The 228,978-nt window shown below is 63.6% G+C and carries 204 protein-coding genes and 1 pseudogene (2 of these 205 running past the window's edge); 105 read left to right on the top strand and 100 right to left on the bottom strand.

Annotated elements, in window-relative coordinates:
- The 8 genes from AC1RJW_RS01275 to AC1RJW_RS01240 form a co-directional block, all read right to left on the bottom strand.
- Window positions 1–916: the 5' portion of a ligase-associated DNA damage response exonuclease gene (locus tag AC1RJW_RS01275; protein WP_493042818.1), read on the bottom strand. 125 nt of this gene lie to the left of the window's left edge; the window shows 916 of its 1,041 coding nt (coding positions 1–916); the start codon lies at window positions 914–916; the stop codon falls past the left edge of the window.
- Between the two features lie 87 nt (window positions 917–1,003).
- Entirely contained in the window at window positions 1,004–2,683 is a 1,680-nt protein-coding gene (locus AC1RJW_RS01270) for a RecQ family ATP-dependent DNA helicase (protein ID WP_493042816.1), read from the bottom strand.
- A gap of 106 nt (window positions 2,684–2,789) precedes the next feature.
- Complete coding sequence (locus AC1RJW_RS01265; RefSeq protein ID WP_493042814.1) at window positions 2,790–3,194, bottom strand: MAPEG family protein; 405 nt, start codon at window positions 3,192–3,194, stop codon at window positions 2,790–2,792.
- Window positions 3,195–3,242: 48 nt separating this feature from the next.
- Window positions 3,243–6,626, bottom strand: a complete 3,384-nt coding sequence (locus AC1RJW_RS01260) for a hybrid sensor histidine kinase/response regulator (RefSeq protein ID WP_493042812.1) — start codon at window positions 6,624–6,626, stop codon at window positions 3,243–3,245.
- Complete coding sequence (locus AC1RJW_RS01255) at window positions 6,623–7,747, bottom strand: hybrid sensor histidine kinase/response regulator (RefSeq protein WP_493042809.1); 1,125 nt, start codon at window positions 7,745–7,747, stop codon at window positions 6,623–6,625. Before AC1RJW_RS01255 ends, AC1RJW_RS01260 begins: the two co-directional genes overlap by 4 nt.
- A 105-nt stretch (window positions 7,748–7,852) precedes the next feature.
- Window positions 7,853–8,461: a chemotaxis protein CheB gene (locus tag AC1RJW_RS01250; RefSeq protein WP_493044193.1), complete on the bottom strand. Its 609-nt coding sequence runs from the start codon at window positions 8,459–8,461 to the stop codon at window positions 7,853–7,855.
- 1 nt (window position 8,462) lies between these two features.
- Window positions 8,463–9,284, bottom strand: a complete 822-nt coding sequence (locus AC1RJW_RS01245) for a CheR family methyltransferase (RefSeq protein WP_493042807.1) — start codon at window positions 9,282–9,284, stop codon at window positions 8,463–8,465.
- A gap of 153 nt (window positions 9,285–9,437) precedes the next feature.
- Window positions 9,438–10,430: an aldo/keto reductase gene (locus AC1RJW_RS01240; RefSeq protein WP_493042806.1), complete on the bottom strand. Its 993-nt coding sequence runs from the start codon at window positions 10,428–10,430 to the stop codon at window positions 9,438–9,440.
- An 85-nt stretch (window positions 10,431–10,515) separates the two neighbouring features.
- On the opposite strand from AC1RJW_RS01240, the gene AC1RJW_RS01235 reads away from it, so the two are divergent.
- Window positions 10,516–11,406 (top strand): LysR family transcriptional regulator, encoded by an 891-nt coding sequence (locus AC1RJW_RS01235; protein WP_493042803.1) that lies wholly within the window; start codon window positions 10,516–10,518, stop codon window positions 11,404–11,406.
- Between the two features lie 67 nt (window positions 11,407–11,473).
- Complete coding sequence (locus tag AC1RJW_RS01230) at window positions 11,474–11,983, top strand: GAF domain-containing protein (RefSeq protein ID WP_493042801.1); 510 nt, start codon at window positions 11,474–11,476, stop codon at window positions 11,981–11,983.
- Here AC1RJW_RS01230 and AC1RJW_RS01225 read toward each other — a convergent pair whose 3' ends face one another.
- Together AC1RJW_RS01225 and AC1RJW_RS01220 are read right to left on the bottom strand one after the other, a co-directional pair.
- The gene (locus AC1RJW_RS01225) at window positions 11,984–12,571 is read right to left on the bottom strand and encodes an O-methyltransferase (protein ID WP_493042799.1); all 588 of its coding nucleotides are present in this window, start codon (window positions 12,569–12,571) and stop codon (window positions 11,984–11,986) included.
- 38 nt (window positions 12,572–12,609) lie between these two features.
- Window positions 12,610–13,500 carry a DMT family transporter gene (locus tag AC1RJW_RS01220; RefSeq protein ID WP_493042796.1) on the bottom strand — a complete coding sequence of 297 codons (891 nt, stop codon included), beginning with the start codon at window positions 13,498–13,500 and terminating at the stop codon, window positions 12,610–12,612.
- A 107-nt stretch (window positions 13,501–13,607) separates the two neighbouring features.
- Here AC1RJW_RS01220 and AC1RJW_RS01215 point away from each other — a divergent pair, with 107 nt between their 5' ends.
- Together AC1RJW_RS01215 and AC1RJW_RS01210 are read left to right on the top strand one after the other, a co-directional pair.
- Window positions 13,608–14,387 (top strand): AraC family transcriptional regulator, encoded by a 780-nt coding sequence (locus AC1RJW_RS01215; protein WP_493042794.1) that lies wholly within the window; start codon window positions 13,608–13,610, stop codon window positions 14,385–14,387.
- 80 nt (window positions 14,388–14,467) lie between these two features.
- Window positions 14,468–16,936 carry a tetratricopeptide repeat protein gene (locus AC1RJW_RS01210; RefSeq protein WP_493042792.1) on the top strand — a complete coding sequence of 823 codons (2,469 nt, stop codon included), beginning with the start codon at window positions 14,468–14,470 and terminating at the stop codon, window positions 16,934–16,936.
- A gap of 137 nt (window positions 16,937–17,073) precedes the next feature.
- Here AC1RJW_RS01210 and AC1RJW_RS01205 read toward each other — a convergent pair whose 3' ends face one another.
- The 4 genes from AC1RJW_RS01205 to AC1RJW_RS01190 are packed head-to-tail and all read right to left on the bottom strand — an operon-like array spanning window position 17,074 to window position 19,602.
- The gene (locus AC1RJW_RS01205) at window positions 17,074–17,718 is read right to left on the bottom strand and encodes an FABP family protein (RefSeq protein ID WP_493042791.1); all 645 of its coding nucleotides are present in this window, start codon (window positions 17,716–17,718) and stop codon (window positions 17,074–17,076) included.
- 56 nt (window positions 17,719–17,774) lie between these two features.
- Window positions 17,775–18,179 (bottom strand): hypothetical protein, encoded by a 405-nt coding sequence (locus tag AC1RJW_RS01200; RefSeq protein ID WP_493042789.1) that lies wholly within the window; start codon window positions 18,177–18,179, stop codon window positions 17,775–17,777.
- A gap of 2 nt (window positions 18,180–18,181) precedes the next feature.
- The gene (gene map, locus AC1RJW_RS01195; RefSeq protein ID WP_100874007.1) at window positions 18,182–18,985 is read right to left on the bottom strand and encodes a type I methionyl aminopeptidase; all 804 of its coding nucleotides are present in this window, start codon (window positions 18,983–18,985) and stop codon (window positions 18,182–18,184) included.
- A gap of 17 nt (window positions 18,986–19,002) precedes the next feature.
- Window positions 19,003–19,602, bottom strand: a complete 600-nt coding sequence (locus AC1RJW_RS01190) for a TetR/AcrR family transcriptional regulator (RefSeq protein ID WP_493042786.1) — start codon at window positions 19,600–19,602, stop codon at window positions 19,003–19,005.
- A 113-nt stretch (window positions 19,603–19,715) separates the two neighbouring features.
- On the opposite strand from AC1RJW_RS01190, the gene AC1RJW_RS01185 reads away from it, so the two are divergent.
- Together AC1RJW_RS01185 and AC1RJW_RS01180 are read left to right on the top strand one after the other, a co-directional pair.
- Complete coding sequence (locus AC1RJW_RS01185) at window positions 19,716–21,230, top strand: AMP nucleosidase (RefSeq protein WP_070221052.1); 1,515 nt, start codon at window positions 19,716–19,718, stop codon at window positions 21,228–21,230.
- A 435-nt stretch (window positions 21,231–21,665) separates the two neighbouring features.
- The gene (locus tag AC1RJW_RS01180) at window positions 21,666–24,188 is read left to right on the top strand and encodes a TonB-dependent receptor (protein WP_493042784.1); all 2,523 of its coding nucleotides are present in this window, start codon (window positions 21,666–21,668) and stop codon (window positions 24,186–24,188) included.
- A 135-nt stretch (window positions 24,189–24,323) separates the two neighbouring features.
- Here AC1RJW_RS01180 and AC1RJW_RS01175 read toward each other — a convergent pair whose 3' ends face one another.
- On the bottom strand, window positions 24,324–24,794 hold the full coding sequence (locus AC1RJW_RS01175) for a cyanophycin metabolism-associated DUF1854 family protein (protein ID WP_493042782.1): 471 nt from the start codon (window positions 24,792–24,794) through the stop codon (window positions 24,324–24,326).
- A gap of 2 nt (window positions 24,795–24,796) precedes the next feature.
- The gene (locus AC1RJW_RS01170; RefSeq protein WP_166449740.1) at window positions 24,797–27,067 is read right to left on the bottom strand and encodes a cyanophycin metabolism-associated ABC transporter; all 2,271 of its coding nucleotides are present in this window, start codon (window positions 27,065–27,067) and stop codon (window positions 24,797–24,799) included.
- Between the two features lie 467 nt (window positions 27,068–27,534).
- Here AC1RJW_RS01170 and AC1RJW_RS01165 point away from each other — a divergent pair, with 467 nt between their 5' ends.
- From AC1RJW_RS01165 to AC1RJW_RS01140, 6 genes are all read left to right on the top strand, one after another.
- Window positions 27,535–29,712: a cyanophycin synthetase gene (locus AC1RJW_RS01165; RefSeq protein WP_493042780.1), complete on the top strand. Its 2,178-nt coding sequence runs from the start codon at window positions 27,535–27,537 to the stop codon at window positions 29,710–29,712.
- A gap of 57 nt (window positions 29,713–29,769) precedes the next feature.
- Complete coding sequence (cphA, locus tag AC1RJW_RS01160) at window positions 29,770–32,340, top strand: cyanophycin synthetase (protein ID WP_493042778.1); 2,571 nt, start codon at window positions 29,770–29,772, stop codon at window positions 32,338–32,340.
- Window positions 32,341–32,621: 281 nt separating this feature from the next.
- Window positions 32,622–35,288 (top strand): TonB-dependent receptor, encoded by a 2,667-nt coding sequence (locus tag AC1RJW_RS01155; RefSeq protein ID WP_493042775.1) that lies wholly within the window; start codon window positions 32,622–32,624, stop codon window positions 35,286–35,288.
- 169 nt (window positions 35,289–35,457) lie between these two features.
- Entirely contained in the window at window positions 35,458–35,742 is a 285-nt protein-coding gene (locus AC1RJW_RS01150; RefSeq protein WP_493042773.1) for a hypothetical protein, read from the top strand.
- 45 nt (window positions 35,743–35,787) lie between these two features.
- Window positions 35,788–36,675 carry a MurR/RpiR family transcriptional regulator gene (locus AC1RJW_RS01145; RefSeq protein ID WP_493042772.1) on the top strand — a complete coding sequence of 296 codons (888 nt, stop codon included), beginning with the start codon at window positions 35,788–35,790 and terminating at the stop codon, window positions 36,673–36,675.
- Between the two features lie 83 nt (window positions 36,676–36,758).
- Complete coding sequence (locus tag AC1RJW_RS01140) at window positions 36,759–38,081, top strand: aspartate aminotransferase family protein (protein WP_493042770.1); 1,323 nt, start codon at window positions 36,759–36,761, stop codon at window positions 38,079–38,081.
- Here the strand turns inward: AC1RJW_RS01140 and AC1RJW_RS01135 are convergent.
- From AC1RJW_RS01135 to tssF, 8 genes and pseudogenes are all read right to left on the bottom strand, one after another.
- Entirely contained in the window at window positions 38,078–38,341 is a 264-nt protein-coding gene (locus tag AC1RJW_RS01135) for a PAAR domain-containing protein (protein WP_322428405.1), read from the bottom strand. The genes AC1RJW_RS01140 and AC1RJW_RS01135 overlap by 4 nt on opposite strands.
- Window positions 38,342–38,369: 28 nt before the next feature.
- On the bottom strand, window positions 38,370–39,668 hold the full coding sequence (locus AC1RJW_RS01130) for a hypothetical protein (RefSeq protein WP_493042767.1): 1,299 nt from the start codon (window positions 39,666–39,668) through the stop codon (window positions 38,370–38,372).
- Window positions 39,665–40,387, bottom strand: a complete 723-nt coding sequence (locus AC1RJW_RS01125) for a hypothetical protein (RefSeq protein ID WP_493042765.1) — start codon at window positions 40,385–40,387, stop codon at window positions 39,665–39,667. Before AC1RJW_RS01125 ends, AC1RJW_RS01130 begins: the two co-directional genes overlap by 4 nt.
- A 688-nt stretch (window positions 40,388–41,075) precedes the next feature.
- Window positions 41,076–41,432, bottom strand: a complete 357-nt coding sequence (locus tag AC1RJW_RS01120; RefSeq protein ID WP_493044192.1) for an effector protein Tle3 domain-containing protein — start codon at window positions 41,430–41,432, stop codon at window positions 41,076–41,078.
- A 747-nt stretch (window positions 41,433–42,179) separates the two neighbouring features.
- A pseudogene (locus tag AC1RJW_RS01115) lies at window positions 42,180–43,322 on the bottom strand (T6SS effector phospholipase Tle3 domain-containing protein); the annotation flags it as partial.
- A 24-nt stretch (window positions 43,323–43,346) separates the two neighbouring features.
- Window positions 43,347–46,091, bottom strand: a complete 2,745-nt coding sequence (locus AC1RJW_RS01110; RefSeq protein ID WP_493042763.1) for a type VI secretion system Vgr family protein — start codon at window positions 46,089–46,091, stop codon at window positions 43,347–43,349.
- Between the two features lie 48 nt (window positions 46,092–46,139).
- Window positions 46,140–47,168 (bottom strand): type VI secretion system baseplate subunit TssG, encoded by a 1,029-nt coding sequence (tssG, locus tag AC1RJW_RS01105; RefSeq protein WP_493042761.1) that lies wholly within the window; start codon window positions 47,166–47,168, stop codon window positions 46,140–46,142.
- Window positions 47,129–48,961: a type VI secretion system baseplate subunit TssF gene (gene tssF / locus AC1RJW_RS01100; protein ID WP_493042759.1), complete on the bottom strand. Its 1,833-nt coding sequence runs from the start codon at window positions 48,959–48,961 to the stop codon at window positions 47,129–47,131. The genes tssG and tssF overlap by 40 nt, the downstream gene beginning before the upstream one ends.
- A gap of 296 nt (window positions 48,962–49,257) precedes the next feature.
- Between tssF and AC1RJW_RS01095 the strand changes: the two genes are divergently transcribed.
- The 4 genes from AC1RJW_RS01095 to AC1RJW_RS01080 all read left to right on the top strand — a co-directional run bounded on the left by AC1RJW_RS01095 (window position 49,258) and on the right by AC1RJW_RS01080 (window position 56,119).
- Window positions 49,258–51,474 carry a protein kinase domain-containing protein gene (locus AC1RJW_RS01095; protein WP_493042757.1) on the top strand — a complete coding sequence of 739 codons (2,217 nt, stop codon included), beginning with the start codon at window positions 49,258–49,260 and terminating at the stop codon, window positions 51,472–51,474.
- Window positions 51,471–52,028: a hypothetical protein gene (locus tag AC1RJW_RS01090; RefSeq protein ID WP_493042754.1), complete on the top strand. Its 558-nt coding sequence runs from the start codon at window positions 51,471–51,473 to the stop codon at window positions 52,026–52,028. The genes AC1RJW_RS01095 and AC1RJW_RS01090 overlap by 4 nt, the downstream gene beginning before the upstream one ends.
- Before the next feature lie 363 nt (window positions 52,029–52,391).
- Entirely contained in the window at window positions 52,392–55,085 is a 2,694-nt protein-coding gene (gene mutS / locus AC1RJW_RS01085) for a DNA mismatch repair protein MutS (RefSeq protein WP_493042753.1), read from the top strand.
- Complete coding sequence (locus AC1RJW_RS01080; RefSeq protein WP_493042752.1) at window positions 55,082–56,119, top strand: hypothetical protein; 1,038 nt, start codon at window positions 55,082–55,084, stop codon at window positions 56,117–56,119. Before mutS ends, AC1RJW_RS01080 begins: the two co-directional genes overlap by 4 nt.
- Before the next feature lie 186 nt (window positions 56,120–56,305).
- Here the strand turns inward: AC1RJW_RS01080 and AC1RJW_RS01075 are convergent, their stop codons facing one another.
- Window positions 56,306–56,854 (bottom strand): FKBP-type peptidyl-prolyl cis-trans isomerase, encoded by a 549-nt coding sequence (locus AC1RJW_RS01075; protein ID WP_493042751.1) that lies wholly within the window; start codon window positions 56,852–56,854, stop codon window positions 56,306–56,308.
- Between the two features lie 93 nt (window positions 56,855–56,947).
- Here AC1RJW_RS01075 and AC1RJW_RS01070 point away from each other — a divergent pair, with 93 nt between their 5' ends.
- Window positions 56,948–58,069 (top strand): ribosomal protein uL16 3-hydroxylase, encoded by a 1,122-nt coding sequence (locus tag AC1RJW_RS01070; RefSeq protein WP_493042750.1) that lies wholly within the window; start codon window positions 56,948–56,950, stop codon window positions 58,067–58,069.
- A gap of 352 nt (window positions 58,070–58,421) precedes the next feature.
- Entirely contained in the window at window positions 58,422–58,676 is a 255-nt protein-coding gene (locus tag AC1RJW_RS01065; RefSeq protein WP_071650198.1) for a hypothetical protein, read from the top strand.
- 170 nt (window positions 58,677–58,846) lie between these two features.
- On the opposite strand, the gene bamC is transcribed toward AC1RJW_RS01065, so the two are convergent.
- From bamC to AC1RJW_RS01025, 8 genes are all read right to left on the bottom strand, one after another.
- Window positions 58,847–60,040: an NlpB/DapX family lipoprotein gene (bamC, locus tag AC1RJW_RS01060; RefSeq protein WP_493042748.1), complete on the bottom strand. Its 1,194-nt coding sequence runs from the start codon at window positions 60,038–60,040 to the stop codon at window positions 58,847–58,849.
- Window positions 60,041–60,121: 81 nt separating this feature from the next.
- Window positions 60,122–61,000, bottom strand: coding sequence for a 4-hydroxy-tetrahydrodipicolinate synthase (gene dapA / locus AC1RJW_RS01055; protein ID WP_086136194.1), 879 nt, complete (start codon window positions 60,998–61,000; stop codon window positions 60,122–60,124).
- Between the two features lie 84 nt (window positions 61,001–61,084).
- Window positions 61,085–61,657 (bottom strand): class I SAM-dependent methyltransferase, encoded by a 573-nt coding sequence (locus AC1RJW_RS01050; RefSeq protein ID WP_493042744.1) that lies wholly within the window; start codon window positions 61,655–61,657, stop codon window positions 61,085–61,087.
- A 36-nt stretch (window positions 61,658–61,693) separates the two neighbouring features.
- Complete coding sequence (locus tag AC1RJW_RS01045) at window positions 61,694–62,374, bottom strand: site-2 protease family protein (RefSeq protein ID WP_493042742.1); 681 nt, start codon at window positions 62,372–62,374, stop codon at window positions 61,694–61,696.
- Window positions 62,375–62,468: 94 nt separating this feature from the next.
- Window positions 62,469–63,092 (bottom strand): L-threonylcarbamoyladenylate synthase, encoded by a 624-nt coding sequence (locus tag AC1RJW_RS01040; protein WP_086136192.1) that lies wholly within the window; start codon window positions 63,090–63,092, stop codon window positions 62,469–62,471.
- 38 nt (window positions 63,093–63,130) lie between these two features.
- Window positions 63,131–64,015, bottom strand: coding sequence for a protease HtpX (htpX, locus tag AC1RJW_RS01035; protein ID WP_492417828.1), 885 nt, complete (start codon window positions 64,013–64,015; stop codon window positions 63,131–63,133).
- A 220-nt stretch (window positions 64,016–64,235) separates the two neighbouring features.
- Window positions 64,236–65,069, bottom strand: coding sequence for a 3',5'-nucleoside bisphosphate phosphatase (locus tag AC1RJW_RS01030; protein WP_086144050.1), 834 nt, complete (start codon window positions 65,067–65,069; stop codon window positions 64,236–64,238).
- A 90-nt stretch (window positions 65,070–65,159) separates the two neighbouring features.
- Complete coding sequence (locus AC1RJW_RS01025; RefSeq protein WP_493042738.1) at window positions 65,160–66,035, bottom strand: alpha/beta fold hydrolase; 876 nt, start codon at window positions 66,033–66,035, stop codon at window positions 65,160–65,162.
- A 219-nt stretch (window positions 66,036–66,254) separates the two neighbouring features.
- On the opposite strand from AC1RJW_RS01025, the gene AC1RJW_RS01020 reads away from it, so the two are divergent.
- From AC1RJW_RS01020 to AC1RJW_RS01000, 5 genes are all read left to right on the top strand, one after another.
- Window positions 66,255–66,779, top strand: a complete 525-nt coding sequence (locus AC1RJW_RS01020; RefSeq protein ID WP_493042736.1) for a gamma carbonic anhydrase family protein — start codon at window positions 66,255–66,257, stop codon at window positions 66,777–66,779.
- A gap of 4 nt (window positions 66,780–66,783) precedes the next feature.
- Window positions 66,784–67,764 carry an Hsp33 family molecular chaperone HslO gene (gene hslO, locus AC1RJW_RS01015; protein ID WP_493042734.1) on the top strand — a complete coding sequence of 327 codons (981 nt, stop codon included), beginning with the start codon at window positions 66,784–66,786 and terminating at the stop codon, window positions 67,762–67,764.
- Between the two features lie 151 nt (window positions 67,765–67,915).
- Window positions 67,916–70,330, top strand: coding sequence for a TonB-dependent receptor (locus AC1RJW_RS01010; RefSeq protein WP_493042732.1), 2,415 nt, complete (start codon window positions 67,916–67,918; stop codon window positions 70,328–70,330).
- Window positions 70,331–70,353: 23 nt separating this feature from the next.
- The gene (locus tag AC1RJW_RS01005; protein ID WP_493044191.1) at window positions 70,354–71,472 is read left to right on the top strand and encodes a glycerophosphodiester phosphodiesterase; all 1,119 of its coding nucleotides are present in this window, start codon (window positions 70,354–70,356) and stop codon (window positions 71,470–71,472) included.
- 152 nt (window positions 71,473–71,624) lie between these two features.
- Entirely contained in the window at window positions 71,625–71,906 is a 282-nt protein-coding gene (locus AC1RJW_RS01000) for a hypothetical protein (RefSeq protein ID WP_475417261.1), read from the top strand.
- Window positions 71,907–72,263: 357 nt separating this feature from the next.
- Here the strand turns inward: AC1RJW_RS01000 and ftsB are convergent, their stop codons facing one another.
- From ftsB to pyrG, 3 genes are all read right to left on the bottom strand, one after another.
- Window positions 72,264–72,587 (bottom strand): cell division protein FtsB, encoded by a 324-nt coding sequence (gene ftsB, locus AC1RJW_RS00995; RefSeq protein WP_010400534.1) that lies wholly within the window; start codon window positions 72,585–72,587, stop codon window positions 72,264–72,266.
- Between the two features lie 61 nt (window positions 72,588–72,648).
- The gene (gene eno, locus AC1RJW_RS00990) at window positions 72,649–73,932 is read right to left on the bottom strand and encodes a phosphopyruvate hydratase (RefSeq protein WP_070221437.1); all 1,284 of its coding nucleotides are present in this window, start codon (window positions 73,930–73,932) and stop codon (window positions 72,649–72,651) included.
- Window positions 73,933–74,072: 140 nt separating this feature from the next.
- Entirely contained in the window at window positions 74,073–75,725 is a 1,653-nt protein-coding gene (gene pyrG / locus AC1RJW_RS00985) for a CTP synthase (protein WP_493042729.1), read from the bottom strand.
- Window positions 75,726–75,972: 247 nt separating this feature from the next.
- Between pyrG and AC1RJW_RS00980 the strand changes: the two genes are divergently transcribed.
- The gene (locus AC1RJW_RS00980) at window positions 75,973–76,380 is read left to right on the top strand and encodes a PRC-barrel domain-containing protein (protein ID WP_493042726.1); all 408 of its coding nucleotides are present in this window, start codon (window positions 75,973–75,975) and stop codon (window positions 76,378–76,380) included.
- A gap of 31 nt (window positions 76,381–76,411) precedes the next feature.
- On the opposite strand, the gene AC1RJW_RS00975 is transcribed toward AC1RJW_RS00980, so the two are convergent.
- The 5 genes from AC1RJW_RS00975 to AC1RJW_RS00955 all read right to left on the bottom strand — a co-directional run bounded on the left by AC1RJW_RS00975 (window position 76,412) and on the right by AC1RJW_RS00955 (window position 81,733).
- Window positions 76,412–78,667: a TonB-dependent receptor domain-containing protein gene (locus AC1RJW_RS00975; protein WP_493042724.1), complete on the bottom strand. Its 2,256-nt coding sequence runs from the start codon at window positions 78,665–78,667 to the stop codon at window positions 76,412–76,414.
- A gap of 40 nt (window positions 78,668–78,707) precedes the next feature.
- The gene (locus tag AC1RJW_RS00970; protein ID WP_493042722.1) at window positions 78,708–79,505 is read right to left on the bottom strand and encodes an energy transducer TonB; all 798 of its coding nucleotides are present in this window, start codon (window positions 79,503–79,505) and stop codon (window positions 78,708–78,710) included.
- Window positions 79,502–79,927, bottom strand: a complete 426-nt coding sequence (gene exbD / locus AC1RJW_RS00965; protein ID WP_493042719.1) for a TonB system transport protein ExbD — start codon at window positions 79,925–79,927, stop codon at window positions 79,502–79,504. The genes AC1RJW_RS00970 and exbD overlap by 4 nt, the downstream gene beginning before the upstream one ends.
- 3 nt (window positions 79,928–79,930) lie before the next feature.
- A complete protein-coding gene (gene exbB / locus AC1RJW_RS00960) occupies window positions 79,931–80,683 on the bottom strand; it encodes a tonB-system energizer ExbB (protein WP_493042718.1) in 753 nt (250 codons plus the stop codon).
- Between the two features lie 141 nt (window positions 80,684–80,824).
- Window positions 80,825–81,733, bottom strand: coding sequence for a ChaN family lipoprotein (locus AC1RJW_RS00955; RefSeq protein WP_493042716.1), 909 nt, complete (start codon window positions 81,731–81,733; stop codon window positions 80,825–80,827).
- A gap of 189 nt (window positions 81,734–81,922) precedes the next feature.
- Here AC1RJW_RS00955 and AC1RJW_RS00950 point away from each other — a divergent pair, with 189 nt between their 5' ends.
- Window positions 81,923–83,332, top strand: a complete 1,410-nt coding sequence (locus tag AC1RJW_RS00950; RefSeq protein WP_493042714.1) for an FAD-binding oxidoreductase — start codon at window positions 81,923–81,925, stop codon at window positions 83,330–83,332.
- Here AC1RJW_RS00950 and AC1RJW_RS00945 read toward each other — a convergent pair whose 3' ends face one another.
- The 4 genes from AC1RJW_RS00945 to AC1RJW_RS00930 all read right to left on the bottom strand — a co-directional run bounded on the left by AC1RJW_RS00945 (window position 83,333) and on the right by AC1RJW_RS00930 (window position 87,861).
- On the bottom strand, window positions 83,333–83,812 hold the full coding sequence (locus tag AC1RJW_RS00945) for a GNAT family N-acetyltransferase (protein ID WP_493042712.1): 480 nt from the start codon (window positions 83,810–83,812) through the stop codon (window positions 83,333–83,335).
- A 39-nt stretch (window positions 83,813–83,851) separates the two neighbouring features.
- The gene (locus AC1RJW_RS00940; protein WP_493042710.1) at window positions 83,852–86,983 is read right to left on the bottom strand and encodes an error-prone DNA polymerase; all 3,132 of its coding nucleotides are present in this window, start codon (window positions 86,981–86,983) and stop codon (window positions 83,852–83,854) included.
- A 165-nt stretch (window positions 86,984–87,148) separates the two neighbouring features.
- The gene (locus AC1RJW_RS00935; RefSeq protein WP_070291776.1) at window positions 87,149–87,499 is read right to left on the bottom strand and encodes an HVO_A0114 family putative DNA-binding protein; all 351 of its coding nucleotides are present in this window, start codon (window positions 87,497–87,499) and stop codon (window positions 87,149–87,151) included.
- A complete protein-coding gene (locus tag AC1RJW_RS00930; protein WP_493042708.1) occupies window positions 87,496–87,861 on the bottom strand; it encodes a toxin-antitoxin system TumE family protein in 366 nt (121 codons plus the stop codon). Before AC1RJW_RS00930 ends, AC1RJW_RS00935 begins: the two co-directional genes overlap by 4 nt.
- 142 nt (window positions 87,862–88,003) lie before the next feature.
- Here AC1RJW_RS00930 and AC1RJW_RS00925 point away from each other — a divergent pair, with 142 nt between their 5' ends.
- From AC1RJW_RS00925 to AC1RJW_RS00900, 6 genes are all read left to right on the top strand, one after another.
- Entirely contained in the window at window positions 88,004–88,789 is a 786-nt protein-coding gene (locus AC1RJW_RS00925; protein ID WP_493042706.1) for a PhzF family phenazine biosynthesis protein, read from the top strand.
- Between the two features lie 177 nt (window positions 88,790–88,966).
- The gene (locus AC1RJW_RS00920; RefSeq protein ID WP_493042703.1) at window positions 88,967–91,369 is read left to right on the top strand and encodes a TonB-dependent receptor plug domain-containing protein; all 2,403 of its coding nucleotides are present in this window, start codon (window positions 88,967–88,969) and stop codon (window positions 91,367–91,369) included.
- 336 nt (window positions 91,370–91,705) lie between these two features.
- Window positions 91,706–93,904: an OsmC domain/YcaO domain-containing protein gene (locus AC1RJW_RS00915; protein WP_493042700.1), complete on the top strand. Its 2,199-nt coding sequence runs from the start codon at window positions 91,706–91,708 to the stop codon at window positions 93,902–93,904.
- A gap of 23 nt (window positions 93,905–93,927) precedes the next feature.
- Window positions 93,928–94,536: a 2-hydroxychromene-2-carboxylate isomerase gene (locus AC1RJW_RS00910; protein ID WP_493042698.1), complete on the top strand. Its 609-nt coding sequence runs from the start codon at window positions 93,928–93,930 to the stop codon at window positions 94,534–94,536.
- A gap of 190 nt (window positions 94,537–94,726) precedes the next feature.
- Entirely contained in the window at window positions 94,727–95,623 is an 897-nt protein-coding gene (locus AC1RJW_RS00905) for a hypothetical protein (protein ID WP_493042696.1), read from the top strand.
- Between the two features lie 70 nt (window positions 95,624–95,693).
- Window positions 95,694–96,944, top strand: a complete 1,251-nt coding sequence (locus AC1RJW_RS00900; protein ID WP_493042694.1) for a hypothetical protein — start codon at window positions 95,694–95,696, stop codon at window positions 96,942–96,944.
- A 29-nt stretch (window positions 96,945–96,973) separates the two neighbouring features.
- On the opposite strand, the gene coaD is transcribed toward AC1RJW_RS00900, so the two are convergent.
- From coaD to AC1RJW_RS00875, 5 genes are all read right to left on the bottom strand, one after another.
- The gene (gene coaD / locus AC1RJW_RS00895) at window positions 96,974–98,122 is read right to left on the bottom strand and encodes a pantetheine-phosphate adenylyltransferase (RefSeq protein ID WP_493042692.1); all 1,149 of its coding nucleotides are present in this window, start codon (window positions 98,120–98,122) and stop codon (window positions 96,974–96,976) included.
- 96 nt (window positions 98,123–98,218) lie between these two features.
- Window positions 98,219–99,550 (bottom strand): ATP-binding protein, encoded by a 1,332-nt coding sequence (locus tag AC1RJW_RS00890; RefSeq protein ID WP_493044190.1) that lies wholly within the window; start codon window positions 99,548–99,550, stop codon window positions 98,219–98,221.
- 2 nt (window positions 99,551–99,552) lie between these two features.
- Window positions 99,553–100,212: a response regulator gene (locus AC1RJW_RS00885; protein WP_034750756.1), complete on the bottom strand. Its 660-nt coding sequence runs from the start codon at window positions 100,210–100,212 to the stop codon at window positions 99,553–99,555.
- Window positions 100,213–100,265: 53 nt separating this feature from the next.
- Window positions 100,266–101,783, bottom strand: coding sequence for a Do family serine endopeptidase (locus tag AC1RJW_RS00880; RefSeq protein ID WP_436540849.1), 1,518 nt, complete (start codon window positions 101,781–101,783; stop codon window positions 100,266–100,268).
- A 259-nt stretch (window positions 101,784–102,042) separates the two neighbouring features.
- Entirely contained in the window at window positions 102,043–102,513 is a 471-nt protein-coding gene (locus AC1RJW_RS00875; protein WP_099408955.1) for an Hsp20 family protein, read from the bottom strand.
- A gap of 211 nt (window positions 102,514–102,724) precedes the next feature.
- Between AC1RJW_RS00875 and AC1RJW_RS00870 the strand changes: the two genes are divergently transcribed.
- Together AC1RJW_RS00870 and AC1RJW_RS00865 are read left to right on the top strand one after the other, a co-directional pair.
- On the top strand, window positions 102,725–104,608 hold the full coding sequence (locus AC1RJW_RS00870; protein ID WP_493042688.1) for a M61 family metallopeptidase: 1,884 nt from the start codon (window positions 102,725–102,727) through the stop codon (window positions 104,606–104,608).
- Window positions 104,609–104,678: 70 nt separating this feature from the next.
- The gene (locus tag AC1RJW_RS00865) at window positions 104,679–105,029 is read left to right on the top strand and encodes a hypothetical protein (RefSeq protein ID WP_034783462.1); all 351 of its coding nucleotides are present in this window, start codon (window positions 104,679–104,681) and stop codon (window positions 105,027–105,029) included.
- 82 nt (window positions 105,030–105,111) lie between these two features.
- On the opposite strand, the gene AC1RJW_RS00860 is transcribed toward AC1RJW_RS00865, so the two are convergent.
- The 4 genes from AC1RJW_RS00860 to imuA all read right to left on the bottom strand — a co-directional run bounded on the left by AC1RJW_RS00860 (window position 105,112) and on the right by imuA (window position 108,862).
- The gene (locus AC1RJW_RS00860; RefSeq protein ID WP_493042685.1) at window positions 105,112–105,870 is read right to left on the bottom strand and encodes an alpha/beta hydrolase family protein; all 759 of its coding nucleotides are present in this window, start codon (window positions 105,868–105,870) and stop codon (window positions 105,112–105,114) included.
- An 80-nt stretch (window positions 105,871–105,950) separates the two neighbouring features.
- Window positions 105,951–106,655, bottom strand: a complete 705-nt coding sequence (locus AC1RJW_RS00855) for a glutathione S-transferase N-terminal domain-containing protein (protein ID WP_493042684.1) — start codon at window positions 106,653–106,655, stop codon at window positions 105,951–105,953.
- Window positions 106,656–106,734: 79 nt separating this feature from the next.
- Window positions 106,735–108,222 carry a Y-family DNA polymerase gene (locus AC1RJW_RS00850; RefSeq protein ID WP_493042682.1) on the bottom strand — a complete coding sequence of 496 codons (1,488 nt, stop codon included), beginning with the start codon at window positions 108,220–108,222 and terminating at the stop codon, window positions 106,735–106,737.
- Complete coding sequence (gene imuA, locus AC1RJW_RS00845; protein ID WP_493042680.1) at window positions 108,152–108,862, bottom strand: translesion DNA synthesis-associated protein ImuA; 711 nt, start codon at window positions 108,860–108,862, stop codon at window positions 108,152–108,154. The genes AC1RJW_RS00850 and imuA overlap by 71 nt, the downstream gene beginning before the upstream one ends.
- Before the next feature lie 206 nt (window positions 108,863–109,068).
- Between imuA and AC1RJW_RS00840 the strand changes: the two genes are divergently transcribed.
- Complete coding sequence (locus AC1RJW_RS00840; protein ID WP_493042677.1) at window positions 109,069–110,334, top strand: putative Na+/H+ antiporter; 1,266 nt, start codon at window positions 109,069–109,071, stop codon at window positions 110,332–110,334.
- Window positions 110,335–110,385: 51 nt separating this feature from the next.
- Here the strand turns inward: AC1RJW_RS00840 and AC1RJW_RS00835 are convergent, their stop codons facing one another.
- From AC1RJW_RS00835 to AC1RJW_RS00825, 3 genes are all read right to left on the bottom strand, one after another.
- Window positions 110,386–112,419, bottom strand: coding sequence for a GNAT family N-acetyltransferase (locus AC1RJW_RS00835; RefSeq protein WP_493042676.1), 2,034 nt, complete (start codon window positions 112,417–112,419; stop codon window positions 110,386–110,388).
- Between the two features lie 83 nt (window positions 112,420–112,502).
- Complete coding sequence (locus AC1RJW_RS00830; protein WP_493042674.1) at window positions 112,503–113,717, bottom strand: MFS transporter; 1,215 nt, start codon at window positions 113,715–113,717, stop codon at window positions 112,503–112,505.
- 291 nt (window positions 113,718–114,008) lie between these two features.
- Window positions 114,009–115,274 (bottom strand): extracellular catalytic domain type 1 short-chain-length polyhydroxyalkanoate depolymerase, encoded by a 1,266-nt coding sequence (locus AC1RJW_RS00825; protein ID WP_493042673.1) that lies wholly within the window; start codon window positions 115,272–115,274, stop codon window positions 114,009–114,011.
- 185 nt (window positions 115,275–115,459) lie between these two features.
- Between AC1RJW_RS00825 and AC1RJW_RS00820 the strand changes: the two genes are divergently transcribed.
- The gene (locus AC1RJW_RS00820) at window positions 115,460–116,041 is read left to right on the top strand and encodes a PRC-barrel domain-containing protein (protein WP_493042671.1); all 582 of its coding nucleotides are present in this window, start codon (window positions 115,460–115,462) and stop codon (window positions 116,039–116,041) included.
- 85 nt (window positions 116,042–116,126) lie between these two features.
- Here AC1RJW_RS00820 and hrpA read toward each other — a convergent pair whose 3' ends face one another.
- On the bottom strand, window positions 116,127–120,338 hold the full coding sequence (hrpA, locus tag AC1RJW_RS00815) for an ATP-dependent RNA helicase HrpA (RefSeq protein ID WP_493042669.1): 4,212 nt from the start codon (window positions 120,336–120,338) through the stop codon (window positions 116,127–116,129).
- A gap of 56 nt (window positions 120,339–120,394) precedes the next feature.
- Here hrpA and argA point away from each other — a divergent pair, with 56 nt between their 5' ends.
- The gene (argA, locus tag AC1RJW_RS00810) at window positions 120,395–121,705 is read left to right on the top strand and encodes an amino-acid N-acetyltransferase (RefSeq protein WP_493042667.1); all 1,311 of its coding nucleotides are present in this window, start codon (window positions 120,395–120,397) and stop codon (window positions 121,703–121,705) included.
- 62 nt (window positions 121,706–121,767) lie between these two features.
- Here argA and kdsA read toward each other — a convergent pair whose 3' ends face one another.
- A complete protein-coding gene (gene kdsA, locus AC1RJW_RS00805; RefSeq protein ID WP_493042665.1) occupies window positions 121,768–122,613 on the bottom strand; it encodes a 3-deoxy-8-phosphooctulonate synthase in 846 nt (281 codons plus the stop codon).
- Between the two features lie 219 nt (window positions 122,614–122,832).
- Here kdsA and AC1RJW_RS00800 point away from each other — a divergent pair, with 219 nt between their 5' ends.
- Both AC1RJW_RS00800 and AC1RJW_RS00795 read left to right on the top strand, forming a co-directional pair.
- Window positions 122,833–123,105 carry an oxidative damage protection protein gene (locus AC1RJW_RS00800; RefSeq protein WP_034750797.1) on the top strand — a complete coding sequence of 91 codons (273 nt, stop codon included), beginning with the start codon at window positions 122,833–122,835 and terminating at the stop codon, window positions 123,103–123,105.
- A 180-nt stretch (window positions 123,106–123,285) separates the two neighbouring features.
- Window positions 123,286–123,810, top strand: coding sequence for a DUF6622 family protein (locus tag AC1RJW_RS00795; protein ID WP_493042663.1), 525 nt, complete (start codon window positions 123,286–123,288; stop codon window positions 123,808–123,810).
- A 36-nt stretch (window positions 123,811–123,846) separates the two neighbouring features.
- Here the strand turns inward: AC1RJW_RS00795 and rpiA are convergent, their stop codons facing one another.
- On the bottom strand, window positions 123,847–124,524 hold the full coding sequence (rpiA, locus tag AC1RJW_RS00790; protein ID WP_489630102.1) for a ribose-5-phosphate isomerase RpiA: 678 nt from the start codon (window positions 124,522–124,524) through the stop codon (window positions 123,847–123,849).
- 208 nt (window positions 124,525–124,732) lie between these two features.
- On the opposite strand from rpiA, the gene AC1RJW_RS00785 reads away from it, so the two are divergent.
- The 23 genes from AC1RJW_RS00785 to AC1RJW_RS00675 all read left to right on the top strand — a co-directional run bounded on the left by AC1RJW_RS00785 (window position 124,733) and on the right by AC1RJW_RS00675 (window position 144,786).
- A complete protein-coding gene (locus AC1RJW_RS00785; protein WP_493042660.1) occupies window positions 124,733–125,101 on the top strand; it encodes a response regulator in 369 nt (122 codons plus the stop codon).
- 2 nt (window positions 125,102–125,103) lie between these two features.
- Entirely contained in the window at window positions 125,104–125,730 is a 627-nt protein-coding gene (locus tag AC1RJW_RS00780) for a chemotaxis protein CheC (protein ID WP_475416827.1), read from the top strand.
- 5 nt (window positions 125,731–125,735) lie between these two features.
- Complete coding sequence (locus AC1RJW_RS00775; RefSeq protein WP_493042657.1) at window positions 125,736–126,707, top strand: diguanylate cyclase; 972 nt, start codon at window positions 125,736–125,738, stop codon at window positions 126,705–126,707.
- Between the two features lie 151 nt (window positions 126,708–126,858).
- On the top strand, window positions 126,859–128,526 hold the full coding sequence (locus tag AC1RJW_RS00770; RefSeq protein ID WP_493042655.1) for a sensor histidine kinase: 1,668 nt from the start codon (window positions 126,859–126,861) through the stop codon (window positions 128,524–128,526).
- The gene (locus tag AC1RJW_RS00765) at window positions 128,523–129,224 is read left to right on the top strand and encodes a response regulator (protein ID WP_493042652.1); all 702 of its coding nucleotides are present in this window, start codon (window positions 128,523–128,525) and stop codon (window positions 129,222–129,224) included. The genes AC1RJW_RS00770 and AC1RJW_RS00765 overlap by 4 nt, the downstream gene beginning before the upstream one ends.
- 254 nt (window positions 129,225–129,478) lie before the next feature.
- Window positions 129,479–129,625 carry a hypothetical protein gene (locus AC1RJW_RS00760; RefSeq protein ID WP_157814672.1) on the top strand — a complete coding sequence of 49 codons (147 nt, stop codon included), beginning with the start codon at window positions 129,479–129,481 and terminating at the stop codon, window positions 129,623–129,625.
- 75 nt (window positions 129,626–129,700) lie between these two features.
- The gene (locus tag AC1RJW_RS00755) at window positions 129,701–129,874 is read left to right on the top strand and encodes a Flp family type IVb pilin (protein WP_071322445.1); all 174 of its coding nucleotides are present in this window, start codon (window positions 129,701–129,703) and stop codon (window positions 129,872–129,874) included.
- Between the two features lie 94 nt (window positions 129,875–129,968).
- Window positions 129,969–130,142 (top strand): Flp family type IVb pilin, encoded by a 174-nt coding sequence (locus tag AC1RJW_RS00750; protein ID WP_493042649.1) that lies wholly within the window; start codon window positions 129,969–129,971, stop codon window positions 130,140–130,142.
- The gene (locus tag AC1RJW_RS00745) at window positions 130,139–131,209 is read left to right on the top strand and encodes a phosphatase PAP2 family protein (protein WP_493042647.1); all 1,071 of its coding nucleotides are present in this window, start codon (window positions 130,139–130,141) and stop codon (window positions 131,207–131,209) included. Before AC1RJW_RS00750 ends, AC1RJW_RS00745 begins: the two co-directional genes overlap by 4 nt.
- Window positions 131,206–131,793 carry an A24 family peptidase gene (locus tag AC1RJW_RS00740; protein ID WP_493042646.1) on the top strand — a complete coding sequence of 196 codons (588 nt, stop codon included), beginning with the start codon at window positions 131,206–131,208 and terminating at the stop codon, window positions 131,791–131,793. The genes AC1RJW_RS00745 and AC1RJW_RS00740 overlap by 4 nt, the downstream gene beginning before the upstream one ends.
- 35 nt (window positions 131,794–131,828) lie before the next feature.
- Window positions 131,829–132,449, top strand: a complete 621-nt coding sequence (locus tag AC1RJW_RS00735) for a methyltransferase family protein (protein WP_493042644.1) — start codon at window positions 131,829–131,831, stop codon at window positions 132,447–132,449.
- 33 nt (window positions 132,450–132,482) lie between these two features.
- Window positions 132,483–133,829: a DUF8689 domain-containing protein gene (locus AC1RJW_RS00730; RefSeq protein WP_493042642.1), complete on the top strand. Its 1,347-nt coding sequence runs from the start codon at window positions 132,483–132,485 to the stop codon at window positions 133,827–133,829.
- Window positions 133,826–134,674, top strand: a complete 849-nt coding sequence (cpaB, locus tag AC1RJW_RS00725; protein ID WP_070313226.1) for a Flp pilus assembly protein CpaB — start codon at window positions 133,826–133,828, stop codon at window positions 134,672–134,674. The genes AC1RJW_RS00730 and cpaB overlap by 4 nt, the downstream gene beginning before the upstream one ends.
- Before the next feature lie 22 nt (window positions 134,675–134,696).
- Entirely contained in the window at window positions 134,697–136,298 is a 1,602-nt protein-coding gene (locus AC1RJW_RS00720) for a type II and III secretion system protein family protein (protein WP_493042639.1), read from the top strand.
- Between the two features lie 9 nt (window positions 136,299–136,307).
- Complete coding sequence (locus AC1RJW_RS00715; protein ID WP_326457970.1) at window positions 136,308–136,586, top strand: hypothetical protein; 279 nt, start codon at window positions 136,308–136,310, stop codon at window positions 136,584–136,586.
- A 46-nt stretch (window positions 136,587–136,632) separates the two neighbouring features.
- Window positions 136,633–138,183: a pilus assembly protein TadG-related protein gene (locus AC1RJW_RS00710; RefSeq protein ID WP_493042637.1), complete on the top strand. Its 1,551-nt coding sequence runs from the start codon at window positions 136,633–136,635 to the stop codon at window positions 138,181–138,183.
- Between the two features lie 7 nt (window positions 138,184–138,190).
- The gene (locus tag AC1RJW_RS00705; protein WP_493042634.1) at window positions 138,191–138,658 is read left to right on the top strand and encodes a TadE/TadG family type IV pilus assembly protein; all 468 of its coding nucleotides are present in this window, start codon (window positions 138,191–138,193) and stop codon (window positions 138,656–138,658) included.
- Between the two features lie 10 nt (window positions 138,659–138,668).
- Complete coding sequence (locus AC1RJW_RS00700) at window positions 138,669–139,187, top strand: TadE/TadG family type IV pilus assembly protein (RefSeq protein ID WP_493042633.1); 519 nt, start codon at window positions 138,669–138,671, stop codon at window positions 139,185–139,187.
- 23 nt (window positions 139,188–139,210) lie between these two features.
- Window positions 139,211–140,362 carry a CpaE/TadZ family protein gene (locus tag AC1RJW_RS00695; RefSeq protein ID WP_493042630.1) on the top strand — a complete coding sequence of 384 codons (1,152 nt, stop codon included), beginning with the start codon at window positions 139,211–139,213 and terminating at the stop codon, window positions 140,360–140,362.
- A 53-nt stretch (window positions 140,363–140,415) separates the two neighbouring features.
- A complete protein-coding gene (locus tag AC1RJW_RS00690; protein WP_493042628.1) occupies window positions 140,416–141,783 on the top strand; it encodes a TadA family conjugal transfer-associated ATPase in 1,368 nt (455 codons plus the stop codon).
- Window positions 141,784–141,793: 10 nt separating this feature from the next.
- Window positions 141,794–142,768 (top strand): type II secretion system F family protein, encoded by a 975-nt coding sequence (locus AC1RJW_RS00685; protein ID WP_070289153.1) that lies wholly within the window; start codon window positions 141,794–141,796, stop codon window positions 142,766–142,768.
- A 19-nt stretch (window positions 142,769–142,787) separates the two neighbouring features.
- The gene (locus tag AC1RJW_RS00680) at window positions 142,788–143,735 is read left to right on the top strand and encodes a type II secretion system F family protein (RefSeq protein ID WP_493042625.1); all 948 of its coding nucleotides are present in this window, start codon (window positions 142,788–142,790) and stop codon (window positions 143,733–143,735) included.
- A gap of 13 nt (window positions 143,736–143,748) precedes the next feature.
- Window positions 143,749–144,786 (top strand): LytR C-terminal domain-containing protein, encoded by a 1,038-nt coding sequence (locus tag AC1RJW_RS00675; protein ID WP_493042623.1) that lies wholly within the window; start codon window positions 143,749–143,751, stop codon window positions 144,784–144,786.
- Between the two features lie 8 nt (window positions 144,787–144,794).
- Here AC1RJW_RS00675 and AC1RJW_RS00670 read toward each other — a convergent pair whose 3' ends face one another.
- From AC1RJW_RS00670 to edd, 3 genes are all read right to left on the bottom strand, one after another.
- Window positions 144,795–145,307, bottom strand: a complete 513-nt coding sequence (locus tag AC1RJW_RS00670) for a Rhs element Vgr protein (RefSeq protein ID WP_493042621.1) — start codon at window positions 145,305–145,307, stop codon at window positions 144,795–144,797.
- A gap of 62 nt (window positions 145,308–145,369) precedes the next feature.
- The gene (gene eda, locus AC1RJW_RS00665; protein WP_071075891.1) at window positions 145,370–145,999 is read right to left on the bottom strand and encodes a bifunctional 4-hydroxy-2-oxoglutarate aldolase/2-dehydro-3-deoxy-phosphogluconate aldolase; all 630 of its coding nucleotides are present in this window, start codon (window positions 145,997–145,999) and stop codon (window positions 145,370–145,372) included.
- A gap of 3 nt (window positions 146,000–146,002) precedes the next feature.
- On the bottom strand, window positions 146,003–147,916 hold the full coding sequence (gene edd / locus AC1RJW_RS00660; RefSeq protein ID WP_493042619.1) for a phosphogluconate dehydratase: 1,914 nt from the start codon (window positions 147,914–147,916) through the stop codon (window positions 146,003–146,005).
- A gap of 336 nt (window positions 147,917–148,252) precedes the next feature.
- On the opposite strand from edd, the gene pgi reads away from it, so the two are divergent.
- Complete coding sequence (pgi, locus tag AC1RJW_RS00655; RefSeq protein ID WP_493042617.1) at window positions 148,253–149,917, top strand: glucose-6-phosphate isomerase; 1,665 nt, start codon at window positions 148,253–148,255, stop codon at window positions 149,915–149,917.
- Window positions 149,918–149,931: 14 nt separating this feature from the next.
- Window positions 149,932–150,828: an SMP-30/gluconolactonase/LRE family protein gene (locus AC1RJW_RS00650; protein ID WP_493042615.1), complete on the top strand. Its 897-nt coding sequence runs from the start codon at window positions 149,932–149,934 to the stop codon at window positions 150,826–150,828.
- A gap of 69 nt (window positions 150,829–150,897) precedes the next feature.
- On the opposite strand, the gene AC1RJW_RS00645 is transcribed toward AC1RJW_RS00650, so the two are convergent.
- Complete coding sequence (locus tag AC1RJW_RS00645) at window positions 150,898–151,851, bottom strand: chemotaxis protein (RefSeq protein WP_099379036.1); 954 nt, start codon at window positions 151,849–151,851, stop codon at window positions 150,898–150,900.
- 172 nt (window positions 151,852–152,023) lie between these two features.
- Between AC1RJW_RS00645 and AC1RJW_RS00640 the strand changes: the two genes are divergently transcribed.
- The 4 genes from AC1RJW_RS00640 to tal all read left to right on the top strand — a co-directional run bounded on the left by AC1RJW_RS00640 (window position 152,024) and on the right by tal (window position 155,885).
- A complete protein-coding gene (locus AC1RJW_RS00640) occupies window positions 152,024–152,317 on the top strand; it encodes a hypothetical protein (protein WP_493042612.1) in 294 nt (97 codons plus the stop codon).
- Between the two features lie 96 nt (window positions 152,318–152,413).
- Window positions 152,414–153,886, top strand: a complete 1,473-nt coding sequence (zwf, locus tag AC1RJW_RS00635; RefSeq protein WP_493042610.1) for a glucose-6-phosphate dehydrogenase — start codon at window positions 152,414–152,416, stop codon at window positions 153,884–153,886.
- 130 nt (window positions 153,887–154,016) lie between these two features.
- Complete coding sequence (locus AC1RJW_RS00630; RefSeq protein ID WP_034750862.1) at window positions 154,017–154,871, top strand: SIS domain-containing protein; 855 nt, start codon at window positions 154,017–154,019, stop codon at window positions 154,869–154,871.
- A gap of 78 nt (window positions 154,872–154,949) precedes the next feature.
- Window positions 154,950–155,885, top strand: a complete 936-nt coding sequence (gene tal, locus AC1RJW_RS00625; protein WP_099666887.1) for a transaldolase — start codon at window positions 154,950–154,952, stop codon at window positions 155,883–155,885.
- Between the two features lie 207 nt (window positions 155,886–156,092).
- Here the strand turns inward: tal and AC1RJW_RS00620 are convergent, their stop codons facing one another.
- Window positions 156,093–156,959 carry a hypothetical protein gene (locus tag AC1RJW_RS00620; RefSeq protein ID WP_493042607.1) on the bottom strand — a complete coding sequence of 289 codons (867 nt, stop codon included), beginning with the start codon at window positions 156,957–156,959 and terminating at the stop codon, window positions 156,093–156,095.
- Window positions 156,960–157,163: 204 nt separating this feature from the next.
- On the opposite strand from AC1RJW_RS00620, the gene AC1RJW_RS00615 reads away from it, so the two are divergent.
- From AC1RJW_RS00615 to AC1RJW_RS00605, 3 genes are all read left to right on the top strand, one after another.
- Window positions 157,164–158,237, top strand: a complete 1,074-nt coding sequence (locus AC1RJW_RS00615) for a patatin-like phospholipase family protein (RefSeq protein WP_493042605.1) — start codon at window positions 157,164–157,166, stop codon at window positions 158,235–158,237.
- Window positions 158,238–158,359: 122 nt separating this feature from the next.
- Complete coding sequence (locus AC1RJW_RS00610) at window positions 158,360–160,108, top strand: methyl-accepting chemotaxis protein (protein WP_493042603.1); 1,749 nt, start codon at window positions 158,360–158,362, stop codon at window positions 160,106–160,108.
- A gap of 213 nt (window positions 160,109–160,321) precedes the next feature.
- Window positions 160,322–161,461, top strand: a complete 1,140-nt coding sequence (locus tag AC1RJW_RS00605) for a tetratricopeptide repeat protein (protein ID WP_493042602.1) — start codon at window positions 160,322–160,324, stop codon at window positions 161,459–161,461.
- Here AC1RJW_RS00605 and hemW read toward each other — a convergent pair.
- The 4 genes from hemW to AC1RJW_RS00585 all read right to left on the bottom strand — a co-directional run bounded on the left by hemW (window position 161,458) and on the right by AC1RJW_RS00585 (window position 164,483).
- Window positions 161,458–162,732 (bottom strand): radical SAM family heme chaperone HemW, encoded by a 1,275-nt coding sequence (gene hemW / locus AC1RJW_RS00600; RefSeq protein ID WP_493042600.1) that lies wholly within the window; start codon window positions 162,730–162,732, stop codon window positions 161,458–161,460. The two genes, AC1RJW_RS00605 and hemW, sit on opposite strands and share 4 nt — an antisense overlap.
- Entirely contained in the window at window positions 162,729–163,313 is a 585-nt protein-coding gene (rdgB, locus tag AC1RJW_RS00595) for an RdgB/HAM1 family non-canonical purine NTP pyrophosphatase (protein WP_493042598.1), read from the bottom strand. Before rdgB ends, hemW begins: the two co-directional genes overlap by 4 nt.
- A gap of 137 nt (window positions 163,314–163,450) precedes the next feature.
- A complete protein-coding gene (rph, locus tag AC1RJW_RS00590; protein ID WP_034787067.1) occupies window positions 163,451–164,179 on the bottom strand; it encodes a ribonuclease PH in 729 nt (242 codons plus the stop codon).
- Between the two features lie 112 nt (window positions 164,180–164,291).
- The gene (locus tag AC1RJW_RS00585) at window positions 164,292–164,483 is read right to left on the bottom strand and encodes a hypothetical protein (RefSeq protein ID WP_493042595.1); all 192 of its coding nucleotides are present in this window, start codon (window positions 164,481–164,483) and stop codon (window positions 164,292–164,294) included.
- Here AC1RJW_RS00585 and AC1RJW_RS00580 point away from each other — a divergent pair.
- Both AC1RJW_RS00580 and AC1RJW_RS00575 read left to right on the top strand, forming a co-directional pair.
- Window positions 164,482–165,372, top strand: a complete 891-nt coding sequence (locus AC1RJW_RS00580) for a YicC/YloC family endoribonuclease (RefSeq protein WP_493042593.1) — start codon at window positions 164,482–164,484, stop codon at window positions 165,370–165,372. The two genes, AC1RJW_RS00585 and AC1RJW_RS00580, sit on opposite strands and share 2 nt — an antisense overlap.
- A gap of 3 nt (window positions 165,373–165,375) precedes the next feature.
- A complete protein-coding gene (locus AC1RJW_RS00575) occupies window positions 165,376–165,702 on the top strand; it encodes a hypothetical protein (protein ID WP_493042591.1) in 327 nt (108 codons plus the stop codon).
- Window positions 165,703–165,717: 15 nt separating this feature from the next.
- On the opposite strand, the gene AC1RJW_RS00570 is transcribed toward AC1RJW_RS00575, so the two are convergent.
- Window positions 165,718–166,128 carry a DoxX family protein gene (locus AC1RJW_RS00570; RefSeq protein ID WP_493042589.1) on the bottom strand — a complete coding sequence of 137 codons (411 nt, stop codon included), beginning with the start codon at window positions 166,126–166,128 and terminating at the stop codon, window positions 165,718–165,720.
- Between the two features lie 198 nt (window positions 166,129–166,326).
- Between AC1RJW_RS00570 and gmk the strand changes: the two genes are divergently transcribed.
- The 3 genes from gmk (at window position 166,327) to AC1RJW_RS00555 (ending at window position 169,586) form a co-directional block, all read left to right on the top strand.
- Complete coding sequence (gene gmk, locus AC1RJW_RS00565) at window positions 166,327–166,965, top strand: guanylate kinase (RefSeq protein WP_077407781.1); 639 nt, start codon at window positions 166,327–166,329, stop codon at window positions 166,963–166,965.
- Window positions 166,966–167,017: 52 nt separating this feature from the next.
- A complete protein-coding gene (gene rpoZ / locus AC1RJW_RS00560; protein ID WP_010400723.1) occupies window positions 167,018–167,221 on the top strand; it encodes a DNA-directed RNA polymerase subunit omega in 204 nt (67 codons plus the stop codon).
- An 82-nt stretch (window positions 167,222–167,303) separates the two neighbouring features.
- Window positions 167,304–169,586 carry a RelA/SpoT family protein gene (locus AC1RJW_RS00555; protein ID WP_493042586.1) on the top strand — a complete coding sequence of 761 codons (2,283 nt, stop codon included), beginning with the start codon at window positions 167,304–167,306 and terminating at the stop codon, window positions 169,584–169,586.
- A 56-nt stretch (window positions 169,587–169,642) separates the two neighbouring features.
- Here AC1RJW_RS00555 and greB read toward each other — a convergent pair whose 3' ends face one another.
- Entirely contained in the window at window positions 169,643–170,209 is a 567-nt protein-coding gene (gene greB / locus AC1RJW_RS00550) for a transcription elongation factor GreB (protein WP_493042584.1), read from the bottom strand.
- A 115-nt stretch (window positions 170,210–170,324) separates the two neighbouring features.
- On the opposite strand from greB, the gene AC1RJW_RS00545 reads away from it, so the two are divergent.
- The 4 genes from AC1RJW_RS00545 (at window position 170,325) to AC1RJW_RS00530 (ending at window position 174,893) form a co-directional block, all read left to right on the top strand.
- On the top strand, window positions 170,325–170,912 hold the full coding sequence (locus AC1RJW_RS00545) for a hypothetical protein (RefSeq protein WP_099408922.1): 588 nt from the start codon (window positions 170,325–170,327) through the stop codon (window positions 170,910–170,912).
- A gap of 17 nt (window positions 170,913–170,929) precedes the next feature.
- Window positions 170,930–172,420 (top strand): sensor histidine kinase, encoded by a 1,491-nt coding sequence (locus tag AC1RJW_RS00540; protein WP_493042582.1) that lies wholly within the window; start codon window positions 170,930–170,932, stop codon window positions 172,418–172,420.
- Between the two features lie 52 nt (window positions 172,421–172,472).
- Window positions 172,473–173,120 (top strand): response regulator, encoded by a 648-nt coding sequence (locus AC1RJW_RS00535; protein ID WP_034753998.1) that lies wholly within the window; start codon window positions 172,473–172,475, stop codon window positions 173,118–173,120.
- A gap of 201 nt (window positions 173,121–173,321) precedes the next feature.
- Complete coding sequence (locus AC1RJW_RS00530) at window positions 173,322–174,893, top strand: GGDEF domain-containing protein (RefSeq protein WP_493044189.1); 1,572 nt, start codon at window positions 173,322–173,324, stop codon at window positions 174,891–174,893.
- A gap of 87 nt (window positions 174,894–174,980) precedes the next feature.
- Here the strand turns inward: AC1RJW_RS00530 and AC1RJW_RS00525 are convergent, their stop codons facing one another.
- Genes AC1RJW_RS00525 through AC1RJW_RS00515 form a run of 3 tightly spaced genes read right to left on the bottom strand, consistent with a single transcriptional unit; the run spans window position 174,981 to window position 179,148 of the window.
- Entirely contained in the window at window positions 174,981–176,192 is a 1,212-nt protein-coding gene (locus tag AC1RJW_RS00525; RefSeq protein WP_493042578.1) for a class I SAM-dependent methyltransferase, read from the bottom strand.
- Entirely contained in the window at window positions 176,189–177,130 is a 942-nt protein-coding gene (locus AC1RJW_RS00520) for a UDP-glucuronic acid decarboxylase family protein (RefSeq protein WP_493042576.1), read from the bottom strand. The genes AC1RJW_RS00525 and AC1RJW_RS00520 overlap by 4 nt, the downstream gene beginning before the upstream one ends.
- Complete coding sequence (locus tag AC1RJW_RS00515) at window positions 177,127–179,148, bottom strand: O-linked N-acetylglucosamine transferase, SPINDLY family protein (protein WP_493042574.1); 2,022 nt, start codon at window positions 179,146–179,148, stop codon at window positions 177,127–177,129. Before AC1RJW_RS00515 ends, AC1RJW_RS00520 begins: the two co-directional genes overlap by 4 nt.
- A 439-nt stretch (window positions 179,149–179,587) precedes the next feature.
- Between AC1RJW_RS00515 and AC1RJW_RS00510 the strand changes: the two genes are divergently transcribed.
- The 8 genes from AC1RJW_RS00510 to AC1RJW_RS00475 all read left to right on the top strand — a co-directional run bounded on the left by AC1RJW_RS00510 (window position 179,588) and on the right by AC1RJW_RS00475 (window position 187,552).
- Window positions 179,588–181,072: a flagellin N-terminal helical domain-containing protein gene (locus AC1RJW_RS00510; protein ID WP_493042573.1), complete on the top strand. Its 1,485-nt coding sequence runs from the start codon at window positions 179,588–179,590 to the stop codon at window positions 181,070–181,072.
- An 84-nt stretch (window positions 181,073–181,156) separates the two neighbouring features.
- Complete coding sequence (locus tag AC1RJW_RS00505; RefSeq protein WP_493042571.1) at window positions 181,157–181,522, top strand: flagellar protein FlaG; 366 nt, start codon at window positions 181,157–181,159, stop codon at window positions 181,520–181,522.
- 278 nt (window positions 181,523–181,800) lie between these two features.
- Window positions 181,801–184,431, top strand: coding sequence for a flagellar filament capping protein FliD (gene fliD, locus AC1RJW_RS00500; RefSeq protein WP_493042569.1), 2,631 nt, complete (start codon window positions 181,801–181,803; stop codon window positions 184,429–184,431).
- Between the two features lie 21 nt (window positions 184,432–184,452).
- Window positions 184,453–184,899 carry a flagellar export chaperone FliS gene (gene fliS / locus AC1RJW_RS00495; protein WP_493042568.1) on the top strand — a complete coding sequence of 149 codons (447 nt, stop codon included), beginning with the start codon at window positions 184,453–184,455 and terminating at the stop codon, window positions 184,897–184,899.
- A gap of 3 nt (window positions 184,900–184,902) precedes the next feature.
- Complete coding sequence (locus tag AC1RJW_RS00490) at window positions 184,903–185,229, top strand: flagellar protein FliT (RefSeq protein WP_493042565.1); 327 nt, start codon at window positions 184,903–184,905, stop codon at window positions 185,227–185,229.
- Between the two features lie 26 nt (window positions 185,230–185,255).
- Entirely contained in the window at window positions 185,256–186,461 is a 1,206-nt protein-coding gene (fliK, locus tag AC1RJW_RS00485; protein ID WP_493042563.1) for a flagellar hook-length control protein FliK, read from the top strand.
- Window positions 186,454–186,780: an EscU/YscU/HrcU family type III secretion system export apparatus switch protein gene (locus AC1RJW_RS00480; protein ID WP_493042561.1), complete on the top strand. Its 327-nt coding sequence runs from the start codon at window positions 186,454–186,456 to the stop codon at window positions 186,778–186,780. Before fliK ends, AC1RJW_RS00480 begins: the two co-directional genes overlap by 8 nt.
- A 25-nt stretch (window positions 186,781–186,805) precedes the next feature.
- Window positions 186,806–187,552, top strand: coding sequence for a flagellar brake protein (locus tag AC1RJW_RS00475; RefSeq protein ID WP_493042560.1), 747 nt, complete (start codon window positions 186,806–186,808; stop codon window positions 187,550–187,552).
- Between the two features lie 143 nt (window positions 187,553–187,695).
- Here AC1RJW_RS00475 and fliE read toward each other — a convergent pair whose 3' ends face one another.
- A complete protein-coding gene (fliE, locus tag AC1RJW_RS00470) occupies window positions 187,696–188,037 on the bottom strand; it encodes a flagellar hook-basal body complex protein FliE (protein ID WP_493042559.1) in 342 nt (113 codons plus the stop codon).
- A 299-nt stretch (window positions 188,038–188,336) separates the two neighbouring features.
- Here fliE and fliF point away from each other — a divergent pair, with 299 nt between their 5' ends.
- The 13 genes from fliF to fliR all read left to right on the top strand — a co-directional run bounded on the left by fliF (window position 188,337) and on the right by fliR (window position 199,668).
- Window positions 188,337–190,052: a flagellar basal-body MS-ring/collar protein FliF gene (fliF, locus tag AC1RJW_RS00465; protein WP_493042558.1), complete on the top strand. Its 1,716-nt coding sequence runs from the start codon at window positions 188,337–188,339 to the stop codon at window positions 190,050–190,052.
- The gene (fliG, locus tag AC1RJW_RS00460) at window positions 190,045–191,043 is read left to right on the top strand and encodes a flagellar motor switch protein FliG (RefSeq protein WP_034787109.1); all 999 of its coding nucleotides are present in this window, start codon (window positions 190,045–190,047) and stop codon (window positions 191,041–191,043) included. The genes fliF and fliG overlap by 8 nt, the downstream gene beginning before the upstream one ends.
- A 43-nt stretch (window positions 191,044–191,086) precedes the next feature.
- A complete protein-coding gene (gene fliH / locus AC1RJW_RS00455) occupies window positions 191,087–191,800 on the top strand; it encodes a flagellar assembly protein FliH (protein WP_493044188.1) in 714 nt (237 codons plus the stop codon).
- Between the two features lie 89 nt (window positions 191,801–191,889).
- A complete protein-coding gene (gene fliI / locus AC1RJW_RS00450) occupies window positions 191,890–193,206 on the top strand; it encodes a flagellar protein export ATPase FliI (protein ID WP_227742184.1) in 1,317 nt (438 codons plus the stop codon).
- Window positions 193,207–193,238: 32 nt separating this feature from the next.
- A complete protein-coding gene (fliJ, locus tag AC1RJW_RS00445; protein WP_436494302.1) occupies window positions 193,239–193,679 on the top strand; it encodes a flagellar export protein FliJ in 441 nt (146 codons plus the stop codon).
- 19 nt (window positions 193,680–193,698) lie between these two features.
- A complete protein-coding gene (locus AC1RJW_RS00440; RefSeq protein WP_493042555.1) occupies window positions 193,699–194,964 on the top strand; it encodes a flagellar hook-length control protein FliK in 1,266 nt (421 codons plus the stop codon).
- A gap of 186 nt (window positions 194,965–195,150) precedes the next feature.
- A complete protein-coding gene (gene fliL, locus AC1RJW_RS00435) occupies window positions 195,151–195,663 on the top strand; it encodes a flagellar basal body-associated protein FliL (RefSeq protein ID WP_493042553.1) in 513 nt (170 codons plus the stop codon).
- Window positions 195,664–195,669: 6 nt separating this feature from the next.
- Window positions 195,670–196,656 (top strand): flagellar motor switch protein FliM, encoded by a 987-nt coding sequence (fliM, locus tag AC1RJW_RS00430; RefSeq protein ID WP_034754035.1) that lies wholly within the window; start codon window positions 195,670–195,672, stop codon window positions 196,654–196,656.
- 52 nt (window positions 196,657–196,708) lie between these two features.
- A complete protein-coding gene (fliN, locus tag AC1RJW_RS00425) occupies window positions 196,709–197,143 on the top strand; it encodes a flagellar motor switch protein FliN (protein WP_034754038.1) in 435 nt (144 codons plus the stop codon).
- Window positions 197,140–197,733, top strand: a complete 594-nt coding sequence (gene fliO / locus AC1RJW_RS00420) for a flagellar biosynthetic protein FliO (RefSeq protein WP_493042552.1) — start codon at window positions 197,140–197,142, stop codon at window positions 197,731–197,733. Before fliN ends, fliO begins: the two co-directional genes overlap by 4 nt.
- Window positions 197,723–198,499, top strand: coding sequence for a flagellar type III secretion system pore protein FliP (fliP, locus tag AC1RJW_RS00415; RefSeq protein ID WP_493042550.1), 777 nt, complete (start codon window positions 197,723–197,725; stop codon window positions 198,497–198,499). Before fliO ends, fliP begins: the two co-directional genes overlap by 11 nt.
- 10 nt (window positions 198,500–198,509) lie before the next feature.
- Entirely contained in the window at window positions 198,510–198,779 is a 270-nt protein-coding gene (fliQ, locus tag AC1RJW_RS00410; protein ID WP_035821365.1) for a flagellar biosynthesis protein FliQ, read from the top strand.
- Window positions 198,780–198,801: 22 nt separating this feature from the next.
- Window positions 198,802–199,668 carry a flagellar biosynthetic protein FliR gene (gene fliR / locus AC1RJW_RS00405; RefSeq protein WP_493042547.1) on the top strand — a complete coding sequence of 289 codons (867 nt, stop codon included), beginning with the start codon at window positions 198,802–198,804 and terminating at the stop codon, window positions 199,666–199,668.
- On the opposite strand, the gene AC1RJW_RS00400 is transcribed toward fliR, so the two are convergent.
- Window positions 199,669–200,322: a LysE/ArgO family amino acid transporter gene (locus AC1RJW_RS00400; RefSeq protein ID WP_493042545.1), complete on the bottom strand. Its 654-nt coding sequence runs from the start codon at window positions 200,320–200,322 to the stop codon at window positions 199,669–199,671.
- A 73-nt stretch (window positions 200,323–200,395) separates the two neighbouring features.
- Between AC1RJW_RS00400 and AC1RJW_RS00395 the strand changes: the two genes are divergently transcribed.
- On the top strand, window positions 200,396–201,292 hold the full coding sequence (locus AC1RJW_RS00395) for a LysR family transcriptional regulator ArgP (protein WP_493042543.1): 897 nt from the start codon (window positions 200,396–200,398) through the stop codon (window positions 201,290–201,292).
- 9 nt (window positions 201,293–201,301) lie between these two features.
- Here AC1RJW_RS00395 and AC1RJW_RS00390 read toward each other — a convergent pair whose 3' ends face one another.
- From AC1RJW_RS00390 to flgB, 13 genes are all read right to left on the bottom strand, one after another.
- Complete coding sequence (locus tag AC1RJW_RS00390) at window positions 201,302–202,561, bottom strand: MFS transporter (protein WP_493042541.1); 1,260 nt, start codon at window positions 202,559–202,561, stop codon at window positions 201,302–201,304.
- Between the two features lie 48 nt (window positions 202,562–202,609).
- Window positions 202,610–203,062 (bottom strand): MarR family winged helix-turn-helix transcriptional regulator, encoded by a 453-nt coding sequence (locus tag AC1RJW_RS00385; protein WP_493042539.1) that lies wholly within the window; start codon window positions 203,060–203,062, stop codon window positions 202,610–202,612.
- A 167-nt stretch (window positions 203,063–203,229) separates the two neighbouring features.
- Window positions 203,230–204,471, bottom strand: coding sequence for a flagellar hook-associated protein FlgL (gene flgL / locus AC1RJW_RS00380; RefSeq protein WP_493042537.1), 1,242 nt, complete (start codon window positions 204,469–204,471; stop codon window positions 203,230–203,232).
- A gap of 51 nt (window positions 204,472–204,522) precedes the next feature.
- Window positions 204,523–206,490 carry a flagellar hook-associated protein FlgK gene (flgK, locus tag AC1RJW_RS00375; protein WP_493042535.1) on the bottom strand — a complete coding sequence of 656 codons (1,968 nt, stop codon included), beginning with the start codon at window positions 206,488–206,490 and terminating at the stop codon, window positions 204,523–204,525.
- An 88-nt stretch (window positions 206,491–206,578) separates the two neighbouring features.
- Window positions 206,579–207,505, bottom strand: coding sequence for a flagellar assembly peptidoglycan hydrolase FlgJ (gene flgJ, locus AC1RJW_RS00370; RefSeq protein ID WP_493042533.1), 927 nt, complete (start codon window positions 207,503–207,505; stop codon window positions 206,579–206,581).
- 10 nt (window positions 207,506–207,515) lie between these two features.
- Window positions 207,516–208,631, bottom strand: a complete 1,116-nt coding sequence (locus AC1RJW_RS00365) for a flagellar basal body P-ring protein FlgI (RefSeq protein WP_493042531.1) — start codon at window positions 208,629–208,631, stop codon at window positions 207,516–207,518.
- A 2-nt stretch (window positions 208,632–208,633) separates the two neighbouring features.
- The gene (locus AC1RJW_RS00360; RefSeq protein WP_086148190.1) at window positions 208,634–209,284 is read right to left on the bottom strand and encodes a flagellar basal body L-ring protein FlgH; all 651 of its coding nucleotides are present in this window, start codon (window positions 209,282–209,284) and stop codon (window positions 208,634–208,636) included.
- A gap of 50 nt (window positions 209,285–209,334) precedes the next feature.
- A complete protein-coding gene (flgG, locus tag AC1RJW_RS00355; RefSeq protein ID WP_071322383.1) occupies window positions 209,335–210,117 on the bottom strand; it encodes a flagellar basal-body rod protein FlgG in 783 nt (260 codons plus the stop codon).
- Between the two features lie 72 nt (window positions 210,118–210,189).
- Complete coding sequence (locus tag AC1RJW_RS00350; protein ID WP_046685936.1) at window positions 210,190–210,933, bottom strand: flagellar basal body rod protein FlgF; 744 nt, start codon at window positions 210,931–210,933, stop codon at window positions 210,190–210,192.
- Between the two features lie 181 nt (window positions 210,934–211,114).
- Window positions 211,115–212,662 carry a flagellar hook protein FlgE gene (locus AC1RJW_RS00345; protein WP_493042529.1) on the bottom strand — a complete coding sequence of 516 codons (1,548 nt, stop codon included), beginning with the start codon at window positions 212,660–212,662 and terminating at the stop codon, window positions 211,115–211,117.
- A gap of 52 nt (window positions 212,663–212,714) precedes the next feature.
- On the bottom strand, window positions 212,715–213,410 hold the full coding sequence (locus AC1RJW_RS00340) for a flagellar hook assembly protein FlgD (RefSeq protein ID WP_489630051.1): 696 nt from the start codon (window positions 213,408–213,410) through the stop codon (window positions 212,715–212,717).
- Window positions 213,411–213,425: 15 nt separating this feature from the next.
- Window positions 213,426–213,827 (bottom strand): flagellar basal body rod protein FlgC, encoded by a 402-nt coding sequence (gene flgC / locus AC1RJW_RS00335; protein WP_071075845.1) that lies wholly within the window; start codon window positions 213,825–213,827, stop codon window positions 213,426–213,428.
- Window positions 213,828–213,829: 2 nt separating this feature from the next.
- Complete coding sequence (flgB, locus tag AC1RJW_RS00330) at window positions 213,830–214,282, bottom strand: flagellar basal body rod protein FlgB (RefSeq protein WP_493042526.1); 453 nt, start codon at window positions 214,280–214,282, stop codon at window positions 213,830–213,832.
- 191 nt (window positions 214,283–214,473) lie between these two features.
- On the opposite strand from flgB, the gene flgA reads away from it, so the two are divergent.
- From flgA to AC1RJW_RS00310, 4 genes are all read left to right on the top strand, one after another.
- Window positions 214,474–215,181 (top strand): flagellar basal body P-ring formation chaperone FlgA, encoded by a 708-nt coding sequence (gene flgA, locus AC1RJW_RS00325; protein ID WP_489630050.1) that lies wholly within the window; start codon window positions 214,474–214,476, stop codon window positions 215,179–215,181.
- A gap of 111 nt (window positions 215,182–215,292) precedes the next feature.
- Window positions 215,293–215,601 carry a flagellar biosynthesis anti-sigma factor FlgM gene (gene flgM, locus AC1RJW_RS00320; RefSeq protein WP_034787161.1) on the top strand — a complete coding sequence of 103 codons (309 nt, stop codon included), beginning with the start codon at window positions 215,293–215,295 and terminating at the stop codon, window positions 215,599–215,601.
- Window positions 215,602–215,609: 8 nt separating this feature from the next.
- A complete protein-coding gene (locus AC1RJW_RS00315; protein ID WP_326459290.1) occupies window positions 215,610–216,077 on the top strand; it encodes a flagella synthesis protein FlgN in 468 nt (155 codons plus the stop codon).
- Window positions 216,078–216,408: 331 nt separating this feature from the next.
- Window positions 216,409–216,972, top strand: a complete 564-nt coding sequence (locus AC1RJW_RS00310) for a PEPxxWA-CTERM sorting domain-containing protein (protein ID WP_493042521.1) — start codon at window positions 216,409–216,411, stop codon at window positions 216,970–216,972.
- A 59-nt stretch (window positions 216,973–217,031) separates the two neighbouring features.
- Here AC1RJW_RS00310 and AC1RJW_RS00305 read toward each other — a convergent pair whose 3' ends face one another.
- From AC1RJW_RS00305 to AC1RJW_RS00255, 11 genes are all read right to left on the bottom strand, one after another.
- Window positions 217,032–217,889 carry a hypothetical protein gene (locus AC1RJW_RS00305; RefSeq protein ID WP_493042518.1) on the bottom strand — a complete coding sequence of 286 codons (858 nt, stop codon included), beginning with the start codon at window positions 217,887–217,889 and terminating at the stop codon, window positions 217,032–217,034.
- Between the two features lie 72 nt (window positions 217,890–217,961).
- A complete protein-coding gene (locus tag AC1RJW_RS00300; protein ID WP_493042516.1) occupies window positions 217,962–218,324 on the bottom strand; it encodes a translation initiation factor Sui1 in 363 nt (120 codons plus the stop codon).
- A gap of 98 nt (window positions 218,325–218,422) precedes the next feature.
- A complete protein-coding gene (locus tag AC1RJW_RS00295) occupies window positions 218,423–220,033 on the bottom strand; it encodes a CehA/McbA family metallohydrolase domain-containing protein (RefSeq protein WP_493042514.1) in 1,611 nt (536 codons plus the stop codon).
- Window positions 220,034–220,132: 99 nt separating this feature from the next.
- Complete coding sequence (motD, locus tag AC1RJW_RS00290; RefSeq protein WP_493044187.1) at window positions 220,133–220,903, bottom strand: flagellar motor protein MotD; 771 nt, start codon at window positions 220,901–220,903, stop codon at window positions 220,133–220,135.
- A 16-nt stretch (window positions 220,904–220,919) separates the two neighbouring features.
- Entirely contained in the window at window positions 220,920–221,666 is a 747-nt protein-coding gene (locus AC1RJW_RS00285; RefSeq protein WP_493042513.1) for a flagellar motor protein, read from the bottom strand.
- On the bottom strand, window positions 221,648–222,379 hold the full coding sequence (locus AC1RJW_RS00280; RefSeq protein ID WP_102297166.1) for an RNA polymerase sigma factor FliA: 732 nt from the start codon (window positions 222,377–222,379) through the stop codon (window positions 221,648–221,650). Before AC1RJW_RS00280 ends, AC1RJW_RS00285 begins: the two co-directional genes overlap by 19 nt.
- 45 nt (window positions 222,380–222,424) lie before the next feature.
- Complete coding sequence (locus AC1RJW_RS00275) at window positions 222,425–223,288, bottom strand: MinD/ParA family ATP-binding protein (protein ID WP_493042510.1); 864 nt, start codon at window positions 223,286–223,288, stop codon at window positions 222,425–222,427.
- The gene (flhF, locus tag AC1RJW_RS00270) at window positions 223,281–224,609 is read right to left on the bottom strand and encodes a flagellar biosynthesis GTPase FlhF (protein WP_493042508.1); all 1,329 of its coding nucleotides are present in this window, start codon (window positions 224,607–224,609) and stop codon (window positions 223,281–223,283) included. The genes AC1RJW_RS00275 and flhF overlap by 8 nt, the downstream gene beginning before the upstream one ends.
- Before the next feature lie 268 nt (window positions 224,610–224,877).
- Window positions 224,878–226,974, bottom strand: a complete 2,097-nt coding sequence (gene flhA, locus AC1RJW_RS00265) for a flagellar biosynthesis protein FlhA (protein ID WP_493042506.1) — start codon at window positions 226,972–226,974, stop codon at window positions 224,878–224,880.
- On the bottom strand, window positions 226,971–228,164 hold the full coding sequence (gene flhB, locus AC1RJW_RS00260) for a flagellar biosynthesis protein FlhB (protein WP_493042504.1): 1,194 nt from the start codon (window positions 228,162–228,164) through the stop codon (window positions 226,971–226,973). The genes flhA and flhB overlap by 4 nt, the downstream gene beginning before the upstream one ends.
- Window positions 228,165–228,427: 263 nt before the next feature.
- Window positions 228,428–228,978, bottom strand: the 3' portion of a protein-coding gene (locus tag AC1RJW_RS00255) for a fumarylacetoacetate hydrolase family protein (RefSeq protein WP_493042501.1). It continues 448 nt past the right edge of the window; 551 of the gene's 999 nt are visible here — the last part of the coding sequence; its start codon lies beyond the right edge, outside the window; it ends in the stop codon at window positions 228,428–228,430.

Genomic DNA, 228,978 nt, shown 5'->3' with positions numbered 1-228,978 from the left:
TCACGGGGATAGCGCCATGCGTGACGATGATGCGTCCGGCCTGCGTGGCCGTGATCGCTTGCATCAGGCCGGGCCAGTCGGCATGGTCGGACAGGACAAAACCCCGGTCCACGCCACGCCGCCGGCGTGCGCCGCGCAGCAGCATCCAGCCGCTGGCAAACGCATCGCTGTAGTCGCCGAAACGCCTCATCCACGGCGAACCGGCAGCCGACGGGGGCGCGATCACCATGGCCGTCTTCAGCGCCGCCTTGTCCGTCACCTGATCCACCATGACGGTGGCGGGCAAGGCCACGCCCGACTCACGGTAGACCTGCGTCAATACCTGCGCCGCGCCATGGCAGATAATGGGGCCAATGGTGGCATCCAGGCCCGCCAGGATGCGTTGCGCCTTGCCGAAGGCATAGCAGAACAGCACGCTGGTGCGCCCTTCGGCCGCATTCCTGCGCCACCACTGGTTGATGTCGTCGTAGATTTCCTGCGGCGCCTGCCAGCGGTAGATGGGCAGGCCAAACGTCGATTCCGTGATGAAGGTGTCGCAGCGCACGGGGTCGAACGGCAGGCAGGTGGGGTCGGGCTGCAGCTTGTAGTCGCCGGACGCCACCCATACTTCGCCGCCGTGCGCCATGCGCACCTGGGCCGAACCGAGCACGTGGCCGGCCGGATGCAGCGAGACCTGCACGCCGTGGTGTTCGATGGTGTCGCCATACGCGAGCGCCTGGATGGACACCGCGCCCAGGCGCGCGCGCAGCACTTGCTCGCCGGGCGCGGCGCACAGGTAATGCCGGTGCCCGACGCGCGCATGGTCGGCGTGCGCATGCGTGATGATGGCGCGCTCGACGGGGCGCCACGGGTCGATGTAGAACTGACCCGGCACACAGTACAAGCCTTCCTTGCGCACCACCACCATGTCTGCCATGCCCTGCCCCCTGCGTTAACACGCGTTGGAATGGGCTGATTCTAGCGCTCTTGCGCCAGATCATCTGTCAGACAGCGCACACTGGGTTCACGCCGGTGCGACAAACTCGGCCATGAAGGTGCGCGTGGTGTTTTCGGGAAAGGCAATCGTGACCTGGTCGCCCGCCACCGACAGCACGGTGCCGATCTGGTAACGGGGCACGCGCACGCGGCTGCCGACGGCGATCTGGGGCGCCGGCGGCTCGGCGGGCGCTGGCGGCAGCTCGTCCAGGGTAATGGGCATGGCCAGCGCGGGCGGCGACTGGCAATTGTCGCAGGTGCAGCAGCGCTCGAAATCGCCGGCATCGCCAAAGTAATCGAGCAGCAGTTTCCAGCGGCACAAGCCGCTTTGCGCATAGGCCACCATCTGCTCGAGCGCCTGCTTGTCGCGCTCCTGCTTGTCGACGTAGATCTGCGCCAGCTGCGCATACGCGGGCGAGCTGGCCGAGGGCGCTTTCAGGCTGTAGCCCAGCTTGCGGTCCTGGCGCAACAGCTTGCCATCTTTCAACAGTTTCAGGCATACCTTCAGGTGGCCGTCGGAAAACTCGGGCAAACCCGCTGCCAGCGCGGCAAAAGTGAAGGTAGCCGGCAAGTCTTGCGCTACCGCAATGATGGCGGCCAGTTCCCCGGCCGTCGGGTAATGCTTGGCCAAAAAGAATTGCTGGACGCGCTTGTCTTCCTGGAAGTACAGCAAGGTGCAGCCGGCGGGCAAGCCGTCGCGCCCCGCCCGGCCCGATTCCTGGTAATACGCTTCCAGGTTGGCCGGCACCTGCAGGTGGATGACGAAGCGCGTGTCGGGCTTGTCGATGCCCATGCCAAACGCGTTGGTGGCCACCATGATGCGGCGCTCGCCGCCCATGAACAAGTCCTGATTGTGCTTGCGCTCGCGCGCCGCCAGCTTGCCGTGGTAGCAGGTGACGCTCTCGCCCAACTCTTCCAGCCGCGCCGCCAGGTCTTCGACGGCCTTGACGGTGGCCGCGTACACGATGCCCACGCCGGGCGTTTCGCGCAGCAGGCGCAGGACTTCATCCTGTTTCTCGCCGGCATTCGTGACCTGGATCACGCGGTAGCGCAAATTGGCGCGGTAAATGCCCGTATTGATGACGTTCAGCTTGCGCGCTTCCAGTTGCGTATCGATATCGGCCACCACTTCCCCGGTGGCCGTGGCCGTCAAGGCCAGCACGGGCGGACGGCCCAGCGCGCGCAGGGCGGCCGCGATTTCCAGGTAGGCGGGACGGAAGTCGTGGCCCCACTGGGAAATGCAATGGGCTTCATCGATGACGACCAGGCTGGGCGGCGCGCCGGCCAGCAGGGACAGGAAGGCGGTATTGGTAAGACGTTCCGGCGTGCAAAAGATGATGAGCCTGCCGCCCTGGGCGATGCGGGCGATGGCATCGTCTTCCTCGGCGCGCGACAGGCTGCTGTTGAGCTGCACGGCCGTGACGCCCAGTTCGTGCAGCTTTTCCAGCTGGTCTTTCATCAATGAAATGAGCGGCGACACCACCAGGGTGGCGCCGGGCAGTAGCGCGGCGGGCAGCTGGTAGCACAGCGACTTGCCGCTGCCGGTGGGCATGATGGCCAGGGTGTCGCGTCCGGCCAGCACGCTGTCGATGACTTCCTGCTGGCCCGCGCGCAGGCGCGCGATGCCGAATACCGAGCGCAGCAGACGCTGGATCTTGCGCTGGCGGGCGCTGCCCGGGTCTTGCACTGCAGAAATGGTAGTCGCCATCGTGGTCCTGTCCCTCACATGCCGGCGCCAGTCGCCAGCTTGCCGCCACTTTACGGCCGGGCCTGGCGCACCGCCATAGGACGGGCGCCACCGCTGGCGTAGGAATTCAGGAAGCGAAGAGGATGGCCCAGAACAGCATCAACAGCCCGGCAATCGACACGCACCACACGAGCGTGCGCACGACGGGCACGCCGAACGCGTACAGGGGCAAATACAGCACCCGGGCGGCCAGGTACAGGGCCGCGCCGTACAGGGTCAGCGCGCTTTCCTGCGCCGTCACGTGGGCGATCAGCACGGCGGCGGCAAACAGGGGCAGGGTTTCGAACAGGTTCGCCTGGGCCCGCTGCAAACGGCCCGTGATCTTGCCCACGGGCGGCCCATCGCCGTCGCGCGCGCTCACGTTATAGGCCGTGCCCGTTTCGCGCGTGCGAAACAGCGCGGGCAGCAGGATTTGCACCAGCGCCAGCACCAGCACCAGGGTACAGGCCAGCATCGTCAGTTCAGGGGTCATGCCTTACCTCTGCGGGTGAGACGGGCGGGCCGAAGCGGCGCGCGCCCGTCAGGGTTGGTCGAGTGCCGCTTGCAACTCCATCAAATCATAGGGCTTGCGCAGGACGCTGGCGGAAAAGCCCAGCTCATCCATCGACTCCTTGCCATAGCCCGTGGAAAAGATGATGCGCATATCCGGTTTATCGCGCAGCACCATGCGCGCCAGCGCGATGCCGGACATGCCGGGCAGGCTGACATCCGTAAACAGGATATCGAAGTCTTGCTCGTTGAGCAATTTCCACGCCGCCTCGCCATCGGACACGCCGCTGACCGTATGACCCAGCATGCCCACCAGTTCGCACACCATCAGCTGCGAATCGAGATTGTCTTCCACCACGAGTATCTTCATCGATGTCGGCATGTCCCCCTGCGGTTCCGGCGCATGGCCCGTCAAGTCCAGCCCCGGCGTGCCGCCTCCCAGCACGCCGGCCACCGGGTTGCCGGCCACGGGCGCGCCGGACCGCTCAAACTGGCGCGCGCGCATTTGCTGCTGGCGGTTGGCCAGCACATGGCGCAGCTTGCGCGCCAGCTCTTCGCGCCGGTACGGTTTGCTGAGCAATTCCACTCCCGCATCGAGACGCCCTTCATGCACGATGACATCCTGCGCGTAGCCCGACGTAAACAAGACGGCGATATCGGGCTGCAACTCGCGCGCCTGGCGCGCCATGTCCGTGCTGCTGACGGGGCCGGGCATGATCACGTCCGTAAACAGCAAGTCGATCTGCGCGCCGCTGTGCAGCACGGCCAGCGCGCTTTCGCCATCCTCGGCCTTGAGCACCGTATAGCCCAGCGCCCCCAGCATGTCGACCACGGTCGTGCGCACGCCCACGTCGTCTTCCACCACCAGCACGGTTTCCGTGCCGCCCGTGACGACGCCGCTCAATTCCAGTTCCTCGTCCGCTTCGGCCATCAGGGAACGGGGCAAATAGATTTTGACTCCCGTGCCCACGCCAGGTTCACTGTAAATGCGGATATGGCCGCGGCTTTGCGTGACAAAGCCATACGCCATCGACAGGCCCAGGCCCGTGCCCGCGCCTTCCGGCTTGGTGGTGAAGAACGGCTCGAACGCGCGCTGCAGCACGGGGCCGCTCATGCCGCGGCCCGTGTCCGTCACCGACAGCATCACGTACTGCCCCGCCGGCACGTCGACCAGGTTGTGCACATACTGTTCGTCGAGCACGACGTTGCCCAGCTCGATGGTCAGCTTGCCCACGCCATCCATGGCGTCGCGCGCATTGATGGCCAGGTTAAGGATGACGTTCTCGATCTGGCTGCGGTCGACCAGGGTATTCCACAGCCCGCCGCCGCCCACCAGCACGATGTCGATCGCTTCGCCCAGTGCGCGCCGCAGCAGCGCATCCATGTTGCGCACCACGCGCGCCAGGTCGGCCACCACAGGTTTCAACGGTTGACGCCGCGCAAACGCCAGCAGGTGCGACGACAGCTTGGCGCCCCGCTCGACGGCGGCAATCGCCGTGTCCAGGCGCTGGCGCATGAGGCCATCCGTGCCCGCCAGGTGCTGCAGCAAATGCAAATTGCCGGAAATGATTTGCAGCACATTGTTGAAATCATGCGCGATGCCGCCCGTCAACTGACCCACGGCTTCCATCTTTTGCGCCTGCCGCAAGGCGTCTTCGGCCTTGGTGCGTTCATTGACTTCCTGTTCGACACGGTGCTCGAGCGTTTCGTTCAATTCATGCAGCGCTTTTTCCACGCGGCGCCGGTCCGTGATGTCCGTCTTGACGGCGATCAGGGAACGCGTATGACCCTGCTCATCGACCAGGCGGCTGACGTTGCTCGACACCCACACTTGCGAGCCATCGGGCTTCAGGTAGCGTTTTTCCAGCGAAAACGATTCTCCCGTTTCCACCAGCCGCTGGAACAGCACGCTGTTGCCTGGCACGTCGGCCGGATGCATGATGTCGTTCATGTTCAGGCTCAGCAACTCTTCGGCCGAGCGGCCCAGCATGCAGCACAGGGCCCCGTTGACCCGCTGGAAACGGCCATCGAGGCCCAGCTCGGACAAGCCCACGGACGCCTGGCCGAAAATGGCCGCCATGCGCTCCTGGCTGGCATTGAGTTCATCCTCGATCAGGCGCCGCTCCGTCACGTCGAACGACACGCCCACGTAGCGGCGCTGGCCCGGCACGCGGCCGGCCACCACCTCGCCCTGGCGCGCGATCCAGCGCAGCGCGCCATCGGCGGGGCGGCGGATGCGGTACTCCACGTATTCGAGGGGATTGGGCGCCAGGTCAAGCTTGCTGGGTCCGACCTTTTGCTGGTCGCGCGCATCGACCAGGCTCACCAGCAGGCGTTCCGTCACTTCTTCTTCGTCGGCAATACCCCACAGGCGGCGGAAGGTGGGCGACACCAGCATCGCGCCCGTCTCGGGGAACCATTCGAAGGTGCCGATGCCGCCCGCCTGCTGGGCCAGGCGCAAGCGCTCCTCGCCTTCCATGCGCTCGGTGACGTCGATGCCTTCGACGAGGATGCCCGTCACCACGCCCTCGTCATCCTTGATGGGCTGGTAGACGAAATCGATCTGGCGCTGGCCCGTCTGCCCGTCCGCCGTCTGCAAATCCACCTTTACCTGGCGCCCTTCGAAGGGCACGCCCGTGCGGTAGACCTGGTCGAGCAAGTCGATGAAGCCCTGCGCCTTAACTTCAGGCAAGGCCTTTTCGACTGTCTTGCCCAGCACATCGCGGTGCCCCACCAGGCGCAGATAATGTTCATTCGCCAATTCGAACACATGCTGCGGCCCGCGCAGCATGGCCATGAAGCTCGGCGCCTGCTGGAACAGGGCGCGCAGCAGCGCCCGCTCCTCGCCCAGGCGGCGGTTGGCCGCGCGCACGGCCTCGCTTTCGGCTTGCAAGGTGGTATTGAGCTCGCCCAGCTCGGCCGTGGCCAGCTTCAGCTGGCGCCCCTCCTCCATGCGCGCCGTCAACTCCAGCGCCGTGCACAGCACGCCGTCCACCTGGCCGTCGGCGCCATGCACGGGCGTATAAAACAGGTCGAAACAGACGTCCGTGCGCTGTCCGTCGCGCAATAGCGGCAAACAGCGTTCGCGGTGCACCTGCGTCTCGCCGCGCAATCCCGCTTCGAGGATGCGCGCGTTCCAGTCCCAGATTTCGGGCCAGACGGCGGGCACCGTGCCGCCCAGCGCCGCCGGATGGCGCGCCCCGGCGATCTGGATGTAGTCGTCGTTGTAAATCATCACGTGCTGCGGGCCCCACATCAGCACCATCGCCATCGGCGAATTGAGCACGATGTCGACGCTGGTGCGCAAGTTGGCGGGCCAGCCATCGACGGCGCCTAGGCTGGTGGCGGACCAGTCGTGCCAGCGCACCAGCTCACCCATGCTGCCGCCGCCGCGCGGCCAGGCTGGCGCGCTCATGTGCTCATTCCCGCTTGCACGCACACCTGGCACTGGCGCGGGATGCGCACCGTCGCCAGCGTGCCCTGCGTGGCCGTCGAACTGATCTCGACCGTGCCGCCGTGGGCCTTGACGAACATGTTCACCGTGTACAGGCCCAGTCCCAGGCCCTGCCCCGTCCTGCGCTTTTCGCCCGCCTGCTGGAACGGTTCGAACAGGGTCGGCAGCAAGGCGGCGGGGATGGCGCCACGATTGGCGATGCGCAACTCAATGCTGTCGGCGGCGCGCCCGTCGAGGGCCAGCTGCACCGGCGTGCCCGCCTCGCCATGCGTGATGGCATTGCTTAACAGATTCGAGATGACTTGCGACAGCAAGCCCGCATCGCATTGCCCGTGCAGCTCGCCCACGCTGCTGACCTCGACCAGCGGCGCCTGGCCAGCCGTCTCGAATTCCTCGACGATGGCGCGCGCCAGCGCCAGGTAGTCGTGCGTACTGCTGCGCAACTCCATCGTGCCGGAACGGATGCGCGCCAGGTCCAGCAACTGGTCGACCATGCGCGCCATGCGCTTGGCGCTGCTTTCGATGCGCTGCGCCGTGACGATCACCTTCGGGTGGTCGCTCATCATCGGCAACAGCATGGCGCCATTCATCACCACCGACAGGGGTGTGCGCAAGTCGTGGCCCAGCACGGCCGTGAACAGTTCGTTGAGGTGCAGCGCATGCTTGAGCTCGTCGAGCTGGGCCGACAATTCGCGTTTCTGCTGGTACAGCTGCACCAGCACCGCCACCTTGCTTTGCAAGGCTTTCACGTCGATGGGCTTGTACAGGAAATCGACGGCACCCGCCTCGTAGCCACGGAAACTGTAGCTCGGTTCGCGCGACGCGGCCGTGAGAAAAATCAAGGGAATGCTGCGCGTGCGTTCGCTGCCGCGTATCAGCTCGGCCAGCTCGAAACCATCCATCTGCGGCATTTGCACGTCGATCAGAGCCAGTGCCACTTCATGCGTCAACAGCAATTCCAGCGCTTGCGCGCCCGAGCTGGCCTTCAGGATGACAATGCCGGGCCGCGCCAGCACGGCTTCGGCGGCGACCAGGTTTTGCGCGATGTCGTCAACGACGAGGATATGAATAGGGGCGGTCACGGATCAGTCTTCAGGCATCGTCACGGCAAGTGCCATAATATTTTGATATGGAAATTAATATTGTTTCAGTCTTTGCATATATTACACGCACTGTCATGCCCCCATTCACTTGTCCCCCGTGTCATCCAGCAGCGCCAGGCTGGCGGCCATTTGCGGCAAATCGAGCACGCGGTCGGCGCCAGCACGCTTGAGCGCGGCGGCCGGCATGATGCCACAACTGGCCCGCTGCGGGTCTTGCACCCAGGCGCTGCCGCCCAGTTGCCGCACGCGCGCCAGGCCCGCCGCGCCATCGGCCGAGGCGCCCGTCAGGATGATGGCCAGCATGGCGCGCCGGTAGGCGTACGCTGCCGTTTCCAGCAGGACGTCGATGGAAGGGCGCGAAAAATACACGGGCTCTTCCTGCGACAGGGAAAAACAGCCATCGGGCTCGACTTGCAGGTGGTAATCGGGCGGCGCGAAATACACGACGCCTGCCTGCAGCGGTTCCTTGTCCTGCGCCTCGCGCAGGGGCAGCTGACAGCGTTCCGCATACAGCTGCGGCAACTGGCTCGAGCGGCCCGGCGCCAGGTGCAGCACCACCACCACGGTGGCGCGGCAGGTGGCGGGCAAGGCGCGCAGCACGATGCCCAGCGCTTCCACGCCGCCGGCCGAAGCGCCGATGGCGATCAGGCGCAGGCCGGCGCGCGGCGGCGCCACGTCGCAGGTCGGCAGCATGTCAGGCACGCTGGAAGATCCGTTCGGACGGGCTCAGCTCGTTGAAGCTGGCCGCATGGCGGCTGAAATGCAGGCTTTCCTTCATGCCCAGGCCCAGGAAGCCCCGGTTCACCAGCGCTTCGTGGAACAGGCCCAGGCTGCGGTCCTGCAAGTCTTTATTGAAGTAAATCATGACGTTACGGCAGGAAACCATGTGCACCTCCGAAAACACGCTGTCCGTCGCCAGGCTGTGGTCGGCGAAGACGAACTGGCGCCGCAGGCGCCGGTCAAAGATGGCGCCCTTGTAGGCGGCCGTGTAATAGTCGGACAGCGAGCGCTTGCCTCCCGCCAGCCGGTAATTCTCGCTGAACTGGGCGATGCGCTCGACCGGATAGATGCCCGCTTCGGCAGCGGCCAGCGCCTCGACATTGATGTCGGTCGCATAAATCATGCTGCGTTCGAGCAAGCCTTCCTCGTCCAGCAAGATGGCCAGCGACCACACCTCTTCGCCGCTGCTGCAGCCGGCCACCCAGATCTTGATCGAGGGATAGGTATGCAGCATGGGCACGACTTTTTCGCGCAAGGCGCGGAAATACGCGGGATCGCGGAACATCTCGCTCACCTGCACCGTGAAAAACTGCAGCATCTGCGCGAACATGGCCGGCTCGTGCAAGATGCGGTCCTGCAACTGCGACAGGCTGGCGCAGCCGAAGCGCTCCATGGCCTGGCGCATGCGCCGGCGCAGGGACGCCACGGAATAATCGCGGAAATCATGCTGATAGCGCAGCAGTATTCCCTCAAGCAATAATTTCAGTTCGATATCGAAAATATCATCATCTAGCAATTTGACATCCACCCTTCCATTCACGCTGCATCCCCCGGCCCCGCACCACTTCACGGGTGCATGGGGCCAGCCGGAATGCTAGCAGATCGCCGGGCATTATCCCGCAGGAAAAGCGTCAGTTAGGTACGCTGGCGTACGCTAGACCCACTTTTTTCACGCGTCCACGCCCTTCATGCCTTCCTCCGTGTAGCGCGCGCCCGCCGCCATGCCCAAGGGAAAGGCCGCGTTCATCGCCGCCAGCTCCGCCCCGTCCAGCTGCACGGCCAGCGCGCCGAGGTTGTCGTGCAAATACGCGATGCGCTTGGTGCCGGGGATGGGAATGATGTCGTCGCCTTGCGCCAGCAGCCAGGCCAGCGCCAGCTGGGCCGGCGTGCAGCCTTTTGCGCGCGCGATGTCCCTGACCTGCGCGACGATGGCCTGGTTGCGCGCCAGGTTCTCGGCGGCAAAACGGGGATTGAAGTGGCGAAAGTCGCCTGCGTCGAGACTGGCCGCATCGGCGATGGCGCCCGTCAGGAAACCGCGCCCCAGCGGACTGTAGGCAAAGAAACTGGCGCCCACGTCGCGGCAGGCGGCCAGCACGCCCTGCTCCGGCTCGCGCGTCCACAGCGAGTATTCGCTCTGCACGGCCGCCACGGGGCAGAGCGCCGCCGCGCGCCGCAAGGTGGCGGCGCTCACTTCGCACAGGCCCACGGCACGAATCTTTCCTTCTTGCCGCAATTGCGCCAGCGCTCCCATCGAGTCTTCCAGCGGGGTATCGAGGTTCAGCCGGTGCAGATAGAACAGGTCGATGGTGTCCACGCCCAGGCGCGCCAGCGACGCCTCGCACGCCTGGCGGATGTAGGCGGGGGCATTGTCGACGCGGCGCGCATAGCTGCCCGCCTCGCGTGCCAGGCCGCACTTGGTGGCGACCAGCGCTTGCCCTGGGTGGCGCGCCAGGAAACGTCCCAGCAATTGCTCGTTGTGGCCGAAACCGTAGGCGTCGGCCGTGTCGAACAGGGTCACGCCCGCCGCCAGGGCCGCTTCCAGCGTGGCCAGCGATTGCGCCTCGTCCGTGGCGCCATAGAATTCCGACATGCCCATGCAGCCCAGGCCCAGTGCCGAGCTGTTCAAGCCGCTATGGCCGATGCGTCGTTGTTGCAGTTGCATGTTGATCTCCCTCAAGTGTCAATGCGGCCAGTCTAGGCCGCGCCGGCTGGCGGGGGAATGCGCAATTTCGTGATACCTTTCTGGTATGAGAGCCCTCGACACCCATGCCTTGACGCTGTTTTGCGCCGTCGCCCGCTGCCTGAATTTCCGCCAGGCGGCCGAGCAATTGCACATGACCCAGCCGCCCTTGTCGCGCGCCATCAAGACACTGGAAGAAAAACTGGGCGCGCGCCTGTTCGAGCGCGACACGCAGGGCGTCGCCCTGACGCAGGCGGGCCGCACCCTGCTGCCGCAGGCGCTGCACATCCTCGACTTGCTGGATATGGCGCAAACGTCGCTGCAGCGTGATACCGCCCCGGCGCGCCTGCGCCTGGGCCTGACCAGTTCCGTGGCGGCCGGCCTGTTCCGTCCGCTGCTGGCGGCGCTGGAGGGGCAATTGGGTAATATTCGGCTGGAACTGACGGCGGCGCCGTCGCCGCGCCTGGTGGCTAGCGTGCGCAAGGGCCAGCTCGACGCGGCCCTGCTCGCGCTGCCCAGCGCCACCTTCGAACTGGCCGTGCAGCCGCTGGCGCGCCAGCCCATGATGCTGGCCTTGCCTGCCGGCCACCGGCTGGCGAAGAAGCGCAAGCTGAGCCTGTCTGATATCGAGCAGGAATCCGTCTACTGGTTCGAACGGGCGCGCCAGCCCGCCTTCTTCGACCATTGCCAGCAAGTGTTTCGCCGCCATGGCTTCGCGCCCGCCTTCCTGCGCGAGGCGCCCGACCACCATGTGCTGCTCGGCGACGTGGCGGCCGGCAAGGGCATGGCCCTGCTGGCCGACTCGTTCCGCGCGCTGCGCCTGGCCGGCGTGGCCTACCGGCCATTGCTGGAGGGCGAGGAATTGGCGGCCGGCATCGGCCTGGCCTGGCGGGAAGAGCACGGCCATGCAGCCCTGCCCCTGCTGCGCCAGCTGGCGCAGGAACACCTGCAAAAATGAGGGCCGCACGCGGATGCGCCGGACGCGCTACCATAACGCCTTCCCCATTTTGCGCCCCACCACGACCATGACGTTTACCATCAGCGACGCCGCCTACGGCACCGATACCCCCGCCGCCAAGCAAGCCATGTATGCGGACCTGCGTTCGCAGCTGCAAGGCTTGCTGTCGGGCGAAACCGACTTCATCGCCAATACGGCCAACTTCAGCTCGCTGGTCTTCAATACCATGCCGGGCCTGAACTGGGCCGGTTTTTATTTCCTGAAAGGCGAGGAACTGGTGCTGGGGCCATTCCAGGGCAAGCCGGCCTGCATCCGCATCAAGAAGGGCCGCGGCGTATGCGGCACCACCGTGGTCGAAGGCAAGTCCATCGTCGTGCACGATGTACACGCGTTTCCCGGCCACATCGCCTGCGACGTCAATTCCCGCTCGGAACTGGTGGTGCCCGTGTTTGCGCAAGGTCAAATCATCGGCGTGTTCGACCTGGACAGCCCCTTGATCGGCCGTTTCGACGATGTCGACGCGCAAGGCGTCGAATCGCTGGTGCGCGTGCTGGAAGCGGCTATCGTCGCAGCGTAATCAATTGCCCGACTTGACGGCGATGAATTCGCCCTTGCCGACAGTCGCCAGGCAGGCCGTATAGCGGCTGTCGGCGCGGATGGCGTCAAGGAACCCCGCCATGTCCGCATAGTGCGAACTGGCGTTGTCGACCACCAGCACGCCGCCGGCCGCCAGCACACGGTCCAGCTGCGGCCACCATTGTTCATATTGCTGGCGCGCGGAATCGAGGAAGATGAAATCATAGGCGCCGTCCGCCGCATCGCGCAGCACGTCGCCAGCGTCGGCCAGCAACTGCCCGATTACGCCTTGCAATTGCGCACGCGCAAAGTTGGCATGCGCCATATCAAACTTGTCCTGCGCCTTTTCCACCGTCACCACGCTGCCGCCCAGCGCCTGCGCCGCGCGCGCCAGCCACAGGGTCGAATAGCCGTTCGAGGTGCCGATTTCCAGCACCCGCCGCGCGCCGCGCGCGTGCACGAGCACGGCCAGCAATTCGCCCGTGTCGCGCGTGATGTTGAGCATGCGGCTGGCGCGTTCCGCGTGCGCCGCATCGTTGCTGCTGCCGAAGGCTTCGAGTTCGCTCAACAGGGTATCAATGTCCGGCATGATGGCTCCTTATGAAAAACATCAGCATAGCAAAAAAACTAGGCGCTGGCGCGGCGCAGGGGGCGCTTCAGGGCTTGCACCATCACCACGCCCAGCAGGGTGACGCCGCCGCCGATGACATCGTAGCTGTGCAAGGTTTCCCCCAGGAACAGCATGGCGATGATCACCGTGAACACGGGCAACAGGTTCATCAGGGTCGTGGCGCGGCTGGGACCCAGCTTGGCCAGGCCATGCATCCACAAAAACGGCGCGATGATGGAGGCGGGGATGCCGGCAAACAGCACCAGCGGCAAGCCGGCGCCCGTGACGGGCGGCGCGGACTGGCTCAGGTAATATACGAACAGCACGGGCACGGCGCACCAGACCTGGATCAGCAAGGAGTGCCAGTTATTCAGGGGAATCTTCCAGCGCTTGAGCAGCACGCCGTAGCCGGCATACGACAAACACGCCAGCAGCATCAGGGCGTCGCCGACGGCCGCGCCATGGGCGAGCAGCGCGGCCGGGTCGCCATGGCTGAGCAGGTAGCCGAGTCCCAGCAAGGACACGATGCCGCCGAACACGCCGCCCACGGTAGGCGCCTCCTTCAGCACCAGTACGGACAGGCCCACGGCCAGCAGCGGCATCATCGACGCCAGAATGCCCATGTTGGTAGCCGTTGTCGTCTGTGCGGCGATGTAGGCGAGGCACTGGTACATGACCATGCCCAACATACCCAGCACAAACAGTTTCCCCAGATACGGCTTCACCACGGAGCGCTGCTTCCACACGGGGCGGGCAAACACGAATGCCAGCAGCACGCCGGCCAGCAGCCAGCGGTAGAACGAGATGGCAGCCGGGTCGATCACGCCGACGGCCAGCTTGCTGACGATGGTATTGATGGCCCAGATCAGCACGGCGATCACGGGAAACAGATAATGCTTGGCTTTCATGCAAGTACTCCACGATTCAATGAGCGCCATTTTCGCATGGTCCGATTCCATGGATATAATGAAAACCAGACAAACGATGCGAAGAACAGGACAAAACAGGACACACCATGGCCAGCAACCAGCATTTCCCCGCCGTTTCCGACACCCTGCCCTACCCCGTGTACTTTCGCCTCGACGATTATCACGCGCACCAGCAGTTCGAATACCAGAGCCATCCGTGGGGCCAGCTCACGTATTGTTCCACGGGCGTGATGGAAATCATGGTGGCGGGCCAGCGCTATCTGTCGCCGCCCCAGTACGCCGTGTGGATACCGCCAGACACCTTGCACGACGGCTATATCCGCCAGGACGTGGTGTTTCACTCCGCCTACATCGATGCCGGCCTGTGCGCGCAGCTGCCCGCCCAGCCATGCGCGCTGGTCCTGAGTCCCTTGCTCAAAGCCATCCTCGGCGACTTCGCCGAAAGGGGCGTCACCACGCCCGCCACCGAAGCCGACCAGCGCCTGGCGCAGGTGCTGGTCGACCAGCTGCAGCTGGCGCCGTGCAGCCGCAACTACCTGCCCGGCAGCGACGAACCCGTCATCGCGGCCTTGCTGGCCGCCCTGCAGGCGGAGCCGGGAAGTAACCGCTCACTGGCCGAGTGGGCCGCGCAATTGCACGTCACGGAGCGCACGCTGGCGCGCCGCTGCCAGCGCGAACTGGGCATGCCGTTCGGCGAATGGCGCCAGCGCCAGCGTTTCCTGGCCGCCCTGCCCCTGCTGGAACGGGGAGAAACCGTGCAGGCGATCGCGCTGGAACTGGGCTACAGCACGGCCTCCGCCTTCATCGCCATGTTTCGCCGCCAGAGCGGCGGCACGCCGGACCAGTTCCGCCGCGGCCTGCGCTGAAAAAGCGGACCAGGGCTGTCCGGTTTGTCATATGAGGATGCTAAAATTAAAACATCTTTCCAGAGAGCAAAAGGATGCGCATGAATCCCAGCACCGACACGGCCACCGATACCCAAGGCAGCGAAGACATGCCCCAGGCATCAGCAACGACCGTGACGGCGCCTGTGCCCATCCGCCTGGACAAGGAAGACATACCCACCGTGCTGGGCAAGCTGCGCACGCTGGTGCAGGACAAGACGCGTTTCGAGCCGCACGACATCACGCCGCTGGGCGAGGAAGACGTGCTGCAGGATTTTTCGCTGCAGGCCAATTACGCGCTCGAAGCGCGCTTCGAGCAGCGCGTCATCAATGGCTATTTTGCGCCCTCGGGCAATGACTGCCGCTGCCAGGGTGGCCTGCACGAGGTGGGAGCGCTCGCTCACGCGCAGGAGAAGGAACGGCTGCGCCGCGCGGCAAGTAAGCTCGACGCTGCCCTGCGCCAGCCGGGCCAGGCCTACAACGGCGTCGAGGCGGGCGTGTACCTGCCGCACGCCGTCAAGTACTGGCACCTCGATACCTGCAGCCCCTGTTCCGGAAAAGGCCGCATCGGCTGCCACACCTGCCACGGCGCGACGACGGAAACGTGCTGGAACTGCCACGGCGGGCGCACCGTCAGCTGCGACGCCTATGGCTGCTACGGCAGCGGCAAGGTGTCGTGCTCGTATTGCAGCGGCAGCGGCACGGTGGCCGAACAAGTCACCGATTACATCACGGTGCAAGTACCCACTACCACCTACAGCAACGGCAGCTCGCACACTAGCTACCACAGCGAAACGCGGCCCCAGTACCGCACCGAATACCGCTCTTGCTACCATTGCAGCTACGGCAAGGTCAGCTGCAACACCTGCCACGGTTCCGGCAACATCAATTGCGGCACCTGCCGCGCCAGCGGCAAGGTCACGTGCCGCACCTGCAGCGGCGTGGGCGACTTGCGCTGCAACCCCTGCGACGGTTCCGGCAAGGTGGGCAAGACGGCCTGGGTCGACGTGCACCTGACGCCCGGCTACAGCGTCAGCCTGCCCAAGCAGGCGCCCGACGACGCGCGCCGCATCCGCGACAAGGAGAGCGTGCACTCACTGGCAGCCATTGCCAGCAGCCTGGCCCTGGCGAAAGTGAGCATTTACAATGAAGACCAGCCGCAGGAAGTCGACGCCCTGTATGCGGCCAAGCTGCGCATCGTGCGCCTGGACGCATCGTGCAACGGCGAAAAACACCAGCTGGTGGCGTACGGCACGGACCTGCGCTGGCTGACCCTGGACGACATCGTGGAAAAGCTGCTGCGCGGTGACCTCAAGGCGCTCAGCGACGCGCTGGCCGGCAGCGCCGACGACGGTCTGTTCTCGGCCCACGTGCAAGGTTTGCTCACGCCGCTGCGCGACGTGGCCGCCTCGGAGCTGAATGCGGACGTGATCGAGTCTGTCCTCAGCGGCGACGCGGACCACGCCCATGTCGACGTCGTGTCAAACGACTATGCCAACAATGTGCGCACCTGCGTGCTCGGTGCCCTGCGCCAGGTCTACACGCGGCTGGCCAAGCAGTTCTGGTGGAAAAGCGCGCTGGCCGCGCTGGCCGCCGCCATCGCCGCCTGGTTCTTCGCCGGGCGCGGCACGGCCGCCGTCGCCGGCCTGCTCGTCACGGGCGCCGGCTACTGGCTGTTCAACCGCAAGGTCAAAGCCGTGCTGAGCGAGGCGCTGGGCGGCGAGCAGCAGGCCGAACGGGCCATGGGCATCGCCGGCAAGGGCCGCCGCAACCAGCTGGCGCAAGTGCTGATCCTCGCGCCCGCCAGCCTGGCCGTGCTGGCCGCCAGCTACGGCTTGCCCGTGCGCGTGCGCCCCGCTGCTGCGCCGCAGGAAGCGGCCATGGCCTCGGCCCCCGTCGTCCCCCATGCGCCGGCCGCCGTGCCGCAGGACGCAAGTGCCGCCAAGGCCGTCAAGCTGTACGAAAATGGCGACAAGGCGCAGGCGCTGGCCATGCTGGAAAGCCTGGTCGGCAAGGGCGACGCGGGCGCGTATGGGCTGTACGGCTGGATGCTGCTGATGGGCGAAGGCAAACCCGGCCCCGTCACGGCGCCGACGGCGCAGCAGCGCGAAGCGCGCCAGGTGGCCGCCAAGCCCCTGGTCGGCAAGGGCCTGCTGAAGAACGACAGCTATGCGCTGACGGCGAAGGGAGTGATGCTGGCCGAAGGCTGGCAGGAGCCGCGTAACATGGCGCGCGGACTCGACCTGCTGAAACAGGCCGCGAACAAGGGCAATGCGCAAGCCATGCATCTGCTGGGCCTGTACCACGTGCGCGGCTACCAGATTCCCGTCAACCACAAGGAAGCGCGCAAATGGTTCACCCTGGCCGCCGACAAGGGCAGCGCGGGCGACATCTATAACCTGGGACTGATGGACTGGGAAGGCGCCGGATTAAAACGCCCCGACCGCGCCAGCGCCATGCAGCGCTGGAAGATCGCCGCCGCCATGGGCGAGGAGCGTGCGATCAAGGCCGTCGCGCAAGGCAAACCTTAAGGAGCACCTGAGAAAAAGCCCATGGCGTTGTTGCGTTGCCTGGCCGTACGTTCGTACTGCCTGCGGCAACGCGCCTAGCCCTGAGCATTTTTCAGGCGCTCAGCAGAGCGGCGGCAAAAGTCGCCGCTTTTTGATTTTTACACCGCCGCCAGCGCCTGCAAGGCCATCGGATTCGGCGTCGGCTCGCCGATTTTCGTCAGCAGGTTGCGGTCCGTGTGGTGGAATGGTTCATCCTTGCCGCGAATGAGCATGACCGTGTCTTCATCGTAGCCCCAGGTGCCGTCGGCGTGGATATCGACCTTGATGCGGTATTCGACGGTGGTGAACGCGTGTTCGAGGAAAGGGTTAGAGCAGATGCCGTAGGCCGTCGACTCGCGTTTGGCCACCAGTTCGAAACTGGTGGCGTCCGCCGTCGTCGTGCCCGATGCCATGGCGATCTGGCCGCGCGGGATGGCCAGGGTCTGGATCACGGCGCCCGTGGCCGGTTCCCACAGCCAGTAGCCCACCTGCTCATGGTAGGTTTTCACTTGGTCCGGCTTGGTGATGTGAATGTAGTACCGCAAGCCGTAGAACAGTTGCGGGCCGTTGGTGACGGGGTCGATCGGCTGCAGTTCGATGCGCTCGACGAAGGCCTGCTTGCGCGGGCCGTCGGCTTTCGGCTTGACGTCCAGGCCGCGCGTACCCGTCCAGATGCCGGCCATGCCGGTCAGGGGCCCCAGGTTGTTCAGGGTATGCACGTCGGCGGACGGCTCGGTGTAGATATCTTCGGGAAAATCGCTCATGCGGAAGTCTTCAAAATGGGGCAACAGTGCTTGCCGCCATTGTAAGACGCAGGCCGCTATCTGGGAAAGAGCGCGATGTGGCGTTCGATGAACAGCAAGGCTGCAGCGGCCAGCGCGGGGCGCTGCGATTCAAACACGCCCGCATCGCGCGTTTGCAGCAGGTTGGCGGCCACCTCGGGCAGATCCAAAGCCCAGGAAATCAGCGCCGCCACCGCTTCGATATTCGCGTACAGGGCGCTGTCGAAGCCTTCCCAGTCCACATAGGCCAGCCACTCGGCCAGCAGCACCATGCCGGCGACGGGCGGCGCCAGGGCTGCGATGCGTTCAGAACGCAGCACGCTGTCGTCGCGGATGCCTTCCTGCTGCAGCACGGCCAGCGCCACCTGCTGCAGCGCGTCTTCCGCGTCGTGCCGGTATTTGTTCAGCAGGCGCTGCGTCAGGCTGGCACTGGCCGCATCCATACTCAGACCAGCGGCTCGGTCGAACCGGTCAGGGTGAAGATTTCAAAGCCCGTTTCCGTCACGGCCAGCGAATGCTCGAACTGCGCCGACAGCGAACGGTCTTTCGTCACCGTCGTCCATTTGTCGGGCAAGACCTTGACCTGGTAGCTGCCCACGTTGAGCATCGGCTCGATCGTAAAGATCATGCCCGGTTCGAGCACGATGCCCGTGCCGGCGCGGCCATAGTGCAGCACTTGCGGCGTGTCGTGGAAGACCTGGCCCACGCCATGGCCGCAGAAGTCGCGCACGGAGGAAAAACCCTGCGCCTTGGCCACCGCCTCGATGGCGGCGCCCACGTCGCCCAGGGTCGCGCCCGGACGCACTGTATGGATGCCGGCCATCATGGCGTCATACGCCGTATTGACTAGGCGGTTGGCCAGGATGGACACGGCGCCCACCTTGAAGGTGCGGCTGGTGTCGCCGAACCAGCCCTGGAACTTCGGCGTCACGTCGATGTTCAGGATGTCGCCCACTTTCAGTATCTTCGTTTCGGACGGGATGCCGTGCGTGACGACGTGATTGACGGAGATGCAGCTGGCGTGCTTGTAGCCGTGGTAATCGATGGTGCCGGGGATGGCGCCGGCGGCGCGCATGAATTCCTCGCACAGGGCGTCGAGCTTGGCCGTCGACACGCCCGGTTTGACGAAGGGCGCGATGTAATCGAGCGTGTCGGCGGCGATGCGGCCGGCGGCGCGCATGCCGATGAAGCCTTCTTCATCGTGCAGGGGGATTTTCTTGCCGTGTTCTAGCTGGGTGGAATAGCGCATGGGGATTCTTTTCTTTGTCAGTGTGTGATGGTTTGAGTCGCCCAGCCGCGCACGGCGTCGTGCGAGGCGCGCAGCATGGCGTCGACGCTGGCCGGTATCGGCCGCTCCTGGGTCAGGTAAGGCTTGACGACGGCCACGGGCGCGTCGATCAGCACGAATTTGAGCAGCATGTGATCGAGGTCAAGCTCCGTGGTGGCCGGCATGGCTTCGGCGCAGCGCACAAAGCAGGCGTCGAGCGCAGCCTGTTCCTCTTCGACGGCCGCCAGCAATTCCTCGCTGAGACCACTGCTGAAATCGGGGCTGTCCGCGCATTGCAGCAGGAAGCGCGCATATACGGGCTTGCGCCGGCACCAGTCCAGCAAACCGTGCACGCCGGCCCAGGTGTCGCCACCGAGCCAGCGGCTGGCCACTTCCTCGCGGAAGTCGCTTTTCACGCGCAGCCAGGCGCGCGCCAGGATGGCGTTGCGCGAATCGAAGCGGTGATACACGGAGCCGATGGGCGCACCGGCCTTGACGGCGATGGCGGCCATCGACACGGCGCCCACGCCGCACTGGGCGGCGACGGCGATCGCGCTGTCGATGAAGTTGTTTTCGTTGAATTTGGCAAGTCTGACCATTCAAATAGAATACAGATTCTATTTGAATCCGTCAAGCACCCCCGACATGCGCCAACATGAGTTGCCTTGCTGCCTTACAATGGTATGCACGAACCGCTACAAGGAGAATCCGCTTGCTTACGCCCCCCTTCATCGCCTCCTCCCGCTTCGACGATCCACGCCTGGCGCTGGAACAGGTGCAAGCCATTTACCGCAGCAGCATCGAACACTTGCGCGACGCGCTGCAGCGCTTTGTCGCCGGCGAAGACATGCACGAACGGGTGCGCGCCTGCTACCCCTTCGTGCGCATCCAGACCGACACCGTGGCGCGCGCCGATTCGCCGCTGGCCTACGGCTTTGTCGCCGGCCCCGGCGTGTTTGAAACCACGCTGACCCGACCCGACCTGTTCGGCGACTATTACCTGGACCAGTTCACGCTGCTGCTGAAAAACCATAACAGCGGCCAGAAGGTGCACCTGGAAGTGGGCGTGAGCGCCCAGCCCATCCCCGTGCATTTCTCGTTCGCCGAGCATGACCATATCGAAGGCAATATGGATGCAGGCCGCCGCCTGGCCATGCGCGACCTGTTCGACCTGCCCGACCTGTCGGCCATGGATGACGGCATCGCCAATGGCACGCACGAACCGGCGCACGGCGAAGCGCAGCCGCTGTCGCTGTTCACGGGACCGCGCGTCGATTATTCGCTGCAGCGCCTGCGCCACTACAGCGGCACTTCGCCGCAGCACTTCCAGAACTTCGTCCTGTTCACCAATTATCAGTTCTACATCGACGAATTCATCCGCCTGGGCCACGCCATGATGGACCGCGCGCCCGACGCCGCCGCGCCGTCGGACGACGACGGTTACGTCGCCTTTGTCGAACCGGGCAACGTGGTCACGCGCCGGGTCGGCCAGACGGTGGAAAGCGAAGACGCGCTGGGCGCCGCCCCGCCGCGCCTGCCGCAGATGCCCGCCTACCACCTGCTGCGCGCGGACGGCAGCGGCATCACCATGGTCAATATCGGCGTGGGACCTGCCAACGCCAAGACCATCACCGACCATATCGCCGTACTGCGCCCGCATGCCTGGCTGATGCTCGGTCATTGCGCGGGCCTGCGCACCACGCAAAGCCTGGGCGACTACGTGCTGGCGCATGCGTATGTGCGCGAAGACCACGTGCTCGACGAAGATTTGCCGCTGTGGGTGCCGATCCCGCCGCTGGCCGAAATCCAGCAGGCGCTGCAAACGGCCGTGGCGGAGATCACCCAGCTCACGGGGCATGACCTGAAACACATCATGCGCACGGGGACCGTGGCCAGCACGGACAACCGCAACTGGGAACTGCTGCCGCAGCGCACGCCGGAGCGCCGCTTCAGCCAGAGCCGCGCCATTGCGCTGGACATGGAAAGCGCCACGATCGCCGCCAACGGCTTCCGTTTCCGCGTCCCGTACGGCACCCTGCTGTGCGTCAGCGACAAGCCGCTGCACGGCGAAATCAAGCTGCCCGGCATGGCGAACCACTTCTACCGCGAACGGGTCGACCAGCATCTGCGCATCGGTATCCGCGCCGTGGAACTGCTGCGCCGCCAGGGCGTGGACCGGCTGCACAGCCGCAAATTACGCAGTTTTGCCGAGGTGGCGTTCCAGTAAGCTGTGCCGCCGCCCCACGCCAGCCGCCCTCCCCGGGCGGCTTTTTTTTGCCTGGCAACCAGTCCAGGCAATGCCGCGGCCCCGCCGTATACGGCACAAATATCGTTACCAAAAAACAACAGCTGTCTAGACAGGCATCAGCCGAACACCGAACTTTCAACGATCATTTTACCTAATGGCAAATTTAATTTATTTAACAATTGAAATTTAATGCTTTCCTGCCAGCCATAAATAAAATTCATCCACGTTCATTCTGGCTTGTCCGCTGCGCATGCACAAATACCCGGCAGTTCTTGACAGTCCAGATCAAAAAATGGTCTGATGAATTGCAAATTTAAAATACTAAATTTGTAAACATGGTCATTTTGAAAATAATTTCAAATAACTAAATAAAAACCCTAAGGAAACTAAAGTTTCCTAGTTGGAGGATAGACAATGATCGAAAAGAAATTAAGCAAATCCTTGCGCATGATGTTTGCGGGCACCTTGATGATGGGCGCCGGTTTCATGCACCAGGCCGCCCAGGCACAGGAAGCCAAGGCTGACGAGAAATTGCAGCGCGTGGTCGTCACCGGTTCCGCCATCAAGCGCGTGGACGCCGAAACCGCTGCGCCGGTGGAAATTTACAGCAAGAAAGATATCGAGCGCACGGGCGCCACCAGCGTCGCCGAACTGGTGCGCAACCTGGCCTCCATCGACATCAATGACCAGGGTGAACTGAGCGCCAACTCGCCTTCCGGTTCCGGCACCACCAACATCAAGATGCGCGGCTTGAGCGAACGCAACGTGCTGATCCTCCTGAATGGCCGCCGCCTGCCGACCAATGCTCTGGCAGATGGTTCGGGCGCGGGTGCCGCGGTCGACGTCAACGCCATCCCGCTGAGCGCGCTGGAACGCATCGAAATCCTGAAGGATGGCGGTTCGGCCATTTATGGCGCCGATGCGGTTGCCGGCGTGATGAACTTCATCACCAAAAAGAACTACCAGGGCCTGGAAGCGAAAGCCAGCTATGGCCAAAGCTCGCGCTCGGATGCCAAGGAAAAGACCGCCAACCTCGTGTACGGTTTTGGCGACTATGACACCCAGGGCTTCAACGTGCTGGCCACGGTCGACGTGTTCAAGCGCGATCCGATCTACCGCAAGGACCGCGAGCTGACCCGTTCGGCCGACTTCCGCCGCTTTGGCGGTCCGGATGGCCGCAGCGGCTTCCATCCTAGCGGCAATATCGCCGGCGGCGGCACTCTGGTGCCATGCCCACCGGACGATTTGAGCGACGGCTCCTGCCGTTTCGACGTCAACAAGACCTTGCTGACCTCCACCAACGGCGCCGACCGCGTCAGCGGCATGTTGATCGGCAGCCTGAAAATCAGCGACAGCATCCGCGCGTTTGCGGAATTTACGTATTCCGAAAGCAAGGATGACTTCGAGGCCCAGGCCGCACCTGGCAACTTCGTGGTCAAGGGCAAGACCGTTTCCGGCCGCTTCATGCAAATGGGGCCGCGCAAGACCAACCGCAAGGGCACGATGACCCAGTTCTCGACGGGCCTGGAAGGCACGACGCGCGGCATCGACTGGGACGTCGCCATCGGCAAGGGCGTGAGCAAGGCCACCAACCGCGATTCGAACTACGCACATTACGACCTGTTCAACGAAGCGATCGAGAATGGTTCGATCGACCCGACCCGTACCGACAACCCGCAGGCCGCCGTCGACAAGATTCGCCTCACGCCTACGCGCGCCGGCAAGTCGGAACTGACCTTCTTCAACGCCAAGGCATCGGCGCCGATCATGGACTTGGCTGGCGGTTCGCTGGCCTACGCCGTCGGCGTGTCGTACAACAAGGAAACGCTGAGCGACCAGCCCGACCAGAACCAGATCGATGGCCTGGTCTTCGGCAGCATCCAGCAAGCCTCCGTGAAGGCGGACCGCAATTCCAAGGGCATCTTCGGCGAACTGTCGATTCCCTTCCTGAAAAACGTCGAAGCGCAGGTCGCCTTGCGCTATGACGACATCTCGAATGTCGGCAGCAAGACTAGCCCGAAACTGGCCTTGCGCTACCAGCCGCTGAACAACCTGATGTTCCGCGGTTCGTATGCGGGCAGCTACCTGGCGCCATCGCTGAAACAGATGTATGGCGGTGTCGATGCGGGTGCCTATACGACGAACGACAAGGAAATCTGCAATGCCTTCCCTTCGATTTCCGGCAATTGCACCAACTTCTCCTACTACCAGGTCTCCGGGTCCAACAAGGACTTGAAACCTGAAACAGGCAAGACCTACAATCTGGGCATGGTGTTCTCGCCAGTGAACTCGCTGACGGTCAGCATCGACTACTTCAAGATCGACAAGAAGAACGAGATCGGCACCCTGACGGAAACCAAGGCGATCGAGCGCGGCAACGTGGAAATCAAGAATGGCGACGCGCGCATCCTGCTGAACAACCAGAACCTGGCTACCACCGAAGTGCGCGGTTTCGATACGGACCTGCGTTACACCTCGCCGCAAACGATGTTCGGCAAATTCACGATCCGCAATGCGTCCACCGTCTACACCCGCATGGAAACGCAGGATACGGAAACCGATCCGGTGCAAAGCACGCTGAAGACGTTCATGAATCCGAAGTACCGCAATACGTTCACGGCGAGCCTGGAAAAGGACAATATGTCCGGCTCCCTGGTCATCCGCACGACGGGCGACATGATCGACTCGGACAAGCGCCGCGAAGAAATCAAGCCGGGCACCCGCACGATTCCTTCGCATACGGAAGTGGATCTGACGGGCCAGTACGTGGCGATGCAAAACCTGACCTTCACGGCCGGCATCAAGAACCTGTTCGACAAGATGCCGCCGTTTAGCGCGATGGGCGCGGGCAACCAGTACGGCACCCTGGGCTTTGCCCAGCTGTACAACGTGCGCGGCCGCTACTTCTACATCGGCGCAGGCTACAAGTTCATGTAATGCAGCGCAATCGCCGGCAGCCTGAAACGGGTTGCCGGCGTTGCCCTCGAAAGCCGCATTCTTATGCGGCTTTTTTCATTTCCGGCAGACGAAAAAAAACCGCTGCAGGCAGCGGTTTTCAAGACAGGCAAGCGCCTACAGGAAGCGGTCGAGTATCTTGCGCGTCGTCTTGTCGATGTTGAACATGTCGCGGATCAAAAAGTGGATGCCGTGGTTGTCGGCGATCAGCAGCGATGCAGCGCCGATGCGGCGGATGTCTTCCTCGCCTTTCAGCACGAACTGCGTCTCGCCGCGGTCCGTGTCCACGTACCAGGTGCACGGCGTGGCGAAACTGGAGACGCTTTTCACGCGCGCGATCTCGGGCATGAATTCGCGCCCTTCCAGCTCTTCCTGCAGCAGGCTGCGCGCCGGCTCCGGCATGGCGTCGAGGCGGTCGATCCACGCCACTTCCTTGCCGTTGCCAAGCACCAGCGAAATGCCTTCGTCCGGCGACTGGATGGGGAAGGCGCGCACGGGCGCCACGCCTTCAAAGACCTGGCCGTCCGCGTCCGTCATCACCAGCTTGCCGAAGGGGTCGCGGCTTAATGTAAAAGTTGTACTGGCCATGCTTATTCCTTGTCATCCAGGGCGAGTTCGTTGTTGCGCGCCTGTGCTTCGTAGAGGCGGAAATAGGCGCCCTCTTTCGCCATCAGTTCATCGTGACTGCCCACTTCGACGACCTGGCCCCGGTCCAGCACCACCAGGCGGTCGGCCCGGTGCAGGGTCGACAGCCTGTGCGCGATGGCGATCGTCGTGCGGCCCTGCACCAGGTTGTCGAGCGCCTTCTGGATCTCTTTTTCCGTTTCCGAGTCCACCGACGACGTGGCTTCATCCATGATCAGGATGCGCGGATCGATCAGCAGGGCGCGGGCGATCGAGATGCGCTGGCGTTCGCCGCCGGACAGCCCCTGGCCACGCTCGCCCACCATCGAATCGTAGCCTTGCGGCAGGCGCAGGATGAATTCGTGGGCATGCGCGGCGCGCGCGGCGGCGATGATCTCCTGGCGCGTCGCGTGCGGCTTGCCGTAGGCGATATTTTCCGCGATGGTGCCGAAGAACAGGAACGGCTCCTGCAGCACCAGGCCGATATTGCGGCGGTAATCGGACACGGCGAACGAACGGATGTCGACGCCATCGAGCAGAATCGCCCCTTCCGACACGTCATAGAAGCGGCAGATCAGGTTGACCAAGGTGCTCTTGCCCGAACCGCTGTGGCCCACCAGGCCGATCATCTCGCCGGCCTTGATGTTCAGGGTGATGCCGCGGTTGACGGCGCGGTTGCCATAGCGGAAGCCGACTTCGCGCAGGTCAATGCGACCCTCGATCTTGTCCAGTTTCACGGGCTGCGCCGGTTCTGGCACGCTCGACACGTGGTCGAGGATGTCGAAGATGCGCTTGGCGGCCGATGCCGATTTCTGCGTCACGGAGACGATGCGGCTCATCGAGTCGAGGCGGCCATAGAAACGCGTGCTGTAGGCGATGAAGGCGGTCAGCACGCCGACGGTGATTTCGCCGCGCGACAGCTGCCAGATGCCGAAGCACCAGATGACCAGCAAGCCCATCTCCGTCAGGAAGGAAACCGTGGGCGAGAACAGCGACCAGACTTTATTGAGCTTGTCGTTGACGGCCAGGTTGTGCGCGTTGGCGTCGCGGAAGCGGGCCGCTTCGCGCTTTTCCTGCGCAAACGCTTTTACTACACGAATGCCGGGGATGGTATCGGCCAGCACGTTGGTCACTTCGCTCCACACGCGGTCGATCTTTTCAAAGCCCGTGCGCAAACGGTCGCGCACTAGGTGGATCATCCAGGCGATGAAGGGCAGCGGCGCCAGGGTCATGATGGCCAGCCAGGGGTTCATCGACCACAAAATGACGCCCGTCATGATAATCATCAACACATCGGAGGCGAAATCGAGCAAATGCAGCGAGAGGAAGACGCAGATGCGGTCGCTGCCGCTGCCGATGCGCGCCATCAGGTCGCCCGTGCGCTTGCCGCCAAAGAATTCCAGCGACAGCTTCATCAGGTGTTCATACGTGGCCGAGCGCAAGTCGGCGCCCATGCGTTCGGACACCAGGGCCAGCACATAGGTCTTGCCCCAGCCCAGCAGCCAGGCCAGCAGGGCCGAACCGAGCAAGCCGCTCATGTAGTACACCACCAGCCACGGGTCGATATGCTTGCCATTTTGATATGGAATCAGCACATTGTCCATCAGCGGCGCCGTCAGATAGGGCGGAATCATGTGCGCGGCCGTGGAGAGCAGCATCAGCATGAAGCCCAGGGCCAGCTGGCCACGGTAAGGGTGCGCGAAGCGCCACAGGCGGAACAGGGTCCAGGTCGATGGCGGCGTATGCAGCACCTTGGCGCAGATCGGGCACTCTTCCTGTTCCGGCTCCAATGGTGCCTTGCAGCTGGGACACACTTCCTGCTCCGCTTCCAGCACGGGCTGGCCCGTCAGGTGGCTGTCGAGGCGCTCGACGAACTGTTCCAGCACGCGGATCGCATGCAGGTTCTGGCCCAAAGTAAAGCGCCACGAGGCCAGGCGGCCGTGGTCGTCGAACAGTTCCAGGTGGCCGACACCGGCGTGGTCATGGTGCGTCAGGCGCAGTCCGTGGCGGAAAGACCAACTTTTCCAGGTGGTATCGCCCGGAGAACGGGCCAGTAAACGCTTCTCGGTGACAACAATTATGCCTTTTGTGAAACGTAATCGCGCATCGAGGTCAACCTCAACGCTACTTAAAACGTTCTCCCCTGGAGAAAGGTTGCTCTCCACTTCCGCCAGCCAGTGTTCCGGCAGCGAGGTGAGGGGAATAGTTGTTGCAGGAACACTCAGTTCAGTTGTCATCGTAAAGCATACTCCGGCTCGAGGCCAAGCCCTTCAGGGCGGGATTTGGGGGATGGGGCAGACGCCCGATCAATGTTTGTGTACTGCGCGATGGCGAGGTAGATGCACCAGTGGCAATTTCCTGTATTGTATCGAATGGATGCCTGCCGGTAAGGAATGATGGCAAAACGGAGCAAAAAAATGCGCGGCCATGGTACCGAGGCAAGTATACAACAGCCCGCTGTTGCGCAAATGCTCCAGCTTGGCCCGGAGTCGGTAACTTTATAACAAGTATGGCAACAATTAGTAACAATTAGAATGACAACACCAGCAGAATACGAGAAGCAAACGCGACAAGAGGCCGCTAAAAGTGGCACACTGCGCATACCCGGGATAAAGAACCAAGCACGAGCCTGAAAAGACTCTGTAAAGCCAACATAAAGTATCTGGCGCCCAGACGCCTGGCTTGTTATCAAGAAACCACTTACATGATCAAGAAGAAGAACATCGAATTCGTCCGCGTCACCCACTTGCGCGGCCCCAACATCTGGACTTACCGCCCGGTGATTGAAGCCTGGGTCGACATCGGCGAACTGGAAGACTATCCATCGAATACCCTGCCCGGCCTGTACGAGCGCCTGGTGGCGTGGCTGCCCGGCATGATCGAGCACCGCTGCGGCGTGGGCGAACGGGGCGGCTTTTTCGAGCGCCTGCGCGAAGGCACGTGGTCGGCCCACATCCTCGAACACGTGGTGCTGGAGCTGCAAAACCTGGCCGGCATGCGCACGGGCTTCGGCCAGACGCGCTCGACCAGCCAGCGCGGCGTCTACAAGATGGCCTTCCGCACGCGCGAAGAGCACGTGGGCCGCGCCGCCCTGGCCGCCGCGCGCGAATTGCTGATGGCCGCCATCAACAATGAAGCCTATGACCTGGAAGCGGCCCTGGCGCCGCTGCGCGACATGGTCGACTCGCGCTGCCTGGGCCCGAGCACGGCCAGCATCGTCGATGCCGCCACCGAGCGCCGCATCCCTTCCTTGCGCCTGAACGACGGCAACCTGGTGCAACTGGGCCACGGCGCCGCGCAGCGCCGCATCTGGACGGCCGAAACAGACCGCACCAGCGCGATCGCCGAAGGCATCGCCAGCGACAAGGACCTGACGAAATTCCTGCTCAAATCGTGCGGCGTGCGCGTGCCCGAAGGCAGCCTGGTGCGCAGCGCCGAAGCGGCCTGGGAAGAAGCGCAGGACATCGGCGTGCCCGTCGTCGTCAAGCCGTATGACGGCAACCATGGCCGCGGCGTGTCGCTGAACCTGATGACGGAAGCGGACGTCAAGGCCGCCTACGAACTGGCCGCGCGCAAGGGCGACAGCTCGGCCGTGCTGGTGGAAAGCTTCATCACGGGCGACGAGCACCGTCTGCTCGTGGTCGGCAACAAGCTGATCGCGGCCGCCAAGGGCGAATCGCTGTGGGTCGACGGCGACGGCGTGTCGACCGTGCTGGAACTGGTGAACACGCAGATCAATATCGATCCACGCCGCGGCGAAGGCGAAGATTTCCCGCTGGGCACCGTCAAGCCGCATGAATCGGGCGAAATCGTGCTGGAACTGCAGCGCCAGGGCATGACCGCCCTGTCCGTGCCGCAGGCGGGCCAGAAAGTGCTGATCCAGCCGAACGGCAACGTGGCCATCGACGTCACGGACGACGTCCACCCGTCCGTCGTGCATGCGGCCCTGCTGGCCGCGCGCGTGGTCGGCCTCGATATCGCCGGCATCGACCTGGTCACCACCGACATCACGCGTCCGCTGGAAGAGCAGCGCGGCGCCATCATCGAAGTCAATGCCAGCCCCGGCCTGCTGGCGCACATCAAGCCGGGCGTGGGCCAGCCCCGCCCTGTCGGCGCGGCCATCGTCGACCACCTGTTCGCCGCCGAGGAAACGGGCCGCATTCCGCTGATCGGCGTGACGGGCACGCGCGGCGCCAGCCTGATCGTGCGCATGCTGTGCAAGCTGCTCAACCTGTCGGGCCTGCACACGGGCGCCGTCTGCAGCGAAGGCATGTACCTGGACCAGCGCCGCGTCGTCAGCAACGATTGCGTGAACTGGGATGCGGGCCAGCGCCTGCTGCTCAACCGCACCGTGCAGACGGCCCTGTTCGAGAGCAATCCGCGCATGATCCTGGCCGAAGGCCTGGCCTACGACAAGTGCCAGGTCGGCATCGTCACGGACATGGGCAGCCTCGATAGCGTCAAGGATTTCGACGTGCTGGACGAAGCGGGCCTGTACAAGGCCGTGCGCAGCCAGGTCGACGTGGTCGTGCCGACCGGCGTGGCCGTGCTCAACGCCGCCAACGCGCACGTGCTGGAACTGGCCGAACTGTGCGATGGCACGGTGACCCTGTATGCGCAGGATGGCAGCCTGCCCGCCCTCGCGGCGCAACTGGCCGCCGGCCAGCGCGCCGTGTTCGTGCGCGGCAACCACATCGTGCTGGCCGAAGGCGGCATCGAAACGGTCTTGCTGTGCCTGGACCTGCTGAAACCGGCCACCGCCGGCAATGTCGACAGCGTGCTGGCCGTCGCGGCCGCCGCCTGGGCCATGAACTTGCCCGTCGATCTGATTTGCGCCGGTTTGCGCACCTTCGACGCGGCCCCTGGCTGCATCGGGAATTAAGACTCAAGCCCGGCTACGGCCGGGCCCACAAGAACACAACAGGATTACGGTTTAATTATGGAAGTATCTCGCGTACGGGCCTTGCGGGGCCCTAACCTCTGGAGCCACGACACCGCCGTGGAAGCCATTGTTTCCTGCACCACGCAGGAACTCGACATCGCCCAGCTGCCCGGCTTCGAAGCCCGCCTGCGCGCGCGCTTTCCGCAACTGAGCCCGCTGCAACCGCTGGGCAATTACAACGCCGCGCCGATGGCGCAGGTGCTGGAACTGGCGGCGCTGGGCCTGCAGGCGCAAGCCGGCTGCCCCGTCACCTTCAGCCGCACCACGCCGACCCTGGAAACGGGCATCTTCCAGGTCGTCGTCGAGTACTCGGAAGAAGCCGTCGGCCGCCTGGCCCTGGAACTGGCACAGCAGCTGTGCCGCGCCGCACTCGACGACGCACCGTTCGACCTGGCCGGTGCCCTGCACCAGTTGCAGGAACTCGATGAGGACGTGCGCCTGGGTCCTTCGACGGGCGCCATCGTCAACGCCGCCGTGGCCCGCAACATCCCGTTCCGCCGCCTGACCGAAGGCAGCCTGGTGACGTTCGGCTGGGGCAGCAAACAGCGCAAGATCCAGGCCGCCGAAATGGACGGCACCAGCGCCATCGCCGAAGCCATCGCGCAGGACAAGGAACTGACGAAAAAACTGCTCGACTCGGCCGGCGTGCCCGTGCCACAAGGCCGTGTCGCCATCGACGTGGACGACGCCTGGGCCGCCGCCTGCGAAATCGGCGTGCCCGTCGTCGTCAAACCGAAGGATGGCAACCAGGGCAAGGGCGTCACCGTCAACGTCACCACGCGCGAACAGCTGACGGCCGGCTTCATCGCGGCGCAGGAATTCCGCGACGACATCCTCGTCGAGCGCTATCTGCCGGGCCACGATTTCCGCTTGCTCGTCATCGGCAACAAGATGGTGGCAGCCGCCCGCCGCGACCCGCCGCAAGTGGTGGGCGACGGCCAGCACACGGTGCGCGAACTGGTCGATCAGGTCAACCTGGACCCGCGCCGCGGCAGCGGCCACGCCACCTCGCTGACGAAAATCCGCTTCGACGACATCGCCCTGGCCAGCCTGGCCAAGCAGGGCTACGTGGCCGAATCGGTGCCGCCCGTGGGCCAGCGCGTGATCTTGCGCAATAACGCCAACCTGTCGACGGGCGGCTCGGCCACCGACGTCACCGTCGACGTGCACCCGGAAGTGGCGGCGCGCGCCGTCGCCGCCGCGCACATGGTGGGCCTCGATATCTGCGGCGTGGACGTGGTGTCCGACAGCATCCTGAAACCGCTGGAAGAGCAGAACGCCGGCATCGTCGAAGTGAACGCCGCGCCGGGCCTGCGCATGCACCTGGCGCCCTCGTTCGGCAAGCCGCGTCCCGTGGGCGAAGCCATCATCGCCGCCATGTTCGCCGAGGGCGACGATGGCCGCATTCCCGTCGTTGCCGTCACCGGCACCAACGGCAAGACCACCACCGTGCGCCTGATCGCCCACCTGCTGACGGCTTCCGGCCTGCGCACCGGCATGACGAACACGGATGGCGTGTACATCGAAGGACGCCAGATCGACAGCGGCGACTGCAGCGGCCCGCGCAGCGCGCGCAACGTGCTGCTGCACCCGGACGTCGACGCGGCCGTGTTCGAGACGGCGCGCGGCGGCATGCTGCGCGAAGGCCTGGCCTTCGACCGCTGCCAGGTCGCCGTGGTCACCAACATCGGCGCGGGCGACCACCTGGGCCTGAACTACATCACCACCGTGGAAGACCTGGCGGTATTGAAACGCGTGATCGTGCAGAATGTGGCCGACAGCGGCGTGGCCGTGCTGAACGCCACCGACCCGGCCGTGGCCCGCATGGCCAAGAATTGCAGCGGCACGGTGACCTTCTTCGCCGCCGACAAGACGCACCCCGTGATGGCCACGCACCGCGCACAAGGCAACCGCGTGGTGTACGTGGAAGACGGCAAGCTGGTCGCGGCGCAGGGCAAGGAACGCCACGAAATCGCCCTGTCGCAGGTGCCGATCACGCGCAACGGCGCCATCGGCTTCCAGGTCGACAACGTCATGGCTTCGCTGGCCGCCGCCTGGGCCGTGGGCCTGGACTGGAAAACCATCGCGCTGGGCCTGAAAACCTTTGCCAATGAAGCCGACAACGCGCCGGGCCGCTTCAACGTGTTCGATTATCGTGGCGCCACCCTGATCGCCGACTACGGCCACAATCCGGACGCCATCCTGGCGCTGGTGCAGGCCGTGGAAAGCATGCCGGCCAAGCGCCGCTCGGTGGTCATCAGCGGCGCCGGCGACCGCCGCGACGAAGACATCCGCCAGCAGACGGAAATCCTCGGCGCCGCCTTCGACGACGTGCTGCTGTACCAGGATCAGTGCCAGCGCGGCCGCGCCGACGGCGAAGTGGTGGCATTGCTGCGCCAGGGCCTGGACGGCGCCAAGCGCACCAGCCATATCGATGAAATCAACGGCGAATTCGTCGCCATCGACAAGGCCCTGGCGCGCCTCGGTGAAGGCGATCTGTGCCTGATCCTGATCGACCAGGTGGAAGAAGCGCTGGCGCACATCGCCAAGCGCGTCGCCGAAGCGTAAGCGCGCCAACTGCGCACAAGGGCGGCCTGCGGGCCGCCTTTTTTTTCGCCCCTGCGCTGCCGGCGCACCGGCGCGCATGTCATCGGCAGCGAACAGCGATGCCTGGGTGCGCCGCCAGGGCGCATGAATGCAGCAGGGATACCGGAATTGATATTGACTTCGCAAAAGAAGTCATTTGTGGGGCAAAGTCATTCCCACCTACCATGTTTCTGAGCAAGTTCCAGCTCTGGCGGCGACTGCCGCAGCGTTCTCAACATAACTAAAATACAGGTGGAGACAAGATGAAGCAATCGATGGCAACGGGTACCCGCACGTCCCGGCACAACACACGGCTGACCTTGAAGGCCACGGTGGCCGCGCTGGCCGGCGCAGGCCTCCTGAGCAGCGCTTCCGTCCGGGCGCAGCAGGCGCCCGCCCCAGAAACACCAGCGGCAGAAGTGGCAGAAACAGCGCCGGCGGCGACGCCAGCCGACAGCGGCATCGCCGTGGTGGCCGTCACGGGCGTGCGCCGGGCAGCGCAAAGCGCGCAGACGATCAAGAAGAACAACGACCAGGTGGTCGATTCCATCGTCGCCGATGAAATCGGCAAATTCCCCGACAAGAACGTGGCCGAAATCCTCGGCCGCGTGACGGGCGTGCAGATCCGCCGCGAAGGCGGCGAAGCCGGTTCCGTCATCATCCGCGGCTTGCCCGGCGTGGTGACCCTGCTCAACGGCCGCGAGATGTTTACCTCGGTGGGCCGCAGCCTGTACCTGGCCGACATTCCGACGGCCATGCTGCAGCGCGTGGACGTATATAAGTCGCAGGGGGCCGACATGGTCGAAGGCGGCACGGCCGGCGTGGTCGACGTGCGCACCAACCGTCCCTTCGATTTCAAGGGCTTTACGGCATCGGGCAACGTGCGCGCCGAGCACCGCGACAAGTCCGGCTCGACGGCCCCGAACGTCAGCGGCATGCTCTCGAACCGCTGGAAGACCCAATACGGCGAATTCGGCGCCCTGCTCGGCCTGTCCTACCAGCGCAGCAAATACTATGACGAGACGATCTGGAACGCCGAACCCGTCAAGCGCCCCGAAGCGGGCAATATCACCGGTCCCGATTCCGTCGGCATGATCCCGACCGTGGGCGACCGCAAGCGCTACGCGGCAAATACCGCCTTCCAGTGGCGGCCGAACTCGCAGGTGGAAGTGTATGCGGAAGGCATGTCGACCCTGATCAAGCATGCGTTCGACAGCCAGTTCTTCGTCGGTTCGCTGCCCTGGGGCCAGAATCCGGACATCACCCTGATCCCCGGCACCAATCAGGCTGCCACGGTAGGCAAGATCGACGGCCCGTGGTCGCCGTTCACGCTGGGCTCGACCCAGGCGCGGCGCGACCGCTCGATCGGCTCGCAAGGCGCCATCGGCGCGCGCTGGGATATCACGCCGCAGCTGCGCGCCACCACGGAGCTGGCGCGCACGGTGAGCAACTTCGAGCGCGAATTCCCCATCCTCGACTTCCTCGCCCACCCGACCAGCGTGATCGGCAGCACGAACGTCAACGGCGGCGCGCAGATCAGCTACCCCGGCTACAACATGCTCGATCCGAAGAACTACACGCTGCTCGGTTTCTACGACAATCATAGCCACGACGAAGGCAGCTCCACCGACTGGCGCGGCGACGTCAGCTACGACATGGACAGCACGGGCTTCTTCCGCGAATTCTCGGGCGGCGTGCGCCTGGCCAAGCGCAAGGCCGAATCGATCCGCGAAAAAAATGGTCAGGGCGGGCTGACGTCGACCATGTATGCGGACGCGATTCCCGGCCTGGCGTGCGCCTCGCACGACAACACGGGCAACTTCGGCCTGCAAAGCTGGCTCACGCCATGCCGCGACTTCATGCTCAACAACACGGCCGTGCTGCGCCAGCTGTTTACGGGCAGCAGCGAACGCAGCCCGGACGATCCAATGACCCATTACAAGGATGTGGAAAAAACCAACGCCGTCTACGGCAAGGCGCGCATCGGCTTTGACCTGGCGCAAGTACCGGTCGATGGCACGCTGGGCGTGCGCGTGGTGCAGACCAAGCAGGACTTGCAGGGCAATTCCTCGCAAAACGGCATCGTCACGCCGGTGCGCGTGAAGACGTCGGATACGGACGTGCTGCCCAGCCTGACCCTGAAAGCCATGCTGCGCCAGGACCTGATCGCCCGCCTGACCGCCGGCAAGGCCGTGCAGCGCCCGAACTTCGCCGACTTCAACCCCGGCGTGAGCCTGGGCCAGAGCCTGGAAATGGTGCGCCCGACGGGCAGCGGCGGCAATCCCGACCTCAAGCCCGTGGAAGGCAAGAACCTCGACGTGGCGCTGGAATGGTATTTCGCCCAGACGGGTTCCGTCACGGCCACCGTGTTCCGCCACAACTTCAAGAATTACATCCTGTCCGGTTCGGCCAAGGAAACGTACGGCGGCATCGAGTACGACATCACGCGTCCGCGCAACACCTCGAAGGGCCACCTGCAAGGCATGGAAATGGCCTACCAGCAGTTCTACGACAAGCTGCCCGGCTGGATGAGCGGCTTGGGCTTGCAGGCCAACGCCACTTACATGACGGGCGAACTGGAAGAACTCAATGGCAGTGCGCACCCGTTCACAGGCATGTCGAAGTGGTCGGCCAATATCGTCGGCCTGTACGAACAGGGACCGTGGTCGGCGCGCCTGGCCTACAGCTGGCGCGACAAGTACGTCGACGACTACAACTACCGCGGCAAGGGCATCCACCTGACCGTGGCGCCGACGAAGACCCTGGACGCGTCGGTCTCGTACAAGCTCAACCCGCACACCACGGTGACGCTGGACGCGAACAACCTGCTCGACTCGACCTACCGCGACTACCACGACACGCCGGACTATGTGCGCGATGTGCGGCGCTATGACAAGGTCGTCGGCTTGTCCGTCCGCTGGAGCTACTAACTCATATCCCCCCTTTCTTCCTTGCGAGAGTTTTCAGCGCCAGCCGGCAACGGTTGGCGTTTTTTTGCCTTGTGGAATCTATCCGACATAGGAATTGATGTGGCGCAAAGTGGTGCTGCCGGGGCACTTTTATGCTGGCAGCTTGACTAGCGAACCCGGCGGGGACAACATGCGCAATGCACGGCCCATCGATACACAGTTATTCCAGCCCGACATCCCCGTACGGCTCGACATGCGCACGGCGGCGCTGGTCGAACATGCGCTGGCCTTGCAGGAAATGGCCGGCACGGGCGCCGCCGCCCTGTTTTTGCATTGCCACGACGTGCCGCTGCCCACCGCCTTGCGCGTGCTGACGACGGGACCGCGCCGCAAACCGGCCGGGCCGCACCTGTTTGCCCGCCTGCGTCCGCGCACGGCCGCCCTGGCGCAAGTGTTGCCGCTACCGGCGCGCTGACGAATCCTGTACCATCGCCGCAAGCTATTCATTTAAGGCAAGGCGATGCAGGCAGCGACACCCCACGACTCCTATGCGGCACTGATGGACCTGATCAAGGCGCGCCATGCGGAGCTGAGCCCGCAATTCCAGGCCGGTGCCCGCTACCTGGCCGACCATCCGGACGAAGTGGCTGTGTCATCGATGCGCAGCATCGCCGCGCGCGCGCAGGTGCAATCGGCCGCCCTGGTGCGCCTGGCGCAGCAACTGGGCTTTGCCGGCTGGCCGGAACTGAAAGCCATCTTCGTCGAACGCCTGCGCGCGGGACCCGCCGGCTATGCGGCAAAGGCGGGCGCGCTGGCCGGCAAGGACGGGAACCTCGTCACCGAAGTGTTCGCGGTGCAGCAGCGCAACCTGGCCGCCACGGAAAGCGCCAACCACGCCGCCCTGGACGCGGCCGCCAGCCTGCTGCAGGCGGCGCCCCGCGTGCACGTGGCCGGCTTTCGCGCCGCCCACCCGATCGCCTACACCCTGCATTATCTGTACCGGCTGCTGCGCCCCAGCGTGCAGCTGCTGAGCGGCCAGGGCGGCACCCTGGAAATGGACTTGCGCGCCCTGCAGGCCGGGGAGGCCGTCGTCGTCGTCAGCTTCGCGCCGTATTCGAGCGAAGCACTGCTGGTGGCGCAGGCGGCGCGCCAGGCCGGCTGCCAGGTGGTCGCCATCAGCGACAGCGCCATGTCGCCGCTGGCCCTGCAAGCCGACGCCAGCATCGTCATCGCCGTCGACAGCCCCTCGTTCTTCCCTTCCATCGTGGCCGGCGTCGCGGCCGTGGAAAGCCTGGTGGAACTGCTGGTGGCGCGCGCGGGACCAGACGCCGTGCACGCCATCGGCGCAGCCGAAAGCCAGCTGCGGGCGCTGGGCGCCTATGCAAAAACATCGAATGATGTAAATTAAAACAAAATACATCAATCGTTGCAATACGGCGCAACGCCTCCTATAATCGGCCATTCCCCCTTTGCCGATAAGAAAGCGATGCCATGAGCCATGTCTTCCACCGCAGCCTGACCGCCACCTATCCTGTCGCCACGGGCGGCGATGGGCCTTACCTGATCGACGCCGACGGCAAGCGCTACCTGGACGCCTGCGGCGGCGCGGCCGTCTCTTGCCTCGGCCATTCGGATGCGGCCGTGACCACCGCCGTGCAGCGGCAGATTGCCACGATGGCATACGCGCACAGCTCGTTTTTCACCAGCGAGCCGATGGAGCGGCTGGCCGATTTCCTCGTCGCGCGGGCGCCAGCCGGCATCGACAGCGTGTATTTCGTCTCCGGCGGCTCGGAAGCGGTGGAAAGCGCACTCAAGCTGGCGCGCCAGTATTTCGTCGAGCGGGGCCAGCCGCAGCGGCGCCACGTCATCGCCCGCCGCCAGAGCTATCACGGCAACACCCTGGGCGCGCTGGCCACGGGCGGCAACGCCTGGCGCCGCCAGCAGTTCGAGCCGCTTCTCATTGGCGTGACCCACGTGTCGCCCTGCTACGCCTGGCGCGACCAGCAGGCGCATGAAACGGATGCCGACTACGTGGCGCGCCTGAGCCAGGAACTGGAAGACAATATCGCCGCACTGGGCGCGGAGAACGTCATGGCCTTCATCGCCGAGCCCGTCGTCGGCGCCACGGCCGGCGCCCTGCCCGCCGTCGCCGGCTATTTTGCGCGCATGCGCGCCATCTGCCAGCGCCACGGCATCCTCCTGATCCTCGACGAAGTCATGTGCGGCATGGGGCGCACGGGCAGCCTGTTCGCCTGCGAGCAGGAAGGCATCACGGCCGACCTGATCTGCATCGCCAAGGGCCTGGGCGCCGGCTACCAGCCCATCGGCGCCGTGATGGTGTCGAAGGACATCCGCGAGACCATCCGCACCGGCACGGGCTTCTTCCAGCACGGCCACACGTATATCGGCCACGCCACGGCCTGCGCCGCCGCCCTGGCCGTGCAGCGGCAGATCGAGGAGCGCGATTTATTGGCCAATGTGCGCGCCATGGGCAGCTTGCTGCAGGAGCGGCTGCGCCAGCGCTTCGGCGAGCACCCGCACGTGGGCAACATCCGCGGCCGCGGCCTGTTCCTGGGCCTGGAACTGGTGCGGGAGCGCGCCAGCAAGCAGCCGTTCGACCCGGCCCGCCGCCTGCACGCGCGCATCAAGGCGCAAGCCATGCAGAATGGACTGATGTGTTACCCCATGGGCGGCACCATCGACGGTCTGCACGGCGACCACATCCTGCTGGCGCCGCCTTACATCATCGATGCCAGCCACGTCGAGGAAATCGTCGACAAGCTGGGCACGGCCATCGACGCCTGCACGCACTAACCGCGCCCGCTGTTGCCCACGGTGGACATCAGGCTGGCGCCGCAGCTGGTCTTGTGCCCCTCGAAGGCCACGGGCACGCCATCGATCAGCACCTGCGGATCGCCCTCGGCGATCACGCAGCGCACATGGCCCTTGATCGGACAGACGCAAGGGTCGCCCTTGCGCGCCACGGCCACGCCCAGCACCGTGCTGTTCGGCGCCGCCCCCACCACCTTGCCGCCGTGGCTGGTGGGGTCGTTCAAGCGGATCACGCCACGCATGCTCTTCTCCTTGAATAGGTAAAACGCTTCATTGCGAAAACCCCTGGTAATACTCGGGCGCATCGTGGCGCAAGCCCCACCAAGGCAAATACGCATGATTGCCGCCGCGCGCGCGGAACCAGGGCTTACCGGGCTGGATCGGCCGCACGACGGCAGGCGGCGCCACCACCAGCGCCACGGGGGCAAGCAGGTCGCTGGTGCCGGCCACCAGCACGGGCTTGCCGAAATGGTGCGCGTAGGCGATGCCCAGCGCCACGTTCGTCAGCGCCGTGCCCGCACCCGTCTCGCCCAGCACGGCCGTCAGATTGAAGCTTTGCTTCAGCAGATCGAATTCCGGCAATTGCACGGTGAGCGTCTGCGCCAGCGCGCCGAGCCGCGCGGACGAATCCGGGTGCGTATTGCCGGCGTCGTGGATGACGTAACCGATCCCGGTCTCCGCTTGATGGGCCTTGCCTGCGGCATCCTCGATGGCCGCCGTCCACGCCTGCACCAGGCGCGGCGGCTCGCCCTTTTTGACTTCAAAATCAGCCACAGCCTTGCTGCTTGGATAGCCGAGCCACGCCAGTGGCGCCCGCTCCGTCTTGTAGTCGGGGCCGGCCAGCACCAGCAGCACGAGATTCTCATTGGTCTGCCGGTCCAGCGGCCGGCTGGGCGCATCCCAGTTCATGGCCCAGACGGTTTCCTTGGGATGGGTTTGCAGATAATCGAGTGCGGCGGAAAGTGAAGTAAAACCTGCGTTGGGGCCGCCCATGGTGAGGCGGACGTCGGGTGGGGTGGAGCGGGTCCAGAGGGTGGGGAAGTTTGGGTTGCCGATATCAAAGATATCACCAATGTACTCGCGCACAAAATTCGTCGCATCCGCAAGATCAAGTTTTCCTTCAGGAATCGCATACTCAACGTGGATGCCGGCCAACTCACGCCAGCGCGACCTGTCCTTGGCTGAGTGGACATTGTAGAAATACTCAGGATCTGAAAAATACGGGCTACGGAATAAATTCATAACTTCACGAATGTACTTCCGATGATAACCACGAAACGTTTCCTGACCTTCATTTCCAGCGACGACAGGTGAAACAGCCTGCAAACTAGAATACTTGATAGGGTTTTCCTTGACCATATCGTCGGCAGGATTTGGTTGCACCAGTCCCATAGTCCACAGCAATTGCCATTGCGTGGGATAATCCCGACGCTGCAAAGGATTCAGCCATTGCAGCCCAACCACCTGCGCCATAAACAGACCGCTGCGCGGCACCGTTGCCTCCGGTAATGGCGGCGTCGCGCACGCGCCAAGCAAAAGCGACATGAGAACCGCGATCAGCGCCCTCATTGCGAAAACCCCTGGTAATACTCGGGCGCATCGTGGCGCAAACCCCACCAGGGCAAATACGCATGGTTGCCGCTGCACGCGCGGAACCACGGCTTGCCGGGCTGGATCGGTCGCACGACGGCGGGCGGCGCCACCACCAGCGCCACGGGGGCGGACAGGTCGCTGGTGCCGGCCACCAGCACGGGCTTGCCGAAATGGTGCGCGTAAGCGATGCCCAGCGCCACGTTCGTCAGGGCAGTACCCGCGCCCGTCTCGCCCAGCACGGCCGTCAGATTGAAACTTTGCTTCAGCAGATCGAATTCCGGCAATTGCACGGTAAGCGTCTGCGCCAGCGCACCGAGCCGCGCGGACGAATCTTGGTGCGTATTGCCGGCATCGTGGATGAGATAGCCGATGTCAGTATCCGGTCTGTTCGCCTTCGCTGCCGCCTCCTCGATGGCCGCCGTCCACGCCTGCACCAGTCGCGGCGGTTCGCCCTTTTTGACTTCAAAATCGGCAACCTTCTTGGCACTCGGATAGCCGAGCCACGCCAGTGGCGCCCGCTCCGTCTTGTAGTCGGGACCGGCCAGCACCAGCAGCACGAGGTTCTCGTTGATCTGCCGGTCCAGGGGACGGCTGGGCGCATCCCAATTCATGGCCCAGACGGTTTCCTTGGGGTGGGTTTGCAGATAGTCGAGCGCGGCGGAAAGTGAAGTGAAACCGGCGTTGGGGCCGCCCATGGTGACGCGGACGTCGGGCGGGGTGGAGCGGGTCCAGAGGGTGGGTGAGTGGATGTTGCCAATGCTAAAAGTCCTTGCAACTCTTTTGCGCACAAATGCTATCGTTTCGACCGGATCGAGCTTACCTTCTGGCAGGGCATATTCGATATGAATACCAGCCAACTCTCGCCAGCGTGATTTGTCCTCGGCTGAATGAACGTTATAAAAATATTCCGAGTCGGAGTAATACACATCATGGTACAAGTTCATTAACTCATTAATGTATTTTTCATGGTATCCATCGAAAGTTTCAGAGCCTTCATTACCTATAGCAATGGAGGCAATACTCTGCAACTTAGAATATTTTTCAGGTTTTTCTTTTACCATATCATCGTTCGGATTAGGCCGTGCCAGGCCAAGGGTCCAAAGTAGCTGCCATTCAGTGGGATAGTCTCTACGATGCAAAGGATTTAACCATTGCAACCCGACTACCTGAGCCAGAAATGGTCTCTGCACTAAAGATCCATCAATAGGAACGACAGGAGTCACTATGTTTGCCGATGTACGTAAACGGGCGCAAGCTGACAAAACTAAAACAATCAAAAACGCACCGAGTATAGATAACAATATAGATCTAGCCATGACATGATCTCCAACAAGATAAATATTTACTTAATATTTAGGAATTTATATGAAATGTGATTTCTCTTTATAAAAATGCTCGCTCACCGGAATTAGGACGAGAATCAAGAGCAGGGTTCTCTCTCACGTCAACTATGGATACAGGAAGATTTCCTTCTCCACCAGTCTGCTGAGACCATTGAGTAATGGTCAAACCATGCAATTTCCCATCATTAAAATATTCTTCGAACAATTTAGCGGATTCAGTATTATTTAGTGCCCTCAACAACCGCCAATCCGCCGCCACCCTCAACCTGCGCAACTGGTCCGGCTTGATGCGGCAGACGCCCACCGCCACGTCATACGCAAGCGCCCGCTCTGCGTGCATGGGGTTGGTCAGGATGGTGGAATGGTCAGTGGCATAGGCGCCGGCCTGACTGGCCATCATTTCCTCTACCCGCGTGCTGCGCCATTGCAGGTACTCGGCTTCGGGCGTGGCGTTGGGCATTTCCTGTAGCACTTTTTTACCCTCGGGGCTTTTCCCTTCCCGTACGGCTTGCGCGCGTATCACCGCGCGCTGCTCGAATCGCAGGCGCGCCTCGTCATCGGCCGTGCCCCTGGCGCTGTCCATGCGTTTGGCTTCGTTTTTCCCAGCCTGCCCCTGCAGGCCGCCGGGCGGAATCTCATGATTAGCAAGGTAATCGTCGCCGGGCGCGCGCTGCTTGCCAGCCTGGCGCGATTCGCCGGGGGGCTCGTAGCCTTCGTCGAATTCCTCGCTGGTCTGGCCAAAGCGCAAGGACTGCGGCTTGAAGGGCGGCAGCAGGTCGGGGGCGTTCAGTTCGATTTTCCAGTCTTTGTGGGGCGAGGCATTGCAAGGCCTTTGAGCCAGGCCCGTTGCCACGATAAACAAGGGCGCAAACCCGACCGTCAGGATGGTGGAAAAGGAGCCCTGGCTGGCCTCCACGCCCTGTTTAATGGAGTACGACGCGTATTTCTGTGCCGGAAACCAGAAATCGTTGCCGCCCGGCGCAGGCTTGCGCCAGTGATCGCTCCAGTAGTGATAACTGCCCTGCTTGCCCACCTCAAACCCCTGGGCAAACACGCGCTGCACGCAGACGCCTGCGGCCTCGGTGGCAGCGAGCTCGCCGCCATCCTTGCTGTCCTTGGCCAGCGAACCCGACAGGCCGCGCCAGCCGATACCCTCGATGGCGACGGACGACACCACCACGTCGTGCGGATTGCAATAGATGGTCACCCTGCCATACGATGATTTCTTGCCGCCCCGGGCGGCGCCGGCGATCCCGTATTGTTCACGATCTTGGGCGGCGGAAAAGCCGTGTTCCAGGTTAGCCATGCAGCGGTCGATTTCCTCGTCCGTCTGCGCCTCGCCCAGGCTGGCGCGCTGGCCGATGATGGCAAAGAAGTTTTTCAAGGTGGCGATGCGCGCCTGCACCGTCACCCTGCCCGTGCTGCCGTCCGCCGCGCGCAGATTGCCGGCCACCCAGTTCTCGGCGCTATTGCGTTTCGCCAGGCTGTACGGCGAATTGCAAATGACATAGTTGTCGGCCACGCAGGGAACGCCATCCACCTTGGGCAGACGGGTGCCCAGAAAGGCCGCCGCCATCGCCACCATCGTGCCCTGGCTGTGGCACACGATGGTGACGGGCACGTCGGCCTGCTGCTGGCGGATGGCTTCGACCAACCTGGCCAGGCGGTAGGCGGCCAGCACGAAATACGCTCGCGGCGGGCAGCTGTACACTTGCCGTTCCGGGAAAGGATTCATGTGCTGGATCTTGTTCCACAAGAATAAACCCTCGCTCAGCCCGTCCTTCCACAGGTCGGCCAGCGCGCTGCAGCCATTGGCAAACGGCCCGCCACCCCAGTAATTGTCTTCGTTCAGGTAGATGCCCTTGCCGTATTGCTGCAGTTCCTCGCCGGAAGCCTTGTAGCCCCAGCGAAAGCGGATCACGGGAGAAAACGTGCCGGCATCGCGGATCAAGGTATCGGCCGACATCTCGGGATGGAGAAAGCCTTCGGCCGTGATTTCGGCGCCATAGCTGACCGGCTTCAGTTCGCCGCCCTCCACGCCACGGTGCTACAGGTGATGGCAGGAACGCTTGAGGCGCTCGTTGAGGCCCTTGCACAGGCCTTCTTCGGCCGCCGCATACCACTCGCCATCGGAATTGACGCCGTGCACGAAGATCACGATGCCGGGCAGCGGCAGTTGCTGCAGCGTGTCGCGGTCGCTGCTCTGGAAATTGGCGCTGCAGGAAAACTGACCGAGGATGTCGATATCGGGGTCGTCGCACAGCGGCGGATGGGGATCGAACAGCATGGTGTGCTCTCCAGTGACGGGGGTTCAGGAACGGCGGCGGAAGAAGAATCCCTTCAGCCGCTGCAGGTGATCGGTCGCCACCTTCGGCCCGCGCCCGTCAGCTCCGCTGACGCCAGTCACGGGACTGCCGCCTTCGCGCTCGATGTGCACTTCCACACCTTCGACGGGCAAACCGTCGGTGGGACGCAGCAAGCGCGGCACGCGGCCCAGCTCGCCTTCGCCGAAGGTGGGCAGTTCCGCCTTCATGCTGCCCGGGCCGTTCCAGTGGTGGCCATCGGTCTTCACCGTCAGCGCGCCGGGACCGCCCAGTTCCACCGCACCGCCGGACAGTTTCAGGTAGGCGCCGCCCGCCGTCATGAAGGTGATTTCGTCCTGCGCCATGCCGACCAGGCGCGTGCCTGCCGTCAGGCGGATGTCCTTGGCGGCATCCGCCTGCAGCAGGTCGTGCTGGCTTTGCAACAAAAACTTGCCGAAGTGGGCCACCTGCACGATACCGTCCTTGTGCGCGAACAGGGAAATACCCTTGCCCCCGTTGACGTTGCAGCGCTGGGCCGCGCTCAGTTGCAGATGCTGCTGGGCCACCAGGTCGATATTCGCGCCCGCGTTGCCGCTGATGGTTTGGGGGGTACTCAGCGCCACACCCTCGGGCGCCGTGATGCTGACGGCGGGCTGGTCGGCGGCAATCGCGGCTCCCAGCGCCTTGCTGCCGGCCGCGTCCAGTGCCAGCGCCTGGTGCTGGGCGGCAAACTCGCCCAGGGAGGTCAACAATTCCAGGCACTCTTTCATCACGGCGGCATGCTCGCTGCCGTCGAGCTGCTTGCCGCTGGCGCCCAGCTGTTTCCAGGCCGAAATCAACAGCGAACGGGCCGTGCGCACGCTGCCGCTGGCGTCGCTGCGCAATTCAAAGCCGTCGCCGCGCTGCAGACCTGCCCCGTCGCTGCGCGGCTCGGTCAGGTAGCCGAGGTTCAATTGCGTGGCCGCCTGGTCGCTGGCCAGCTGCGCGCTGATCTGCGACGGCGTGTCGTCAAAGCACAGCTGGTTGCCGCGCCCGCCCCGCACTTCGCGGCTGCGCATGCCGGACAGGTAACGGTTGCCCGGCAAGGCGCCGCGCGCGCTCAAGCCCGGCGGCACGCCCACGGCGTTGTACAGCTGGCCCACGATGATGGGCCGGTCCGGGTCGCCGCCGAGAAAATCGATCAGCACTTCCGCGCCGATGCGCGGCAAGCTCAAGGTGCCGCATTGGCTACCGCTGCCCGGGCCATTGCCGGTCCAGCTCGATGCTACGCGCACCCAGGCCGAATCGCGCTCCGTACCGGAGGCGCCGGAGCCGCTGGCATGCGCGTGGTCCAGGGCGCGCGTGGCGCCAAAACGCACCTTGACGCGCCCCAGCGCATCGCAATGCACTTCTTCGCCGGCGGGCCCGACGACCAGCGCGCTTTGCAGGCGGACGACGGGGAAATCGCTGCGCGGGTCAAAAGCGGGCACGATGGCGATGCCGCGCCGCACACAGGTAAAACGGTTGCGGTAGCGCAAGGCCGCCTGGCCATCGGCGCCTGCCCCTTGTGCCAGAGCAGCATCGCACTGCCAGCCGCTCTGCGCAAACAGGCGCCCGACCCTGGCATCCAGGCCTGTCGGCAAGTTATTGCTGGCAGCCACGCTCAAGGCCGTGATGACGAAACTGCGCTCGGCCACCGGGTGGCTGTCGATATCGGCATGCCCTTCCAGGCTGAACCATTGGCCCGCGCAAAAGTCGCGCACGCAGCCTTCTCCCTGGAAACACTTGCTGTCCAAATCGTGACGCGCCATCGCCAGCTGGCCCAGTTGCCGCAATTCGTCATTGCTGCCGGCGGCCAGCGGCGGCTCCACGATATAGTCGTCGAGACTGGCCGCCAGGCGATTGCCATTCCCGCCCTGATCTGCGCCGCCGTGAGACTGCGTGGCCATGAACTGCGGACTGTGCGGGTGGCCATCGTCCCAGCTGTAACGTTCGGATTTTCCTGCTTGCAAGCGGCGCACGGCGCTCCAGGCCGTCACGGCGTCCCTTTCCTCGGTGGCGTCATCGCGGTGATAGCGCACCGTGCCCGCCGCATTTTCCGCCAGGCGGCTGGCGTCGTCGAACAGCAGCAGGGCATGCACGGGCGTGGTGGCGGCGTTCGGACCGGACGGCGCGCCCGCCTGGAAGCACCAGGCAATGCCGCGGCGCCTGAGCAGGCGGCGGATAAAGGCGGCATCGGATTCATTGTGCTGCATCGTGAATTCGCGCACGGGCAAGCTGCGCGCCGCCAGCGCCGCATCGATGGACAGATCCAGGCTGGCGGCGAGCACGCTATTGCCCTGCCGCCATTCCTCAACCAGCAGCTGCACGATCTGCAATTCGTGCTTGTCGCGAAACACGCGCGTATTGACGCGCTTTTCCATCAAGGCCAGGCCGTCGCGCAGCACCAGCTGATAGGTGGCCAGCCCGCCATCGCTCTGCCCCGCGCACGCTTCGGCGACGATGCCGCAGACCCTGCGCAATTGCCCCTGGTCCGTCACGATCTGCAACTCGGCCGGCACGGCGATGAACTGTTTCAGCGGCAAGCGCGCTTCGGTGGCGACGCACAGGATGCGGTATTCCAGACCGCCACAGATGGCCTCGCTGCCGCTGATGCGCTGCGGCAGCAAGACATCCTCATTGCTGCCATCCGGGTAGGCGAGGCGCAGCCGCAAGGCGCGGTTATTCGCAGTCAAGGCCTTGTCCACGGCCATCCATTGCGCGAAGTCTTCCATGGTTTTCTTCCTTCCAGCAGTCATCGGGGTACAACATGCATGGCGATCTCAGGCGGAACCATCGAATCGTATGTCGTAATGCATGTCGTCACGCTCACGGGCCGGCAGCTTGCCGGCCAGAAAGGCATCCTGCGCCAGGCAGGCGCCCGTGCCCAGCACGCAGGTGCGCACGTCTTCCCGCCGCAGTACCAAGCGTATCTCGAAACCCACGCCGGGCAAGCCGAACAGCGCCAGCATCTGGCGCAGGGCCAGCGCGCCTGGCCGGCCGGGCAAGAAATCCTCGTAGACACGGCGCGCCAGCGGCCCCAGCACCAGGCGCACGCGCAAGTCGGCGCGCCGGCAGCGTTCGCCCAGCATGGCGCCGTGCCCCAGCCGCGCGTGCGCGGTGGCCAGCAGGGTGCGCTCCTGCGGCGCGCGCCGGAACCAGGCGCCCACAAAACGCTGCATGCGCACGGGCACGCCGAAATACTCGGCCAGCACCGCCTGCATCACGTCGGCCGCCACGGGCCGATGCCGCAGCAAGGCCGCGTAATGGGCCAGCACATGCGCAGGCAAGCCATCCTCCTGCCGCGCCACCTCGACAGGCCAGGCACCGGCCAGGGCCAGTTGCAGGGGCAGGAAATCGCCGCCGTCGGCATCCGTCTGGCATTCGATGCGGTAGCGGGCCCAGGCCTGGTAAAACAGGACCAGCGCGCGCTGCGACAGCGTATCGAGCCAGTCACGGGGACCGCCATCGCCCGTTTGCCGTTCGTGGCGGGCGAGCGTTTCCGTGTAGTGCAGCGGCAAGCTGCCATGCACGCCCAGGAAACCCAGCATTGCCGCTCGCACATGCACCTGCATATCGCCGTCCGCCTGCGGCTCCAGCCACAGCTGTTCGATTTCTCCCGGCGCAAACGACAGCGATGCGCTGCCATGCAGGCGCAGGCAATCGTGAAACACCTGCTCCTGCGAGATGCCCTGCTGCATCAGCCAGGCAGACAGCAGCCGCACCGCCTGAAAGAAGCCGGTGCCGGACGGGTCGGCCAGCAGGCGCGCGATTACACCAGCGCCTGGTTTCCATTGCGGGGCAGGCAGCACAGCAACTCCTTTCCAGTCTTCTGTGACAAGACGATCAGGCGGGTAAACGAGCCCAGGTGCACGTACAGCCCGAGAAAACGTTCAATCACCTGGGCAAACGCATGCAAGCCGCTGCCGACAAAGGCCTCCTCATCGACGGACAGCACGACGTCGATGCCGAAGACGAGGCTGCCGCCCGCCTCATCCTGCAGCCAGGTACTGGCGGCGCGCTGGCGCAGTCCCGTCATGCCCGCGATCTGGCGCGCGGCGCTGGCCGAACCGGGCAAGTTGTACAACTCGAGTATTTGCTTAAAGAGCGGCAAACCCTGCTCGCTCAGCGATTGATGATTCAGGGACAGTTGCGCGATCAGCCGCCAGTGCGACGCCACTCCTGCAGGGAAGCGGCACGGCGCGCTGGGCTTGCGCAGCAGGCGCACCGGCAAGGCGCTGGCCACGCCGTCATGGCGCAAATCGCCCGCGGCATTGCCGAACACCAGGCGGCTCGGCAAATCGCGGTTGCTGCAAGTGAGCATGATGGACACCGTTTGCGTGGCGTCGTGCAGCGGCTGCATGGCGCCGTCGACAAAGGCGATGCGCATGTCATGGCCGGGATTGCTCAGCGCCATATCTTCGTCGCGCCGCGTCACCCAGTAGCGCCCCTGGCGGCCGCCCGCCTCGCCGTGGCGCATCGAATAGAACGGGTAAAACGTATCCAGCGTGGCGCCCTGCGCCGTTTCACCGAGCACCTGCACACTGTCGACGCTGTGGATATCGTAGCAATGCGCCTGCCTGGCCGATGGCAGCAGCACATGCTCGGCGCTCGTGTGCGTCAGGCGGATGGGATTGGCCGCCTGGCGGAACAGGTTGACGACGGGCGTGCATCCCGTCAGCAGATGCCTTGCCGACAGGGGCCGCAGGATGCGCGCGATATCCGCGTCGGCCTGCACCTCGGCCAGCAGCAGATGCACGGTGCAACGCCGGCATGCCGGAGGCAACAGCGGGCGCAGCGCGGCCATGTCCAGGTCGAGGAAATTGAATTTATCCGGGAAGGCAAACCATTCGCCCAGCAGGCGGTAGGCGGGATGCGAGGCGGCCCGGGCCGGTATCAAGGCGTCTTCGGCGGCAAAACCGACCGGATGCAAGGGCACCGCGTCCAGCGCATGCCAGGCGCCATCGACCTCCACACAGGCGCGGCGCGTGCGCAGGAACAGGCTGTCGCGCAAAGTGGCGCAAAACGCAGGCTCGCCGTCGAGGAACAGGCGCAGCATCGACAGCGGCAGCCCGTCCAGCGTGGCTGTGGCGCCCGTCGCTTCGAGCGTGATGCTGATCGCCGCCCCCAAGTCCGGCGTCAGGCGCAGTGCGGGGGGCGCCGCCACGATGGACTGGAAGCGCACGTCGGACAGGCGCAGCGGCGCCACGGCGACATCGTAGACGGTGGTGAACTTGCAGGTGACGCCCTGATGCTCGGCAGCATGCATGAGCGTGCCGCGCGGGATCATGGCCAGCTCGGTCACCGTCGCAAGGTCGTTATCGATGCGCGCAATGGCGCAGGCAGGAAACGGGCGCAAATAATGGGGAAAGTTCACTTCCAACAAGGTTTCGCTGAAGGTGCCGAAACCATCGGCCAGCCGTTTGGCCGTACGTGCGTTGAACATGGCAAACGCCTGCAGCATGCGCGCCAGGTGCGGGTCGCCCATGTCGCCGCCCTGAATGCCCAGCGCCCCCGCGATGGCCGGATAGCGCCGGGCAAACGCCTGGTTATGCGCATGCAAGGTGCCCAGTTCGCGCTCGTAAAATTGCAACAACTCATCCATGCCCGCTCCCAACGCCTGACCCGCACATGTAGGTACAGCCCCATCTGCATTATTGGGGAAGCGGGAAAAGGAAAATTGAGTTTGAACAAGATTGCAAGCATGAATCGGCAAGCAATGCCTGGCCCACGGCGCCATGGTGACTTTTGTTCACTCCTTGTCAATATTAATTGACTTATTCGAAACAATCGTTTTAAATCAGGAAGTTACTCAAAATCAATCATTTTGCGCACACAGCCATCGCACTCACCCTTTCCGATGCCTGCTGCGCACCTTGATGCACTCTGAAGCCAAGGTATATGGAACTGCTCGACTCCCTGCGTCAGACCCCGCCGCAAGACGACACGATCAGCGGGCACTACGAAGTGCGCCGCTTGCTGGGCGAAGGCGGTTTCGGCCATGTATTCGAAGCCTGGGATGCCAAGCTGTGCCGCAGCGTGGCGCTGAAACGGCTGAAACCGCAAGCCGACGTGCTGCATCCCGAAAAACTCATCAATGAAGCGCGCCTGGCCGCCTCGCTCAAGCATGCGGCCTTCGTGCGCATCTTCGCCATCGAGGGCCAAGGCACGGGCCAGTCCATCGTCATGGAACTGGTCGAAGGCCAGACCCTGGGCCAGTTCATGCACAGCGGCAAGGCTGACCTGCAGTCGGCGCTCGACATCGCCTACCAGATCGCCGACGCGATGGACGAGGCGCACGCCATGGACCTCGTGCACGGCGACCTGAAACCGTCGAACCTGATGCTGGAGGCAAACGGCAAGGTGCGCATCCTCGACTTCGGCCTGGCCCGCCACATCGACCCGCAAGCGACGCAAACGACCACCCTGTGCGACTTGCAGGGCACGATCGCCTACATGGCGCCCGAGCGCCTGATGGGCCGCCTGCCCGACACGCGCGGCGACGTGTATGCCTTGGGCGCCATGCTGTACGAAATGCTGGCCGGCCAGCGCCACTTCGCCCACCTGAACGGCCTGGCCCTGGCCGCCGCCCACATGCAGGCGACGGCACCGTGGCCCGACCTGCCCGACTCCGTCCCGCCCGCCATCAACGCCCTCGTGCGCACGATGACGGCGCACGACCCGGCCGAACGGCCGCGCACCATGCGCGCGGTGCGCAAGGGGATAGACAACAACCGCACGGCGAACGTAGCGCCAGAGGCAGCCGGACCGGTCAAGCCCGCAAAGCCAGCCGCATCGATTGCCATCAGGCTGGAGGTGCCGGCCAAGCGCGCCGCGCTGGCCGCTGGCGCCGTCGCGATGCTAGTGCTCGGTTTCTGGCAAGGACCTGGGCTGGTTGCCTCATTGCGCAGCCACCATGGCGCCCCGGCATATTCCGAGATGGCCAGCATGAAGGCAGGCATGGACGCCTTGCGCGTGTTCGACCGCGATACCAGCCAGAAACTGGCCATCGAGCAATTCACGCTCGTTCTCCAGCATAATCCGAACAACGCTGCCGCTGCGGCAGGCCTGTCGCTAGCGTCCACGCTGCGCTATATCGGCAATGGCCGCGACGATACCTGGCTGCAGCGGGCAGACGTCAGCGCCAGGCAAGCCCTGGCGCTGGATGACCAGCTGGCACTGGCCCATGTGGCACAGGCCTGGGTCTACGAATTTCAGGGCAAGACGGAAGATGCGCTGCGCGAGGCGACCATCTCGCTCAATCTTGAGCCGAATAATTTGCTGGGTCTGTACGGCAAGACTCGCCTGTACCTTAACAGCCACAATTTCGATCTCGCAGAGCAAATGTCGGACCACGCCATCGCCGCGTATCCGCAGGAACGCCTGTTCAACTCCCAGCGCGGCCATCTGCTCTACAAGAGGGGGGATTACGCGCAGGCGGAACAGGCGTTCCGCAAAAGCATCCGCATGGATCCACAGACGCCGGGTACCTACGCTTACCTGAACGCAGCCCTGTTACGGCAAAACCGCGGCGATGAAGCGCTCCAGGTGCTGCAACAAGGCTTGCAGGTGCAACCGCACTGGGAACTGTATACCAACCTGGGCACCTCGCTGTTTGCGAAGGGCGACTATCTGGGCGCCGTGCAAGCGTTCGAGAATGCCGTTTCCGAAAAAAAGGGCAACCCGGGCTTCTACCTGCTGTGGGCGAACCTGGCCGACGCCCAACGCTGGATACCGGCGCAGGTACAGGCATCGAAACAATCCTATCAACATGCCATTGCCCTGCTGCGCCCCATGATCGAACGCATGCCCAACGAAATCACGCTCAATTCACGCATGGCACTTTACCAGGCCTACGCGGGAGAGAAGGAACAGGCGCTGGCCAGAGTCGGGCAGGCACTCGCCTTGGCGCCCAAGGTGGCGGAAGTGCAGTTTCGGGCCGCGCTCACGCATGAACTGATCGGCAAACGCACTGAGGCGCTCACTGCATTGATCCAGGCCAGCAAGCTCGGCTACCCCTTCAATTTGATCGAATCTGCGCCCGATCTTTTATCCCTGCGGCGCGATGCGCGCTACCAGCAATTTCTTATCAACTTAGAAAGAGATAGTAAAAAATGACCCCTGTAAGCCCCTGGATGAAGTTATCCGTGCACTTTGATGCGGATCAAATCACCAACCAACTCGACTACAACTTCACTTCCTGCGACGGGACGGCCGATCCGCGACACGGCCCCTACATGGGCGGCGTGCATTTCCAGAAAGGCCAGCATGTCTATCTCGACGTCACCTGCTGCGGCTCCAGGGAAAGCGGCTATAGCGGCTTCCAGATTATCGACTGCTGCATCATCAGCGTACCGCAACTGACGCAAATTGGACCGAAAGTGGCCACCGTCTACTCGCCGCCATCGCCATTCCTGCAAGCCATCGGCGCCTGCTATAGCTTGCCGCTGGACTTCGAGTCCCAGGTCCTGCTGGGCGATCCTGCCATGCCGGATCTGCACCGCGTCCGCCAGGAATGGAAACATAACCTAGACGTAGGCCAGACGAGTGGCCGCTGGGAACTGTCCTTCGTCATCACCGTACGCATCATGCGCGGCGATGGCGTGCAACCGGAATTGCGCGTCTTCTCGTTTGACCCGGAAAGCTCGGTTGGCGGCGATACAGGCGGTTAATTTCTCATCAGTAAACAACCTGGGGCGGCAAGATGGCCCCTGTACGTGCCATATTGACCATATGGCACTGCATCAAAAGCAGATACCGCCCTGCCGCCTGCCCATTCCATGGCGCGGCGGCTGCCTGCCAGGTAGCCCAGCATCGCGGCGCCAAGCCCCCGGCCACTGAAATCGCTCCAGGCCAGCGTTCCCGGACCAGCTTTTTGCCATCCGCACGCAATACGCCGCCCCGCCGGCCGAAAGCGGTAAAATGACGGCCTTGAACCCAAGCTCCGCCCCCTGGCGCGGCCTGACACGCACACAGCACCACCCACAGCCCGGCAGGCATGCCTTCCCTGCCGCCGGACCAACGACAAAGAACACATGACCACCGCCCCAAAAGAAATCAACGCCGCCGCGGCAAAGAAGAATTCGGCTGAAAAGCTTACGCCCATGATGCAACAATATCTAGGCATCAAGGAAAACCACCCGACGATGCTGGTCTTCTACCGCATGGGCGATTTCTATGAGCTGTTTTTCGAGGATGCGGAAAAAGCCTCGCGCCTGCTGGGCATCACCCTGACGGCGCGCGGCGTGGCCAGCGGCAACCCAATCAAGATGTGCGGCGTGCCGTTTCATTCGCTCGACGGCTACCTGGCCAAGCTGGTCAAGCTGGGCGAATCGGTGGCCATCTGCGAGCAGATCGGCGACCCGGCCACCAGCAAGGGTCCGGTCGAGCGCAAGGTCATGCGCGTGGTCACGCCCGGCACCCTGACGGATGCGGACTTGCTGCCGGAAAAGGCCGAGCGCCCGCTGCTGGCCATGTGCAGCATCACGCAGCGCAAGACGGTCACGACGGGCCTGGCCTGGCTGTCGCTGGCCAGCGGCGCACTGAAACTGATGGAATTTTCCGGCGACAGCACCACCGTGGCCGCGCGCCTGCAGCAGGAGCTCGAGCGCATCGTGCCGGCGGAAATTCTCAGCGGCGACAATGGCAACCTGTTCGACGACTACGCGGGCACGCACATCAACCGCGTGCCGGACTGGCATTTCGACGTGGTCGGCGGCCACAAGGCCCTGCTCGACCAGTTGGGCGTGGCAACCTTGACGGGTTTCGGCGCCGATGGCCTTGGCGCCGCGTTCGGCGCGGCTGGCGCGCTGCTGCGCTATGCGCAATCGACGCAAGGACGCGGTCTGCAGCACGTGCGCTCGCTGACGACGGAAACGGAAAGCGAATTCATCGGCCTGGACGCGGCCACGCGGCGCAACCTGGAATTGACGGAAACCATCCGCGGCCAGGAATCGCCGACGCTATTTTCCCTGCTGGATCATTGCCGCACGGCCATGGGTTCGCGCATGCTGCGCCACTGGCTGCACCATGCGCGGCGCGACCAGAACGTGGCCCGCGCGCGCCATGAAGCCATCGCCGCGCTGGCGCAAAGCGAAGCGGCCGGTCCGCTCGCCGCCACGCTGGCGCAAGTGCCCGATATCGAACGCATCACCACGCGCATCGCCCTGCTGTCGGCGCGTCCGCGCGACCTGGCCGCCCTGCGCGACGGCCTGCGGCAACTACCGGCCCTGCGCGGCGATGTGGTCCGTTGCTATGGACCTGGCCAGGGCGGCGAAAGCGGCTTGCTGGCCGCCATCCACGCGGCCCTGGCGACACCGACGGCCTGCCTGGACTTGCTGGTGCGCGCCGTGGCGCAGGAACCGGCCGCCATGGTGCGCGACGGCGGCGTGTTTGCCACCGGCTTCGACGCCGAACTGGACGAACTGCGCGCCCTGTCGGAAAACGCGGGCCAGTTCCTGCTCGACCTGGAAACGCGCGAACGCGCTCGCACGGGCATCGCCAACCTGCGCGTCGAATACAACAAGGTGCACGGCTTCTATATTGAAGTCACGCACGGCCAGACGGACAAGGTGCCGGACGACTACCGCCGCCGCCAGACCCTGAAAAACGCCGAGCGCTACATCACGCCCGAACTCAAGGTGTTCGAAGACAAGGCCCTGTCCGCGCAAGACAAGGCCCTGGTGCGCGAAAAACTGCTGTACGACCTGCTGCTGGCCGAGCTGGCGCCGCACATCGGCACCTTGCAGACGATTTCGCAAGGCCTGGCCCAGCTCGACACCCTGAATGCGCTGACGGAACACGCGCAGCAGCACAACTGGGCCGCGCCGCAACTGGTCGACGAGCCGTGCATCAACATCGTCGAAGGCCGCCACCCCGTGGTGGAAAAGCAGATCGAACGCTTCATCGCCAACGATTGCCGCCTCGTCAACGAACGCCGCCTGCTGCTGATTACTGGCCCGAACATGGGCGGTAAATCGACCTTCATGCGCCAGGTAGCATTGATCACCCTGCTGGCCTACGTGGGCAGCTACGTGCCGGCCGCATCCGCCACCATCGGCCCCATCGACCGCATCTTCACGCGTATCGGCGCCACCGACGACCTGGCGGGCGGACGCTCGACCTTCATGGTCGAAATGACGGAATCGGCCGCCATCCTGAACGGCGCCACCGAGCACTCGCTGGTGCTGATGGATGAAGTGGGCCGCGGCACCTCGACCTTCGACGGTCTGGCCCTGGCCTGGGCCATCGCGCGCCATCTGATCGACACCAGCCGTAGTTTCACCCTGTTTGCCACGCACTACTTTGAGCTGACGCAACTGCCGGACAGTCATCCGAGCGCCGCCAACGTGCATTTGTCCGCCGTCGAACACAAGGACAGCATCGTCTTCCTGCACGCCGTGCAAGCCGGTCCCGCCTCGCAAAGCTATGGCTTGCAGGTGGCGCAGCTGGCCGGCGTGCCGCAACCCGTGATCAAGGCCGCGCGCAAGCACCTGGCGCGCCTGGAAGCGCAGGCACTGGACGCCACGCCGCAACGCGACCTGTTCGCGCTGCCTTCCGCCGATCCGTATGCGCAGGAGGAAGAAGAGGCGGCGGCAGCGCCGCTGGCCGCATTGAACGCGGCGCAGCAAGCCTTGCTCGACGCCATCGCCGACCTCGATCCCGATGCGCTCACGCCGCGCGATGCGCTGGAGCAGCTGTATCAGTTGAAACGGCTGGCCGCCGAATGACCTGCTGGCGCAGCTCGATATGCCTGCTGGCCGCCGGCTTGCTGGCTGCCAGCCTGCCATGGCAAGCGGCGCTGGCCGGCCCGGGCGACCAGGCCGGCTTCGAGTTTGCCGTGCTGGGCCATTCCTTCAACGCGGGGCCGGACGATGCCCCCCTGAAAAAAGCCATCGCCGACACCAGCGCCTTCAATGCCTCCTTCGTGGTGGCCACCGGCATCAAGGCGGCCAGCGAATCGTGCAGCGACAAGCTGTACAGCCAGCGCAAGGACTTGCTCGACGCCAGCGGGCCGCCGCTGATCGTCTCGCTGTCGGCCAGCGACTGGGCCAACTGCCGCAATTCGCGCGGCCGCATCAACGCCATCGAGCGCCTGAACCGCCTGCGCGACGTGTATTTCGCCGACGACCAGAGCCTGGGCCAGCGCAAGCTGACCCTGTCGCGCCTGTCATCGACGGCGAAATTCCGCAGCTATGCGGAAAACGCCCACTGGGAATACGGCGGCGTGCTGTTTGCCACCATCAACCTGCCCGCGAATAACAACCATTTCCTGCCAGAAGCAGGCCGCAACAGCGAATTCGAAGACCGGCTGGTGGCCAACCGTTCCTGGCTGCAGCGCCTGTTCGCCATGGCGCAGCGCAAGCAGCTGGACGGCATCGTGCTGTTCTCGGACGGCGACGTGGGCGTGCTGGACGAAGACGACAATTCGCTGCTGCCCAGCTTCAGCTCGAAACAGGATGGCTTTGCCGGACCGCGCAAGCAGATCCGTACCCTGGCGAAAAAGTTCAGCGGCAAGGTCTTATTGGTCGATACGCGGCGCGATGGCGACGCGGACGGCAAGGAAGGCAAGAACAAGAAGGCCGCGGCCAGGGCTGGCGGGCCGAAAATCAGCTGGAAAGGCAACCTGGGCCACGTCAGCATCGACAACGACTGGTCCGCCATCGCCGTACGGCCCGGCAAGACGCCATTCTTTGAGGTACGTCAACGTGCCACTCGGCCATCGGCGCAAGCGAGGGCCAAGGCGTCGACTGTGCGCCGATAAAAAATAAGGCCGACGAAGTCGGCCTTTATTCATTCAATCCACCAGCGTCACGACGCCTGACAAAACCGTCGCGAGCAGCTGCGCGGCGTGGCCGAGAAGCGCAACCGTACGTAAGTACGGGGGCGCCGAGCCGGTGAGCATCGCCGGCCGCGCCCCGCTGCGCGCAGTAGGTTTGGTCAGGAGTCCTCAGTGGATCGGGTGGGTGCGAAAGTGATCGCCGTCTTCACCCTCGTCACCATCTTCATCGCCATGGTCATGGCCGTGTGCGCCATGCACGTGGCCATGGGCGATTTCTTCGTCGGTGGCTGCGCGCACGTCAGCGACGGTCAGCGAGAAGCGCAGCGCGATGCCGGCCAGTGGATGGTTACCATCCAGCACAACCTTGTCGTCGGCGATATCGGTGACGGTGAAGATCATCGCTTCTTCGTCCGGCGAATCGCTTTCCGGCATGCCTTCGAACTGCATGCCCACTTCCAGCGGCTCAGGCAGGCGATTGCGTGGCTCGACCTTGACCAGGGCTGGATCGTATTCACCGAAAGCATCATCCGGTTCGATCTGGATCGTGTTGGAATAGCCAACTTCCTTGCCGTCGAGCTCTTCTTCGATCTTCGGCAGGGTGTTTTCATAATCACCGTGCAGGTAGACCATCGGCTGACGGCCGTCTTCGATCAGATTGTCTTGCGCGTCTGACAGTTTGTAGTTGACAGTCACGACCGTATTTTTGGCAATCTTCATTATGCTTCCTTTCATTGTATAAGCTGGCAAATTATACCTTCACGCCGCCAACGGCAGGCGCATTCCTGCATTTCCGGTTGTTATAATGGGCGCATGAAAAAATTAACTCTTCTCGGCGATATTACGCCGGCGCAATTCCTGCGCGACTACTGGCATAAAAAACCCTTGTTGATCCGTCAAGCCGTGCCTGGCTTCAAGGCGCTGTTCGATTTCAAGGCCCTGGCCGAGCTGGCCACCCTCGATCACGTCGAATCGCGCCTGGTCAGCCATGCGGATGGCCACTGGAACATGCAGCAAGGTCCGCTGACCAGCCTGCCCTCGCTGAAACAGAAGGAATGGACCTTGCTGGTGCAGGGCGCCAACCTGCACAGCGCCAAGGCCGACGCCCTGCTGCGCCAGTTCCGCTTCCTGCCGGATGCGCGCCTGGACGACCTGATGGTCAGCTTTGCCACCGATGGCGGCGGCGTGGGCCCGCATTTCGATTCCTACGACGTGTTCCTGCTGCAAGGCCAGGGCAAGCGCCACTGGCGCATCGGCGCGCAGAAGGACCTGAGCCTGATCGACGGCTTGCCGCTGAAAATCCTCAGCAACTTTACGCCCGACGAAGAATTCACGCTGGAACCGGGCGACATGCTGTATTTGCCGCCCCACTACGCGCACGACGGCGTGGCCATCGGCGACTGCCAGACGTATTCGATCGGTTTCCGCTCGCCATCGTTCCAGGAACTGGGCGAAGCATTCCTGCAATTCATGGCCGACTCGATCGACTTGCCGGGCATCTACAGCGACCCGGAGCTGAAAGCATCGGGCAAACCGGCGGAAATTCCCCGCGAAATGCTCAGCACGATCACGGAAGAAATGAACAAGGTGCGCTTTACGGAAGAAGACGTGACCATTTTCCTGGGCGAACACCTGTCGGAACCGAAACACAACGTGTTTTTCACGCCACTGTCCAAGCCGCTGACGGTGGGCCGCTTCGCGGACGCCGCACAGAAAAAGGGTGTCGTGTTGTCGCGCAAGACGCTGATGCTGTATCGTGGCAAGAATGTCTTCATCAATGGCGAATCGTTTGCCATTGGCAAGGCCGATAAAGCGGCCCTGGAAACCCTGGCCAATGAACGCGCCCTCGATGGCGCCGCCGTGGCCCAGGCTTCCGATGACGTGATGGATGCCTTATATACCTGGTATCAGGATGGCTGGATCGAACTGGCCTGAATGGTCGGGCGTAGCAAAGTGGTATTACAGTAGGTAAAATAGCAGCTTCTGCGCTGGCGCAATGAAACATATTATTTTTATATCGTTTTGTCGCGCTTTCGCAAAACACTTACACTTGCTTGCAATTTGCTTCGGCAAATATTGCGATATCACAAAATAGTTGCGAATTTGCCTCTTGCTCCTATTGCGACGCACCAAAAATCGCTATAATATTCGGTTAGGAAGTTTCCGTTGTCTGGCAGGCACCACCTGGTACGAAAAGCCTTCGAAGACGACCTAACGAGCGATAATTACCGGTAATTATTCATCGCAACAATATTGATTTATTTTTTGAAATAATTAAGGAAAACAAATGAAAAAATCCCTGCTGATCGCCTCCCTGATGGTTGTTGCTCTGGCTGCTTGCAGCAAAAAAGAAGAAGCTCCTGCACCAGCACCAGTAGTTGAAACCCCAGCACCAGCACCAGCAGTTGAAGCTGCTCCAGCTGCTGCTGCTGACGCTGCTGCTTCGGCCGCTACCGACGCTGCTGCTGCTGCTTCGAGCGCTGCTTCGGCCGCTTCGGACGCTGCTGCTGCCGCTTCGGCTGCTGCATCGGCTGCTAAGTAATTTAGCACCCAGCACTAGAGAAAGCCGGCCTTCGGGCCGGCTTTTTTGCGTCCGGCGTTTTATCCGCAGGATAAAACGCCGGACGCAGGCAATAAAAAAGGCTGGCCCGGTTTCCCGGGCCAGCCTTTTTAATGCGCGGCAGGTTCTGATGCCTGCCGCGAATGTAGCGCTTATTTCAACTGGTCATTCAGCAGACCCAGGATCTTCTCGGCCACTGGCGAGGTATCGGGCTTGCCTTCGTTGCTGAGGATGCTGACCAGGCTGGTCGAGCCCGTGCCGGCCTTGACCAGGACGCGGTAGCGCTGCGCTTCCTTGTCCTTGTCGGACGACGAGCCCCAGCTGAACAGTTTCGAGAAGAAGCCATCTTTCTTGACCGCGTCCGGATCGACGTAGCGCACGAAATACGTGCCTTGCGTGCGGTCGCGGTCTTCCACGGTAAAGCCGACGCGGTCCAGCGCCAGGCCGACACGGCGCCAGGCGCGGTCGAAACCTTCATCGACTTCGATGCCGCGCGTCTGCGTGGCAGCGTCGCCCACCAGCTTGGCGTGCTGCGGCTGCACGATGGCGGCGTCGACAGCCGTCTTCGCTTGCGCATCGTCGCTGGCCGCGCCCAGGCGCGTCATCAGCTTGGCCAGGAATTGCGCTTCCAGGCCCGGATCGTTCGGGCGAGCGGTCCAGGTGGTGGTTTCCTTGTCGCGGCCCGTGACGACCTCTTCCACGCCGCGGTGGCTGATGTAGATCTCGGTCGAACCGTCGGCCAGGCGCTCCACGCGGGTGCGGAACTTGTCTTTTTCACCAGTCGAATACAGCGAATCGAAGGCCTTGCCGATGGTGCTGCGGATAAAGTCTTGCGGCACCTTGGCGCGGTTTTCATTCCACTCGGTTTCCATGATGCCAGCCGTCGGCTGGTCGATGGCGATGCTGAAGCCCGAATCTTCCCAGAATTGCTTGAGCTGCGGCCACAGCACTTCAGGCGACTGCTTGACGACCAGCCAGCGCTGGTTGCCCGCGCGCTCGACCTTCACGCCGCCGGCCGTGACCGGCACGACACCGACCACGCCGTCGGCGCCCACGACGACGGGCGTACCGGCCGTGGCGTTGCGCTGCGCGTTGTAGCCGGAAGCCGTGGCCACGCCGTTTTTCGCATCCGGCAAGGAGTAGCGGTTGTCCTGCTGCAATTGCGTCAGGTCAGGCGGCACGTCCAGGGTGCCGGCTTTCTTGACCGACTTGTAGTCGACCTTGTCGCCGCCGACTACCGAACTGATCATGCCGCAGCCCGCGAGGCTGGCTGCGACGGCGCCGATGACGATGCCGCGGACGGCGATGGTGGCAGGCGCCGGTTTGGTTTTCTTGCAATTAGTCATGTCGTAACTGGATAAGAAGCTAAGTAGCAGCTGGAATCAGGGAAGGTCCGGACTGGTCAAGTCCGGGCTTGAAGTTCGGCCTTAAGACAGGACACCGGCGTCGCGCAAGGCATCGCGCACGGTGGCATGGCAATTTTCAGCCAGCGGCACCAGTGGCAAGCGTATGCCGGCCGGCATCAGGCCCATTTCGGCCATCGCCCATTTGACGGGCACCGGGTTGGGCTCGACAAACAATTTCTGGTGCAGAGGGAAAACCTTGTTATTGATGGCAATCGCCGTGGCCCGCTCGCCCGCCATGGCCGCCACGCACAGTTCGTGCATGGCGCGCGGCGCGACGTTGGCCGTCACGGAGATATTGCCGTGGCCGCCGCAGAACATCAGCGCCATGGCCGTCGGATCGTCGCCCGAGTACACGGCGAAGTCGGCCGGCACCAGGCGCAGCAGGTCGATGCCGCGGCCGATATTGCCGGTCGCATCTTTCACGCCGACAATATTCGGGATGGCGGACAGGCGCACGATGGTCTCGTTGCTCATGTCGGCAACGGTGCGGCCCGGCACGTTGTACAGGATGACGGGGATGTCGACGGCTTCGGCGATGGCCTTGAAGTGCTGGTACATGCCTTCCTGGGTAGGACGGTTGTAGTACGGCACCACTTGCAAGACAGCATCGGCGCCCGCTTCTTTCGCGTAGCGCGTCAGTTTGATGGCCTCGGCCGTGGAGTTGCCTCCGGCGCCGGCGATGATAGGAATGCGTCCCTTGGCATGTTCGACGGTCAACTGGATCAGTTCGCAGTGTTCTTCCACGCTGACTGTTGCCGATTCGCCCGTCGTGCCAACGATGACGATGCCGTCCGTACCCTCGGCGATATGCCAGTCGATCAGCTTGCGCAGACCTGGAAAGTCCAGACTGCCGTCTGCGTGCATCGGGGTGACGATTGCTACAATGCTGCCCTTGATCATAGTAAGTTTATAGCGCCGATAAATAAAACAACGATTGTAGCGGATAGCCCGCGCCTGTGGTGCATTCTGACATAGTATGGCCGCTCAAAACGTCGGCAGCAGGGCTGCCAACCGTGGAAAATCCGGCCGGACGGCACAAATTCGTTGCACCAGAGCAGCTTTTGGCTGTTCCACTCTTCCATCCTCGTACGCTACCACACGCAAGCCCTGCTGCACCGCCCAGGCCAGCATTTCGCCTTCCTTCAGCAGGAATTTCGGATTCGACGGCTTGCCGAACTGCTCATTTCCTTCGGCAAACGTTTCATACAACAGCACGCCATCGGGCGCCAGGCTGGCCAGCATGGCTTCCAGCAGCGGCCGGTGCAGATAATTGGTGACGACGATGCCGGCAAAACGGCCTGGGGCGAAGGGCCACACGGCGCCCGGCGCTTCCAGGTCCACCAGCGAAGTGGTGATGCCCGTGCCGGCCGCCTTTTCCAGCATTTCCGGATCATGGTCGAGCGCGATCACGGGGTGGCCCAGGCTCACCAGGTGGCGCGCGTGGCGGCCTGCGCCGCAGGCCAGGTCCAGCACTTCGCCACCGGGGATCAGGGGCGCCCAGCGGCGCAGCCAGCCGGAAATCGCTTCGGTTTCTATTGTTGGTTCAGTTACTTGCATCGGTACTTCCATCAGTTAATTGCTCTTTAGCACACATCAGCCCAGCAGCATACGCAGCGGCAAGGTCATCGCGTACAGGAGCTCCACCGCCTTCTGGAGCACGCCGCTCAACGCCAGGCCCAGGTAGCCTTTATAGCTCAGAAAAATCAGCAGAGCGAAGACGAACGGCGTATAGCGGTCAATGCTGGCGTACTTCCTCGACAGGCTGTCGGGCAGCATGCCGGCGACGATGCGCCCGCCATCGAGGGGCGGCACGGGTATCAGGTTAAAACAGAACATGACCACGTTGACCGCCACGCCAGCCAGGCTCACCTCGTCAAGGTAGCCGCGCATGGCAAAACCGGGCGATACCGTGCCCAGCAGGACATGCGCAATCATCCAGCCAAACGCCATGGCCAGGTTGGCCATCGGCCCTGCCAGCGCCACCCAGGCCATCTGTTTCTTCGGATTGCGCAGGCGGCTGAAATCGACGGGCACCGGCTTGGCATAGCCGAACGGCACGCCTATCGCCCAATACAGGGTCAAGGGCAGCAGGATCGTGCCGAAAAGATCGATATGCCGGATCGGATTAAGGCTCAGCCGGCCCTCGTTCGAAGCCGTCGGATCGCCAAAATACTTGGCCGTGTAGCCGTGCGCCGCTTCATGCAGGGAGATGGCAAACAGCACGGGCACCAGGTACACCGCGATCGTCTGCACCGTCACATTGATATCATTCATGGCGCCGATTTTAACAGAGGCGTCCACCGTCCTTGCTTATGTTGTCATTAAGAATAGGTGAAGAGCGGCGCCGCATCGGCCGCGCCATGCCCCTCTACAAGCCCAGTACGGCCGGGTCGCCGCGTCCCACGCGCACCACTTCCGGCTCCGGCCCCGTCAGGTCGATCACGGTGCTGGGGCCATGCGCACAGACGCCGCCGTCGATGATCAGGTCGACCAGTTTTTCCAGCCGTTCGCGGATGGTGTCGGCATCCGTCAGGCTCTCCTCGTCGCCGGGCAGGGTCAATGTCGCACCCAGCAGCGGCTGGCCCAGCTCTTCCAGCAGGCATTGCACGATGCGGTGCTGCGGCACGCGCAGGCCGATGGTCTTGCGCGAAGGATGGCTGAGGCGGCGCGGCACTTCCTTGGTCGCTTCCAGGATGAAGGTGTAGGCGCCCGGCGTGGCTGCCTTGAGCAGGCGGAACTGGCGGTTGTCGACGCGAGCGTAAACGCCCAGCTCGCTCAAGTCGCGGCACAGCAGGGTCAGATGGTGCTTTTCATCCACGCCACGGATGCGGCGCAGGCGCTCGACGGCGCCCTTGTCGTCGAGCTGGCACACCAGCGCGTAGCAGGAATCCGTGGGCAAGGCCACGACGCCGCCGGACTGGATGATCTGGGCCGCCTGCTTGATCAGGCGCAATTGCGGATTCTCAGGGTGAATATGAAAAAATTGACTCATGTGTAAGCGTTCTGGCGAACCAGCTTGTTAAGTTAGCATTATTGTACGCTGCGCAGCGCAGCGATACGTTCTTCAATGGGCGGATGGGTGGCGAACAGCGCGCCCCAGCCGCCATTGCCGCCGCTGATGCCCAGCGCCTGCATCGATTGCGGCAGTTCGCCCGGCGGCACGCCGCCCAGGCGGGCCAGCGCATGCATCATCGGCGTGGGGCTGCCCAGCAGCTTGGCGGACCCGGCGTCGGCGCGGAATTCGCGCTGGCGCGAGAACCAGGCGACGATGATGGAAGCGAGCAGGCCGAAGATGACTTCGCACACCATCACGGTAACAAAGTAACCGATGCCGCGTCCGCCGCCTTCGCGGTTGTTATTTTTCAGCAATACATTATCGACAAAGAAACCCACCACGCGGGCCATGAAGACGACAAAGGTATTCACCACGCCCTGGATCAGGGTCAAGGTGACCATGTCGCCGTTGGCGACGTGGGCGATCTCGTGGCCCAGCACGGCTTCCACTTCATCGCGGTTCATGCTTTGCAGCAAGCCAGTGGACACGGCCACCAGCGCCGAATTCTTGAAGGCGCCCGTGGCAAACGCATTCGCGTCGCCTTCATAGACGGCCACTTCCGGCATGCCGATGCCGGCCCGCTCGGACAGCGCACGCACGGTATTGACGAGCCATAATTCCGTCGAGGACGTCGGATTGTCGATCACGCGCGCGCCCGTGCTCCACTTGGCCATCGGCTTGCTGATCAACAGGGAAAAGATGGACCCGGTGAAACCCACCACCAGCGAAAACACCAGCAGGCTGCCCAGGTTCAGGGTACTGCCCCGCGCCGGATTGCCCACGCCCAACAAGCTGAGGACGAGCGACAGCACCAGCATCACGGCCAGGTTGGTTGCAATAAAAAGGACGATACGTTTCATGGGCGATGGCTCCAGATGACTATGTATGACAAGAATAACGAAAAGATAAGTACGGACAGGCGTATTTTCAAGCAGCTATGGCGATACGCCAGCGCATCGGCAGCCAGGAAAATCGTCGCGAGCGGCAGTGATTTGTGGCCGAGAAGCGCAGCTGTACTTTAGTACAGCGAGCATCGCCGGCCGCAAAGCGCGCCGCGCAGCAGATTTGCCTGGCTGCAAGCTAGAACCAGTCGTGCCAGATGGGCGTGACATTCGACGGCAACGGCGGCAGCATGGCAAAATCCACGCGCGATTCGCCCGGCGCATGGAAATCCGTGCCGCGCGAGGCGAGGAAGCCATAGGCGTTGGCCAGCTGCGCGTATTCCGGATACTGGTCCGGACTGTGGCTGCCCGTGACGACTTCGATGGCCACGCCGCCGAGTTGCTTGAATTCATCGAACAGCACGCCTTGCGCCATGTCGCTGAAGCGGTAGCGCCCCGGATGGGCGATGACGGCCACGCCGCCCGCGCCGCGTATCCAGCCCACCGCTTCGGCCAGTGTCGCCCAGCGGTGCTCGACGTAGCCCGGCTTGCCTTCCGACAGGTATTTCTTGAACACGTCGGGGATATTCGCGCATTTCCCCGTTTCCACGATGTAGCGGGCAAAGTGCGTGCGCGACATCAGGTCCGGGTTGCCGACGAATTTCAAGGCTCCTTCATAGGCGTCGGGGATGCCGGCCAGGTCCAGCTGGCGGGCAATTTCCCGGCCGCGCGCGTCGCGCCCCGAACGCGTCTGGTGCAAGCCCTGCACGAGGCCCGGGTTGTTTTCATCGACTTGCAAGCCCACGATGTGCACGGTTTCGCCGGCCCACGTAATGGAAATTTCCACGCCGGCCACGAAGCGCATGCCCAGGTCCAGCGCGGCCGCGCGCGCGGCGGCGACGCCCGATACTTCATCGTGGTCCGTCAGCGCCCACACATCGACGCCAGCCTTGCGGGCGTGCGCAGCCACGGCGGCCGGTGACAGCACGCCGTCGGAGATATTCGAATGACAATGCAGGTCGACTTTAAGCATGTGAAAACAATACCCTGCACGGGCTCAGCATGGAAGAAGTTTTCATTGTACGCTGCTTGTCAAATTGCGCTGCAGCGTTCCAGACACACATCAGGCCAAAAATGCTTCCACCAGCCGCGCCAATGCCGCCGGTTGATCATGATGCAGCATGTGGCCCACATCCGCCATCATCTCGCAGCGCACATCCTTGATGCAGGCCAAACGCCGGTCGATCTCGATGCGCGCCTGTTCCTTCGGCCCCATCCACTGCCACATATTTGTATCATCGGCCTCCACCCACAGCACGGGCGCCGTGATGCGGCGCCAGCAGGCCATCACTTCTTCGACTTGATACAGGATGGGATTGACGCGCTTGTGCTGCGGGTCGCCGAGGATGTCCCACTCGCCCGCCTCGTTCTGCGCCGACCAGTGTTCGGCCAGGAAGGCCGCGCGGTCGTCGGGCAGGCGCGGATTGGTCTTTTGCAGGCGCTCGGCCACGGCCTGTTGACTCGGATAGCTGCGCATGGCGGGCGGCTCGCGCAATTCATCGAGCCACTTGGCGTAGCGGCCCGGCGCCTGCTCCGGCTTCGTTGCCATCATGCCGAAGCCTTCCAGGTTGATGAAGCGGCCGATGCGTTCCGGACGCACGCCCGCGTACAGGCCCGCCACGTTGGCGCCCATGCTGTGGCCGAGCAGGTTGACGGGCGCGTCCGGCGAATAGTGCAACAGCATGGCGTCCAGGTCGGCCAGGTAGTCGGGGAACCAGTAGGTATCGGACTGCGTGTAATCGCTCAGGCCAAAGCCGCGCCAGTCGGGTGCGATCACGTGCCAGTCGCCTTGCAACTCGTCAACGACGAACTGGAACGAGGCGGCCACGTCCATCCAGCCGTGCACCATGAACAGGATGGGCGCGCCTTCGCGGCCCCAGTGGCGCACATGCGTGCGGGCGCCGCGGATGGTGATGAATTCGGAACGGGAAAGTTTCATGGGTTTCATCTGATTGCCTGCCTTGAAAGTGGCGCGGATGGCGCCACATGCTGTGTCTGTAGATAGTGCGCATATAAAAGTACGACCGTTCGATAATTATACCGGATTGGCGGTCGGCGGCAGGACTTGTCCTGCAACAGCGTAAAATAGCGTACGCAACACCGTAAAACTTCCGCGTCCGGCCATGCCCGGCGCTTCCACCACTGCCACAGGCTGACGATGACACTCTACCAATTGGGCGACTATGCGCCGCAGATTGATGCTTCCGCTTTTGTTGCCGACACGGCCAACGTGATCGGCAAGGTGACCCTGGAAGCGAATACGTCCGTATGGTTCGGCGCCACGATTCGCGGCGACAACGAACGCATCACCGTGGGCGCCAACAGCAATGTGCAGGAAGGCGCCGTGCTGCATACGGACCCGGGCTACCCGCTGGACATCGGCCGGAACGTGACCATTGTCCACCAGGCAATGTTGCATGGATGCACGATCGGCGATGGTGCCCTGATCGGCATCCAGGCCGTGATCCTGAACGGTGCGAAGATCGGCAAAAACTGCCTGGTCGGCGCGGGCGCGCTGGTCACGGAAGGCAAGGAATTTCCCGACAATATGCTGATCATCGGCTCACCGGCGAAAGCCGTGCGGGTCCTGACGGCAGACGATATCACCAGGCTACAAGGCAACGCCGTGAACTATGTGCAGCGCGGCCAGCTATTTAATACGCAACTCAAGAAGATTGGATAAGAGAATGACGACTGAAACCACGGGCGCAGTCAACGCAGCCCTTAGCGGCCAGGATACCCTGCAAAAATTTATTTTCGACAACGCCGCCGTGCGCGGCCAGTTCATCGACGTATCGACCACCTGGCAGGAAGTGGTGTCGCGCCACGCCTACCCGACGGCCGTGAAAAAAGTGCTGGGCGAAATGGTGGCCGCCGCCGCCCTGCTGTCGGCCAACCTGAAATTCAACGGCTCCATCATCATGCAAATCCATGGTGACGGTCCCGTGCGCCTGATGGTGGTCGAGTGCGATTCCGACCTGCGCCTGCGCGCCACGGCCAAGCTGGACCCGGACGCCGCCATCCCCGATGTTGCCACCGTGCCGCAATTGCTCAACGCCACGGGCAAGGGCCGCTTCATCATCACCCTGGACCCGGCCGACAAGGTGCCGGGCCAGCAGCCGTACCAGGGCATCGTGCCGCTGGACGGCGACGACATGGCCACCGTGATCGAAAACTACATGCTGCGCTCGGAACAGCTGGACACGCGCCTGTGGCTGGCCACGGACGATACCGTCTCGCGCGGCCTGCTGCTGCAAAAGCTGCCCCACCATGGCGGCAAGGCCGAGGCGACGCCCGTCTCGGAAGAAGACGCGCTCGACACGTGGCACCGCGCCGTGATGCTGGCGTCGACCCTGAAAGAGGAAGAAATCCTCGCCACCGACATCGAGACCCTGATGCAACGCTTGTTCTGGGAAGAAACGATCCGCGTCTTCGACCCGCTGCACCCGAGCTTCCATTGCAGCTGCACGCGCGAAAAAGTGGGCAATATGCTCAAGATGCTGGGCGAGGAAGAAGTCAACAGCACCCTGGAAGAAGTGGGGCAAGTGGGCGTGAACTGCGATTTCTGCGGCCAGCATTACGAATTCGACAAGGTCGATTGCGCGCAGCTGTTCGTCACCGATGCGCCGGCCGAGGTCTTGATTCCGCCAGCCGCCAGCATCAACTAAGCATTACAGTTTCGCAATGAATCTGCCGCGCCGCCCTTGAGGCGGCGCAATTGTTTCCACTGTCATCGTTCCGTCATCAGTTCGTCATCAGCCCGTCACGCGCCGCCGTTACGCTGCGCAGCTTGTATTACTTCCCACTTTCCACAGGCTGATGATGACCACCCACTTGACGCTGGCCCTGCGCCGCCATTCCTTCCACGTTTTGCTGGGCGCCTGCGCCGCGGGCTTCTCCTTGCCGGCCCTGGCGCAAACGGCCGTCGCCGCCGCCGTGGCATCCGCCACGACCGACATGGCAGCCTCTGCTACCCCGACTGCCGACGACAACGCCCCGATGGCCACCGTGGAGATTTCCTCGCGCAAGACGCGCTCCTCGGTTGCCCTGAGCAAGAATGAAATCCAGAAAATCCTGCCCGGCACGAATCCCCTGAAAGCCCTGCAAACCTTACCTGGCGTCAGCTTCCAGACGGCCGACCCATGGGGCAACAACGAGCAGAACCTGTCGCTGTTCGTGCACGGTTTTTCCGGCCAGCAACTCGGCTACACCATGGATGGCGTGCCGCTGGGCGACCAGCAGTACGGCAACTACAACGGCCTGTCGCCGCAGCGCGCCGTCATCAGCGAAAACGTGCGCAGCGTCGTGCTGTCCTCGGGCGCGGGCGACCTGGCGACGGCTTCGACCAGCAACCTGGGCGGCACCATCGAAACCTATTCCAGCGATCCGCTGGCCACGCTGGGCGCCAGCCTGCAGCAAACGGTGGGCAGCCACCGCACCTCCCGCACGTTCGCCCGCTACGACACGGGCGCCTTCGGCGACGGCAGCAGCGCCTACTTTTCCATCCTGCACCACGAAGCGCGCGCCTGGGATTTCGATGCGCGCCAGGGCGGCGACCAGTTCAACGCCAAGTACGTCAACCGCAGCGAGGCGGGCAAGCTGACCCTGTTCTTCAATTACTCGGACAAGATCGAGCCGAACGAAGACAGCACCGTGCACGTGGCGGGCGAAACGAGCGCGCCGTACACGCGCCCCTTCCTGTATCCCGACTTCAAGGCGGCCCTGAATTACCTGTCGCCCGCGGGCGCCACGCCCGCCGCCGACGGCAACAATTACCGCAATTACTACAGCGATGCGCAGCGCACCGATTACCTGGCCTACGCCAAGTTCGACGCCAACTTGTCCGATGGCATGACCTGGTCTAACCAGGTGTATTACCACAAGGATGACGGCGCGGGCGTGGTGGCCGGCCCCATCGGCGTGGCCGGCTTGCCAGGCCTGTTCAGCGTGTACTACCCGAAACAGAACCTGAAACAGGTGTTCGGCAACTCGGGCTACGCCGTGCGCACCACAGAATACGACATCAAGCGCGGCGGCTTCATTTCCACCCTGCGCAAGGAAATCGGCGAGCACCAGCTGGAAGCGGGCCTGTGGCTGGAACAGAACCGCTCGTCCGCCTACCGCCGCTGGTATGCGCTCGACGTCAACAACCCGACCTCGCCGTATGACCGCCCCAGCAATCCTTTGATCACGCAGTACGGCAGCGAGATCGACAACAAGGTGGTGCAGCTGCACCTGCAGGATGAATGGCGCATCCGCCCCGATATCGCCCTGCAGGCGGGCTTCAAATCCAGCCTGCAGTTTGCCGACGGTCAATTCCCCGTGCAGCCGGCGCTGGGCGCCATTGCCGGCGGCTCGACGGCCTTGCCGGTCGGCACCATCAACACGAAAAAATGGTTCCTGCCGCAAGTGGGCGCGCGCTGGGACTTCACGCCGCAAGACCAGCTGTACTTCAATATCCAGAAAAACATGCGCCAGTTCGTCACCTATGGCGGCGGCGGCGCCTCGCCGTGGAGCTTGTCGAGCCAGGCCGCCTTTGATTTGTTCAAGCGCGACGCCAAGCCGGAAACGGCCCTCACCTATGAAGTGGGCGTGCGCGGCAGCCACGCCTTGAACCTGGGCGCCATCACGGCCATCGATGGCCAGGTCAATGTATATCACGTCGACTTCAGCAACCGTTTGCTGCAGATCAGCCCCACGCCCGTGATTTCCTCCATCATCGGTGGCAACCCCGTGCTGGCCAACGTGGGCAGCGTGCGCACGGACGGCATCGATATCGCCGGTACCGTGCACTTTGGCAGCAATTTTTCGTTCTACAATGCCCTGTCGTACAACCGCTCGCAGTACGCGGACAATTACAACAATGGCGCCGCGCTGGTATTGACCGCCGGCAAGAACGTGCCCGGTTCGCCGGAATGGCTGAACAAGTTCGTGGCTTCCGCTACGTTTGGCGATATCGAAGTGCAACTGACGGGAGACTATGTGGGCAAGCGCTACGCGACGTACACCAACGATCTGTCGGTCCCCAGCTATTTCCTGATGGGCCTGGGCGTGTCGGGCAAGCTGCCAGCCATGGCCGGCTGGCTGAAGAACCCGCGCTGGCGCGTCAACGTCAGCAACCTGGCCAACCGCGAAGGTGCGCTGAACGTGGTCGTGGGCGCGGCCGACAAGACGTACAACACCTTCCCGATTGCCCCGCGCCAGGGCTTTTTGACCTTGACGGCGGACTTCTGATGCGCGCGCCGCATCTCGCCCCTGTGCTGCCGCAACGGCACTTTTCACGCCGCAACTTCGTCCAGGCGGCCGTGGGCGGCCTGGCCCTGGCCACCGCGCCCGGCTTTGCCGCCGGCCTGCTGGAAACCAAGCCAAGCCGTCCGCTGGTGTTCGCCCACCGGGGCGCCAGCGCCCTGCGCCCCGAACATACCCTGGCGTCATATGCCAAGGCCATCGCCGACGGCGCCGACTACGTGGAACCGGACCTGGTGGCCACGCGCGACGGCATCCTCGTGGCGCGCCACGAAAGCAATTTGATCGACACCACCGACGTGGCGCGCCGGCCCGAGTTTGCCAGCCGGCGCGGCAAGAAGATGGTCGACGGCGAATGGCACGAAGGCTGGTTCGTCGATGACTTCACCCTGGCGGAACTGAAAACCCTGCGCGCCATCGAACGCTTGCCGAAAGTACGCACAGGCAACACCTTGTACGATGGACAATTCCAGATCCCCACGTGGGAAGAAATCATCGATTTTGTTGCAGCGCAATCAGCCGCCAGCGGCCGCGTCATCGGCCTCGTGCCGGAGCTGAAAAGCTCCACGTATTTTCGCGATGCGGGCCTGGCGCTGGAAGACCGTTTCCTGTCGACCATGCTGGCGCACGAATACACGCGCCGTGCGCCGATCGAAATCCAGTCCTTCGAAGTGGCGAATCTGAAGTACCTGCGCGAGAAGCTGGGACGGCGCGCCAACGTGCGCCTGATGCAGCTGGTGGTGGGCGGCGACGTGCGCCCGATGGATGTCGTCAAGGCGGGCGGAAAATTAACGTTTGGACAAATGACCACACCGGCCGGCCTGCGCGACATCGCCGCCTATGCGGACGTGGTGGCGCCGCCCACGCGGGGCGTCATCCCGCTAGGCGCCGACCAGCGCCTGGCCAAGCCCACTTCCATCGTCGACGATGCGCACCAGGCGGGCTTGCTGTTGCATACGTGGACCTTCCGTCCGGAAAACCGTTTTTTGGCGGCCGACTTCCGCGATGGCAATGGAGAAAATGCGCGCAACGAAGCCGGTTCCGTGGCGGAAATGCGGCGTTACATCGAGACGGGATTGGACGGCTTTTTCAGCGACGATCCCGGTTTGGGACGCATCGCCGCCGGATAAACATTTAGTAACAAATTCTTTTTCAGGGCGTGGCCGGCGGCTACGCCCTTATTATTCGTTTCTTGAATTTCTGAAATTGGAATTTGGAATTAGACATATATCGCCAACTCCATTATTGTGCAATGCAACAACAGACCATTCATGGAGGGCATATGTCCACTTTTACCAACACCTACAGCAACGACAACGATAACTACTTCAGCAACCTGGGCCGCGCCACGCGCGCCTTCCTGGGCGCCCTGCTCGCTTCCAAACCGTACAGCGAACTGGCCCAGAAGGAAGTCATCGCCACCGCGACGACCAGCGCCGACGACGAGCGCTATGTGCGCCCGAGCAAGCGCGATTTCGCCCTGCTGAACTCGGAAGCGAACCGCTACGAAAAGCTGATGCCGAATCTGGCTTCGGAATTGCGTTTCCTCGCTTCGCGCGGTTAAAAAAACGCCCAGGGCGGCGTTGCCTGCGCCTTGCCGTACGTTCGTACTGTCTTCGGCTGGGCGCCTGGCCCTGGACGTTTTTTTAAGCTAACTATTTACTTACAAGGATTTTTATATGATGTTTCTCGAAACCGCACTGATCGCCGTAGCCGTCGTCGTTACCGGCATCCATTTCTACCTGATCTCGACCGGCAAGGCCCGTTTCTGATCAGCAAGCAGCAAGGCAGTCGCAGCACGCCGCGCCATGCGGCCAGTCGTGTGCAGCAGTACAAAGTAGCAAGTACAAGGTAACAAGGCAGTCATTGACATGTCAGCCTGGCAATCGGTCCAGGCTGGCAAGCGGGAAATTAGTATGACTTAGTGCGGCGCGGCAGCGTCCACCGGTGTTTCCAGCAGTGGCGGGGTTTGTCCCTTGCGCACGATCTGCACGAAAATCTCATTCTGTTTGACCATGCCCAGCTCATAGCGGGCACGCTCCTCGACGGCACCCGTACCATCTTTCAGGTCGCGCACTTCGGATTCGAGCTTGGCGTTTCGCGCCTTCAATTCCACGTTCTTCTTGTTGGCCACCGCCACCTGGGCTTCCATGTCGGCAACGCGCAGCCAGCCGCCTTTACCCAGCCAGAGGGGAAATTGGATCAGCAGCAGCAGGGCTGCCAGGGCAAGCGTAATCAGGCGCATGGGGTAGTCGGTTAACAAACCGGCCGGATTTCTCCGGCCGGCCAGTGGGTTTTACATCAGCTTACTTCAGATTATAGAACGCATCGCGGCCAGGGTAGCTGGCGATGTCGCCCAGGTCTTCCTCGATACGCAGCAGCTGGTTGTACTTGGCCATGCGGTCCGAACGCGACATCGAGCCGGTCTTGATCTGCAGGGCGTTCGTGGCAACGGCGATATCGGCGATGGTCGAATCTTCCGTTTCGCCCGAGCGGTGCGAAATGACGGCCGTGTAGCCGGCGCGCTTGGCCATTTCGATGGCGGCGAAGGTTTCCGTCAGGGTGCCGATCTGGTTGATCTTGATCAAGATCGAGTTGGCGATGCCTTTCGAGATGCCTTCTTTCAGGATCTTGGTGTTGGTGACATACAGGTCGTCGCCGACCAGTTGCACTTTCTTGCCCAGTTCCTGGGTGAGGATCGCCCAGCCGTCCCAGTCGCCTTCGTGCATCGCGTCTTCGATCGAGATGATCGGGTACTTGTCGCACCAGGTCGCCAGCAGATTGGTGAACTCGGTAGCCGTCAGGCTCAGGCCTTCGCCTTCCATTTCGTACTTGCCGTTCTTGTAGAACTCGGACGCGGCGCAATCGAGGCCGATGGCGATCTGCGTGCCTGGCTCGTAGCCCGCTTCTTCGATGGCCTGGATGATCAGCTTGATGGCTTCTTCATGGTTGGCCAGCGATGGCGCGAAACCGCCTTCGTCGCCCACGTTGGTGTTCAGGCCCTTCTTGTGCAGGATCTTTTTCAGCGTGTGGAACACTTCCGCGCCGTAACGGACGGCTTCCTTGAACGACGGGGCGCCCACGGGAATGATCATGAATTCCTGGATGTCCAGGTTGTTGTCGGCGTGCGCACCGCCGTTGATGACGTTCATCATCGGCACTGGCATCTGCATGGCGCCCGAACCGCCGAAATAGCGGTACAGCGGCAAGCCCGCTTCTTCGGCGGCAGCCTTGGCCACGGCCATGGAGACGGCCAGGATGGCGTTGGCGCCCAGGCGTGATTTGTTTTCCGTGCCGTCCAGGTCGATCAGGGTACGGTCCAGGAAAGCCTGTTCATTGGCGTCCAGGCCCATGATGGCTTCGGAGATTTCGGTATTGATGTTTTCGCATGCTTGCAGCACGCCCTTGCCGAAGTAGCGCTTGGCGTCGCCATCGCGCAATTCCACGGCTTCGCGCGAACCGGTCGAGGCACCCGACGGTACGGCCGCACGGCCCATCACGCCCGATTCCAGCAACACATCGCATTCGACGGTCGGGTTACCGCGCGAGTCCAGGATTTCGCGACCGATAATATCAACAATAGCACTCATGTCATTCTCCAAAGTTAAGCGTAACAGGGGCTGCACACTGCGTTCTGATGCGCAATTGCACAAAGGGGGCAAAGAAACTCCCGGCGGGAACCATCTGGCCGGGAGCTGTCTTACGGGTAATACTGTCGCGATCGACCGCGTTATTCCGCAGCGGCGTTGGCTTCTTTGTGCGCCAGCGCTGCCTTGATGAACGAGGTAAACAACGGATGGCCGGTGCGTGGCGTCGACTTGAACTCGGGATGGTATTGCACGCCCATATACCATGGGTGGGCATTTTCACCCGTGCGTGGCAATTCCATGATTTCGCACAAATCTTCGCTTGGCGTGCGGGCCGAGACGATCAGGCCAGCCGCTTCGACACGGGCCAGGTAGTGATTATTGGCTTCGTAGCGATGGCGGTGACGCTCGGTCACCACGCTGCCGTAGATCTCGGCGGCGAGGGTGCCCGGATTGACGGCGCAGGTCTGCGCGCCCAGGCGCATGGTACCGCCCAGGTCCGAGTTTTCATCGCGCAACTCGACTTTACCATCGTGGTTTTGCCACTCATTGATCAGTGCAACGACAGGTTGATCCGTATCAAGGTCGAACTCGGTCGAATTCGCGTTCGGCATGCCAGCCTTGTTGCGCGCGTATTCGATCAGGGCCACTTGCATGCCCAGGCAGATGCCCAGGTAAGGAATCTTGTGCTCACGAGCAAACTGGGCCGCCTTGATCTTGCCTTCCACGCCGCGCTTGCCGAAGCCGCCCGGTACCAGGATGGCATCGTACTTGGCTAGGTTGTCGCAACCGGTCGTTTCGATTTCTTCCGAATCGATGTACTCGATGTTGACGCGGCTTTCCGTGTGGATGCCGGCGTGGCGCAGCGCTTCGATCAGCGACTTGTACGACTCGGTCAGCTCGACATACTTGCCGACCATGCCGACGGTCACTTCCGCCTTCGGGTGCTCCATCGTGTAGATCAGCTTGCTCCAGATCGACAGGTCGGCCGGTGCGGGATCGAGGTCCAGCGCGTCGCAGATGATCTTGTCGAGGCCCTGGTCGTGCAGCATCTGCGGCACTTTGTAGATGGTGTCGACGTCCCACACGGAAATGACGGCGTCTTCCTCGATGTTCGAGAACAGCGAGATTTTCGCGCGCTCGTCTTCCGGGATGGCGCGGTCGGCGCGGCACAGCAAGGCGTTCGGCAAGATGCCGATTTCGCGCAGCTTTTGCACCGAGTGCTGGGTCGGCTTGGTCTTCAGTTCACCGGCCGAGGCGATGTAAGGCACCAAGGTCAGGTGGACGAAGGCCGTGTTCTTGCGGCCGGCGCGCAGGCTCAGCTGGCGTGCCGCTTCCAGGAATGGCAAGGATTCGATATCGCCGACGGTGCCGCCGATTTCGCACAGGGCCACGTCGTAGCCTTCGGCGCCACGGCGGATGTAATCCTGGATTTCATTGGTGATATGCGGAATCACCTGCACGGTTTTGCCCAGATATTCCCCCCGGCGTTCCTTGCGGATCACCGATTCATAGATCTGGCCAGTGGTGAAGTTATTCACCTTTTTCATGCGGGTGGAGATGAAGCGCTCGTAGTGACCGAGGTCGAGGTCGGTTTCGGCCCCGTCATCGGTGACGAAGACTTCACCGTGTTGCATAGGGCTCATCGTGCCAGGATCGACGTTGATATACGGGTCGAGCTTGAGCATGGTGACTTTAAGGCCGCGCGATTCGAGGATCGCGGCGAGGGAGGCGGCGGCAATCCCTTTTCCAAGGGAAGACACAACGCCACCAGTGACGAAGACAAATTTGGTCATTGCAGATGGTGCCGAACGGCACGTGCGGGAAATTGAAATTATACACTAAAGCCCGCCTGCGTCGCCCCCCGCGCGCGGAAATTTGCGCCAAATACCGACTATCCCTCCCCCTCCTGCTGTCTACGCACAACAAAATTACCCGATAGCAATAATTGAAATATTTCCAATTCCATACTTTGTGTGGGCGAGCGAACAGACCCTGCCGCGCCCTGGCGGCAGACTGGGATTTTTCAACAGGAGGTCCACCATGAGCTACGAAGAACGCGACGCCTACGGCATGTATGTCAACCGCGGCCACAAAGGCCCCGGCCCTGAACTGATGGGTGCCGACACCCTGATCGGCGACCATGTGCACAGCGCCAAGGATGAACACCTGGGCGAAATCAAGGAAATCATGATCGACATGCGCAGCGGCAAGATTGCCTATGCCGTCATGTCGCACGGCGGTGTCTTCACCATCGGCGAAAAGCTGTTCGCCGTGCCCTGGGAAGCGCTGCTGCTCGACACCGTCAACAAGCGCTTCACCCTGAACGTCGACAAGGAACGCATCGAAAACGCGCCCGGCTTCGACACGGATAACTGGCCGAACATGGCGGATCAGACGTGGGCCAATTCGATCCACAGTTATTATGGAACCACGCCACGCGAGTATTAATTAGCCCCTAAGCGAAGGGCTGGGGTGCACCTTAAAACCGGTACTCCAGCCCCGCCACATACGTCCTGCCCCGGGCCGTGCTCAGCGGCGTGTTGTCCTGCGACTGCGACGGCATCGAGTTCAGGCGGTTCAGCGCTTCCGAGAAATCCTTGTTCATGGCGTTCTGCACGGACAGGCGCAAGAACAGGTTTTTCGACACCTGGTAACTCGCATACAGGTCGATCACGGCCGGTATCTTCGGATTGTCGGCCTTCAGCACTTCGCCCGTCGCTTCATCGGCTTCGTTGTCCGGCGACAGGCGGCGGTTCGACCCCGTGTGCTTGAGGATGGCGCCCACTTCCAGTTTGTTCTCCAGCAAACGCGTACCCACGTCGAGGTTGTAATATGTGCTGGGCAAGTCGCCGATGTCGGCCGCGCCAAACCACGCGCTGGCGATCGAGGTGGGCTGGCTGGTCTTATCGCGCGTATACGACAGGCGCGCATACGTGGCCCCCAGCTGGTACTGCGCTTCCAGCTCCCAGCCGCGCGAGTGCACGGGCGTGGACGAGTTGATGTAGATATACATATTGGTCATGTAGTCATCGACATTGCGCCAGTCATTGGCGAGTACTTCCGCGATATTGCACTTGCGGCCGCTGTCGCACACGAGGAAGGACTGGCTGGTGATATAGCCGTCGATCTTGCTCTTGAAATACAGGGCCTTGAAGTTCAGCACGTCGTTCTTGCTCAGCAAGCCATGCAGGCTGGAATTGAAGCCCAGCTGATAGGTCGTCGCTTTCTCGCCCTTCAGAAACGGGTTCATCGACGCCCCGCCATCATTCGAGAAAAACACTTCCTGCGGATTCGGCCCGCGCATGGTGCGCTCGGCGCTGGCAAACGGCTGGAACCACGGCGTCAGCTGCGCGGAAACGAGCAGCGAAGGGTTGATGCCATGCTCCTTCAGCGCAATATTGCTCGCCCCTTGCGGGAAACATTGCACGCGCGGATCGCAGGCGGGCTTGTAGCCGCTCAAGTCAAAGTGCGTGGTGTTGAGGCCCGCATTGACCTGAACCATGCCGCGGTTGTATTGCAAGCCGGCATACAGGCTGCTGATCTTTTGCACGCCCTCGGGGCCGAAGGTATTGTTTTCAATCGATTGCTGGTTCGCGTCCCGGTTGTCCGGGTCGTCGACGAGGCTTTCCACGTGCTTGCTGTACTTGTTGCGCATCAGCTTGCCGCCGATCGTCAGCAGCGCATCGCCGCCGGCCAGCCTGAAGCTGCTGGTGTTGTTGACGTCGATGGCATCGGCGCGGTTGGCTGCATTGGTATTAATAAAATTGGTCAGCGCCCCGGGCATGTATTTCTGGTTGCCACGGCTGCTGCTGGCCACCACATTGAGGTCGATCAATTCGGAAAACGGCGTGTAGTGATATTTTACGTAGTAGTCGTCGCTGCGAATGTCGCGGCGCGTAAACGTGCTGCGGTAATCGCGCGCCGACAGTTCCAGTGCGTGGAAGTCGCTCAATGTGAGGTCCAGCTTGAGCAGCTGCGACTTGGGCTTTTGCTTGTAATAGCGGTTGTAGCCGAAACCGAATTCCTCGCTGTTGACGCCTTTCGCATTCTTGTAGTTGTTGCCGATCACGCTAGCGCTGGTAGCGGCCATGAAACCTACGCTGCCGCCATCGAAGGCGGGATTCTTCATGGCCACGGCCAGCATGGCGCTGCGCCCCACGCCGTTATTCCCTGTCGACATCTTCGTGCGCGCGCCCACCTTTTCACCGGCAAACACGACGTCATCGACGCCGATGGTGCGGAAGTTGGCGCTGCCAGCCAGCGCATTGACGCCGTCGCCGCCGACGACATTGCCGCGTGACACATCCACGCCGATAATGAAGTTCGGGTCGATCAGGGCGCCGAACTGACTGCTGGGCACGCCGCCGTGCGACACGGACGACGGTGCGCTGCCATAGTAATTCTGGCTCACGCCATCGACCATCATGTTGACGCGGCCCAGGCCCGACAGACCGCGGATGTTGACGCTGACGGCGCCCTGCGCCGGATCGATCTGGGTAAACGTGCCCGGCATGCCGCGCACGATCTGGTCCACGCTCTGCAAGCGCGTGTCCGCGCCGCGCGCGCTGACGGCGCCCGGTTTTTCCAGCGCCTGCTGTTCCGCCGGAACCGTTTCACCGGATACATTCAGCGGCGAAAATTCCACCTTGCCGCTTTCCTGCGGCTGCGCCCCGGCCTGCTGCGCCAGCAAGGCCAGGCAAACGCCTACGGCCTGCGTCATTGTCTTGATATGCATACACCCTCGATTTGTTATGTGATTGAAAAAATGCGATAAATCAGCTGGCGCCGTGGCCATTCCCGGCATCGAGCTTGAACGACACGGGCAAGGTCACCGTCACCGTGCCCTGGCGCAAGACGCTGTCGGGCGGCGCCGGCAGCGGCTGCGCGCGCTGCAGCACTTGCAGCGCTTCGCGGTCGAGCAGCACCGTGCCCGACGAAGTGACCAGTTCGCTGGCCAGCAGCTTGCCGTCGCGGTCCACCTGGAAGCGTACCCAGGCGGCGCCGGCCCGCTTGCGCTGGCGCGCGTCGCCCGGATAGCGCTTGAAATGGGCCAGGTGGCCCAGCACCCGGCTTTGCCAGCTGGCGGGCGCCGCGCTGGCGGGCGGCGTGTCGCTGTTGAACGGCGCCGCCTGCGGACCGCGCACCGAACTTGGCGCCGGCGTGGCGCTGCTGCCGGCCTGCGCGGGCAAGGACGCTTCCCTGGCGGCATCCTTGCCGGGATCTGGCGACGGACTGGTTTCTGCCTTCGTCTCTTTTTCCGCCGCGACGATCTGCGGCGCGGCGGCACGCGCCAGCATGGGCAGCGCCGCTTGCCGAACTGTGCTCTTGGGCGGCCGGGCATCGCTGGACACGGCCGACTGGCGCGCCCCCACGGCATGCGCCGCCTGCGTTTCCGCCGACATCGCCTGTGCCGCAAACACCAGCATCACGCTGGCAGGCGGCTGCGCGGGCACGACCGGCACTGCTTGCCAGGCCGCCCACAGCAGCAGCGCCAGCGCGGTAGCCGCCACCAGCGACGTGGCGATGCCCCAGTTCAATACCGGACGCGGCGCCAGCGTGGACGGCGCACTCACCCGCCCTCCCTACCCACCAGGCCCACTTTCAAATAGCCGGCCTGGCGCAGGGCATCCATCACGCCCAGCACGTCTTCATATGCGGCCTGTTTGTCGGCCTGGAAAAACAGGGTGCGCTGGCGGTCGCCGCCCGTCTGCGCGTCGAGCAGGCGACCCAGCTGTTCGCGCGCCACGGGCGACTCGCCCAGATACAGGCTGCGGTCGGCTTTCAGGGAAACGAACAACGCTTTCTCGGGGCGCGGTTCGGGCTTGGCCGTGGCGGCCGGCAAGTCGATCTTCAGGTCGACGGTGGCCAGCGGCGAGACCACCATGAAGATGATCAAGAGCACCAGCATCACGTCGATGAAGGGCGTGACATTGATCTCACTCAATTCCGGCATGTCGGCCGTGTCGTCGTCCTGCGATGGAAAAAGGCTGGCCATGGTTCAGGCCTGCTTGCGCGTGTCGAGGTCGCGGCTCAGCATCAGCAGCACTTGCGCCGAGGCGGCGCGCAGCAGCGCCTTGACCTGGTTGATGCCACGGCTCAAGACGTTGTAGATGACGACGGCGGGTATCGCCGCCACCAGGCCCAAGGCGGTGGCCAGCAAGGCTTCCGCGATACCGGGCGCGACGGTAGCCAGGTTCGTGCTCTGGCTGACGGCGATGCCGATGAAACTGTTCATGATGCCCCACACGGTGCCGAACAGGCCGACGAACGGCGCCACGGCGCCTATGCTGGCCAGCAAGCCGATGCCTTGCGTCATGCGGCGTACCTGATGCGCGATCAATTGCTCCTGGCGAAAACCGGCCCGCTCCTTCAGGGCCGCCGCCGGCGCATCCGCACGCGACAGATTCAGCTCTTGCTGCACATCATCGAGCAACCGTTGCGCCAGCACAGACGCCCCGCTCTTTACTGCCGCGTCCGGCAAAGAGGCCGCCGTCTTCAGCACGGCGACGGCTTGCGCCGCTTCGCGCCGCGCTTGCAGCAAGCGGGCGCCCTTCACCAGCAAGACCACCCAGGTGGCCAGCGCGGCGATCAACAAACCGATGAGCACGCTTTTGACGACCTGGTCGGCGGCGAAGAACATGCCCAACGGCGACATGTCGTGCGGCAGCGCGGACGCTTGCGCGCCGGCATGCAACAGGGCAAGAAACACACCGCCGGCGGCGGCTTTGATATACAACAAGGGGATACGCATGGGAGCTTCTACAGTGAACAGGCATGGCTGCGCCAACGGCGCGCACGCGCATGCAAAAAAATCGGACGAACTACCTGGCTGCTATGGAGGAGCTTGCTGGGGGAGAATGCCGGGCTGAACGCCCGGCGGAGTTGCAACGGCTTACTTGGCGCTGGCGATGGCGGGCGCCGCCACTGGCGTGTACCACACAAAATCTGCCTGCGGCGCCAGCACCGTGGCGCCCTGCTGCGCCAGCACCAGCACCAGCGGCGCGGGACCGCCCGTCAAGTCCTGCACATGCAGCGGCACGCCCAGGTCCTTGTGCGCATGGTAGGCGCCAGCGATCAGCACGGCGGGCGCGGGCGCGGCCAGCAGGCGCTCGGCCATGCGGCGGTCGCGCTGCTGTTGCACCGACAGCATGGCGGCCAGGCGCGGCGCATCGATCTGGTTGTCGTGCATGACGCGGATGATGTCTTTCAGTTTGTCATGCACCTTGTCATCGTTGGCCAGGTTCGAATGCTTGCCCTGCACGGCCGGCTGGTCGACAAACAGTTGCTTGATCTCGCTGCGGTCCAGGTTGGCCGACCAGACGGGATACGGCGCGCGCATGACGGTCATGACCAGCTCGCCATATTGCGCCCACTTCCAGCTCGGTTGCCAGGCCAGCAGCTCGGCCACGTGTTCGGGGCGCACGACGGGGGCCGTCTGCAGCCACGGCTTGACCTTGTCCACCTTGGCTTGCTGGTCCGGGTTCAGCATTTCCAGCAGCACGCTGCCCTGCGGACGCTGGCCCTGCAATTGCTGCAGCAGCCACTGCTCGATCCGGTGGTGGCTGAGCTGGTCATGCTGCTCGCCCACGATGACCCTCGGGGCGGCCGCCAGCTGGGCCAGCAATTGCTCGGCAGTCAAGCGCTGGCCGCTGCGCAGGTCGACGATCTCGCCCAGCTGGCGCACGTCTTGCACAGTAGCGGATGCCGCAGTCGTGGTACTCAGCGGAGCGACGCTGCTGCAGGCGCTCAGCGCCAGCACGCAGGCGGGCAGGACGGCGGCGAGGGACAGGGGGAATTTCATGGCATGGCCTTTCGGGTGGAAGCACGCATTGCAAAATAACTACTGGCGGGCATTTTAATAGAAATGATTCTCATTTACAACCAAGGCACGGCCCGCCATGCGGATTTTTTTACAACTGGCAAAAAATCAATCTGGTGCTTCAGTGAAATCCCCGGGCGCGGAGTAGAATAAAAAAAACGGAGGACTTGCGTGAATCAAACTGACCAGTTGGCGGTACTGAAAAAACCGCTGCCCGTATCCCTTGCTGCCGTGCTTTCCCTGATCTTTGCCGACCGCTTTTCCATGACGCAAGCCATGCGCGCACATCATGGCCGCGACGAGTCGAGCTATCCCCCCATGCTGCCCGATGCCGTCATCTTTGCCCATTCCACCGAGGAAGTGGCGGCCGCCGTCAAGCTGTGCAGCGCGCACGACGTGCCCGTCATCGCCTACGGCAGCGGCACCTCGCTCGAAGGCCACGTGCTGGCCCTGCATGGCGGCGTGACGATTGATCTGTCGCAAATGAATCACATGGTCGCCGTGCATAATGAAGACTTGACGGCCACCGTGCAGGCGGGCGTGACGCGCAAGCAGTTGAACGAGGACATCCGCGACACGGGCCTGTTCTTCCCCATCGACCCGGGCGCCAATGCCTCGCTGGGCGGCATGGCGGCCACGCGCGCCTCGGGCACGAACGCCGTGCGCTACGGTACCATGCGCGAAAACGTGCTGGCCCTGACGGTGGTCACGGCCGATGGCCGCATCATCAAGACGGGGACCAGGGCGAAAAAATCGTCGGCCGGCTACGACCTGACGCGCCTGTTCGTCGGCAGCGAAGGAACTCTGGGCATCGTCACGGAAGTGACGGTGAAACTGTATCCGCTGCCGGAAGCGATCTCGGCGGCCGTGTGTTCGTTTCCCGGCACGGGCGAGGCCGTCAACGCCGTGATCCAGACCATCCAGATGGGCATTCCGGTGGCGCGGGTCGAGTTTCTCGATGAAAACGGCGTCAAGGCCATCAATGCCTACGACAAGATGGCCTTGCCGGAAAAACCCTTGCTGCTGTTTGAATTCCACGGCACGCCGGCCAGCGTGGCCGAGCAGGCGCAGCTGGTGCAAGCCATCACGGCGGAGCACGGCGCCAGCGATTTCGAGTGGGCCAGCCGCCCCGAAGACCGCTCGCGCCTGTGGGCCGCGCGCCACAACGCATATTTCGCCCTGCTGCAGATGCGCCCCGGCAGCCGCGCCATTTCCACCGACTGCTGCGTGCCCATTTCGCGCCTGGCCGAATGCATCATCGCCACCAAGGCCGATTGCGAAGCGCAGGGTCTCGTCTACGCCATCATCGGCCATGTGGGCGACGGCAACTTCCACGTGCAGATGCTGGTCGACCCCGACGACCCGGCCGACATCGCGCGCGCGGAAAAGGTCAACAGAGACATGGTCACGCGCGCCATCGGCATGGACGGCACCTGCACGGGAGAACATGGCGTGGGCATGCACAAGATGGCCTTCCTGGTGGAAGAACATGGCGAGGGCGCCATCGACACCATGCGCGCCCTCAAGCACGCGCTGGACCCGAAGAACATCATGAATCCGGGCAAGATCGTGCGCTGGTAATCAGGCCGTCCATTCCATGCGCATCGGCACGAAGGCGATGCCGCCCGTCTCCACTTTCGGCCCCGTGGCGACAAAGCCCAGGCTTTCGTACAGGGGCAAGGCGTAGGCCGAGGAGTTGACGGTAAACGCCGTCACACCGCCCCTGGCCAGCGACGCATCGCGCGCGGCCTGCCACAAACGGCGCGCCATGCCGCGCCGGTGCAGGGCGCGCGGCACGAACATGTGGAACAGATGCGTGTTGTCGCGCATGGCCACCACGCCGGCCAGTTCGCCGTTGATATGCGCGAGCTGGTAGGCGTAATTGGGCAGCGACAGATAGCCTTCGATGGCGGGCTGGCGGCAGTTCTCGATGAACTTTTCCGCCCCCGTGCCGTCCGGGTGCAGGGTCAAAAAGGGCATCAGGTCGTCGATCAGGGCAACGATGGCGGGCGCGTCGGCGACCAGGGCGGGACGCAGTGTCGGTTCGGGTAATGTTGTCATATTCAAATAATGCCATGCCCTCCTCCCCGCCGGCAACTCTCAACAAAAATCGCGGCTGCTGGTCCGCAAGCACCCCAGCAAGTGCGACATATCGACCAGGTGCTTGGCTACCAGGTTGCGCACGATGCCCTCCCTTTGCCACACGCCGTACACGCCCAGCAGCGGCGCGCTCAAGACCTCGCGCCGCTGGCTTTCCACCAGGTCGGGCCAGACGATGACGTTGACGGTGCCCGTCTCGTCTTCCAGGGTCATGAAGATGACGCCCTTGGCCGTGCCCGGACGCTGGCGCACGGTGACGATGCCGCAGGCGCGCGCCACTTGCCCGCTCGTGTACGTCATCAGCGTGGACGCCGGCATGAAACGCTGTTCCAGCAATTGCCTGCGCAGCAGCGCCAGCGGGTGGCGGCCCAGGGTCAGGCCTTGCGCGCGGTAGTCGCTGACGATGCTTTCGCCTTCCGTCGGTGCGGCCAGCACGGGCAAGTCTTCCTCTTGCGTGGTGTCGCGCAGCAAGTCCCTGTCCGGCACGGCGCCCACCGCCTGCCACAGGGCTTCGCGCCGATGCCCGGCCAGCGCGTGCAGCGCGTTGCCGGCAGCGAGTACCTGCAAGTCATGACGGTCCAGGCCGCCACGCCGGGCCAGGTCGGCCACGTCGGCGAAGGCGGCAATGGCGCGCGCATCCTCGATGCGCCGGGCCGCGTCCGCGCGCATGCCGAACAGGCTATTCAAGCCCAGGCGCACGGCCGCTGCATCCCCCTCCAGCGCCGCCTCCCAGCCGCTGACGGCCACGTCGACGGGCAGCACGGGCACGCCATGGCGGCGCGCATCCTGCACCAGTTGCGAAGGACTGTAAAAACCCATGGGCTGGCTATTCAGCAAGGCGCACAAAAAGGCGGCCGGTTCGTGGCATTTCAGCCAGGAACTGGCATACGTGAGCAGGGCGAAACTGGCCGCGTGCGACTCGGGAAAGCCGTATTCGCCAAAGCCCTCGATCTGGCTGAAGATGGCCTCCGCGAACTCCCGTTTATACGCATTTTTGACCATCGTTTCGACGATGCGTTCCTTGTAATTGTTCATGCCGCCCTTGCGTTTCCAGGCCGCCATGGCGCGCCGCAGCTGGTCCGCCTCGCCGGGCGTGAAATCGGCGGCGATGATGGCCACCTGCATCACCTGCTCCTGGAAGATAGGGATGCCGAGGGTGCGCCCCAGCGCCTTGTCCAGGCCCTTCGGATACTCGACCGGCTCCTTTTTCTGGCGCCGCTGCAGATACGGATGCACCATGCCGCCCTGGATGGGGCCGGGGCGCACGAGCGCCACCTCGATGACGAGGTCATAGAATTCACGGGGCCGCAGCCGGGGCAGCATGCTCATCTGCGCGCGCGACTCGATCTGGAACACGCCGATGGTGTCCGCCTGGCACATCATGTCGTAGGTGGCGGGGTCTTCCGCAGGAATATCCTGCAAACGGAATTCCTCGCCGCGCCGCGCACTCACCAGTTCCAGCGCGCGGCGCAGGGCCGACAGCATGCCCAGCGCCAGCACGTCGACCTTCATCAAGCCCAGCTCTTCAAGATCATTCTTGTCCCACTCGATGACGCTGCGCTCGGCCATGCTGGCGTTTTCGATCGGCACCAGGCGCGACAATTTTCCTTGCGCGATGACAAAGCCGCCCGGATGCTGCGACAAATGGCGGGGAAAACCCAGCAATTGCTGCGCCAGGCCCGCCCACTGCTGCGACAATGCCGCTTCCGGGTTGAGCCCGCATTCGGCCAGGCGCTCCAGCAGATCGCGCTTGCCGTCGAACCAGCGATGCGCCTTGGCCACTTTTTCCACGATGGCCAGGTCGATCCCCAGCGCCCGCCCGCTGTCGCGCAAGGCGCTCTTCGGCCGGTAGCTGATCACCACGGCGGCCAGCGCGGCCCGTTCGCGCCCATATTTGCCATAGATATATTGAATCACTTCTTCGCGCCGCTGGTGCTCGAAATCGACGTCGATGTCGGGCGGCTCGTTGCGCTCGCGCGACATGAAGCGCCCGACCAGGCAATTGCCGCGCGCGGGGTCCACTTCCGTGATGTGCAGGCAATAGCAGACGGCCGAATTGGCGGCCGATCCCCTGCCCTGGCACAGGATGTCTTGCGACCGCGCAAAGCGCACGATGTCGTAGACGGTCAAAAAATACGCTTCGTAGGAAAGATCCCGGATCAGCTCCAGCTCCTGCTCGATCTGCTCCTGCACGTTGGCCGGGATACCCAGAGGAAAGCGCAGGCGCGCGCCCGCATACGTTTCTTCACGCAGATACGTCGCCGGCGTGTGGCCGTGCGGCACCAGCTCGACGGGATAGTCATAGCACAGGCTGTCGAGGGAAAAATCGCACAGTTCGGCGATACGCACGGTTTCCGCCAGCGCTTGCGGCGGATACACATTGGCCAGGCGCAAGCGCGCGCGCAGATGCTGCTCCGCATTTTGCGCCAGCGCATAGCCGCACTCGCCCACGGGCTTGCCCACGCGTATCGCGCACAGGGTGTCGAGCAGGGGCTTGCGCGAACGCACGTGCATGCACACGTGGCCGACAGCCACCACGGGCAGGCCCAGCGCCTGCGCGCCTTCCTGCACGGCGCTGCGGTGCGCGTCATCCTGCGCCCGCTGCAGCAGGTTCAGTCCCACCCAGCTGCGCTCGCCGCCAAAGGTGGCCGCCATCCATGCGCCCTGCGCACGCAGCGCCTCGGGCCGGGCCGGATAGCCGGGCAGCAAGATCATCAGACAGCCCGGTAAACCCCGCAAATGGGCGAACTCCGGCGACGGCGCCGTGAAATCATCGGGCGTCAGCAGATAGCGTCCCTTGGCCGCCCGCGTGCGCGCCATGGTGATCAGTTCCGACAGATTGCCGTAACCGTCGATATCGCGCACCAGCGCCAGCAGCGACGGCCCCGGGCTGCCATCGGCCTGCGTCAAATGAAAATGCGCACCGATAATCAGGGGGAAATCGGCCCGCTTGGCCACCGCATGGGCGCGCACGACACCAGCCAGCGAACACTCGTCCGTGATGGCCAGCGCCTTGTAACCGAGCTGCATGGAACGCGCGACCAGTTCTTCCGCATGCGAGGCCCCATGCAGGAAGCTGAAATTGCTCAGGCAGTACAACTCAGCATACTCGGGTAAGACGGCACCCCACATGATCTACCTCAATACTGTATATAAACACAGTATGATATACTCATCCTGAATCAAGTAGCCGGTTCCAGTCGGATAGTGTTCATTTTGATGGGCACACGGAGCGTCTGCCGGCCGGCACTTGGCTTTGGCCTGTCGCATGACGGAGCAAATTGATAGTCGGGCAAATCAGTTAGCAACTATGCGAAACTCCGTCGCTGTGGCTACGGGGCGAACTTGATTGCGCTCCCGTTTCAATTCCACGATGCCGTAATTGGACATTGTTTTCAAGGTGCGCGACAGGTTGCTCGGTTTACGGCCCGTTGTTTCAGCCAATGCAGAGATGGATTCCGGTTGCGTTTCCAGGATCACGTGCAACAACGCCCGGTTTTCGTCGCTCAGGACTTCTGCCAGCGATTTGATCGAAGTGAACCAGACCTTGGGCTCATCCGCCTTCGGTTTATATATGCCGCGAGCGATGGCGAGCACGCGTTCGCGGATTTTCTCTTGCGGCATGATGCCAATAAAAATCGGTTTCATTGCTTTTTTACCTCCAGCAAAATGCGGTCCACGTCAGCAAAGAAATCATTGATCAGATGCTGCGCATCCTTGAATTCGTATGGTACTCCCTGATCTGACGGATGCCGGTGTTTATGGTCGAATGCCACGATACGTCCCGCATATTTGAACTTCTTTGGCGGCTTTACCATGTGCGCATTGTCATAACCGAGGATGCGTTTGCCATACGGTTCGTGTAGCGTCAGCGAGTAGCGTATGCCGTGAGGAATCTCATCCGACACTTCCGTCCGCCTGGCTTCTATCTTGATCCAATAACCGCCATCCTGGTCGAGGATGGAGCCATCCAGGTCCAGCAATGTATCAATGGCAGGATCGGGCCTCATGCGGGAAGTATATCATCTGTTGATATATCACTTCCACGAAAGCGTCAATAGGCGCAGCCTTTGACTCCATCCAGCCAAGACATCGAGAGGCTTTGCACTTATTTTCGTTTATGCTGATGTTTTATCTTGCCCATCGGCCGCCATGATCGTCCATCTCTTGAAATGTTTCGGCGCCGTACCCGGCGGCGGCAATGCGGCGCTGGTCGTGGAAAACGACGGCGGCAGCGAAACGGCGCGCCAGGCCTTCGCGCGCGAGCGCCAGGTCAGCGCCTGCGTCTTCCTCGACCGGCAGGCGGATGGCGGCATCGTGCTCGACTATTTTTATCCGCACACGCGCAGCCCCCTGTGCCTGCACGCCACCCTGGCCGCCGCGCATGTGCTGCTGACGGCGCCCGGCGCCCCGGCAACCTTGACGGTGAGCACGGCCATGCGCGGGCAAGCCTTGCGGCTGGTGCGCCGCGCGGAAGGAATCTTCATTGGCTTGACATCGCAGCCGGCACCGGCCGTCATGCTGGAAACATATGTGCCGTCGGAACTCATGGGCCAGCACATGCACTTGCTGTCGCCGCCCGTGATCGCCTCCGTCGGCAGCCCGAAGCTGCTGCTGGAAGTGGCCGACCGCACCACCCTGCGCGCGCTGCGGCCGAACCTGGAGCTGATCGCCGACTGGAGCGCCTTGCACCAGGTCAGCGGCTGCTACGCGTATTGCCGCACGGGCGAGAGCGAATATGAAGGGCGCAACTTCAACCACCGCGATCCGGCCCAGGAAGACAGCGCCACGGGCGTGGCGGCGGGCGCGCTGTCAGCGCATTTGCAACAGTCGCTGCGCCTGCATCAGGGCCACGTGATACAGCAGCCCTGTTTGATCGAGGTGCAATACAGCACGCAGGCAATCTGGGTGGGCGGCATGGTGCAGCGCAGCACCTGAATGGGGCATCGCGCACCGGTACAAGGCAAGCCGGGCGGTGGCCAAAAGATAATCAACCAGGAAACAACAGTTACAGCAAATTTGTAATAACAAAACAAAGTATCGCTGGTGAATGCTGAAATGATGGCACTAGAATCAAGTCACGAATCTTGCTCATCAGCCACTTGGAGACACTGCGTGCCGACCCTCACCACCTTGCGTAAAGCCATCCTCATCAGCCTGTACGGCAGCGCCGCCCTGGCCGCCTTCAGTCCCGCCGCCATGGCCCAGAGCACGGAAGCGGCCGCCACGGAGGGGCCCGTGCAAACGGTCAGCGTGGTCGGCTCGCGCCGGGTCGCCAGTTCCGCCACCGATACCATGGTGCCGGTCGATATCATCCCCATTTCCCGGGTGGCCGAGCAAGGCGGCCAGTTTGACCTGGCGCAATCGCTGCAATACATCTCGCCCTCGTTCAACTCCACGCGCCAGACGGGCGCCGACGGGGCCGACCTGATCGATTCGGCCGCCCTGCGCGGCCTCGGCTCCGATCAGACCCTGGTGCTGGTGAACGGCAAGCGGCGCCACACGACGGCCTTGGTCAACCTGTTCGGCGCGCGCAACCGCGGCAACACGGGCACGGACATGAATGCGATTCCTTTGCTGGCGATCAAGAACGTGCAAGTGCTGCGCGACGGCGCCGCCGCCCAGTACGGCTCGGACGCCATTGCCGGCGTGATCGACATCGAACTGAAGAAAAGCCTGGGCTGCGAAGCGGTGGCCGGCTACAGCCAGTATTCCGAAGGCGACGGCAAGAATTACATGACCTCCGCCTACTGCGGCATCGCGCTGGGCGACAAGGGCACCCTGGCCATCACGGGCGAATACCTGGACCGGGGCCACTCGAACCGGGCCGATGCGGACAGCATGCGCATCATCGGCGACACCAAATCGCAAAACAAGACGCTGTACATCAATGGCGACTACGCCACCAGCCCCACGGGCAAGCTGTACTTCACGGCCGGCGCGCAGACGCGCGACGCCTCCAGCGCGGCATTCGGCCGGGGCGGCATCGGCAGCGACGACATTCCATCGCGCAATTCCGCCGCCATGTACCCGGACGGTTTCGTGCCCTTCATCAATGGCAAGATCGACGACCAGTACGCCACCATCGGCCACCGCAGCCAGATCGGCGAATGGCATGCTGACTTTTCGCAAACCTATGGCTACAACAAGATGCGCTACGACATCAGCCATACCTTGAACGCCTCGATCGCCAACCTCGACCTGATGAACGGCGGCAAGGGTGTCAGCGCCAGCAACTTTGACGCGGGCGGCTTCTCGTTCCAGCAACTGACCAGCAACGCCGATTTCAGCCGCTATTACGATACGGTACTGAGCGGCATGAACGTGGCCTTCGGCGCCGAGTACCGCAGCGAGGAATACAAGATCATGGCCGGCGAGCCGAACTCCTACATCGATGCCGACGGCGTGGGCGTGGGCGGCAATGCGGGCAGCCAGGGCTTTCCCGGCTTCCAGCCCGGCGACGCCACCAAGGCCAAACGCCACAGCATCGCCGCGTATGGCGACGTGGAACTGGACTGGACGGAACGCCTGAAAACCCAGGCGGCCCTGCGCTATGAAAAATTCAGCGATTTCGGCTCCACCGTGACGGGCAAGCTGGCCGCCAGCTATAAAGTGGCGCCGAACGTGCTGCTGCGCGGCTCGGCCAGCACGGGTTTCCGCGCGCCATCGTTGCAGCAAGTGTATTTCTCGTCCACCTTCACCGACTTCATCGGCGGCGTGCCCACCGACGTGGTGCTGGCGCCGAACGGCGGCACCGTCGCCAACGCGGCCGGCATCCCCAAGCTGAAAGAGGAAAAATCCACCAGCTTTACGTTCGGCACCACCTGGACGCCCACGCAAGCCATTTCCGTGACGGCCGACTTGTACAATATCAAGATCAAGGACCGCATCGTGCTGTCGGGCCGCTTCAATGCCGACAACTACCCGGACCTGGCCGCGCGCCTGGCCCTGCTGGGCGTGGGCGAGGCGCAATTCTTCGTCAACTCCATCGACACGCGCACGCGCGGCCTGGACCTGACGGCCTCGCACAAGGGCGAACTGGCCGGCAACCGCCTGACCACCTTCCTGGCCTTGAACTTGAGCAAAACGGAAGTGACGAAAGTCAAGACGCCCGCCTCGCTGACGGGCTTCGAAGACGTGCTGCTGTCCGAACGCGAACGCCTGTTCATCGAACAGGGCGGCCCCCGTTCGAAAGCCACGCTGGGCTTCGACTACGTCACGGGCAAGCTGGAGTCGGACCTGCGCATCATCTACTTTGGTCCGCAAACCCTGGGCACCTTCAGCGGCACGGCCGCCGGCGTGCCGAACGCCCATTACGCGGCCAAGACCTCGGCCGACCTGAGCTTCACCTACAGCATCAACAAAAACACCAAGCTGACCTTTGGCGGCAACAACATCTTCAACGTCAAGCCCACCACGCAAAACGCGGACGAGACGGACAACGGCTTCAAGTACGACAGCGTGCAGTTCGGCCTGAACGGCGCCTCGTATTTCGGACGGCTGTGGGTGAAGTTCTGATCACCGTGTCCACCTGAAACAACAGCGGCTGCGCCAGCATGGGCAGCCGCTGTTTTTTTAGGCGGGCGGCAATACACTCACGTCCGCGCAGCACGGCCAAGGCCAACATCGCACTGCGATGCGAGCTCGTCCATCACAGCTTGCGATTTTTGTATATCAGCAAGAATAATCATATAGATAACGTTCTGTGCGATAGGTGAAAAGCCATGAACTATCATGCCTGCATCATTGCCCCAGCGGCTCCCGGCCAGCACGGCCGCAGTGAACAATCTTTGTCCCGCGGCGGAAAGCAAGGATAATAGCGGCTAACTCATAAGCACAGTATTGGATTACCTCATGGAAATTAAAGTCAACTTTCTCGACAAGCTGCGTCTCGAAGCCAAGTTCGACGATTTTACGGTCATCGCCGACCAGCCCATCCGCTACAAGGGCGATGGCTCGGCGCCTGGCCCGTTCGATTACTTTTTGGCATCATCGGCACTGTGCGCAGCGTACTTCGTGAAGTTGTATTGCGATACGCGCAATATTTCCACGGAAAATATCCGCCTGTCGCAAAACAATATTGTCGATCCGGAAAACCGTTACCAGCAGATTTTCAAGATCCAGGTCGAGTTGCCGGCCGATATCTCGGCCAAGGACCGCCAGGGCATCCTGCGCTCGATCGACCGTTGCACGGTGAAAAAAGTGGTGCAAGCGGGACCCGAGTTCGTCATTGAAGAGGTCGCGAATCTGGATGCCGATGCGCAATCCTTGTTGATGCTCAATCCGGCCAGCGAAGCCAGCACCTATATTGTGGGCAAGGACTTGCCGCTGGAACAGACCATCGCCAATATGTCGGGCCTGCTGGCGGGCCTGGGCATCAAGATTGAAATCGCCTCGTGGCGCAACATCATTCCGAACGTGTGGTCGCTGCATATCCGCGATGCGCACTCGCCCATGTGCTTTACCAACGGCAAGGGCGCGACCAAGGAAAGCGCGCTGGCGTCGGCCCTGGGCGAGTATATCGAGCGCCTCAGCAACAACCATTTCTATGCCGGTTCGTTCTGGGGTGTAGACATCGCCAACGCGGATTTTGTCCATTATCCGAACGAACGCTGGTTCAAGCCGGGCCGCAAGGATGCGCTGTCGAAGGAGATTCTCGACGAATATTGCCTGGAGATCTACAACCCCGATGGCGAGCTGCGCGGCTCGCACCTGGTCGACACCAACTCCGGCAATGCCGAGCGCGGCATCTGCTCGCTGCCGTATGTGCGCCATTCCGACGGCAAGGTCGTGTATTTCCCGTCGAACCTGATTGAAAACTTGTACGTCAGCAATGGCATGAGCGCCGGCAATACCCTGGTCGAGGCGCAAGTGCAATGCCTGTCGGAAATTTTCGAACGGGCCGTCAAGCGCGAAATCCTCGAAGGCGAAATCGCCCTGCCCGACGTGCCGCAGGAAGTGCTGGCGAAATATCCGGGCATCCTTGCGGGCATACAGGGGCTGGAAGAACAGGGTTTCCCCGTGCTGGTGAAAGATGCGTCGCTGGGCGGCGTGTATCCGGTGATGTGCGTTACCCTGATGAACCCGCGCACGGGCGGCGTGTTTGCCTCGTTCGGCGCGCATCCGAGCCTGGAAGTGGCGCTCGAGCGCAGCCTGACGGAATTGCTGCAGGGCCGCAGCTTTGAAGGCTTGAACGACTTGCCGCAGCCGACGTTTGCCAGCGAAGCCGTCACCGAGCCGAACAACTTCGTCGAACACTTCATCGATTCGAGCGGCATCGTCTCGTGGCGCTTCTTCAGCGCCAAGGCCGATTACGATTTTGTCGAGTGGGATTTTTCCGGCCACGGCGAGAACTCGAATGCCGAGGAAGCGGCGACCCTGTTCGGCATCCTCGCCGGCATGGGCAAGGAAGTGTACACGGCCGTATACGACCAGCTGGGCGCCACCGCCTGCCGCATCCTCGTGCCAGGTTATTCCGAGGTGTATCCGGTCGAAGATTTGATCTGGGACAACACCAACAAGGCGCTGCTGTTCCGCGCCGACATCCTGAACCTGCATAAGCTGGACGATGCCAGCCTGGAAGACTTGCTCGACCGCCTGGAAAACAGCGAGCTCGACGAGTACGGCGACATCGCCACCCTGATCGGCATCGAGTTTGACGAAAACACGGTCTGGGGCCAGCTGACGACCCTGGAATTGAAGCTGCTGATTCATCTCGTCCTGCAGCAATTCGAGGAAGCGAAAGAACTGGTGGAAACTTTCCTGCAGTACAACGACAACACGCTCGAGCGCAAGCTGTTCTATCAAGCCTTGAACGTGGTGCTGGAAGTGGAACTCGATGACGCGCTGGAGCTGGACGATTATGTGGTCAATTTCCGCCGCATGTTTGGCAACGACCGCATGGATGCGGTGCTGGGCTCCGTGGACGGCAGCGTGCGCTTCTTCGGCCTGACCCCGACCAGCATGCAGCTGGAGGGCCTCGACAGGCACCAGCGCCTGATCGACAGCTTCAAGAAATTGCATACGGCGCGCGCCAAGGCGGCGGCCCGCTAGCGTCACCACCTGGGAACGATGCCATGGCCACACTGGAATTCTGGTTCGATTTCGGCAGCAACTACAGCTACCTGAGCGCCATGCGCATCGAAGCGCTGGCGCGTGAAAAGCAGGTGCATGTGATCTGGAAACCCTTCCTGCTGGGCGTCGTCTTCAAGGCGCTGGGCTGGGAGACGTCGCCCTTCATCTTGCAAAAAATCAAGGGCGACTACACGTGGCGCGACATGGCGCGCCAGTGCGAAAAGTACGGCTTGCCATGGCGGCAACCGGGCACCTTTCCCCGCACGGCCCTGCTGCCCATGCGCGTGGCGCTGATCGGCGCGGACCAGGGCTGGATTGCGCCCTTTGCGCGCCACATGATGGCGATGAATTTCGCCGCGGACCGCGATATCGACAACACCGAGGCCGTCAGCGAGGCTTTGCAGGAACTGGGCCTCGATGCACGCGCCATCCTGGCGCTGGCTTTGACGCAGGACAACAAGCTGCGCCTGCGCCGCCAGACTGAGCAGGCACAAGCGCTCAAGCTGTTCGGCGCCCCCAGCTTCATCAGTGACGGTGAACTATTCTGGGGCAACGACCGGCTGGACGATGCGCTGGCGCATGCGGCGGGCCTACGGTCACTGTCAATGTGAAACCTGACTCCGCTTTCGGGAAGCACGGGCGCAAGAAGCAGCCTCAGCAATACACGAGCACGCGCGTTTCTACACCTTTCCGGCATGAGAATAACGTCGTGTCAAAAAAAATAGTTAACTTGTAGTCGCTTTGGATTGCACGTACATTTCCCCTCGGTAATTGCATTTATGCCATGCAAGGAGGAGCGAAATGAAAGCATTTCCTGCGCTGCCATTACTGGCGCTGCTATTGGGCGGATGCGGCTTTGCTCCGCCCAATGCCTATCCGATCTTTCGCATGCCCAGCAGCGCGGAAAGCAATGCGCTGACCGAGAGCGCGCAGAGCGATACCTTGTTTGGCGCTCCCGCCACGCTGGAAGAGAGCAAGATGTTATTGCTCAAGCAAAGATTCTGGTATTTGAAACTGGCCGAGGATAGCCAGCGCGCCATCTACAACCAGAGCGACTGGGCCTTGGCGGGCGGAGCCGTGGGAACCGCCGGCGGCCTGCTCAAATCGCTGCCGACGGCGGCACTTGGCGCCGTCATCGGCGGTGGCGCCGGCCTGGTCGCTTCCCGCTACTCGCTGGACCAGCAATCGACGCTGTACGCCAGGGCGGCCGGCAAGGTGGCTTGCCTGAGCGTCGTCGTGTCAAGCTATGAACAACGCAAGCGCCCGCTCGAAAAAGTGACCGCCTGGCCCGACAGCATCGAACAGCAAACGACTTCCTCGCTCAATTTCGCCTGGCTCACCGTGCTGGCGGAACTGCGTGCCTCGCTGCAAGTGCTCAAGCCGCAGGAAGTCAACATCAAGCAAATCATCGATCTGCGCGACCGCTATGCCAGCAACAGCGTTGTAGTCAACAGTACTGGAAATAATCTCTCGGCCGCCCTGCTCCAGCAGGAACGCTTACGGCAGCTACAGTCGGGGGGAGAAAAACCGCAGAGCGAGCAAGCCCGGCTTGCCGTGAAGGCTGCGGCGAACGAGGTGAATGAAACCGCCGCGAACGCCGTTCGCATCGCTCAGTTGGCCCAAATGGCAGCCTTGGGCGAGCTTACGCTGGCCGAAATCGACTCCTGCGTCCTGATCGGCAAACCCAAGGCGGAATAAATCCCTTGCGGCGAACTTTCACCGTGGTGCGATGACAAACCCTATTCCGATGACAACTTGGAGCATACCCATGGACAAGGAACTGAGCAAACAAATCATCGCGGCGGCCAATAGCGATGCACTGCTGCACGCAGCCCAGCAGCGCGCGGCTGCGGAGCTTGGGCTGAAAAACGCACAGCCGCCGCTGGAGAAAGGTTGCGCGGCAACATTGAGCGCACTGCTGATCTCTGCAGGCGTGGATATCCCCCTCACCTTGGGCGCGGGGCACCTGGCGCAACGCCTGGGCGGCAGCGGCAGTCAATCGCGCCGCTGGCAGCGCATCGGCGTAGGAGAGCAGCAGGCCGGCGATGTCGGCATCACCTATGACCTGAAGAGCCCGCCTGGCGCCGACCACATCTACCTCGTGGCGGAACGCCTCGACGCCGATGCCATGCGCATCGCCGACAACCAGCAGGCGCAGACCCATACACGCTATGCCTCAGGCAAGGACAAGACACCGACCGAGTATTTCCTGCGCCCCAGCGGTCCGGACGTCGCCGCCGTCCCGCTGGCGGCACCGGCCTTGCCGCTGCCAGCGCATGTGCCCGCCCAATTGCCGGCCCAGTTGCAGGAAACAATACTGGACATTGCGGCCCATTCCGAACTGGCACGTTACGACTGGCCCGAGCGCAGCATCGCGCCGGCAGGCTACATCAAGGGCATGGCCCTGGCATTTGCCAAGGCATACCACAACTGGCGAGAAAACGATGCCGCGGCCGTGGCAATGGCCGCGGCCGCGCATGGCAAAGACGACAACGATGCGCTGGACTGGTATGGCGGGCAATTCGCGGCCTTGGGCATGCAAAATGACAAGGATGGCGCCGATACCCTGCGCCATCTGTATGTGCTCCTGACGGGCCTGGGCATGCGCGAGAGTTCGGGCCGCTATTGCGAAGGCCGCGACAAGAGCGCCAAGAATACGACGGCCAGCACGGCCGAGGCGGGACTGTTCCAATCCAGCTATAACCTGATCGGAAAATCTGCCCTGATGCAGCAGCTATTCGCCTCGTATGCGGGTTCCACGGAGCTGCTATCGGTCTTCCGGGAAGGCGTGCATTGCAAGCCCGGCGATCTGGAAAATCATGGTTCGGAAAAGAATGGCCTGGCATTCCAGCAACTATCGAAATCCTGCCCCGCTTTCGCCGTCGAACTGGCGGCCCTGGGGCTCAGGCACAATCGCTTCCACTGGGGGCCCATCAACAACCGGACGGCGGAACTGCGCCTCGAATGCGACTGGATGCTGCTGCAGGTACAGCATGCGGTGAAGCAAGCCACGCAATAGACGCGGGCGGCAAACGCCCGCGCATCGGCTCAGCCGCCCGCCAGCGCCGCGATCTCCTTCTGCATGTTGTCAATGGCCCGCTCGTTGTACTGGTCGGCGAAATAAGCATCGCCAAACAGCTGGCCCGCCTGCGCCTTGGCGCACAGGTGCTGCAGGGCCAGGCCCCGCTGCTGGTTGAAACGCGCGGGGTCCACGTGCGCGTATTCGCGGCCGATGGCTTGCGTGTAGGCCTGGTACACCTCTTCATCTTGCCCGAGGATGGCCAGGTCGGCGCTGAGCATGGCGTCTTTCAGCGCATGGCTGATGCCGGGGCCCTGGAAATGGTCGGTGGCGCGTATCAATTGCGCTACATCAAGGTTGTCGCCCGTATCGAGGCCGCTGGCCAGCCACAGCTGGGCACTGGCCTCTTCGCTCGAATACAGCGCGTCGTCGTCGTGGCTGTAGACGGCATCGTGGAACCAGAAGGCTTTCTTGACCAGCGCGCTGTCGCGCTTGGGCGCATAGGTATTGTCGGCCCATACGCGGATCTCGGACAGGCCGTGCACCAGATGGTCGAGGTTATGATAGTGGCGGTCCGCGCCGCCGTAGGCCTGCGGTCCCGTCAGGTGCGCGAACCAGTGGTCAAACAGGGCGATGTCGGCTTGCGGGGCGGTGGCGTAGTTCCACAGCACTTCCCACTCCTTGCGCAGGCAGTCGAGTATCCACGCCTGGTAGGCCGGGCCGGGAACGAATTTTTTCATGGTCCAGTTCCAGCCGACAGGTCCTTCCAGCGCCTTGACGAAGCTGGAGCTGACGGAACCGAGGTCGCGCGGCGGCATGACGAAGATCGTCTTGGCGCCCTGCAACACGTCCACATTGGTTTGCTGGATCAGGTTTTCATAGTCGAAATCGGCCGTCGTGCGGATGCCGCGGATCAGGTAGTCGCAGCCATGCTTCTTCGCCGCGCGCGCCGTGTAGTCGCCCTTGACGATGACCACCTGCACATTCTCCCAGCCGCACTCGCGCGCGCTCTGTTCGATGATGCGCTTGCGGTCTTCGGCGGGGAATTGCGGCTTCTTGGCGGGGTTTTGCGACAGGAACACGATCACCTCGTCGGCGAGCGAACGCGCTTCGCCGATCACCCACATATGACCGTTGGTGATGGGGTCGAGGGTTCCTGAAAATCCGATTCTCTGCATGCTGCGCTCCGTGGTCTGGTTCTGCTTGTTTCGCAGACAATATAGGGCCACGGCGCGCGCGTCAATGCAACATGCCAAAGATGATGGTTAAAACGCTCATTTCACGGCTTGCGGGAATTCCACGCGCACGCACAGGCCGCCCAGGCGCTCGGATTTATCCAGCACCAGGCGCGCGCCATGGCGCTCGGCGATGGCCTTGATGATGGCCAGCCCCAGGCCGCTGCCGTTGGCGTCCGTACCCGGCACGCGGTAGAAGCGGCTGAAGACGCGCTCGCGCTCCTCGGGCGGGATGCCGGGGCCGCTGTCTTCCACCGATAACGTCACGCCGACGGGGCTGGCGCGCAGGTCGATGTCGACCGTACCGCCCTGGGGCGTGTACTTGATGGCGTTGTCCACCAGGTTGCGCAGCATGATGTTGAGCGCATCGGCCTGCCCCGCCACCTTGGCCGGGTCCATGTGGTGCAGGCCCAGGTCGATCTTGCGCGCCTGCGCGATGCCGGCCATGTCGCCCAGCGCCCGCTTGACGACGTCGTTCAAGTCCACCGCCTGCAGCTGGTCGCCGCTGGCGGCGCTCGCTTCCTGGCGCGCCAGCACCAGCAGCTGCTCGACCAGGCGCGTGGCCCGCTCGATGCCGGCGCTCACGCGGCTGATCGCCAGGCTGCGCTTTTCTGCCGATTCGGCCCGTTCCAGGCTCAATACCTGCAGTTTCAATGCCGCCAGCGGCGTGCGCAATTCATGCGCCGCGTCGGCAACAAAGTGCTGCTGCGCGTCGAACGCCGTCTTGACGCGCCCGAACAGCAGGTTCAGTTCATGCACCAGGGGCCGCACTTCGTCGGGCAAGCCCGCTTCCGAGACGGGCGACAGGTCGTCCGCCTGGCGCGCCGCCACCTGCTTGCGCACGCGCGAGACGGGCGCCAGCGAACCGCTGACGACCCACCAGACCACCAGCATCAGGATAGGCGCCATCAGCGCGATGGGACCGACCGTGCGCAGCGCCAGGCTGCCGGCCATGCGCTTGCGCACGGCCATGTCCTGGGCAATCTGCACGGTCTGGGAACTGGTTTGCACGGAAAAGATGCGGTAGGTGGTGCCGTTGGCTTTCACGTTCGAAAAGCCCAGCACGGCGCGCTGCGGCAGTTCCGCGCGCGTGATCGAACGGAACACCTGCACGCCGTCCGGGGTCCACACCTGCACCACCATGTCATTGTTGACGGGGTCGGCCGGCAAGGCTTGCGCGTGGTTGGCCAGCGGCGCGCCGGAGCGCAGCGACAGGGCCATCTGCTGCATGTGATAGTCGAAGATCTGGTCGGCGTCGTACAGGGCGCTGCGGTAGGCGATCGACGCCTGCGCCAGGGCCGCCATGATGATGGCCGCCAGCAAAAACCACAGCAGGCGGCCGCGCAGCGAGTGCGTCACCGTGACCTTCATCCTCATGCCTTGGGCACCATGTAGCCGAGGCCGCGCACGTTCTGGATCAAGTCGCTGCCGAGCTTCTTGCGCAAGCCATGGATATACACTTCCACGGCATTGCTGTTGACTTCATCTTTCCAGCTGTACAGTTTTTCTTCCAGCTGCGCGCGCGACAGCACGATGCCGGGACGCGCGATCAAGGCTTCCAGCACGGCCCATTCGCGCGCCGACAGGTTCACGGGATGGCCCTCGGCGATCACTTCGCGCGTCAGCGGATTGATGGAGACGCCCTGGTGCTCGAAGACCGGTTCCGGCCGCCCCGAGGCACGCCGCAGCAAGGCGCGGATGCGCGCCAGCAGTTCGTCGAGGTCATACGGCTTCAGGACGTAATCGTCAGCGCCCGCGTCGAGGCCGGCGATGCGCTGCTCGATGGCGTCGCGCGCCGTGGCTACCAGCACAGGCGTGTCGAGCTTGCGCAAACGCATCGAGCGCAGCACGTCGAGACCATCCTTGCGCGGCAAGCCCAGGTCCAGCAGCACCAGGTCGTAGGTCTGCGTCTGCAGGGCCGTATCGGCCATGTCGCCATCCTTGACCCAGTCCACCGCGTAATGCTCGGCGCGCAGCAAGTCGAGCACCACCTCGCCGATCATCGTGTCGTCTTCTACCAGCAATAGCCGCATGCCCTACTCCTTCATATTGTTACTGTTTTATCGACCTTGCATCCTGCGCCAGATCAACCGAGGCGCACGGGAATGAAGATCTTATCGGGGCCGCGCTGTATCAGCAAGGCGACCGACTTGGCGGATTTTTCCACCACGTCGCGCACTTGCTCGACCGTGTTGACGGGACGGCCATTCACCGACAATAGCACGTCGCCCGGCTGCACTCCGGCATTCGCGGCGGCACCGCCCGCGTCTTCCACCAGCAGGCCGGCACTGATGCCCGCCTCGCGTTTTTCATCCGATTGTAACGGACGCAGGGCCAGGCCCAGCTTTACCTTGCCGGCGGCGCTGTCGCTCTTCGCCACTTCGGCCACCTTGTCGGCCGCATTGCCCAGGGTTGCCGTCAGGCTGACAATCTTGCCGTCACGCCAGACATCCATGCTGATCTTGTCGCCTGGCAAGGACGTCCCCACCAGCGCCGGCAAGTCGGCCGAGCCGATGATGCGCTGGCCATTCACCTTGCGCACCACGTCGCCCGATTTCAGGCCCGCCTTGTCGGCCGGGCTGCCCCGCTCCACGTTGGCCACCAGCGCGCCTTCCGGCGTGGCCAGCTTGAACGAATCGGCAAAGCCCTGGTTGACTTCCTGCACCGTCACGCCCAGCTTGGCATGGCTGGCCTTGCCCGTGGCGACGATCTGGTCCTTGATGCGGCCGGCCAGGTCGATCGGAATGGCGAACGACAAGCCCTGGAAGCCGCCCGTCTGGCTGTAGATCTGCGAATTGATGCCGACCACTTCGCCGCGCGTGTTGAACAGGGGGCCGCCCGAGTTGCCCGGGTTCACCGCCACGTCCGTCTGGATGAACGGTACATTGCTGTCGTCCGGCAGCGAGCGGCCCTTGGCGCTGACCACGCCGGCCGTCACCGTGCTGTCGAAGCCGTATGGCGAACCGATGGCCAGCACCCATTCGCCCACTTTCAGGTCGCTCGAATGGCCGAGCGGCACGACGGGCAGGTTGTTGGCGTCGATTTTCAGCACGGCAATATCCGTCTTCGGGTCCGTGCCGAGCACCTTGGCGCGGAATTCGCGGCGGTCGTTCAGCTTGACGGTCACTTCGCGCGCATCGCGCACCACGTGGGCATTCGTCATGATGACGCCGTCGGGGCTGACGATGAAGCCGGAACCGAGGCCGTGCGTCGGCACGTCGCGGCCGCCCCGCTGTCCGCCTTGCGGGCCCTGGAAGCGGCGGAAGAATTCGAAGAAGGGGTCGTTGCCGAAGTCGTCGTTGCCGGCCTGGGCTGATGGGTCGTAAGCCACCTTGGTGCTGCCCGTGACGCTGATATTGACGACGGCCGGGCTGTTGCGCGCGGCGATCTGGCTAAAATCGGGCAAGGCCACCAGCGGCGCGCTGGCTGCAGGCGCCACGGCGGCAGCCACGGGGGCGGCGGGTGCGCCAGCGGCAGCGGCATTCGCGCCGGCATTGTTCTGATGCACCACCATGGCGCCGCCGGCGCCCAGCACACCGATCGCGGCCAGCGCGGCTACGGTGCGTTTGATTTTCAGGGATGCGGTATTCGTTTGCTGTTCCATGAATTGCTCCTCATTCAATGAGATTTTGATGTATGCAATAGTGGGCCACGAGTCTTAGGCGGTGCTTAACATTTTTCCATTTGGAAACAGGCATTTGCGCCTTTAAGCAGGGTTTAATCTTGCGTGCTCCGCGCACCTCGCATGGCGGGCAATGAAGTGCCCGAACGGGCTCCGGACGTGACACTGGCCGGATCAACCGGCCAGTATTTTACTGCATGGGAGAGGCTAGCCCGGGCGCCCGAGGGGCGCCGCGATCAGATCAGGCTGCCTGGCGCTGTTCCAGCGCATTCACGTTGGCGGCGATGGTGTCGCTGCCGCTGCCGATCTCGATCTTGCGCGGTTTCAGCGCTTCCGGCACTTCACGCACCAGGTCGATGGTCAGCATGCCGTTTTCAAACGTGGCGCCCGTGACCTTCACGTGGTTGGCCAGCTGGAAACGCTGTTCGAAATCGCGGGCAGCGATGCCGCGGTGCAAGAAAGTACGCTCGACGCCATCTTTCTGCTTGCGGCCCGTGACGTGCAGCGAGTCGCGTTCGGTGATGATGTCGATCTCTTCGCGCGAGAAGCCGGCCAATGCCATCACGATGCGGTATTTATCTTCCGACACCAGTTCGATGTTGTATGGGGGATAGCTCGGTTGCGCATCGGCGCGCTGTTCGTTGAGCAGCTGTGCCAGGCGGTCGAAGCCGATGGCGGAACGGTACAGGGGAGCAAGGTCAAAAGTACGCATGATAAATATCCTTTTCAAATGAAGCGATAAGAGGGGCGGACCTCACCGTGAGCATCCGCCTGTTACCGATATACGGCCTCTCCAGTCCCTTTCAAGGCCTTGAAATTGGCGTAAAACGCCCCAGACGGCCTCCAATTTGTAAGAAATTTTTACAGAATGCTAGACTTCCCGTTTGCCATTCCCGCCGCCGCCCCGTCCCATGCCCCGCTCCATGCCCTATTCCCGTGCCGTCCTGTCTCTGTCCTTCTCGCTTCTCGTTTTCACTGGCGCCCAGGCCGCCTCGCCCACTGCTCCCCCCATCGTGCTGCAGGTGGACGCCAGTAATGTGGCGCAGCAACTGTTCAGCATCCGCGCAAGCATTCCCGCCGCGCCCGGCAAGCTGACCTTGCTGTATCCACAATGGGTGCCGGGCAACCACGGCCCCAGCGGCCCGCTGAACCAGCTGGCCGGCCTGCGCCTGTCCGCCAACGGCCAGCCCCTGGAATGGCGGCGCGATCCCGTCAACATGTTCGCCTTCCACCTCGACGTGCCGGCCGGCGCCACGGCCGTGGAAGCGCAATACCAGCTCCTCTCGCCCGTCGACACGGGCCAGGGCCGCATCACCATGACAAGCGCCATGCTGGGCGTGCAATGGCATGCGATGACCCTGTATCCGGCCGGGCGCGCCGCGCGCGACATCCTCGTGCAGCCATCGTTGACCCTGCCGGCCGGCTGGGAATTTGCCAGCGCCCTGGAAGTGCGCGCGCGGGCGGCCACGCCGGCCAGCCAGCAAGTCGATTTCGAGCCGCTGGACCTCGACACCCTGGTCGATTCGCCCGTCTTCGCGGGGCGCCATTTCGAGCGCATCGACCTCGACCCGGGCGCCAAGGTGCCCGTACTGCTGAACGTGATGGCCGACAGCGCCGACAGCCTGGAAGCGTCACCGCAGCAAGTCGAGCAACACCGCGCCATGCTGCAACAAGCCTACAAATTGTTCGGCGCGCGCCACTACCGCCACTATGATTTCCTGCTGGCCTTGAGCGACGAGTTCGGCGGCATCGGCCGCGAACACATGCAGTCGAGCGAAAACGGCGTCAAGCCCGGCTATTTCAGCGAGTGGGACAAGAACGAGGCGGGCCGCGTGCTGCTGCCGCACGAGCTGGTGCACTCGTGGAACGGCAAGTTCCGCCGCCCCGCCGGCCAGGACACGCCGGACTTCAACACGCCGCTGCAAAACAGCCTGCTGTGGGTCTACGAAGGCCAGACGCAATACTGGGGCAATGTGCTGGCGGCCCGCTCCGGCCTGGTGGCCCCGGCCCACATGCGCGACCTGTTCGCTGCGACGGCAGCCCATTACGACGTCATGCCCGGGCGCAGCTGGCGCACCATGCAGGACACGACGAACGACCCCATCATCAATGGCCGGCGCCCCATAGCCTGGAGCAGCTGGCAGCGCGACGAGGATTACTATATGGAAGGCGCGCTGGTCTGGCTCGACGTCGACACCACCATCCGCGCACTGTCGGGCGAACGCCGCTCGCTGGACGACTTCGCCCGCAGTTTCTTTGGCATGCAGGACGGCAGCACCACGCCCCTGCCCTACACGTTCGAGGATGTGGTGGCGGCCCTGAACGCCGTGCAGCCGCACGACTGGGCCGCCTTTTTGCGCACGCGCCTCGACGGCCACGGCCCCGGTGCACCGCTCGATGGCCTGGCCCGCGCCGGCTGGAAACTCGTCTACCGCGACGCGCCCACGCCGTTCCTGAAAGCGAATGAAGAGCGCAGCAAGAGCACGGACCTGAGCTATTCGCTGGGTTTGACGATCGACAAGGATGGCAAGCTGGGCAAGCTGCTGTGGGACGGCCCCGCCTTCCAGGCGGGTTTGTCGGGCAACACGACCTTGCTCGCCGTGAATGGCACGGCTTACACGCCCAAGCTGCTGAAGGCGGCCATCCAGGCGGCCAGGACGAGCCCGCAGCCGATCAACTTGCTGGTCAGAAAGGGCAAGCAATTCCAGACGGTAGCGCTCGACTACCACGGCGGCTTGCGCTACCCGCAGCTGGAGCGCATCGCCGGCACGCGCGACCGCCTGTCGGCCATCCTGCAGGCGCGCTGAGGCGGGGATTGCCCGGTGATTTTGCGCCGCGCCCCCTATGCGGGGCCGGCTTTTGGTGTATGCTGGCGGCATGAACAATGACACCGACATCCAGCTCAGCGGCCCCTTCAAGGCCACCGACGGCTCCGGCCGTGCCCACGACATCAAGGCCATCCGCATCTTCGACGAAGGCTACGGCATCATCGACGTCTACGTCGATTTCGCCGCCCCGCTCGAAGCGGGCGCCTACAAGGACAAGACCCTGGTCGGCCACATCCTGGCCCGCTTGCGCAGCCTCGGCTACGTGGGCCCCGACTTCGGCCACGGCGACCTGGGCTTGCAGGACAAGAAACTCATCGTCCTGGAAGCGCCGGAGGAATTTTCCGCCTTTGCAGTCAGTAAAGGCTGGAAGGATCTTTCGGCAGAATTCGACGAAGACTGAGCCTTCAAGCTATCAGCACCATCTGCGCCGTACCCGCATCTTGCCGGTACGGCGTTTTTCATGCGCGACAACTTGGTTCAGCTTAGTTGATATAGCGCGCGCTCCAGGCGGCGATCACATTGGCGACATACGCGGCATCATTGCGCCCCGTCAATAAGTGGTCGGCATCGTCGAGCGAGACGAAACTTTTCGGGTGCTTCGCGGCAGTGAAAATATCCATGGCGTTCGACAGGCTCACCGTCGTGTCGTTCGGCGCGTGCATCACCAGCAGAGCGCGGCGCAGGCCGGCGATGTGCTCTTTCAGACTGTGGCTGCCCGCGTCATCGACGAATTGCTGGCGGATGCGGAAGGGCCGCCCTTCCAGCTGCACCAGCGCCTCGCCCTCGGCGGCGATTTGCTCCAGGTGCGCGCTGAACATGCGCGTCACATAGGCGGGCGTGCTGGGCGCGGCCAGGGTGGCAATGGCGGTGGCTTCCGGCACTTGCGCGGCGGCCGCCAGCACGGCGGCGCCCCCCAGGCTGTGGCCGATCAGCAATTGCGGCGCAGCATGTTTTGCCCGCAGGAAATCGGCGGCGGCGACCAGGTCGTCCACGTTCGACGAGAAATTGGTGGCGGCAAACTCGCCTTCGCTGGCGCCCAGTCCCGTGAAGTCGAAGCGCAGCACGGCGATGCCGTGTTCCGTCAAGCCTTGCGCGATGCGCCGCGCGGCCAGCACGTCCTTGCCGCAAGTAAAACAGTGGGCGAACAGCGCGTAGGCGCGAATGGCGCCGTCGGGCGCGTCGAGGCGCGCCGCCAGCACATGGCCGTGGGCGCCGGGAAAATCTTGCCGGGTGGATTTCATTGTCTCAGATCAAAGCTGCCGCGCAGGGCGGCCGATGACGCATTGTAGCGCCGGCCGGCCGCTGCCGCAGTTGGCCAACCCTATCCGCGCTGCGGGATGTCGAGCCCCTTGATGACGGCGGGACGGGCCAGGAAAGCGTCCAGCGCGCGCTGCACGTTCGGGAAATTGCTAAACACGACGAGGTCGCCGGCGCCATAGAAGCCCACCAGGCAGCGCACCCACGGGAAAATGGCGATGTCGGCAATCGTGTACTGGCTGCCCATGACCCAGTCGCGGCCCTGCAGGCGCTGCTCGAGCACGCCCAGCAGGCGCTTCGCCTCGCCAATATAGCGCTCCAACGGACGCTTGTCTTCGTACGCCTTGCCGGCGAATTTGTGGAAGAAGCCCACCTGGCCGAACATGGGGCCGATACCGCCCATCTGGAACATCAGCCACTGGATGGTTTCATAGCGCAGGCCTGCGTCCTGCGGCAGGAACTTGCCCGTCTTTTCCGCCAGGTACAGCAGGATGGCGCCCGACTCGAACAGGGCCAGCGGCTTGCCGTCGGGACCGTTCGGGTCGAGGATGGCGGGAATCTTGTTGTTGGGATTCAGGGACAGGAAGGCGGGCGACAGCTGGTCGTTCTGCTCGAAGCTGACCAGGTGCGGCTCGTACGCCAGGCCCAGCTCTTCCAGCAGGATCGAGACCTTGATGCCGTTCGGCGTCGGCAGCGAGTACAGTTGCAGGCGCTCGGGATGCCGGGCAGGCCATTTTTGGGTGATGGGGAAGTCGGAAAGTTGGGACATGGAAATCCTTATTGAGTGTATGACGTGGCGCAAGAAAGCAAGTATAGCCAAGCATGGCCGTTTCAGCAGGACAGCGCCTTCAGCCAAACAAGCCGTGCAAAAACCAGCGCGGTGCGGCGTCTTCTCCGCTGCCGGCGATGCGTTCGCGGTAGACCCAGTAATGGGCGTGGTCGAGGCCTTCCGCAATGAAATAATCGCGCGCCTGCGACTGGCCCCACCAGCCTGCCTCGATGCGTTCGGCCACGGACACCATTTTCAGGGGCGAGCCATAGAAGGGCCGGTGTTCGCGCATCAGCAGGGCGATGGGCTGGGCCAGCAGCCAGCCGGGACGGGGCATGCCGGGCAAGCCGGGCGGCAAGTCGGGTGGCGCGCTTCTTGAAACGGGCTTGGCCGGCAGCGGCAGCCACTGGTTGGCCGCCTCGGGACGGTAATCGGCGCGCGGCACTGCCTGCAAGACATTTTCCATGCCCAGGCGCGCCACCAGCAATTCCAGCAGGCGCTGGCGCTCCTGCGGCGTGCCGCCCGGCTCGGGGAACAGGGTCTCGCTGGGCGGCGCCATCGGCTGCACCTGCAGCGCTTCCAGGGTCAGGCCGATCACGGGCGCGTCCAGCACCAGCTGCGCCAGGCGCTCCTTGAGCAAACGCAACAGATGCTCGTCGCGCCAGACGGCTTCCCCCAAGGCCAGGTCGATGACGGTGGGCGGGCGCGCCACCCTGCCCCGCTCGTGCGCCAGCAGCAGCTGTATGCGCTCGACGGCGAATTGCCGCGCGCACAGCCAGCCCGTCATCTGCTGCAGCAGCCGGCGCGCGCCGAACAGCAGCGCGTCGGCGTGCTCCACGCGGTCGAACAGTTCCAGGCTGGCGCGGAACGTGGGCGGCGCTTCGATCCAGACGAACAGTTCCGTGCCGTGGCCATGCGCATCGTCGAGCATGTCCAGCAGGGCCCCGCCGCAACGGCGCTGCAAGCCGGGCCGAGGCAAGTGGCGCAGCTGCCCCAGGGTGCGGCAGCCGATGCCGTCCAGCCAGTCGAGCCAGGGGCGCGCGGGCGGCAGCAAGGCGCACGGCAAGCCGTCGAGGCGGCGCACCAGGCTGGCCATGCTCAAGGTCCGGCCCCGGCGCGTAGCGGCGCGCGCCAGCAGCCAGGCACCGCGCGCCGTGGGAGCGCACGACAGCCGGGCCGTGTAGCCCAGCGCGCGCAAGCTGGCCGCGATGTGCCGGCACAGGGCGCGCACGCCGCCGAACAGGCGCAGGCTGGCGCCCGCATCGACCAGCAGGGTCGCTTCCTCGCCCTGCGCCACCAGCGGCGAATATTGCAGCAGCGCCAGCGCCACCGCCTGCAGGGCCTGCGCTTCCAGCTCGGGCGAGCGTTCGTGCAAACGCGCCTGCGGCGCCAGCATCAGCACGCCCGCGCGGCGCATGCCCGGCCGGATGCCGGCCGCCCGCGCCAGCGGCGACACGGCCATCACTTGCTCCTGCTCCAGCACCACGCCGAGGCTGTCAGCCGACCAGCGCGGGCAAAACACTTCGAGCGGGAGCCGGGGCAGGTACAGGCCGATCCAGAGTCGCATGACGCAGCAATAATGAAGGAGGTTGCAGTGGCAGGAACAACGGCGCGTCGCGCTGCGGTCCCCGGCGCTTGATGAAGCAGATCTCGATGCCGCCGGCGGCCGGGCGCACGGACAGGCGCAGCGGCGCCGGCGACGCATCCTGCGCGCCGTGCAGCGGGCGCAGCATGCAGAACAGGGTGTTGCCCGACTGCGCCGCCAGGTGCAGGCGGCGCAGGCTGTCGGCGCGCACGTGCGATTGCCAGAACAGCAGGGCGCCGCACGTGCCGCTGCGCAAGATGTTTTCTGCCGCCCACAGGGCATCCTTGCTGCCGGTGCTTTTGATCCACAGCAATTGCGACGGCGCCAGCCCCTGCGCGGCCAGGGCCAGCGCCTGCGGCGGATGGGGCGGCTGCAGCAGCACGATGGGCAAGCCCGGCAGCTGCGCCAGCGCGGGCGCCAGCAGCCGCAATTCGCCGCTGCCCGGCTGCTGCACCAGCAGATCGATGAGGTTGCCGCTGGGCCAGCCGCCGCCGGGCAGCTGCGCCGACAGGGCGGCAAAGCCCGTGTCCAGGCAGCGCGCGGCGCCCTGGCCCAGCTGCGATGCGCGCCATAAAGACGGGTGCAAGGCTTCCGGCGACGCCATCAATTGGGAATGTTGCATAATTGAATATGAAGATGAATACTGTATGCATATACAGTACTATCCAGCCCTGCTTTTGGCAAGGCTTATCTGCCAGATGGCGTGCCCGGGGCCGCTCCGCCATGTCCGAAAAACCCCGTTTCCCGCATCGATTGCTGTACCATAAGCACTCTCCTTACCGCTCGGCAATGCACCGGGCGGCTTCCTCCGTCCATAAGGAAACGCATTTGACCACCATCCAAATCATCAGCGCCATCGTCTTCGGCCTTGCGCTCATCCACACCTTCGCCGCCAAGTCGTTTGAGACATTATCGCGGCGCCACCCCCGCCATGCGGGCTTGCTGCACTTGCTGGGCGAAGTGGAAGTCGTGTTCGGCTTCTGGGCCTTCATCCTGATCATCATCATGGCCTTTGTCTCGGGCGGCGATGCGGCCATCGAGTATGCCGAGTCGCGCCATTACACGGAACCGCTGTTCGTCTTCGTCGTCATGGTCGTGGCCGCCTCGCGCCCCGTGCTGGACGCCGTGCAGCGCCTGCTGAAAGGCGTGGCGCGCGTGATGCCGCTGCGCACGGAACTGGCCCTCGTCTGGCTGGGCCTGGCGCTCGTGCCCCTGACGGGCTCCCTGATCACGGAACCGGCCGCCATGACCCTGGCCGCGCTGATGCTGGCGCCGCAAATCTTTCGTCCGGGCATCCCTGAATGGCTGAAATATGGCGCCTTGGGCGTGCTGTTCGTCAACGTTTCCATCGGCGGCACCCTCACCTCGTATGCGGCGCCGCCCGTGCTGATGGTGGCCACCACGTGGAACTGGGACAGCGCCTTCATGGCCACCCATTTCGGCTGGAAAGCCGCCATCGCCGTGCTGGTCAACGCCACGGGCGTGAGCATTTTGCTGCGCAAATATCTGCACAGCAACACCTCCGACATCAAGCCGAAGGCCGGCGAAGTGGAAGCGCCGAAAGTGCCACTGGCCGTCAGCCTCGTGCACATGATCGTGCTGGCCGGCGTCGTGACCCTGGCGCATCATCCCGTGCTGTTCATCGGCCTGTTCCTGTTCTTCCTCGGCTTCGTGCAGGCGTATGAGCGTTATCAAAGCCCGCTGATCCTCAAGGAAGGTTTATTGGTCGGCTTCTTCCTCGGCGGCCTGGTGGTACTGGGCGGCATGCAGCAATGGTGGCTGCAGCCCATCGTCTCGAGCCTGAAACCGCTGGCCCTGTTCTTCGGCGCCCTGGGCTTGACGGCGATCACGGACAATGCAGCCCTCACCTACCTCGGTTCGCTGATCGTCGGCATGACGGACGAAGCGAAATACATGCTGATGGCGGGCGCCGTGGCCGGCGGCGGCCTGACCGTCATCGCCAATGCGCCGAACCCGGCCGGCGTGGCCCTGCTGCGCCGCGGCTTCAAGGATGAATCGATCGGCGCCGTCGGCCTGCTGGCCGGCGCCCTGCTGCCGACGGCCGTGGCGGGCCTGGCCTTCCTGGCCTTGTAAGCTGCATCACGGGGCGGCTGCCGGCCGCCCCTGTTTTCCCTCAGTTACCCCTCAGTTACCCTCATACACGAGGAAATGCAGCCGGTCATAGAACAGGCTGTAGGCATAGTCGAACGTGCCCACGCTGCGAAAACCCTTGTGCAGGTACACTTGCAGCGCTTCGCTCTTTTCCCACACCGTCAGGGTGATGCGCGCACAGCCCTTGCGGCTGGCCAGGTCGCGGATTTCATGGAACATTTGCCGGAACAGGCCCTGGCCCCGGTATTTCTCGTCGATGGCCAGGCTGCTGACGAAACAGTCGTCCGCGCGCGCATGCGCCAGCACGAAGGCGTCATACGCATCGTCGAGCGCCTTCATGTCATCGCGGTAATATGACACGGCGCCGCAGGCCTGGAACTCGTCCATCGTCGCGGCCGTGAAAAAGCCGATGAAACGGTCATCCTCGTCATGCAGGCCGTGGATGTGCGCCAGATACGGATCGATGTTCTGCCGCCGCTGCAATTCGACGAATTGCAGATTGAGTTTATTGCCGAACGAGCAATATTCCAGGTAGCTGGTGGCAAACAGCAATTTGGCCATGCGGTTCTTCGTCTCGTCGCCCAGCAGTTCGCCCGCCACCAGCTTGAGCGGCGCATGCGACAGCAAGCCCGCCTGCGCCTCGTCACCTGGCGGGGCGGCATCGCTGACGGCCGGCATGCGGCTGCCGTGGCGGCCCACGGTGGGGCGCCAGAAGTTGCCGGCGGCAATATGCTGCGAACGGTGGGCCAGCAGGTAGCGGCAAAAGACGGCATTCACGCGGTCCAGCTGCGGATCGTCCGACAGCACCGAGTAATAGTGGAAGTGATCGATGTCCGCCCGCAGCTGGGCCGCATACGCCATGCGCGGAACTTCCTCGATGTCGAACACGTCGACAATGTCGGGCAGGCGCAAGGGATCGTCGAGTTGCCAGTCGATGTCGGCCAGCCGCGCCACGCAGCGCGCATACGCGCGCCGCTCTTCGTCGCTCAAGGGGATGTGCATGTCGGTAATGATATCGTCCAGCAGCCGCATGCCGCGGATGCCGCCCGCCACCGCTTCGCGCACGCCGTCATACAGCACGCAATAGCGCTGGTAGAACTCGGCATGGCTGAGCAGGGTCACGCCCAGGTTTTTCTTCCATTCGGCATAGAACTGGCCGAACAGCTGCGCCTCGAATTGCGGACAGGAACGGGGAACCTGCGCAGCGATACCCGCATAGGCGAGGTTCACATTGCGCTGGATCACGCGCAGCGCGGCGTCGTTCTTCTTGGCGATCAGCATGCCCGTTTCATCGAGAAACAGATTCATCCAGCTGACATGCCGGCGCTCCTCGCCCTCGCCTTCCCCGCGCTGGAAATAATCGGGCACTTCCGGCTTCATCAGGAAAATCGTCGCCGGATTATGCGGGATCGTATCGACATCCATGTACATGCCGCCGTATTCGCACATGATGAGAATGCGGAAATAATCGGACAAGGTGGCGAAGTAGCGCTGCGTATGCAGGGTGTCGAGGATATCGAAGCGGGCCGGTGCGAAGTCCAGCGCCAGCGCGCGCAGCGAGTTGATGTGCAGGGTCGTGCCGCCGATGGCGTAGCGGCCTATCGTGTAGCGCCCGGCGCCGCCCGTGGGGCTGAAGCGCTCGTCATTGCGCAGCTGCTGCGCATCCCACACCCACAGGATGGAGACATACGGCGCGCCGCCGTTGTGCCGCACTTCTTCCAGCGCCGCGCCCCACTGCCCGATCGCCTCGGCAGCGATGGCCGGCAGCGGTCCGCCCATCCAGATGCGGTGCAGGTAGCGCTCGTCGTCACCGAGGGCGCGCGTGGGGATGCAGCTGAGCGAGGAACAGCTTGCCGCATTGAAATGGTTGAAGTTCAGGCCGACAAAGCTGCGCAGGGCGGCGATGCCCGCCTGGTGTTCCGCGGCCAGTTGTTCCAGATCAATGCCAGGGGGCCGCACATCGGCCAGAGTGATGTAATCGAGCTTCAGCCGGTTGATGCGGAACTCGTATTCCAGGTTGAAAATCTTTGCTTGATCGTGTTTTGAGGCCAGGTCATCTATTTTCATGGGCGCACCATTTTCCGCAGGAGAGTGTCAATAAACGTCGCAGGAGGTAAAACAAGGTCGACAACACGCGCATCGTTGCGCCATCAGTGCCGGGCCAGCCGCACCTCGCTTTCCCGGCGCCCCGCCATGCCCCGCGTAAACAACAGCAGGCAGGCGGCGATGACCACGATGACGGGGATATTCAGCAGCGCATACGTTTCCAGCGCATAGCCGAAGCGCTGGCACAGCACGTTGTACAGCTGCAGCCAGGCGGACAGATAAATGCAGTACAGCAAGCTCATGGCGGCCGTAGTCAGTGTCATCGACTCCTTGCTGGCCGTGATCGCGCTGCGGAGCAAGGCGCCGTTGAACAGGCCGAAGCCGATGGAATAGACAAACATGCAAGCGGCAAACACATCGACGTGATGGCGGCCCGCGCCGGCGCCCAGCATGCCGGCCGCCGCGATCAGCCCGCCCATGCGCAGCAGGGAGACGAGCGGGAAATCCTGGCGCAGGCGCTGGATGGCGATGCTGCTGAGGACAAAGCCCGACAGAATCACGCATTGCAGCGCGATATAGGTGGCGTAGGACGCGCCCATTTCCTGCAGCACGAAGATGGGTGAAAAGCCGATCCAGGCCGTCAGGGGCACGGTGGCCAGCCCGGCCGTGAACATGCCGAACATGAAGCGCCCGTTGCTGAAAATGGCGGCATAGCTGCGCACGATGGCGGCAAGATCCAGGCGCGTGGCCGTGGGCGCCGTGCGCGGCATGGTCTTGAACAGGCCCAGCAGGGACAGCAGCGCCAGCAGGCCCGAGAGGAAAAACACGTAGCGCCAGTCCAGCCGGCTGATGATGGCGCTGCCGAGGATGGGACCGGCCAGGGGCGCGAGGATGGTGGTGCTCGACAGAATGCTGCTCAGCTTGACGGCCGCCATGTCGTCGAACAGCTCGTGGATCATGGCATAGCCGACGAAGATGAAACAGCAGCCCATGCCCTGGATGAAGCGCACGGCGAGAAATTGCTCGATGGAAACGGCAAACGGCACGGCCAGCGTGGCCAGCAGGAACAAGGTATTGCCCGTGAGTACCAGCTTGCGCTTGCCGATGCAGTCGGCCAATGGCCCCAGGAAAATCTGCAGGGAACTGCCGCCCAGCAGATACAGGCTCAGGGACAGGGGGACGAACTTTTTCTCCGCCTGGAACTCCTCGACGATGCCCAGCATCGCCGGCATGATCATGTCGTTCGACAGATAGATATTCAGTTCAAAGACGAGAAAAAACGCAAAAAACCACAGCAACTGCTTGGACTTGATGGACATGGCGCGTTCCGTAACGTGGGTGGCTGCCGTCAGTGCATGCCAGCCGTCGGGGCATGGGACGGCGGACACGGTTTCACACTGAAAACGTGTACCAATTGTATACCAGTTCGCATTTTTAACGCCGATTTTTGTGTTTTTTAAATACCGCAACAATACCACTTACGATAATTCCATGGCACTGCGGCAATGGCACCTACCCTGAAAAGGGCACGGCCAGCATGCCGGCGCGCTGGCGCGGGCATGCCGAGGAGGGAAGAACGATGCGTACCAGTCGGCGCGCGGCGCGGCCGCTTAGCGGCGGCGGTGGCTGGCGAAGAAATCAAGCAGCATCTTGCTGGCGTCGGGCCTGGCCTTGTCGTTGAACGGCAGGCTGGCGTCGCCGCCGCTCCACGCGTGCTCGAGGTGCTCGACCTGCGCCACGCGCAGCAGCACCTGCTTGCCCACCTGATAGTCGTGCAGCGCGTACGCATGGGCCGGATTGCGCCCGCCCGCCGCGCCGCCGGGCAGGCGCTGCGCCGTCACCAGCGTGTCGGCGTGCATGCGGTTGACGCGCACGCTCTGGCGCACCAGCTGCGTCTGGTTAATGGGCCGCACCACCTTGTCGGCCTGCCCTTGCAGCAGGATGGTGGGCAAGCCGGGGAACGCGGGCTGGCGCGCCAGCACTTCATCGATGGCCGCATCGGCGCGGGCGGCAGCGCCATGCTGCATCACCTGCAGCGCGCCGATCAGGTTATGCCCGGCGCCAAACACGGGCCCGGAATGCAGGCCCAGCGCGGCGAACAGATGGGGATGATTCAGGGCCACGATATGCGCCATGCCGGCGCCGGCGGAAATGCCGCAGATATAGATGCGCGCGCGGTCGATCGCATAGCGGGCCGCCACCTGCTCGATGGCGCCGACGATCAGGCGCACGTCGCCGCCGCCCTCCTGCGTCAGCTTGTCGTACCACTTCCAGCAGCGGCGCGCATGCGAGCGCAGCGATTGCTGCGGATACAGCACGGCATAGCCCTTGCGCTCGGCCAGGCGGTTCATGCGCGTGCCGTCGGCAAACTGCGTGGCGCTCTGCTCGCAGCCGTGCAGCATCACCAGCAGCGGCCGGCCCCGGCTGCGCATGGCGGCGCTCGGCGCTTTCTCGGGCAGGTACAGGAAATATGGCAGGCGCCGGCCCGGCAACTGCCCCAGTTCGGGCAACGGTGCATAGTGGGCGGCCAGCCACTTGCCCGGCGGGGGCGCCGTTCGCTTGCGCACGCGCGGGGGCGACAGGGGCGTGGCAAACGGCGCCAGCGAGGGCAGCGCATCGCTGGCGGGCCTGGCGCGCGGCGTCGCCCTGGTCTTGACCTTGGTGTTGGCCACGGGCTTGGCCACGGGCTTGCTGCGGGGTTTGGCCCTGGGTTTGGCCGGCACGGGGCCGAACAGCACCTTGGCCAGCCTGGTCGCCGTGCGCTGCTGCGCCTTACCGGCGCGCAATAGCCCGCGCAGCCATTTGGTGGCGGGCTTTACCATGGCGCGCGGCGCGCGTATCGTGATGGAGCGTACCGCAAGTTCATCCCTCTGCATCGTTGCATCGTCAGCATGCGCGGCCTCCTCCGTAGAACGCATAGAGTACCGCAATTGGGCCACGGCACCGTACGTTTGCGCACGGATAAAAGTGCCCCCGGCACCATTGAGGCAGATCAAGCGTGACCTTGGGCGTATGCTTACGCTAGGTGTTCGATCAGCATTTCACCAGAGGAGAGAACACCATGAGCTACCTGGACCGCGACATCCTGGGCATGTACCGCAACCACGACGGCCCCGGGCCAGCCCTGATGGGGGCCGACACCCTGATCGGGGACGAAGTCTACAATCACAACGACGAAGAATTGGGCGATATCAAGGAAATCATGCTCGACATGCGCACGGGCCAGATCGCCTATGCCGTGCTGTCCTTCGGCGGCATCCTGGGCATGGGCGACAAATTGTTTGCCGCGCCCTGGGAACGCCTGACCCTGGATACCGTCAACAAGCGCTTCCTGCTCAACGTGGACAAAAGCCAGCTGAAAGACGCACCCGGCTTCGACAAGAACAACTGGCCCGACATGGGCAGCGATGCCTGGAACCAGCAGATGGAAGCGTTCTATGGCAGCGGCACGCGCTACGGCAGCGGCGCCATGGCAGGCAGCCGCATGCCATCGGGCAGCGACCTGCGCGGCGGCGCCAGCCTGCAATCGGGCAGCGAAGGCAGCCTGTCCGGCAGCTCCATGAGCGGCAGCCGCGCCGGCACCAGCAGCCAGAGCGGCTCGCGCTCATCGCTCAGCGATGATGGGCGCGACGAGCGTAGTTGATGGAGCAGAAAGGCAAATCCGACAGACAAGGGCCGGGGTCGTACCCTGAAGGTACGACCCCAGTATTTGCTTGGGACTTAGCAAGCTACCGCTGCATCGATTCCCACACCTTCTGCAAACGCTTGGCAGAAACAGGCATCGGCGTGCGCAGTTCCTGCGCAAACAGGGAGACGCGCAGCTCTTCCAGCATCCAGCGGAACTCGACCAGTTTCGGGTCCGTGTTCTTGCCGGCCTGGCGGTCCTTGGCCTGGCGCAGATACGGCGCGGCGGCCGATTGCCATTCGGCCATCAACTTGGTGTCGCGCGCGGGGTCGGCGCGCAGTTTTTCCAGGCGCACATTGATTGCCTTCAAATAGCGGGGGAAATGCGCGAGTTGCGTGTACTCATTTTCCGTCAGGAAGCGTTTATGCACGAGTCCCTGCAGCTGCGCCTGGATATCGGTGGCCGCCGCTGCGGGAATATTTTGCAGCCGCTTCGGCAAGCCGTGGAATTCCGTCAGCACTTGCGACAGCAAACGGGCGATTTCATTGACCAGCAAGACCAGGCGCGACTTGCCCTCCGCCTGGCGCTTGGCAAACGAGGCGGCGTCCAACGGCAGCGGATCTTGCAAGCAAGCAATGTCGAGCGCCTTGTTGATGATTTGCTCGCGCAACTCTTCCTGCGACCCCAGGGCCATGAATTGCATTCCCATCTGCTGCAAGCCAGGGATGCTCTTCTCGACGTACTTGATCTGTTCCTTCATCTGCAGCGCAAATAAACGGCGCAAGCCGACCTTGTGCGTGCGGGCGGCCACGGTCGGGTCGTCAAACACTTCCAGGTCGCAATGCGTACCCTTGTCGACCAGGGCGGGGAAACCGATCAAGGTCAGCTTGCCCTGCACGATTTCGAGCAGCTCCGGCAATTCGCCAAAGGTCCAGGCCGTCAAGCCCATGTGCTGCGAGACGGTGGCATTGCCTGACGCCGGGGCCGGGGCAGCGCCCTTGGCCGGCGCGCCGCCCTTGCCGGCCGCCGCGTTGGCGGCGCCCTGCGCTTGCGCCTGCAGCCGCGACGCCACCTGTGCGCCCGCCACCTTGGCGCCGGGCGTGCCCGTGCCCGAGACGCCCGACACTTCGGCCAGCTTCTGGAAACTCTGGCGCGCCTGGCCGCCGAATTCCGCCTGCAGGGTGGCCAGGTTGCGGCCCATGTCCAGCTGGCGGCCATGCTCGTCGATCACCTTGAAATTCATGAAGTGATGGGCAGGCAAGGTTTCCGGCTTGAAGTCCGTCGTCAGCACGCTGATCGTGATTTGCGTGCGGATGTCGAGGATGATGGCATCGATCAGGTCACCGCGGCCAAACACGCCCGCTTCATGCACGCGCTCGCAGAACTTGGCCGCGTAATCGGGCAGCGGCACGCAGTGGCGGCGCAGCTTTTGCGGCAAGGATTTTAATAGCAGATGCACTTTTTCCTTCAACATGCCCGGCACCAGCCATTCGCAGCGTTCGCGCGGCAACTGGTTCAGCGCATACAGGGGCACGCTCAAGGTCACGCCATCGCGCACGCTGCCCGGCTCGAAGTGATAGGTCAGGCCCATTTCCAGGCCCGTCACGGACATGGTTTTCGGGAACAGGTCCGTCGTCACGCCGGCCGCCTCGTGGCGCATCAGCTCTTCGCGGTTCAGGTATAGCAGCTTCGGGTTCTCGCGCGTGGCTTCCTTGTGCCACTTTTCGAAACCGGCGCCATTGCACACGTCCGCCGGCAGCAGCTTGTCGTAGAAGGCGGCGATCAGTTCATCGTCGACCAGCACGTCCAGGCGGCGCGACTTGTGCTCGAGGTTTTCGATGTCCTTGATCAGCTTGTGGTTGTGCGCAAAGAACGGCGCGCGCGTGTCGAAGTCTCCGCCGACGAGCGCGTCGCGGATGAAAATCTCGCGCGCTTCCGGCAAGTTGAAGTTGCCGTAGTTGATGCGCCGCTGGCTGTACACCACCAGCCCGTACAAGGTCGCCCGTTCGGACGCCGTCACCTGCGCCGAACGTTTTTCCCAGCGCGGTTCGCCCCACGATTTCTTCAGCAGGTGCTCGCCCACTTTTTCCAGCCACTCGGGCTGGATCTGCGCCACGCAGCGCGCGTACAGGCGCGTCGTGTCGACCAGCTCGGCCGCCATGATCCACTTGCCCGGTTTTTTCAGCAGCGAGGAACCAGGCCAGATGTGGAACTTGATGCCGCGCGCGCCCAGGTAGCCCGCACCCGGCTCGTCCTCGCCCTTGAAGCCGATATTGCCCAGCAAGCCAGTCAGCAAGGCCATATGCAGATTATCATAGGTGGCCGGTGCTTCGTTCAGGCGCCAGCCCTGTTCCTTGACGATGGTCAACAACTGCGAGTGCACGTCGCGCCATTCGCGCAAACGCATCTGCGACAGGAAATTCGTGCGGCAATTGTCCTGCAACTGGCGGTTGGTTTTCTTGTGCTCGATGGCGGACTCGAACCAGCGCCAGATTTTCAGATAGCTCAAGAATTCCGACTTTTCATCGGCAAACTTCTTGTGCGCTTCGTCGGCCGCCTGCTGGTACTCCATCGGGCGGTCGCGCGGATCCTGCACCGACAACGCAGAGGCGACGATCAGCACTTCCGTCAGACACGCGTTCTCGAGCGCGGCCAGGATCATGCGGCCCACGCGCGGGTCCAGCGGCAGCTTGGCCAGCTTGTTGCCCAACGGCGTGAGTTTATTGACTTCATCGACGGCACCCAGCTCCTGCAGCAGCTGGTAGCCGTCGGCGATGGCGCGCGCCAGCGGCGGCTCGATGAAGGGGAAGGTTTCCACGTCCGTCAGGTGCAGCGACTTCATGCGCAGGATGACGGCGGCCAGTGAGGAGCGCAGGATTTCCGGCTCCGTGAATTTCGGCCGCAGCAAGTAATCCTGCTCTTCGTACAGGCGGATGCAGACGCCGTCGGCCACGCGGCCGCAACGCCCTGCGCGCTGGTTGGCGGCCGACTGGGCGATCGGCTCGACCTGCAGCTGCTCGACCTTGTTGCGGTAACTGTAGCGTTTCACGCGCGCCAGGCCCGCATCGACCACATAGCGGATGCCGGGCACGGTCAGCGAGGTTTCCGCCACGTTGGTGGCCAGCACGATGCGGCGCGCATTGCTGGTTTTAAACACGCGCTCCTGCTCTTCGGCCGACAGCCGGGCGAACAGGGGCAGGATTTCCACGTGCGGCGGATGGTGCTTGCGCAGCGCTTCGGCGCAGTCGCGGATTTCGCGCTCGCCCGGCAAGAACACCAGCACGTCGCCCGAGCCGATGCGGCACAGTTCTTCCACGCCATCGACGACGGCATCCATCAAGTCGCGCTTTTCGCGCGCAGCCGCCGTGCGCTGGCCGGGCTTGTCGGCGTTCGCGGCACCCGGCATGGCCACCTGCTCGCGCTCCACGGGACGGTAGCGCACTTCCACCTGGTACAGGCGGCCCGACACTTCGATCACGGGTGCCGGTTTCTCCGGCGTGCCGAAATGGCGCGAGAAGCGTTCTGCATCAATGGTGGCCGAGGTGATGATGATCTTCAGGTCGGGCCGGCGCGGCAGCAGCTGCTTTAAATAACCAAGCAGGAAATCGATGTTCAGGCTGCGTTCGTGCGCTTCATCGATGATGATGGTGTCGTAATTTTTCAACAAGGGGTCGGTCTGCGTCTCGGCCAGCAGAATGCCGTCCGTCATCAGCTTGACGGACGCGCCACGGCTCAGGGTATCGGTAAAGCGCACCTTGAAACCCACCGTTTCGCCCAGCGGCGTGCCCAGCTCCTGCGCGATGCGCTTGGCCGTCGACGAGGCGGCGATGCGCCGCGGCTGCGTGTGGCCGATCATGCCCTTCTGTCCCCGTCCCAGTTCCAGGCAAATCTTCGGCAGCTGCGTCGTCTTGCCGGATCCCGTCTCGCCCGAGACGATGATGACCTGGTTTTCCATCAGGGCCTTGGCGATTTCTTCGCGCCGGCCCGAGACGGGCAAGTCTTCCGGATACGTAATCGGTGGCAGCGGATTGCGGAAGGCCTTTTCCGCCTCGCGCGCGGCGCGGGCTGCGTCACGGCTCTCGCGGCTGGCCTGGTCATTGCGCGGCGCCTGCCCCTCGCGCGGCGCGCGCTGCTGCTGTTGCTGTCGCTGTTGCTCTTTCTGCTGCTCCGTGCGCGGCGCCTGCGGCCTTTGCTGGCTCACGGGCGGGCGTGATCGGCCCTGCGCAGGCGCGGCGGCAGGCGTGGCAACACCCCCGCTGGCGGGCACATTTGCAACGGTGGAAGGAGGGGAAGACTTATTGCTGGCTGAAGACATTGTTTTTTACAGGTATTTTAAGCGCGCACATCGCGCAGCGAATTATAATGCGCTTAATGGAAAACCCTACCCAATTCGTCCAATGGCTGCGCTCAGTCGCGCCCTACATCCACGCCTTTCGCGGCAAGACCTTCGTGGTCGCCTTCCCCGGTGAACTCGTCAGCGCCGGGGCGCTGCAGGTGCTGGCCCATGATTTGTCCCTGCTGCATGCGCTGGACATCAATGTCACCGTCGTCTACGGCTCGCGGCCGCAAGTGGCGGAACAACTGGCCCTGCGTAACGTCGAAGGCCGCTTCCACAACGGCGTGCGCATCACGGATATTGCCGCGCTGGAATGCGCCAAGGAAGCGGCCGGCGAGCTGCGCCTCGATATCGAGGCCGCGTTCAGCCAGGGCTTGCCGAACACGCCCATGTCGCATGCGGCCATCCGTATCATTTCCGGCAACTTCATCACCGCGCGCCCGCTGGGCGTGATCGATGGCGTGGACCTGGAACTGACGGGCATCACGCGCAAGGTCGACGCCGAAACCATCCATTCCATCCTCGGTTCGGACGGCCTGGTGCTGCTCTCGCCGCTGGGCTTCTCGCCCACGGGCGAAGCATTCAACCTGACCATGGAAGACGTGGCGTGCAGCGCCGCCATCGCCCTGCACGCGGACAAACTGATCTTTATTACCGAAACGCCGATGATGGTAGACGCCACGGGCGTGGAAATCCGCGAACTGTCGTCGCACCAGGCCGAAGCCGTGCTGATGGCCGGTTTCCTGCCGGACGCCACGGCGTTCTACCTGAAACATTGCGTCAAGGCATGTCACAACGGCGTCGAGCGCTCGCACATCGTGCCCTTCTCAATGGACGGTTCGGCCCTGCTGGAATTGTTTACCCATGATGGCGTGGGCACCATGATCAGCCATGAAAACCTGGAAAGCCTGCGCCAGGCCACCATCGAAGACGTGGGCGGCATCATCAAACTGATCGAACCGCTGGAAGCGGACGGCACTTTGGTGAAGCGTGGCCGCGAGCTGATCGAGCGCGAAATCGATTATTTCTCCGTCATCGAGCATGATGGCGTGATCTTCGGCTGCGCCGCCCTGTACCCCTTCCCCGCGCAAAAGATGGCGGAAATGGCATGTTTGACCGTCAACCCGGAAGTGCAAGCCCAGGGCGACGGCGAGCGCATCCTGAAACACATGGAAAACCGCGCGCGCGCCGCCGGCCTGAACAAACTGTTCGTGCTGACCACGCGCACCTCGCACTGGTTCAAGAAACGCGGTTTCGTGCCCGCCACGGTCGACGATCTGCCGAAGGACCGCCAGCATATGTATAACTGGCAACGCAAATCGCAAGTCTTAATTAAAACCCTGTAACACATGAAAAAGCCCGGCATGCCGGGCTTTTTCTTTGCGCAATATCAATATTTGATAATCAATTATTTGATGTTCAGCGGGGCAAACGATTTCACCAGATCGTCGAGCGCCTTCAATTGCGCCAGGAACGGTTCCAGCTGGTCCAGCGGCAAGGCGCTGGGGCCGTCGCAGCGGGCATTGTCCGGGTCCGGATGGGCTTCCAGGAACAGGCCGGCGATGCCGACGGCCAGGCCGGCGCGCGCCAGGTCCGCCACTTGCTGGCGGCGGCCGCCCGAAGCGGCGCCGCCGGGATCGCGCTGCTGCAGAGCGTGGGTGACGTCAAAGATGATGGGCAGGTCGTCGCAGGTCTTTTTCATGACGCCAAAGCCCAGCATGTCGACCACCAGGTTGTCATAGCCGAGGCAGGTGCCGCGGTCGCACAGGATCAACTGGTCGTTGCCCGCTTCCTTGAATTTCTCGACGATATTGGCCATCTGGCCAGGGCTGAGGAATTGCGGCTTCTTGATGTTGATGACTTTACCCGTTTTCGCCAGGGCCACGACGAGGTCCGTCTGGCGCGCCAGGAAGGCGGGCAATTGCAGCACGTCGACCACTTCGGCCACCTGCTGCGCCTGCCATGGCTCATGCACGTCGGTAATCACGGGCACGCCGAACGCCGCCTTGACGTCCTGGAAGATGCGCATGCCCTCTTCCAGGCCCGGGCCGCGGTAGGAATGGATCGATGAACGGTTGGCCTTGTCGAAACTGGCCTTGAACACATAGGGAATACCCAGTTTTTGCGTCACGCGCACATATTCTTCGCACGCGCGCATGGCAAGATCGCGCGATTCGAGCACGTTGATGCCGCCAAACAGCGCGAAACTGCCTGTATTGCTGACATCGATGCCGTTGACTTTCACTGAGGTCATAGGGATTCCATATTGGTTAATTGTTACTACTTGCTTGGAAGAGGCGCAGCCAGCGGCTGGCGCGATAAGGCATCTTACTAGCTAGGGCGGCGCAGATCAAATTTGATCCAGCGCAAGCGCCTGGCAAACGGCGCGTGGCCGGGCCGCGACGGCCCCGCGAGGGGACACGCAAAGTGCCTTATAATCACGCTTTATCTCTACACTGATTCAGGAGCACAGATGGCCCGCACGATCCACTGCATCAAACTCAACAAGGAAGCCGAAGGACTGGATTTCCCGCCGTACCCGGGTGAACTGGGCAAGAAGATTTACGAATCGGTGTCGAAAGAAGCATGGGCCGCCTGGCTCAAGCACCAGACCATGCTGGTCAATGAAAACCGTTTGAACCTGGCCGACGCGCGCGCCCGCAAATACCTGGCCACGCAGATGGAAAAGCATTTCTTCGGCGATGGCGCCGATGCCGCCATGGGCTACGTACCGCCAACGGAATAAGTTTTTCAGCATTCCCGCCCGTGGCCGCCGCGCCGCGGGCAGTTTCATCCCCTCCCCGTTTCACGCCGCCTGACGCTGTTTCACGGCTGACCTTTCCCGTTTCGTCGCACCCCGCTCGCCGCCCGCGCCGCTTGCAGGCACAGTACGTCCATCGACAACCTCACTCCAAAGGCGGACACCATGTTGCAGCAAATCTTCAGCCACACTCCCCTCTACGTCTGGGCCATCCTGGGCTTTCTCGTGTACCGGGGCGTGCTGGCCAGCCGCGCGCGCGAAGTGACCTTGCGCAAACTGTGCATCATTCCCCTGGTCATGCTGGCCCTGTCCCTGAGCGGCGTGCATGGCAGCTTCGGCCTGGCCGGCGCGGCGCCATTCGCCTGGGTAAGCGGCGCCCTGGCCGGTGCGGCGCTGGCCTGGACGCTGGTCGATGCGCGCAAGATCGTCGCCATTCCCGAGCGGACCAGCGTGCAGCGCCCCGGCAGCTGGGTGCCGTTGATGTTGATGATGAGCATTTTCTGCATGAAATATGCGGTGGCCGTGACCCTGGCCATCGCGCCGGCCTACGCCCATGCGACCGGCTTCATCGTGCCCGTCTGCCTCGCCTATGGCTGCTTCAGCGGCATCTTCCTCGGCGGCTTGCTGCGCACCGTGGCCGTGTACCGCCAGGCACATATGACAAGCGGCCCGCAAGGGGCCTCCGTGTAAGACAAGTGCAAATGCCGGCGAACGCCGGCTATCACCTTAGTAGGCCAAGGTACGCACGCCTTCCGGCATGCCCAGCAGGCAGACATTCGCGCCGCGCACGGCGAACAGGCCGACGGCAATGACGCCGACGATCTGGTTGATCTGCTGTTCCAGCGCCACCGGGTCGGCAATCTGCAAGCCCAGCACGTCGATGATCTCGCCGCCATTGTCGGTGATGAATGCTTCGGTGCTGCCGGCCTTCAGGCGCAAGCGGGGCGTGCCGCCCAGCGCGGCCAGCTGGCGCGAGACGGCGGCGCGCGCCATCGGCACCACTTCCACGGGCAGCGGGAAGGCGCCCAGGGTCTCGACGAGCTTGGAGCCGTCGGCGATGCAGACGAACTGTTTCGCGACGGAAGCGACGATCTTCTCGCGCGTCAATGCCGCGCCGCCGCCCTTGATCATGGCGCCGCTGGCCGTGATCTCGTCGGCGCCGTCGATGTAGACGGCGATCGACTCGACGTCGTTCAGGTCGAAGACGGGAATGCCATGGCCAGCCAGACGGGCTGCCGTCGCTTCGGACGACGCAACCGTACCCTTGATGCGGTCCTTGATCTTGGCCAGTTCATCGATGAAAAAGTTGGCGGTGGAACCGGTGCCGACACCGATGATTTCACCGTCCACCACATAGGCTATGGCGGCGCGGGCTACGGCTTGCTTCAATTCGTCTTGGGTCATGGCAAAAAAAGGCTAAAGTGAGGAATCCTGCTATTTTAACGGATTGCCAGCCCGGCCAGCCGGCCATGATGACTGGCCATGCGATTGAATACAACAGGCAAGCGAAAAAGCTTTGCCTCAGGGCAATTCCCCAGCCAATTACTCTCTATGCCCTTTAAAATATGCGAAAATGGCACGATTGACCGATATGACGTTTCAGGAATAGCCAATGAATCACAGTAAACAGGTACTTGTTGTCGATGACAGCCGGGTTTCACGTTTGATGTCGCATCAGTTCATCCTCAGCAAACATGCCGACTGGCAAGTGATTGAGGCGGCGACGGGTGAAGAAGCCCTGGAAAAAGTCAAGACAGCCACCCCTGTCCTGATATTACTGGATGTCAATATGCCCGGCATGGGCGGCGTGGCGGCGGCGGAACAATTGCGCGTGCTGTGCCCGCAAACGCACATCGTTCTCGTCACGGCGAATGTGCAAAACGCCATCCGCAACCGCGCCAGCGAAATGCAAGTCGGTTTCATGGAAAAACCGATCACGGAAACCCGCATCCACCAGCTGATCGAGTCACTGGGACTGTGAGCATGGTCAATCTCTCCGAACTGGAAAACGATGCCCTCGTGGAGATATTCAACATCGGGGTGGGCCATGCGGCCGCCGCGATGAGCGAGATCGTCAATGAAGAAGTCACCATGTCGGTGCCGTCGATCACTTTCCTGAACCGTGCCGACGCGGCCGCCCTGCTGGGCAGCAAGAAGGATGGCGAACGCATCTGCGGCGTCAGCCAGCATTACGATGGCGCTTTCGCCACCGAAGCCATCCTGATGTTTCCCGAAGACAAGAGCCTGGAAATCGTGCGCCTGATGGTGGGCGACGCCATGCCGCTGCAGGAACTGACGGAGATGGAACAGGAGGCGATGAGCGAGATCGGCAACATCATCCTGAACTCCTGCGTGGGCACCCTGGCCAACCTGTTCGACAGCGAACTGCATGGCTCGCTGCCCCTGTACCACGTGGGCACCAGCGCGGAAATCCTGTCCTCGTTCGGCGGCCAGGATGACGACGCCGTCGTGCTGATGCTGCATATCGACTTCGTGCTGTCCAAGCACCAGATCCACGGTTATGTGGCGTTCGTGCTCGACCTGTCCGCCTTGCACGACCTGAAACAGCAGGTCAGCCACTATCTGGCCAAGGTCCTGGGACAGGCGTGACGATCATGCCGGATGCCTTACACCGACTCGCCCTGCTCGAAAGCATACTCGGTGCCGTCAACCTGGGCGCCATCGTGCTCGATGAGCAGCACCGCATCGTGCTGTGGAACCACTGGATGGCGCGCCACTCGGCGTGCCAGGCCGACGCCGTGCTGGGCCAGGATTTCTTCGCCGTCTATCCGGAACTGCGCCACAAGCGCATCGATTCGGCCATCACCCAGGCCCTGCGCGACAATTTCCAGTCGCTGCTGTCGCAAACCCTGCACAAGGCGCCGTTTGCCCTGTACACGCATGGCGCGGCCGCAAGCGGGAACGACGGCGAGGAACGCATGCAGCAGGCGATCGCCGTGACACCGATCAATTTACCCGGTTCGCCGCGCCACTGCCTGATCCAGATCAATGATGTCACCATCGCCGTGGGCCGCGAAAAGCTGCTGCGCGAACAAACCATGGTGTTGCGTTCGCAAACCTTTTCCGACGGCTTGACGGGCATCGCCAACCGCCGCCACTTCGACGTGGCGATCGAGAAGGAAACGCGGCGCGCCATGCGCACCAGCAGCCCCCTGTCGCTGCTGATGATCGACATCGACCATTTCAAGGATTACAACGACCATTACGGCCACCAGCAAGGTGACGGCTGCCTGATCCGCGTGGCAGCCGAACTGGCCGCCATGCTGCAGCGTCCCACCGACCTGCTGGCGCGCTATGGCGGCGAGGAGTTCGCCGCCATCCTGCCCGACACGGACGCGGCGCAGGCGCTGCGCATGGCCGAGGCGATCCGCGAGCACGTGGCGGGGCTGCGCATTCCGCATGCCAAGACGGGCAATGAAGTCAAGCACATCACGATCAGCATCGGCATCGCCACCCAGCACCCGCAGCAGCAGCCGACCATCTCCGCCCTGATCGGTGACGCCGACCGCGCCCTGTACCTGGCCAAGGGCGCCGGGCGCAACCGCGTGATGGTGCAGCCGCTGTAAAAAAAAGCAACGCAGGGCAAAGGATTCCAGTAGACATCTTTACGGCAGGTGCGTAGACTCATCATTGATTGCAGCAACAATAACAAGAATTTATCTGTGGTATCTATCCCTGCGCATGGCGCCCCCATGCGGGACATGGCCAGGAGCGCTTGTGAATCTCGATCCTCCCCTCAGATCCGGCTTGCCGGGTGCCGGCATGGATACGACCATGGTCAACGGCATGCGCCTGCTGCTGTCGAGCGCCACCTTGCTGACCCTGTTCATCGATCCCGAAAGCGCCGGCAAGCTGAGCAAGATAACCTGGCTGATCTTTTCCGCCTACACCATGCACAGCCTGCTGCTCTACGCACTGGCCGTGCTGGGCTTCAGCCTGCCCCAGGACATTCTGCTGTACTGGCTCGACGTGGCCTGGTATGCGCTGATCGTGTTTTCCACCAGCAGCCACAACAATTTATTCTTCCTGTTTTTTTTCTTTGCCATCCTGACCTCGTCGTTCCAGCGGGGCTTCGAGGAAGGCGCGCGCGTCACCCTGGCCTCGGCCGGCCTGTTCGCCGCCACGGCCCTGTTCGGCGAATCGGATGCGGAACTGTCGCGCCTGCTGCTGCGCACCACCTTCCTGCTGGCGCTCGGCTACATGATCGCCTACTGGGGCGGTTCGGCCATCACCCAGCGCAGCCACCTGGCGCTGCTGCGCGATGTCAGCCAGCTGTCCAATCCGCGCTTCGGCGTCGACCAGACCATTACCTCGGTGCTGGAAAAAACCCGCAGTTATTTCAACGGCCGCAGTTGCCTGCTGGTCATGCAGGACAAGGGCACGCGGGTCTGGTCGCTGCGCAGCGTGCTGCAAACGGCAACGGGCGTCGTGCATACCAGCTCGCTCCTCAGCGACGACGCGGCCAGTCCCCTGCTCGCTTTCCCGCACGATAAAATCGCGCTGTACAACCAGCCCGCCGGCCCCTGGCTGCCGTGGATAGGCGGCGCGCGCATGCTCGATCCCGACAGCGGACGCTGGCTGCGGCACGACGACGCGGCGGGCGCCCGCCTGGCCGAACTGCTCGAAGCGCATGCCTTCATCAGCGCACCGCTGCCCCTGCGCAATGGCAAAGGCCGCATCTTTATCGTCTCCGCCACCAGCATGAGCAAGACGGACGCCCTGTTTCTCAGCCATATCGGCGCGCAGGCGTTTCCCGTCATTGAAAACATCAACCTGCTCGACCGCCTGGCCTCGCAGGCGGCCTCGCGCGAGCGCGAAAAGATCGCGCGCGATCTGCATGACACGGCCGTGCAGCCGTATATCGGCTTGCGCCACGGCCTGGCCGCCCTGCGCAACGAAGCCACGCCGGGCAACCCGCTGCTGCCCGAACTGGAAAAACTGATCATCATGTCGGGCCAGGTGATCGCCGACCTGCGCAGCTACGCGCGCACGTTCAAGAACGGCCAGGTGCAAAGCGAGCCGGAACTGCTGGTCGCGCTGCGCCGCCAGGCCACGCAGATCCGCGAATTCTATGGCATCGACATCGCCCTGCATATCGAGGGCGACCTGCACATCAACGACCGCCTGGCGGCCGAGGTCTTCCAGATCGTCAACGAAGGCATGAGCAATATCCGCAAGCATACGTCGGCGCGCCACGGCGCCGTCAAGCTGACCTGCGTGCAGGGCGCGCTGCACATCAGCATCGACAACGAATGCGCCGCCGCGCACGTCCCCGATTTCCTGCCCGACTCGCTGGCCGAGCGCGCCGCCGCCCTGGGCGGCACGGCCCGCGTCACGCATGGCATGCTGGGCAACACTTCCGTGCAGATCGAGATCCCCATATGAATGACTTACGCCACATGCCACCGGCCAGCCATGTCATCAGCGTCATGCTGGTGGACGATCACAAGACCATGCTGTGGGGCCTGGAGCGGCTGATCGGCGGCGAGCACTCGGGCATGCGCGTGGTCGCCACGGCGTCCGACAGCGCCGAGGCGCTGGAGCAGGCGAAGGCGCTGCAACCGGACGTGATCGTGCTGGACCTGGACCTGGGCGGCATCAGCTCGCTGGCCATCCTGCCCGCACTGGCGCAGTGCGGCAGCACGCGCGTGCTGGTGCTGACGGCCAGCCACGACCAGGCCATCCTGGACCAGACGGTACTGAAAGGCGCGCGCGGCATCGTCAGCAAGGATGCGCCGGCGGAAATGGTCCTGAAGGCCATCGAAAAGGTGTACCAGGGCGAACTGTGGCTGGAACACGCGATGCTGGGACGCATGCTGACGCAGCTGACCCAGCCCGGCGGCGGCTCGGCGCAAGCCATCGCCATCGCCAGCCTGACCCTCAAGGAAAGAAAGATCATCGCCGCGCTGGTGCACGGCAGCGGCACGCCGGCCAAGGTGCTGGCGGACCAGCTGTTCATCTCCGAGCACACCTTGCGCAATCACCTGACGTCGATCTACCGCAAGCTGGGCGTATACAACCGCCTGGAACTGTACGCCTACGCCACCAAGCACCAGCTGGGCCAATTGCCGCCCGGCGCCTGACGCCACTGTCCTCCTGCACGGCCACTGCAAGGCCGCGCCACTCCCTCACCGCCCTCCTTTCGCCAGCCACCGGCGCGGCCTGCGCGCCTGCGCCTGCGCGCCAGACTCGACCATGACAATTGTCACGAAAAAAACAAGCAGTTCCTCCTTGCAATAAAAGGAGGTTCTTCTGATGTAGATCAAGCTGCTGACTTCTATAGTGGTTTTACCGGAGTGCAAATCACCGCGCGGCCCACCACGACACGGAGCACAGCATGCGCCTTGACAAGTTTCTTCCGACAGCCCTGATCACCTATTTGCAGGGCAAGGAAAAGGCTGCGTTCTACCGCTATGCCCTGGTGGCGGCGCTCATGGCGGTGGTGTGCATCATCGGACTGCTCGCACTGGGCGAAAGCCCATGAGAGCGTAGCACCAGGAAGCAACGCTGTAAAACCGTTTTACCCACCGTCGTACCTTAACCACCACCAGGAGTTGTCATGAACCTCATCAAAAACTTTATCCGCGAAGAAGATGGCGTCACCGCAATCGAATATGGCCTGATCGCTGCCCTGATCGCCGTGGTAATCATCGCTGCCATCACCATCGTCGGCACGCAGCTGAAAAAAACCTTCAGCACCATCGGCACCAAACTCACCACCGCCAATGGCTGATGCTGTGCTGTCCGGGCCGGCCCTGCGCCAGCCCGGACTACGCTTCCCGACTTTCCCGGCACGCCCACCTTGATACCGCCTAGCGAGGCCCATCGTGAAATCTCTCTTCAGCCGTTTATCCGACGAGTCCGCCGTCACAGCGATCGAATACGCGTTGCTGGCGGGCCTGATCGCGGCATTGCTGGTGATCACGATCACCTTGCTTGGCGACCAGGTCAAGCAGCTGTTTGTCTACGTCAAGGACCAAGTGGTCCTGGCCCTGTCATGAACACCCTGCGCGCCTCGCTGCGCACCCACCGCGCCCTGCTGCTGATCGTGCTGCCGTACGCCGCCGCCGCGACCTTGCTGGCCGGCGGCCTGCCCAGCGCATCGGAGATCCTCAACGTGCTGGCCGGCTTCCTCGTGGCCATCCTCACGGGTCCCGTCTTCATCCTGTGCGGCTACACCATCCACGTCATGGTGGTGCACCGCCCGCACCGCCTGTGCCACTATCTGTACCACGATCTGCGCCGTTACCTGAGCAACGAACGCCTGCTGCATGCGCTGCCGGCACTGCTGCTGATCCCCGTCTTCGCCTCCAGCTTCACCGTCTTCAAGAGTGCCATCCCGCGCCTGCACCCCTACACCTGGGATGCCACCCTGTCCGCCTGGGACGTCGCGCTGCATGGCGGCATGGCCCCGTGGGAAAGGCTGCAGCCGCTGCTGGGCCATCCGCTGGTCACGGGCTTGCTCAACTTCAGCTACCACTTCTGGTTCTTCCTGTTCTACGCCATCCTGTACTGGCTGATCCTCGATACGCGCCGCCCGCTGCTGCGCATGCAGTTCCTGCTCAGCTTTGCGCTGACCTGGATCGTCCTGGGCAGCATCCTGGCCGTGCTGTTTGCCTCGGTCGGCCCCTGCTACTACGGCCACCTGCACGCCAGCGATCCGTATGCGCCGCTGATGGCCTACCTGCATGACGCCAACCAGCACGTCCCCGTCTGGGCCCTGCAGGTGCAGGACATGCTGTGGCAAGGCTATCAAAGCAAGGGCGCGAACGGCGAACTGGGGATCTCCGCCATGCCCAGCATGCATGTGGCCACGGCCGTGCTGATGGCCATCATGGGCTGGAAGGTCAGCCGCGCCGCAGGGATCGCCCTGTCCGCCTTCGCCGTGCTGATCCTGCTCGGCTCCATCCACCTGGGCTGGCACTATGCGCTCGACGGCTATGTGGGTGCGGCCGGCGCGGCGCTGGTGTGGCGCCTGGTGGGACGGCTGCTGGGCAGCCAGGCCGCTGCACCGGCCATGCACGTGGCCACGGCGCCCTGCATGAGCAAGGAAGGACTGACGTCATGAACGCCCACCTGCCCATGCTGCTGTGCCTGGCCGCGCTGGCCACCCTGCTCGCCGCCGCCCTGTGGCACGACCTGCGCACGCGCCGCATCCCGAACCGGCTGGTGCTGTGGGGCACGCTGGCAGGCTTGATCCTCAACGGCTTCGTGCCATCGGGCGCCGGCCTGTTCGATGCCTCCTTCGGCGGCCTGGGACTGCTGCAGGCGCTGGCCGGCGCCGCCGCCGGACTGGCCCTGCTGCTGCCCATGTACCTGCTGCGCGCCCTGGGCGCCGGCGACGTCAAGCTGATGGCCATGTGCGGCGCCTTCCTCGGTCCCGACGCCGTGCTCGAAGCGGCCCTGCTGACCTTCCTGTGCGGCGGCGTGCTGGCCCTGGCCGCCGCGCTGGCCGGCCAGCGCCTGCGCCAGGTGCTGAAAAACACCTATCACATGATGCTGGGCGCGCTGCTGCACAGCCTTGCCGGCGGCGCCGCCACGATCGCCGAACCGCCGCCGGCCACCGGCAAGCTGGCCTACGCCTTCGCCATCGCCAGCGGCACCGGCTTGCAGGTATTCCTGCAGTACACCCACCTGTGGAGCCTGCGCTGAAACGCGCCGCCTGCCCGCCACCCTAGGACACGACCATGAACACCATCGCCACCCTCTGCCACTCCCGCGGCGCCAGCCTGTTCACCAGCATCACCATGGCCTGCCTGTGGGCGTTCTTCGCCAGCGCCCACGTGATGGGATTCCTGCACAGCGGCGACTGGAGCTATCTGCTGTTCTGCGCCGCCGAAACCCTGGCCGCCCTGTTCTTCATCGTGCGTTCGGCCCCCGTCAGCGTCTCCACCGATGCGGGCGACTGGCTGCTGGCCATCGGCGCCACCTTCGCCCCCTTCCTCCTGTCCCCCGCCGACATGGCCATCTGGCCCGGCGCGCGCTACCTGCTGGCCGTCGGCAGCCTGCTGCAGATCGCCGGCCTGCTGTCGCTGAACCGCAGCTTCGGCCTGGTGGCGGCGCAGCGCGAGATCAAGACGGGCGGCGTCTACCGCGTGATACGCCATCCGCTGTATGCCAGCTACCTGATTTCCCTGAGCGGCTACCTGCTGGCCAACACCTCGTCCGCCAACACCGTCACCTATGTCGCGACGATGAGCATGATGGTGGCGCGCCTGCTGCGCGAAGAGCGTTTCCTGTCCACCGACGTGCGCTATCGCGTCTACATGCGCCAGGTGAAGTACCGCCTGCTGCCCTTCATTTTCTGATATCCGGCCACCCGAGCAAGAGGAGTATCCATCATGCCTGACACCTATCCAGAACGCAGCGACGGCGGCGGCGTCGAACCGGCGGCCAAGCGCGCGCCACGCACGGTCGAGGAAACGGGATTGCCCTTCCTGTTCCTGGTCGAACTGCTGGTCAAGATACTCTTCCTGCGCGGCCAGATCGGCCTGCCCGCCCTGTCGACGCATGTAAAACTGGGCGCCGGCGTGCTTGAACCGCTGCTCACCTTCATGCGCGCCGAAAAACTGTGCGAAGCGCGCCGCAACGGCGGCAGCGGCACCGACGCCGACCTGTATTACCTGCTGGGCGACCAGGGCCGCCTGCGCGCCGCCGAGTACATGCGCCGCAACGCCTACAGCGGTCCCGCCCCCGTCACCCTGGCCGATTACAGCAACCAGGTGCTGGCGCAAAGCGTGGCCGACATGCATGTCACCCGCGACGACGTGCAGCGCGAATTCCGCGACGTGGTGGCCAGTTCGTCCGTGCTCGACCAGCTGGGCGCGGCCATGAATTCCGGGCGCGCCCTGTTCTTCCACGGCCCTGCCGGCAGCGGCAAGAGCTACCTGGCCGAGCGCCTGAACGGCTTGCTCAGCGGCGCCATCGCCCTGCCCCATGCCGTGATGGTCGACGGCGAAGTGCTGCCCTTCCTCGACCCCATGCTGCACACCCTGTCAAGCAAAGGCCTCGTGCCATCCGATCCCCGCTGGGTGCGCGCCGAACGTCCCGCCGTGCTGACGGGCGGCGAGCTGACGCTCGACATGCTGGACCTGCAGTTCGACCAGGGCACCCGCCTGTACCAGGCACCGCCGCACCTGAAGGCCAACAACGGCATCTTCATCATCGACGACCTGGGGCGCCAGCGCTGCTCGCCCGTGGAACTGATGAACCGCTGGATCGTGCCGATGGCGCGCCATATCGATTACCTGTCGCTGCACACGGGCTACAAATTCCCCGTGCCATTCGACGTCATCGTCGTGTTCTCGTCGAACCTGGCGCCGCAGCAGCTGGCCGACGACTCCTTCCTGCGCCGCATCGGCTACAAGATCCACGTGGGTCCCCTGAGCGCCTACCACTACCTGGCCGTGTTCCGCAGCACCTGCGCCCAGCTGGGCATCAATTTCGACGAAGCCTCCTACACCTACCTGCTGCACCTGCATAGCCTCTACAAGCGGCCCTTGCTGGCCTGCTATCCGCGCGACATCCTCGCGCAGGTCTGCGACCAGGCGCGCTATGAAGACCACCCGGCGCAACTGTCCCCGGAAGTCCTGTTCTGGGCATGGGAAAACTATTTCGGCAGCGATGACGACCTTGCAAGCACACATAACGGACCGGCAGCGGTCCAGCACAAAGGGGAAGCAAAATGAGAAACGCACGCGCTCTGACGATGATGGCCATTGCGGTCATCCTGGCGTTCGCCGCGGTCATCGTGGCCGCGCGCTGGATCAATGCCCAAGCCTCGGGCAACATCAACAAGGTGGCCGTGGCCCAGGTCGACATCAGCCTGGGGGCGCGTCTCACGCCCGACATGGTGCGCATGGTCGACTGGCCATCGAACGCGCTGCCGCCCGGCGCCATCAACGATCCGAAACTGCTGGAAACGCGCGTCACGCGCACCAGCATCCAGCACGGCGAACCGATCATGGAAGGCAAGCTGGCGCCTCCCGGCACGCAAGGCGGCCTGTCGGCCGTCGTCGCCGAGGGCAAGCGCGCCATGACCGTGCGCGTCAACGACGTGGTGGGCGTGGCCGGCTTCGCCCTGCCCGGCAACTTCGTCGACATTCTCGTCAACACCCAGGGCGAAGGGGCCCGCAAGACGCCGGACCGCGATCCGAACATTTCCAAGATCGTGCTCGAACGCATCCTCGTGCTGGCCATCGCCCAGGAATCGAGCCGCGACGACACCAAGCCGAAGGTGGTCAATGCCGTGACCCTGGAGCTGACGCCGGATCAGGCTGAAAAACTCGACCTGGCGCGCAGCGTGGGCACCCTGTCGCTGGTGCTGCGCAATCAGGTTGAGGACAAACCCGTCAACACGGAAGGCGCCACCAAGTCCAGCTTGCTCGATGAAAAGGTCGCCATGGCAGCCCCCGCCGCCATGGTGCAAGCCAAGCCGCTGCCACGCCGCCGTCCTGCCGCCGCACCCGCACCACAGGCCGGTCCACGCGTCGATGTCATCAAGGGGCTGGAACGCAGCTCCCAACAATTCTAACCTGCACCAGAGGAGTCACGCCATGAGCACATATTGCACAGCAAGCGGAAGCCGGGTACTCAGCCTGGCGCTTGCCCTCGCCATGATCGGCGCCCTGGCGCCCCAGGCACGCGGCGAACCCGTCGCCGCTGCCGCCACCGCTGCTGGCGCCGACACCGGGGCCGCCAAAAGCAGCCGCGCCGCCGCCCGGCCCAGGGCCACGCCGCCGCAAAGCGAATCGCGCGCCGGCCGCACCGAGATGGCGCCGCAAATGAGCCTGGCCGAAGGCAAGTCGACCCTGATGCGCCTGCCGTTCGCCGCCAGCCGCATGTCCGTCGGCGACCCGCGCATCGCCGACGTCATCCTGCTCAACCCCAACGAGGTATACCTGCTGGGCCGCTCCGTCGGCACCACCAACCTGATCCTGTGGAACAAGAGCAATGACGCCACCATCATCGACCTGGCCGTCGGCATCGACAGCAGCAGCCTGCAGGCACGCATGGCTGAACTGCTGCCGAACGAAAAGATCCACGTCACGGTGGCGGGCGACACCCTGATCCTGTCGGGCATGGTCAGCGATGTCGTCAAGGCCGACCAGGCCCTGTCGCTGGCCAACGCCTATGTACAGCGCAGCGCCCGCAGCGGCAGCGCCGCCTCCGGCGCCGCACCAGCCGCGGGCGCGGGCGCCGCCGCTGCCGCTCCCGCCGCCACGCCCGATGCGGGCATGCCGCGCGTGATCAACCTGCTGTCGATCGCCGCGCCGCAGCAGGTGATGCTGGAAGTGAAGGTGGCCGAAGTGTCGAAGGTGCTGGTCGACCAGCTGGGCGCCAGCCTGGGCATCAACAAGACCATCGGCAGCTGGTCGTATTCGCTGCTGTCCAGCCTGCTCAGCAACAATCCCAGCGGTTTGAGCGGCGCCAGCAAGAACAACTTCTTCAACCTCGACGCGCAAAAGCGCGATGGCCTGATCAAGGTGCTGGCCGAACCGAACATCATGGCCATCAGCGGCCAGGAGGCCAGCTTCCTGGCCGGCGGCAAGATCTTCATCCCCGTCAGCCAGAGCAACAATAACGGCGTGCCCACCATCACGCTGGAAGAGAAGGAGTTCGGCGTGGCCGTGAAATTCACGCCCACCGTGCTCGATGGGGGGCGCATCAACCTGAAGGTGGCGCCCGAAGTGTCGGACCTGAACAAGGACGGCATCGGCATCACCGCCACCGGCATCTCGGCCACGGCCATCCTGCCCTCGTTCACGACGCGGCGCGCCACCACCACGGTACAGCTGTTCGACGGCCAGAGCTTCGCCATCGGCGGCCTGATCAAGAACAACGTGACCAGCAATATCAAGGCCCTGCCAGGCCTGGGCGAAGTGCCCGTGCTGGGCGCCCTGTTCCGCAGCACGGACTTCCAGACGGACCGCTCGGAACTGGTCTTCATCATCACGCCGCACCTGGTCAAGCCGCTGCCAGCCGACTACAAGCTGCCCACCGACGGCTACATCCAGCCGACACGCGGCGACATGTTCATGCAGGGAAAAATGGAAGGCAGCGCACCGGCGCCCGCCCCCGCAGCGCCGGCAGCGCCGGCAGCACCGATGCAGCCGCAAGCGGCCGCGCCCCAGTCCGCCGGCTTCGACCTCAAATAGGAGAACACCATGAAAACCGCACATTGCCTGCCTTGCGCCGCCCTGTTATGCCTGCTGGCCGGCTGCGCCGCCACCACCACGCCCGTGCTCGATTCGCACTTCGGCGAATCGGTGGCCCTGCTCAAGGCGCAGCAGATCATGTATCCGGACGCCTACCGCAACATGGACCCCGTCAGCGGCATCGACGGCAAGGCCGGCGCGAGCGCCTACCAGCGCTACCAGAAATCGTTCGCGGCGCCGGAACCGCAGCCGAATGTCTTCACCATCGGCGTGGGCGGACGCCAGTAGGCGCCAGTTTCGCGACGCACTTTCCCCAGGCCACCAGGAGACAGCCATGAACACCGCATTCCGCAGGCACGACAGGCAGCAGGGCGCGATCGCCATCGTGCTGGGGCTGACCCTGGTGGTGCTGTTCGCCATGGGCGGCCTGGTGCTGGACCTGGGCCACCTGTACATCGCCAAAACGGAACTGCAGAACGGCGCCGACAGCGCCGCCCTGGCGGGCGCCGTGGAACTCAATCAAAGCGCCGCCGGCATCGACAACGCGCAGACCAAGGCCATCGCCATCGCGCAAAAGAACCGCTATGACTTTTCCACCACCCTGACCATCACGGCCGCCAACATCAGCTTTGGCCCCAGCCCGGACGGTCCCTGGTCGTCCGGCGCCAGCGCCCGCACCAGCCCGCAGGGAATGACCTTCATCCAGGTCGACACGGGCAGCAAGACCTTCGCCACCTACCTGATGGGCATCGCCGGCATCGCCAGCACCAGCACCTCGGGCGTAGCCGTGGCGGGACGTTTCGTCAACGACGTCACGCCGATCGGCGTGTGCGCCGTCGATCCGGCCAACAAGACGGCGCAATACACGTATCCGGCCGCGCCGGCCGGCACAGGCCTGACGGAACTGGTCGAATTCGGCTTTCGCCGCGGCGTCACCTACAACCTGTTCGGCCTCAATCCGCTGGGCGGCCCGTCCGATCCCTACCTGATCAACCCTGTCGACGCGCCGCCCGGCAGCTGCAGCGCCTCGCACGCGAGCGCCGCCTCCACCGCGCCATTCATGTGCACGGGCAGCAGCGCCGTCATCACCAGCGGCACGGGCCAGGTCTACACGAACACGGGGCTGACGGCTTCGCTGGCCGCCTCGCTCAATTCGCGCTTCGACGACTACGGCGGGCCATCCGTGTGCGACCCCGCGACGGCGCCGCCCGACACCAACATCAAGGAATATCCGTGCGTGGGCGCCGCGTCGCCCTGCGCCGCCGCTGCCGCCAACTCGCCGCCCACCGGCTGGATGCAGCCGGGCGCCAGCACCTTGCCCAGCCAGCAGCCGGTCAGCCTTGCCGGCAACAAGCCGAATTACCAGCTGCCGTCGGCCGGCCCCGTCCCGGCGCCCTCGGCCACGTTCGCCCAGTTCGCCGGCTACGGCGTGCTGTGGTCGTATGGCCCCGCCTACCAAAGCAATGGCGCCACCCCGGCCAAGGCCGGCACGGCCTACAGCGTCGCGGACGGCAACGCCAACCCCATGTACAGCACGGCCAAGGCGAATTACTTCGACACGGCCAGCTATCCCGTCAGCCCCGGCGCAGGCTTTCCTGCCACTACGCCGCCTGCGCCGTACAACCAGACCAGCGGCCCCACGTTCCAGGCGCCGTCGGCGGCACATCCGGGCCAGCGCAACCGCCGCATCCTCAACGTGGTGCTGGTCGACTGCCGCACGGCGCCCGTCGGGCCGGCCTCGTGCGGCACCATGAATGCGGTGGGCATCGGCAAATTCTTCATGACGATGAAAGCCGATTTCAGCGGCGGAACCAAGCGCCTCGACGTCGAGTTCGCGGGCCTGATCGAGCCCGTGCCGAATTCCGAAATCAAACTCTACAAGTGAGGCGGCCATGCGCATCCACCTTTCCCCTATCAGCCAGCGCGGTGGCGCCGCCGTCGAATTCGGCATCGTGCTGGCCCTGCTGGTCACGCTGCTGGCCGGCATCTTCGGCTTTGGCCGCGCCTTCTGGTACTACGACGCGCTGAACAAGGCCACGCGCGATGCGGCGCGCAACATGTCCGTCAAGGCCAAGGCCGGCATCGCCTCGCAGGGCGTGCCTGCCGCCAAACAGACGGTGGCCGATGCGGCCGTCAGCGCCGGCATCAGCGACTTCACCACGGCCAACGTGACGGTCACCTGCCTGGACGCGGCATTCAACGACAGCAGCTGCACCGATGGCACGGCGCCGGGCGGCATCCGCGTCGAAGTCGTCAACTACACGCTGTCGGTAGGCCAGTACCTGCCCTTCGTGATCGGCGCGGCCAGCACCTATGCCACGCCGCTCGCACCGCGCACCACCATGCGCTACATGCTGTAAGGAGAACGCAATGCGCCACCGCCTTTCATCGTCTCCTCCAGCCGGGCGCCAGCGCGGCGCCGCCGCCGTCGAATTCGCCCTGGTGTCGCTGCTGTTCTTCACCCTGCTGTTCGGCATCCTCGAATTCGGCCGCATGCTGTACCTGTACAACACGGTGCAGGAAGTGAGCCGCCGCGCCGCGCGCGAAGCGGTGGTGCGCTGGATCGACCAGACCGACGCCGTCAAGACCCTGGCCCTGTTCGGCGGCACCGCCCTGCCGGCCGCCCCGGAACTGACGGCCGCCAATATCACCATCAGCTACCTGAACAAGAGCGGTGCCGAAGTAACCTTGCCGCCGACTGACCCGGGCGACAACCTGTCGGCCTGCGGCGACAACACACGCACGGCCAGCTGCATCGACAGCGTGCGCGTCTCGATCGACAACGTCAGCTATACGCCGATGGTCAGCCTGTTCGGTTTTCTGAATATCGCCGTGCCGGCCTCGGTGGTGGTCATGCACGCCGAAAGCCTGGGCTTCCAGATCAACTGAACGCTTTTACCGGGGAGTACCAAGTGAATATCGTCATCGTCTCGAAGAATGAAGTCCAGCTCAAGCGCCTTACCCGTTTGCTGCGCGAACGCAGCGCGGCCGACCGCGTCACCCTGCTGGCGAGCATACCGGATGTGTTCGACAACGGCGTCACGCCGGACTTGCTGCTGCTGGAGCAGGAACAGACGGGCGAAGCGGAGCTGGAACGGCTCGAGCTGCTGGGCGGACGCCATCCGAACCTGGCCCTCATCGTGCAATGTCCGCAGCAAAGTCCGCAATTCCTGCTGCGCTCGATGCGCGCCGGCGTGCGCGAAGTGCTGCAGCCCGACGACGACGCGGCCCTGTGCGCCGCCCTGCGCCGCATCGAAGACAAGCTGCAAAAACAGGTCACGCGCAAGGGCCAGGTGCTGGCCTTCGTCTCGTGCAAGGGCGGCAGCGGCGCCACTTTCATCGCCGCCAACCTCGGCTACGCGCTGGCCGCCGGCGAGCAGCGCAAGGTGGCGCTGTTCGACCTGAACCTGCAGTTCGGCGACGCCGCCCTGTTCGTTTCAGACCACAAGCCGGCCGCCACCCTGTCGCAGCTGTCGCAGCAGATCGTGCGCCTCGACGCCTCGCTGCTCAGCGCCAGCATGATCCAGATCACGCCCGCCTACAGCGTGCTGGCCGCCGCCGACGACCCGGCCCATGCGGCCGACGTCGAGGCCGACCATATCGACCGTTTGCTGACCCTGGCGCGCAGCCAGTACGACTACATCCTGCTCGACGTGGGGCGCGGACTCGACCCCGTCAGCGTGCGCGCACTGGACCGGGCCGACCTGATCTTCCCCGTGCTGCAGGCAACCTTGCCGTATGTGCGCGACGGCAAGCGCCTGCTCGACGTGTTCCGCGGCCTCGGCTACCGCGAAGACAAGATCCGCCTGATCCTGAACCGCTATGCCAGCAGCGACAGCATCCGCGTGGCCGACCTGGAAGCGGCGTATGGCAAGCACGTCTACAAGTCCATCCCCAACCACTACGAAGCGGTGGCCGCTTCCGTCAGCCAGGGCGTGCCCATCCTCAAGCTGACGCCGCACAACGCCGTCTCGCGCGCCCTGCAGGAACTGGCTGCCAGCCTGGCCGGCGAAACCCCGCCCGCCGCGCAAGGCTGGGTTTCGCGGCTGCTGGCGCGCGCCTGAGGCTCCAGCCCGATACTCAAGCCTGATACGCCCCCACTTACCGGAGACCGACCATGACTGCCGAAAAACTCACCCTGCGGGACCGCCTGGGATATGCCCAGGATGACGCCAGCCTGAATGACGATGCCGCGCACCAGGGCGCGTCGAGCCACAGCTACCAGCAGCTCAAGCACCGCACCCACCAGGCGCTGCTCGACCGCGTCGACCTGGAGGGCATGCAGCGCCTGTCGCGCGAGCAGATCCGCGAAGAGCTGAAAATCCTCGTCAGCGACGTGCTCACGGAAGACAATGTGGTGATCAACGAGCTGGAACGGCGCTCGCTGATCCGCGACATCCAGGACGAGGTACTCGGTTTCGGCCCGCTCGAGCCGCTGCTGGCCGATCCCGGCGTGTCCGATATCCTCGTCAACACCTACCGCCAGGTATATGTCGAGCGCCATGGCCGTCTGGAGCTGAGCGACGTCTGCTTTACCGACGACGCGCATTTGATGAAGATCATCGACAAGATCGTCTCGCGCGTGGGCCGGCGCATCGATGAATCGAGCCCCATGGTCGATGCGCGCCTGCCCGACGGTTCACGCGTGAACGCCATCATCCCGCCGCTGGCCATCGACGGCCCCGTGATGTCGATCCGGCGCTTCTCGGCCCAGCCCCTGCGCCTGGCCGACCTGCTGCTCAAGCACAGCCTGACCGAGGAAATGAGCACCACCCTGCAGGCGCTGGGCAAGGCCAAGGTCAACATCCTGATCTCCGGCGGCACGGGCAGCGGCAAGACCACCATGCTCAATGCGATTTCCGGCTTCATCAGCACGGCCGAACGCATCGTCACCATCGAGGACGCGGCCGAACTGCAGATGCAGCAGCCGCACGTGGTACGCCTGGAAACGCGACCCGCGAACATCGAGGGCAAGGGCGAGGTGACGCAGCGGGCGCTGGTGCGCAACGCGCTGCGCATGCGCCCCGACCGCATCATCCTGGGCGAGGTGCGCGGCGCCGAGGCGCTCGACATGCTGGGCGCCATGAACACGGGGCATGAAGGCTCGATGGCCACCATCCACGCGAACACGCCGCGCGACGCGCTGACGCGGCTGGAAAACATGATCAGCATGGCCTCGGCGGCCCTGCCCGTGAAAGCCATGCGCCAGCAGATCAGTTCGGCCATCAGCGTGGTGGTGCAGGTATCGCGCCTGACGGACGGCAAGCGCAAGGTCACGTCGATCCAGGAAATCACGGGCATGGAAGGCGAGATGATCACCATGCAGGAAATCTTCACCTTCCGCCAGACGGGCATCGGCGAGGACGGCACGGTGCAGGGGCATTTCCATGCCAGCGGCGTGCGGCCGCGTTTCCTGGAACGCCTGCGCGCCTTCGGCATCAGCCTGCCGGAAACCCTGTTCGATCCCGCCCGCCAGTACCATTAAGGGGAGCATCATGGACTATCTCTATTACGTATTCGCCATCCTCACCTTCATCGCCGTGGTGCTGCTGATCGAGGGGGTGTACCTGGCGTGGAACACCTCGCGCGGCCCGGAAGCGGAAAGGGTCGCGCGCCGCCTGCGCATCATGTCGGCCGGCGCGCATGGCGACACGGGCAGCTCGATGATCAAGAAGCGCCTGCTGAGCGACACCCCGGCCCTGCAGCGCGTGCTGCTCAGCGTGCCCCGCGTGCATGCACTCGACCGCCTGCTGGAGCAGTCGGGCCTGAGCTGGAGCGTGGCCAGCTTCGCCGGCGTGATGCTGGCCACGGCCGGCGCCGCATTTTTGCTGCTCAGCTACCTCAGCGTGCCGTGGCTGCTGCTCCTGCCGCTGGTGGCGGGCGCGGCCCTGCTGCCGCTGCTGGTGGTCTTGCGCGCCAAGGCCAAGCGCCTGCAGCGCATCGAGCAACAACTGCCCGACGCGCTGGATCTGATGGCGCGCGCGCTGCGCGCCGGCCATGCCTTCCCCACCGCCCTGAAAATGGTCGGCGATGAAATGAACGCGCCGCTGGCCGTGGAATTTCGCGCCACCTTCGACGAAGTCAATTTCGGCATCGCCATGCAGGACGCCCTGATGAACCTGGCCACGCGCGTGCCCAGCACGGACTTGCGCTACTTCGTCATCGCCGTGCTGATCCAGCGCGAAACGGGCGGTAACCTGGCCGAACTGCTCGACAGCATCAGCCGCATCATCCGCGAGCGCATCAAGCTGCTGGGGCAGGTACGCGTGCTGTCGGCCGAAGGCAAGCTGTCGGCCTGGATCCTGTCGCTGCTGCCCTTCGGCGCGGCGGCCATGATCCACCTGACCAATCCGCAGTTCCTGGAAATGCTGTTCGTCGACCCGGGCGGACGCAAGATGCTCGCCGGCGCCCTGGTGATGATGGTGTGCGGCATCCTGGTCATGCGCAATATCATCCGTATCCGCGTCTGAGCCCGCAAGGAGAACCCTCATGAATCCCGTGCATATCGCCTTTCTCGCCCTGCTCTTCATTGCCGTCTTCGGCACCGTGCTGGTGGCCATGCGCAGCTTTGCGCCCGATCCCTTGCGCCAGCGCATGGACAACGCCGCCGGCAAGAGCGCGGCGGCGCCCGGCGCATCGGCGCCCAGCCCCTGGCTGGCACGCATGGTGCGCCTGAGCGGCCCCCTGGCCAAACTATCGCTGCCCGACCAGGGCTGGGAAGGCTCCGTGATGCGCCGGCGCTTCATGAATGCCGGCCTGCGCCAGGCGTCGGCGCCCATCCTGTTCTTTTCCGCCAAGACCATGCTGGCCATCGGCCTGCCCCTGCTGCTGTTCCTGGGACTGAGCGCCTCGGGCAGCCAGATGGCGGGCAAGGCATTGCTGTTCTGGCTGCTGATCGTGGCCGCCATCGGCTACTACCTGCCCAATATCGTGCTGGCGCAAATGATCAAGCGGCGCCAGCGTGATATCTTCGAAAGCTTTCCCGATGCGCTTGACTTGATGACAGTGTGCGTGGAAGCGGGCCTGGCCATGGATGCGGCGCTGGCCCGGGTGGCGGCCGAGATCGCCCTGAAAAGCGCGGTGCTGGCCGAGGAATTGCATCTGGTGATGCTGGAACTACGCGCCGGCAACACCAAGGAACGGGCGCTGCGCAACCTGGCCCTGCGCACGGGCGTCGAGGATGTCGACGCGCTGGTGGCCATGCTGATCCAGGCCGAGCGCTTCGGCACCAGCATCGCCGCCTCGCTGCGCGTGCAGTCGGACCAGCTGCGCACCAAGCGCCGCCAGATGGCCGAGGAAGAAGCGGCGAAGATCGCCCTCAAGCTGCTGTTCCCGCTGATCTTTTTCATCTTCCCTTCACTGCTGGTCGTCCTGATGGGACCAGCCTTCCTGCAAATCTACCGCGTGCTCCTGCCCAGCATGGGCAGCGGCAGCTAACCGGAGAACCGCCATGTCACAGCACACCACCCTGATGCTCATGCTCGCCTGCGCCGGCCTGCTGCCCGCCTGCGGCCACCTGCCCGGCCCCGCCAGCCAGCACAGCCAGGACAATCACGCTGCGCCGTCCCAGGCGCGCATCGATGACAGCCCCGCCGCCCGCACCGCCGCGTTCTGCAAGCTGGGCAAGCGCATGCAGGAACTGGGCGATCCGCGTGCGGCGATGTCCGCCTACCGCGAAGCGATGCTGCTGACGCCCGACTCGGCCGACGCGCGCAATGGCGCCGCCGTACTGCACGCGCAGCTGGGCCAGCTGGAGACGGCCCGCGCCATGCTGCAGGCGCTGGCGCAGGAGGCGCCGACGGCCCGGACCTACAACAACCTCGGCTACGTGCTGTACCTGCAGGGAGAGTATGTCCAGGCGGCGGCCGTGCTGCGCCAGTCCCTGCAGCTCGACAATGGCCAGCAGCCGGCGCGCGCCAACCTGGAGCTGGCCATCGCGGCGCTGGCGCGCAGCATAGGGACGATCGATGCGGTCGATACCACCGCGGACGCCGTCGCGCCCGACCTGGCGCCGACGGCGCCGGTGCCCGCGGCGCCTGCCAGCCGCCTGCAGCTGACGCAGTTGCAGCCGAATATCTTTGCGCTGAGCTGGCGCGACGCTCCCGTAGCGCCACGCGCCGCGCCGGCCGCCTTGCCCGCCGTGGCGAAGCAGGCGGCGCCGCTGCCACGGCTGGAAGTCATCAACGGCAATGGAGAAACCGGGATGGCGGCGCGCATGCGCGGCATGCTGGGCGGCATGGGCATCAGCGTCCTGCGGCTGGGTAACCAGCGGCCGTACGGCGTCCAGGCCAGCAGCATCGTCTACCGTCCCGGCCATGCGCAGGCGGCCGCCGCCCTGGCGCTGGCCTTGGGCGGCATGCCGCAGCTGCAAGCGGCGGACGACAGCGGCATCGGCACGGGCGCCGACCTGCGTTTATTGCTGGGCAAGGATGCGGCGGCCAGCCTGCGTGCGCCGGACGTGCGCCTGGCATCGAACACGACACCGTGACGCAGGCATCAGCGCGGCAGCAAGCGGCTGTCGGCGGGGTCGATCAGGAAGCCTTGCAGGATATCCTGCAGCTGCGGCAGCTTCGCCACGTAGGCGGGAATGCCCAGCTGGCGCGCGCCGAAGTAGTGGGCGATGATGTCGCCCTGCTGTTCCATGTTGAAATCGGACAGGACGCCACCTGCCTGCGCATCGTAGCGGTAGGCGCGCTGGGCAATGTAGCCGCCGCGCAGCGCCAGCAGCACGCCATGCAGCAGCACGCTGTAGCCGAGCTGGTACTGCCACACGTGCACCATTTCGTGGATGAAGAACAGTTTGCCGCTGTTCCCTTCTCGGGAAAAATCGTCGCGGTATTGGGCTGGCATGAAATGCAGGCTGCCGCGCGGCGTCATCGCCGTGTTCTGGTCCTGCAAGCCGAACGGTAGAAAGGAGCCGCGCACAACGCGCACGCGCGCGTAGTCGATGGCGCCCTGGAAGACGCTGCGGGCCATGGCGGTTTCGCCGATGGTGAGGGGGCGGCGCAAGACTCGCATAAGAAGAAGAGAAGAAAGCGCGGCAAGCGTAAAGCCTGCCGCGCCAGTACCGCTTAAGCCAATCGAAGACCGCTGGCAGCCTTGGCGATTTCCGTGATACGGTCCCAGTTGCCGGCCGCAATCGCGTCTTTCGGCGTCAGCCACGAACCGCCCACGCAGGCGACGTTCTTGCACGCCAGGAACTGCGACGCCGTCTCTTGCGAGATGCCGCCCGTCGGGCAGAAGGTGATGTCCGGCAGCGGTCCGTAGATCGCGTTGAGCATGCCGATGCCGCCCGCCGGCACGGCCGGGAACAATTTCAGCTGCTGGAAGCCGTTTTCACGCGCCGCCATCACTTCACCTGGCGTCATCACGCCTGGCAGCAAGGGCAGGCCGCTGCTTTTCGCCGCCGCCACCAGGGCCGACGTCAGACCTGGCGAGACGCCGAAGACGGCGCCCGCATCGCGCGCCTGGGCGAATTCCTCGGGACGGGTCAGGGTACCGACGCCGACGATGGCGCCCGGCACGGCCGACATGGCGCGGATCGCTTCGAGGCCGTGCTTGGTGCGCAGGGTCACTTCCAGCACGCGGATGCCGCCCGCCACCAGCGCGCGCGCTAGCGGTACGGCGTGTTCAGGATCGTCGATCGCAATCACGGGGATCACGCTCGAGGTGCGCATAATTTCCAGTAGTGTCATGGTCATCTCTTATTTCCTAGCCAAAAAGTCTTCATCGGAACCCGGTACGGTATCGCCGACATTGTCGGCGTCGTGCAAGGCGACGGTGGTGGGAATCGGCGACGGCAGGCCGAAGGTGGTGGCACCTTCTTCCGCCGCGCTGACGGTGGAACGGAACATGGAAAACAGCTCGCGGCCCATGCCGACGTGGTTCGGCGACAGGTCGGCCGTGACCAGCGAACGCGCGTGCCAGACGTCGGCCGGCACCAGCGCCTCCAGTACGCCCGTGAAGGCGTCGAGACGGATGATGTCGCCGTCGCGCACCAGGCCCAGCGGGCCGCCGGCGAGGATTTCAGGCGAGACGTGGATGGCGGCAGGCACCTTGCCCGACGCGCCCGACATGCGGCCATCGGTGACCAGCGCCACGTGGCGGCCCGCATCCTGCAGATTGGCCAGCGCGGGCGTGAGCGCATGCAGTTCCGGCATGCCGTTGGCGCGCGGGCCCTGGAAGCGCAGCACGGCAACGAAATCGCGGTCCAGCGTGCCGGCCTTGTAGGCGGCCATGAATTCTTCCTGCGAATTGAACACCAGGGCAGGCGCTTCGACCGTGCGGTGCTGCGGCTTGACGGCCGAGACCTTCATCACGGCGCGGCCCAGGTTACCCGCTACCAGGACCATGCCGCCGTCCGGCGCGAACGGGTTCGAAGCCGGGCGCAGCACGTTCTCGTCGGCGCTGGTCGCCGGCGCATCTTTCCAGAAGACCTTGCCGTCTTCGCCGAGGAACGGCTCCATGCAGTGCGCGCGCAAACCGTGACCCAAGATGGTGTTGACGTCCTCGTGCAGCAGGCCCGCGTCCAGCAGTTCACGGATCAGATAACCGGTGCCGCCGGCCGCGTGGAAATGGTTCACGTCGGCGTCGCCGTTCGGGTAGATGCGCGTGAGCATCGGCACGATGGCCGACAGTTCGTTGAAATCGTTCCAGTCGATGACGATGCCGGCCGCCTTGGCGATCGCCACCAGGTGCAGGGTATGGTTGGTCGAACCGCCCGTGGCCAGCAAGCCCACGACGGCGTTGACGATACATTTCTCGTCGACGATATGGCCGACTGGCAAATAGCTGGCGCTTTGCGCCGTGATGACGGCCGCGCGCTGGGCGGCGGCCTTGGTCAGCGCATCGCGCAGCGGCGTGTTCGGCGTGATGAAGGCGGCGCCCGGCAAATGCAGGCCCATCACTTCCATCAGCATCTGGTTGCTGTTCGCGGTACCGTAGAAGGTACAGGTGCCGGCGCCATGGTAGGCCTTCGACTCGCCTTCAAGCAAGTCTTCGCGCGTGGCCTTGCCTTGTGCATACAGCTGGCGCACCTTGGCTTTTTCCTGGTTCGACAGGCCAGACGTCATCGGACCGGCCGGCACGAAAACGGCCGGCAAATGGCCGAAGTGCAGCGCGCCGATCAAGAGGCCCGGCACGATCTTGTCGCACACGCCCAGGTACAGGGCGGCATCGAACATATTGTGCGACAGCGCCACGGCCGTCGACATGGCGATGGTGTCGCGCGAAAACAGCGACAGTTCCATGCCCGGCTGGCCTTGCGTCACGCCATCGCACATGGCGGGCACGCCGCCGGCGAACTGGGCGACGGCGCCCACTTCGCGCACGGCTTGCTTGATGATCTGCGGGAAGCCTTCGAAGGGCTGGTGCGCCGACAGCATGTCGTTATACGAGGAAACGATGGCCACGGACGGCTTCTTGTATTCCTTCAGCGACAGCTTGTCGTTGGCGGGAAAGGCGGCAAAGCCGTGCGCCAGGTTGGTGCACGACAGGGCGCCGCGCTGCACGCCCTGGATGCGGGCCGCATCCAGATGCGCCAGATAGGCGCCGCGCGATGGCCGGCTGCGCGCGATGATGCGCGCTGTTACGGATTCGACTACTGGATGCAGCGCCATATGGATTTCCTTAAAAATGAGTATTTCGTGAAATTTTACTACAAAATAGTGAAGAAGAAGCACTCTTGCATGGCCCAACAACAGAAATAAGCCACAAATTGCGGCTTATCAAAGCCAGCCCAGGCAATATCGCGTATCAGCGATTGCCAACATATCTCTTATATATCACTGCTGCAATCGCTAAAAAAAGCACAACAAAATCGGCTTCACGTCACAAACTGTAGTGAAATTACGTTTTTCTGATGTATTATTCCCATATCAACGCCGGATCCGCTGTTCGCCACGACGAACGCGCCGCGCTCCTTTCAACCGAGACAAGCACCCAAGCCGACCGCCATGCGCCAGCCAGCACCTACTCCTGCCATCACCGCCACCGCCAGTTTCCAGTCCCTGCAAGCGCATAGCGCCAGCCTGCGCGAAGTGCATCTGCGCCAGCTGTTCGCGGCCGATCCCGCACGTTTCTCGACGATGACGGTCGATGCGGCCGGCCTGCTGCTCGATTACTCGAAGAACCGGGTCGACGCCACCGCCATGGCGCTGCTGATGGACCTGGCCCGCGAGCGCGGCGTGGAAGCGCAGCGCGAAGCCATGTTCACCGGCGAGAAAATCAATCTTACCGAACATCGGGCCGTTCTGCATACTGCCTTGCGCGCGCCGCGCGGCACCAGGCTGGTGGTCGACGGCCAGGATATCGATGCCGACGTGCAAGATGTGCTGCAGCGCGTCAAGGCATTTACGGACAAGGTGCGCAATGGCAGCTGGCTCGGCTACACGGGCAAGCCCATCTGCGACATCGTCAATATCGGCATCGGCGGCTCGGACCTGGGTCCGAAAATGGCCTGCCTGGCCCTGCGCTCCTACGCCAACCCGGGGCTGGAAATGCACTTTGTTTCCAACGTCGACGGCCACGACATGGAAGCGACCCTGTCCAAAGTCGATCCGGAAACGACCTTGTTCATCGTGGCGTCGAAAACCTTCGTCACGGCGGAAACCATGCTCAACGCCAACACGGCGCGCGCCTGGTTCCTGCTGGAAGGCGAAGAAAAGGATCTGACCCAGCATTTTGTAGCCGTCTCGACCAATACGCAAGCCATCGTCGACTTCGGCATTTCGCCGGACAACATGTTCCCGTTCTGGGACTGGGTCGGCGGCCGCTACTCCGTCTGGTCCTCGATCGGCCTGGCCGTGGCCCTGTCCGTGGGCTTTGAATACTTCAGCGATTTCCTCGCTGGCGCGCATGCGATGGATCAACACTTCCGCCAGGCGCCACTGGAAGACAACATGCCCGTGGTGCTGGCCATGGTGGGCTTCTGGAACCGCCAGTTCCTCGATTGCGGCTCCGTTTCCATCGCGCCGTATCATCAGGATTTGAGCCGCTTTGCCGCCTATTTGCAACAGCTGGACATGGAAAGCAACGGCAAGCGCGTCACCAAGGATGGCGTGCCCGTCGACGTGCCAACCGGTCCCCTCATCTGGGGCGACTGCGGCACGAATGCGCAGCATGCGTATTTCCAGCTGCTGCACCAGGGCACCGACATCACGCCCATCGACTTCATCGCCGCCCTGCGCGCCACGCACGACTTGCCGGGCCACCACGACGCCCTGCTGGCCAACTGTTTCGCCCAGTCGGAAGCCTTCATGACGGGCAAGACGGGTGAAGAGGTGCGCCTTGACCTGCAGGCGCAGGGCTTGCCGGAAAGCGAGATCGAGGCCTTGATACCGCACAAGACCTTCCCCGGAAACCGCCCCAGCAATACCATCTTGATGGACCAGCTGACCCCGACCACCCTGGGCGCCCTGATCGCGCTGTACGAACACAAGACCTTCGTGCAGGGCGTCTTGTGGAACGTCAACAGTTTCGACCAGTGGGGCGTCGAACTGGGCAAGGTGCTGGCGAAGAAAATCCAGGCCGAACTGACGGGCGAAGCCCGTCCCGACCACCACGACAGCTCGACCAATGGCTTGATTGCACTGGCGAAAGCCGCCAAGGCGGCGTATTAACTTAATTGAGGTTTATGAATATTTACGAAATCAAGGTCGTCAGCGACAAGCCCATGCAAGTGGGCGAATGTCCGCTATGGCACGGCAAGGAAGCGGCCCTGTACTGGGTCGACATCGATGGCCGCGCCGTGCACCGGCTGCACCCGGCCAGCGGCAAACATGAGCAGTGGAACATGCCGACGGAACCGTCGGCGCTGGCCATCAATGCCGGCGGCGGCCTGATCGTCGCCCTGCGCAGCGGCTTTGCCCACCTCGACACGAAGACGGGCAGCCTGGCGGAAATCGCCCCGGCGCCGTTCGACATGGCCACCACGCGCTTCAACGACGGCAAGGTCGACCCGGCCGGCCGTTTCTGGGTCGGCACGATTTTCGAGCCGCGCAACGCTGACGCCGCAGAAATGTTCGTGCTGGAAAAGGGCAAGGTACGCAAGGTCTGGTCGGGCGGCATGACCGTGTCGAACGGCCTGGGCTTTTCCCCGGACAAGCGCACCATGTACCACTCGGATACCACCACGCACCGCATCGACCGCTTCGACTTCGATGCGGCGACAGGCGCCATTTCCGCGCCGCAACCGTTCCAGCGCTTTTCCACGGACAAGAAAGCGTTTGATTACGGCGGGCGCCCCGATGGCGCGGCCGTCGACAGCGAAGGCAATTACTGGTCGGCCATGTTTGAAGGCGGCAAGATCTTGCGCTTCGCCCCCGATGGCCACCTGTTGGGCGAAATTACCGTGCCCGTGCGCTGCCCCACCATGGTGACGTTTGGCGGTCCCGACCTGCGCACCCTGTACATCACCAGCGCCAGCCACAACCGCTCGGCTGCCGAGATCGCCGACTACCCGTTGACGGGCCACGTGCTGTCCGTGCGCGTGGACGTGGCGGGCCAGCCGGAACACCTGTATCAAGCGTAATCGCTTGCCAGCATGAAAAAGCGCCGGACCCTCGCGGGTACCGGCGCTTTTTAACATTGGCCGCGCAGATTACCGGGCCAGCACTTTGCGTATCGTCTCGGCCAATTCGGCCGCCACGAATTTCGCCACATAACCATCGGCGCCCACGCCCTTGACGTGGTCTTCGTTGGTCGAGCCCGTCAGCGACGAGTGGATCACCACGGGGATGTTGGAGAAGCGGCCATCGTTCTTGATGTTGCGCGTCAGGGTAAAACCGTCCATCTCCGGCATTTCCAGGTCGGTCAGCACCAGCGCAACCTTGTCTTTCGCCGTCTTGCCTTCCGTTGCCGCCTGAGCCGAGATCGCTTGCAGGCGTTCCCACGCTTCCTTGCCGGTCTTGGTCATGATGAAGGGCACGCCCATCGCTTCGAGGCCCTTTTCGATCAGCGAGCGGGCCAGCGAGGAATCGTCGGCCGCGAGGATCACGGCGCCGGCCGGCAAGCGCACCTGCGGGCCGATGCTGTTCTCGTCCACGTCCGGATCGCCCGACGGCAGCACGTTGCGCAGGATTTGCTCCACGTCCAGCACTTGCGCCAGACGCGTCTTGTCCGTATCGCCATCGAGGCGCGCGATACTGGTGACGAGGCCGCCGCCGACACTCGATTCGGCCGACAGGACCTGGTTCCATTCCAGGCGCACGATTTCATCAACCTCTTCCACGGCAAACGCCTGTGTCGAGCGGGCGAACTCCGTCACCATCAGGATCTTCAAGCCATTGCTCTTGCAGCCGACCGCCATCGGCAAGTCGATCACGGGCACGATCTGGCCACGGATATTGACCACGCCCAGCATGTGCGGGTGCGAGCCAGCCACCGCCGTGATGGCCGGCATTTCCATGATTTCACGGACCTTGAACACATTGATGCCGAATAGTTCGCGGCTGGTCGAGTGATCACTGGTACCCAGCTTGAACAGGAAAAGTTCGAATTTGTTATTGCCTGTCAGGCTGGTGCGTTCATCGACATCTTGCTGCATTGAATTCATTGTGTCCCCTTGAGCCGTCTTGTAAAGTTAAGTCGCCTGCCCCTGATGCTGCGGGCAGTGCGGACTGCACGTCGCATGGACGTCGGATGGCGGGTTCGGGGCATGGCCGGCGCTAGCGGTGCAGTGTATATCGTACAATTTCTTACAACCAATAGTTGCTATCGATTCGAGCTTGAATTATACGGTTTTTTACTTTCCTCAAAGCTACTTTACGCTGCCAACGGCGATCCTGACAGCATTTCTTGATTTGCTTGTTGCTACAGCGCAAATGATGACGGAGAGAATCGAAAATTTCCCTGGCAACCATGGTTGCTTTGAAAAGCCGATGACAAGCATGATGCTGCGCCAGCACCGGCGAACGGCATATAATGGCCATGCCGGCATCGCTGGCAAGCATACGGGGCAAAATGGCGACGGCAGCGGATGGAATGTAGTAAAATTTCTTGCAATTGCCTGTTCTACGTAGTAAATTTACACCATCGATTATAGTAGCGACAGACTGGCACTTCCGGTCGGCTTCCTCCCCGCTCCGGCCCTTTTACTTTTGCGACGACACTCACTTATGGCACTTACCGATTTTGACCTGGTCCTGTTTGGCGGCAGCGGCGATTTAGCAATGCGCAAGTTGTTGCCTGCAATGTATGCGCGCGACGTCGCGAACGATTTGCCGCCGACGGCGCGCATCATCTGTGTGGGCCGCCAGGACAGCGGCCAGGAAGCCTTCCTGAAGATGGTGGAGACCAATTCGCGTCCCCACATCAAGGCCAGCACCCTGAACGCCGCCACCTGGAGCAAGTTCTGCGCGCGCATCGTGTATGTGTCGCTCAACGCCAGCGATGCGGCCACGTACGCGCCGCTGGTCGAAGCACTGCGCGGCGATGCCGACCTGACGCGCGTGTACTACCTGGCCACGCCGCCGCACCTGTTCGCCTTGATCTGCGACAACCTCGAAGACAACGGCCTGGTCACGCCGAATTCGCGCGTGGTGCTGGAAAAGCCGCTGGGCCGCGACCTGGCCAGCGCCAAGCAGATCAATGCAGAAGTGGGCAAGGTCTTCCAGGAATCGCAGATCTACCGTATCGACCATTACCTGGGCAAGGAAACCGTGCAGAACTTGCTGGCCCTGCGCTTCGGCAATATCCTGTTCGAGCCGCTGTGGCGCCGCGAATGGATTTCCGATGTGCAGATCACCATCGCCGAAAAACTGGGCGTGGGCAACCGCATGGGGTACTACGACACCTCGGGCGCGCTGCGCGACATGCTGCAAAACCACTTGCTGCAACTGCTGTGCATCGTCGCCATGGAGCCGCCGACCTCGATCGCGCCGGACGCCGTGCGCGATGAAAAGCTGCAAGTGTTGCGCTCGCTCAAGAAATTCACGCCCACCACCCTGGCGCAAAACATCGTGCGCGGCCAGTACCGCGCCGGCCACGTCGACGGCGCCACCGTGCCGAGCTACCGCGACGAACCCGATGCGCCGGAACACTCGCGCACCGAAACCTTCGTGGCCCTGAAGGCGGAAATCGACACCTGGCGCTGGGCCGGCGTGCCGTTCTACCTGCGCACGGGCAAGCGCATGGCCGACAGCCTGGCCGAGATCGTTGTGCGCTTCAAGCAGATCCCGCATTCGATCTTCAACCAGCCGACGTCGAGCTTCCAGCCGAACTGCCTGGTGATCCGCTTGCAGCCCGACGAAGGCTTGCGCATGAACCTGATGGCGAAAACCCCGGGCGACGGCATGCGTCTGAAACCGGCGGAACTGGAACTCGATTTCCGCGAATCGTTCAAGACGCCGCGCATGGATGCCTACGAGCGCCTGCTGCTCGACGTCCTGCGCGGCCAGCTGACCCTGTTCATGCGCGGCGACGAACTGGAAGCGGCCTGGGAATGGGTCGAACCGATTCTCGACAGCTGGGAACAGAACGACAGCGCGCCGATTCCATACACGGCCGGCACCTGGGGCCCTGCGGCCGCCAGCGCCCTGATCGGCCGCGACGGCTTGCAATGGCGTGAAGAGGCCTTGCCAGAGGACTGAAGCCGTTAAGATTTGGCTTAACCATGAACGGTGAAATACTGGGGTCGGCCCCTGAGGGTCCGACCCCGGAACTTTGCTTTTGGGGTGAAAAGGACGCAAACTTACGGCATTACTGCCAGAAGATTAATCAATGCTACTCGATTCCATCCGCACCCAGCTCGATTCGCTCTCCAAGTCGGAGAAGAAGGTCGCGTTGGCCGTGCTTGACCAGCCCAACCAGACGGTCAGCCAGAACATCACGGCGCTGGCGAAAAGCGCGCAGGTGTCGGAACCGACCGTGGTGCGCTTTTGCCGCACGCTGGGCTATGACGGCTGGCATGAATTCAAGCTGAAGCTGGCGCAGGGCCTGGCCCTGGCCATGCCGGGCGCGAACGAGCAGCCGGCGCAGGACGACCTGGCGGCCGACCTGGTGAATAAAATCTGCAGCCGCTCGATCAACACCCTGCTCGACCTGCGCAACAACCTGAACCCGGAAGCGATCCAGCGCGCGCTCGACATCCTGTCGCGCGCCAGCAAGATCGAATTCTATGGCCAGGGCACGTCGGGCATCGTGGCGGCCGACGCGCAGCACAAGTTCTTCCGCTCGGGCGTGCCGACGGTGGCCTACAGCGACCCGAACATTCACAGCATCGCTGCAGCCCTGCTGCGCGGCGGCGACTGCCTGGTGGCCATTTCGCAGCGCGGCAACAGCCCCGCCCTGGTCCGCTCCGTGAAACTGGCGCGCCGCGGCGGCGCCGACGTCGTCGTGCTGGCCCCATCGGGCACGCCGCTGGCCGACCTGGCAACCGTGCTGATCCCGATCGACCTGGTCTTCAACACCGACCCCTACACCCCGATTTCAGCGCGGCTGGCCTACCTGGTCGTGATCGACGTGCTGGCCGTGGGCCTGGCCCTGCAGCGCGGGCCTGAATTCCGCAAGAAGATGCAGAATGCGCAGAAGGCGCTGCAGGAATTCGACATGCAGTTCGATTCCTTCATCGGTTGAGGCAATAAAGAGCACAGGCGGACTTGCCGGATTATGTACAATACCCCGGCAAGCCCATTCACTCTTTCCCGTGCAGCCATGAACCAACTCGAACAACTGAAGCAATTTACTACCGTGGTGGCCGACACCGGCGACTTCCAATCGATCCAGGCTTACACGCCGCGCGATGCGACGACGAATCCGTCGCTGATCCTGAAGGCCGTGCAAAAGGATGAATACAAGCCGCTGCTGGAAAAGGCCGTGCGCGACCACCCGAACGCCTCCACCGCCGAAATCATCGACCGCCTGCTGATCGCGTTTGGCGTGGAAATCCTGCAAACCATCCCCGGTCGCGTCTCCACCGAAGTCGATGCGCGCCTGTCGTTCGACACGGAAGGTACTGTCGCCAAGGGCCGCGACCTGATCGCCCTGTATTCGAACGCCGGCATTGCCCGCGAGCGCGTGCTGATCAAGATCGCCTCCACCTGGGAAGGCATCCGCGCCGCCGCCATCCTGGAAAAGGAAGGCATCCGCTGCAACATGACCCTGCTGTTCTCGCTGGCCCAGGCCATCGCTTGCGCCGAAGCGGGCGCGCAGCTGATTTCGCCGTTCGTCGGCCGCATCTACGACTGGTACAAGAAATCGACGGGCATCGACTACGTGGGCGCAGAAGACCCGGGCGTGCAATCGGTACGCCGCATCTACAATTACTACCGCAAGTTCGGCTACAAGACCGAGGTGATGGGCGCGAGCTTCCGCAACACCTCGCAAATCCTCGAACTGGCCGGCTGCGACCTGCTCACCATCAGCCCCGACCTGCTGCAAAAGCTGGCCGACAGCGATGCGCCGGTGGAACGCAAGCTGAGCGCCGAAGCGGCGCCATCGACCAACATCGTGCAGATGTCGCTGAACGAAGAAGCCTTCCGCTTCATGATGAATGAAGACGCGATGGCGACGGAAAAACTGGCCGAAGGCATCCGCGCCTTCTGCGTCGATTCCGGCAAACTGAAACAGATGATCGCCGCGCTGCGGTAATCGCGTCATTACGACGGGCGAAAAAAGCGGCGCCGTGCATTGCACGGACGCCGCTTTTTTATTGTAGTCGTCCTCGTTGACCTCACGGCGACTGACAGCACCATTGCGAGCGGCAGGGAGTTGTGACCAAGAAGCGTAACTGTGCTGTAACACAGTGAGCATCGCCGGCCGCAAATCACGACGCGCAGCAGGTGCCGTCAGGCGTCATCAAGAGCAGCGGAAGGTGGCCACGCCCTGGTAATTGGCGCCATTCGCCAATTGCGCCTTGTAAGCCGCGATCAGCAGGTAGCGGCCAGCGCCGCCGTCGCCCAGCATCAGCTGCGCGCCCGTGCCGTTCGACAGGTAGCCGCCGGTGATGCTGCTCGACGCCGCCGACGCCATGCTGGTCGACGCACTCACCTTGCCCGTGCTGCCGCCGGCGCTGGCATCGATCGACAGCGCGACCTTGGCGCCGGAGGCATCGAACGACACGCTGGCCGTGCCGCTGGCCGTGCCGAAGTAAGCGGTCGACGAGACGCTGCTGCCACCCGTATAGCTTGGCGCCGTGAACGTGCCCGCATCGCAGGTAAACGTGCCCGTTGCTGGCAGTGCGGCGAGCACGTTATAAGCGACATAATGCGCGCTGGCATTGTTGCCGCTCAACGTAGTGGCGCCGGAGCTATTGCTGAACGCGCCCTTGAACCAGCGTCCCTGCGCAAAGCTGGCGTCGCCGCCGATTTCACGCGTCACGGCGGGATTGCCCGTCAGGACGATGCTGCCGATATTGCTCAAAGCACCAGAGGCATCCTGTACCAGCAGGCCGGCCCTGCCACTACTCTGCAAGCCGATCGACGTAAAGACGAAGCGGCTGTTGTCGCCATTGACGAAACGGGCACTGACAGTGCCCGTGTTTTCGCCGGTGGCAGTCGGCGTGACAGGCACGACTGGCGGCGTAACAGGTGTAACAGGCGGGACGGGCGTCACGGGCGGATTCACGGCCACTACCGGGTCAGCTGGGGAGGAAGAACCGCCACCACCGCAAGCGGCGAGCGAAGCGGCGATCAGGGTCAGAACAAAAGCGTGATTCAGTTGCATACGATTCCAATAAAAAAAGCAGGACATAAGGAATCCTTGGCACATGCCAAAAATTCAACGTCCAATATTATGCAACATTTCTCAAGAGAATGGTTGCATTAAAGAAATTTATTAATGCTAACAATGCGGCCATCACGCGCGCATCTGTGTCGTGACGCCGCGCTGGCGGTAAAATATCTGGTTACAGGCCGCCAGCGACTACTCATGCAATCACCGATCACCATCCGCCTGGGCCGCCGCGCCCGGGCACGCATCGCCGACCACGGCTTGCGCGCGCTCGACGTCGCCATCGTCCCGGCCGCCGCGGGCGGGCCGAAAGGCTTGATCCTGCATCAACTCGATTGCTGGCTGTTCGGCGACTTCCTGCCGCAGGCGCCGCGCCCGCGCCACTTCGTCGGCGCCTCGATCGGCGCCTGGCGCATGGCCGCCGCCGTGTTCCCCGACCCGGTGGCCGCGCAGCGCCGCCTGGTGCGCGAATACGTGGGCCAGCGCTATCCCGACAAGCCCGCTGCGGCGCATGTGAGCCGCACGTGCCGCGCCCTGCTCGACGCCGTCCTCGATGGCCAGGATGCACAGCTGCTGCGGCATGCGCAGCACAGCCTCTCGGTGCTGGCCGTGCGCGGCATCGGCGCGCTGGCGCAGCCGGGCAAATGGCGCGACCGGCGCGGCTTCGTGCTGGCGGCCGCCGGCAACGCCGTGGCGCGCGCGCGCCTGGCCGCCTCGCTGGAACGCACGGTATTCCATGCCGGACCGGACGGCGCCAGCTGGCTGCGCTCGCGCTTCGATGCCTTTCATTCGCATTTCGTGCCGCTGGCGCAGAACAACCTGCGCGACGCGCTGCTGGCCTCCGGTTCCATCCCACTGGTACTCGATGCGGTCACGGACATCGCCGGCGCGCCGCCCGGGCGCTACTGGGACGGCGGCCTGGTCGACTATCATTTGCACCTGCCCTACCAGCGCGAACCGGACCTGGTGCTGTACCCGCATTTTGCCGACCATATCGTGCCCGGCTGGCTGGACAAGGCCATGCCCTGGCGCCGCGCGCGCAACGGCGATAGCGCACTCGACAATATGATCCTCGTCTCGCCCTCGCCCGCCTTCGTGGCCAGCCTGCCCAATGGCAAATTGCCGGACCGGCGCGACTTCCCCCACTACGGCCAGGACCACGCGGCACGCATGCGCGACTGGCGCCGCGCCATCGCGGAAAGCGAGCGCATGGCGGCCGCCTTCGCCCGCTGGGCGGAGCAGCCGGACTTGCGCCAGGCGGGCGATCTGTAGCACGGGCGTGGCTGCAACAGGCGCAAAGACAAGCACGCTTTTCCCTCGCCTCTTGGTCACTTATCAGTGCATACTATGTCGCACAGGCAATTTAAATCCCCTCTGCGACAGGAGTTCCGACCATGCACGCCCTCTCCCACCTCCGTATCGGCACGCGCCTGGCTGCAGGCTTCGCGCTGGTGCTGCTGCTGTCCGTGATTTCCACCTCGTACGCGCTGTACAGCGCCCACGTGAATGCCGAAGCAACGCGGCAAATGATGGAAAAACCGCTGGCCAAGGAACGCCTCGTATCGGACTGGTACGTATTGATTTACTCGGCCATCGCGCGCACCTCGATGATCGCCAGGAGCACGGATGAAACCCTCTCCAGCGTGTTCGCCGACACCATCGCCGACAGCACGAAACAGGGCGGCGAACTGCTGAAGAAAATCGAGGCGCTGCTCGATACCGAAGAGGAAAAGAGCATTTTCAAGGCGTCCATTGCCGAACGCGTCAAGTACCAGGATGCCAAGACCCTGGTGATGAACGCGCGCAAGGCCGGCAATGCGGCGCAGGCGGAAAGCACCTACCGCGACAGCTTCGCGCCGGCCGCCGCCAAATACCAGAACAACGTCAAGGCCCTGCTGTCGCAGCAGCGCCAGGCCATCGACGCCACGGCGCAAGCGATCGAGGCGGCCAATGAACGCAGCTTCACCCTGCTGCTGACCTTGTGCGCGCTGGTGGTGGCGCTGGGCAGCGCCTGCGCGTGGCTGATCACGCGCTCGATCACGCAGCCGTTGAAGGCCGCCGTGAAGGTGGCCGAAACGGTGGCCGACGGCGACTTGCGCACGCATTTCGGCAAGGCGGCCAGCGATGAAATCGGCGACCTGATGCGCGCATTGCACGGCATGAACGAGGCGCTGCGCAAAGTGGTATCGGAAGTGCAGACGGGCACCAACGCGATCGCCACGGCGTCGGGCGAAATCGCCGCCGGCAACCAGGATTTATCGGCGCGCACGGAACAGCAGGCCAGTTCGCTGGAAGAGACGGCATCGTCGATGGAAGAATTGACCAGCACCGTGAAGCAGAATGCGGACAATGCGCGCCAGGCCAACCAGATGGCGGTGGCCGCGTCCGGCGTGGCCGAACGGGGCGGCAGCATCGTCAGCCAGGTGGTCGACACCATGGGCGCCATCGATACGGCATCGACGAAAATCGTCGACATCATCGGCGTCATCGACGGCATCGCCTTCCAGACGAATATCCTGGCCTTGAATGCGGCCGTGGAAGCGGCGCGCGCCGGCGAGCAGGGGCGCGGTTTTGCCGTCGTCGCCACGGAAGTGCGCAGCCTGGCCCAGCGCTCGGCCGCCGCGGCGCGCGAAATCAAGACCCTGATCGGCGACTCGGTGGAGCAGGTCAACAACGGCACGCGGCTGGTGCAGCAGGCCGGCAGCACCATGGGCGAAGTGGTCGACAGTGTGCGCAGGGTCACCGACATCATGGCCGAGATCACTGCCGCCAGCGCCGAGCAAAGCATGGGCATCGACCAGGTCAACCAGGCCATCGCACAGATGGACCAGGTGACGCAGCAAAATGCGGCCCTGGTGGAAGAAGCGGCGGCCGCGGCCGAAAGCATGCAGGACCAGGCGGCGCGCCTGGCGCAGGTGGCAGCCGGCTTCCAGCTCGAACACGTGGCCACGGCGGCGCCGGTGCGCACCGCGCGGCCGGCCAAGGCCGCTATTGCCACCACGCAAAAACTCGCGCCACGTCAGCCCCAGGTCGCAGCCAGCAAGGCCACGGCCAGCAAGCCGGCAGCGCCCAAGGCAGCCGATGCTGCGGCGCACAAAACGCCATCGCACATCGCTGGCGACCAGGACTGGGAAGAGTTTTAAGCCCGGTTTTACGCCCGGTTTTACGCCCGTTTTCAAGCGCCGCGATCGCTGGCGCCGATACGCCCGCAGCGGGCCGCTGAAAGTATTTGACAGCGGGGGCTGGCGCGCAGATACTGGTTTCAGGTGGGACGGGCGCGCCACCATGCAGCCAAGAAAGCCGGCGCCCCTCAGGGAGAGATGATGCGCCCCTATTTTGCTTGCGCCCGGCACCTCATGCGCCTGCTTGCCGCCCTGCTCTGCGCCACGCTGGCAGCCTGCGCCACCACAACGCCCGCCAGCTTGCCCCCCATTTTCAACGACAGCGATTTTGCGCCGGCCGTCGCCATCGACGCCAGCCAGGTCTTCGCCCTCGACGACGCCATGCGTCAGTATGTGCAGACGCAAGTCCGGCACGCGGCGCGCAACGGCAATCCCCGCCTGGCGCTGTATGACGCGCTGTACGACAAATCCAGACTGAAACTCGAATACGATGCGGCCATGACCCGCAATGCGCGCGAAACGTTTGAGGCGCGCAGCGGCAACTGCATGTCATTGGTGATCATGACGGCGGCGCTGGCGCATGAATTGGGCTTGCAGGTGCGCTACCAGGAGGTGCTGGGCGAAGAAAGCTGGAGCCGCAGCGGCGACATGTATTTTGTCGCCGGCCACGTCAACCTGGTACTGGGCCAGCGCCTGGGCGAAAATCCGAATAGCTACGATACCAAGGGCCTGCTGGTGATCGACTTCCTGCCGTCCGGCGACGTGGCGGGCTACCGCACGCGCGAAATCAGTGAAGCGACCGTGCTCGCCATGTACATGAACAACCGCGCCGCCGAAACCATGAGCGAGGGCCAGCTGGACCAGGCATACTGGTGGGCCCGGGCAGCGCTCCTGCAAGACCCCTCGTTCAGCGGCGCCTACAACACCCTGGGCGTGATTCAGTTCCGCCATGGCAACCTGGCGCAAGCGCGGCGCACGCTCGCGCATGCGCTGATGCGCGCGCCGGACAACACGGTGCTGCTGTCGAACCTGGCGCAGGCGCTGGAAGCGTCCGGCCTGCCGGATGAAGCGCTGCCGCTGCGCCGGCGCCTGCTGGCGCTGCAGCCGCAGCCGCCCTTCCACTACTTCAACCTGGGCAAGGCGGCCATGCAGCGCAACGATTACGTGCAGGCGATACAGCTGTTTTCACGTGAAATAGCGCGCGACCCGTATTACCACGAATTCCATTTCTGGCTGGCGCAAGCCTATGCGCGCCTGGGCCAGCTGGAGCAGGCCGGCAAGCAGCTGGAACTGGCGATGAACAACAGCACCACGCGGGGCGACCACACTGTCTATGCGGCCAAGCTGCAGCGCCTGCGCGCCATCACCCATTAATCTTCCAGGAACATCTGCTGCAGGTCGTTCAGGAAGCACAAGCCCCGTTCCGTCGGGCGGATAACTTGATGGTCGCGGTACAACAGGCCTTTCGCTTCGGCCGCATTCAGCGGCTGCTCGATGGCGTTGAGGGGCACGCCCGTGCGCTCGGCGAACAGGTTGGGCGCAAAGCCCTGCGTCAGGCGCAGGGTATTGAGCATGAACTCGAAACCCATTTCCTCGCGCGCCAGCTCGCGCTCTTCCTGCACCGGGTTACCGGCCAGTACCGCGTCCATGTAGGCGCGCGGCTGCTTGTAGCGGGCCTGGCGCAGCACGCGGTGCGGGAACGATATCTTCGAATGCGCGCCCGCGCCGATACCGAGATAGTCGCCGAATTCCCAGTAATTGCGGTTGTGCCTGGCCTGGCGGCCCGGCTGCGCATACGCCGACACTTCGTAGCGGCCGTAGCCCGCCTGCGCGGCGCGCGCGGCAACCATGTCGGCAATGTCGGCGCTCTCGTCGTCGTCCGGCAGCACGGGCGGATACTTGGCGAACAGGGTGTTCGGTTCGAGCGTCAGGTGGTACAGCGACAGGTGCGGCGGCGCGAACGACAGCGCCGTGGCCAGGTCCTGCTGCGCCTCTGCCAGGGTTTGCGTGGGCAGCGCGTACATCAGGTCGAGGTTGAAATTGTCGAAGTTGGCGTGCGCGATGTCCACCGCGCGACGCGCTTCGCTGTCGTCATGGATGCGCCCCAGCGCCTGCAGATGGCGGCCATTGAAGCTCTGGATGCCGATCGACAGGCGGTTGATGCCGCTGGCCCGGTAAGACTTGAATTTTTCCGTTTCAAAGGTGCCCGGATTGGCTTCCATGGTGATTTCGCAATCGGGCTCCAATGGCAGCAGGGTGCGCACGTCCGACATCAGCCGGTCCAGCCCCGCCGCCGACATCAGGCTGGGCGTGCCGCCGCCGATGAAGATGGTGTGGATCTTGCGGCCCCAGATCAGCGGCAGCGCCATTTCCAGGTCCAGCCGCAGGGCCGCCAGGTATTCGGCTTCCGGCAAGTCGCCGCGCACCTCGTGCGAATTGAAGTCGCAATACGGGCATTTTTTCACGCACCACGGGAAATGGATGTACAGCGACAGCGGCGGCAGCGCCGTCAGGTTCAGCGCGCCCGGCTGCAGGTACTTCAGCGCCGCCCCTGCCGCGCCGGAAAGGCCTTCCTGCGGCGCGGGGGCGGCTCCGGGCTTGGCTGCGGACTTGGCAACGGCGCCCACCAGTTTGATCGGGATCATCGCAGCTTTTCCACCAGCGCGCGCAGGGCCTGGCCGCGGTGCGACAGCGCGTTCTTTTCGTCGGACGTCAGTTCGGCCGCGCACTTGCCCAGCGCGGGAATGAAGAAATGCGGGTCGTAGCCAAAGCCGCCGTTGCCGCGTGGCGCCGGGACCATTTCGCCATTCCAGCGGCCGTCGGCGATCACCGGCTGCGGGTCGTCCGCATGGCGCACATATACCAGCACGCAGTAGTAATACGCGGACTTGTCGGCATGCGCCTCGAGGTCGGCGATCAGCTTGGCGCTGTTGGCCGCGTCCGACTTCGGCTCGCCCGCATAGCGGGCCGAATACACGCCAGGCGCGCCGCCCAGCGCATTGACGCACACGCCGGAATCGTCGGCCAGCGCCGGCAAGCCCGTCAGGCGAGATGCGTGGCGCGCCTTTTGCAGGGCGTTTTCAACGAAGGTATGGAACGGTTCGTCGCTTTCAGGCACATCGTACTCGCCCTGGGCGTGGACGGAAAAACCGATGGTCGAGAGCAGCTCGTTGAATTCCTTGAGCTTGCCGGCATTGTTGGAGGCGAGGATGAGGCGTTGGGTCATGTCAGTAATCCGGTTGAAGTGCCGACATTGTAAACCTTTTGCGCCCCCTCACCTCGCCCCGCCGCTGCCGCAAGAAGCGGCAAATGTGGGTTTTTTGCCCGGCACGGCGGGCAATGACATGTAAATCTGTGTAAAGATTAAATGCCGAGAGCTTGCTTTTGCAGGGCAATCAGGTCGGCGATGCCGCCCTGCGCCAGGTCCAGCAGGCGGTTCATGCCGGCGCGGTCGAAAGCGGCGCCTTCGGCCGTGCCCTGCACTTCGATGAAATGGCCCGCCTCCGTCATCACCACGTTCATGTCCGTGTCGCAGCCCGAGTCTTCCACATAGTCCAGGTCCAGCACCGGCATGCCCTGATAGACGCCCACCGAGATGGCGGCGACGAAGCTTTTCACGGGGATGGCGGCGATCGCGCCGCGTGCCTGCAGCTGGGAAAACGCATCATATGCGGCCACCATGGCGCCCGTGATCGAGGCCGTGCGCGTGCCGCCGTCGGCCTGGATGACGTCGCAATCGAGGTGCAGGGTGCGCTCGCCGAACGCCTGCAAATCGAAGGCGGCGCGCAGCGAGCGGCCGATCAGGCGCTGGATTTCCTGCGTGCGGCCCGACTGCTTGCCGCGCGCCGCTTCGCGGTCCATGCGCGTGTGCGTCGAGCGCGGCAGCATGCCGTACTCGGCCGTCAACCAGCCCTGGCCCTTGCCCTTCAGGAAACCCGGCACCTTGTCTTCGATGCTGGCGGTGCAGATGACCTTGGTGTCGCCGCACTCGATCAGCACCGAGCCTTCGGCATGCTTGGTGTACTGGCGGGTGATGCGGATGGCGCGCAGCGCATCGACGGCGCGGCCGCTCGGGCGGGATTCGAATGTCATGGGGATGTCCTGTGTGATTGGGGTTGCGGCAGCGATTCTACCACCGCGCGCCAGTCCATTTGCAGTCATGCAACAGCGCAGGACGCAATGGCGGGCGGTGCACACATGATCCCTACAATCCTGCCCCGCCAAACACAATTTTCTTTACAATGCCGTAAAACGCACACAATTCAGCAATTTTCAGGCCATCGGGCACTTCGGTCCTGTTTTGCGGCGCGGGCGGTATTGCCTGCGCTGGCTGATTAAGTGTATAAGTGACTGTATACAAGATCAAATCGGGGAATCCTTTGAGCATTTCAAGCATGACAGGCTACGCGGTTGCCACCAGCGAAGGTGCTGCAGGCACACTGACAATTGAAATCAAGAGCGTCAACTCACGCTTTCTCGACCTGCAATTCCGGATCAACGACGATCTGCGGGCTCTGGAGCCTGACTTGCGCGCTGCCGTCATGTCCGCCATCACGCGCGGCAAAGTCGAGGTACGCCTGAGCTTTGGCCGCAAGGCCGCCACAAACGGCACACAGGCGCTGAACGTGCCCCTGCTGGCCGAACTGGCACGCCTGCAAAACGAAGTGGGCCAGCATTTTGTCTCCGCCCCCGTCATGACGGTGGCCGAACTGCTGCGCTGGCCTGGCGTCATCGAAGAAGCGCAAGTGGGACAGGAGTCCCTGCAGGCGGATGTGGGCGCGCTGACCAAGCGCACCGTGGCCGCCTTCGTCGACAGCCGCAAGCGCGAAGGCGCCGCGCTCGAAGCGGTGCTGGTGTCGCGCATCGAAGCGATGGAAGCCATCGTCAAGCGCATCACGCCCTTGATTCCGCAAGTGGTGGCGGCCTTCCAGCAAAAAGCCATCGAACGCATGCAGGATGCGCTGGGCCTGGCCAGCCAGGGCTCGAATTCGGCCCTGTCGCGCCAGGACGCCATGGAACGCATCCGCCAGGAAGTGATCTTGTACGGCATCCGCATCGATGTATCGGAAGAACTGGCGCGCCTGTCGGCCCACCTGAGCGAAACGCGTCACATTCTCACCAAGGGCGGCCAAGTGGGCAAGCGCCTCGACTTCATGATGCAGGAACTCAACCGCGAAGCCAATACGCTGGGCGCCAAGGCCTCCGTCAAGGAGCTGGCCGACGCCTCGATGGACTTGAAGCTGCTGATCGAGCAGATGCGCGAACAGGTGCAGAACCTGGAGTAAGCCATGACCGCACCACGCATCCGGACACTCGCCAGCGTGACCCTGGCGCTGCTGGCAGCAGGCGTGCAAGCGCAACCCGTGCAGCAGCCGTCGCCATATGCGGTCGAAGGATGCGCCTCCGGGTGCTTCGCCCTCAAGGAACGCGGCGCTGCCATCTACACGGGCGCCGACGCCGCCTCCTACCGCATCTGCTCGCGCAGCAACCTGGGCGCAGAAGTCTCGGTCGACAGCGTCGTCGTGCGCATCAGCAACCGCGACTGCACCGATGTGAATGGCCGGGCCATCGTGCTCAATAGCGGCGAAATCGCCCTGGGCCGGCTGCCCCGCTGAGACAGGGCACGCAACTTACGCCAGACGCGCTCCGGTGCGCGCCCTGTCGCTGGCGGCGATGACGACGCAGGCGACAAACAGCACGATGCTGTACTCCACGCCGCCGGCGCCATGCTCGCCCACGAACCAGCCCTTGGCCGCATGCACGATAACGATGCCGCCAAGGCAGATCACCATCAGGCCGGCCGCCGCCCAGCGCATGTATTTGCCGGCGATGAGCAAACTGCCGCAAACGATCTCGACGGCGGTAATCGCCCACACCACGGCCAGGCCGTAGATGAATCCCTTGTCTTCCAGGAAACCGGCAAAACGGGGAATGGTGCCGTTGGCGATGCGCGTGATGGCGTGCGCCATGAACATCACGGCGATGGCCACGCGCAGCAACAGCATGGCCTGGGCAATACTGAGAAACGGGAAATTTTTCATGCGCGCATCCTGTCGATAAAGAAAAATATTCTAAATTAGATAACTATTTCTTCAGGATAACAAGCAAAATATGCGCAGGCGCGGCGGCCAGGCGCATCGCGGGGCTGGCTCGCCGCCTTGCCTCTTGGTAAAATACCGAATTGGGCGGCGCCCATGCAAGCGCACACGCCGCCATCACACGCAAATGGAAAGATCCGCATGAGCCACCCTACCGCCTTCTCCGGCAGCCTGTTCGTGGTCGCCGCGCCATCGGGCGCCGGCAAATCGACACTGGTCAATGCATTGCTGGCGCAAGAACCCGGCATCAAATTGTCGATCTCGACCACCACGCGCGCGCCCCGCCCGGGCGAGCAGCATGGCCGCGAGTACTATTTCACGACCGCGGAAGACTTTGTCGCGCGCGCCGACCAGGGTGAATTCCTGGAATGGGCGGAAGTGCATGGCAATTACTACGGCACCTCGCGCATCATGGTGGAACAGCAAATGCTGGCCGGCACCGACATCCTGCTGGAAATCGACTGGCAGGGCGCGCGCCAGGTGCGCAAGCAATTTCCCCGCGCGGCCGGCATTTTCATCCTGCCGCCATCGATCGATGCACTGGAAGAACGCTTGAACAAGCGCGGCCAGGACGAGCCGCACGTGATCACGCGCCGCCTGCTGGCGGCCGGCGGCGAAATCGCACACGCTCCCGAGTTCGAGTATGTTATTATCAATGAAGAGTTTACGGTCGCTTTGTCCGAACTGAGCGCGATCGTGAGAGCGGCCCGTTGCCGGTTTGCGCAACAAGCGGCCCGCAACGCATCGCTATTCGCCCAGCTGGGCCTGCACGCAGAGTAATCAGCCTGCACGCCAGTTCACACAGCACCACGCAAAAATTTTAGGAGTTACCATGGCCCGTATCACAATCGAAGATTGCCTGAAGCAGATCCCTAACCGTTTCCAGCTGACCCTGGCTGCGACCTATCGCGCACGTCAGTTGTTGCAAGGCCACACCCCTAAGGTGGAAGCCAAGGACAAGCCTACCGTTGTCGCACTGCGCGAAATCGCTGCCGGTAAAGTCGGCATCGAAATGCTGAAAAAGGTCCCGATGTAAGTGGGAACCCGCGTGCCGGAACAGTGCTGACCCCTGGTTCTACCGTATCCTTTATTCACACTGTGAAGCAACGCGACGTTTTATGAGTCTGACCCCAGCCGACACGACTTCCGCAGCACTGCCGCCCCTGGCCCCGCGCCAGGCGGCAAAACCGCAGGGCGCTTCCGCGCCCGGCATCGGCACGTCCGCTGGGATCGCCTCCGCCACACCGCCGGCACCCGCCCTGGGCGTGGCTTCCGTCAGCCACCTGGCCGACAAGCTGGCCGAATACCTGTCTCCCGCCGACCTGAAAAAAGTCAAGGAAGCCTACCGCTTCTCCGACGAAATGCACTTGGGCCAGATGCGCCGCTCGGGCGAGCCGTATATCTCGCATCCGATCGCCGTCGCGGAAATCTGCGCCGACTGGAAGCTCGACGCGCAAGCCATCATGGCTGCCCTGCTGCACGACGTCATGGAAGACCAGGACGTCAAGAAGGAAGAATTGATCGAGCGCTTCGGCGCGCCCGTGGCGCACCTGGTCGACGGCCTGTCGAAGCTGGAAAAGATCGAATTCCAGAGCCAGATCGAAGCGCAGGCGGAAAACTTCCGCAAGATGCTGCTGGCCATGGCCTCCGACGTGCGCGTGATCCTGATCAAGCTGGCTGACCGCCTGCACAATATGCGCACGCTGGACTTCATGACGGCGGCGAAAAAACGCCGCATCGCCAGCGAGACCATGGAAGTGTACGTGCCGATCGCGCACCGCCTCGGCCTGAACAACATCTACCACGAGCTGCAGGACCTGTCATTCTCGCACCTGTATCCGATGCGCTACCGCACCCTGGCGAAAGCCGTCAAGGCGGCGCGCGGCAACCGGCGCGAAGTGGTCAACAAGATCATGGAAGCGGTGAAAAGCACCCTCTCCATGGCCGAACTCGAGGCCGACGTCACGGGCCGCGAAAAGACCCTGTACGACATCTATAAAAAGATGCGCAGCAAACACTTGTCGTTTTCACAAGTTCTGGACGTGTACGGCTTCCGCGTGGTGGTGGGCAGCTTTGCCGACTGTTACGTGACCCTGGGTACCCTGCACAGCCTGTACAAGCCCATGCCGGGCAAGTTCAAGGATTACATCGCGATCCGCAAGCTGAACGGCTACCAGTCGCTGCACACGACCGTCATCGGCCCGTACGGCACGCCCGTCGAATTCCAGATCCGCACGCAGGAAATGCACCGCACGGCCGAATCGGGCGTGGCGGCGCACTGGCTGTACAAGAGCGGCGAATCGAACCCGTCCGACCTGCAGCAGCGCACGCATGCCTGGCTGCAATCCCTGCTCGACATCCAGCAGCAGACGGGCGACTCGGCCGAATTCCTCGAACACGTCAAGGTCGACCTGTTCCCCGATTCCGTCTACGTGTTTACGCCGAAGTCGAAGATCATCGCCCTGCCGCGCGGCGCCACGGCCATCGACTTCGCCTATTCGATCCACACGGGCATCGGCGACCAGACCGTGGCGGTGAAAATCAACAACGAAACCTCGCCCTTGCGCACCGAGCTGCACAATGGCGACATCGTCGAAATCATCACCGATTCCTCGTCGCGCCCCAGCCCCACGTGGCTGTCGTTCGTGCGCACCGGCAAGGCCCGCTCGGCCATCCGCCACCATTTGCGCACGATCAACCTGCCCGAATCGATCGCCCTGGGCCAGCAACTGCTGTCGCAGGCGCTGCACACCCTGAACATCGACGCCGACCTGCAAGCGCCGCTGGTCGAGCGCCTGCTCAACGAATCGAGCGCCAATTCCATGGACGAGCTGTACGCGGACATCGGCATCGGCAAGCGCATGGCCACCCTGGTGGCGCGCCACATCTTCGGCCTGATCGGCGGCGAAGCGGCCAGCATGCCCGTGGAACACAACAGCGGCAGCGAGCTCGACCCCGTCACCATCTGCGGCAGCGAAGGCGTCTCCGTGCAACTGGCGCCATGCTGCCTGCCGATTCCGGGCGACCAGATCATCGGCCAGCTGCGCCGCGACCAGGGCTTGCTGGTGCACACGAGCGACTGCTCGCAAGCGAAACGCCAGCGCGCCAAGGAACCGGACCGCTGGATCGCCGTGCGCTGGGGAACCGAACTGAACCGCCGCTTCGACTGCCGCATCAAGGTGCTGATCAACAGCGAACGGGGTATCCTGGCCCGCGTCGCGGCCGAAATCGGCGAATCGGACGCCAACATCATCTATGTCGGCATGGACGAAGACAAGGACAACGTGCTCGACCAGCTGCGCTTCACCGTGCAGGTGAAGGACCGCGTCCACCTGGCCGCCCTGCTGCGCAATGTGCGCCGCGTCGCCGGGGTCAACCGAATACTTCGGGAGCGCAATTAAAAAAACGGCTGGCCAGATTCTCTGCCCAGCCGTTTTTTTATGCCGCGAGCATCAGCTCAAGTTTCCCCCGGCGCCGGATACGTCACTTCCAGCAATTCCAGTTCCTGCTCGCCCTGCGGCGTGTTGAGGGTGATCAAATCGCCCTCGCGCGCCTTGGTGATGGTGCGGGCCATGGGCGAGACCCAGCTGATCTTGCCGTTCAGGGGATCGAATTCGTCGATGCCAACGATGGTGATGGTGTGCGTTTCGCCGTCGCTGGTGCGGTAGGTAACCGTGGCGCCGAAGAACACCTGGTCGTTGCCATGGTGCACGCTGGGGTCAACGATGGCGGCCAGGTCCATGCGTTTCGTCAGGAAGCGGATGCGGCGGTCGATTTCGCGCAAGCGCCGCTTGCCGTAGATATAGTCGCCATTTTCCGAGCGGTCGCCATTCGACGCCGCCCAATGGACGATGCGCACCACTTCCGGACGGTCGACGTCGATCAGCTGCAGCAGCTCTTCCTTGATGCGCTGGTAGCCGGCCGGCGTGATGTAGTTCTTGGCGCCAGCGGGAATGGCCAGCGCCAGCGCGGCCGCTTCTTCATCGTCGTCGTTGTCGGATTCTTTTACAAAGGCTTTATTCATCCGCCTATTGTAGCCCCGCCAGGGAGCCACGGGCACACCGGATGCGGGGGCAGGCGGGCTTTTTTGACGTATCATCGTGGCAATCGCGGCAAACCTGCGCCGCACACGGAGACGGATGAAAAAATTCTACAGAGTCAGGCGCTGGCTGTTCGCGCCGCTGGTCTACCTGGCCGCCATCTGCCTGCTGATCGAGGAATGGCTGTGGGCGACGGGCGCGCGCATCATGCAGGTGGTATCGCAATTTCCGCCCCTGCATGCGCTGGAAGCGTGGATCAAGCGCCTGCCGCCGTACTGGGCGCTGGCCATCTTCGTGCTGCCGGCCGTGCTCTTGTTCCCCGTCAAACTGCTGGCCCTGCTGGCGATCGCGCGCGGCCATGCGTTTTCCGGCATCGGCGTGATCGTCATCGCCAAGCTGGGCGGCGCGGCCGCCGTCGCCCGCCTGTACAGCCTGACGCGCCCGACCCTGCTCAGTTTGCCGTGGTTTGCGCGCTGGCATGGCCTGTTCATGGAAACCAAGGACCGCTGGATCGCCCGCCTGCGCGCCACGCGCCCGTGGCGCCGTGTCAGCCGCCTGTCGGCCGCGCTGGGCCGCGCCCGCCGCGCCTGGTGGCAGCGCTTGCGCAAGGGCACGCCAGGGCGCCATAATTCCCGCCCAGCCAGGGTGCTGCGCCGCTTTGCCGCCTTCTGGCGCGCCCGCCGCTGATGAAGAAAGGCAACTCCATGCACGACACTCCCCGGCTGGCCCCCGCCCTGCGCGCGGCGGCGCCGGAAATCTACCTGTACGACGCGGCCAGCTTGCAATTGCTGGACGCCAACGATGCCGCCTGCGACAACTTGCAGTATGCGCGCAAGGAATTGCTGGCGATGACGCCCTTCACCCTGGCGCCGCAGCTCGACGCGCCGCAGCTGGCCGCCGTGCTGGCCACCCTGGACGACGGCATCGGCGCGCAAGCCCGGCTGCACGTGCAGCAACGCCGCCGCGACGGCAGCCTGTATTCACTCAGCCTGCACCTGTCGCGCGCCCAGCGCCAGGGGCGCGCCCTGCTGCTGGCCGAGGGTGAAGACTTGCGCACGCCGCAGGCGACGGCCGCCGCCCTGGCCCAGGTGCAATCGCGCTTCAACGCCATCGTCTCGAATACGCCGGGCCTCGTGTACCAGTTCTGCCTGCATGCGGATGGACGGGCCTCCTTTGCCTACCTGAGCGACGGCTGCCAGGCCCTGCTGGGCCTGAGCCCGGCACAGCTGCACGCGCGCCCGGAACTGTTTTACCAGTTGATCCTGGCCGACGACCGGGCCTCGTATCTGGAATCGATGCAGGCCTCAAAAAACGCCTTGTGGAGCTGGAACTGGGAAGGCCGGATCTGGATCGATGCCTGGAAGGACGTCAAATGGATCAACCTGCGTTCCACGCCGCGCGCGCTGGCCGACGGCACGGTGCAGTGGGAAGGCATCATGACGAATATCACGGAAAGCCGGCTGGAACAGATCGAAGTGCGCCAGTCGCGCGCCCGCCTGGCCGAGCTGACGGCGCATATCGACAAGGTCAAGGAACATGAACGCACGCGCCTGGCGCGCGAACTGCACGATGACCTGGGCGGCAATTTGACGGCGATCAAGATGGCGCTGGCCATGCTGGCGCGCCGCCTGCCGCCGGACGACCCGCAGTTGCAGGAAAAGGCCGATTATGTCGATGCCCTGGTCGACCGCAGCATCGACGCCGTGCACCGCATTTCGCTGGACTTGCGCCCGTCCATGCTGGACCTGGGCCTGGTCGCCGCGCTGGACTGGCAAGTCAAGGAATTCGCGCGCCAGGCCGGTATCGAGTGCCAGTTCATTTCCAACCGCCAGCATATCGAACTGGAACTGGACCAGGCGACCAGCCTGTTCCGCATCGCCCAGGAGGCGCTGACGAATATCGCCAAGCATGCGCAGGCGAGCAAGGTCAGCGTGCGCCTGGCCCGGCAGCGCCAGCATATCAGCCTGTCAATCGCCGACAATGGCGTCGGCATGCGCCTGTCCGACCGCGCCAAGCCGCAATCGTTCGGCATCCGCGGCATGGCCGAACGGGCCAGCGCGCTGGGCGGCAGCCTGAGCCTGATGGACGGGCCGGACGGCGGCACCATCCTGAGCATAAAAATCCGGCTGACCACGCCGCGAGAGGCGATAATAGCGGCTGCAGCCAGCGCACCAGCGCAAAGCGGATCGCCGTAGGGCCACAGGGCCGCCGCAGGGCGCAGGGATTCAGATAGGAAACAACGCAGTCATGAAAGAAAAAGCCACCATCCGGGTATTCATCGCCGACGATCACGCGATCGTGCGCGAAGGCTTGAAGCAAATCCTCGCCGACACGAAGGACATCATCGTCGCCGGCGAGGCTGAAAATGGCCACGACGCCATCAAACTGTTCCGCGGCTCGAAATGCCAGGTGTTGCTGCTCGACATCTCCCTGCCCGACCGCAGCGGCATCGAGGTGCTCAAGCAGATCAAGAAGGAAAAGCCGGAACTGGCCGTGCTGATGCTCTCCATGCACCGCGAAGACCAGTACGCCATCCGTTCGCTCAAGGCGGGCGCGGCCGGCTACCTGACGAAACAAAGTGCGCCGCGCGAACTGGTCACGGCCATCCGCCAGGTGGCGCAGGGCTTGAAATACATCAGCGCCTCGCTGGCGCAGGAACTGGCCAACACGGTGGGCGAAGACCACGAAACGGCCTTGCACGACACCTTGTCGGACCGCGAATACCAGACCCTGGTCATGATTGCCTCGGGCAAGGCGGTGGGCGCCATTGCCGAAGAGCTCAAATTGTCCGTGAAAACCGTCAGCGAATACCGCGCCCGTTTGCTGGTCAAGATGAAACTCAAGAACAGCGCCGAACTGACGCATTACGCCATCCGCAACCAGCTGGTCGATTGACGGCAAAGCGGCATGCCCGCTGGCATCGGGCGAATTGGCAGGACTTCTCCTTGCTTCTCGCACAATAAGTTCTTTGCCAACTCGCATATCATGAGGATAATGAGAAATATCTGAAAAGGCTGTGCCTACATGTCCAGTAAATTGCCATCTTCACCAGCAGGCGCTCCCGCTGGCGCCACGAATACCGCCGCCGCTGCGGCGATGAACCCGGCCGATATCGCCCGCGAAGCGTTTCGCCGCCTGGCCACGCGCCGCATCGCCCCGACGCCGAGCGCCTACCGCGACATCTACAATGAAATCGCGGGCATCAGCGAAGCAGCGGACAGCCCTGCCGCGCCGGCTGCCGTGCTGGCCGCCAGCGCCCCCACGGAGAGCGGCGCGGAAAACGTCCTGACGCAATTCGCCGCCAAGATGAGCGAATCGGCGGGCGAACTGGGTGACTTTGGCCGGCGTTTCCAGCGCGCCCTGAAAGCGCGCGACTGGGACAGCTATGCGCGTACCCTGGCGCAACTGGCCGATAAACAGGTCAAGAAAGGCGGCGGCATCGAATTGCCGCCCCTGCCGGACGGCGAACAGACGCGTACCCTGCGTGAATTGCTCAGCCGAACCCTCGGTTTTGCCGTCGCCACCTTGCTGACGGGCACGCCCGCGCTGGTGGAAGAGGCAGAGTCCCTGGGCGCGGCCATCAAGCAGGCGCATACGGAAGAAGCGCTGAACGAAGCGGCCCTGCGCCTGAAGCAGCTGTGCTACCAGATCGAACTGAAAAGCGGCGACACGGCCGAGCAGCAGGAATTGCTGCTGCGCCTGTTCAAGTTGCTTCTCGACAACGTCAGCCAACTGCTGGACGACGACAGCTGGCTGCGCGGCCAGGTCGACGCCGTGCAGAACCTGATCGCCGGCCCGCTCGACCAGCGCGCGCTGGAAGACGCCACGCGCAGCCTGAAGGAAGTCATCTACAAGCAAAGCCAGCTCAAGCACAGTTTGTCCGACGTCAAGCTGACCGTCAAAAACATGATGATGACCTTCATCGACCGCCTGGGACAAGTGGCGGCCAGCACGGGCGACTTCCACGAAAAGATCGGCGGCTATTCTGAAAAGATCAGCCAGGCGGAAAATATCAGCGAATTGAACAGCGTTCTCGACGAAGTCTTGCGCGAAACGCGCATGGTGCAGAACGAGGCCTTGCGCGCACGCGACAAGATGGTGCTGGCGCGCCAGGAAGTGCAGGACGCGGAACAGCGCATCCACACGCTGGAAGCGAAGCTCCAGCATATGAGCGAGCTGGTGCGGGAAGACCAGCTGACGGGCAGCCTGAACCGGCGTGGCCTGGACGATGTGTTCGAGCGCGAGACGGCCCGCTCGGACCGCCGCGGCACGCCGCTGTGCATCGCCATGCTGGACCTCGACGATTTCAAGCGCCTGAACGACACCTATGGCCACCTGGCCGGCGATGCGGCGCTGAAACACCTGGTGAAGATCGTCAAGGAAACCCTGCGCTCGATGGACGTCATCGCCCGCTTCGGCGGCGAGGAATTCCTCATCCTGCTGCCGGAAACCACGGTCGAGGCGGCATCATCGACGATGACGCGGCTGCAGCGCGAGCTGACCCGGCATTTCTTCCTACACGACAACGAAAAAGTCTTGATCACCTTTTCCGCCGGCGTGGCCCTGCGCCTGCCCAACGAAGACCAGGCCGAGCTGGTCAAGCGCGCCGACCGCGCCATGTACCAGGCCAAGCAGACGGGAAAGAACCGCGTGGTGGTGGCTGACTGAGCCACCTCTCACGGCAGCCGCCAATAAAAATGCCGCTCATCGAGCGGCATTTTTCATTCCAGCGCTACCTCGGCGCCTGGCTGAAAATCAGCGGTAAGGATGCTCGTCGGCAAAGAAATCGATCAAGCCGCCTTCGTGCTCGATCAGGATGGACTTGGCGATGATGCCCTCGCGCGCCATTTCCGCGGCGATATCGCGCGCGCGCCACTGCGTGGGGATGATTACCACGTCGACGGGCGCTGTTTTCAGCACGTCGCGGTAGACGATTTCCTGGCCCAGGCCAGGCACGAAAGTGCCGGCCTTGTCCGGGTCGGAGTCGACCACCAGCGGGAAGCGCTGCGCATCGGCACCAAACTGGTGCATGAAGGCGGCGGCCTTGCCCGTGCCGCCCCAGATGGCCACGCGCTGGCCACTGGCGGCCAGGGAATCGAGCTGGGCGGCAATAGTCTTGCGGCTGCGCTGGGCGGCAACGGCGAACGCATTGCTGTGGCGCGCCTGGTCGCGCAGCGCCTTCGGGACCTGCAGGCGCACCAGCGCATACACGACTTCGCCGTCATAGCCATGCGCCAGCTGCACCACCTCACCTGCGCGCTGCATCAAGGTACGGAACGATTCCGTCGTGAAATGCGACATGTGTTCATAGAAGAAATCGGCCAGCCGGCCCGTGGCGAAGACACGGTCGATGCACGGCACTTCGGCAAACAGCCAGATTGGCTTGTCCGAGCGCGCCGCGGCCCACGCCATCTGCTCGACCAGCGAAGCGGGATCGGTCAGGTGTTCCAGCACGTGGCGGATCACCAGCGCATCGGGCGCGAATTCGGGCACATCCTGCAACGGCTGGAAATAGCGCGCTTGAAACTCCACGCCGCGGCCTGTTTCCGGCGTGGCATTCGGATCGAAACCGATGAAACGCCCCTGCTCGCTGCGGGCATCGGCCAGCGCGCGCACGAAATGGCCTTCGCCGCAACCGATGTCGATCACCGTGGGCGAGGCCGGCAACTTGGCCAACAACACGTCGCGCGTGTCGGCCAGGTGGCCTTTCCAGATGCCGCCTTTGTTGAACATGCGGTTGGGATTGTCTTGGTAGGGAATGGCGTCATAGGAAAACGCGCGGTTCCACACGTGCGTGCACTGCGGGCATTGCACGAAATCATGCGGTTGCACGACCATCGCCTGCGCGTCGGCCGCGCTGGCTGGCCAGCCCAGAGTGGCCAGGGCTTGCTGGCCACCATCGAAAAACGCCGCCGCCACCGTGTGGGCGCAGACCGGGCACACGGCCGGGAGCAATTGCTGTTTCATGCAAAGATCACTTTCTTGAAGTAGGCGATGGTTTCTTTCAAGCCATCATGCAAGCTCACCGTCGGCTCCCATTCCAGGCCGGCGCGTGCCTTGGTAATGTCGGGCTGGCGGCGCACGGGGTCGTCAGCCGGCAGGGGACGGAAGACCAGCTCGCTTTTCGATTCCGTCAGGCGCAGCACCAGCTCGGCCAGTTCGCGGATCGTGAATTCGGCAGGATTGCCCAGGTTCATGGGACCGATTTCCTGCGTCTGGTTCATCATGCGCACCATGCCCTCGATCAAGTCGTCGACATAGCAGAACGAGCGCGTCTGCTGGCCATCGCCGTACAGGGTGATCGGCTCGCCGCGCAGCGCCTGCACGATGAAATTGCTGACCACACGGCCATCGTTCGGATGCATGCGCGGGCCATAGGTATTAAAGATGCGCACGACGCGAATATCCACGGCCGACTGGCGGTGGTAATCGAAAAACAGGGTTTCGGCGCAGCGCTTGCCCTCATCGTAACAGGCGCGCGGGCCGATCGGGTTGACATGGCCCCAATAGTCTTCGCGTTGCGGATGCACCTGCGGGTCGCCATACACTTCCGAGGTGGACGCCTGCAGGATGCGCGCGCGCTTGCGCTTGGCCAGACCCAGCATGTTGATGGCGCCCAGCACCGAAGTCTTGGTGGTCGAACTGGGATCGTTCTGGTAATGCACTGGGCTGGCCGGGCAAGCCAGGTTGTAGATGCGGTCCACCTCCACGTACAGGGGCAGCCAGACGTCGTGGCGCAGCAGTTCGAAACGCTTGTGGCCCAGCAGGTGGCGGATATTGTCCTTGCTGCCCGTATAGAAATTATCCACGCATAGCACGTCATGGCCATCGGCGATCATGCGGTCGCACAGGTGCGAACCGAGGAAGCCGGCACCGCCGGTAATCAGGGTGGTACGGGGCATCATTGCTCTCCTGCATTATCGATCACCGTCATCCGGGCCCGCCACATGCCCCACACCGCATCCTCAAAATGCCGCGCAAAGCGAGGGGCATCAAACAGCGGTGAGGCCAGTGCCTGCTGGCGCAGCCCAATACGCAGCGCTGCCATGGCGGCCGGATCGGCCGCAAAACGGCAGGCAAGCGCCACATAAGCGTCTTCGTCGCTGGCGATCCAATCTGGCAAACCGACATTGTGCAGGATAGATTCCCCCAGGTGCGAAAGGAAATGGCTGCCGCGCAGGGTGACAATAGGCAAGCCCATCCACAGCGCCTCCATGCTGGTGGTGCCGCCTGGATAGGGAAACGGATCAAGCACGATATCTGCCTGCTGGTAGGATTCCAGCATCTGCTTACGCAGGCCCGTACCTTCCAGACGCAGGCGCGATGCATCGACGCCATGGGCAGCGAAGCGCGCCACGGTCCGCGTCCGTAGGGCTGCGTCATCGAGCTGCTTTGTCTTGAGAAACAAGCGGGACTGAGGCACCGCCCGCAAGATGCGCGACCAGACGCCGACCACCGCATCGTTCATTTTAGCGAGATTATTGAAACAGGCAAACGTCACATAGCCCCTGTCCAAGGCTGGCAGCGGCGTCACGTCGACATCAAAGCGCGGTGCCGTGAAGCACAGGTAACTGTCCGGCATGCGCCATAACTGCTCGACAAATTGTTGTGATTCAGTAACTGGTGCGACATGGGCATCGGCCAGTAAATAATCCATCTCCTGCATGCCCGTCGTCGCAAAATAGCCAAGCCAGCTCACCTGGACGGGAGCCGGCCGCCAGGCGAACAAGGGCAAGCCGTTGTTGCCCGTGTGGCCAGCCAGATCGAACAACACGTGCACCCCATCGTTTTCAATCAGCTGCGCCGCCGCACCGTCATCCATGCCGGCGATGGGCCGCCATGCGGCAAAATACGGCACCAGCCGCGCCGTCACGGCATCGACTTGCACAACGGTAGGATAGGCAATCAATTCCACGCGCGCATGATCAAGCTGGGCCAGCAAGGCCTCCAGGAAATGCGCGACCGGATGATCGCTCAAATCACCGGATACCATGCCAATGCGCAGGCGACGCGGTTGGCTGCTGCAGGACCAGCGCGTAAATGGCGCATTGGCCTTCGCGCTGGCGGCCTTGCCAAAACGCAAAGCATCAGAAAAACGCTTGGCCGGGGTAGCACGCGCATAGTAATTTTGCATTAATAGCAGGTTACTGTGGGCACGCAAATACCCAGGATCCAGGGTCATGGCATTGCGGCATGCAGACTCAGCTGCAGCCATATTCCCCAGCTCCTGCAAGATCACCGCCAGATTGTGCTGCACGCTTGGATCACGCGGGAGATAGCGGGCGGCCTTTTGCATACAGGGCAAGGCTTCGCGCGCCCGACGCAACTGTAACAGGATGGCGCCCAGCAGCTTCCATGCATCGCCGTTGCGAGGCTGCTGCGTGGTTAGCCGCCGCGCCTGTTGCTCGGCTTCCGCATACCGCCCCTGTTCGAACAGGGCAATCAGTTGCTCCTGCGTCTGCTGCGCGTCCTCTTCGCCCTCCGCGGGCTTTTGTGGGGCGATGGTCGATACCACCTCAATACCATCAAGTTTGCGTTGCAGTTGGTCAGCCCAGATGTTATCGAGGCCATGTTGGCGCCCAAGCGCGAGCACCTGCCCGGCCAACGCCTGATCACCAGCAAGTATCAACGCTTCTATATAGTCGAGCCAGCTTGCTGGATGTTCGGGACGGGCTTCCAGCGCAACGGCAAAAAAGGGAAGGCTGGCGACAGCGTCGCCGTGACGCAAGGCCAGCAAGCCAAGCTGGCGGTTGGCATCGGGTTGAGCCGGCTGCAATTGCAGCACGGCCCGATATAACTGTTCGGCCTCAGCAAACTGCGCATCTCGCACATGGGCGTTAGCGACACACATGGCTTCATGCACAGCCCGCCCGATCTTGTCTGCAGCAGGCAGGCGCGCCGCTTCAGCGGCTTCCGGATACATAGTCATATTGTCAATAAATAGGAAATCTTGCTACATTCTTGCATCAAGTGACGCAGTGACAGACATGTTTATCGCAATCAATAACGCTTGCTGATGACGATCTTGCATGGTGACAACGATCTTAACAGCTTATGCACTTGCTGCGGCTGGCCTGAGGGCGGCAAACGCCAACGTATATGCAAAATGCCAGGCACACCGACATGCCACTGCCGAAAAATAATTTTATTTCCCCCTCAAGTTTCTCAATAATGCGCCGCTTAGCGGAGACGAAAAACAAAAAATAAGAGTGAAAAAATAAAATAAAGAATGTTTTTTCCTATCAACTTTTGCGGCCACGTTCCGATAAACATTACAACGACGGTTTGATTGCTTCAAAGTAGAGAAGCAGACCAACGTGAAAAGCACTTAGCGCAATGCAATACCTGTCTGGAGAATTATCATGGCTGCAGTAATTAACACCAACATCTCGTCCCTGAATTCGCAACGCAACCTGTCGACCTCGCAATCGGCGCTGAGCACCTCGCTGCAACGCCTGTCCTCCGGCCTGCGTATTAACAGCGCCAAGGATGACGCTGCTGGTCTGGCGATTTCCGACCGTATGACGTCGCAAATCCGCGGTATGACCCAAGCAACCCGCAATGCCAACGACGGCGTCTCGCTGGCTCAAACGGCCGAGGGCGCACTGTCGAGCTCGGGCGACATCCTGCAACGCATCCGCGAGCTGGCTGTACAATCGTCAAACTCGACCAACTCGTCGAGCGATCGCCAAGCGCTGCAAACCGAGGTCACGCAACTGAACTCGGAACTGAACCGTATCGCCACGACCACCTCGTTCAACGGCCAGGCACTGCTCGATGGCACCATGGGTACGGCCAACTTCCAGGTCGGCGCCGATGCCAACCAGTTGATTTCCGCCAGCGGCGCGAACTTCCTGACCAATACCTATGGCAATAACCGCGTTGAAAACAACGCCGTCGCAGCCAAGCAAACCAGCACCAATGTCGTTGCAGCCAAAGATATCACCATCAACGGCAAGCTGGGTACGGACAAGTACACCACCGTCGCAGGCGATACAGCCAAATCGATCGCTGCCGCATTGAATGCCAAAACGGCAACCACCGGCGTCACTGCCAACGCAAAAACCGAAGCCAACCTGGGCCTGGCCGCGGAATCGTACTCGTTCAAATTGAATGGCGATAATTCTGCAGCTGCTGACGCTGTGACTGTGTCGTTCACCGTCACCGGCGCCGCCAACCAAGCCGCCGACTTTGCCGCAGGTATCAACGCAATCAATGCACAAACCGCCAAAACGGGGATCACGGCAAGTTTTGACGCCAAAAATCCAGGCATCAAACTGAGCAATGCAAATGGTTCCGACATCCAGGTGACCAATGGCGCCACGACCGCCACCAAGCTGGACGTCAAAACCTACAATCTGGATGGCACGACCTCGGCAGCCGCCGACACCAAGGCAGCAGCTGGTGTTGCCATCGCCAACGGCAGCGTGACGTTCGATTCGGACAGCAGCTTCTCCGTGACCGATGCGGGTTCCGGCCTGGGTCTGGGTGCAGCAGCTGCGGCAACCACGAATGCCGGTTCGACGTTGAAATCCGTTGCATCGCTGGACGTCACGACGTTTGCGGGTGCGCAACTTGCCCTGAAGATCACCGATGCGGCACTGTCGACCGTCAACAGCCAACGCGCCCAGTACGGTGCTTTGCAATCGCGCTTCTCCTCGGCCATTTCGAACCTGCAATCGACGACGGAAAACCTGTCCGCTTCGCGCAGCCGCATCGTCGATACCGACTTCGCTGCAGAAACGGCCAGCCTGACGCGCGGCCAGATCCTGCAACAAGCAGGTACTGCGATGCTGGCGCAAGCGAACTCGCTGCCTAACGGCGTGCTGAGCCTGCTGCGCGGCTAATCTTCGATTAGTCTCGTAACATCGCCAGACTCAGATTCCCCTGCCGGATTTTTTCGGCAGGGGAATTTTCACTAGGAGAGCACCATGACTATTGACACGATAGCGGCCGCCTCGGCTAGCCGCATCGACAAGAGTTACACCCCGGCAGACAGCGCGCCTGCGCGTGCCGCAGCATCCCGCAGCACCACTGGCACCGTGACAGCGCAGCAGAATGACCAGGAACCCAGCCGGGCGCAATTGGACCAGGCAGTATCGGAACTGAATCAGTCATCGCAAATCAAGACCCAGGGCCTGGAATTTTCCGTCGACGAAGACAGCCGACGCACGGTGGTCAAGGTGATTGACCAGGAAACCAAGGAAGTCTTGCGGCAAATCCCCACCAAGGAAGCCCTGGCGCTGGCCAAGACCTTTGCGACAGCCACAGGCTCCCTGATCAGCCAGAGTGCCTGACGGATGAGACTCTATCCGTACGCGCTGCCATGTATCGCCATGCATCCGCACGACACCGGGGTCCGCCAGCCAGCCTGTCGGACCCCGCATTTTTATTATCAAAAAAACACTCTCCCTGCACCCGCCCGTCCGCTTTTTTGCCCGAATTGAAAACAGCGCGGTAAATCCCTCTCTCAAGTCCTGATTGATTCTGCCGATAACAGCTTATATTAGTGTTTTCCTAGGAGCATTCAGTGGCCATTACACCAACCATATCTTCTCCTGGCATCGGCAACAGCATGCTGGATGTCAATGCCATCATCGAGAAGTTGATGACGGCAGAATCGGCGCCGCTGAACCTCTACGACAAGAAAACGGCATCGTACCAGGCCAAGCTCAGCGCCTTGGGCACCCTGAGCGGCTCCGTCAGCACCTTCCAGAACTCGCTGTCATCGCTCACCAACTCGAACAACTTCCGCGCCGTCAGCGCCACGCCGTCGGATCCGCTGGTCCTGTCCGCCACCGCCGGCGCGAAGGCCGTCGCAGGCAGCTACAATATCAACGTCTCCCAGTTGGCACAGGCGCAGACCTTGACATCGGGTGGCATGGCCAGCAAGCTGTCGACCATCGGCCTGGGCGCCAAGACGACAATTTCCTTCCAGCTTGGCTCGACCACCGGCGGCACCTTCGGCACCAAAGGTACGGCATTGAGCGGAAGCACCCTGCTTAACGGCGTCAGCAATGGTTCGATCACCATCAACGGCACGGCCATCCCGACGGACGCCAGCACGAAAAGCGCCCGTGCGCTGGCCGATGCCATCAATGCCAAGAGCAGCACCACGGGTGTGACGGCGACGGCACAAGCAACCAGCAGCGACGCCGGCATGTTCAGCACGTATGGAAATGTTGCCACCGGCGCCGGCAGCAGCTATTCCCTCTCCATAGGCGGCATTGACATCGTTTCACAAGGCGAGAATGTCGCCGCAGGCGCGGGCATCACCGCCGCCAGCCTCGATACCACGCTCGCAGGGCCGAATGCCGTCTCGAATGCCCTGGCCGCAGCCAATATCACGGTGACGGGCAAGGCTGCCGATGGCACCTTGCAGTTTACGCGCGCCGATGGCTCCAATATCAATATCGAGGAAGTCGTCACGGGCAGCGCCAGCGGTGGCATCGGCAAGGCAGCGGGCGCAAGCAACGCTGGCTCGAATGTCACGATTGCCAGCGCGATCACCCTGACATCCGGCAATGCCAGCCCGATCATCATCGCCGGCAGCAATCCGGCCGCCGCCGGCCTGGCCGCGGGCACAGTCGGCAGCTACATGGATGCGGGCTTCACCCAGGACGCGACGCAGGCAACGGGGTCGATCGTGATCGATTCGACCAACAACACCTTGCAGGGCATACGCGACGCCATCAATAACGCCGGCCTGGGCGTCACCGCCAGCATTGTCTCCGACGGTTCAGACAAACCCTTCCACCTGGTGCTCAGCTCCAGCAAGACGGGCGCCAATTCGGCCATGAAAATTTCACTGAGCGGCAGTGATGGCCAGCCGGCTGACAGCGCGCTGAGCGCCTTGCTTGCCTATGATGTGGGCGGCACACAAAATCTGAAACAAAATAGTGCTGCGCAGAACACCATGTTCAGCGTCAACGGCATTCCCATCACCAGCAACTCGAACAGCGTCGACACGGCAATCGAAGGCGTCACCCTGGGCATCACGAAGATCGGTAGCAGTAGCCTGTCAGTAGCCAAGGACACTTCCACTGTCAAGACCAGCATCAACTCCTTCGTCAAGGCATACAACGAACTGAACACGGCGATCGGTAAAATGACGGCGTACAATCCCGACACCAAGACGGGCGGCGTCTTGCTGGGCGACTCGACCGTCCAATCGATCCAGAGCCAGCTGCGCCGGCAACTGGGGGCGCCGATCACCGGATTGAACAGCGGCATGAGCACCCTCAGCCAGGTCGGTATTTCCTTCCAGAAAGATGGTAGCCTGGCGCTGGACACAAGCAAACTCGACAAAGCCATCAGCGCCAACTTTGCCGATATCGCCGGCCTGTTCTCTGCCATCGGCAAGACCAGCGACAGCAACGTCGCGTTTACTAGCTCGACAGCAGCCACCAAGCCCGGCACGTATGACCTGAGCATTACCACCATGGCCAGCCAGGGCTCGCTCACGTCGGATGCCGTGCTGGGCGCCAGCACGGTCATCGCCAGCGATACTACCTGGAACGTGACCTTGAACGATACGGAGCCTTCGGTCGCCAAGAACACGGCCCAGGTGACGATACCGGCAGGCACCTACACGCCGGCTCAGCTGGCGGCACTGGTGCAATCGTCGATCAATGGCGTAAAAGCCTTCTCGGATAATGGCGCCACCGTGTCCGCCTCAATCGATGGTGCGGGCAAGCTGGTCCTGGCATCGAGCCGCTATGGTTCCGTCTCGAACCTGGCCTTGAGCAACGGCACGGGCACCAGCATCGAAACCTTGTTTGGTGCAGCCAAGCCCGTCAAGGGCGCGGATGTGGCAGGGACACTGGGCGGACAACCGGTCATCGGTTCGGGCCAGACCTTGACTGGAGCGCCCGGTTCGCCATCAGATGGCTTGAAAATTGAAGTGACCGGCGGCACGACAGGCCCGCGCGGCACCGTCAGCTTTTCGCAAGGCTATGCCTACCAGCTGAACAACCTGGCCACCTCCTTCCTGGGAACGGACGGCATGATCACCGGCCGCACGACTGGCATCAACGAAACGCTGAAATCGGTGGCCGCGCAGCGCGACAAGTTCAGCGAAAAACTGACCGCCATCGAAGCGCGCTACCGCGCCCAGTTCTCGCGCCTCGACGTGTCGCTGAGCGCCATGCAAACCACGCAAACCTATTTGACCCAGCAGCTGGCCGCCATCGCCGCCAACCGTTAAGCGCTACCATCAGGAGAATATATGTTTGGAACCCAACAACGCGGCGTCAACGCCTATGCCAAGGTCGGCCTGGAAACGGGCATAGGCTCGGCCTCGCCGCACAAGCTGATCGTCATGCTGTATGACGGCGCCCTGGTGGCCGTGCTCAGCGCGCAGATGCACATGAAATCGGGCAATGTGCCGGAAAAAGGCAAGTCCATCTCGAAAGCCATCCAGATCATCGACAATGGTTTGCGCGCCAGCTTGGACAAGGAAGCGGGCGGCCAGATCGCCGAAGGCCTCGATGCCCTGTATGAATACATGAGCGCGCGCCTGCTGGCAGCCAACATCCGCAACGATCTTGGTATGCTGGAAGAAGTACAGCGCTTGCTGACCGACTTGCGTGAAACCTGGAACGCCATTGGCGCCACCCCCGCCGCCATTCCCGGCGCCGATCTGAAACGTATGCCCAGCCTTGCGAGCGCCTGACCCATGATGACGAATCAAGAAGTCCTGACCACCTACGAAGCCATGCAGACCCTGACGGGCCGGATGGTGACCGCCGCCGGCAACGCCGACTGGGACCAGCTCGAAGCACTGGAGCAGCAAGTGAGCGCGCATGTGGCGGCGCTGAAGGCGAATGAAGCAAAAGTCGTGCTGGAGACCGCCGGCCGCCAGCGCAAGGTTGCCCTGATCAAGCAGATCCTGGAAGATGACCGCAAGATCCGCGACCTGACCATGCCGTGGATGGCGCAATTGTCCAAGCTGATCAACAGCACCGGCACCGAGCGGCGCCTGGCCAACGCCTACGGCGTCTAAACGCCCACGGGGCGAGGTTAGCTATCATGTTGCCGAAGATGGATGCGATCGGCATGACGCCCTTGACCCCGGTCAAGGGAACTCGCCCGGCCGACACCGTCGCCGACCCGCGCCAGGCCGAGTTCCAGCGCTCGCTGCAGGGACTGATCGGCAAATCCATGCAGGGACAGGTGCTGGCCCGCATGGGCGACGGCAGTTTCCTCGTGCGCGTGGCCGGCACACCGGCCCGCATGCAGCTGCCCGCCGGCGCCCAACTTGGCACGGAGATTCCCCTGACCTTGATCGGCATCAATCCCCGCCCCTCTTTTCAAATCGGCAATAACCGCGACCAGCCCGCCAGCGCCCTGCTGACGTATGCGGATGCAGAAGCCGAGCCCGAGGCTGCCGACCTGCGCGGCCCCCAGGCCGGCGCCGCCCAGGCCGGCACACGCGCCAACAGCACGGCCGCCACCCTGCTCAGCCGTGCACCGCTGACGCCGGCCAATCTGCTGCCCGCCCTGGCCAGCGACACGCCCGCACCGGAACTGAGCACCACCGCGCGCGCCATCAGCACGGTGCTGAGCCAGGCGGAAAGCGTGCCTGGCGCGCCCCTGGCGCTGGTCGGCAAGACGCCGCTGATGGCCACGCCGGGGGCCAATCCCGCCCAGGTGGCGCAAAAGCTGCAGGATGCCGTCGGCAGCAGCGGCCTGTTCTATGAATCGCATGTGGCCGAATGGGCCGAAGGCAAGCGGCCGCTGGCGTCGCTGCTGCTGGAGCCGCAAATGCAGAAAGCGGCACAGGGCGACATCCCAAGGACGGGCACCGACCTGGCTTCGGCGCAACTGATCAATTTGCAGCTGCATACACACGAACAGGCGCGCGTACAGTGGCAGGGCGAAGCCTGGCCCGGCCAGAAGATGCAGTGGGATATCAGCCGCGATGCGCCGGAAGGCCAGCAGCAAGCAGGCACGCAGGCCGACGAGGAGGCGACGGCCTGGCGCAGCAATGTGCGCTTCCAGTTTCCCCTGCTGGGTGACCTGGCCGCGCATGTGGTCTTGCAGGGCGGCAGAGTATCCATCCAGATGCAGGCCGGCAGCGAAGCGAGCGCCGCGACCCTGCGCCAGCATGCGGCGGCGCTGGAAGCGTCGCTCGACGCGGCCGGCTGGCCCCTGTCGTCCCTGAGCATCGCCGGCAAGCCGCAGGCGGCCGAAGCGCCAGCGGCAGAAGCGGAAGAAGGAGCCGGCGATGCTTGACGACACCAAGCGCAAGGTGCCGCAGACGGCCGTCGCCCTCGCCTACCAGAGCGGCACGCCGGCGCCCAAGGTGGTGGCCAAGGGCAGCGGCCTGATCGCGGACCAGATCATCAGCACGGCGCGCGAACACGGCGTATTCGTGCATGAATCGAAGGAATTGGTGGCCTTGCTGATGGATGTCGACCTGGACCGCCAGATTCCGCCCGGCCTGTATCGGGCGATTGCGGAACTGCTGGCCTGGTTATATCATATTGAATCTGCGAATGGCGGGCCGATCCCGCCGCCGCCCGACACCAGCGCACTTTCCACCGATACATAGACAGGCATCAATGCAAGCACATATTATGGATTCCGGCCTCGAAAACTGGCATGACTTTGAAGTGGAATCGCGGCGGGAAATCATCGCCTTGCTGCGCAGCATCAGCGAAAAGAACCAGCTGATCCGCATGCTGATCCACGGCGAATCCGATGTGTGCGTCACGTCCATCCTGGAAGTCGATGCCGACCACAACACCGTCATCCTCGACCGTTCCGTGAACGCCGACCAGAACCGGCGCATGGTGGCCGCCACCGGCATTTCGTTTGAAACCTCGCTCGACAAGATCCGCATCCTGTTTGCCAGCGCCCTGGTGGAAGAGTGCACCTACGGCGGCACGCCCGCCTTGAAAATTGCCATTCCAGAAACATTGATCCGCTTGCAGCGGCGCGAGTATTACCGCATGACGACGCCCGTGAGCAATCCCGTGCGCGTGGCGATCCCCCTGCCGCCCTCGCTGGGCGGCGCCGATACCCTGTTCCCGCTGGCCGACATCAGCTGCGGCGGCATCGCCATCCTCGATAATAAATTGATGCTGGGCGAAACCATCGGCCGGGACTATCCGGGCTGCCGCATCGACTTGCCCGACGTCGGCATCGTCACCGCGACTTTGCAAATTCGCAACTCGCTGGACATGACCCTGCTGAACAACAAGCTGAACCGCCGCCTGGGCTGCCAGTTCGTCGACCTGCCGCGCAGCATGCTGGCGCACGTGCAGCGCTATATCACGCGTCTCGAGCGCGAGCGCAACGCCCGCATGGCGGGGTTAGGTTAACACCTTACAAACCTACTGCGCGTCGCCATTTGCGGCCTGCGATGCTCACTGTACTAGAGTACAGTTCCGCTTCTCGGCCACAACTGGCTTGCGCTCGCTACGGTTTGTAAGGCGTTCGTTACATACCAATACACTTGCCTATATCAAACTTGCATGTTCATGATCTCATGATATGCAGAAACTAATTTATTGCGCACCTGCACCGTCGCCTGGAATTCGATGCTCGATTTCTGCATCGACACCATCACGTCCGACAGGCTGACCTTTTCGTCGCCCATGGTAAAGCGCTGGCCCATGGCCGACGATTCCTTTTGCGAACTGCTCACGGAATCGAGCGCGCTCTTGAAGGCATCGGAAAAATTCACCTTCGCCGCCGGCTTCTCGGTCTGGATCGCCGGTATTTTCGCCTCCGGCCGCGTGGCCGCCGACTTCAGTTGCGCGATCATCGCCTCGATCCTGCTGCTATCGATACCGCCTGTTTTCACTTTGCCTCCCGATTCTGGTCTGCTGCATAACTGTTCCTTGCCTGTTGCACCCAGAGAACAAAACCCTGGCTTGCAAGGCAACGACGGGTACAATAACTTCCGTCACATGTTGCCAGGGTTCCACAATACCAGCGCCAACGCCAGCCGCTCGGCGGAGCAGGCGGCAAAAGCGCCTTCTATTTGGACGATTGAAGCGCGTGACAGTGGCGGATAATTCTGCATATCGCCCCCTCCTCCAGTGGAAGCGGCCCCCACGCATTACCGAACATATCTAAATACACGCGCCCCGGAAGGCAATCATGGCTGTAGCCGAAGAAATCGATGTGAACCGCATACCGCCGGAACCGGCGCCTGCCCGCTCGCCCGTGGAATCGGTGCAAGCCTTCGCCAAGACGCCGATGGGCAAGAATTTCCTGCGCGGCCTGGGCGTGGCGGCGCTGATCGCCATCGGCGTGGCCCTGTACATGTGGAACCAGCCGCCCGAGTACAAGGTGCTGTTTTCCAACTACACGGACCGCGACGGCGGCGCCATCACCGCATCGCTGGACCAGCTGGGCATCAAGCACAAGTTTTCCGAAGGGGGCGGCGCCATTCTCGTGCCGTCCGAGCAAGTCCACGATGCGCGCCTGAAACTGGCCGCGCAAGGCTTGCCGAAGGGCGGCAACGTGGGCTTCGAGCTGATGGAAAACCAGAAGCTGGGCGTGTCGCAATTCCTGGAACAGGTCAATTTCCAGCGCGCGCTGGAAGGCGAACTGGCGAAATCGATCGAATCGGTGTCCGCCGTCGACACGGCGCGAGTCCACTTGGCGCTGCCCAAGCCGTCCGTCTTCGTGCGCGAACAGCAAAAACCCACGGCTTCCGTGCTGCTGAACCTGCACCCGGGCCGCGGCCTGGACCAATTGCAGGTGAGCGCGATCGTGCACCTGGTGGCGTCCAGCGTGCCGGAATTGCTGCCGATCAATGTCACCGTGGTCGACCAGGCCGGCACCTTGCTGTCGAACCAGGAAAAGGACAAGGACCGCGCCAACGGCATCAAGAGCCTGGACCCGAACCAGCTGAAGTACGTGCAGCAATTGCAGCAAAGCGTGATCAAGCAAGTCGAATCGATCTTGCTGCCCATCGTCGGCGAAGGCAATGTGCGCGCCGAAGCGACGGCCGATGTTGATTTTTCGCAAAGCGAGCAGGCGGCCGAAACCTACAAGCCGAACTCGCCGCCGGAAGCGTCCACCATCCGCAGCCAGCAAACGAGCGAATCGACGGGCGCCGGCAATGCCAATCCGTCCGGTGTGCCGGGCGCGCTGTCGAACCAGCCGCCGGGCGTGGCCACGGCGCCGCTGACGGCCGAGGCGCCGGGTGCCCCGGGCGGCGCGCCGACGGCACCGACGCAAAAGGAATCGACGACGAATTATGAAGTCGACAAGACCGTGCGCTACGAGCAGAAATCCATGGGCGGCCTGCGCCGCCTGTCGGTGGCCGTCGTCGTCAACTACCGCCGCAGCTTCGACAAGGATGGCAAGGTCACGGTCAAGCCGATTTCGCCTGCCGAAATGATCCAGATCAATAATCTGGTCAAGGAAGCGATGGGCTACAACAAGGAACGCGGCGACAGCTTCAGCGTGGCCAACTCGCCGTTCGACGGCATCGACCGCGCGCCGGAAGGCAAGCTGGAGTGGTGGCGCGACCCGGCCAACTTGCCGCTGGCCAAGGAACTGGCGAAATTCCTCATCACGGCCCTGATCTTGCTGTATATCTTCATCAAGATCGTGCGCCCGATGCTGCGCCCCGTGATGCGCAAGATCGACGATTTCGGCGCCCCGCCCCCCGTCATCGAGCCGGAACTGGCCAAGGACGGCGAAGAAAACGAAGTCCTGCTCAGCGAAGCGGAGCTGGAAGAACTGGAAGAAGACACGGCCCGCGGCTACCGCGAAAACCTGGCGATGGCCCGCAAACTGGCGCAGGAAGACCCGCGCGTGGTGGCCAACGTCATCAAAGCATGGATAGGCAATAATGACTGAGACAACGGGACTGCAAAAAGCATCGATCCTGATGCTGGCACTGGGCGAGAGCGAAGCGGCAGAGGTCATGAAATTCCTCGGCCCGCGCGAAGTGCTGAAACTGGGCGCCGCCATGGCCACCATGAAGGGCATCGCGCACGAACAGGTGGTCGAGGTGCTCGACGACTTCCGCGCGCAGACGGAACTCAATTCCACCGTCGGCCTCGATTCGGACGAATACATCCGCCAGGTCCTCACCAAGGCGCTGGGCGACGACAAGGCGTCCGTGCTGCTGTCGCGCATCCTGGGCGGCAAGGACGCGTCCGGCATCGAATCGCTGAAATGGATGGATTCGCAATCCGTGTCCGAGCTGATCCGCAACGAACACCCGCAGATCATCGCCACCATCCTGGTCCACCTGGAGCGCGACCAGGCCTGCGAAATCCTCGGCCACTTCACGGACCGCCTGCGCAACGACGTGGTCTTGCGCATCGCCACCCTGGACGGCGTGCAGCCGGCCGCCTTGCGCGAGCTCAACGATGTGCTGACGAAACTGCTGTCGGGTAACGAAAACATCAAGAAATCGTCGCTGGGCGGCGTGCGCGCGGCGGCCGAGATCCTGAACTTCATGAGCGGCGAGCAGGAAGGCTCCGTCATGGACAATATCAAGAATTACGACAATGACATGGCGCAAAAGATCATGGACGAAATGTTCGTGTTCGACAACGTGATCGATATCGACGACCGCGGCATCCAGCTGCTGCTGCGCGAAGTGCAGTCGGAAATGCTGATCATCGCCCTGAAAGGCGCCTCGCAAGAGCTGCGCGACAAGATCTTCAAGAACATGTCGCAGCGCGCCGGCGAGATGATGCGCGAAGACCTGGAGTCGAAAGGCCCCGTGCGCCTGTCGGAAGTGGAATCGCAGCAGAAACAGATCCTGCAGATCGTGCGCCGCCTGGCGGACGAGGGGCAGATTGTCCTAGGCGGAAAAGGCGAGGATTCGTTTGTCTAATTTGATTCCCAAAGAGCAGCAAACCGCCTACCAGCGCTGGGAAATGACCTCGTTTGGCGACGAGCGTCCCAGCGTGGTGGCGGCGCGCAAGCTGCTCGAACCCGATCCTGAACCCGAATTTGACCCGGAAATGGATCCATACGGCGAGTTGCCGGAAGAAGAGCCGGCCCCGCCGCTCGAATACCCGACGCAGGAAGAACTCGACGCCATCCGCGAGGAAGCGCGCGCCACCGCCTTCGACGAGGGACGCGCGGCCGGCTATGCGGAAGGCCATGCGGCCGGGCATGCCGACGGCCATGCGCAATCGTATGCGGAAGGCAAGGCGGCCTCTGCCGTGGAACTGGCGCACCTGCAGACCATCGCCGTCGACTTCGGCACGGCCGTGCACCAGGCCGACGAACTGATCGCCAACGACGTGATGGAACTGGCCCTGCAGCTGGCCAAGGGCATGCTGAAGACGGCCTTGCCCGTGCGTCCCGAGCTGATGTTGCCGGTCGTGCGCGAAGCCATCGAATACTTGCCTGTCCTGCAACAACCGGCCTTGCTGATGCTCAACCCCGAAGACGCGCAAGTGGTGCGCGACGGCATCGGCGATGAGCTCGACAAGGGCGGCTGGAGGGTCATCGAAGACCCGTCCGTGGAGCGCGGCGGCTGCAAGATCGACACGGCCAGCAACCAGATCGACGCGCAGACGTCCACCCGCTGGCAGCGCCTGACGCATGCGCTGGGCAAGGACCTGGACTGGCTGGCGCCGTGAGCGAGCCCCTCAAAGGCCCCACGGCCCATGCGGCGCGCTGGCGCGCCTACCTGAACGATTGTTCGGCCGTGGTCGGTTTTGTCGAGCCGATGCAGATTTCAGGACGCGTCACGCGCGTGGCCGGCCTGGTGATGGAAGCCGTGGGCCTGCGCCTGGCCGTGGGCGCCGCCTGTACCGTGCCGCTGCCCAATGGCGGCCGGGTCGAGGCGGAAGTGGTGGGTTTCGAAGGCGACAGGCTGTTCCTGATGCCGCAAAGCGACGTCGAGGGCATCGTGCCCGGCACGCGCGTGTTTTCCGTCGAACCGGCCATCCCCCGCCCCGGCAGCGTGGCGCACCCGCGCCGCCGCCCCAGCGACCGCGCGCGCCACCTGCCCGTGGGGCCGCAACTGCTGGGCCGCGTGCTCGACGGCGCGGGCCGTCCGCTGGACCAGCTCGGTCCGCTGCACACGACGGACAGCGCCCCCATCAACGTGCGCCCCGCCAATCCCCTGGGCCGCGCGCCCATCGTCGACACGCTCGACGTGGGCGTGCGCTCGATCAATGCCATGCTGACCGTGGGCCGTGGCCAGCGCATGGGCCTGTTCGCCGGTTCCGGTGTCGGCAAGAGCGTGCTGCTGGGCATGATGGCCCGCTACACGGAGGCGGACGTGATCGTCGTCGGCCTGATCGGCGAACGGGGCCGCGAAGTCAAGGAATTCATCGAGCAAATCCTCGGTCCCGAAGGCCTGGCCCGTTCCGTCGTCGTGGCGGCGCCGGCCGACACGCCGCCGCTGATGCGCCTGCAAGGGGCCGCGTATGCGACGGCGATTGCCGAGCATTTCCGCGACCAGGGGCAAAACGTCCTGTTGATCATGGATTCCCTGACCCGCTACGCCATGGCGCAGCGCGAAATCGCCCTGGCCATCGGCGAGCCGCCCGCCACCAAGGGCTATCCGCCATCCGTCTTCGCCAAGCTGCCCGTGCTGGTGGAACGGGCCGGCAATGGCGAGGAAGGCGGCGGCTCCATCACGGCCTTCTACACCGTGCTGACCGAGGGCGACGACCAGCAGGACCCGATCGCCGACTCGGCGCGCGCCATCCTGGACGGCCATATCGTGCTGAACCGCCGCCTGGCCGAGGCCGGCCACTACCCTGCCATCGACATCGAACAATCGATTTCGCGCGCCGCCCACTCGATCACCACGCACGAGCACCAGCAGCAGGCGCGCAAGCTGAAACAGCTGTATTCGCGCTACGAGCGCAGCCGCGACCTGATCAGCGTGGGCGCCTACAGCGCCGGCACCGACCCCGTGCTGGACCAGGCCATCGCCCTGCATGAAAAGATCGAAGCGTTTTTGCAGCAGCAAATCACGGAGCGGGTCAGCATGGACGAGAGCTTGGGGCAACTTACCGCTCTATTCGACTGATTAGGACTTGCATAGCGGGAATATAATCAGCCATGGCTTCTCCTTCCCAACTTGCAACCCTGATCGACCTCGCCCAGCGCGAAACGGACGATTGCGCCAAGCGCCTCGGTGCGGCCCTGAAGGCGCTCGACGATTGCCGCCAGAAGCTCGAGATGCTGTCCGGCTACCGCGACGACTATGCCAAGCGCTTCGAGGCAAGCATGAGCAACGGCATCACGCCCATGGCTTACCGCAACTTCCAGGCCTTCATGGTCAAGCTCGACAGCGCCATCCTGGGCCAGCAGCAAGTGGTCGAGCATGCGCAGGCGCGCAGCGACAATGAAAAGATGCGCTGGCAGCTGGCCGAACGCAAGCGCATGTCGTACACCACCCTGAACAACCGGGCGCAGGAACAGGCGCTGAAGCTGGAAAACAAGCGCGACCAGAAAGCAATGGATGAGCACGCGGCGCGACAAGCCTATTACAAACGCTAAGCAACACTGAGGCAGCATCATGCAAACCCAGCCAACCCCGATTTCCCAGATCGTCTCGTCGAACGCCACGCCGGGCGCCGCCAACCGCAGCCAGCCGTCCACCAGCGGCACGGCGGGCGACTTCCAGCGCACCCTGAACCGCCAGATCGAACAACGCCAGGCCAGCCGCAATACGGCGCAGGCGCAAGCGCCGGCGGCCCGTCCTGCCAGCCCTCCTGCCGCCGCGCCGTCAACTGCGGCGCCGGCGCCCGCCAATGAAGCGAAGCCGGCGCAAGCGGGCACCGAACAGGCGGCCGGCAGCGACCAGCCGCCCGCGCCGGTTGCCGAAGCAGCCGCACAAGCGACCGGCGACAGCGCATCGGCCGAGGCCAGCGTCCCCGCCACAACAGTCGTGCCGCCAGCCGATCCGGCCGCCGACATGCTGGCCCTCGTAGGCAGCATCCAGCTGGCCATCCAGCCGCCGGCGGCCAAGGCCGCGCCGGAACTGCCCGCGCGCGCCAGCGTCAAGGCCGACGGCAAGGGCCTGGCAAGCGGTCCATTGCTGGCAGCCGGCCAGGGCAGCGGCAAGGCCATCGCCGCCGCGCCAGCGGACAGCGGCGACTTTGCCGGCAGCCTGGGCCAGGCCCAAGGCAAGGCGGCCGCGACACAAGCTACCAGCGTGCCGGCCGGCAAGGCCGAAGCGGGCAAGCTGGCCATCGACGCGCAGCTGGCAGCGACCGCAAAGGCGGGCGCCGCCGTGGCCGAACCGGTCATCAAGGAAACGCCTGCCGACCTGAGCCGCCTGGCGGCCCAGTTGCAGCCGGGTGCGCTGCAGCAGGCGGCGGCCGCCGTGGCCGTGCCGGCCGACAAGCTGACGGGCCGGGTCGGCTCGCCGGCCTGGGACCAGCAGCTGGGGCAGAAAGTCGTGTGGATGGCGGCCGGCGGCGACCAGAGCGCCACCCTGACCCTGAATCCGCCCGACCTGGGGCCCGTGCAGGTGGTCCTGACGGTCACCAATGACCAGGCCGATGCCGCCTTCATGTCGGCCCAGCCGGAAGTACGCCAGGCGCTGGAAGCGGCCATGCCGCGCCTGCGCGAAATGATGAGCGAAGCGGGCATCGCCTTCGGCAACGCCACCGTCTCGGCCGGCACGCCGGAACAGCAAAACCATGGCGAACGCGCCGCCTCGGGCGAGCGCCGTGGCAATGGCCAAGGCGGCGGCGTGACGGGTGGCGAGCTCGCCATCGCGCCGGCGGCGGGCGGACGCAGCCGGCCCAGCCTGAGTGCCGTGGATACCTTTGCCTGAGGACAATTCGTCGTCCGCAGGCCACAGGCGCGCCCCACGGCATAACTTTTCGTATAAAAACAGCGAGTTGAGGGCGCTTCCGCCCTCTTTTCACTGCATCCTTCTGCGCAGAATTTGCCGATAATGACATAATGGCGTCGTGATCCACTTCCATGCACCCGAGTACCATTGAAAGCAAATCCAAAAATGAAAGCAGATCCGAAAGCAGATGCAGGCCTGGCCCCCGCCGGCGCCTCGAAAAAGAAGCTTCTGATCATAGTGCTGGCCTCGGTGCTGGTAGCCGGCGGCCTCGGTGGCGGAGCCGCCTGGTATTTCCTGCATGGCAAGGCCGATAAAGAAGAATCGGCGCCCAGCAAGAAAAAACACGCCGCTTCCAAGGCAGGTCCGCCCGTTTTCGTGCCCGTCGATGCCTTCACCGTCAACTTGCAGCCGGAAAATGGCGAGCAATATCTGCAGATCGCGTTTACCCTGCAGGTGGGCAGTCCGGAAGAAATGGATACCATCAAGCTGAACATGCCGAAGGTGCGCAGCCGCTTGCTGCTGTTGCTGTCTGGCAAGAAGGCGTCCGAACTCAATACCGTGGAAGGCAAGCAGCAACTGGCGGCCGAAATCATCAATCAGGTGAACCAGCCGTTCGAGGACAAAGGGCCGGAACAGGACGTGACGGACGTATTATTTACCGCATTCATCATTCAATAAGCAGCCATGGCCGATAATTTCCTCTCCCAGGAAGAAGTCGATGCCCTTCTGAAGGGCGTCAACGGAGACCAGGACGACGCGCAGGCGCCGGAAGATGTCACGGGAGTTCGTACCTACAACCTGGCAACCCAGGAGCGCATCGTGCGCGGCCGGATGCCAACGTTGGAAATTATCAACGAGCGTTTCGCCCGGCTGCTGCGCGTGGGCCTGTTCAACTTCCTGCGCCGCAGCGCCGAAGTGTCGGTCGGTTCCGTGCGCGTCTCGAAATACAGCGAGTTCATCCGTAATCTGGTGGTGCCGACCAATTTGAACCTGGTGCACATGAAGCCGCTGCGCGGCACGGCCCTGATGGTCTTCGATCCGGGCCTCGTGTTCCTGCTGGTCGACAACCTGTTCGGCGGCGACGGACGTTTTCATACGCGCGTCGAAGGGCGCGACTTTACGCAGACGGAGCAGCGCATCATCCTGCGCATTCTCGACATCGTCTTCGAGGCGTACACCAAGTCGTGGGAGCCGGTCTTCCCCGTCGAATTCGAATATATCCGTTCAGAAATGAACACGCAGTTCGCCAACATCGCCACGCCGAACGAAGTGGTGGTGGCATCCACGTTTACGGTGGAATTGGGCTCCGTTTCCGGACAAATCCACTTCTGCATGCCGTATTCGATGATCGAGCCGATCCGCGATTCGCTGACGTCGAGCCTGCAGGGCGAGGCCCTGGAAGTGGACAAGCGCTGGATCCGCCTGATGACGCAGCAGATCCAGATCGCCGAAGTCGAACTGGTGGCCTCGCTGGGCACGGCGCGCGTGTCGTTCGACGAGATCTTGAACATGAAGGTGGGCGACATCATCCCCCTGAACATCCCCGAACTGATCGCCGCCACCGTCGACGGCGTGCCCGTGATGGATTGCACGTATGGCGTGTTGAACGGACAATATGCGCTCAAAGTCGAAAAGTTGCTGGCTAACGCCGACAACATGAACAATCATTAAGTAATGCACCCGGGCCGCGCTGCGGCCCGCATCTGTACAACAGGAGAAACACATGTCTGACAACCAAGACGACCAAAGCGCGGAAGACGATTGGGGCGCGGCCATTGCCGAGCAGGCCAAGGCGGAAGCCGAAGCGCTGCAGAACCAGGCCGCCAATACGGCCAGCGCGGCCAGCGCCGCCGTGTTCAAGGACTTTTCCAAGCAGGCTTCGAAGTCGGAAACGCACAACGATATCGATTTCATCCTCGATATCCCCGTGCAGCTGACGGTCGAACTGGGCCGCACCAAGATCGCCATCAAGAACCTGCTGCAACTGGCACAGGGTTCCGTGGTCGAGCTCGACGGCCTGGCCGGCGAACCGATGGACGTGCTGGTGAACGGCTGCCTGATCGCCCAGGGCGAAGTGGTGGTGGTCAATGACAAGTTCGGTATCCGCCTGACCGACATCATCACGCCTTCCGAACGCATCCGAAAATTGAATAAATGAAGCCTGGCCTGTTGATTTCCACTCTGCTGCCGCTCCTGGCGGCATGCAGCATTGCGCACGCGGAACCGGCAGCCGCATCGGCGCCGGCAGCCAGCGCCGCCGCCGAGGTTGCATCTGAGAAACCCGCATCTGCCGCCCCGAAAGCCCAAGTCCCGGCGGCAGCCTCGCCGGCGGCCGCCTCGCCTGCCGCCGCCCTGCCCGCCATGCCACCGGGCGCCCCCATGACGATGGCACCGACCAGTTCGGCCGGCAGCCTGCTGCAAACCATCTTCGCGCTGGTATTCGTGCTGGCCCTGCTGATCGGCCTGGCCTGGTTCATGAAGCGCTATGGTCCCAAGGTCATGGGCGGCAACAACAAGATGCGCGTCGTCAGCTCGCTCAACCTGGGCGGACGCGAACGCATCGTCCTCGTCGAAGTGGCCGACCAGTGGATCGTCGTCGGCGCCTCGCCCGGCAGGATCAATGCGCTGGCCACCATGCCGCGCCAGGAAGGCGAGTTGCCGCAACTGGCGACGGCGCAAAACGGCCCCGCGGCCGCCAATTTTTCCGAGTGGCTGAAACAGACCATCGAAAAACGCAATGGGAAATAAGCAGCAGATGGCGTGGTCCACCTTGAAGACTCCCCTGACCTGGCTGCTGGCGGCCGCCGCCCTGGCCATGCCGCTGTGGGCGCTGGCCGAACCGGGCATCCCGGCCTTCAACAGCACGCCGGCGCCGGGCGGCGGCCAGAATTACTCGCTGCCGGTGCAGACGCTCATCCTGATGACGTCGCTCACCTTCCTGCCGGCGGCCTTGCTGATGATGACTTGCTTTACGCGCATCATCATCGTGCTGTCCCTGCTGCGCCAGGCCATCGGCACGCAATCGGCGCCGCCGAACCAGGTACTGGTGGGCCTGGCCCTGTTTTTGACCCTGTTCGTCATGGGGCCCGTGTTCGACAAGATCTACACGGATGCATATCTTCCTTATCAGGAAAACAAGATCAGCATGCAGCAGGCGATGGACAAGGGCGTCGATCCCCTGAAAACCTTCATGCTCAAGCAGACGCGCCAGGCCGACCTGGCCCTGTTTGCCAAGATGTCGCGCTCGCCGGCCCTGCAAGGTCCGGAAGACGTGCCGCTGCGCATCCTCGTGCCCGCCTTCGTCACCAGCGAACTGAAGACGGCGTTCCAGATCGGCTTTGCCATCTTCATCCCGTTCTTGATCATCGACATGGTGGTCGCCAGCGTGCTGATGTCGATGGGGATGATGATGATGTCGCCCGCGACGATCTCGCTGCCGTTCAAGCTGATGCTGTTCGTGCTGGTCGATGGCTGGCAGTTGCTGCTGGGCTCGCTGTCCCAGAGTTTTTACTAGGGGAAATACGATGACACCCGAAAGCGTCATGACCCTGGGCCGCCATGCGATGGAAATCACCTTGATGGTGGCCGCGCCCATGCTGCTGGTCGCCCTCATCATCGGCTTGATCGTGAGTATCTTCCAGGCGGCCACGCAGATCAACGAGGCGACCCTGTCCTTCATCCCCAAGCTGGTCGGCATCTTCGTCGCCCTCGTCGTGGCCGGCCCGTGGATGCTGTCCGTCATGCTCGACTACATGCGCCAGGTATTTACCGGCATTCCGAACCTGGTCGGCTAGGCATGGGGCCACGGCATACGCCATGCTGACCCTGTCGAGCATCGAACTGAACACGTGGATCGCAGCACTGCTGTGGCCGCTTAGCCGCATCCTCGGCCTGATCGCGGCCGCGCCCCTGTTCGGCAACGCGGCCGTGCCGGCCACCGTCAAGGTGACCCTGGGCGCCCTGCTGGCCATGATCATCGCCCCCACCGTGCCGGCCTTGCCTGCCGTCAACCCCATGTCCTTGCCCGGTCTGCTGATCCTCACGCAAGAGATGCTGGTGGGCTTGGCCATGGGTTTTTCCATCCGCATCGTGTTTTCCGCCATCGAAATGGCAGGCGAGATCAGCAGCCTGACCATGGGCCTGGGCTTCGCCTCGTTCTTCGACCCGCAAACCAAGGGCAGGTCGTCCGCCATCAGCCAGTTCCTCGTCATGCTGGCCACGTTGATGTTTCTCACTGTCAACGGCCACCTGGTCTTGCTGGCGGCGCTGGCGGAAAGTTTCGTCAGCCTGCCGATTTCATCGAGTCCCATCAGCGGCGGCGGTTTCCAGCAATTGGCGGCCTGGGGCGGGGAAATCTTCCGTTCCGGCCTGCAAATTGCGCTGCCCATCCTCGCCGCCTTGCTGCTGACCAACGTGGCGCTGGGCATCCTGACGCGGGCCGCGCCGCAGCTGAACATCTTCGGTATCGGCTTCCCCGTCACCCTGGGCGTGGGCTTGCTGGTGATCAGCATGGTCTTGCCCTACCTGGCCACGCCGTTCCAGAACATGTTCCTGCGCGGCATAGAAACGGCGCGCTTGCTGCCGCGCGGCTTTGCCACGCGCGACCGCCCGCCGCCGCCCGCGCCGCCGAATCCCCTGCGTCCCGCGCTGCCGACGCCGGCGCCGCTGCCGTCCGCGCGCTGATCAGGGCTGCCAGCCCAGCGCGTGGCGCAGCAGCAGCGCCGACAGCACGAACATGGTGACGCCGATCAAGCCATCGAGCACTTGCCAGGCGCGGGGCCGCGCAAACCACGGCGCCAGCCAGCGCGCGCCATAACCCAACGATGCAAACCACAGCAGGCTGGCCGCGCTGGCGCCGGCGATGAAGCAGCCGCGCAGCGCGCCCGGTTGCTGCGCGCCGATGCTTCCCACCAACAATACCGTATCCAGGTACACATGCGGGTTGAGCAGGGTAAATGCCGCCGCCTGGGCCAGGACGGCGGGCAGGCCCAGTCCGCCCCCGCCTTCGGCCGCGCGCAGCTGCTGCGGCCGGCGGGCGCGCCGCAGCGCTTGCCAACCGTAGACGGCCAGGAAAGCGGCGCCGCCCAGCGCCAGCGCGCTGGCCAGCAAGGGGAGCTGCCCCAGCGCATGGGCCATGCCCAGCACGCCGGCAGCGATCAGCGCCGCGTCGGCCAGGGCGCAAAACAGCACGATGGCGCCCACATGTTCGCGGCGCAAGCCTTGCCGTAAGACAAAGGCATTTTGCGAGCCGATGGCAACGATGAGGCCCAGGCCCAGGGTCAAGCCCTGGAGAAAGACGGAAAAAACGAGTGGGGTGGCGGCAGTCGAGAGTGTCATGCGGCGATCTTGCCAGCCGCACACAATGAAGGCAAACTACCTTTACTACAGCAAGTTAAGGAAAACTTCATTCATGCTCGATTATTCCGCCCTCGCCGCCTTGGCAGCCGTCATCCGCGAAGGCAGTTTCGAGCGCGCGGCACGCGCCTTGCACGTGACGCCATCAGCCATTTCGCAGCGCATCCGCCTGCTGGAAGAGCGCGTCGGCTGCGCGCTGGTGATACGCGACCAGCCCTGCCGCGCCACGGAAACGGGACGGCGCCTGTGCCAGCACGTGGACCAGGTGCAGCTGCTGGAGCAGGATTTGCAGGGCACCTTGCCGGCGCTGGCAGCGCAAGGCGTGACGCGCGCCAGCGTGCCCGTCGCCGTGAATGCGGACAGCCTGGCCACCTGGCTGGCACCCGCCATCGCCGCCTTCGCGGCCGGGCACCCGGTGCTGCTGCAAGTGGCCGTCGACGACCAGGACCACACGGCCGAATGGCTGCGCAGCGGCGCCGTGCTGGCCGCCGTCAGCGCCACGGCCCGGCCCGCCTCGGGCTGCAACAGCCGCCCGCTGGGCGCCATGCGCTACCTGGCGGCCGCCAGTCCCGCCTTCCTGCAGCGCTATTTTGCCCACGGCGTGGGCGCCGCCAGCCTGGCGCTGGCGCCCAGCCTGGTATTCAATGCCAAGGACGAGCTGCAGGCGCGCTGGGTGCGGCGCCTGTGCCACCGGCACGTGGAGCTGCCGCGCCATGTATTACCCTCGTCGCATGCCTTCGTCACGGCCGGCCTGGCCGGCATGGGCTGGGGCTTGCATCCGCAAGTACTGATCCAGCCGCATCTTGACAATGGCAGCCTGGTCGAACTGCTGCCCGCTACGCCGCTGGACGTGCCCTTGCACTGGCATACGGCGCGCGCCGCGTCCAGCCTGCTCGACGGCTTGAGCGGCGCCATCCTGGCCGCCGCCCGCACGGGATTGCTGCCGCCCTGACGGACCGCCTCAATGCTGGTCGCTGCTGAATGCAAAGCGCCAGCGCCGCAGGTCGACGTTCAGGCGCAACTGGTGATGTTTGACCAGATAGCGCACGCCGACCAGGGCCGCCGCCAGGCCCGACAGGGCGCCGATGCCCAGCGCCCAGCGCGGGCCGAAGGTGTCGGCCACCCAGCCCACGATGGGCGCGCCCAGCGGCGTGCCGCCTGCCGAGATCGCCAAAAGGATGGCCATCACGCGGCCCCGCATGGCGGGCGCCGTCGACAGTTGCACGCTGCTGTTGACGCTGGTGGTAAACGTTTGCGCGGCGATGCCGATGACCACCAGCATCATGCCGAACAGCCAGTAATTGGGCATCACGGCGGCCAGCGCGCAGGCCAGGCCGAACAGCGCCGCCGCGCCCAGCAGCAAGGCCAGGGTGGGCTGGCCACGGCCCGCCGCCAGCAAGGCGCCCGCCACGGAACCGCAAGCCATCACGGAACTGAGCACGCCATACTGGCCGGCGCCCGCGTGGAAGGCCGTCACCGACATGGTCGAGAGGAAAATCGGGAAGTTCAAGCCGAAGGTGCCGATCAGGAACAGCATCAGCAGGATGGCCATCAGGTCGGGCCGCTGGCGCACGTAGCGGAAACCCTCGCCCAGGCTGGCGCGCGTGGCCTTGACGCGTGGCGCGCGGCGCAGCAATTCCACGCGCAGCAGCAACAGCGAACCGATCACGGCCGCAAACGAGACGGCGTTGATGATGAAGACCCAGCCGCTGCCGACGCTGCTGATCAAGAGCCCCGCCACGGCCGGGCCCAGCATGCGCGCCGCATTGAACGAGGTGGAATTGAGCGCCACGGCATTCGTCAAATCTTCCTCGCCGACGATTTCGGAAACAAAAGTCTGGCGCACGGGCGAATCGAAGGCCGTCACGCAGCCCAGCAGGAAAGCAAACACATACACATGCCACAGCTGTACCAGGCCGCTGATACACAGCAAACCCAGGCCCAGCGCCAGCAAGCCCATGGCCGCCTGCGTGCACAGCAGCAATTTCCTGCGGTCGAGCAGGTCGGCCGCCATGCCCGTCAGGGGCAACAACAGCAGTTGCGGGCCGAATTGCAAGGCCATGACGATGCCGACGGCGCTGGCATTGTGCTGCGTCAATTCGCTCAGCACCAGCCAATCCTGCGCCGTGCGCTGCATCCAGGTGCCGATATTCGACACGAGGGCGCCGCCGGCCCAGATACGGTAATTGGGAATGCGTAGCGAACGGAATGTGTTGTTCATCTGGGCGTGCGGGCTCCTTGCCGGGGTCGTGGTGAAAAATCCAGCGGATCACTCCGCCAAGCGTTTGAGTAATGCCACCGCTTTGTCCAACTCGGTGACTTCGTCCGGCGTGAGCCGGGTTTCAATCGTGCGCGCCAGCCAGTCCTCGCGCGCGGCGCGGCTGGCCGCGATCCAGGCGCGGCAGCTGTCCGTCAGGGTCAACAGCGTTTGCCGGCCATCGAGCGGATCGGGCGAACCCGTCACCATCTGCGCTTCCGTCAAGGCTTGCACGGTGGCGGCCATCGACTGGGGCCGCATGCCTTCGGCGCGCGCCAGGCTGCTGGCCGTGGCCGGGCCGTCGCGCTCGAGACGGCTGAGCACGGACGCCTGCGACATGCTGACATCGCCCAGGTGCGCCTCTTCGCGCAGGCGGCGGCGCAATTTACCGATCAGAATGCGCAATTCGCCGGCCAGTTGCAGCACCTGCTCGTGATCTTCGTGGTCTTCTTGTGGGGTGCTCATGGGGGACGCTGGTAAATCAACAGCCTCCACTATAACAGATATACAGGTAGACTGCACAGTTTGCCTGTATATGTTGCCAAAGTAAGCAAAATGCGGACGCAAAAAAGCCGGGGCGGGAGGTCTGCTCCCTGCCCCGGCCCGGCCAGCCGTCATGCTGGAACGACGGCTTAGCTGATGTAGTTGAACAGCGACAGGCCCGAGATCGACGTAAAGGACTTCTGCGCCGCCTGCAGGGTGATCTGCTGCTGGCTGAACAGGGAAATCGCCTTCACCATATCCAGGTCCTGCAAGCCCGACAAGGTGCTCGCATATTGCAGGTCGAGATCGTCGCCGGCGCTGTCGAGCGTGTCGAGTTCCTTCAGGCGCGAACCGACTTCCGCGCGCACGGACAGCACATTGTCGTAGGCCGTGTCGAGCAGATCGTGCGCGGCATTCAGGCTGGCCGTCAGGCGCGCCTGCCCCGCGTCGCCCGAGGCCGGCTGGCCCAGTGCGCCGATCAGGTTGGTAATCGTGGTAAAGATCGATTCCTTGCCGCTGGGCTCCAGGGTGAACTTGTCCAGGTCGGCCGGCTTGCCCGCGACATTGACTTGCTGGCCGTCAAAGTTGATGGCGTCGCCCGATTTATACGCCACCGGCACGGCGGGATTCGGGATGGTCTGGCCCAGGGTCACGTCCGTCACGGTATAGGTCGTCTTGGCATCCGTACCCGTGCCCGTCACCTGGAAATCGATCGAGTACTTGTGCCCCGTCAACTTGGTGGGATCGGTGACAGTGCCGCCGGAAATGATGCCGGCGCCGCCGCGCGCAAAGTTGCCCGGATCGGCTGCCGTGGTGAACTTGCCGTTGCCCGTCAAATTGTTCTCGAACACGGCCGCGCCCGAGTCGCTGGTGGCCAGGTAGCGGGCCGAGCCCACTTGCAGCTCGCGCTGGCCCTGGTCGCCCACGTAGGTGGCGCCGCCCGGCGTCTGGCTGAACGGCTGCGTCGTCGACTTGTAGCCGCCGAACAGATAGCCGCCCGCGTTGTCGGACGTGTTGGCGATGCCCATCAGGTCGGTCAGGCGTCCCTTCAGCTCCGTGGCCAGGCTCTGGCGGTCGATATCCTTCAAGGCCGGATTCCCGGCCTTCAGCACCAGCTCCTGCACGTCGGCGATCAGCGACGTGGTGCTGGCCAGCGCCAGCTCTTCCTGCGAAAGGAAATTCTTGGCATTCGAGCGGTTCGTCACGAATTGCGTATTGATCGATTGCGACTGCGTCACTTCCAGCGCGCGCGCCGAGGCGATCGGGTCGTCGGCCGGCGTCAGGTTGCGGCGGTTTGCCGACAGCTGCATCTGGGTGCGGTTCAACGCGCCCTGCAGATTGTTCAGCTGCGTGCTGCCCGCGTCATAGATCATTTTGGTACTGATGCGCATGATGCTGCCCTTCCTGATGGCGGCGGGCGCCAGGCGCCGCCGCTTGAATAATTAACGTCCGAGGCCGATGACCACGTCGAACAGGGTGCTGGCGATCTGCATGACCTTGCCGCAAGCCTGGTAGGCTTGCTGGTAGCGCAGCAGGTTGGCCGCCTCTTCATCGAGGTTGACGCCGGAAACGGCCTGCTGCTGCGTGCTGCTCTGCTGCAGCAAGGCCATGCTGGCCAGGCCGCTGACCTGCACTTCGCGCGTCTTGTTGCCCACATAGCTGACGGTTTCCGCGTACGAACCCTGGAACGTGGCCTTGCCGCCATCGAGAATATTCTTCGTCTGCAAGCCCGCCAGCAAACTGGCATTACGGTTGTCACCCACGCCGCCCGAGTTCGGCGCGATGGTGAATTTATCGCCCTGCGCCGGCGCACCCGTCATGTTGACGTTGATGCCGCCAAAGCTGAAGCTGTCGCCTTCCGTGTAGGGAATATTCGCCGTGCCGGCCGGATACGTGGTGGTGGCGCCGTTCAAGCCTTTCACCGTCACGGCCTGGCCCGCGGGGAAACCCGTCAGCGAGGTGGTCGCTTTGTCGTACGTCAAGGTGACGGTGCCCGTCAAGGCATTGCCCGGCGTTAAATAGGCTTTGTCCACGCTACCTGCGCCCAGCTTGCCGCTGCCCGTGTTGCTGACGGGCGCGCCCGTGACGATCGGCGCGCCGGCGGCCAGTTTGTTGCGGTCGGTAATCGCCACGGCCAGGTCGGCAGCGCCGTGGGCCGTCGGCCTGACCATGAAGTTGTCGCCTTCGGCAGCCGTGCCCGAGATCGAGAAATCCACGCCGTCGATGGTTTGCGGCACCGTTTGCGGATACGGGTTGATGGTCGTTTTCGCGCCGTCGCTCTGGCGCGTCACCACATAGTTGGTGCCGTCATATTTCACGGCATAATCGCTGGCCGTCAGCTGGGTCGGATCGCTGACCTTGGCCGACAGCGCGGTCGTGCTGGTCGCGTTGTTGCGGTAGTCGGCGCCAATGACGGGATCGGGCAGCTTGAAGAAGTCGGTCCCCATGTCGCCATTCAAGTCCTGGCCCAGCTTGTGCTGCTCATTGAAGCTGGAAGCGAGCGCGATGGCGACCTTGCCCAGCGAATTCTGGATGCGGTCCAGGCTGCCGCTGCGGAATTCCAGCAAGCCGCCCAGCGCGCCGCCGCTGAGGGAACTTTCCGACAGCTTGGTGACGCTCGTGCCCGTCACATAGCCCACGTCCAGGCGGTTCGGGTCCGTCGGCGACGGCGTGACGGCCAGTTCAAAGTTCTTGTTGCCCACCACCAGCGGCTGGCCCGAGCCGATCGAGACGGTAATCGAGTTACCGGCACCAGGCTGAACCGTTGCCTTGACGTATTTGTTCAGCTCCGTGATCAGCTGGTCGCGCTGGTCCAGCAAATCGTTGGGCTGATTGCTTTCATTCACGGTCAGGTTGGTAATCGAGGTATTCAGGTCCGCGATCTGCTTGGCGTAGGAGTTGATCACCTTCACGTTCGAGGTGATCTGCGAATTGACGCCGTCGCCGATTTCCGTCAGGCGCGCGCTGAGGCCCTGGAAGCGCGCCGTCAGCGAGTTTGCGCTCGACAGCAATGCCTGGCGCGACGACACGGACGAGGGATTCGAGCTGAAATCCTGCACGCCCTTGAAGAAATCGGCCATCGCCGGCGACAGCCCGGCCGTGGGATCGGCCAGCATATTGTCGATCTGCGTGATCTGCGTGTAATACGCGTCGAGCGAACTGGTGGCCGACTGCGCGGCATTCACCTGGGCCGCCATGAAACCGTCGTACTGGCGCTTGACTTGCGATACCTCGGTACCATTGCCAACAAAGCCATAACCGGCATTGTTGAACTGCGCCGTCTGCTGCAGCACCACCTGGCGGTTGTAACCGTCCACGTTGGCATTGGTGATGTTATGCCCGGTCGTCGACAGGCCCACCTGCGCTGCAAGCAAACCGCTCTTACCGATGCTGAGTAGATTCGAAGTCATGGTGTCTTATTGGTTACCGTCAAATGTATTTACGGCAGCCGCGGCGAAAACTTGAAGCGCGCGGCTTGCGCAGGGGACAGGCGGGGAATTAGCCGACCAGCGAATTTTTGATAATTTTTGTCAATTTGGCAGCGTAATTCGGGTCCGTCGCATAGCCGGCCTTTTGCAAGCCCTGGGCGAACGTGCTGGCGTCGCCCGCGCTGGCCAGCACTTTTTCGTAGCGTTTGTTGTTGGTAATCAACTGCGCATAATCCTTGAAGCTGTCCGCGTAGCTGTCGTAGGCGCGGAATTTTTCCACCTTGCGCTGCGCCTTGCCATTCACATATTCCGTGGTGACGGCTTCCGTGACCTTGCCCTTCCAGTCGGCCGACGCCTTGATGCCGAACAAATTGTGGCTGCTGCTGCCGTCGCGGCTGATGATTTCGCGCTTGCCCCAGCCCGTTTCTAGCGCCGCCTGGCCCAGCATGAACTTGGCCGGAATGCCGGTGGCGCGGCTCGCTTCCTCCGCATGCACGCCCAGCTTTTCCTGGAAGGCGCGCACGTGCGGCGCCTGCGTGGCGTTGGCCCTGTCGCTCAGGGTCTTGCCGGTGCCGGCGGCGCTGCCGGCGCCGTCGGTCAGCGCGCCCTGCTGCTGGCGGAACGCGGCCAGGGCCTGCGCCATGCTCGACGAGCGGGGCGACGGCGCTTCGGCGCCATCGGCGGCCAGCGCCTGGTTCGACGACGACAGCTGGCGGATCAGCACGTCCGCCAGGCCCGTGCCCCGCTTGGCCAGGTTCTGGCTCGTCTGCTGGTCCAGCATCGAGGTGTACATCTTGCTTTGCTGGCTATCCATGATGCCGTCCTGCGGCGTGGCTTCGCGCATGCTTTTCATCATCATGTTGATGAACATGGCTTCGAATTGCGTGGCAGCCTCTTTCAGGGCGGCAGGATCCTTCGCCTTGGCGGACTGGCGCAAGCCATCCATGCCCTTGACGTCATAGGCGGCGGTATTGCTGAGGTCGGTTTGGCTGATCATGGCGTGCCCATCAAATGATTTCGAGTTCGGCGCGCAGCGAACCGGCCGCCTTCATCGCCTGCAGGATGGCCAGCAAGTCTTGCGGCGAGGCGCCGATGGCGTTCAAGGCCTTGACCACGTCGGACAGCGAGGCGCCGCCCTTGACCAGCATGACCTTGCCCGGTTCCTTCTTGATATCGATCTGCGCCGTCTGCGTGACCACCGTGCGCCCGCCCGACAGGGGCGCCGGCTGGCTCACCTGCGGCTCGACATTGATGGTGACGGACAGGTTGCCGTGCGAAATGGCGCACGTTTCCAGGGTCACGGACTGGTTCATCACCACGGAACCGGTGCGCGCATTCATGATGACCTTGGCCGCCAGGCGGGCCGGGTTGACTTCGATGCTTTCCAGCTGGCCCAGGAAGGACACGCGCTGGTCGCTGCCGCCCGGCGACTGCACCTGGATCACGCGCCCGTCCAGCGCGGCGGCCGTGCCGGCGCCGTAGCGGCTGTTGATGGCGTCGACCACGCGGCTGGCGGTGGCAAAATCGGTGGCATTCAATTCCAGGCGGATCGTGTTGTTGGCGCCCAGCACCGAAGGCACGGTGCGTTCGACGGTGGCGCCGCCGGAGATGCGTCCCACGCTCAGGTGATTGATGACGACGGAGCTGCCGGCCGCCTGCGCGCCCACGCCGCCCACCAGCACGTTGCCCTGCGCCATGCCATACACCTGGCCATCGGCGCCCTTCAGCGGCGTCATCAATAAAGTGCCGCCGCGCAAGCTTTTCGCATTGCCCATCGACGACACGGTCACGTCGAGCAGCTGGCCCGGCTGGGCAAACGCGGGCAAGGCCGTCGTCACCATCACGGCGGCCACGTTTTTCAGCTGCAAACTCGTGCCTTGCGGCAAGTTAATGCCCTGCTGCTGCAGCATCGCCGCCACGCTCTGGATGGTGAATGGCGTTTGCGTGGTCTGGTCGCCGCTGCCGTCGAGGCCGACGACGAGACCATAGCCCATCAGCTGATTCTGGCGCACGCCGGCGATGCTGGCCAGGTCCTTGATGCGCTCGGCCTGCGCCACGGGCGCCAGCAGGGCACAAGCCAGGCCGCAGATGGCCAACAAGCGGGGAAAGGTCACGGTCGCCATGATCAGAACGGCAGCAGGCTGAGGAAGAAGCGCGAGGCCATCGAGGCCATTTCGGCGCGGTCGATCTGGCTGTTGGTGCGGTATTCGACGCGCGCGTCGGCCACCTGGGTCGACGGCACGACGTTGCCGATGCCGATGGTATCGGGATTGACCATGCCCGAGAAGCGGATGAATTCCGTGCCCTTGTTCATGGCGATCTGTTTCTCGCCGGCCACGATAAGGTTGCCGTTTGGCAATACCTCGATCACCGTCACGCCGATCGTGCCGGAAAACGTGTTGCTGGCGGACTGGTTGTCGCCATCGGCAAATTTCGTCGCGCCGTTCGCCGAGACCGTGCCGCCGAAGCGGCCCTGGGCGATGCCCGGCGTGGAAAAGCCCACGCTGCCCGACTTGTTGCCGGAACTGGCGCCCGCCTTGACGGCATTCGTGCGCTCGGTGATGGCGATCGTCATGGTGTCGCCCACGTGGCGCGCGCGGCGGTCTTCGAAGGCGGGACGGTAGGTCGACGGCTGGTAGATGGAACCATTGCTGACGACCACGGGTTCCGGCATCGGCGCGCGCGTGGTAGTCGGATATTGCACGATCGAGGTGGGCGTGATGGCGCAGCCGGACAGCAGGACTGCGGACAACAGGGCGATGATGGGGTATTGCATGACGAACCTCCGCTGCCATCCGGCGGCGGATGGCATGACGACTATGAAAATTAAAGTTGCGACAATTTCTGCAGCATCTGGTCGGATGTGGTGATGGCCTTGCTGTTGATCTCGTAGGCGCGCTGCGTCTGGATCATGTTGACCATTTCCTCGGCCACGTTGACGTTCGAGGTCTCGATATAGCCCTGCATCAGCACGCCGGCGCCGTTCGTGCCCGGGGTGTTGGTCTGCGCTACGCCGGAGGCGCCCGTTTCCATGTACAGGTTTTCGCCCTTCGACTCCAGGCCGGCCGGGTTGACGAAGGTAGTCAGCTGCAGCGAGCCGATTTGCGATGGCGCAACGGTGTCGGGCAAGGTGACGGACACGGTGCCGTCGCGCGCCACCGTCAGGCTCAGCGCATTCGTCGGCACGGTAATGGCGGGCTGGATGACGAAACCTTCGGAGGTGACCAGCTGGCCGTTGGAATCGGTCTGGAAGGAGCCGTCGCGCGTGTAGGCGGTGGCGCCGTCCGGCATCAGCACCTGGAAGAAGCCCGTGCCGTTGACCATCACGTCGCGCGAATTGCCCGATGCCTGGGGATTGCCCTGTGTATGGATGCGTTCGGTAGCCACAGTGCGTACGCCCGTGCCGATCTGCAAGCCCGATGGCAGTTGGGTTTGCTGCGACGATTGCGCGCCCGGCTGGCGCACATTTTGATACAGCAAGTCCTCAAACACGGCGCGCGACTTCTTGAATCCCGTGGTGCTGACGTTGGCCAGGTTATTGGCGATCACGTCCATCTGCGTCTGCTGCGCTTCCAGGCCGGTTTTGGCAATCCAAAGGGAACGAATCATGATTTTTCTCCAATAACAGCGCTTGACAGCCCTGTAGACTATTTCTATGCAAGCATTATGCGGGCGCCCCCATCAATTCAAAGCGAGGATCTGGGTGGCTTTCGCCGCGTTATTCTCGGCATTCTTCAGCAGGCTCATTTGCGTTTCGAACTGGCGCGCCAGGGCGATCATGCTGACCATGGAGTCGACGGGGCTGACATTGCTGCCTTCCAGCGCACCGGTGGTGAGCTTGACGGCCTGGTCGGCCTGCGCCACCGTGCCGTCCTTCAGGCGGAACAGGCCGTCGTCGCCGCGCACCAGTTGCTGCTCGGGCGGGTTGACCAGCTTGATGCGCCCCAGCACCGTCGATGGCCCTGGCGGCACGTCGGTGGAAATCGTGCCCACCGTGCCGTCGCTGGCAATGGCCACCGTCACGCCGGGCGGAATGGCCATGGGGCCCGTATCGCCCTGCACCATCAGGCCCGACTGCGTCTGCAGCATGCCGTTTTCATTGAGCTTCAGGGCGCCGTTGCGCGTGTAGGCTTCGGAACCGTCGGCCGACTGCACCGCGATCCAGCCCGCGTTTTCCACGGCCACGTCGAGCGCGCGGCCCGTGTGCTGCATCGGGCCTTGCGTGAAATCGGAGCCGACCGTCGAATCGACGACGAAGGCGCGCGTCGGCATCATGCCGTCGGCCACCACGGGCACGGCGCGGAACGAGTCGAGCTGGGCACGGAAACCCGTGCTGGTGGCGTTCGCCAGGTTATTCGCCGTGGTCGCCTGTTTGTCCAGGATGTGCTTGGCGCCCGAGCCGGCGGTATAGATGAGACGGTCCATGTGTTTCTCCTGCCTGTATCGCAACTGATGGGTTTAATGCAACTTCCCGCAACGTCACGGGTGCCTCGGGAAGCGTAGCGAACGGTTCAATACCGGGTTGAGTAGCGCAGCTGTACGAAGGTACAGCGAGCAACGCCGGCCCGGCAGTGAGACGCGCAGTAGCTTAACGAGGCGCCCCAAGTTAGCGCAGGTTGACCAGGGTCTGCAAGACGGAATCCTGCGTCTTGATGGTCTGCGCATTCGCCTGGTAGGCGCGCTGGGCCGTGATCATGTTGACCAGTTCCGCCGTCAGGTCGACGTTCGACACTTCCACGGCCGAGGCGCGCAAGTTGCCCAGGGTGCCCGTCTTCGGCTCGCCCGTGATGGGCTTGCCCGAGGCCGAGCTTTCCACCCAGGCGTTGTTGCCCAGCGGCTCCAGGCCGTTCGGGTTGGTAAAGTTGCTCAACACCACCTGCCCCAGGGCGCGCGTCTTGCCATTGTTGTACTGGCCCTGGATGACGCCGTCGTCGCCGACGATGAATTGGCTCAGCTGGCCCGCCTTGTAGCCGTCCGCTTCCGTTTTCTTTTCCGCCGTGGCGGTGCCCAGCTGCGTCGATTTGCTGAAATCAACCTGGACCGACAGGGTCGGATTGGCGCCCGTGGCCGGGAAGATCGGCAGGTTGACGGTGACGGGCAAGGTTTGCGGCGGCGTCAGGGCCAGCATGGCGGCCCGGTCCAGGCTGCCGACCGTGTTGAAGACCAGCGAACCGGTCTTGACGGCAGGCACCATGGTCACGGCGCGGATGGCCGCGTCGATCTGGTCGGGCGTGCGGCTCGAGTTGATGCCATCAGGCACGGCACTGCCGTAGGTGGCGGCGATGGCGGCCAGTTGCGCCGGCGTGGCGCCGGCGGCGGCGGCAGCAGCCGAGACGGCGGCACCGACCGCATTGCCATAGGCGACGGCGGCCGTCGTCACATTGGCCGGCACCAGCGGCACGGCCGTGGCGGCGGCCTGGTAGGCGGCGCGCGCGGCCAGCGAGGCAGGGTCCGTCTGCAGGGCCGCCGCGGCCTTCATGCTGGTCACTTCCGTGCCGTCAACGGCCGAGTAGACGTCCCAGGTGTTGGTGCCCGTCTTGACGTAGAAATTCGACATGATGTGGGAATTGCCCAGCGAATCGAAGACTTCGACGGGGAACTGCTTGCTGTACGTGGTGTCGTCACCGATCTTGAACGGCACCGTGGTCGGCATGGCCGTGTTCGAATTGAGGTTGACTTGCGTGTCGACCTTGGTCGTCGCCTGGGGCTTCATGTCCGACTGGTCGATCTGCAGGGGCACGACGGCGCCGGCGACGATCTTGCCGTTGGCGTCGGCCGCATAGCCGGTCAGCTGCGCCAGCTGGGCGTTGACGATGAAACCGCTCTTGTCGACCTGGAACTGGCCATTGCGCGAATACTGGACGGCGCCGTTGACGCTGGTACGGAAGAAGCCGCCGCCATTGATGGCGATGTCGAGGGGATTCGACGAGGTTTCCAGGTTACCCTGGTTAAATTGCTGGGCGATTTGCGAGACGGACACGCCGATCCCCGCCTGGTTGCCGCCCACGCCATACAGCGAGTTGGCATAAATGTCGGCGAACTGGGCCTGCGACTGCTTGAAACCGACGGTGGACGAGTTGGCGATGTTGTTGCCGATGACGTCCAGCGATTTGGCGGCGCCATTCAAGCCGCTCAGGCCTTGTTGGAAAGACATTGTGTTCTCCTGGTAGAAATTAGGGGTAGAGGGTCAGCTAAGGGGAAGCGGCTTACAGAATCTGTTTCACGTCGGCCATGGTGATGCTGCCCACGCCCGGGACATTCAATTTCACGCCATTCGCGCCCGTCGACACGCTGGCGACCGAACCGAACATCAATGCCGTCGCATCCTTGAGCTTGGTGCCGCCGCGCGTGGCTTCCACCGCAAAGGTGTAGGCGCCGTCGGCCAGCACGACCGGCTTGCCGTCCTTGTCGAGGTCGGCGGTGGAACCGTTCCAGCCCAGCGGCAAGGTGCCCGCTTCCTGTGCGCCCAGGTCGATGGAATGGACTTCCTTGCCATCCTTGTAGATGATGACCTTGACCTTGTCGGCGGCCGTGGCCAGGTCCACGCCCAGCAGCGCAGCGCTCTTGCTCAGGTTGATATCCTTGCCCGCCGTCAACACGCCGTGGCCGATGATGTTGGCCGCTTGCATCGATTCGGCTTGCTGGTAGCTGGTCTTCAGGGTTTCCAGCGTCGTGTTGAGCTTGTTGACGCCCGTCACCGTGGACAGCTGCGCCAGCTGGCTGGTCAGTTGCGCATTGTCAAGCGGGTTCATCGGATCCTGGTTTTTCAGCTGCGTCACCAGCAGGGTCAGGAATTTGTTCGTTTCCGCTTCGACACTGCCTGCCGCGGCCGTCGTCTTCTTCGGATTCATCGTCGCCATCAGGTCGGTGGTGACGGAAGTCGTGGTATCGATGGTTGCCATAATGATCAGTCAGCCTTATTGGCCGAGGGTAAGGGTTTTCAAGAGCAGCGACTTGGCCGCGTTCATGGTTTCCACATTGGTCTGGTACGAGCGCGAAGCCGACAGCATGTTGACCATCTCGTCGACCGTATTTACGTTAGGCATGGTGACGTAGCCCTTCTCGTCGGCCAGCGGGTTCTTCGGGTCGTAGACGAGCTTCATCGGCGACGGGTCCTCGATCACCTTCTGCACCTTGACGGCCGTGGCGCCGTTGGCCATGGGCACGGCTTCGAACACCACCTGCTTGGCGCGGTAGGCTTCGCCCGTGGCGCTGGTGGCGCTGTCGGCATTGGCCAGGTTGCTGGCTACCGTGTTCAGGCGCTGCGCCTGGGCGCTCATGGCCGAACCGGACACATTGAAGATATTAAATAGCGACATGATTATTGTCCTCCCTGGATGGCCGTCAGCATGCCCTTGATCTGCGAGTTGAGGAACGTCACGGCCGCCTCGTAGCGGATGGCGTTGTCGGCGAAGGCATTGCGCTCAAGATCCATGTCGACCGTATTGCCGTCGACGGCGCCTTGGGCCGGCGCGCGGTACAGCAGCGGCGTGCCGTCGGCCAGGGTCTCGACCTTGCCACCCGGGCTGCTGCCCGCGGCGGCGGCGACGCCCTTGCCCGGCATATGCTGCGGCGCCGTGCCCTTCAGGGCAGGCGGCACGCCATCCTTGCGCGCCATCGCGCCCTTCAGGGCGCTGGCGAAATCGACGTCGCGCGCCTTGTAGTTGGGCGTGTCCGCATTGGCGATATTCGAGGCGAGCAATTCCTGGCGCGTCGAGCGCAGGCTTAGCGCCGTCTCGTTGAAGCGCATGTAATCGTCGAGTTTCCCTATCATGTCAGGCTCCGGAAAGATCTGCCACTGGCGCCTGAGATGGCGGAAGGATGGCGGTATAGTGATGACAGGAAACATAGTACGGCGCCCGCCGGCAAGGCCATCGCCGGATCAGACCGTACTTTTACCCCTTAATCGGCGCTTCGAACGGGGCGGCGCGCACTATCATGGCAGTATTCCAGAGGCCTATCACCATGAAAACACCGCTCGCTTTCCTCCTTGCCCTAGCCATCCCGCTTGCCGCCCTGCCAGTATTGGCACAGGCGCAAAACGCCGGCCGGCAGACGCCGGAAGCGCTGCGCAACAGCGTGGAACAATTCCTGCAGGTGCAAAGCAACGGCTTGCCGGGCAAGGTGACGATCACCGTCGGCGCCGTCGATCCGCGCCTGAACCTGGCCGCCTGCCCCGCGCCGCAAGCATTCATGGCGCCGGGCGCCCGCGCCTGGGGCAAGACCACCGTGGGCGTGCGCTGCACGGCCCCGTCCAGCTGGACCATCTATCTGCAAGCGAACGTGGCCGTCGTGGGCGACTACGTGGCCAGCGCCGTGCCGCTGGCGCAAGGGCAAGCCATCGACGCCAGCCAGCTGGTGACGATGCAGGGCGACCTGGCAGCATTGCCGGCAGGCATCGCCACGGACATGGCCCAGGTGGTGGGCGCCAGCACGAATATTTCCTTGCCGCCAGGCACGCCGATGCGCCTCGACACCCTGCGCCGCAAGCCGGTGGTGATGCAGGGCCAGCTGGTGCGTGTCGTTTCCAGTGGCAACGGTTTCCAAGTGGCATCAGAAGGACGCGCCATCGGCAGCGCCGGCGATGGCCAGACGGTGCAGGTCCGCACGCAGAGCGGCCAGCAGATCAGCGGCGTGGCGCGGGCTGGCGGCATGGTGGAGGTGGCGTTCTAAACACGGATGGACAGCGATATTGTGGTCTGGCGCACTAAAGTTTCGGAAGAAGGTGCCGATAATGACACATATCCCGGAGTTTCTTGACTTCGACCAGACGAGGATCACGCTGTGAAAATTACCGATAACACCATTAAAAGCAATCCCGGCCTGCCGGTGGCGCCCGCCAGTACCTCGGGCGCCCGGAATGCCGAGAAAGCCCAGGCAACACCGACGACGTCGGACAATGTACGCCTGTCGCCGCAAGGACAGGCATTAGCGGCCAGTGCAACTGCCGGCAGCGGCGCCGTGTTCGACACGAAAAAAGTCGAACGCATCAAGCTGGCGATCGCCGACGGCCAGTTCCAGGTCAACTCAGAAAAAGTGGCGGACGGTCTCCTCGACACGGTCAAGGACTTGCTGCACTCACGAAATAGATAGGTTTCCTCATGCAATCAGTGACTCCGTTTTCCAGCCTGCGCGACGAGCAACAGCTCATGACCACATTGCTGGCATTGATGAAAGAAGAACAGCGGCATCTGGTTGCGGCTGACATCGATGCAATCACGGAGCTCACGGCGCGCAAGACGGCGCTCGTCGGACAATTGAGCCAGCTGGCGGCGCAACGCCACCAGGCGCTGGCGGCAGCCGGTTTCACGGCCGCCGAAGCGGGCATGGAAGACTGGCTGGTCGGCGCCAACGAGGCTGAGGCGGCATCCCTGTGGAAAGCCCTGCTCGAGACGACGCGCGAAGCGAAGGAACAGAACCGCCTGAACAGCCTGCTGGTCAACAAGCACATGGTACATACGCAAGGCGCCCTGAACGCCATGCGCCCCCCGGCCCAAAGCGGCAATTTCTACGGCCCCAGCGGCCAACCGACGACGAACACGGCCAGCCGGCGCGTCGTCATCGGCTAAGTTTTTACTCCACGCCCACTACTTCAAGCCAGGAAACAGCGGCGACAAGCACAGCAATAAGCCATTGCTGCTGCAGGCATGCGCCGTGGCCGGGTGAAAAGACACTTGCTCCCCGCTCAAGCCTGTACGTTTGAGCGCGCTCAAACGCGAGACGAATGGTGTGTATATGCTAATCCTTAGCGCACGCCACACCACAACAGGCGGGACTTTCCCCGCTGACAAGAATAGCCTTTCCCGCTGGCATAGCTAATCCATTCTGACGCGTCAGCCTGCGCATTCGCGCTGCGCCATGACGCACGCCATTCAATCGCAAGACCATCTGGAGCACGATATGAACGCTATCTCAATATCCAAGGCTGGCGCGGCGCTGCTGCTCGGCAGCGCCCTGCTGGCGCCGGGCGCGCAGGCCGATACCCAAGCCGTGTTTTATAACCATCTCGTCTCGACTGCCGTGGTGGCTGCGCCGCTGCTGGCGCAAGACACGCTGTTCATCGACACTTTCACGACGGAGCGCGGTTCGCTGCTGCAAACGACCACGTTTACGGTCGGCAGCGGCGTGCAATCGTTCACGGGCAACGCCGCCTGGCTGGTCACCGGCGCCAACGACTTCGGCCCCCGCCTGACCGGGGTCAACATCGACCTGTTCGACGCGAGCAACAACCTGGTGCAATCGGATACGTTCGCCGGCGTGCTGGGCGGCTTCGCCCATTCCACCTTCAGCGGACTGCTGGGAGCAGGCACGTATACCATGGTGGCGACGGGCGTCGGCGTGCGTGATTCCGTGCTGGACATTTCCATCACCACGGCCGTGCCCGAACCGGCAAGCTATGCGATGCTGCTGGCGGGGCTGGGGCTGGTGGGGTATGGCATACGGCGCCGCAAGACGCTGGCCTGACAGGCCCTGACACGCCGCGCAGGAGTTGAAGTGCCGCGCGTGCAGCGCATGGTCGCCGCTCAGCCGTGCGCGGGGCGGCCCGTATGCTGGCGAAACTTCGCCGCGATGGCGTGCGCCTTGGCGCTGGCGGCAGCTTGCTGCTCCGGCGTCAGTTCGTTCTGCAGCCAGTGCCAATAGTCATCCTGGTAGGGATTGGTAACGCCGGGGGCGAGGATGTCGTCGTACACGAGGCGCAGGGCCAGCAGGTAGCCATACGCCTGCGGCGCATCTTTCTGCACCACCTCGCCATCGCGCAAATACGCCATCATCAGGGTCGACACGCTGGTCAGCTCCGCCTCGTCCGCCTGTGCCGTCAGCTGGGCGATGGCTTGCCGCTTCCACGCCTGCACCAGCGGGTCGTCGGGACGGTTGCGCAGCGCGCTGCGGTCGCCGAACGGGCCTTCCGACAGGAACAGGGTGGCCGCGCCCGGCACACCCGCCTTCGCGGCCGTGGCCAGATAGCCCAGGCGGTCCTCGCGCTGGCGCTGCGTCAGGCCCGCGCACAGCTGCTGCTGGGCGGCTTTTTCTTCCGCCGTCATCTCGCGTCCCAGCTCGAATTCCAGCCCCGGCAATCGGCCTTCTTTCTCAAAAGAAATACAGTCATCGAGCAGATTGTAGGCCGCATACGCGTCTTCCGGCTTGCCGCTGGCACCCAGGCGCGCAAGCTGCTGCGCGAGCGTCACGGGAACGGGCGCGGCACCGGCGGCCGGGGCGGCATCGATAGTCAGATACGATGCCAGGCTGCGTCCCGGCGGCGCGCCGGCGGCAGCGGTGGCGGCAGTGTCCGGCGTGCCCCCGTCGGGCGCGGGCCAGTACGCCAGCGCCAGCAGTGCCGCGATGGCAGCGGCGATGGCGATACCGGTCAGTTTGCTGTTCATAGGAGGTGGCACATAAGAGGAAATGCACGTTACCACAGGCGCACGGCACAGTGCCGCACGCGGCGCAGGCAATCAGCCGCCGGCCTTTTTCGGCTGGTGGCCCAGCTTCACCAGCGCAGCCAGGATGGTCTCCACATGGTCGCCCTGCACTTCGATCACGCCATCCTTGACCGTGCCGCCCGAGCCGCACTGCGTGCGCAGCTGCTTGCCCAGCAGGGCCAGGGCGATGGCGTCCAGCGGCAAGCCCTTGACCACGGTGACGCTCTTGCCGCCGCGGCCCTTGGTCTGGCGCGACACGCGCACCACGCCGTCGCCCACGGGCGCCGTCCTGGCTTGCGCCTTGCAGGCGCATTGCGCCAGCGGCTGGCGGCATGCGGGACACATGCGGCCCGTTTCGGTAGAGTAGACGAGACCGCCCTGGGAGCTGCTTTTCATGATGAAGAAATAAAAGATAGAAGGCCGCGATTGTACCAAGCGGGAACAGAATCAGGCTCCCACCCGCCCCATCCGGCAACGCGCGGCCGCCTGCACTATCAACGCAAGGTGACGAACACGGGATTCGAATAGAACCACAGGCTGCGGTAATTGCGGTCGTTGATGTCGTTAAAACGCTGGGTGCTGTCCGTCGTGCCCGTGCGCTGGTCGGCCAGCGGCTCGCCGCCCTGCGTCAGGCCCGCGACATCCGTACCCAGATTGGTGCCGCGCAGACGGAAATACTGGTTCTTCGTTGCCGTCGTTTCGTAGCTTACGCTGGCGTAGCCGTCGGCCCCGACTTTCCAGTCCGCGCTGGTGAAGCGCTTGAGCACGCGCGTGCTGGCATTGCCGGCAACATTGTAGGCCGGCGTGCCCGCCACCGCCTTCGCGCCCACATCGCCGACGATCAGGTCGACATGGTCGACCACGGGCCTGACGCCGGCAGCCACGCCGCTGTCGACGGGCTTTTCGTAGTTGTTTTTGGACGGGCTCCTGAAGCGGATGGTGATCGTGACTTTCTCGCCGCTGCCCACCTTCAGCTCGCCGCCCATCTCCTTGCGGTCGTCCTTGCTGGCGAGGTTGAAATCGAGCGCATTGATCAGGTCGCCGTAAGTCGAGAACATCTTGCCCGAACGCAATCCGGCCAGCAAGTCCTTCGCCAGCGGGGCGCCCTGCGCGCCGTTGAACACATAATTCTTCGCATACTCGCCGGGAAAATAGCCGCTGCTGTTACCGCCGACGATCTTGAAGTGGGTATCCGAATCGGTCAGGTTCCAGATGCGGCGCCCCTCGCCCAGCAGCGCATCCCATGGCCCGCCCAGCTTGGCCACCACGTAATCGACGCCCCCATACACGCGCAGCAGCGCATTCTCGTCCGTGTAGGCGGCCGTGTAGCCACCCCGGTCCGGTTCCATCTGGTTGCCGACCATGCCTTCGATGGCGAACATGATGTTCGGCGCGGCATCGTTGAAGGCGCGCAAGTCGGCGATGCTGTAGCTGCCCTTGTTGCGCGACGGATGGTTGATGACGGCGTAGCTGGTCTCCGGATAGTTCTGCTTGAGCCAGTTGATCGCTTGCAGCGCATCGGCAGCCGTCTTGTTGTAGCGGGTATCGCCGTATTTGGCTTTCCATGCGGCAACATCGGCAGCATCGAACATGGCCGCGTCGCGCGTGGTGAACAGGTATTCGAATTCCTTCATGCCCCGGGTGCTGGCAGCCAGTTTGTCCACCCCTTCGAACAGGCCGATGCCGATGTGGTCGTGGGTCGGCATGTCCCACTCGAAGCCGGAGAAAATCAGCTTGTCGGCGTAGCTGCCGCCCGCCTGCAAGGCCTGCACGCGCGGAATTTCATAACGCCCGGCGCCGATGGACATGGGAATCGGCGCCGCCAGCGGCGCGCCCAGCGCGTCGCGCGTGGAGACGCGCAAATGGTTCGACAGCGCCATCCAGTCGAGGCCATACGTGGTAAAGGCCTTGGCCAGCACCTTGTCCAAGGTCTGGCTGACATCGGCGTCGGCCGATTGGGTGGTATGGGTGTGCAGGTCGCCGGCGATCCAGCGGCCGGCCGGTAGCGGCGGCACGCTGCCGGCCGGGTTGCTGTCGCCGCCGCAGGCGGCAACACTCAACAGGATGGCGATGGCCGAAGCAAGCAATGTTCTGGAGTAAGACATGGGATGGACCTGGAAGCTGAAAAGAAGGGCGACAGCCTAGCATTCCAGTATGACCAGCAAATGACATGCCCCACGCCCTGCCGGCCCGAAAAACCCGTCCTAGCTGGCCGGCGGCGGCGTCGGCACTTCCGTCACCGTCTCGGGGATACCGGACAAGATCGTCACGGCAACCCGGCGGTTGCGCGCGCGTCCTTCCGGCGTGGCGTTGGGCGCCACGGGGATGTTGTCGGCGTGGCCCACGGCCGTCAGGCGCGACGCCTGCACGCCGCTGGCGATGAACAGGCGCACCACGGCGCTGGCACGGGCGGCCGACAGTTCCCAGTTCGAGGCAAAATTGGAATTGCTGATCGGCTGGACGTCCGTATGCCCTTCCACCTGCACGTCGTGCGTGTCATCCTTGAGCAGCACGGCGACGGCGCGCAGGGCCTGGTCCGATTCCGCCGTCAGGCGCGCCGCGCCCGGGTCGAACAGCACGCTGGCATTGATTTCCACGCTGACGCCGCGGCTCGTCTGCGTCACGCGCACCTTGCCTTCCTTGGCCAGCGGCGCCAGCGTGGACGTCAGGTCCTGCGCCAGGCGCGTCATGTGTTCGCGCTCGCGGCGGATGGCTTCCGTGCGGCGTTTCAGGGCGGGGTTCGGCAGCGGAATGGCTTGCGGCGCTTCCATGATGATGGGCGGCGCGCCCTTTTCCAGGCTGAAGGCCTGGCCGATGGCGTTCTGGAAGACGCGGTATTTGCCCTCGTTGACTTGCGAAATCGCATACATGACGACGAAAAACGCGAACAGCAGGGTGATGAAGTCGGCGTACGAGATCAGCCAGCGGTCCTGGTTGTCCGGTTCCTCGTCATACTTCCTGCGCGCGCGCCGCATCATGGTCAGTGCTCGCTCAGTGCTCGTGCAGCAGGCTGGAGACGCGCTCTTCGATGATGCGCGTATGGTCGCCCGTGGCGATGTCGTACAGCACGGCGGCCGTGATTTCATACTGCACCACGCGGCGCGAGACGATGGCCTTGAGTTTATTGGCCACCGGCAGGAACAGCAGATTGGCCAGGCCCACGCCATAAATCGTCGAGACGAAGGCGACGGCGATGCCGCTGCCCAGTTTGCTCGGGTCGGTGAGATTTTCCATGACGTGGATCAAACCGAGCACGGCCCCCAGGATGCCGATGGTGGGCGAATAGCCGGCCGCCGATTCCCACACCTTGACGGCCTGGCGCTCGGCCATTTCATAGGCGGAGATTTCCACGTCGAGCAGCTGGCGCAGCTTGTCGGGCGCGATGCCGTCGACGATCATGCGCAAACCCTTGGCGTTGAAGCGGTCGGCCGTGTTTTCCATCAGGCGTTCGAGCGCCAGCGGGCCGTCGCGGCGGGCCGTCAGGCTCCATTGCCCGATGTCGCGCGCCAGCGCGGCGCGCGTGTCGGACGGCGGCAGGAAGACCCAGCGCAGCATTTCCAGGCCGCGGACAAAAGTGCGCAGCCGCGTCTGCAGCAGCACGGCGCCGAAGGTGCCGACGATGACGATGGCAAAGGCGGCCGGCTGCAGCAGGGAGGCCATCTTGCCGCCTTCCAGTGCCTGGCCGACCAGCAGGCCCGCCAGCGCCAGGAGCAGCCCGATTACGCTGGACCAGTCCACGCCTGCTCCCTCAAGGTTGCGCGCAGGCGCGCGACGGCCTGGGTATGCAGCTGCGAGACGCGCGATTCGGATACGCCCATCACCGCGCCGATCTCCTTCAGGTTCAGCTCTTCTTCGTAATACAGGCCCATGAGTATTTTCTCGCGTGGCGGCAGCGCGTCGATGGCATCGATCACGGATTGCCGGAAATCGGTATCGAGCAGGGAACGCAAGGGGTCGCTGTCCTCGTCCACGCAGTGGCGGTCGAGGAAGCTGTCATTGCCGTCCGGGTCATGAAAGTCTTCGTAGTACACCAGCTGGTGGCCGCCGCCGTCGCCCAGCATTTCCTGGTAGTCGGCCAGCGACATTTTCAGCAGTTTCGCCACTTCCGACTCCGTCGGCGGGTGGCCAAGGCGCTGCTGCAAGGTGCTCATCGCTTCCTCGATCTTGCGCATGTTCTGGCGCATGCTGCGCGGCAGCCAGTCGCTGGTGCGCAATTCGTCGAGCATGGCGCCGCGGATGCGCAGCACGGCATACGTCTCGAACTGCGCGCCATGCGTCTCTTCATAGCGGGTAATGGCATCGAGCAGGCCGATCATGCCGGCCTGGATCAGGTCATCGACCTCGACCGAAGGCGGCAATTTCGCCTTCATATGGTGCGCCAGACGCTTCACCAGCGGAATGTGCTCCGTCAGCAAATAGTCCTTGTTCGATTTCCCTTTGACCGTGTACATAGGCTGCTTATTGTTTTCTCGTCTTATCTGGTGCTACGGTTGGTATCAGGCGCTGAACTGGTGCGGGCTCCCCGTCTGGTACAAGGTGCCGCCCAGCACCGGCGCCGCCGAACGGGCCAGCCGCTCGGCCAGTCCGCGAAACGCCACCGAGGCGCCCGCCAGCGGAAACGCATCGACCACGCTGCGGCCCAGGCGCGCCGCGCGGTGCAGATACTCATCGGCAGGCACCGAACCCATCGAGGTCAGCTTCACGGCCAGGTAGCGGCTCGCCGCCTGCGCCATATTATCGTATACCACTTTTGCCTCGGATTCGGAAGCGCCGGTGACGAGAATGCCGAACGGACGGCGTCCCAGTTCCTGGCTCAGGCGCTTGATCAGGCAGTACGCCGCCTTGATCGAGGTGGCGCTGGTCGACACTTGCACGACGATATCCGACGAGGCCATCAAGGGCACGGGGAAGCAGGCGCCCTCGTCGGCCACGACGCCGTCGACCAGCACGATGCCGCTCTGGCGCGCCAGCACCTCGAAGGTCTTGCCCAGGCGGCGCAGTTCATCTTCGCCCGCATAGTCCATGCTGTCCATCAGGTGGTTGCGCGCGCCCAGGCTGGCCACGCCGAAGCCTTGCGGCACCTGGTGGATGACCTGGTTCAGGCCGCACTGCTGGCGCGCCACGTCGCGCAGGCTGGCGCCGTGCGCCAGTCCCAGCCGCGCCGCCACGCCGTCGCTGCCGCCGCTGGCGTCGAGCAGCAGCACGTCATTGCCGCCGTAGACGAGCGAAGCGCCCAGGTTGACCAGCATGGCGCCCTTGTCGTCCTGCGGCGTGGCCGAGAGGAACGTCATGACGCGCGGCTGCGGGCCGGCCAGCATGCGGCGCAAGCCTTCGGCCTGGTCGAAATCGAAATTAGCCAAGGTGCACCCCGCGCGCTTCATTGTTGCGGGCGGCCGCCTGCGCCATCAGCAGCGGCAGTTCGGCATCGGAAAACTGCGTCGCCGCCGCATCGCGCTTGAGCTTGAAGGCGCGGTCGATCAGGTAGCCGCGGTCGGCCAGGTACAGGTCTTCCGGCACGCGCTGGCCGTTCGACACATAAAACAGGTTCAGTTTCTGGCGGATCACCACGTCGAGCACGTTGCCGATCGACGCCGCTTCATCGAGCTTGGTCATGATGCAGCCGGCCAGGCCGCTGCCCTGGTAGGCGCGCACCACTTCGTTCAGCGTTTCCTGCGTCGCCGTCGAGTTCAGGCACAGCAAACGCTTCACGTCGGCGCCGGCGCCCGACAGCATGGCCACCTGTTCCGTCACCATCTGGTCGCGCTGGCTCACGCCCACCGTATCGATCAGCACCGTGTGCTTGTTCTTGAGTTCCTTCAGGGCGATGCGCAAGTCCGCCTCGTCCTTCACCGAATGCACCATCACGCCGAGGATCTTGCCGTAGATGCGCAGCTGTTCGTGCGCGCCGATACGGTAGGCATCCGTGGTGATCAGGGCCAGCTTTTCCGGGCCGTGGCGCATCACGCAGCGGGCCGCCAGCTTGGCCGTGCTGGTGGTCTTGCCGACGCCGGTCGGACCGACCAGCGCGAACACGCCGCCCTGCTCCAGCATGGCGTCTTCATTGGCCACAGTATTCAGGTTGCGGCTCAGGACCGTCTTGATCCAGCGCATGCTTTGCGCACCATCGAGACCGGCGGGCAGCTTGTCGATCAGGTAGCGCGCCAGGCTGGCCGAAAAACCGGCAGCCAGCATTTCGCGCAGCACCACGGCTTTTTGCGGCTCGCGCTGCTGCGTCGAACCCCACGAGATTTCCGCCAACTGGGTTTCCATCATGCCGCGCATGGCGCGGATTTCATTCATCATGCCGCTCATCTCGGCGGCGGCGTTTTCCTTGACGTGCGCCAGCGCGCTGGCCATCATCTGCTGCATGCGGGCCATGTCCACTGGCTCGCCGGCTGCCTGGCGCGGCGCGGCAGGACGTGGCGCAGCCGGGCGCTGGGCCGGGGCGGCCGGACGCTGCGGCGTGGCGAACTGGGTCTGCAACTGGGGACGGGGCTGGGCCATTTCGGACGCGGCCGGCGGCGAAGCCAGCGAAGCGGCATCGTCATTGGCCAGCGCGAGGATTTCCACCACGCCATCGGCCTGGCGGTTCGACAGGATCACGGCATCGGGACCCAATGCTTCGCGCACCTTGCGCAACGCATCGCGCGACGAGGCGCCCGTAAATTTCTTCACATTCATGACCGGCCTCCCAAGGCGGGGGTGGCGCAATATTGGCTGAACTGTGTGACCATCATCGACTCCTGTTGCTTGAGTGCTGTCTTCCACATGGACACAGATCACCCGGACAGTTTCCATTATTAGCGATGCTTGGAGGAAATGATCGAAGGAACAGGACGGGAAAGTACCCGTTATTCAGTTTGCCGGCAGGAAATTGATGTTTATTTGACCAAAAGCAAGGATCGAGGGTCCGTCCCGCAGGAACCGACCCCGGTGCCGATTAACACAACTACTGCGCGCCCACCAGGCTGGTGACGCGGATCGTCTTGGTTTCCGGCACTTCCGCATGCGACAGCACCTTCAACTGCGGCAAGGCGCGGCGCAGGAAGCGCGACAGCAGGGCGCGCAGCGGCGCCGGCACCAGCAGCACGGGCGTCAGGCCCAGCGCTTCCTGCTGCTGCGCGGCCAGGCCCGCCTGGTGCGCGATGGTGTCGGCCAGGCCAGGCTCGATGCCGACGCCGTCGCCGCCATTGCCCATCGCCTGCATCAGCAGGCGCTCCAGGCGGCTGTCCAGGGTCATCACGGACAGTTCGGCCGCGCCGGGGAACAGCTGCTGCACGATGGCGCGGCCCAGGGCCACGCGCACCAGCGCCGTCAGGTCGTTCGGGTCTTGCGTCTGCACCGTGTGCTCGGCCAGGGTTTCGATGATGGTGCGCATGTCGCGGATGTGCACGCCCTCGGCCAGCAGGTTCTGCAGCACCTTCTGCAGGGTGGACAGCGACAGCATCTTCGGCACCAGGTCTTCCACCAGGCGCGGCGACTCCTTGCCCAGGTGATCGAGCAAGGACTGCACTTCCGCGCGGCCCAGCAGCTCGGAAGCATGCGAGGTGATCAAATGGTTCAGGTGCGTGGCCACCACGGTGCCCGCATCGACGACCGTGTAGCCCATCGATTGCGCCTGGTCGCGCAAGCTGGCGTCGATCCAGGTGGCGGGCAAGCCGAAGGCGGGGTCATTCGTGGCCAGGCCCGGCAAGGTACCGCTGGCCATGCCGGGATTAATCGCCAGGAACTGGCCATTGAACGCTTCGCCCACGCCCACTTCCACGCCCTTGAGCGTGATGCGGTAGGCGGATGGCTTCAATTCCAGGTTGTCGCGGATATGCACGGGCGGCGCCAGGAAACCCACTTCCTGGGCGAATTTCTTGCGGATGCCTTTGATGCGCTTGAGCAATTCCCCGCCCTGCGTCTTGTCGACCAGGGGAATCAAACGGTAGCCCACTTCCAGGCCCAGGGTGTCGACAGGCATGATGTCTTGCCAGCTGGCCTCTTCCTGCTCGGGCGCCACGGTCGCTTGCGGCACTTCGGCCGGCTTCTCGGCCGCTTCCTTGGCCTGCGCGCGCTTCTTGCTGATCAGATAGGCGGAACCGGCCAGCAATGACGCCAGCAGGATGAAGACCATGTTCGGCATGCCGGGAATCAGGCCCATGCCGCCGATGATGCCGGCGGTAATGTACAGCACTTGCGGTTTCGCAAACAATTGACCGACCAGCTGGGTACCGATGTCCTGTTCGCTGGCCACGCGCGAGACGACGATACCGGCCGCCGTGGAAATGATCAGCGAAGGAATCTGCGCCACCAGGCCGTCACCGATGGCCAGCAGGGTGTAGTTTTTCAGTGCATCGGCAAAGCCCATGTCATGCTGCAGCAAGCCCACCAGCAGGCCGCCGACGATATTAATGACGGTGACCATGATGCCGGCGATGGCGTCGCCGCGCACGTATTTGCTGGCACCGTCCATGGCGCCATAGAATTCCGCTTCCTGCGCCACTTCCGTGCGGCGGCGGCGCGCTTCGTCTTCGCCGATCAGGCCGGCGTTCAGGTCGGCATCGATGGCCATCTGTTTACCTGGCATGGCGTCCAGCGCGAAGCGGGCGCCCACCTCGGCGATACGGCCCGCACCCTTGGTCACGACGGTAAAGTTGATGATCGTCAAAATGATAAACACCACGATACCGACCGTGTAGTTGCCGCCAATCAAGAAGTGACCGAACGCTTCGATCACTTTACCGGCCGCGTCGGCGCCCGTATGGCCTTCCGTCAGCACGACACGCGTGGACGCCACGTTCAGCGACAGGCGCAGCATGGTCGACACGAGCAGGATGGTGGGGAAGGCCATGAAGTCGAGCGGCTTGACCGTGTACAGCGCCGTCAGCAGCACGATGATGGACAGCGCGATATTAAAGCTGAAGAAAATGTCGAGGATGAAGGCCGGCAGCGGCAGCACCATCATCGCCAGCAGCATGATGATGATGATCGGCGCGGCGACACCCTTGCTGGCGTTGTTGCCCATTCCGCTGAGCCAGGCTGGCAATCTCAGGCCGTTCATGGTGTACTTCCTTTATTCTTGTCTGCCGCGTCTGCCGCGGGTTTGGTCTGCGATGCGGGGTCGAGCGGATCGAGCTCGGGCGGCACGTCGAGTTTTTTCGGCTTGTCGGGACGCTCGCCCTGACCCTTGCCGTAGCTGCGCAGCTGGAACACATATGCCAGCACTTCGGCCACGGCGCCATACAGCGCCTCGGGAATCTCGTCGCCGATGTCCGTGTGCTGGTACAGTGCGCGCGCCAGGGCGGGCGCTTCCAGGATGGCGACCTTGTGTTCGCCCGCCAGTTCGCGGATCTTCGCCGCCACCTCGTCGATGCCCTTGGCCACCACCTGCGGCGCGCCGCGCGAATTCTCGCCATACTTCAGGGCCACGGCGTAGTGGGTCGGATTGGTCACCACCACGTCGGCCGTCGGCACGTCGGCCATCATGCGGCGGCGCGACATTTCATGCTGCATCTGGCGTATCTTCGCCTTGATCTGCGGATTGCCGTCCGACTCCTTGGCCTCTTGCTTGACTTCCTGCAAGGACATTTTCATCTTGTTGGCGTAGTGCCACATCTGGTACGGACCGTCGATGGCGGCGATCAGGCCCAGCGCGCCCACGATCAGCAAAAAGGCCGTGATCAGCAGGCTGATCAGATGGGCCGAACCGGCGCGCAGGGATTCCACCGACAAGCCCAGCACGGCATCCTTTTGATGCTGCATCACCATCCAGGCGACGACGCCGACGACGAGGGTCTTGGCGATGGCCTTGAGCAATTCCACCAGCGCATTCTTCGAAAACATATTGCCCAGGCCGCGAATCGGGTTGAGCTTGCCAAAATTGGGGGTAAACGCCTTGGAACTGAACAGCCAGCCGCCCACCAGCACGGGCGAGGCCAGGGCGACGAGCATGATGGCCGCGGCGTACGGCAGGCAAGTCAGCAGGACGGAACCCACGTCGTAGCCGATGCGCAGCATCATCGCGTCGGGATTGAGGATTTGCTCCCGGTCCAGGGTCAGCCCGGAAACCATGACGGCCGTCAGCCGCCGCACGATGGCGTCGCCGGCAAACCACAGGCAGCAGCCGGACGCCATCAGCACCGTAAACGTGGCCACTTCACGCGATCGCGGAACGTCGCCTTCCTCACGCGCCTGCTCGAGGCGCTTCGGTGACGCGGCTTCGGTCTTTTCTGCGTCGCTGTCTTCCGACATCAATCAACTCCGGTGAAGTCCTGCGGCCTGGCTAGGCGCAATACGGACTGGGCATGGAGCATTATCGGTTGAATCAGCACCACGCCATCAAGGGAAAAGGAGGGCGAATCCCCTGCTTTTCCTTTGCCGGGATGAAACAAGGCGCCGCAGGCGCCCATTTCAGAGGGGACCGAAAAATGGTCAGGGCAAGGCGCAGCCCCGAAGACAGTACGAATAGTACGGCGAGGGACTGCAACGCAGTCATGGCCATTTTCTCGGGGCCCCTAACGATTTTTTCGCGCTTCGGCCTGTTTCACGGTTTGTTCTATCGCGCCAAACAGCGACTTGCCGTCATCGCCCAGCATTTCCAAACGAACAACATCACCAAACAGCAAGTACGGCGTGCTGGCGACGCCATCGGCGATCATCTCCTGGTTACGTCGCTCAACGATGCTGGAAAAGCCCTTCTTGATTTCCTTGTTGGCGACGCCGCCCGCGCTGACCACGCTGCCGGCGCGCGCATTGCGCGTCTGGCACAGATGGGCGAGCAATTGCGGGTAATTGAACGCCATGTCGGCGCCCGCGTGGGGCTGGCCCGTCAACTTGCCGTTCAGGCTGCAGCGCAAGGCGTAGTGCACCTTGCCGCCGCGCCAGGCGTCGCCCAGCTCGTCGGGCGTGATGGCGACAGGCGAGCACGCCATCGCCGGTTTCGCCTGCAGGAAGCCGTAGCCGCCGGCCTGCTCGTCCGGCGCCAGGTTACGCAAGGTGATGTCGTTGACCAGCATCAACAGCTTGATGTTCAGGTGCGCCTGGTCCGGCGTCGAGCCCATGGCCA

The sequence above is a fragment of the Janthinobacterium sp. GW822-FHT07A03 genome, from assembly GCF_058798815.1.
Note: the sequence above shows the minus strand (reverse complement) of the source record. Positions and strands in the feature narration are given on the sequence as shown.

Bases quoted from the DNA above. Each gene is read 5' to 3' on its own strand.
- AC1RJW_RS01270 (WP_493042816.1), bottom strand. From the start codon at position 2,683: ATGGCGACTACCATTTCTGCAGTGCAAGACCCGGGCAGCGCCCGCCAG.
- AC1RJW_RS01265 (WP_493042814.1), bottom strand. From the start codon at position 3,194: ATGACCCCTGAACTGACGATGCTGGCCTGTACCCTGGTGCTGGTGCTG.
- AC1RJW_RS01260 (WP_493042812.1), bottom strand. From the start codon at position 6,626: ATGAGCGCGCCAGCCTGGCCGCGCGGCGGCGGCAGCATGGGTGAGCTG.
- AC1RJW_RS01250 (WP_493044193.1), bottom strand. From the start codon at position 8,461: ATGCTGCCGACCTGCGACGTGGCGCCGCCGCGCGCCGGCCTGCGCCTG.
- AC1RJW_RS01240 (WP_493042806.1), bottom strand. From the start codon at position 10,430: ATGCAACTGCAACAACGACGCATCGGCCATAGCGGCTTGAACAGCTCG.
- AC1RJW_RS01235 (WP_493042803.1), top strand. From the start codon at position 10,516: ATGAGAGCCCTCGACACCCATGCCTTGACGCTGTTTTGCGCCGTCGCC.
- AC1RJW_RS01230 (WP_493042801.1), top strand. From the start codon at position 11,474: ATGACGTTTACCATCAGCGACGCCGCCTACGGCACCGATACCCCCGCC.
- AC1RJW_RS01225 (WP_493042799.1), bottom strand. From the start codon at position 12,571: ATGCCGGACATTGATACCCTGTTGAGCGAACTCGAAGCCTTCGGCAGC.
- AC1RJW_RS01220 (WP_493042796.1), bottom strand. From the start codon at position 13,500: ATGAAAGCCAAGCATTATCTGTTTCCCGTGATCGCCGTGCTGATCTGG.
- AC1RJW_RS01215 (WP_493042794.1), top strand. From the start codon at position 13,608: ATGGCCAGCAACCAGCATTTCCCCGCCGTTTCCGACACCCTGCCCTAC.
- AC1RJW_RS01210 (WP_493042792.1), top strand. From the start codon at position 14,468: ATGAATCCCAGCACCGACACGGCCACCGATACCCAAGGCAGCGAAGAC.
- AC1RJW_RS01205 (WP_493042791.1), bottom strand. From the start codon at position 17,718: ATGAGCGATTTTCCCGAAGATATCTACACCGAGCCGTCCGCCGACGTG.
- AC1RJW_RS01200 (WP_493042789.1), bottom strand. From the start codon at position 18,179: ATGGATGCGGCCAGTGCCAGCCTGACGCAGCGCCTGCTGAACAAATAC.
- map (WP_100874007.1), bottom strand. From the start codon at position 18,985: ATGCGCTATTCCACCCAGCTAGAACACGGCAAGAAAATCCCCCTGCAC.
- AC1RJW_RS01190 (WP_493042786.1), bottom strand. From the start codon at position 19,602: ATGGTCAGACTTGCCAAATTCAACGAAAACAACTTCATCGACAGCGCG.
- AC1RJW_RS01180 (WP_493042784.1), top strand. From the start codon at position 21,666: ATGATCGAAAAGAAATTAAGCAAATCCTTGCGCATGATGTTTGCGGGC.
- AC1RJW_RS01175 (WP_493042782.1), bottom strand. From the start codon at position 24,794: ATGGCCAGTACAACTTTTACATTAAGCCGCGACCCCTTCGGCAAGCTG.
- AC1RJW_RS01170 (WP_166449740.1), bottom strand. From the start codon at position 27,067: ATGACAACTGAACTGAGTGTTCCTGCAACAACTATTCCCCTCACCTCG.
- AC1RJW_RS01165 (WP_493042780.1), top strand. From the start codon at position 27,535: ATGATCAAGAAGAAGAACATCGAATTCGTCCGCGTCACCCACTTGCGC.
- cphA (WP_493042778.1), top strand. From the start codon at position 29,770: ATGGAAGTATCTCGCGTACGGGCCTTGCGGGGCCCTAACCTCTGGAGC.
- AC1RJW_RS01155 (WP_493042775.1), top strand. From the start codon at position 32,622: ATGAAGCAATCGATGGCAACGGGTACCCGCACGTCCCGGCACAACACA.
- AC1RJW_RS01150 (WP_493042773.1), top strand. From the start codon at position 35,458: ATGCGCAATGCACGGCCCATCGATACACAGTTATTCCAGCCCGACATC.
- AC1RJW_RS01145 (WP_493042772.1), top strand. From the start codon at position 35,788: ATGCAGGCAGCGACACCCCACGACTCCTATGCGGCACTGATGGACCTG.
- AC1RJW_RS01140 (WP_493042770.1), top strand. From the start codon at position 36,759: ATGAGCCATGTCTTCCACCGCAGCCTGACCGCCACCTATCCTGTCGCC.
- AC1RJW_RS01135 (WP_322428405.1), bottom strand. From the start codon at position 38,341: ATGCGTGGCGTGATCCGCTTGAACGACCCCACCAGCCACGGCGGCAAG.
- AC1RJW_RS01130 (WP_493042767.1), bottom strand. From the start codon at position 39,668: ATGAGGGCGCTGATCGCGGTTCTCATGTCGCTTTTGCTTGGCGCGTGC.
- AC1RJW_RS01125 (WP_493042765.1), bottom strand. From the start codon at position 40,387: ATGGGCGGCCCCAACGCCGGTTTCACTTCACTTTCCGCCGCGCTCGAC.
- AC1RJW_RS01120 (WP_493044192.1), bottom strand. From the start codon at position 41,432: ATGGCCAGTCAGGCCGGCGCCTATGCCACTGACCATTCCACCATCCTG.
- AC1RJW_RS01110 (WP_493042763.1), bottom strand. From the start codon at position 46,091: ATGGAAGACTTCGCGCAATGGATGGCCGTGGACAAGGCCTTGACTGCG.
- tssF (WP_493042759.1), bottom strand. From the start codon at position 48,961: ATGGATGAGTTGTTGCAATTTTACGAGCGCGAACTGGGCACCTTGCAT.
- AC1RJW_RS01095 (WP_493042757.1), top strand. From the start codon at position 49,258: ATGGAACTGCTCGACTCCCTGCGTCAGACCCCGCCGCAAGACGACACG.
- AC1RJW_RS01090 (WP_493042754.1), top strand. From the start codon at position 51,471: ATGACCCCTGTAAGCCCCTGGATGAAGTTATCCGTGCACTTTGATGCG.
- mutS (WP_493042753.1), top strand. From the start codon at position 52,392: ATGACCACCGCCCCAAAAGAAATCAACGCCGCCGCGGCAAAGAAGAAT.
- AC1RJW_RS01080 (WP_493042752.1), top strand. From the start codon at position 55,082: ATGACCTGCTGGCGCAGCTCGATATGCCTGCTGGCCGCCGGCTTGCTG.
- AC1RJW_RS01075 (WP_493042751.1), bottom strand. From the start codon at position 56,854: ATGAAGATTGCCAAAAATACGGTCGTGACTGTCAACTACAAACTGTCA.
- AC1RJW_RS01070 (WP_493042750.1), top strand. From the start codon at position 56,948: ATGAAAAAATTAACTCTTCTCGGCGATATTACGCCGGCGCAATTCCTG.
- AC1RJW_RS01065 (WP_071650198.1), top strand. From the start codon at position 58,422: ATGAAAAAATCCCTGCTGATCGCCTCCCTGATGGTTGTTGCTCTGGCT.
- bamC (WP_493042748.1), bottom strand. From the start codon at position 60,040: ATGACTAATTGCAAGAAAACCAAACCGGCGCCTGCCACCATCGCCGTC.
- dapA (WP_086136194.1), bottom strand. From the start codon at position 61,000: ATGATCAAGGGCAGCATTGTAGCAATCGTCACCCCGATGCACGCAGAC.
- AC1RJW_RS01050 (WP_493042744.1), bottom strand. From the start codon at position 61,657: ATGCAAGTAACTGAACCAACAATAGAAACCGAAGCGATTTCCGGCTGG.
- AC1RJW_RS01045 (WP_493042742.1), bottom strand. From the start codon at position 62,374: ATGAATGATATCAATGTGACGGTGCAGACGATCGCGGTGTACCTGGTG.
- AC1RJW_RS01040 (WP_086136192.1), bottom strand. From the start codon at position 63,092: ATGAGTCAATTTTTTCATATTCACCCTGAGAATCCGCAATTGCGCCTG.
- htpX (WP_492417828.1), bottom strand. From the start codon at position 64,015: ATGAAACGTATCGTCCTTTTTATTGCAACCAACCTGGCCGTGATGCTG.
- AC1RJW_RS01030 (WP_086144050.1), bottom strand. From the start codon at position 65,069: ATGCTTAAAGTCGACCTGCATTGTCATTCGAATATCTCCGACGGCGTG.
- AC1RJW_RS01025 (WP_493042738.1), bottom strand. From the start codon at position 66,035: ATGAAACTTTCCCGTTCCGAATTCATCACCATCCGCGGCGCCCGCACG.
- AC1RJW_RS01020 (WP_493042736.1), top strand. From the start codon at position 66,255: ATGACACTCTACCAATTGGGCGACTATGCGCCGCAGATTGATGCTTCC.
- hslO (WP_493042734.1), top strand. From the start codon at position 66,784: ATGACGACTGAAACCACGGGCGCAGTCAACGCAGCCCTTAGCGGCCAG.
- AC1RJW_RS01010 (WP_493042732.1), top strand. From the start codon at position 67,916: ATGATGACCACCCACTTGACGCTGGCCCTGCGCCGCCATTCCTTCCAC.
- AC1RJW_RS01000 (WP_475417261.1), top strand. From the start codon at position 71,625: ATGTCCACTTTTACCAACACCTACAGCAACGACAACGATAACTACTTC.
- ftsB (WP_010400534.1), bottom strand. From the start codon at position 72,587: ATGCGCCTGATTACGCTTGCCCTGGCAGCCCTGCTGCTGCTGATCCAA.
- eno (WP_070221437.1), bottom strand. From the start codon at position 73,932: ATGAGTGCTATTGTTGATATTATCGGTCGCGAAATCCTGGACTCGCGC.
- pyrG (WP_493042729.1), bottom strand. From the start codon at position 75,725: ATGACCAAATTTGTCTTCGTCACTGGTGGCGTTGTGTCTTCCCTTGGA.
- AC1RJW_RS00980 (WP_493042726.1), top strand. From the start codon at position 75,973: ATGAGCTACGAAGAACGCGACGCCTACGGCATGTATGTCAACCGCGGC.
- AC1RJW_RS00975 (WP_493042724.1), bottom strand. From the start codon at position 78,667: ATGCATATCAAGACAATGACGCAGGCCGTAGGCGTTTGCCTGGCCTTG.
- exbD (WP_493042719.1), bottom strand. From the start codon at position 79,927: ATGGCCAGCCTTTTTCCATCGCAGGACGACGACACGGCCGACATGCCG.
- exbB (WP_493042718.1), bottom strand. From the start codon at position 80,683: ATGCGTATCCCCTTGTTGTATATCAAAGCCGCCGCCGGCGGTGTGTTT.
- AC1RJW_RS00955 (WP_493042716.1), bottom strand. From the start codon at position 81,733: ATGAAATTCCCCCTGTCCCTCGCCGCCGTCCTGCCCGCCTGCGTGCTG.
- AC1RJW_RS00945 (WP_493042712.1), bottom strand. From the start codon at position 83,812: ATGACAACATTACCCGAACCGACACTGCGTCCCGCCCTGGTCGCCGAC.
- AC1RJW_RS00940 (WP_493042710.1), bottom strand. From the start codon at position 86,983: ATGTGGGGTGCCGTCTTACCCGAGTATGCTGAGTTGTACTGCCTGAGC.
- AC1RJW_RS00935 (WP_070291776.1), bottom strand. From the start codon at position 87,499: ATGAAACCGATTTTTATTGGCATCATGCCGCAAGAGAAAATCCGCGAA.
- AC1RJW_RS00930 (WP_493042708.1), bottom strand. From the start codon at position 87,861: ATGAGGCCCGATCCTGCCATTGATACATTGCTGGACCTGGATGGCTCC.
- AC1RJW_RS00925 (WP_493042706.1), top strand. From the start codon at position 88,004: ATGATCGTCCATCTCTTGAAATGTTTCGGCGCCGTACCCGGCGGCGGC.
- AC1RJW_RS00915 (WP_493042700.1), top strand. From the start codon at position 91,706: ATGGAAATTAAAGTCAACTTTCTCGACAAGCTGCGTCTCGAAGCCAAG.
- AC1RJW_RS00910 (WP_493042698.1), top strand. From the start codon at position 93,928: ATGGCCACACTGGAATTCTGGTTCGATTTCGGCAGCAACTACAGCTAC.
- AC1RJW_RS00905 (WP_493042696.1), top strand. From the start codon at position 94,727: ATGAAAGCATTTCCTGCGCTGCCATTACTGGCGCTGCTATTGGGCGGA.
- AC1RJW_RS00900 (WP_493042694.1), top strand. From the start codon at position 95,694: ATGGACAAGGAACTGAGCAAACAAATCATCGCGGCGGCCAATAGCGAT.
- coaD (WP_493042692.1), bottom strand. From the start codon at position 98,122: ATGCAGAGAATCGGATTTTCAGGAACCCTCGACCCCATCACCAACGGT.
- AC1RJW_RS00890 (WP_493044190.1), bottom strand. From the start codon at position 99,550: ATGAAGGTCACGGTGACGCACTCGCTGCGCGGCCGCCTGCTGTGGTTT.
- AC1RJW_RS00885 (WP_034750756.1), bottom strand. From the start codon at position 100,212: ATGCGGCTATTGCTGGTAGAAGACGACACGATGATCGGCGAGGTGGTG.
- AC1RJW_RS00880 (WP_436540849.1), bottom strand. From the start codon at position 101,783: ATGGAACAGCAAACGAATACCGCATCCCTGAAAATCAAACGCACCGTA.
- AC1RJW_RS00875 (WP_099408955.1), bottom strand. From the start codon at position 102,513: ATGCGTACTTTTGACCTTGCTCCCCTGTACCGTTCCGCCATCGGCTTC.
- AC1RJW_RS00870 (WP_493042688.1), top strand. From the start codon at position 102,725: ATGCCCTATTCCCGTGCCGTCCTGTCTCTGTCCTTCTCGCTTCTCGTT.
- AC1RJW_RS00865 (WP_034783462.1), top strand. From the start codon at position 104,679: ATGAACAATGACACCGACATCCAGCTCAGCGGCCCCTTCAAGGCCACC.
- AC1RJW_RS00860 (WP_493042685.1), bottom strand. From the start codon at position 105,870: ATGAAATCCACCCGGCAAGATTTTCCCGGCGCCCACGGCCATGTGCTG.
- AC1RJW_RS00855 (WP_493042684.1), bottom strand. From the start codon at position 106,655: ATGTCCCAACTTTCCGACTTCCCCATCACCCAAAAATGGCCTGCCCGG.
- AC1RJW_RS00850 (WP_493042682.1), bottom strand. From the start codon at position 108,222: ATGCGACTCTGGATCGGCCTGTACCTGCCCCGGCTCCCGCTCGAAGTG.
- imuA (WP_493042680.1), bottom strand. From the start codon at position 108,862: ATGCAACATTCCCAATTGATGGCGTCGCCGGAAGCCTTGCACCCGTCT.
- AC1RJW_RS00835 (WP_493042676.1), bottom strand. From the start codon at position 112,419: ATGAAAATAGATGACCTGGCCTCAAAACACGATCAAGCAAAGATTTTC.
- AC1RJW_RS00830 (WP_493042674.1), bottom strand. From the start codon at position 113,717: ATGTCCATCAAGTCCAAGCAGTTGCTGTGGTTTTTTGCGTTTTTTCTC.
- AC1RJW_RS00825 (WP_493042673.1), bottom strand. From the start codon at position 115,274: ATGCAGAGGGATGAACTTGCGGTACGCTCCATCACGATACGCGCGCCG.
- AC1RJW_RS00820 (WP_493042671.1), top strand. From the start codon at position 115,460: ATGAGCTACCTGGACCGCGACATCCTGGGCATGTACCGCAACCACGAC.
- hrpA (WP_493042669.1), bottom strand. From the start codon at position 120,338: ATGTCTTCAGCCAGCAATAAGTCTTCCCCTCCTTCCACCGTTGCAAAT.
- argA (WP_493042667.1), top strand. From the start codon at position 120,395: ATGGAAAACCCTACCCAATTCGTCCAATGGCTGCGCTCAGTCGCGCCC.
- kdsA (WP_493042665.1), bottom strand. From the start codon at position 122,613: ATGACCTCAGTGAAAGTCAACGGCATCGATGTCAGCAATACAGGCAGT.
- AC1RJW_RS00800 (WP_034750797.1), top strand. From the start codon at position 122,833: ATGGCCCGCACGATCCACTGCATCAAACTCAACAAGGAAGCCGAAGGA.
- AC1RJW_RS00795 (WP_493042663.1), top strand. From the start codon at position 123,286: ATGTTGCAGCAAATCTTCAGCCACACTCCCCTCTACGTCTGGGCCATC.
- rpiA (WP_489630102.1), bottom strand. From the start codon at position 124,524: ATGACCCAAGACGAATTGAAGCAAGCCGTAGCCCGCGCCGCCATAGCC.
- AC1RJW_RS00785 (WP_493042660.1), top strand. From the start codon at position 124,733: ATGAATCACAGTAAACAGGTACTTGTTGTCGATGACAGCCGGGTTTCA.
- AC1RJW_RS00780 (WP_475416827.1), top strand. From the start codon at position 125,104: ATGGTCAATCTCTCCGAACTGGAAAACGATGCCCTCGTGGAGATATTC.
- AC1RJW_RS00775 (WP_493042657.1), top strand. From the start codon at position 125,736: ATGCCGGATGCCTTACACCGACTCGCCCTGCTCGAAAGCATACTCGGT.
- AC1RJW_RS00765 (WP_493042652.1), top strand. From the start codon at position 128,523: ATGAATGACTTACGCCACATGCCACCGGCCAGCCATGTCATCAGCGTC.
- AC1RJW_RS00760 (WP_157814672.1), top strand. From the start codon at position 129,479: ATGCGCCTTGACAAGTTTCTTCCGACAGCCCTGATCACCTATTTGCAG.
- AC1RJW_RS00755 (WP_071322445.1), top strand. From the start codon at position 129,701: ATGAACCTCATCAAAAACTTTATCCGCGAAGAAGATGGCGTCACCGCA.
- AC1RJW_RS00745 (WP_493042647.1), top strand. From the start codon at position 130,139: ATGAACACCCTGCGCGCCTCGCTGCGCACCCACCGCGCCCTGCTGCTG.
- AC1RJW_RS00740 (WP_493042646.1), top strand. From the start codon at position 131,206: ATGAACGCCCACCTGCCCATGCTGCTGTGCCTGGCCGCGCTGGCCACC.
- AC1RJW_RS00735 (WP_493042644.1), top strand. From the start codon at position 131,829: ATGAACACCATCGCCACCCTCTGCCACTCCCGCGGCGCCAGCCTGTTC.
- AC1RJW_RS00730 (WP_493042642.1), top strand. From the start codon at position 132,483: ATGCCTGACACCTATCCAGAACGCAGCGACGGCGGCGGCGTCGAACCG.
- cpaB (WP_070313226.1), top strand. From the start codon at position 133,826: ATGAGAAACGCACGCGCTCTGACGATGATGGCCATTGCGGTCATCCTG.
- AC1RJW_RS00720 (WP_493042639.1), top strand. From the start codon at position 134,697: ATGAGCACATATTGCACAGCAAGCGGAAGCCGGGTACTCAGCCTGGCG.
- AC1RJW_RS00715 (WP_326457970.1), top strand. From the start codon at position 136,308: ATGAAAACCGCACATTGCCTGCCTTGCGCCGCCCTGTTATGCCTGCTG.
- AC1RJW_RS00710 (WP_493042637.1), top strand. From the start codon at position 136,633: ATGAACACCGCATTCCGCAGGCACGACAGGCAGCAGGGCGCGATCGCC.
- AC1RJW_RS00705 (WP_493042634.1), top strand. From the start codon at position 138,191: ATGCGCATCCACCTTTCCCCTATCAGCCAGCGCGGTGGCGCCGCCGTC.
- AC1RJW_RS00700 (WP_493042633.1), top strand. From the start codon at position 138,669: ATGCGCCACCGCCTTTCATCGTCTCCTCCAGCCGGGCGCCAGCGCGGC.
- AC1RJW_RS00690 (WP_493042628.1), top strand. From the start codon at position 140,416: ATGACTGCCGAAAAACTCACCCTGCGGGACCGCCTGGGATATGCCCAG.
- AC1RJW_RS00685 (WP_070289153.1), top strand. From the start codon at position 141,794: ATGGACTATCTCTATTACGTATTCGCCATCCTCACCTTCATCGCCGTG.
- AC1RJW_RS00680 (WP_493042625.1), top strand. From the start codon at position 142,788: ATGAATCCCGTGCATATCGCCTTTCTCGCCCTGCTCTTCATTGCCGTC.
- AC1RJW_RS00675 (WP_493042623.1), top strand. From the start codon at position 143,749: ATGTCACAGCACACCACCCTGATGCTCATGCTCGCCTGCGCCGGCCTG.
- eda (WP_071075891.1), bottom strand. From the start codon at position 145,999: ATGACCATGACACTACTGGAAATTATGCGCACCTCGAGCGTGATCCCC.
- edd (WP_493042619.1), bottom strand. From the start codon at position 147,916: ATGGCGCTGCATCCAGTAGTCGAATCCGTAACAGCGCGCATCATCGCG.
- pgi (WP_493042617.1), top strand. From the start codon at position 148,253: ATGCGCCAGCCAGCACCTACTCCTGCCATCACCGCCACCGCCAGTTTC.
- AC1RJW_RS00650 (WP_493042615.1), top strand. From the start codon at position 149,932: ATGAATATTTACGAAATCAAGGTCGTCAGCGACAAGCCCATGCAAGTG.
- AC1RJW_RS00645 (WP_099379036.1), bottom strand. From the start codon at position 151,851: ATGAATTCAATGCAGCAAGATGTCGATGAACGCACCAGCCTGACAGGC.
- zwf (WP_493042610.1), top strand. From the start codon at position 152,414: ATGGCACTTACCGATTTTGACCTGGTCCTGTTTGGCGGCAGCGGCGAT.
- AC1RJW_RS00630 (WP_034750862.1), top strand. From the start codon at position 154,017: ATGCTACTCGATTCCATCCGCACCCAGCTCGATTCGCTCTCCAAGTCG.
- tal (WP_099666887.1), top strand. From the start codon at position 154,950: ATGAACCAACTCGAACAACTGAAGCAATTTACTACCGTGGTGGCCGAC.
- AC1RJW_RS00620 (WP_493042607.1), bottom strand. From the start codon at position 156,959: ATGCAACTGAATCACGCTTTTGTTCTGACCCTGATCGCCGCTTCGCTC.
- AC1RJW_RS00615 (WP_493042605.1), top strand. From the start codon at position 157,164: ATGCAATCACCGATCACCATCCGCCTGGGCCGCCGCGCCCGGGCACGC.
- AC1RJW_RS00610 (WP_493042603.1), top strand. From the start codon at position 158,360: ATGCACGCCCTCTCCCACCTCCGTATCGGCACGCGCCTGGCTGCAGGC.
- AC1RJW_RS00605 (WP_493042602.1), top strand. From the start codon at position 160,322: ATGCGCCTGCTTGCCGCCCTGCTCTGCGCCACGCTGGCAGCCTGCGCC.
- hemW (WP_493042600.1), bottom strand. From the start codon at position 162,732: ATGATCCCGATCAAACTGGTGGGCGCCGTTGCCAAGTCCGCAGCCAAG.
- rdgB (WP_493042598.1), bottom strand. From the start codon at position 163,313: ATGACCCAACGCCTCATCCTCGCCTCCAACAATGCCGGCAAGCTCAAG.
- rph (WP_034787067.1), bottom strand. From the start codon at position 164,179: ATGACATTCGAATCCCGCCCGAGCGGCCGCGCCGTCGATGCGCTGCGC.
- AC1RJW_RS00580 (WP_493042593.1), top strand. From the start codon at position 164,482: ATGACAGGCTACGCGGTTGCCACCAGCGAAGGTGCTGCAGGCACACTG.
- AC1RJW_RS00585 (WP_493042595.1), bottom strand. From the start codon at position 164,483: ATGCTTGAAATGCTCAAAGGATTCCCCGATTTGATCTTGTATACAGTC.
- AC1RJW_RS00575 (WP_493042591.1), top strand. From the start codon at position 165,376: ATGACCGCACCACGCATCCGGACACTCGCCAGCGTGACCCTGGCGCTG.
- AC1RJW_RS00570 (WP_493042589.1), bottom strand. From the start codon at position 166,128: ATGAAAAATTTCCCGTTTCTCAGTATTGCCCAGGCCATGCTGTTGCTG.
- gmk (WP_077407781.1), top strand. From the start codon at position 166,327: ATGAGCCACCCTACCGCCTTCTCCGGCAGCCTGTTCGTGGTCGCCGCG.
- rpoZ (WP_010400723.1), top strand. From the start codon at position 167,018: ATGGCCCGTATCACAATCGAAGATTGCCTGAAGCAGATCCCTAACCGT.
- AC1RJW_RS00555 (WP_493042586.1), top strand. From the start codon at position 167,304: ATGAGTCTGACCCCAGCCGACACGACTTCCGCAGCACTGCCGCCCCTG.
- greB (WP_493042584.1), bottom strand. From the start codon at position 170,209: ATGAATAAAGCCTTTGTAAAAGAATCCGACAACGACGACGATGAAGAA.
- AC1RJW_RS00545 (WP_099408922.1), top strand. From the start codon at position 170,325: ATGAAAAAATTCTACAGAGTCAGGCGCTGGCTGTTCGCGCCGCTGGTC.
- AC1RJW_RS00540 (WP_493042582.1), top strand. From the start codon at position 170,930: ATGCACGACACTCCCCGGCTGGCCCCCGCCCTGCGCGCGGCGGCGCCG.
- AC1RJW_RS00535 (WP_034753998.1), top strand. From the start codon at position 172,473: ATGAAAGAAAAAGCCACCATCCGGGTATTCATCGCCGACGATCACGCG.
- AC1RJW_RS00530 (WP_493044189.1), top strand. From the start codon at position 173,322: ATGAACCCGGCCGATATCGCCCGCGAAGCGTTTCGCCGCCTGGCCACG.
- AC1RJW_RS00525 (WP_493042578.1), bottom strand. From the start codon at position 176,192: ATGAAACAGCAATTGCTCCCGGCCGTGTGCCCGGTCTGCGCCCACACG.
- AC1RJW_RS00520 (WP_493042576.1), bottom strand. From the start codon at position 177,130: ATGATGCCCCGTACCACCCTGATTACCGGCGGTGCCGGCTTCCTCGGT.
- AC1RJW_RS00515 (WP_493042574.1), bottom strand. From the start codon at position 179,148: ATGTATCCGGAAGCCGCTGAAGCGGCGCGCCTGCCTGCTGCAGACAAG.
- AC1RJW_RS00510 (WP_493042573.1), top strand. From the start codon at position 179,588: ATGGCTGCAGTAATTAACACCAACATCTCGTCCCTGAATTCGCAACGC.
- AC1RJW_RS00505 (WP_493042571.1), top strand. From the start codon at position 181,157: ATGACTATTGACACGATAGCGGCCGCCTCGGCTAGCCGCATCGACAAG.
- fliD (WP_493042569.1), top strand. From the start codon at position 181,801: ATGCTGGATGTCAATGCCATCATCGAGAAGTTGATGACGGCAGAATCG.
- fliS (WP_493042568.1), top strand. From the start codon at position 184,453: ATGTTTGGAACCCAACAACGCGGCGTCAACGCCTATGCCAAGGTCGGC.
- AC1RJW_RS00490 (WP_493042565.1), top strand. From the start codon at position 184,903: ATGATGACGAATCAAGAAGTCCTGACCACCTACGAAGCCATGCAGACC.
- fliK (WP_493042563.1), top strand. From the start codon at position 185,256: ATGTTGCCGAAGATGGATGCGATCGGCATGACGCCCTTGACCCCGGTC.
- AC1RJW_RS00480 (WP_493042561.1), top strand. From the start codon at position 186,454: ATGCTTGACGACACCAAGCGCAAGGTGCCGCAGACGGCCGTCGCCCTC.
- AC1RJW_RS00475 (WP_493042560.1), top strand. From the start codon at position 186,806: ATGGATTCCGGCCTCGAAAACTGGCATGACTTTGAAGTGGAATCGCGG.
- fliF (WP_493042558.1), top strand. From the start codon at position 188,337: ATGGCTGTAGCCGAAGAAATCGATGTGAACCGCATACCGCCGGAACCG.
- fliG (WP_034787109.1), top strand. From the start codon at position 190,045: ATGACTGAGACAACGGGACTGCAAAAAGCATCGATCCTGATGCTGGCA.
- fliH (WP_493044188.1), top strand. From the start codon at position 191,087: ATGACCTCGTTTGGCGACGAGCGTCCCAGCGTGGTGGCGGCGCGCAAG.
- fliI (WP_227742184.1), top strand. From the start codon at position 191,890: ATGCAGATTTCAGGACGCGTCACGCGCGTGGCCGGCCTGGTGATGGAA.
- fliJ (WP_436494302.1), top strand. From the start codon at position 193,239: ATGGCTTCTCCTTCCCAACTTGCAACCCTGATCGACCTCGCCCAGCGC.
- AC1RJW_RS00440 (WP_493042555.1), top strand. From the start codon at position 193,699: ATGCAAACCCAGCCAACCCCGATTTCCCAGATCGTCTCGTCGAACGCC.
- fliL (WP_493042553.1), top strand. From the start codon at position 195,151: ATGAAAGCAGATCCGAAAGCAGATGCAGGCCTGGCCCCCGCCGGCGCC.
- fliM (WP_034754035.1), top strand. From the start codon at position 195,670: ATGGCCGATAATTTCCTCTCCCAGGAAGAAGTCGATGCCCTTCTGAAG.
- fliN (WP_034754038.1), top strand. From the start codon at position 196,709: ATGTCTGACAACCAAGACGACCAAAGCGCGGAAGACGATTGGGGCGCG.
- fliO (WP_493042552.1), top strand. From the start codon at position 197,140: ATGAAGCCTGGCCTGTTGATTTCCACTCTGCTGCCGCTCCTGGCGGCA.
- fliP (WP_493042550.1), top strand. From the start codon at position 197,723: ATGGGAAATAAGCAGCAGATGGCGTGGTCCACCTTGAAGACTCCCCTG.
- fliQ (WP_035821365.1), top strand. From the start codon at position 198,510: ATGACACCCGAAAGCGTCATGACCCTGGGCCGCCATGCGATGGAAATC.
- fliR (WP_493042547.1), top strand. From the start codon at position 198,802: ATGCTGACCCTGTCGAGCATCGAACTGAACACGTGGATCGCAGCACTG.
- AC1RJW_RS00400 (WP_493042545.1), bottom strand. From the start codon at position 200,322: ATGACACTCTCGACTGCCGCCACCCCACTCGTTTTTTCCGTCTTTCTC.
- AC1RJW_RS00395 (WP_493042543.1), top strand. From the start codon at position 200,396: ATGCTCGATTATTCCGCCCTCGCCGCCTTGGCAGCCGTCATCCGCGAA.
- AC1RJW_RS00390 (WP_493042541.1), bottom strand. From the start codon at position 202,561: ATGAACAACACATTCCGTTCGCTACGCATTCCCAATTACCGTATCTGG.
- AC1RJW_RS00385 (WP_493042539.1), bottom strand. From the start codon at position 203,062: ATGAGCACCCCACAAGAAGACCACGAAGATCACGAGCAGGTGCTGCAA.
- flgL (WP_493042537.1), bottom strand. From the start codon at position 204,471: ATGCGCATCAGTACCAAAATGATCTATGACGCGGGCAGCACGCAGCTG.
- flgK (WP_493042535.1), bottom strand. From the start codon at position 206,490: ATGACTTCGAATCTACTCAGCATCGGTAAGAGCGGTTTGCTTGCAGCG.
- flgJ (WP_493042533.1), bottom strand. From the start codon at position 207,505: ATGATCAGCCAAACCGACCTCAGCAATACCGCCGCCTATGACGTCAAG.
- AC1RJW_RS00365 (WP_493042531.1), bottom strand. From the start codon at position 208,631: ATGGCGACCGTGACCTTTCCCCGCTTGTTGGCCATCTGCGGCCTGGCT.
- AC1RJW_RS00360 (WP_086148190.1), bottom strand. From the start codon at position 209,284: ATGCAATACCCCATCATCGCCCTGTTGTCCGCAGTCCTGCTGTCCGGC.
- flgG (WP_071322383.1), bottom strand. From the start codon at position 210,117: ATGATTCGTTCCCTTTGGATTGCCAAAACCGGCCTGGAAGCGCAGCAG.
- AC1RJW_RS00350 (WP_046685936.1), bottom strand. From the start codon at position 210,933: ATGGACCGTCTCATCTATACCGCCGGCTCGGGCGCCAAGCACATCCTG.
- AC1RJW_RS00345 (WP_493042529.1), bottom strand. From the start codon at position 212,662: ATGTCTTTCCAACAAGGCCTGAGCGGCTTGAATGGCGCCGCCAAATCG.
- AC1RJW_RS00340 (WP_489630051.1), bottom strand. From the start codon at position 213,410: ATGGCAACCATCGATACCACGACTTCCGTCACCACCGACCTGATGGCG.
- flgC (WP_071075845.1), bottom strand. From the start codon at position 213,827: ATGTCGCTATTTAATATCTTCAATGTGTCCGGTTCGGCCATGAGCGCC.
- flgB (WP_493042526.1), bottom strand. From the start codon at position 214,282: ATGATAGGGAAACTCGACGATTACATGCGCTTCAACGAGACGGCGCTA.
- flgA (WP_489630050.1), top strand. From the start codon at position 214,474: ATGAAAACACCGCTCGCTTTCCTCCTTGCCCTAGCCATCCCGCTTGCC.
- AC1RJW_RS00315 (WP_326459290.1), top strand. From the start codon at position 215,610: ATGCAATCAGTGACTCCGTTTTCCAGCCTGCGCGACGAGCAACAGCTC.
- AC1RJW_RS00310 (WP_493042521.1), top strand. From the start codon at position 216,409: ATGAACGCTATCTCAATATCCAAGGCTGGCGCGGCGCTGCTGCTCGGC.
- AC1RJW_RS00305 (WP_493042518.1), bottom strand. From the start codon at position 217,889: ATGAACAGCAAACTGACCGGTATCGCCATCGCCGCTGCCATCGCGGCA.
- AC1RJW_RS00300 (WP_493042516.1), bottom strand. From the start codon at position 218,324: ATGAAAAGCAGCTCCCAGGGCGGTCTCGTCTACTCTACCGAAACGGGC.
- AC1RJW_RS00295 (WP_493042514.1), bottom strand. From the start codon at position 220,033: ATGTCTTACTCCAGAACATTGCTTGCTTCGGCCATCGCCATCCTGTTG.
- motD (WP_493044187.1), bottom strand. From the start codon at position 220,903: ATGCGGCGCGCGCGCAGGAAGTATGACGAGGAACCGGACAACCAGGAC.
- AC1RJW_RS00280 (WP_102297166.1), bottom strand. From the start codon at position 222,379: ATGTACACGGTCAAAGGGAAATCGAACAAGGACTATTTGCTGACGGAG.
- flhF (WP_493042508.1), bottom strand. From the start codon at position 224,609: ATGAATGTGAAGAAATTTACGGGCGCCTCGTCGCGCGATGCGTTGCGC.
- flhA (WP_493042506.1), bottom strand. From the start codon at position 226,974: ATGAACGGCCTGAGATTGCCAGCCTGGCTCAGCGGAATGGGCAACAAC.
- flhB (WP_493042504.1), bottom strand. From the start codon at position 228,164: ATGTCGGAAGACAGCGACGCAGAAAAGACCGAAGCCGCGTCACCGAAG.